Origin of the sequence: Clostridium niameyense (genome assembly GCF_001243045.1) — a bacterium.
In the GTDB taxonomy this organism is placed as follows: Bacteria; Bacillota; Clostridia; order Clostridiales; family Clostridiaceae; genus Clostridium_F; species Clostridium_F niameyense.
On record NZ_LN849007.1, the window covers coordinates 1,142,060 to 1,372,745 of the forward strand.

The window sequence follows — 230,686 nt, forward strand, 5'->3', positions numbered from 1 at the left end:
GAACTAATATTATTGGTAATCTACCACAAGAATACTGTCTTCAAAATACAATTAATAGCTAATTATAAGGTCATATTAACTACAAAGTAATAATATTAAACATATTTATATTATTACTTTGTAGTTTTTATTATTAATTAGTAACACTTAATATATCTAATATTTCTACTGTATATTTTCCTTGAGGGGCATCTACTTCAACTTTATCCCCAATTTTTTTATTATATAATGCTTTGCCTAAATCTGATTCTATACTTATGAACATATTTTCTAAATCTACATCCATAGTAGTTACCAAAGTTACATTAGTTTCGAAATCATCCTCCAAAAATTTGATTTTTGCTGTAGTATTAATTCCTACTAATGATTCATCCACATTTTTATTGTCTATTACTGTAGCTGTAGAAATCATAGTTAGTAAGTACTGAATTCTATCATCATTTCGTCTATAATTTGCACAGGCTTCTTTATATTCTGCATTTTCAGATCTATCACCGTGGGAAGCTGCTATTAATTTTTCTTTTGCAATTTCAGCTCTTTTTACAGTCATTCTGTAATTTAGTTCTTCTTCTAATTTTTTTATATTTTCAGCCGTTAATGTGTTATTCATAAAATTAAACATCCTTTTCTATACATTATAATAATATTATATAATATATAGAAAAAAATAAAAGGTATTTTAGTTGTTGTTTTTTAATAATTGAAAAGTTTATTAAGTGATTTTATCATTTTTAATGCTATTTTAAAAACAACTATAAATGAAAACTACCCTAAATACTCACTATTATAAATTGATAGTAAGTATTTTTGTTTATATAAGAATTGATTTAGAGGATATACAAAAAATAAAAGGAAAAATAATAATTATAATTGCTTATAGACTTAAAACTATTGAAAATACATATCAAATTTTAGTAATTAATAATGGTAAGATTGAACAAAAGGGTACCATAAGAAGCTATTTAAAAAACAGGGAACTTATAAAAGATTTATTGATATAAGAAAAAAATCGGAAGTATGGAATATATAAAGATTTTGTATTTTAAAGATATCTCAAAATTAATTTTGGGATATCTTTTGTTGTGTAAATATGGTATATTATAGCAGGAATAAAGTAATCATAAAGACTTTTAAAGTAGGGAGATATTTCATGGAGCATTTAGATAATACTGAAGTTTTAATAATTGAAGATGATAAGGATATAAACAACTTAATAAAAAGGGCTTTAAATAAAGAAGGATTCAATGTGGTACAAGCATTTGATGGAATGGATGGATTTGCAAAATATAAATCTAGTAATTGTGCTATTATAATTTTAGATATAATGCTTCCTTTTGTAGATGGAATAGAAGTTATGAAAAAGATAAGAGAAGAAAGTGTAGTTCCTATTATAATATTATCTGCTAAAGGAGAAGAAGTAGATAGAATATCAGCTCTTGGATTAGGAGCAGATGATTATGTTGTAAAACCTTTTTTTGTAGGGGAATTAGTAGCTAGGATCAAATCTCATCTTAGAAGATATACTAAATTTACCCCAAATAATAAAAAAGAAAACTCAATAAAAAGGGGGTATATAACTTTAGATCTAAATAATTATTGTATATATAGAAAAGGGGAAAAAATAACCCTTACCGCAAAGGAATTTGATTTATTAAAATTATTTTTTACAAGTCCCAATAGAGTATTTACAAAGGTACAGATATTTGAAAGTGTTTGGAAGGAAGAATATATGGGGGAAGATAATACAGTAATGGTTCATATAAGAAGACTTAGAAATAAAATAGAAGAAAACCCCAATAAACCCAAATATATAGTAACAATATGGGGAATTGGATACAAATTAGGAGTGATGTAATTTGATCATAATAGTACTTCTAATAATTATATTGATACTAGTAGTAATTATTTGGAATTTAAATAAAAAAATCTATTATATTAATAAATTACTAAAAAACATTGAAGAGGGAAACTTTAATATAAGAATTAGAATGCAAAATTGCAACAAAAATTTAAAAAAATTAACAGTAACCATTAATAATTTATTAGATAAATTCCAAAATACATATAAATTGAATAAAGAATATGAGTTAGAAAGAAAGACAATGATAACCAATATATCTCATGATTTAAGAACTCCTGTAACTTCATTACTAGGATATATAGAAGTTATAAAATCTAGTAAACATTTAAGTGAAGAAGAAAAAGAAGAGTATTTAACTATAATTGAACATAAGGGTAATAGTTTAAGAAGTTTAATGGATGAATTTTTCCAGTTATCTAAATTAGAAACTAATGATATTAAGTTAAAAAAGGAAGAATTCAATTTATCAGAGCTTATAAGACAAAATATAATTTTATTTTATAATAGCTTTAATAATCTTAATATAAATCCTATTATAAATATACCAAAAGAAGATGTTTATATACTAGGAGATAAAAAAGCAAATGAGAGGATTTTTAATAATCTTATATCTAATGCAATTAAGTATGGATGTGATGGAAAAAACATAGGTGTTGATTTAGTATGTAGTAAAAATAATGTAAAAATAACAGTTTGGGATGAAGGAAAGGGAATACCTAAAGATGATTTATCTTTAATATTTAAAAGACTATATACTCTAGAAAAGTCTAGAAACAGAAGTTTTCAAGGTAGTGGTTTAGGTCTTACAATAGTTAAAAAGCTAGTAGAAATGCAAAATGGAACTATAATTGCGGAAAGCATTCCTAATAAAAAAACTAAATTTATAGTTACTTTACCTAATATTTAAGAAACATTTAAGGAGTATTTAAGCCTTGTGTAAAAAGTATGTTTTATAATTAAAACATAGTTTTTTATTTATAAGAGGTGATTTAATGAATTATATACTTAGAACTTATGACTTAACTAAAAAATATAAAAATTTAAATGTAGTAGATAATCTTAATTTAAATGTAGAACAAGGAGATATATATGGTTTTCTTGGTAAAAATGGTGCAGGAAAAACCACTACTATAAAAATGATTTTAGGAATTTTAAAATCTAGCCATGGTGAAATAGAATTGTTTAGAAATAAAATCTTAGACAGAAAATGTTATGGGAGAATAGGATGTTTAGTAGATTATCCAGGATTTTATTTAAATCTAACAGCAGAAGAAAACTTAGAAATACATAGGAGAATGATTGGATATCCATCAAAAGATAGTATAAAGACAACTTTAGAAATAGTAGGGTTAAAAGATGTAGGTAATAAAAAGGTTAAAAATTTCTCTTTAGGAATGAAGCAAAGATTAGGAATTGCAAGGGCTATTTTACATCATCCTGAATTTTTAATACTGGACGAACCTACTAATGGATTAGATCCTATAGGAATAAAAGAGATAAGAGAATTAATACTTGATTTAAACCAAAAATTTCAAATCACTGTATTTATATCTAGTCACATTTTAAGTGAAATACAATTATTGGTTAATAAGATTGGGATAATCCATAAGGGAAAACTTATTGAGGAAATAGATTATGATGAACTTCAAAAAAGGAATAGACATTATATTCAACTAAAGGTAGACAATGATAAAAAAGCTTCATTTATGTTAGAAAATAAACTTAATATAAATGATTATGTAATATGGGAAAATGGGAAAATTAGAATATATGAAAAATTAAACGAAGCATGGAAAATAAACAAGCTATTAGTGTCAAATGACGTAAATGTTGATGAGTTACGCTTAACTATAGATAACTTAGAAGATCACTTTGTAAGATTAACAGGAGGGGCTTGTGATGTTTAATGCAATTTATTGTGAATTTTTAAAATTAAAAAGATCACCAATATGCTTATTATTAATAGTGGGTATTGTAACAGCACCTTTGATTATGCTGTTTGGTCAATTATATAGGAAGGATATAGTAGAGTGGGAACTTTATATGACAAATATAGAAGCTATGATGTTTTTAGTTATAGGATTAATATTTTTTACACTAATAGCATCTTATATTTATGCCAGAGAATTTACAGAAAAAGTTTCTTGTGTTACCTATTCATATCCTATAAGTAAAACAAAAATTTTTGTAGCTAAATTAATAACTTTATTTACATGTATATTTATTGTTTATACTTTGCAATTCATAGTTATGCTCATTATTGGATGTAGTATAGATCATGATCCTTTAGATATGAATTTTGTAATGTTAAATATAAAAATATACATTTATTCTATGCTATTTCAATTTGCTATAACCCCACTAGCGATATTTATAGTTAGTATAAGTAAAAATATGATTATACCTATGATATATAGTATTATAGGTACTTTAATTACTTTAGTTGCAGCACAAAATCTGGATTATGGTATTTATTTTCCTTTATGCTATCCATCTATACCTTTAATGTCGCTTAAGTTTAATAATATGAATTTGATTATAAGTAAATATACAATAGAAATTTCCATAGTATTTTTTATTATAACAATATTTGTTTCCATACTTTATTATGAAAAATGTGATATTTATTAGATATAAACCTAAATATTATTATTTTAATATAGTAAGATATATATGGTTTTTATAAAAATGTTTAATAACTATGATAAAATAATACAATATAAGAGGTGCGTATATGAAAAGGTTAAGAATTATTTTTATATCGTTAATAATTGTTATAATAGCTACAGCAGCTATATTAGGAGGCTTCAAAAGTAAATATACTGCAGATCCTAATAATAGAAATGAAAAATGGACAAAGGATATAGAATATTTAGAGAAACAACTTCCTAAAAAACATAAAAACTTATTTTTTAGTTTAAGCGAGGAAAAGTTTCATAAAGAAATAGAAAGCTTAAAAAATCAAGTGCCAAAGCTTAATGATGATGAAGTTAAAGTTCAAATATACAAAATTGTAGCTTCTGTAAATGATGCTCATACAAGTGCTTATTCTGAAACAGAAAAGACATTTCCAATAAATTTATACTGGTTTAAGGAAGGGATATATGCTATAAATACATTACCAGAATACAAAGAAATATTAAATTGCAAATTAATTAAAATCAACGGAAAAAATATAGATGATGTAGAAAAAGAAACTAGCAAAATTATATCTCATGAAAACAAAGCTCAACTTAAAAATAGAATTCCAAAAATTTTAACTAATCCATCTATGCTTCATGGATTAAAAATTATAGACTCCACAGAAAAAGCTACATTTACCTTTCAAGATGAACAAAATAAAATTTTTGATGTAGATATAAAATCAGTTAAAGCCAATGAAAACCTAGTTAAAAAGCTTAAATCAAATAACAGGGACAAAGATATGCCCTTATATATGCAAAACCAAGATAAGAATTATTGGTTTAAATACTTAAAAACTGAAAAAATCATGTATTTTAAATATAATTCTTGTATGGAAATGAAGGACAAACCTTTTAAAGATTTTTCTAAGGAGTTATTAAATTCCATAGATAAAAACAATCCTGAAAAATTAGTTATTGATTTAAGAGATAATGGAGGAGGACGATCATCTATATTAGACTCATTTATAAAACAAATAAAGAAACGTAATATAAACAATAAAAATAAATTATTTGTAATATTAGGTAGAAGGACTTTCTCATCAGCCATATTAAATGCTATAACACTTAAAAACCAAACCGAAGCAATCTTTGTGGGGGAACCTACAGGTGGAAAACCAAATCACTATGGAGAAGTAAGAGAATTTAAATTACCAAACACTAAAATGATCATAAGCTACTCCAAGAAATACTTTGAAACATTTAAAGAAGATACACCATCCTTTATGCCAGACAAAATAATAGAACCATCAATTTATGAATTTAAGGATAATAAAGATATAATATTAGAAAGTATATATAACTATAAAAACTAAATAAATTATAAAATAAGAGTCTATATTTTTAGTTAAAGCTTATCTAAGGGTTATATTTAACACTTGGATAAGCTTTAATAATCTAGACTCTTATTTTTTATAATTCTTATTGATTATTCAGGATGTTTTTCACATAAGGAATTTATCAAAATATTTCTTCAATAAAATGATACTAAAGTTATTCAATATATTTTTATCATTATTAAATAAATATATATTGAATATCAATAATAAATATGGTATATTATAACTACAGAAATTTAAATATTATAAATATAATTTATAATATTTTTTAAACTGAAAGTTACTGCAATATATAATTATAAGTTATTTCACAAGGGGGATTAAAATGAGAGAAAATTTAATAAAAATATCAAAAGTAATTTTAACAGTAGTAAAAATATGTGCTATAGTATCAATTTTTGCAACTATTTTTGGAGGTTTTCCAAAGAAATTACCTGAAACTATCCCAAAAGAAGCATTTTTATTATGTGGAATAGTGTCAATACTTTATTCTATTTTCTACTATTTAATTGCTAATAATATAATTTTTATTATTAATAACTCTAGGGAGAATCCATTTATTATGGACATTGTAAAAAGATTTGATAGAACAGGAATTTACTTAATAATTATTTCTGTAATGGATTACATTAAAAATCATAGTAATATACTTAGAACTGATACTAATAAAGTTAGTAATGTAGGATTTATACTCCTAAGTGGAATTATGTGTTTTGTAATTTCAAATATAATTTATAAAGCTATCAAAATTAAGGATGATAATGATCTTACTATTTAATAAATATAAATTTAACTTAAATCAGTTATAAATTTAAGCGTCAAAATAAACCTTTTGTGGGACAGAAAACATTTACCTGGATATTAATGTGCAAATAAAGTATTCATGTATTGACAAAATATAATCAGTAGATTACATTTTGTTAAGGAGGTAATACCTTGATACAGAATCGAATTAAGGTTTTGAGAGCAGAGCATGATTGGACGCAAGCAGATTTAGCTGAAAAGGTAGGTATTTCTCGCCAAGCGGTTATATCAATTGAGAAGTATAAATATACTCCCTCATTAGAATTAGTTTTCAAAATTGCAGAAGTTTTTAATCTTTCAATTAATGAAGTTTTTGAACACAAAAGGGGGGGAGACGATGAATGAACAAACTATTATTTTATTTTTCCTTATTGTTGGTACTGGCATTACTCTTTTTCTTTATGTATGGAAAGCTAAAAAGGATATTGATTATAAAAAAGATGAACGTTGGCAATTGATTCAGTGAATTGTTTAAACTATATATTGATAGTATTTTTAGCTATAGGAGAAGTTGTGTTGTTATTTTCTAATATTCAAATAACCATTACTTTGAATCGTGTTTTAATTTATGCTGTATTATTCATTCGTTTGCGCAATACGATAGAATTGTTTGCATTAAGATATTTCGATAGACTAATGTAAACATAGTAGTGTTAATTAACACTAAATAGTAATTTGAATAGGCATAATTATATGGGAAATTATAGATTATTTAAAATAACAAGAATAAAGGATATAAATATTTTGGATGAAATATTTTCAAGAGAATTATCAAAAAAGCTATACAATGAGGAAAATATAAAAATGATTACTTTAGAATTAGAAATGTTAAAAGAAATGGCTTATAGAGTATATGATGAATTTACAAAAGAGAATGTTACAATTATAGAAAATTGAAACTTTTTAATTAAAGTAGAATATCTAGAAAGTGATTGGTTATATGGATATATACTATCTTTTGTAGAAAATATAAAAGTTGTTTCAGCAGTAAGTATAAAACAAAAAGTGAGAGAAAAATTGGAAAAGACTATTAGAATTTATTTACGATATTTAAATATGTTGTAACATTTAATACCTTATAATAAGAATGGAGGAATAAAGAAAAAGAACTTTAGTTGCCAAATGAAAAACCAACTTTAGTTAAAGTTCCTAAAGTAAAATATTTTTGTATTAAGGGAAAAGGAAATCTCAACGATGAAGATTTCTCTAATAGAATAGATGTTTTATGTTCTCCTACTTGTGCAGTAAGAATGATGCCTAAAAATGGATTTACATCTGATAGATATTTTGACTGTGTACTCTTAGATGGTAACTAAATAATAAATTCTAATTTTGGGGTGAGTAATATAAATAGTAATTTATATAACAAGGAGAGTAACTATGATTAGAGAGTTTAGAACAACGGATATTGATAGAATAATGCAACTATGGCTTGATACAAATATTTTAGCACATAATTTTATTAACAGTAAATATTGGATAGAGAACTTTGGAGCAGTTAAAGAAATGATGCCTAAAGCAACAATATATGTATATGAGGAGAATGGTGAGATACAGGCATTTATTGGTTTGATAGAAAGTTTTGTAGCAGGATTATTTGTATCAAGTGATTTTCAGTCAAAAGGGATTGGAAAATTATTATTGGATTATTCAAGATGTAAACACAGTGAATTGTCTTTATGTGTTTATAAGAAGAATAATCGTGCATTACGATTTTATTTAAGAGAAGGTTTTATAATTTCTACAGAGCAAATAGATGAAAATACTGGTGAAATAGAGTTAGTTATGGAATGGAAAAATTGAACATAATGGAACTTACAAATTTCAATTTACAGTTAGATAATAAAATTAGTAATTTCACAATTAGTTATATTAAGAGAGGTATCAAAAATAAAATATATAGGGGATTCTCATTTGTAGAATGAGCGATTTAAAGTAAGATAACTAAAGATAATTCACAATGAAAAATGTCATATAGCTGTAGAAGACAAAATTATTATATATAATATATTAAAAGATAATAAAGAGAGATTTATTATGCTTATAGGTCCGGTGTGTTTAGGAGCAAAACAGTTAGAAAGGAATTATTTGGAAAATAGAGGATATTCTATACTTGGGATAAATAACTATGTATGAAGAGTTAAAATATTTTTATGAAAATCCATGTGTGGAAAATAATATAGAATTTCAAGAAATTATTTTTCAACAACTAAATATAGATTAAATGCATCAATGTTATCTAGATTTTGTAGTCCATCACATTTATTATGACAAAATAAAAAAATAACAGGACTTTCAGTCAGCGAAATATTAAAAGCCATTGTGTATGTTATTTATAATTTGAAATTAAAAGTTACATTTACAGCGAGTTTTTGAAAAATTATATGCTTTTACCCCATATAAAAACTGGAGATGTGCATATATATGTACTTGAAGAAATGGCAAAATTATATCAAAAACATGGATTTGTTTGGAATGTTTTTAAAAACTAGGAAGTATGCGTTTTATTTGTTCTGGAAGAAAATTGAATAATCAGTAGTACTAATCAACATCTTTTACGTTTTTTATTATATATACTTGACAAAACAAGTATATAAATTATAATAAATGGTACTGATAATTAATTTCAATTAAAGGGGATGTGGAAATGAATTATACCAATTCTTGCAGAATTTATTGGCATATATTTAAAGGAATTTTAAAAAAAGAGATTTCTAAAAGATATAGTAAAGAATATACAAATAATTTATTAAAGAAATCCAAAAAAGAATATAAAGAAATTATTTTAAGAACTCCTCATATTGGTGGAAAGGATAATAAATTAGTTAATAACATTTATATGGGAGGAGTTTTTATAGCATGTTATAAATCCTGTAATAATAAAATTTCATCTAATGAAATGGGAGAAATTATTTCAGATGGTTTAATAAATTCTAAAATTGTAAAATTAGTATGTAAAAATAGAAGTTTCACTACTGATAAGTATAAAAAATGGGTAAAAGATGTGGCAAAATGGTCTCAAGATAATGCTAAGAAATACCCAATGAATTGGGTAATGAAAGAAGACAATAAAAAGCATAGAGAAGGAACTTATTTTGAATTTACTCGTTGTGCACTTTGTGAATTATGTAAAAGGGAGAATTGCTTAGAAATTGCGCCAGAGCTTTGTAAAACAGATTTTATTACCGCAAAATTTAGCAAGTCAGATTTAATTAGAAATTCGACTTTAGCTAATGGGGATTCCTGTTGTGATTTTTGGTTTGTAGAAAAAATTTAAACATAAAGACGTAATAAAGAATTGTTTTTTATTATAATATTAAATTAACAAAAAGGATTAATAAATCTTTAGAAAATAAGTAGTAAATTTACTACTTATTTTTATTTATAAATAAAAGTATATTATATAAAATTAATAATTTGCAAACATTAATAAATACTATATGAATTTAAGTGGAAATAAAGTATAATGGTAATCAACTAACATTGATTATTGCTTACTAAAGAGGTGTATTAAATGAAATTTGAAAAACTTACTTTAAAAGATAAAGAATTATTTGATAGATATGTTTACCCATATAAGTTTTTAAGTTGTGAATATGCTTTTACAACTTTATATATTTGGAAAGATGCTTGCGATGTTCAGTATACTATATATAAGAATGCTTTAATAATAAAAAAGCAAGACTTTGAAGGAAATTATTATTTTATGAATCCCTTAGGATATAGGGACGAGGATTTAAAAGAAATATTAACTAAGTTAATTAAATACAAAGAAGAGAATAATATGAAGTATATATTTAAGGATTTAGATGAAAAATTTGCAATGAAAATACAGAATTTCGCAAAGGAGTATGAAGCAAAGGTCTGTATTAAAGAAGATAGAAACAATTTTGATTATTTATATGAGGCAGAAAAACTATCTAAACTTTCTGGGAAAAAGCTTCATAGTAAGAAAAATTTTTATAATTCTTTTGTCAAAACCTATAATTATGAAGTAAAACAAATTAATAATGAAACTGTTAAAAAGGATATAATAGAAATATCAAAAAAATGGTATGAAGAAAATAATAATTCTAATAAGTATTTATATTATGAAATGAAGGCTATTGAAGATATCTTAAATAATTTTGAATTATTAGATTTAAGAGCTATAGTAGTTTATGTAGATAATAAAGTAGTAGCATTTAGCATAGGACAAAAATTAAATAAAGATTTGGCAGTAATTCATATAGAAAAAGGAGATATTAATTATAAAGGTGTATATAGTTTTATTAATAAAACTTTTATAGACATGTGTTTTAATGATGTGAAAATAATAAATAGAGAACAAGATTTAGGAATTGATGGACTTAGAAAATCTAAGTTGTCTTATCAACCATTTAAATTGGAAAAGAAATTTATTTTTAATTGCCTACAGCATGTATAAATGATCTATTAAGGGGATGAACATATATGAAAAAATTATTAGAAGGTAAAACTATAAGATTAACTGCCCTAGAAAGCCAAGATATTGAGGAGTTTACTAAATGGTATAATAATACAGAATTTATGAGATATTATGATGTAATAAGCGCAGTACCTAAAAGTAGTAGGGAAGTTTTAGAAATAATAGAAGAATCACAAAAATCTAATGATAAATATATTTTTGCTATTCGTACTATTGAGGGTAATAAATTTATAGGAATTACAGGTTTTGAAAATATACTTTGGAATAATAGAAATGCTTTAATATATATAGGCATAGGCGATAAAAATTATATAGGGCAAGGTATAGGACAAGAGGCTTTAAATTTAACTATGGAATTTGGGTTTGAAGAATTTAACTTCAATAGAATATACTTAAATGTATTAGAATATAACGATAGAGCTATAAGTTTATATGAGAAAATAGGATTTATAAAAGAGGGAATACAAAGGGAATTTATAATAAGAGATGGTAGAACCTATGATATGTATTTGTATGGTATATTACAAAAAGAATGGAGAAGTAAATAATATAATAATAAACTAACTTTCTACTAAAAATATATTAAGAATATTTAAAAGAAAGTTGGTATGCTATGTTTAGTCCTAGATTAATTTTATTTGAAAAAGGTGCCTTAGATTATGAGATGGGAAAAGATATATATAATAAATTTAAAGATGATTCTAATGTTGAAATTATAAAATTATCATCAAATAAAATCATATCTTCTATACCAGGTGAGGGAATGTATGAAAAGTATAGGTCAGGTAAAAAAACATTAGTTGTAGGAGTAAAGAAGAGTATGAAATTTCAAAGCTGTAAGCCATCAGCTCATTATCAATTACCCTTAGTTAGTGGATGCATGGGACAATGTGAATATTGTTATTTAAATACACAATTAGGAAATAAACCTTTTGTAAGAATTTATACAAACATTGATGAAATATTATATCAGGCTGATAAATATATAAAAGAAAGAAGTCCAGATATAACTATATTTGAAGGTGCAGCAACTTCAGATCCAATTCCGGTAGAACCATATACTAATTCATTAAAAAGATGTATAGAATATTTTGCAGAAAAAGAACTTGCCAGATTTAGATTTGTTACAAAATATAATGATATAGATAGTCTGCTAAAAGTTAATCATAATGGTCATACAGAAATTAGATTTAGTTTGAATACAAATAGAATAATAAAAGAGTATGAACATTTTACAGCTTCTATTTATAAACGTATAGAAGCAGCTGCAAAACTTGCTTCATATGGATATCCTATAGGATTTATAATAGCTCCTGTATTTTTATATGAAAATTGGAAAGAAGGGTATAAAGATCTTATAGATATATTATATAAAACATTACCAAAAGATTTGAATGTTCCTATAGGATTTGAAGTAATATCCCATAGGTTTACTACTAAAGCTAAAAATACCATACTTGAAATATTCCCACAAACCACTTTACCTATGAAAGAGGAAGATAGAAAATTTAAATATGGACAATTTGGATATGGAAAGTATATATATACTAAAGAGCAATTACAAGAAATTAAAGATTTCTTTAAAGAAGAATTAATTAGTAAATTTAAAGAAGCACAAATTAAATATATAATTTAATAAAGAAGACTTAAATTATAATTTGATAAGTACTTTTTCATTAAGATCTTTGTTTAAAAGAAATAGAAATATATAAGATAAAAAATAAAGAGCTATATTATATAGAAGGTTAATTTTCTATATAATAATAGCTCTTTTCTTTTTTATTTACTTTAAAATAATTACTTAAATAATCTATATGTTATCGTAATAGTGTTCACATTTTGACCAGTTAATTATTTTAAAGAAATTAGTTATATATTCAGGTCTTCTATTTTGATATTGAAGATAATAAGCGTGTTCCCAAACGTCCATTGTAAGAATAGGAATTTTACCTTCAGATATTGGGGAGTCTTGATTACTAGTAGAAACTACTGAAAGTTTTCCATTAGCATCACTTATAAGCCAAGCATAACCAGACCCAAAAGTATTTATACCAGTTTGAGTAAAGGTATCAGTAAAAGTTTGAAAAGAACCAAAATCTCTTGTAATAGCTTTTGCTAGACTACTATTTTCATTTAAAGCTTTAGTACCTAATACGCTCCAATAAAATTCGTGGTTAAATACTCCACCACCATTATTTATAACATCTTTTTTTATATCTTCAGGTATTGAGTTTAAATCGGATAAAATTTCATAAACGCCCTTTTTAAAGAGTTCAGGGTGTTTTGAAATAGCAGTATTTAGTTTATCTACATAAGCCTGTTGATGTTTATCATGATGTATTGTTACTATTTCTTTATCTATAGAAGGAGATAAATGATCGTATCCATAAGGTAATGGAGTTAAGACAAATGCAGTTCTAGAATCACAACAGTTGTTATTTTCTGAAAAATTTAAATCCATAATTCAATCCTCCAATTTAATTATTAATATGTCATATATAAATTTAATATGTGCATTTAAGTAGAAATTTATAATTAAAAATAAATAGTAGTATAAAATACAAAATAGTTATATAATTATATATGGGTTTTATAAGCTATATGTTGATATAACTATTATAGGATATATTGGAATTTTAACTAAAATAAATAAAAACTCAATAAAGGACAAGCTAATCAAAGATTTTATTTTACATAATAAGACAAATAACAAAATATATAAATATATAAAACAATTTTTAATGGAGAGGTTATTTATGACAGTAATAGAATATGATATGTTTCAAGAATATGTATTAGAAATTGGTCGTCGCATGGTGATGTGTGGTACTGAGGTTCGTCGTGTAGAAGATACTATTATTCGTATATGTAGAGCATATGGTATTAAAGTGTGTGAAATACATGCTACTATAACTTTAATTGTTATGACAATAAAGGATAGTAAAGGAAGACATTACACTCAATCCGTTAGAATTAAGTCAACAGCAACAGATTTAGGACAATTAGAAGCATTAAATGCTATGGCAAGAGAAATTTGTAGCACTGTACCACCAATTTCTGAAATAAAATCTGCATTAGATAATAATAAATTAAGAACTGACAGTGATATTGCAAAATTCGTTGGATATATGTGTGCTGCAGGTGGATTCGCAGTGTTTTTTGGTGGAACATGGAAAGATGGAATAGTTTCTTCCATAATTGCCACTGCCATATTTTTTATGGATAAGTTTTCAAAAATTAGAAAATTAAATAAGGTGATATATACAGTAATTTCATGTTTTATATCAGGATGTTTAGCAGAATTATCTAATTATATGAATCTTTGTATTAAATTGGATAAAGTTATGATTGGTGACATAATGATTTTTATACCAGCTTTAATTTTGGTAAACGGTATAAGAGAAATGTTTTATCAAGATATAATATCAGGATTATATAGACTAATTGAAGCACTTATGATTGCTATAGCAATTGCAGTAGGATTTGGAAGCTCAATGATATTATTGGGAGGTGTTTCTTAATGGGAAAGGATATAATTCAAGTATTAATGGCGGGGATTGGTACTCTTGGATTTGCCTTGTTTTTTTCTGTAAATAAAAAACATATAGTGGCGGCAACTATGGGAGGAACGCTTTCTTGGGCAATTTATCTTATTATTTATGCTTTAACAGGAAGTTTATTTATTGGTAATATGATTGCAGCTATGTTCGTTTGTATATGGTCTGAATTAATGGCAAGAACACTGAAAGCTCCTACAAATATTTTTATGATACCAGGAATTATTCCACTTCTTCCAGGAGGAGCACTTTATTACACTATGGATGCAATGTTACAAAGAAATAAAAACTTGTTTATGCAAAAGGGTATAGATACTGTAATAGTAGCAATAGGAATAGCAGCAGGTATCGTTGCAGCTTCTGTTATATTTATATATTTCTTTATGATACTTAGAAAATGCAAAGAATATCGAAAATCAAAATTAAGTAATTAGTAATACCTTCAAGTATAAATCTTATAGGACTTTAAAATGTACATATGTAGCGAAATTATAAATTAAAATCGTAATATAAAAATTAATAAATGTAGAATAACTTTAAAGAACTGTATTATATAAAAAGTTTATTTTTGGATATAATGCAGTTCTTTATTTTGCTATATGTTATAATTATTTTAACTATAAAGTTTATATTATAAATTTAAAATAGGAGAAATGGGTTAAATGTACAATATTATTATAATAGAAGATGACAAGAATATAAGAGATGAGCTTAAAGTATTTTTAACTAGATATGGTTATAATATAGAAGCTCCAGAAAAATTTGAAAATATAATTGAGTATATAAAAGAGAAACCAAGAGATTTAATATTACTAGATATAAATTTGCCAGTTTTTGATGGATACTATATATGTAGAGAAATTAGAAAAACCTTAGATATACCTATAATTGTGGTTACTAGTAGGGATAGCGATATGGATGAAATTATGAGTATGAATTTAGGGGCAGATGATTTTATAACTAAACCTTATAATACAGAAATACTTTTAGCTCGTATTGCATCTATTTTAAGAAGAACTTATGGAAAAGCAACTCCACAAGATATTTTAAATTACAAGGGATTAAAGCTTAATTTATCAAATGGAAGTATAAGTTATAAGGAGAACAATTTAGATTTAACTAAAAATGAAATTAAGATATTGTCATGTCTAATGAAAAATAGAGGAAATATAGTATCTAGGGATGTTTTGATGGATTATTTATGGAATTCAAATCTTTTTATAGATGATAATACCCTTTCTGTAAATGTCACAAGACTTAGAAAAAAACTTGAGGATATAGGACTTAAGGATGTAATAGAAACTAGAAGGGGATTAGGGTATATAATTCAATGAGAGTAATTGATTATTTGAAAGAAAGAAGTCTTTATTTAGGTATTAATTTAATTTTATTCATTATTATAGCATTAATAATGAAATTATTGAATTTTGGCACAGCTATAATTTTTTTAGTGTTTTGTATATGGTTTTTTCCTCTTATAACTTACATAATTTTAGAGTTAATTAAAAGTAAATTGTATTATGATGATTTAACATCTGTTATAGAAAATTTAGATAAGAAGTATTTATTACCAGAAGTTATAAAAAAGCCTAAAAATATAGAACAAAGAGTTATTTATAATGTATTAAGAGAAGCTAATAAAGATATGCATGAAAAGGTAAATAAATATAGAGATATGCAAGTAGAGTATAGGGAGTATATAGAAACTTGGGTTCATGAAATAAAAACCCCTATAGCATCTACAAGATTAATGATAGCCAATAATCAAAATAAAGTAACAGAAAATATAGAATATGAAATAAAAAAAATAGAAAGTTTTATAGACCAGGTATTATATTATGCAAGAAGCACTGAGGTTAGTAAAGATTATTTAGTTAAAGAATTTAAATTAAAAACCGTTATAGAAAATACCATAAAACGTAATTCTAAGGATTTTATAAATAAAAGAATAGCTTTAAATATAGAAAATGTAGATATAAATGTATTTAGTGATGCTAAATGGGTAGAGTTTATATTAAATCAGATTATAGGTAATGCTCTTAAATATTCTAAACCTAGAGAAGGTAAAGTTAATATTTATGCTACTAAAAATAAAAATAGTATAACTTTAACTATTGAAGATAATGGTGTGGGTATACCTACACAAGATATTGGAAGAATATTTGAAAAAGGTTTTACAGGTGAAAATGGGAGAAAGTTTGGAAAATCTACAGGTATAGGACTTTATATTTGCAAAAAATTATGCACAAAATTAGGGTTAGGATTGGAGATTACATCTGAAAAATTTAAAGGAACAAGAGTTTTAATTATATTTCCTTTGGGTGAGCTTACTAAATTTTAGTTTATTTCCGTAATAATGAGTAAAGATAAAAGCCACAAGTTTGTGGCTTTTTTATTTAATTTCTAACCTTACAAAAATGTAAGTTAGATGAAAGGTATTTAAATATGTGTTTATTAAAATTCAATATATAATACACACATAAGATAATTTTAGGAGGAAAACATATGGAGAGAATATTAAGTGTAGAAAAAATTGAAAAGTATTATGGAAGTAAAGATAATATAACAAAAGCAATTGATAATATTAGCTTTAATGTTACTAAGGGAGAGTTTGTTGGCATAATGGGACCTTCAGGAAGTGGTAAAACTACATTACTTAATTGTATTTCAACTATAGATAATGTAACTACTGGACGTATAATAATAAATGGTCATAATATTACAAAACTAAAATCTAAAAATTTAGAGAAGTTTAGAAGGGATGAATTAGGTTTTATATTTCAAGATTTTAATCTATTAGATACCCTAACAGCTTATGAAAATATAGCATTATCTTTAACTATACAGGGTAGAAGATCTAGTGAAATAGATAGTTTAATAAAAGATACAGCATTAAATCTTGGTATTGAGAAAATCTTAAATAAATATCCATATCAAATGTCAGGTGGACAAAAACAAAGGGTAGCATCAGCAAGAGCTATAGTTACTAATCCTTCATTAATATTAGCAGATGAGCCTACAGGAGCTTTGGATTCCAAATCTTCTAGACTACTTCTAGATTCTTTTGAAAAATTAAATGATGCTTTAAAAGCTACTATATTAATGGTAACCCATGATGCCTTTACAGCAAGCTATGCTCATAGAATCCTATTTATAAAGGATGGTAGGATATTTAATGAATTAGTAAGAGGAAATGATTCAAGAAAAGAGTTTTTTAATAAGATTATTGAAGTTGTAACACTTCTAGGAGGTGATTCTGGCGATGTATTCTAAAATAGCCTCAAGAAATGTAAAGAGAAGTTTTAAAGATTATGCTATATACTTTTTAACATTAACTTTTGCAGTATGCATATTTTATACTTTTAATTCTATAGGTGCACAGCAAGCAATGTTAAAGTTAAATAAAAATCAAGCTCAGTATGTAAAAGTCATGGAAAATGCTATGGGCTATATTTCAATTTTTGTATCAGTAATATTAGGTGGATTAATTATATATGCTAATAATTTCTTAGTGAAAAGAAGAAAAAAAGAATTAGGTATATATATGGTTTTAGGAATGGGAAAAAATAAGATATCTAAAATATTATTTTTAGAAACTTTTTTAATAGGAATTGTATCTTTAATTGCAGGATTGGTATTAGGTATTACATTATCTCAAGGATTATCTGTATTTACGGCTAAGTTATTTCAAGTTGGGATGAGTGAATATAAATTTTTAGTATCTCCTTTAGCAATTCAAAAAAGCATTTTATATTTTGGCATCATATTTCTACTGGTTATGATCTTTAATACAGTAATTATTTCGAAATACAAATTAATAGATCTTTTAAATGCAGCAAAAAAGAACGAAAAATTTAAGGTTAAAAATCCTATTTTTTCTGTCATGATATTTACCTTTGGAATTATATCCTTAATTGTAGCTTATTATCTTATTAATAAGTCAATGTTAGATCCCAAAGATAGTAGAACTTTAATATCAATATTATTAGGATGCTTAGGTACATTTTTCTTTTTCTTTGGATTTTCAGAGTTTATAATAAGTATGATTCAAAATAGCAAAAAATTATACTTTAAGAATTTAAATATATTTGTTACAAGACAAATAAGTAGTAAAATAAACACTAATTTTATATCTATGACAGTTATTTGTCTTATGTTGTTTTTAACAATTTCTATACTATCTACAGGTATAGGTTTTAAAAACGCTTTAGAGCAAAGTTTAAAAGAGACAACTCCTTTTGATGCTACTATAACTATACATGGAGTAAAAACTCCAAAGTCTGTTTTAGATAAACTAGATCTAAAGAGTACTAAAGATGAAAAGTATGCTTATTATACACAATATATGGTAGATTTTGATTATAAAAATACTTTATATGAATATACTGATTCAAATGTTAGAAAACAGTTTAATATGCTCCAATTTAATAAGATAAATGCTATAAAAATATCAGAATATAATAAATTAAGAGAATTAAACGGACAAAAACCTGTAGAATTAACAAAAGATGAAGTTTTAGTAACATCTAATTTTAAATCTTTAATTCCTGCAACTAAAAAATTACTAACAAGTAAAAAAACTCTAAGAATAGACAATAAAATATTTAATATAAAAAATAAAAAGTTAATAACAAATTCTACTGCTAATAGGGGTATAGCAGATAATATATTTACTATAGTAGTAAATGATAAATTTTTAGAAGGAAAAGAAGTTTTTGGAGCCTATATTAATATAAACTATATAGGACATAATAAAGAAAAATCTGAAAAGAAAGTTGCAAAGATTTTTTCAAATTTTAGAAAAGATAAAGAGTTAAAAGATATATCTTTTGATACTAAAAAAGAACTTTATGAAGAAAACAAGGGATCAACTACATTAATAATATATATTGCAATATATTTAGGAATTATATTCTTAATATCTAGTGCAGCAGTATTAGCACTTCAACAATTGTCAGAAGCAAGTGATAGTATAGAGAGATATAATATTCTAAAAAAAATAGGTACGCCTAAAAAAATGATTAATAAAGCTATACTTGTTCAAGTATTTATATACTTTTCTATACCTCTTGTATTAGCTGTAGTTCATTCTATAGTAGGTATGAACGTCATTAATAATTTTTTAGAAATGTATGGAACTAATATAGGCACAGGATCTTTAATAACATTATTTATATTATTTGTAGTATATGGTGGGTATTTTTGTGTTACCTATACAGGTTATAAAAATATAGTTAAATAATAACCTCAATATCCTTGTTAATTAGGTTATATAATTTAAATAGGCTTCCAATGTTTATTGAAAACATTGGGAGCCTATTTAGCGGTTTGCATAGAATTATTAATTTATATATACTTCATTAAATTGCTCTAGTATATTCTTTTAACCATTCTTTTTCATCTGCATTTAGGTATGGAGAAATTTTTTCATATACTTTTTCGTGGTATTCATTTAACCAGTTCTTTTCTTCTATAGTCATAATGTCAGGATTTATTGCATCTAAATCTATTGGCACAAAACTAATTGGTTCAAAGTACATGAATTGACCATATTCATTCTTTTCTCCTTCACATACAAGAAGTTCATTTTCGATACGGATTCCGTGTGATCCAGCTATATAAATTCCTGGCTCATCAGTTATAACCATACCTACTTCAAAAGGATGACATTCATTTGGGCGATATTGCCATCTGAATCCAGTTGGTGCTTCATGTATATTCATTAAGTATCCAACACCGTGGCCTGTACCATGATTAAAGTTTAAGTTTCTATTCCAGAATGGAGCACGTGCAAGGATGTCCAAATTCATACCAGTGCAACCATAAAGGAATCTTCCATGTGCAAGGTGCATATTACTGTTAACAGTTATAGTAAAGTGGTCTTTCATTATTTGTGGTACTTCTCCTAATGCATAAGTTCTTGTAATATCTGTAGAACCTTCATAGAAACCAGCACCTGTATCTGTTAAGAATAAAGAACCTTCTTTTAATTCTATATCTGTTTCAGGAGTTGGAGCATAGTGTACTATGGCAGCATGTTCTCCAAATGAAGAAATAGGTTCAAAGCTTGGACGAATAAATCCACCTTGTTCTGCACGGAATTCATCTAACTTATTAGAAGCACTTATTTCTGTAATAACTTCTTTACCTATGTTATGTTTAAGCCAATACATAAATTTAGTATGAGCTACACCATCTTTTATTTGAGCTTTTTTAATATTTTCAATTTCAATTGGATTTTTTATAGCTTTAAATAAAACAGATGGGTTTTGTTTTTCTATCTTTCTAACATTCTTTGGAATATTATTATATAATGCATAATTAACTCTGATTGGATCCACTAATACTACATCAGAAGCTTCAAATTTCTTAACTGCTTCGTATATTTCGTTATATGGATGTAATATTACGTTATTTTCATTAAGATTTGCTTTAATTTCATCATTTAATTTATTTTCATTAATGAATAGATGTACTTTATCCATTGTAATTATAGCATAGCTTAAAACTAGTGGGAAAAATTCAATATCATTTCCACGAATATTTAAAACCCATGCAATATCATCTAAAGATGTAATTACATGTACATTTGCACCTGCTTTTTTCATTTCTTCTCTAATACGTTTTAATTTAGAAGCAGTTGATTCTCCAGCGTATTTTACATCAAGATTAAAAGCTGGTTCTTCAGAAAGAGGTGGACGATCTTCCCAAATGTCATTAATTAAATCGCAGTCATAATTAATAATAGCGTCTTTATGTTCTAATATTTTTTCATAAGATTGTCCATCAACCATAGAAACAACTCTTCCATCAAATCCAAGGGTTCCCTTATTAGGAAGTGTTTTTTCGATATATTCTTCTATAGTTGGAACACCTGGTTCACCCATTTTAAATAAATCTATAGTAGTTCCTTGTAGTTGTTTTCCAGCTTGAAGAAAATATCTTCCATCTGTCCAAAGTCCTGCATGATTCTTAGTTATAACAGCAGTTCCTGCAGAACCGGAAAAACCAGTTATATACTTTCTAGCTTTGAAATGTTCTCCTACATACTCGCTTTGATGAAAATCAGCAGTAGGTACGATATACATATCAATATTTTTTTCTGCCATCAAGGTTCTTAATTTTGTAAGTCTTTCAGATATTTTCATTATATTGATCCCCCTTCAATTAGTATTCGTTTCCATAAAATTATAGCACAAAACCATAAGGAAAACTATACCAATGATTAAAATGCATTGAATAATTAGATTTATGTTAATATAAATTTGATTAAAATAATTAAGAAAAATTTATACTTTTAGAAATTTTTAAATTAATGATAAAACAAATCCCAGTAGTTATTTTAATAGCTACTAGGATTTTATGTAGTAATATAGTTATATAGTTATATATCACTTAAATAATTACTATTTGAATTTTTCAAATCACATACCAAAGAATGTAGTATATCTAAATCAACATGCTCCATAATAACAATCTTATACCATTTATTTGTATCGTTATGAACTTCTGGTACCAAGAAGTATTTTTCTGCTATTTCTTTATTAACATATTGTTCTTCTATAGTTACTATGTTCATATAGTCTTCTTTATAATATTTAATTCCAATATCATCTAATTGCTCACATAGCCACTTAGTTCTATTTCTTAGTTTGGTTATTTTTTCTTCCCAACCGTAAGGTCCATAGCTTGCAAGTAGCATCCATATAGCTACAGCATTAGCACCTGAACGACTACCGCTTATTGTAACATCTAAATTTTCTATATAAGTTGCTTCTTCTGTAAGGGTATTATGTATTAAATTTTTTCTACATACAAAAATTCCCGTACCATAAGGTGTCTGTAACATTTTGTGACCATCTAATGTGATAGAACTTACATTTTTATTAGAAAAATCTGCTTTACATTCTTTATTATCTATAGGATATATAAATCCACCAAAAGCCCCGTCAACATGAATTTTATATTCTAAATCATATTTATCAAAAATGCTAGCATATAAATCTGGATTATCTACTGAACCAAACATTGTTGTTCCCATATTAGATATTACTATAAAGTATTTCTTTCCCATTTTTTTAGCTTCTTTTACAATGCTATCTAAAGTATCTCTTTGGATTTTACGAGTATGAAAATCTATTGGAACTTTTATTATATCTATATTTAGTAAATCAGATCCCTTATAGGCAGAATAATGAGTGTCAGCAGATGTGATTATAGCTATCTCTTCATGTTTTGCTTTTTTTTCTTTTTTAAAGTAATTTCTATAAACCCACATAGCTTGTATATTAGCTTCTGTTCCTCCTTGAGCTATATATCCATCAAACTCTTCATCCTGTCCATTAAGAACATCTATGGCTAATAGTTGAATAAGTTCCCTTTCTATATCAAAGGTTCCTCCGAATAATATATCTGCTTTATCATATGTATGACATCCTATATGGTTTGGATTTTGTATAAATGTTCTTAGATAAGGTGAGTGTTTTATAAAACTATGATCATCATAAAAAACATTATCATCTAATTTTGTTCCTGGTATCCCTATAGTTTTAGTATCATCATAATTTAAAGTTCTCTCTAAAGATTTAGTTATTTTTTCATCCATTTCTTTTTGAGTGTATTTTCTCCAAAATTTCATTTGTTAAAGCCTCCCCTTATTAGTTTCGTTTAATACAACATTGATATTTTAAATTTAAAACTTTATAAAATAATAATAACATATAAAAACTAAATTTGTTAAATAGATTAAATTTGAAAATTGTTAAAGATAATTCAATGCAAAAAATTCCATTATAACAATAGTTTTTATTTATATAAGCTGCTAAAATTATATTAGAATATAATTTTAGGAGTTTAGTATTTATGGTTACAAATAATGAAGAAATGCTTTTAATTCCTTATAAGGAATTTGATACGTTACAAATTAAAAGTAAAGATATAGAAAATAATAAATTTTTAGTAGATAAAAGTCTTATAACTAATTCTGAAAGAGACAATCTTCTAACTGAATTAAAAAAGTGTTTAAGTGAATGTGATAAATTTTATTTTAGCGTAGCATTTATTAATTTCAGTGGTTTACAACTGTTATTGGATAGTTTTAAAGAGTTAGAGAAAAGAAATATAAAAGGAAGAATTATAACCTCTACATATTTAAATTTTACTGAACCTAAAGCTTTAAAAAGAATAAAAGAGTTTAACAATATAGACTTAAAAATTTTTATTGCCAATAAGGAGAAGGGCTTTCATACTAAGGCTTACATTTTTGAAAATAAAGATGAATATAAAATAATTATAGGATCTTCTAATATAACCCAACGTGCTTTAAAAAGTAATGTTGAGTGGAATGTTAAGGTAATATCTAAAAAAGAAAACAACTTTTCTTTTGAAGTTATTTATGAATATCTAAAGTTATGGGAAAATACCTCTTTTGTAGATGATGAGTTTTTAAATAATTATAATAATTTTATAAAGGAAATCAGAAAAACAGAAAAGAAGACTTTAGAATTTAAAAACTATGAAATAATAAGACCTAACTATATGCAAAGTAGAGCTATTAATAATTTAAAAAGACTTAGGTCCCTAGGGGAAGATAAAGCTTTAGTTATTGCAGCTACTGGTACAGGAAAAACCTATATGTCTGCTTTTGATGTTATGAGCTTTAGTCCTAAAAAAATGTTATTTTTAGTACATAGGGAAGATATTTTAAAAGGAGCTGAAAATACTTTCAAAAGACTTGTTAAAAATAAAGATAAAACCACAGGATTGTTAACAGGCAGTAAGAAGGAGGAAAATGTAGATTATTTATTTTCCACTATTCAATCTATGAACAATAATTTAGATAAATTTAATCCATATGAATTTGAATATATTATTATAGATGAGGCTGTTATACTAAGACTAAGTTAGTAAACCTTGAAAACATAAGGGTTTCACTGATTTAGTCTGTTTTTTATATATTAGCAAAATATAATGAAGTTAGGTGTGTAGTAGGAATACGTTGCAAAGATTGCTAATCATTAAATTTACTCACTTTGTAAACTTTTATAACTTTAACACAAATAGTTATGATTTTAGAAATAAATAGGCTGTTAATGATTTTATATGGTAGAGTGAGAATTTAATATTGATTGTGTGAATATGTCATTAAATGAAATAAAGATTATAAATTAGAATGTAGAATAAAGGAATATAAGGCTTTATGTAGAATGTAGAATAATATAATATTATAAATCTTTATAAAGTATATTAGTTTAAACTGGAAAGGATCAACAATGATTTCTACAAAAATGCAAACATTCAATGAATTTAAAGTATTTACATATAATGAACAAAGGACATTTTTACATATTGATTTAAATGATTCGTATAATTTCTATAAAGGGTTATTTGAATATTTTTTTGATGAAAGCAGATTGTTAAGATATGCTGAAAATAAAATGAATTTAAAATTTGAACCTACTATAAGGAATTATGTTACATTATTTAAACTCTTGAGATTATATATTGATGATTATAATATTGAAAGAATTCCATCAGAAATAGAAAGTGAAGTTATAAGAATTCTAAAGGAAGAATATGAAATTCATGATTCTGGTGATGGATACCTTAAAGTAAGATTGGATAAGATGGGAAAGATAGGTGAATACATATTCTGTAATTTATTATCAGAGTATTTTAAATTTGATTGCATAATTCCTAAAGTGATTTTAACTACAGATCCTAATATGAACGTTTATGGTATTGATACATTATTTTACTCTCGTGAAAACGACATGATTCTTTTAGGAGAATCAAAACTAAGTAAATCATTATCAAATGGAACTGGCTTAATTAATGAATCTTTAAAAACTTATGAGCAGCAGGTTAGAGATGAATTTGTATTAATGCTAAGTAATAGATTTTTAAAAAATAATATGGGTATATTTGGTGAAATCTATGCTGATACTATAGAATTGAGTCTTTCAGTTGAAGATTTTATTAAAAAAGCAGGTGTGAAAAATATTGGAATACCTATTTTTATAGCTCATGGTGAGGATAAAATACCTGATGATATATTTAAAAAACTAAGTAAGATAAAAAGAAAAAATATTTTAGGATTGAATACAAGTTATATAATTGTTTCTTTGCCAATTATAAATAAAAGTAAGATGATTGGAGTATTTACTCAAGCTATAGCGGAAAGGATGTCAGACTATGAAGCTAAATCAAAATAGTGTTGATCCACCAAAATTAAGAGAGTTTTATATACGATCATTATCTGAGTCATTAAATCCAACCCAAAAAGCAAGAGAACTTGCTGATAATTTATTTGCGTTAGATTTAACTGTTTATTCTAATGATTATACGTTGGATTCAATCATTTATTCTGCTTTTGCAAAATCACAGCTTGATGACGAAGTGTCCCTGCATCCAGAACAAATTGAAATTATTGAAAAAATAAAAGAAAATGATGCATTAATAGTTAGTGCACCAACAAGCTTTGGAAAAACGTTTTGTGTCTTTGAATATATAGCCCGTTATATTCCTAATAATATTGTTCTAATTGTTCCAACTTTAGCTTTAATAGAAGAATATATTAAAAAAATAATAAAAAAGTATCATAAATTGTTTTCAAAATATAAAATTCATACACACATTGATGAAGAAAAGAACTACGATTTTGAGAAAAAAAATATATTTGTTATCACTCACGACAGAGTTGTTCAAGAAAGCGCATATAAAATGATTGAGCAAATTGACTTTTTAGTTATTGATGAAGTATATAAACTTGAAAGTGATGAAAAAAATGATAGGGTTTTAGTCTTGAATATGGCATATTATCATTTAGCACAAAAAGCTAAAAAATATGTTTTATTGGCACCTTTCATTAAAGCGGTAGAAGATATAGAAAAACTAGACAAAAAGCCGGTTTTTTACAATACGTTATATTCTCCAGTTGTAAATGATGTTAAAACTATTAATATATTAAGACATGAAGACAGATATATGGAGTGTCAACGTTTATTAAAAGAAGTTATAAAAGATCAAAAGACATTAATTTATTTTCCTACTGTAACAGGAATATATAAATACGTAAATGAATTTGTTTCTAAAGAACCTATTATTAATGATATTGATGAATATGTAAAATATTTTTTAGAGTGGGCAAGAGATGAAATTCATGAGGATTGGTGTGTTATAAAGGCAATGGAGAGAGGCTATCTTATACACAATGGGCAGATACCAATTGGTACAAGAATGTTTCAATTAGATTTCTATGAAAGTAGCTCAAATTTCAACAGATTGTTATGTACATCAACTTTGCTGGAGGGGGTAAATACTACAGCTGAAAGTATAATAATTACAAAACCATCTAGAATGTCGAATAGAAATGATAATAATGCAGATTTTTCAGCTTTCGATTTCTATAATTTGGTTGGCAGAACAGGAAGACTTAATAAACACTTTGTAGGAACTGCATACTATTTAAAAGCACCAACTGATCCAGAATATAATAAGATTGATGCAATAAAAAGTATAAAGTTTGAGCTTACAGATGAAAGTAAAGATATAGACATTCAAAAAGGCAATATAAGTGAACATCCGGATGTAATCGTTTTTCTTGAAGAATTGGGAATTACTATAGATGACTATCTTGCCAATATAGGAAGTAAGCATAGGTTTGAAACTGTGAAATCAATTTATTACAGATATAAAGAAAAAAAGTATGAAATTTCACAAGAGTTATTAGTATTTTTAAACAATAAAAGACATGGTAGATTAAATCTAATTAAGCATTTGTATTATGTTGCTGAGGGAAAGAATGATAAATATAGAGCAAATATTATAAATAGTCTTTTAAATAGAAGTAGACCTAAAATTAAAACAATAGTTGACAAGACTAAAATATACTTTAAAAGTAAAGATATAAATAATATAATATCAACTACAATAAATATGAAAATGAGTTATATTGAACATAATTTTTATACAAAAGTGATATTAATTAAATATTTTATGGAACTAGAAGTAAGTAATAAGTCTACAATAGATGTTTTAAATAATAAAGTAATTAATACAATTGAATATCTTTATTTTTCAACTTCAAAACAAAAGAAAATGTTACTTGATTTAGGTGTGTATGAAAGAGACGTTGAATATATAATTAAAATTATAGGAGATGATTTTGAAGATACATTTGAACTTAAGAAAAGATTGCAGAAAAATTATGATATGCTTAAAGGAATTGGATTTGTATCCAAATATGTAATTAAGAATGTTTTATGATATTTAAAATAAGTTTATAAAAAGGCTATAAAATATGTTTAAAAATTCATAGCCTTTTTATAACTAGATTTTTTCTCCATCATCAAACATAAAAAATCCTTCAAATTTGCAGCTAAGTGCTGTAGCAATTTCAATTAATTCCTGCTCTGAAAAGTTATCACGATTCAATTTATTAGTTAAATTTTGACGGGAAGTACCAACCATATTAGCTAAGTCTGATATGGTTATTTTTTTTCGCCTTAATAGTATTCTAATTTTTTCACCCATAGTTAAGGACATAAATATTCACACCTCTATATATTATATATATAAATATACACTAAAAAATTTACAATAGCAACTTTATTAAATTTATAGAAATTATTTAGTTTACAAAAATATTGACATAAGATATAATTGAGTTTATAAAGAAACTAAAAAGTTTACAAGAATAAGGAGGCAAATTTTATGATTAGTAATAAAATAATTTCTATTGTTAATCAGAAAGGAGGAGTAGCTAAAACTGTAACAACTTTAAATTTAGGATATGCATTAGCAGAAATGGGAAAGAAGGTACTACTTATAGACTTTGATCCTCAGAGTAGCTTAACAGTATGCTTTGGCTATGATAATACGGATAGTATAAAAACAACAATATATAATCTTATGGCAATGGCTATTGAAGAGAAAAGTTTACCTAAAAAAGAAGAGTATATTCTTTCAGCAGGAAATATTGATATTATTCCTTGTAGCTTAGAGTTATCAGCAATAGAAATAGCACTTGTTAATGTTATGAGTAGGGAACTGGTTTTAAAATCTATAGTTGATGAAGTAAAAACTGATTATGACTACGTTATTATTGATTGTTCACCATCACTTGGAATGCTTACTATAAATGCACTAGCTGCTTGTGATAGTGTAATTATTCCTGTTACTCCTCAATATCTTTCAGCTAAAGGCTTGGAGCTACTTCTTAGGAATATTATTAGAGTAAAGAAAAGAATAAATCCTAATATTAAAGTTGATGGCATACTGCTTACAATGTATGCAGAAAGAATGAAACTTTCAAAGGAAGTGCTATCAATTATTCAAGAAGCTTATGGAAGTCATATTCATATCTTTGAAAGCAAGATACCAACATCGGTAAAGGTTGGAGAAGCAAATATGAGAGGTAAAAGCACCATAGAATATGATCCTAAGAATAAAGTATCCATAGCTTATATGGAATTTGCAAAGGAGGTAGCAGCACTATGAGTGAAAAAAGATTAATGAGTTTAGATGATATGTTTGGAGATACTCAACCTGAAAAAGAAACTAAATCAGGAATAACAGAAATTGAAATAGAAAAATTGGTGTCTTTTAGTAATCATCCTTTTAAGCTATATGAAGGAGAAAGACTAAATGACATGGTAGAAAGTATTAAGGAGTTTGGAGTTATAGTACCTATAGTTGTAAGACCTATGGGTACAAGCTATCAGATTCTATCTGGTCATAATAGAGTTAATGCTGCAAAACTTGTAGGAATACTTAAAGTGCCAGCAGTTATTAAGGAAGGACTTACAGAAGATGAAGCTACTTTAATTGTTACTGAAACAAATACAATGCAAAGGTCATTTTCAGATTTACTTCATTCAGAAAGAGCTGCTGTTATTTATACAAGACATAAAGCTATGGCTAATCAAGGAATTAGAAATGACCTATTAAATGAGATAGAAAGACTTTCTAAATCCAATGAAATCAAGGAGGATGAAACTTTTTCCCCATTGGGGAAAAAGTTAAGAACCCATGAAGAAATAGGAGAAACATATAAACTTTCTAAAAATTCTATAGCAAGATATTTAAGAATTTTCAAGTTGATAGATGAAATAAAAGAGTTTTTAGATAAAGGAGAAATATCTATAAGAGCAGGTGTGGATTTATCATATTTATCAGAAGAACAGCAAAATATGATTGTAGAAATTACAGCAGAGAATAACTACAAAATAGATATGAAAAAAGCTGAAGTTATTAGAGATTACTCAGAAAAAGGTAAACTAAATGAAAAAACAGCTTATTCAATTCTTTCAGGAGAACTTAACAAAAGAACAATATCAAATAAGCCTGCTTATATAAAGTTAAAGCAAAAACTAATAAACAAATATTTTAAGCCAGAAGCTAAGCAGCCAGAGATTGAAGATATTATTGATAAGGCTTTAAAGCTATATTTTGAAACTCAGGGGAAGGAGGTACTTGATGAGTAGATTAACAGAAGTAAGAGAAATCTACGAAAAAGTAACAGGAATAGTTACAAGCAATAAAAAAGAATGGAAAGAATTCTTAGACTTTGCATCAAAAATTTATAAATATAACTTTGACAATTCAGTTTTAATTTATGCTCAAAGACCTAATGCTACCATGGTTGCCAGTATGGAAATATGGAATAAAAAAATAGGAAGGTATGTAAACAAAGGAACAAGAAGTATAGCAGTTTTTGATACCTCAATGCCAACTCTTAAATTAACCTATTTATTTGATGTTAAAGATACCAATGGAGAACCTCATACTATTCCTAAGCTATGGAAGTTAAATGATGTTATTAGTGAAAAATTTTTAGAAAATATAAATGAAAAATATAATTTAAGTAGCAGTTCTATTGAAGAGTTAATATCAAAGATTACTGATATTAAAGTTAATGAAAGTTTTGATAATATTTTAGAAGGTTATGAACAAGATATTAAAGAAACATGGCTTGAAAAATTACCAGAAGAAGGTTTTATAAGTTGTTTTACTCAAAGTGTTATTGAAAGTATAAATTATATGGTGGCAAAAAGATGTGGGATACAAGCTTCAAACTTTGATGATAATAGTTTTAGAGTAATAAATCATTTTAATACACTACCATTAACCTTTAGACTTGGAAATTCTGTGTGTAGTATATCTCAGCAAATTCTTAGAGAATTTGAAAGCGAAATATTAAAAATTATAAAAGAGCAAAGGAGCGAAAAAAATCATGAGAGAGAATCTAAACTTAAATTACAAGGAAATAGACGGAATATTTTATCCAGAGATACAAATATCCAAGGACAAGGAAGCAGATCAGAAACCCTTAGGGAAATATGGACAAATGGCAATGAATTATCTAAAGAACAATCATCAGAGCAGATACAGTCTACTTCTAGCCCAAGGGGAATTGATAGAGAAAATGCACCAAGTAAACGAGGAAGCTTATCAGAGGTTAGAAATATTGATGGAGCAAATGTTAAAGACAAATCCCATACAGAATCCAGAAAACACAATGGAGAACTTCAAACACAGGGCACTGATAAAGGAAACAGCAGAAGAGATAGTTCTTCACGAGATAGTATACAAAACGAGATAAAGCAAGTAGATATTTTTGAGCCACAAGCTAGTGGCTCTTTTTTAATGCCTGAAAATAATCATAATGAAGATAAAAATATACAAGATATTAAAGATGAAAAAAGTAAAGTTATTAACAATGAAGAAGATAGAAATACAGATAAAAATTCAACTTGGGAAGAGTATAAAAATAAATCCATAGAAAACTATGAAAGTAATATATTAGGCTGGTTAAATAACAATGAAGTTAATAAAATGACTGAACACAAAAAAAAAGTAGATGTAAAAGAAAAAGTTAAGAAAATAAATTACAGATATAGTTTAGAAGATGAAATTGGTGTTGGAGGACTTAAAACTAAATTTAGAAACAATATAGAAGCCATTAAAACATTAAAGGTTATTGAAGAAGAAAATAGATTGGCAACACCAGAAGAACAGAAAATACTTGCTAAGTACGTAGGATGGGGAGGTATGGCACAAGCCTTTGATATTAATAGTACAGGATGGAATAGTGAGTATGCAGAGTTAAAAGCACTACTTACTCCTGAGGAATATGTATCTGCAAGAGCTTCAACACCGAATGCTCATTATACTTCAACTACAGTTATTGAAGGAATATACAAGGCTCTTGAAAGCTTTGGGGTTAAAACAGGAAATATATTAGAACCTTCCATGGGAGTTGGAAATTTCTTTTCTATGATTCCAGACAGCATGAAAGATTCTAAGTTATATGGAGTAGAACTTGATGATATTTCAGGGAGAATAGCAAAGCAGCTATATCAAAAGGCGAATATTAAAATACAAGGCTTTGAAGAAAATAACTATCCAGATAATTTCTTTGATGTTGCTATAGGTAATGTTCCCTTTGGAGATTATAAGTTGCATGATTCTAAATATGATAAACAAAATTTTTTAATACATGATTATTTCTTTGCTAAGGCTTTAGATAAAGTAAGACCAGGCGGAATTATAGCTTTTATAACATCTAAGGGGACTATGGATAAAGAAAACAATAGTGTAAGAAGGTACATTGCAGAAAGAGCAGAATTAATTGGAGCAATAAGACTTCCCAATACGGCTTTTAAATCAAATGCTAATACAGATGTTACTGCTGATATTATATTTCTTCAAAAGAGAGAAAGGGTACAAGTTACAGAAGAAAATTGGCTTCATGTATCTAAAACAGAAGATGGAGTTCCTATAAATGAATACTTTCTTGATAATGCAGAAATGCTTCTTGGAAAAATGGTTTTTGATCAGAGAATGTTTGGAGAAGGTAGCAAATATACAGCTTTGGTTAATGATGATGAAAACTTTGATTTAAAAGAAGCTTTGGAAAAAGCAGTAGGTAATTTAAATGCTAACATAACAAGTTTTGAAAGAGAAGAAGTTAATGCAGAAGATTGTATCCCTGCTGATCCTAACATCAGAAACTATACTTACACTTTTATAGATAATCAGTTGTATTATAGAGAAAATGCTGTAATGAGAAAAATTGAAGTTACAGGAAAAACTTTAGAGAGGATAAAAGGACTTCATTCTATAAGAGAAATTACTAGAGAAATAATAGAAATTCAAACAAATGGCTGCAATCAAGAAGAGCTAAAAGAAAAGCAGGAAATCTTAAATAGAAGATATGATACTTTTGTTAAGAAACATGGGCATATAACAGCAAGAACCAATAATACAGCTTTTAGAGATGACAATGATTATCCTCTTTTATGTTCTCTTGAAGTAGTAGATGAAAATAAGAATGTTACTAAAGCTGATATGTTCACAAAACAAACAATAAGACCACAGATAAAGATAACAGAAGTTGATACAGCAATTGAAGCTCTTACAGTAAGTCTAAATGAAAAAGGAACAGTAGATTTATCTCTAATGTTAGAAATTTATGATAGCACAAGAGAAAACATTATAAATGAACTTAAAGGTTTGATATTCTTAAATCCTGAAAAATATAATAAAGATGATTTACTTCAAGGCTGGGAAACTCAAGATGAATATTTAAGTGGTAATGTAAGGCAGAAATTAAAATTAGCAAAACTTTATGTGGAAACTAATCCAGAGCTTTTTACTCAAAATGTAGAAGCATTAGAAAAGGTGCAGCCAGTAAATTTAGAAGCTAGTGAAATTGACATAAGGCTTGGAACAACATGGATTGAAGAAAGTGATATAGAAAATTTTATTTATGAAACATTAGGAACTCCAAAGTATGCTCAAAATTCAGATTCTCGTTATAGCAGTAATGAAGTAAAAGTGCATTATAATAATTATAATGCCTCATGGGCTATTGAAAACAAAGGAGTATATGGATATTCTGTAGCTGCAACAGAAACCTATGGAACAAAAAGACTTAATGCCTATTATATTATTGAAGAAACTTTAAATCTTAGAACTGTTACTGTAAAAGACAGAATAGAAGATGGAGATACTGTAAGGTATGTACTTAATCAAAAGGAAACCATGCTGGCAAGAGAAAAGCAAAATCAGCTTAAAGAAGAATTTAAAAATTGGATATTTAGAGATCCTGACAGAAGAAAGAGGTATGTTGAATTTTATAATGAAAACTTTAATAACATAAGGCTTAGAGAGTATGATGGAACGCATTTAACTTTTCCAGGTATGAATCCAGATATTAAACTTAGGAAACATCAAGTAAATGCTATAGCAAGAATTCTTTATGGAGGCAGTACACTTCTTGCTCATTGCGTTGGTGCAGGAAAAAGTTTTGAAATGATATCAAGTGCTATGGAACTTAAAAGATTGGGACTTTCTAAAAAAAGCATATTTGTAGTTCCTAATCATTTAACAGAGCAGATGGGAGCAGAATTTTTAAGATTATATCCTTCAGCGAATATTTTAGTTACTACAAAGAAAGATTTTCAAAAGCAGAACAGAAGGAGATTTGTAAGCAGAATTGCTACAGGAGCTTATGATGCCATAATTATAGGACATACTCAGTTTGAAAAGATACCAATTTCAAAGGAAAGACAAGAGAAAATGTTAAATTATCAGATAGACCAAATGACTTATGCTATTGAGGCTACCAAAAGGGAAAGAGGAGAAAACTGGTCTATAAAGCAGATGGAAAAGTTTAAAAAAAGTTTAGAGAGTGAACTTAAAAGACTTCTTGATGAATCAAGAAAGGATGATATTATAAACTTTGAAGAGCTTGGTATAGACACTATGTTTGTAGATGAAGCACATTATTATAAAAACTGTGCAGTATTTTCTAAAATGAGAAATGTGGCGGGAATATCCAATACAAGAGCTAAAAAAGCAAGCGATATGCTTATGAAATGCCAATATATCCATGAGATTAATGAGGGCCGAGGAGTAATATTTGCAACAGGAACTCCTATTTCAAACTCTATGACAGAAATGTATGTAATGCAGAGATATCTTCAAAATCATGAACTAGAAAGGCGAGGAATACAGCATTTTGATGCTTGGGCAGCAAGCTTTGGTGAAGTAGTTTCATCACTAGAACTTGCTCCAGAGGGTACAGGATATAGATTTAGAAGCAGGTTTTCAAAGTTTACAAACCTTCCAGAGCTTATGACCTTATTTAAAAATATAGCAGATGTTCAAACCGCAGACATGTTAAAGCTGCCAATACCAAAACTCAAAGAGAATAAATATATTTTAGTATCTTCAAATCCAAGTGAATTTATAAAATATGAGATGGAAAACTATCTAGAAAGAGCAGAAAGAATTAGAAATGGTATGGTTGATCCATCTGTAGATAATATGCTTAAGATAACCAATGAAGCAAGACTTTTAGGTACTGATCCAAGACTTATTAATAAAGAGGCTATAAATAAGCCCGATTCAAAGGTGAATAAGTGTATTGAAAATATTTATGAAGAATATAAAAAATCAGAAAGTATAAAAGGAACTCAAATAGTATTTTGTGATGTGGGAACGCCTAATTCAGATGGGCGTTTTTCTATTTATAATAGCATTAAAGATGAGCTTGTAAGAAAAGGTATACCTAAAAATGAAATATGTTTTATTCATGATGCTAAAAACGAAGTACAAAGAGAAGAGTTATTTTCAGATATGAGGTCTGGAAATAAAAGAGTAATCATAGGAAGTACACCTAAAATGGGGACAGGAACTAATATTCAAGATAGGCTTATATCACTTCATCATTTAGATTGTCCTTATAGACCTTCTGATATTGAACAGCGCGAAGGCAGAATTTTAAGGCAAGGAAATATTAATCCAGAAGTAAATATATATAGGTATGTTACTAAAGATACTTTTGACAGCTATTTATGGCAGATTGTAGAGCAAAAGCAGAAGTTCATATCGCAGATAATGACTTCAAAATCTGTTGCAAGAAACTGTGAGGATGTAGATGAAACAGTACTTTCTTATGCAGAAGTTAAAGCTTTAGCCACAGGAAATCCGTTAATAAAGGAAAAGATGGATGTTGATAACGAGGTTTCAAGACTAAGAGTTTTAAAAGCTGCCTATGATAGTCAAAAATATACTTTACAGGACAACTTTACTTATAAATATCCTAAACTTATTAGTGAAGCTAATAGTCAGCTAGAATATGTTATTAAGGATATTGATAAAAGAAATATGGAAGATGGTAAGGACTTTTCAATAATTATAAATGGCAAATTATTTGATGAAAGAGAAAAGGCAGGAACAATGCTTCAAAGCCTTTATAACAAGATACCTAAAGGTGAAGAACTTCATGTAGGAAGCTATAAAGGATTTGAATTAAAACTTAGAAAAAATCTCTTTTATGAAAAGTTTGAACTTTTAATTCATGGTAATTTAAAATACACTCTAGACCTTGGAGATAGTGCTCATGGAAATATGCTTAGAATTGAAAATGTGCTAAATAATCTTGAAAGTAAAATGCAAAATATAGAAACAAAGATAGAGGAATATAAAAGAAACTTAGAACAGTCAAAGATAGAATATGAAAAACCATTTCCTTATGAAGAAGCATTAAAAGAAAAGCTATCAAGACAATTTGAATTAAACTTATTACTGGATCTTAATAAAAAAGATGCTGAAGTTATAGTAGATGAAGATGCATTTATGGATAAAAAAGAAGGAAAAAATGAATTTGAAAATGAAGAAGAGATGGTAGTATAAAAAATAAAATAAGTATATAATTTAAATATAAATTTGTTTGCCAAGGTCGTAGGTTCGAATCCTACACTCCCCGCACTAACAACCATAAGTATTTATGCCCTTATTTTGATTGGAGAATCAATAATTAGCGCTACTATTGGTAACCTAATTGGAATTATCAAAGATAAATACGAAGGGAAGTGGTGTATTATGAATGTTTTGTTCATAATAATAGCTCTATGCGGTATTTACGGGGAGTTAGCTCAGTAGGTAGAGCATGTGATAAAGTAGATTGCAGCATAGAGCTTAACTAAATAATATTATTATATAAGGCTTGTTATCAAACAGGTCTTTTTATTTTTATTTAAAAAGTTAATAGAAAAAGGTGATATAAATGAATAAAAATAAAGGAATAAACCGAGATAATTATAAGTATTTAAGTTCTCTAATAGCACAGCTTTTGGAACTTGATATGGATACTGAAGAAAAAATAACAGTATATATTGAAAATTATGGTGTAGATAATTTCTTGAAGGACTACGACAAAATGGAATTACCTTATGAAGCTTATGAAAAATTAGAAAATTTAGAGTTAGTCTTAGAGACTCTAAATTACAAGGAAATTAATTTAGATAGTATAGGAGGTGTATTGTAAATGGATAAGAACATGCTATACACCAATACTTTTCTAAAAGGTTTAACCAATTTAACGGGCATTCCTATAGAGAAAATTCAAGAATATGCAAAAGAAAATAATCCTTTTAATATTTTAGAACATCCTAATATAATAGAACCAAATGAAAAGCAACTTCAAAAAATAGGACTTCTTAATGAATTTATAGCATCATATAACTTACTTAAAGCTCATGAAAGTGAAAATAAGATTAAATTTTCAACTCCAGAGAAAGCAGCAGATTATTTTATTCCTCTACTAAGTGGTATAAAGGATAAAGAAAAATTTATGATAGCATTTTTAGATAATGGAAATAACATAATTCAGACAAAGATAGTATCAGAAGGAACTGTTTCTCAAGCAGTAATTTATCCAAGGGATGTTTTAAAAGAAGCTTTAGCTTGTGATTGCAAGGCAATGATATTAGCACATAATCATCCAGGAGGATCTATTTTACCATCCAATGAAGATAAAGCAATAACACAAAAACTTGTAAACATATTTCAACCATTAGATATTAAAATACATGATCATATTATAGTTGCAGGAGTAAATTACTGTTCTATGGCTGAAAAAGGTTATGTTCCAGCTTCAGTAAATGGAATGGCAGTATATGAACCTATAAAGATGGAGGATAAAAGGATTATAGAGGAAAAACAAAGCTTCAATTCTGAATTAGATGAGGAATTGGAGCTTTAGTTTTTATAGGAGATAAAAACTTATGGAAAGGAAAAAGTTAAAATTTACTGATGATGAAATAGCTCTTGCAAACAGTATAAATATAATAAGTTATGCTTTAAGTTTAGGTTATCCTGTAAAGCAAGTTACTTCTCGTTCCTTTAAAATAGATGGTTATGGAGGATTATATATTCATAGTGATGGTCATAAATGGAACTGGTTTTCTCAAAATAAAGGTGGTGGAGCCATTCAATTTGTTATGGAAATAGAAAATAAGTCTTGGGTAGATGCTGTAAAAACTCTAATAGGGAAATCAGATGAAATTGTAAAATATATAGATCCAGAAGTTATTGAAGAAGAAAGCAAAGGCGAGTTTATTCTTCCAGAGAAAAATACTACCTTTAAACATATTTTTGCATACCTTATAAATTCCAGGGGTATTAAAAAGGAAATAGTAAGAGATTTTGTTAAAGAACACAAGCTTTATGAAAATAAGTATGGTAGCTGCGTATTTGTAGGGTATGACAAAGAAAATAATCCTAAATATGCAAGTATAAGAAGTACTAATACTACTGGAAAATTCTTTAGATGTGATGTTAAAAATTCAGATAAAGCCTACCCTTTTTGCAAGGAAGGAGAGAACAATACAGTATGTGTATTTGAAGCACCTATTGATTTGATGAGTTATCTTACATTGATTAAGAAGCATAATATAGTGAATTTTGAAAATCACTGTATTTCTCTTGGAGGAGTTGCTGATAAAGCTCTTGAATACTACTTAAAAGAGAATCCTAATATAAATAAAATAATGCTCTGCCTAGATAATGATGAGGCAGGGCATTTTGCATGTAATCAGATATTTAATAAATATAAGTACAAATATGAAATTGTAAGGCATACACCAAAAGGAAAAGATTTTAATGAAGATTTAATAGCTCTAATTACGGATTCAAAGGTAACAAAAATAAGTGAAGATGAACCTATGTATAGAAGTAATGATTACTCAAATGAGTTTGATGATATAAGTCTTTAGAAAGGTAAAGAGTTCTTTTTTCAATATCCAAGAGGACTGAGCCAAAGCCACGGGCTTGGGGTGAAGGCAAGCTTCCTATTGGTATAGCCAATAGCTTGTAAAGAGTGGGGAATCCCCACGCCCTTTTTAAAAACTTAGAAAGAAGTGAAGGAATGAGGAAAAGAAATGTTCAAACTAATATAAGAATGACAGAAAGTGAAGTAGAGCAAATAAAAAAGAAAGCAAAAAGAGCTAATATGATCTTTAGTAATTATGTTATATCTTCTGCATTAAATAAAGAAATTGTTGTTATTGATGGGATAAAAGATTTTACTCATCAGCTTTCAAAAGTAGGTACAAATCTTAATCAATTAACTATGCTTTGCCACCAAGGAAAGGTTAGTTGTGCAGACATAGGTGCTGTGAATAAGGTGCTTAAGGAGATATGGGAGGAATTAGTGTGCATTAGAAAATAAGAAATTAAGTTCTTTAAATTATTTGAAATTTAAATATATATGGTATATAGTTACAATATTTAAGAATAAATGAATTTGGTTTATGGTGACTATGGAATAATTTCTCGATAAAATCATAATAAATACACTGGTTATATGAAAGGGTATTAAGTAGACGAAAACTATTTAATAATATATTGTTTTTAGGGGAAGGGAGGAAAAGTTGTGTTTATACCACCAGGTAAAATCTATATGGAAATGCAAAGTGATTCTTTTGGAATATGGATAACAGAAGTCGAAGGAAACGATTATCCTCATATTATAGCTAAACTTCCAACTAATGTGATTAAATCGATTTATAATGGAATTGATACATTTTTAAATATAGCAATTTATGAACATCAAGGTCAAAATATTTTAGTATTAGGATTATTTATAATGGATAACCTAAAATATCCTTATAATACATATCAAATTATTAGAAAGGAAAGTGAGGGCAAACTATTTTTGCCGTTGCTTAAAAATAACAATAAAGAGTGGCACATTCATTTTTTTGATGAATTAGCAAGACCTTTAGTTTCATCAGTATGTAATGTTGATAAAATGGAATCTGAAAAGTTACTTTCTACGTTAAATAATTTGATATTATATTATGGAGATGTTAGAAAATTAGATGATGCTATATTTGATAAATATAAAGCGGATATTGAACAAATATTTATAAATAAATTTTTTGAGCCTTCAACGATATTTTATAAATTCAAGTGTGAATTTATATTTAGTAATCCTGTAAATATAATAGGAGTAGGAACAGGAGAGTTTAAAATTGATGATGAAGATGAAGGTGGTGGGTTAGAACAACAAATATTTCAATTGATAGAATCATTATATGGTGATTTAAGAAGTTATAGGTCTCCACAGATTTATAAAAAAGATAAACTAAGAGAATTGACAGATATTTTAGCTTGGGATGAAAACCACATTTGTATAATAGAATCTAAAGTTATGTCTATTTTTAATATTGAATCAGATAGAATTAGTGAACGATTCACTTTAAATATTGAAAAACAGATAAAAAAAGCTTTAAATCAGCTTTGTGGAGCAACAAAGAGTATAAAAAGAAATGAAACTATTTTTAGTCAATTAAATAATATTATTAAAATTCCAAATGAATCAATTGAAACAATACATTGCATAGTAATTATTTCAGAGATGTATCCAAATTTGAATTGGAATGACTGGGCACTCAAGTTAATAGAGATTAATAATAAATATAAAATAATGATTCATATTATTGATCTAGAGGAATTGCATAAATTGATTGTTAGTAGTAAAAATCCAACTGAAATTCGTATAAATTTACTTTTGAGATGGAATAAAATGCTGGAAGTGAAAAGTGCTTTTATCAGAGGAAAACTATGAACTAAAAAATAGTTATATGATGGTTAATATTTATAATGGCAAATTATGAAGAAAACAATGTAATGTTAAGAAAAATAATTTGCAGTTTATATATTTGTGCAAAGTAATTTAAAAATTTACTAAGGCTCAAATAAGTCAAGACTTTATAATAGATTGATAAGTACAATAATGAGAATTAATAGAATCTGTGATTTGTAAGCAAATCAACAGATTTTTTTAATTATAAAAAAGTGAAAAGGGTGAAGCTATGGCTGTAATTGAATTTATTAACGGTTCAAATAATACCTATAAAGGTATGAAAAGAGCTATAAATTATATAAAGAATCCTCTAAAGACATCAGAAAATTTAATAGGAGGAAAAGATTGCTCATTAGATACAGCTTATGAAGAGTTTGTTATGACTAAGCAGAATTTTAATAAAGAAAAGGGAAGGCAGTTTATACATTTTATTCAGTCATTTTCACCTAATGATAAAGTTACACCAGAAATTATAAATGAGATAGGTAAAAAGCTTTTAGAGCATGAAGTTTTTAAAGATTTTCAGGTGGTATATGCAACTCATACAGATAAAGAACATATTCATACTCATTTTATTGTTAATTCAGTTAGCTTTACAAAAGGACATAAGTGGCAACTATCAAAGGAACAATTAGAAAGTTTAAAGGAATACTCAGATGAATTATGCAAAGAATATGGTCTTATTGTTGTTGATGGAGAAAAAGGAAAGCATAAGAATAGAGGAGAATATAGAGCAACTGATAAAAAACAAAGTTGGAAATACGAGCTGTATCTTGCAGTGAAGCATTGTAAATGGTGCAGTAGAAGTAAGGATGAGTTCATAGAAAATATGAATAAGCTTGGTTATAAAGTTGATTGGACAGATGAAAGAAAATATATAACTTTTACAACTGCTGATGAAAAAAAGTGCAGGAATAGAAAACTATATCCACCAGAACAATTTACAAAAGAAGCACTTCTTAAAGCTTTTGAATTAAATAGACAAAAGGCTGATAAAATGCAACTTCAAGCAAGAATGGAATTGTTATTGACAGCGATTGAAATGATTTCTAATGACAAAAGTAATAATTATAATTACCATTTACCTTTGACTGTTCTTGAAGGACAAGCAAAGAAGGAAAGAGCTATTGAGGAAACTAAAGGAAGGGGATTAGAGTGGGATGATGGAAAATATATGTAGAAAAATTATGTATTTAGACAGTTGGGAATGATAGAATATACTTAAGGCATTTATTAGGTTAGATAAAAGTAGAGTGTAAATAGGAATTTAGAGGAGGAATAAATATGGCACGTTCTATTAGAGATTTCCTTTCGGGATTTGGTAGTGAATTGTTGGAACGCATAAGAGAAAATAAAAATGCAAGGCTAGATGAAGCTGCATTTCAAGAAAGAGTCAGCGGAATTGAAAAGGCAATTGCGGCTCTCTGTGAAGCCGAAGTTGAAGAAAATAAAATTATTTACCTTATGCAAAAGTATTGGGATTTACGCCTTAGTGAGGTTAAGGAACTTTTGCAACTAGAAAGATACACTGAAGAGAAGTAATTGATTCTTGTGGCAAAACAATCAAAGACAAATTCCAATATGTAAAGAAAATATAAAAATGGTAATTTGTAGAGGAGTTGAAATTTGTGGAATATGGTATATTAACTTTAATGTTTATTATTGGAATCTTACTTTATATAGAAATCACTAAATTAAAAAAGAAAGTAGAATCTCAACAGATACAGATTGATACTTTGTGTAAAGAAACTGGAAATCAGCAATTAGCTACATATTTTATTTCTGATGAAGAAAAAGAATATATAGTTCATCTAAAAAACAGTGGGAAAGAAGTTGAAGCGGTTAAAAAGTTAAGAGAAGTTACTTCTATGGATTTAGTACAGGCAAAGCAATATATTGATAAACTATAAATTCCTATTTACTTAACACCAGTAGATAAAACATTTGAAAAATTAAAACAAAGTTTAGACTAGTATTATAAATAGTAAATTGGAGGGATAAAAAATGAATAATAAGAGAAATAGGACAACATGGGCGATCAGTTTATTAATTGTTGGGATTGCAACTATTATAATTTGTTTTTCTTCAATTATTGGAATTAAATTACCAGACATATTAAAAAGGGGGCTTGGTATTATATTGATTGTTGCTATTCCTGTACTTGCATATAGTTCTATAAAAATATTAAAGAATAGTAAAAGCTAAATAGGAATTTGACGTGGAGAGTCAACAAGTAAAATAAAAAATTTTTACAAATGTAGGATATGCAAAAAAAAATTAGAATTTATTGAGGAGTAGAATGATGAAAAATATGGATAAGACAATAAAAGAAGATTCTTCGACTAATTTTCAAATAGTTACAAATGTTGAAGAAATATCATTTCAGAAATATATGGATCGCCTTTATGAAATATCCCAAGATTGTAATCAAGAAGTCTATTACTCTGAGATTTTTATGCCATTTTTAAGAATGTGTTGTACGAAGGATACGAAAATTATACCTGTTTACAATGATAGAAATTCTGGACCTAAATCAGATAACCCCTCAACAAACAAAGAACGAATGAGAATAATATGTGCTTCAAATGAAAATGGTGGTTATATTGTTCCGGATTTTATTTTTGTTCCTAAAGAATATAGTTTTATAAACCCCTGCAAGCCATATTTAATGGTAGAAACAAAGTGTCCTATATTATCTCTGAAGGGAGTAAGTTATTACAGAGATTTAGAAGATTATATTAGAAAGAATAAATGTGAACTAACAGCAGAAATAAAATCATGTGGTTGTGTTATATTCACAGATGGAATCACATGGATGTTTTTAGTTCTCAATGAAAGAAATGAAATTGTAGAACACTCTGACTTTGAAGCCATAAGATTAGTAGAACAATATGAGTCTCATTATAAAACACGAAGAATTAAAAGAAAAGTTGATATGAAGCAAATTGATTTAAGTATTATAAATTCTTCCGGGATAGTTGATATTGAAGTAGAGCCTCAAGAATGGAACAAATTAAAAACAACAATCAAGAAATTAGTTGAAAAACGAGTTTCAAATTTGTAAGATGATTTAAATTCTTAATGTCTTTACAAATTCCAACTTGTCGAGCACATAAACTGAAACAAAAAATTGAATTCGAAGTAGGTGATTCTTGTGAATAAGGAATTGGTGAAAAAGTATCTTGAGGCTTATTTCCCGACTATCAATGATGAAGATGCAATATATAAGTGCTATTATGGGAATGCAAGAAAGTGATCATCTAAGGATGTAAGAATTAGATTTATGTATAATACTATAATTACCAACATTTAATAAACTGGAGGTAATTATGATTATACAAATGAATATTAATTCTGAAATACAAATAGATAAGTTAGAGGATCTTCATAAATTAAATTTAATTATGGAGGAAAATAATTTGAAAGTAAATAAAAGTCAAATAGCTAGAGAACTTGGCGTTGATCCACGCACCGTAGGTAAATATTTAAATGGATATGTAAAACCTACTACTAGAAATCGTAAATCTAAAATAGACCATTTTGAACCTATTATCAAAAAACTTCTGGGTAAAGATTCTATTCAAATATTTTATTATAAACGTATTTTATGGCAGTATCTTAAAGATAATTATGGATTAGATTGTGCTCAATCTTCTTTTAGAAGATATATCTCCAATCATCCAGAATTTAGTCACTATTTTAATAGCAGAATAAAAGGACATCTATCGAAGGCTGCGCCTATGAGGTATGAAACAGGTAAAGGTAAACAAGCACAACTAGATTGGAAAGAAAACATAGAATTTGTTTTAAATACCGGAGAAATTATTAGTGTTAATGTCTTTGTATTAATACTTTCATATTCGAGGTTTAGAGTGTACAAGTTATCTCTCGATAAAACACAAGAAGTGTTATTTTCTTTTCTTGATGAATCATTTCAAGCTTTTGGAGGAGTTCCGGAGGAACTATTAACGGACAATATGAAAACTGTTATGGATTTACCTAGAACTAATTATTCTAAAGGAAAAGTAAATAATAAATTTCAACAGTTTGCAAAAGATTACGGCTTTAAAGTTCACCCTTGCGTAGCAGGTAGACCTAACACCAAAGCCAAAGTAGAAGCTCCTATGAAATTATTAGATGAAATAAGAGCATATAATGGAACATTAAACTATGAGCAATTACACAAACTTGTTTCAGATTTAAACAATAGAATTAATAGTAAATGTCATACATCAACAGGTAAAATACCAATATTACATTTACAGAAAGAAAAAGATTTCTTATCAGAACTGCCTAAAGATCAGATAAGAAATCTTTACAAAATAACCACCACATCTGTTAAAGTAAATAGTCAAAGCATGATTTCATACAAATCAAACCAATATTCTGTCCCACCAGAATATATAGGTAAACGACTAAAACTTCAAGTATATGATGATCAATTACATGTGTATTATAGCACAAAATTAGTTACTATTCATGATATACAAAATCAAAAATTAAATTATCATGCAGAACATTATGCTGAGATTAGTGCTTTAACATTTAATAAAAGCTCATATGAAATGATGAAGAAAGCTAGGCAAAATTTAAATTTAATAGGAGAGGTATATAAAAATGAATAGTGCATATACACAACTTATAAAAAATCTAGAGTATTTAAAATTTAAACAAATGATTAATCATTTAGACGAAGTCATTGATTTTTCTACTAAAAATAATTTATCCTTTGTTGATGCTCTTATTAAGCTTACAGCTTATGAAATAGATTTTAAAGAAGCAAATATGATTAAATCTATGGTAAAAGTAGGCGCTTTTCCTCATAAAAAAGAGGTTAAAGACTTTGATTTCAGCTTTCAACCTAGCATTAATAAAGATTAGATATTAGATTTTTTAACATTACGCTTTCTAAATACACAAGAAAATATAGTTTTCCTAGGTCCTAGTGGAGTAGGAAAAACGCACCTTGCTACATCTATAGGAATTGCGGCAGCAAAACGTAGATATAGTACATACTTTATTAAATGTCATGATTTATTACAGCAATTAAAACGTGCAAATTTAGAGAATCGATTAGATTCTAGACTTAAACATTTTAGTAAGTACAAGCTCCTAATAATAGATGAATTAGGCTATCTACCGATAAATAAAGAAGACTCTAAGTTATTCTTCCAACTCATTGACATGCGATATGAGAAAAAAAGTACAATTTTAACAACTAATATAAATTTCAATGCTTGGGATGATATTTTTTATGATCCTATCATCGCAAATGCTATATTAGATAGAGTTTTGCACCATGCTCATGTTGTACCTATTAATGGAAAGTCTTATCGCTTAAAAGATCACTTTAAAGATGACGATGAGTAAAAAACTACACCCTTAAATGATCGGAAAATTTCATTATTATCTTGACGTTTATACAATAAAAAATCAAAAGAAAAAAGTTTATAATTTGTTAGAGAAATTGAATGATCCAGAGACAGTGTTTAAGGGGTTACCCTTTTATTGCTTGAATTCTAAGGAACAAGTCAAATTGCTGCATTTTATTTTAGAGGAAACAGATGAAAGGCAAATAATTAGTAATTTGAGTAAGGTAGATGCGGATAAGGACTACTGCAATATTGAAATAGATGATGAAGATACAGCGGACTTTGCAAGAACATCTTTTAAAGAAGAGATGCCTGACTATGAACCATTAAATCTAAAATCTATGCTGATATCAAACAGAATGGTTATAAGAGACTGGCAAGATATGCAAGGGGTGTTAGATTGCCTTAATCAGTCTAATGAAATAATTATTCATTCGTTGATGAATGAAATAAACGCTTACTATATGATTGGTTTGCATTTTGAAAATCTTACTTATATACAGGAATATATGGACTATGTTGTAAATGATATCTTACAGTTAGTAGTTTATAAAGTTATCTCTAATCCGGCTATAAATACGCTCACTATCTTACAGGAATTATCTGAGGAGACAAGAAATCTTTCAGATAAAATAGATGTTCAGTTAATTAGAAAGAGAGAGGAACAGAAAAAATATGATATTTTATCAGCAAGCCAAGTAATGCGATATTTTTCAGCTTATCTGAGACATCGTAGTAAACTCAAAGAAGAAACAGAAATCTATATAGAATTAGAAAAAGAAAAAAATCAAGACCCCACATTATTTGACTCTGTGCCAGAGATATACTGTGCAGAGAAAGTGATATTATCAGAAGATGATATAAAAAAGGCTACTGCGATTATCACAGAAGGTAAATCCATTTATCGATATTATGAGAAACTGTCAACAGTTCGTGAATTTATCAATATAATGAGAGTTTATGGCGGTAGGCAGTGCGATTCTAATTGTTTACAAGATTTGAAGGTGTATTTTAGAGAAATATATATGAGTAAGGTAACCTATAGACGACAACAAGCACGTAAGATAGTTGAAGATTATATTAAAAAATTGAATTTTGTGGTAGAAAATAATGAGGCTATACCTGAATTTGATAAACAGAGTCAATACATGTTTGTGAGGGAAAAGATAAGTAGAGGCTATTTCAGAGAGAAGGGGTTGTTATCAGATTATTTTGGAAAGATAGAGTTTACAAATGAACTTTATGATTTGCTATTAAAAATTTATTGGTTCTATGATTTTAAAGATGCACTTGAGTTTCTTTATGAGGTGAACTACCATCTTTTAAATAAGTTTAGATCATTGGTTGAAATGTGATTTTTTGCAAAACTCATACCCTGAAAATATGCAAAGTTTGTGATATATTTTATCCATAGTTAAATTATTCTATAAGAAAGGACTGATTCTTATGTCACAAAAAAATCTGAGGGTTGTTGGGAAAAACGGAAATTTGTTGGGAGGTGGTGCGGCTCAATTACGGTACATCAAACAAAGAGGCGGATGGGATGAATACCATAAAGAATTGATTCAAGAAATTACAGAAGAGGTTTATAATAAAATCATGGAAAAGCAAAATCGACCAATTCTAAAAATGGTAAAATGATAAATTCCAGTTTTCTGATGGGAGTACAAGTTCCAATTAATAGAGCATATAAAATTTTAAGACTTACCACGTGTAGGTCTTATTTTTATAATTAAAACTCAATTGAGAAAGGAGAATAGCTCAATGAAATCCAAAAAGAAAAAACTTTTAATAAGCTTGCTTATATTAGTGAGTGGTATTTCATTTAACCTTTATTTTTCAACAATAATTCATCAGCTGTTTTCAAAGCAAATGGCAGTTTTAAAAATTCCAAGTTTAATAATTTGTATCCATAGCATGGCGGTAAGTAAACAGCACTTACTGCTTTTTTTATGTCTTGATGGATTAATAGTTTTATTTTCAATATTCTACTATGTAGCAAATAACAAGCCCTATCAAAGTGATTTAAGGGAAATAACCCCTAAAGTTTCAACTCCAGTACCAGCGGGACAAAAACAATTTGGTTCAGCAGAATGGCTTACAGAAAAAGAGAAGGATTCAGCTTTTAATAGCTTTATTCTAAATGCAAATGACATAACAGTAAAGACACTAATAAGACAAGGATATGATGATCTAAAAGAAATGAAGAAGGGATGGAATGAAAAAAATGAAAGAGAAGATGAAGAGGAAAAAGAACAGGAAAAAAGTTTTGAAGGCAAAGAACAATTTACCATGGAAGGACAAAAAGGAGATATTCAAAGAAAGTCCAAAGTTGAAACCTCAAAATGTTCAGGTGAATTTACCAAAGCTTTTTTACCGCAGGGTGGGGTAGTTTTAGGTTGCAAAAATCATAAAGGAAGTGAAAAGATTTATTTTATAGGAGAAGATGTTCATACTCTTTGTATTGGAGCTACTCGTTCAGGTAAAACAAGAACTGTGGTACTTGAAAGTATAGCTACAATAGCACTTGCAGGGGAAAGTATTATATTAAGTGATCCTAAGGGAGAGCTGTATGCTTATACTTATCCTTTTTTAGAAAGGTTAGGATATGAAGTTATTGCAATTGATTTTAAAAATCCTGAAAAAAGCAGTAGATATAATTTTCTGCAACCCATAATTGATGCAGTAGATAATAATGATGTTGCTAAAGCTATTGATGCTACTTGGGATTTAACATCACAGCTTGTAGGAGAAGCAAAGGGTGAGAGAATATGGACAGATGGGGAAGCTTCTATTATTGCAAGTGCTATTATGAGTGTAGTTTATGATAACAAACATGGCAATAACAGAAAATATCAGAATATGACTAATGTTTATTACTTTATTAGTGAGATGTGTAAGGCTACTGGAAATACTATGCCTATTATAGAATATGTAAAAAAACTTAATCCCTCTCATCCTGCCAAAGCTCTTCTTGCAATTTCAGAAGTAGCACCAAGCAAAACAAGGGGAAGTTTTTATACAGCAGCTCTTACTACTCTAAGATTATTTACAAACCCATTAATCAATTCTATGTCAAATGTTAGTGATTATGATCCTAAGGAAACTGGCAATAAAAAAAGGGCTATATTTATAATACTTCCAGATGAGAAAACTACTTACTATACATTAGCAAGTTTGTTTGTATCTCAGCATTATGCAGAACTTGTAAAAAGTGCAGATGAAAGAGGTGGTAGATTAAAAAACAGAGTGAATTTCTTGCTTGATGAATTTGGAAATTTTGCTACAATACCTGATTTCTCAAATAAGTTAACCGTTGGTGGTGGCAGAGGAATTAGGTTTAATTTATTTATACAGAGTTTTGCCCAGCTTGATGATAAGTATGGAAAGGAGGTGGCAAAGACCATAAAAGGGAATTGTGAAAACTGGATTTATCTTCAGGCAGATGATATAGAAACTCTTGAGGAAATATCAAAAAAGCTTGGAAACTATACAGTATCTACCTATTCATTAAGTGCATCTCATGCAAAATTCTCTACACCATCCAGTTCTCAAAGTATTAATTTAACCCATAGAGCACTACTTGCAGCAGATGAAATAAGGCTAATATCAAGACCTTATAGCTTAATTACTTCAAGAAATAATCCTTCAATTATGTATTCTCCAGATTTATCAGCATGGAAGTTTAATGAAATGTTTGGACTTGGAGATAAGGAACATAACAGAAAAGTAAGGGAAATAAGGCAAAATAGGAGGAAATCAAGGAACATAAACATGTTTGATATGGAGCTATGGGGAATATGGCTTTATTATGTTGCAAATGAAGAAATGGGATTAACAAAGCAGTCTGTGAGAGATATGCAAATGCAAGTTTCAAAATTTCAATCAGGATACTCATATGAAGAAAGTAAAAAGAAAGGAGAACTATACAGCAATGAAGATTAAAATTTTATTCAAAAAAGTAAAAGAAAAGGCCTGGGCATTAATTATTAGCATAGTTACTGTACTCATGAGTAGTTATACTGTTTATGCTAGTGGTAGTGTACAGAGCAGTAAGCTTGTAAAAGGTACAGAAAAGCTTATTAATGATGTAACTACATGGTTTATGATTCTTGCACCAATAGTTGCAGGTGTTCTTATAATATATTTCTTTATAAGGCGTAGTGCTGCTGATGAAATGGATCAGAAAAAATGGAATAACAGAATTGTAGTTGCAATAGTTTCTTGCATAGGTGCTGTTATAGCTTCAGCGACTTTAAATTTAATAATTGGATACTATAGATAATTTTTATAAAGAAAATGGAGGTTTTATTAATGAGAAATTTAGTTCTAATAACACAGGTAAAAGCAATGAATAAGGTAAATTCAATAAAGGAAACTTTAAGAAGTAAAAGTGGTGAAGGTTTTGTAGATACAGCAGTGAAGATATTAATGTCAGTAGTAATAGGAGCATTAGTACTTGGTGGATTATATCTATTATTTAAGGATACAGTTCTTCCAACTTTAACTCAAAGAATAAAGGAGATGTTTAATTTTAAGGGCTAAAGTAACATTTCAAAGGGCTTGTGAGTTTAAACTTCAAGCCCTTTAACCTTTTGGAGGTGATGATCTTGGAAGCATTACTTGTAATGCTAATTGCAGGAATATTAAGTGGTTGCCTTGTGTATGTAAATTCACTTTTAAACGACCTTGTGCCTATAGCTCTTCATGCAGAAAAATATATGGATACTTTACTTGGCACCAATGGATTTACAGAAGTATTTAATATATTTTTAGGTTTTGGTATATCACTTATTGTACTTAAATTCTTAAAGAAAGGCTTTGAACAGTATATACTTTGGACAGAAGGGGATGCAGACGCAGATCCTTTAGTATTTCTTACAGGATTTTTTAAATCATTGGCTATAGCGGTAAGTTTTCCTACACTTTATCTATGGCTTACAACTATAGTTGAAGACTTAACTGGTAAAGTTATAAATTTAATAAGTAAAGGTATGAAAACCGATTTTTCAGCAATTATTACTGGAATATCAAGTGCAGGATTATTTACGGCCATAATATCTTTAATATTTTTTATATGTTTCTTTCTTCTATACTTACAGTTTCTTATGAGAGGAATGGAAATATTAATATTACGCATAGGACTTCCACTAGCTTGTGTAGGGATTTTAGATGCAGACAAAGGGGTATTTAGAACATATATACAAAAGTTTTTCCAATCAACATTAGCAGTAATGGTACAGATAGTTCTTGCAAAGGTAGGGGTAGCCTTAATGCTAAATACTCATGTATTTTGGGGAATAGCAGCATTGATTCTTGCCATTAAAACACCAAGATTTTTGCAAGAATTTATTATAATATCAGGTGGTCAAGGTTCAGGAGTAATGGGAACAATATATCAATCAGTAAGACTTGTGCAGATAGCAAAAGGGGTGTTTAAATAGTGGATTTGGTAAAAGAGATGGCAGATGCTTTTATGATATTAATAAGAGTGGGAGCAGGATTTAGAATAATTTATTGCTTTGCTCGTATGGGGGCATCTGAGGAAGAAGGCGCTATGTATAAGAAAAGAGCTAAAAATATACTGATATTTTATATACTTGCAGAAAGTATATGGCAGATTAAGAATTTGGTAATTATATATTATAGTTGATATGTTTGGAAATTCTCACTTACTTTATAAATGTGTATGTGTTATAATTTGCTTGTTATTTGTTAAGGTTTTTTTAGTATTTATAATTTATATAATAACAAGAAACAAGAATGGAAGATACTTTGTATTGGGGGGAGTTTCTATGAATAATGAGTGTGCTTCAGAGCTTCGAGTAGGGGAAGAGCGCAGAGATGCATCAGATAAAATTCGAGGTTTTTTATTTCAAGATTTAATAGCGATAAAGGTTATGTTATCTTTGGATAATTCATATAGCTGTTATATAGAGTGGGTTGAGGACATTTTTTTGGAAAATGAAGATGAAATAATATTAATTCAGGTGAAATATTATCCCAAAACATCTGTTGATTTTCATGAAATATTATCCAATATGTATTATCAGTTTTTGAAATTTCAACTTATTAATTCTGATAAAAATTTTAAAACGTATTGTTATCATCATTCAGAAACAAATTATGATGAAGATGTATGTAAAACTAATCTAATAAATGTATGTACTGAGAATAATAATATTTCGGAAATTGATAAAAGAATAATATTTGAGGAATTAAAGAAAAGTAAAAACCAAGACAGCAGAAAGGAATTGTTATTTAAAAAAGTTAGTTCTGCTGAATTAATAAATAGATTAGATTTTAAAAGCAATAAAAAAAGCTCTATAAATGAATTTAGAGAGGAAGTAGCACAAGAACTATTTGATTTATTTAAATGTGATGATGTTGTAAAAACGTTATCTGATGATGAAGCAAGGGAATTATTAATGTCATTAGCTATCAATTATATACAAAAGAAATACTATTCAAATTCGGAAGATTGTCAAGAAAGAAGAATTAAAAAGCAAAATTTATTAAAACATTTAAGTAATGTAATAAGCTATGATGAAGTGAAAGGAATTTCTTTAATTAAATCTGTGTTTTTCAATTGTGCGGATAATATTTTCGCTGAAATTCTTGAAAGTGAGGTAGATGCTGAAGTTATTAAAAAATATGAGAAAATATATATATCTACAAAGAAATATTTCGATGATATTTTGAGTGATAAATTATCAAGGTTTAAATTGTTGAATACTGTAAACATAAAGAAAAAATATAAAGATTTAAATTATAGGATTTATCAAGGGTTAAATCTTAGACAAGAAAGAGAAAATTATTTAACGAATATGGATAATATTGAAATATATATTAAGTATTTGTGGAAAATCATATTTAATACTGAATCTAATTTTGATGATATTCAAATAGGTAATTACATAATTGAAAATAAAGATTGTTTTTTATTAAGGTGCAAATTAGATTTTAAAAGTCCAATATTATTAAGTTCAGAAGTTCATAGATCAAGTGAATTTACGGAAGTAAGTAATATTTTTTCAAGAGTTAAAGAAATGGAATATAGACCGAGTAAGTGGTATTTAGGAACAATAAAATATAAAGGGATTTTTGACTACTCATATGGCATAAATCGCATTAAAGAAAATAGAGCAGATATGGGTTATGAACTTGATGACTTAGAAGAAGAAAAATTTATTATAGAGTGTATGAAATGCTTGAAATGTGATATTTGCAGTGGAGAAATGAGCATGGATGATAATTTACAAGATAATTTATTTTCAGTAAATTGTAGAGATGAGGTGTAAGGATGAAATTTGAAGAGTTTTTTGGTAATGAATATATAGAAATTAAAGCAACGGGTTATAATGTTATAAGTTCTTTTATTGAAGAAATTGAAGGTACACCAACAAAAAGATATATTGAGCCTTTGAAAACAGTATTTATGCATAAAACTTTTAATGAAATGTTTCTAATCTTGGATTGTACAGATTTAAATTTAATGCAGATAAATTCAGAGTGCAGGGCTTGGGAAAATAATGTACTTAATTATGTAAATTTTGGAGAAGAATACAAATATAACAAGAAATTCTTGAAATACAATATTGTTTTAATAATTCTATGTAAAGATTTACCAGAAAAAGATGACGATATATTTAGGTCTGAGATTGAAAAATCTAAGACTATATGTAGAAAAATTTTTATATTAACGGATGATGAAGGAAATATTTTTGAAACTAATAAGACTATGTTACCATTTTATTTTGAACCTATAGAAAAGACTAAAAATGATGATATAAATGAATATGAAAAAAAACTAAAAGATATATTACCGAAAGATGAGGAAATTAGTAATATTTTACAATACAAAGAAAAATTAAGTAATGAAGATGAAAAAAAAATTTTAAGGTGGTTAGAAAAATATGAATAACCGAGATTCAACAATGATAATAAATGAAGTATTGATTCAAAATTTTAAAATATATGACAGAAAAAAATTTATATTTAATGACAGTAAAGTTATATTAATAACAGGAGCAAATGGGTATGGAAAATCAACTTTGATTGATGCTATAGAGTGGTGTCTTACAGGTGATATAAAAAGAATTCGAAATTGCTTTGATGATAGAAATACAAGTGCTGCAGAAAAAAATAGGATTGACAATAATAGAGGGATTATTAAAAATATTAATTGTAAAAATTGTAAAGTTAGAGTTTCTATAAAACTACAAGTAAATGATGAAATATTTGAAGTTTACAGAGAGCAAGAAGAAGATAGTTTAAATTGTAATACAAAGTTGGAGTATGCCACAACTATTAAAAATGAAACAAAGAAAATTCTAGATGAACTTATAAAAAATGATGAATTTTATAGTTATCATATTTGTGATACCCATAAAAGTTATGATTTTCTTAGAAGCAGTAGAAAGGAATTATTGAGTTTATTTAAGGACTTTTTAAAGGAAAGACCTAATATCGATAGAACAATCAGTAATTTAGGAAAAATTACTGATAAACTTAATGATGATATTATGCAAAAGAGTAAAATGCAAGTAGAAGAATGTAAAATTTTAGAAAAGAAAAGTTTGATAGAAGAAATAAAAAAACAAGTAAAAAAGCTCGAATATCCAAATCAAAAAATATTTGAGGAAGAAATAACTGAAGTAGACAATTTAGATATTGAAGGATTAAAGCTTCAATTAGAAAATCTTAATATAAGTGCATATAACACTGCAAGGGATATTTTAAAACAAATTCAATATTTTTATGAAAATAAGGATAAGATTGAAAAATATAAAGAATTAGAAAAATATTTTTATGAAAATGAAGATGAAATTAATAAATCAATAAAGAAGTCATATTATGATAAAGATAAATTAGAGATGTCATTACAAAAAATTGATTTATTAAAAGATAAAAAGGCTAAAGTATATGGTATAAAAACTATAAGGGATTTGGATGATTTTGAAAAAGAAACAAATGTTTTAAATGAAGATTTAAAATTACAAATTAAAGAGATAAAAGCTTTAAACCAGGAATATATTGATAAAAAATCGGTTGTCGAAAATATGCAAAAAGGAAATAAAATTATTGAAGCCTTATCTGATATAATCAAAGGAAAAAAAGGAATATTTAGTTATAAGGAAGCTGGTCATTTAGAATGTCCTTTATGTGGATCTGATCAATATTTTAGCAAATTTCATAACGAAAGTGATATTGGTAGTATTGCAGCAAACTATTTAAAAGCTAATGATTCTAATATAGCAAATAAGAAAATTGAATTATCAAATATTTCAAAAAAAATATTTGATAATATGGAATCAATAAAAAAAATACTAATAAATATTATTAGTAAAAAAATTAATAAAGAAAACGACTTGAAAGAGGAATTTAATGAAATTTATGTTAAGCACAATAACTTTTTTCAAAAATTAAAGTTGCTAAATATTAAAATTAACTTTTATATTATGGATGAAATTAAAAAATTAATTGAGGAAGCAGAAAACAAGTTAGAAAATAACGAAACAATAGAGGCTAAAAAAGAAACTTTAACAAGTATTTTTTCTTTAATAGATATTATAAAGGATATAAATTTAAATAATAATGATGGTATTAAGAAAATAGCAACTACTATTTCACCGTTTTGTAATAATTCAATTAAAGTCTCAAATTTTGATTTTAACGTATTTAACAAAAAAGTACTATATATTAAAAATATGTTAAGTAATGAAAAATTAAAAAAGCATGAAAAAGATTTGAAAGAATGGGAAGGGAAAAATAAACTTATAAGTGAGGATTTAAAAAATATCAATAATAAAATTTCAGTTATTAAGAAAATTATAGATCAAATAAATGATACAAAAAAGCAATTAGAAAAGAAAGAATTGGAAAGTATAGGACCATATTTATTTGAAATATTTAATAAAATCATTAAACATTCAATTGTTGGTGAAATAAAGTTAGAAAGAGATAAAGCAAGAGAGGGTGGACTTGTTTTATTAGACAATAATGGAGGTAATTTGATTAATATATTGAGTCAAGGGCAATTAGGAGTTCTTATGATGTCTTATTTTTTTGCTAATATGTTTAGAAGAAGTGAATCAACAGCATTTAAAACATATTTCGTGGATGATATTACCAGCTGTTTAGATGATATGAATGTACTGTCATTTATTGATATGATTAAGTATTTGTTAAGCAGAGAAAATGGAGTTATTAATCAAATTTTCTTTTCTACTTGTGATGATAATTTGGAAAAATTATTTATTCACAAAATGAAGAGTTTTGAAATTAAAGGTGTAAATTTCAAATTTAATTCATATGCTAATTATATTTCAAATGAGTTCTAATAATTGAATAAAAATTATCACACTTGGCTAATACCAAGTGTTTTTTAGGAGGTCCTAAATTGAATAATCAAGAAAAAGAAACCTTATACATCCCATTAGGTTTAAAAACAAGAACAGAAATCTTTGATGGCTTTGGTAAAGAAGAACTTTTTAAATCTATAATAGTTACATTAATTGCAGGAGTAATTGATTCCATTATATATTTTGTAAATAAGAGCACCACATTTTGTGTGGTGTTTATTTTGTCTTCAATTGCAGGCTCAGTTATGATGCTTACCAAAGATAAAAGCAATATTTCTGTAGTGGATCAGATAAAGTTTATGATAAGGTTTCACAAATCTCAAAAGATTTATAGATACAAATATTTAGATGAATGGGGATTAAATAAATAATAAAGGTTAAATGTGAGGTAGAAAATGAAATATGGATTTAATATAGCCTTTTGGGATAGTGTAATTATTCTAAAAGGCTTTTTATACTTTTTAATACTAAATTATGCAAGCTTTTGTGATATTAAGACTAAAACTATTCCAGATAAGGTTCATATACTTATAATTCTATTAGGATTAATTAGTATAAATCCCGTAAATTCAATAGCTGGTTTAATGTTTGTTCCAATTCCATTTTTTATAACTGCTGTATTAAAATGCGGTGGGATAGGTGGTGGGGATATTAAATTTATGGGCGGAAATGGATTCTTACTTGGAGTGAAGGGAGGGTTTATAGGAAGTTTAATAGGGCTTATTATTGCAATTACAATAAATACTTCATATTACAAACTTAAAAAAAAGGATAAGAATATATCCTTTCCACTAGCACCTTATCTTTCGGTAGGGTGTTTTTTATCATACCTATTATTTTAGAGGAGGAATTTTATAATGAAAAATCTATTTAAAAACAGAACTGTGGTAGGACTTTCAGCCATAATTTTATCTCTTATTATATGTTTTGGAGTAACACCATTATATAATAATGTCTTACAATCAAAGGTTAAAATTGTAAGGATAAGCAAAGATATAACAAAGGGAGAAATTATAAGTCCAGATAAAATTGAAATTGTAGAAATTGGTGGATATAATTTACCAAAGGAAGTAATCAAAGATAAACAAAATGTAGTAGGAAAATATGCTATAGCTGACTTAAATAAAGGGGATTACATTTTAAATAATAAGGTTTCAAACAGTCCATTAGAAGAAAATAAGTATCTTTATAATCTTGATGGAAACAGTCAAGCAATATCTATAACCATAAAAAGTTTTGCAGCAGGACTTTCCGGAAAGCTTCAAACAGGGGATATTATTTCAATAATTGCATCAGATTATGGTGAGCTTAGAGAAACAGTAATACCTAAAGAACTTCAATATGTTAGAGTCCTTGCATCAACTACAAGTAAAGGAACAGATAAGGTTTATAGTCAAAAGCAAACAAAGGAAAAAGAAAAGGAACAGGAATTACCTTCAACAATTACGTTATTAGTAAATAGAACTCAAGCAACATTACTTGCAGATTTGGAACAAAAAAGTAAAATACATGTGTCTTTAATATATAGAGGAACAGAGGCAAATGCTCAAAAATTTTTATATGAACAAAATAAAGTTATAGATAAAAAGGAGAATGGTAATACAGGGTTAAAAGAAAGTTTATCAAGGGGATATAAACCACAAAATTAGGAGGAAATAGGAATGAATAATCAAATAATTGCTATATGGGGGAATCCTTTTTCAGGTAAAACCTCATTAAGTATTAAACTAGCAGAAAAATTATCTTTAAAAAAGGAAAATGTAATAGTAGTATTTTCAGATATAATTGCTCCTACTATTATGACAGTTTTGCCATATATAAAAACAGAAAATAAATCTTTGGGAAGAATACTGTCAGCACCAGAGATAAATCAAGAAGAGATTATGGCTCAATGTATAGTCTTAGAAAAAAATCCATATATAAGTCTACTTGGATATTTGCAAGGCGAAAATATATTTACTTATGCTCAATATTCTAAAGAAAGGGCAGTAGACTTTTTGATACTTTTAAGACATATTGCAGACTATGTGATTATAGATTGCTCAAGCTTATTTGCCTATGATACTTTATCTGCGGTAGCTCTTGAGATGTCAGATAGTGTAATTAGGCTTTGTAGTAGTAATTTAAAAGCAGTAGCTTACTTTAATTCTTATTTACCATTACTTGAAGATAGAAAATTTAATGTAGATAAACATATTAAGGTTCTATCAAAGGTAAAGATAAGTGAACCGAGAGAACAAATAAAAGAAATTTATAGAGGTGTAAAATACGAGCTTCCTTATACTGAAGAGATAGAAAAACAATTATTAACTGGAGAACTTTTTAATAAGTTAAAAGATAAAAGTAGCTTTGAATACAGTAATACATTAAACGATTTAGTTTCAGTAATTTTAGAAGAAAGTGTAGGAATTAAAAGCAATAAAGTAAAAAACAGTATTGCTGAAATAAATCCTAAATACAAAAATACTTCCTTATTCAAGAAAGCTTTTATATTTGGTAAAGGAGGTTCTAAGTAGTGAATAATGCAGCGTTATTTTTTAACACAGGAAAAAATATTAAGGAATTTACAAAGGTATTACAAGATGTGCAGGAGTATATTTCAAATAAATATTCAAATCTAATTTCAGATAATCCAGAAGAACAAAGGGAACAAATAAAATCTTATATTTCAAAATATATTATGGATTATTCTTTAGGAGTAGAAGGATTAAGTTTTGATGAACTTATAGAAAAGATATATTCTGAGATGGCAGAGTTTTCATTTCTAACAAAGTACCTATTTAGAAAAGATGTAGAAGAAATAAATATAAATCAATGGAAAGATATTAAAATAACTTATACTAATGGTGAAATACTTCCAACAAAGGATAAATTCAATTCTCCTAAACATGCCATTGATGTTTTAAGAAGGCTTCTTCATAAATCAGGAATGATTCTTGATAATTCTCAACCAATAGTTAGAGGACATTTATCAAATAAAATAAGAATAACTGTGTTTGGAACTGGTGTTATAGATGATGATAAAGGTATTTCAGCATCTATTCGTATTGTAAATCCACAAAAATTATCAAAAGAGGATTTTGTTAATAATGGTACAGCTACAGAAGAAATGCTTGATTTTTTAAGCATATGCCTAAGATATGGTATAAGTATGTGTGCTACAGGAGCAACTTCTTCTGGTAAAACTACATTAATGAGCTGGCTGCTATCTACTATTCCTGATGATAAAAGAATATTCACCATAGAAAATGGCACAAGAGAATTTGATCTTGTTAAAACAGATAAAGAAGGAAATGTTATAAATAATGTAGTGCACACAGTAACAAGATATAGTGAGGATAAAAAGCAAAACATAGAGCAAGAAAAATTACTTGAAAGTGCATTGACTTTTAATCCAGATTATATATGTGTGGCAGAAATGAAAGGGGAAGAATCTTTTGCAGCTCAAGAGGCAGCAAGAACGGGACATGCAGTTATAACTACAACCCATGCAAATTCTTGTGAAGCTACTTATTTTCGTATGATGACCCTTTGTAAAATGAAATATGATATAAATGATGAAACCCTGTATTCTTTAGTTACAGAAGCCTTTCCTATAGTTTTATTTACTAAAAAGCTAGAAGATAATTCAAGAAAGATAATGGAAATAACGGAGTGTGAAATTTTACCTAATGGTAAAAGAAAAATTCACACTCTTTTTCGTTATCATATAAAAGAAAATAAAGTAATAGATGGTAAGGTAAAAATAATAGGTTACTATGAAAAAATAAATGATATATCAAAGAATCTTCAAAAAAGGTTACTTGAAAATGGGATGCCTTTAATTGTTCTTAAAAGCTTATTAAATCAGAATACAGTAAAGGAAGGTGAAGTAAAATGACTTTATTAAAACTAATAGCCTTTTTAGGAATAATTGCAGGAAGTTTTATGATTTTAGAAATGACATTGTTTGAATTCTTTGAAGCTATTTTAAATAAATTTAAAGGAAAGAAAAAATCAATAAAGGCAAGAATCAAAGAGACTACAAATAAGAAAAAGCCCAAAGGAATAAAACTTCTTATTGAGGAAACTAGGGAAATACTAAGGATTACAGGAAAAACAGAAAAGTTTTCAACTGTTTGTATAGGAGCATTTTCCTTATTTACAATGGGTGTAATTATAGCAGTATCAATGAATAATTTCTTTTTACTTCCTGTTCTTTCCGTAGGATTTTCACTTATTCCATTTTGGTATATTAAGTTTACAGCTAATTTCTTTAAAAAGCAGTTAAATGCAGAATTGGAAACAGCACTTTCAGTAATCACAACATCTTATATGAGAAGTGAAAGTATAATTACCGCAGTTGACGAAAATATAACCTACATAAACCCTCCAGTATCAGAGGTATTTAAAGGATTTTTAACTCAGACGAAGCTTATAAATTCTAATATAAAAATGGCTCTTGAGAATCTAAAAAACAAAATAGATAATGAAGTTTTTAAAGAATGGGTAGATGCAGTAATTGCTTGCCAAGAAGATAAGAACTTAAAAACTACATTAACACCAATAGTTTCAAAGCTTTCAGATATGAGAATAGTTGGAGCAGAACTGGATTATTTGATTTATGAACCAATGAAGGAATTTATAACCATGACTATACTTTTAATAGGGAATATACCACTTATGTATTTTCTAAATAAGGAATGGTACGAAATTTTGGTGTTCACAAGCATTGGAAAGGCAATACTTGCAGTTTGTTTAACAGTTATATTTATATCCATGGCAGCAGTAATAAAGATTACTAGACCTGTGGAATATAGAAGGTAAATATATTGACTAAAGTTATCGTATGTGATAACATTTAGTTAAGAAATTCATATATTATAAAAAGGGAGAAGAAAAAGTGGAATGGAAGGTTGAATTTTACCAAAGAGAAAGTGGTAACATCCCTGTAATGGAATTCTTATTATCGCTTTCACCTAAAATGAGAGCAAAAGCATATAGCGAAATAGAACTTTTAAAAGAGCATGGAATTTATTTAAAAGAACCTTATGTAAAATCTATTAAAGGGGAACAATATAAAGGAATATATGAGTTAAGGATAAAATTAGGATCAGATGCATCAAGAATATTTTATTTCACTTATCATAGGGATACTTTTGTATTATTAAATGGTTTTTTAAAAAAGACTAATAAAACTCCAAAATCAGAGCTTGAAAGAGCTAGAAAATATAAAAATGATTTTGAAAAGAGGTGTGAAGATGAGTAGAGCAAGTGTTGATTTTTCAATAATCAAGGAAGAACTTATGAAAGATAATGAGTTCAAAGATGAATATGAGAAACTAAAACCACGATATGAACTTGTTTCTGAAGTAATAAAAGCGAGAAGAGAATTAAATCTTACTCAGGAAGAATTAGCTTCTCGTATAGGAACTCAAAAATCAAATATAAGCAGGCTTGAAAGTGGTAATTACAATCCCTCTTTAGATTTTCTTAGTAAGCTTGCAAAAGGCTTAGGAAAAGAAATTCACATTGAATTAAGATAATATAAAATAATTTGAACACGTAGGGCAAATGCTTTGCGTGTTTTTTTGTGAGGTGAAAACATGTTAATAATATTGTTGGTTTTCTCTTTATTATTCTCCTTTGGAGTATATATGATAATGGCAGATTTATTAAAGTTTCCATATATAAAAGCTTCAAAGGCGGTACTAAGCATAAGTAGGAGAGAAAAGAAAAAGACACACAATGTTGATTTTTTAATACTTGAACTGTCAACTAAACTTTCTAAAAGGATAAAGATTAATGATTATAAAAAAAGAAAGCTTATAGCAATTTTAAAATGCGCAGAAATAAACTTAACTCCAGAAACTTATATAGCAAAAGCTTATGTTAAAGCAGGAATGGTACTATTAAGTATTATCCCTGCTTTATTTATTTTTCCTATGATCATTCCGGCAATTATATTTTTAGTTGTAGCAGTATATTTTAAAGAAATTAAAGCTGCTGAGGATAAGGTTAAAAATCAAAGAGAAGAAATAGAATATGAACTTCCAAGGTTTACATCTACTCTTACCCAAGAACTAAAAGCAAGTAGAGATATATTGTCTATTCTTGAAACCTATAAACAAAATGCAGGGAAAGCTATGAAAAGAGAACTTGAAATAACTGTTGCTGATATGAAATCAGGAAGTTTTGAGGGAGCACTTACAAGGTTTGAGACAAGGATTGGAAGCTCAGCATTATCAGAAGTAGTTCGAGGTCTTATAAGTGTTCTTCGTGGTGATGATGGAGTGGTTTATTTTCAAATGTTATCCCATGATTTAAAGCAACTAGAGCTTCAAAGGCTTAAAACTTTAGCTGCAAAACAGCCTTCAAAGATAAGAAAATATTCCTTTGCAATGCTTATATGTTTTGTATTTATGTATCTTACGGTAATGGGAGTTCAGATAATGAAAACCATGGGCCAACTTTTCTAGGGAGGTGCTAAAATGATTAAACTTTTAAAAGAAAAGAAGGGTGAAGGATACATAGACACTGTAGTTATTGTTATTGCAGCAATTATGGTTATTTCTTTTGCAGTAAAGGTATTTCCTATATTTGTAGTAAAAAATCAACTAAATAATTATGCAAATGAAGTTATGAGAACTGCTGAAATTTCAGGAGGAATAGGGACAGAAGTAAGTGTTAAGGAAGAAAGTTTAAAGGAGCAGACGGGAATAAATCCAACAATATCGTGGCAGGCAGATTATATTAGTGAAACAAATAAAGTACAGCTAAATGATGAAATTACTGTAATTGTTACTAAAACTGTAGATATAGGTTTCTTTAGTTTTGGATCTTTTCCTATAGAGCTTAAATCTAAAGCTACAGGAAGGAGCGAAGTATATTGGAAATAAAAAATATAAAAGGGATATTGAAAGAGAAAAAAGGAAATGCCCTTCCACTTGCTTGTGCAATAGTTTTATCTTTAATACTTATATTTAGTGCAGTATCTGAATATATGAGGCTTCAAATTATAGCAAAAGGAGTTCGAGATGCCCTTCAAACCTCAATAATATCGGTAGCTTCACAAAATTATGATGATATATATAATGGACTTCGTGAAGGCTATAGTGGCGGATATACTTTATCATCATCTGATATTTGGGAAAGTAAAGTAGATACAGGAGATGTATTTGCATATCTTGACAACCTTTTAGGTTTAGAGAAAGATGAATCATATCACATTAAATATACATCAAAAGAAGCAGAATATAGGCTTTCAGACCTTAAAATTAATGTTATGAATACACCATTAGCTCCAGAAAATCCAAATAGTTTACCTAAATTTCAAGCGCAAGCTATTATTGATCTTGAAGTGCCTTTATCCTTTGGATGGGACAAGTTACCACCATTAAAATTAAATTTAAAGGTTAATGCAGGTTACACCGCAAAATTTTAAAGTTAATAACATGTTGATAGGTAATAATGTATACAACGTGTGAATAAAAAATAATTAAAAAATATCTGGACAATTTATGAAAAATATGTTTATTTTTTAACAAGGGCAGAAAAAACTCTTATGTTAAAAAAATTAAGGGAGGGAATGTCAATGAGAAAATTTAATTTAAAGAAAAATTTAGTTGTATCACTTCTTATTGTTTTAGCTGTATCTCTCGGACTAGGTTTAGCATTTCATATCAATAAAGCACCTAAAAATAAAGACAAGCAAGTTTTATCAGAGGTAAAGAAAAAAGATGAAGTTAAGGTAGATGGAATAAAAGCAGATAATGAACAAAAAATTAAAGTTCCAGTAATTAATAATTCTAATGGTACAGAAAAATCTCCCCAAAGCAATGGAGAAAGTAATAATACGGGAAATGAAAAAACACAAATAGTACCTAAAAAACCAGAACCACCAAAGGAAAAGCCTAAGACTACTGATGATACAAAGAATAAAAATAAAGTACCTACTTATTCTGAAAAAGAAGTAAAACCACAAAAAGAAACTACACCAAAGGGTGGAGAAAAAAATAGTAAAGGGCAAGTATATTTTCCGGGCTTCGGATGGGTTGATGATAGTGGAGCTAATAAAGGAGAAAACGTAACATCAGATGGAGATATTGATAAACAAGTAGGTACAATGGATTAGTAAAATAAAAATATTCTTTAGAGAGTACGGTAATTAAAACTGTACTCTCTAATTTTTTTGGAGGTATAAGCTCATGAAAAGGATAACAGCATTTTTAGTTTGTTTAATGCTAATAATTTTTTGTGCTCCCATAAGTGTATTGGCTGAAGGAAATGGTAATTTTGATGGCGGAGGAGGTGAAATGGGAAATGGTTCATCTCAAAATTTTTGGAATCCAGGTAATGATGGGGTAAGGGTTACTGTTATTAGATGTAAAGATCAAATGCCAGTTACTACACCTATTGATTTTTCAAATAAAAGCCAGCCGTCTAAACTTGCCCATTTTGGGAAAAAATCTAAGATTCAGTACAGGAATGGAGCAAGGTTAACTCCCAATATAAATGGATATAGTTATTCAAAACCATCCAAACCTATGCCAAGAATCATAGGTTCAAACAGTTATGCTATAAATATTGAAGCTACTAAAAAATATTTTTGTTCTGAATATGCTTTAAAGCTAATTGCAAATCTTACAGGAATGAAATATGACAAACTTATATGTGGAGATTATAAAATACTGTTAGAGCCTATAGCCTATATGACATTTAGAGGTTCTTATATGGCAATAACTTCCCATGAAGCAGCTTTATATGACGAAAAATTGGGAGGGGGACTTAGAGCAAAAATGGTAAGTTTATCTCATAAAAATTTGCCACTTGCCTTGTTTTTGCAAACTTCTGACTTAGGGTTTGCTTCTTGGTCAGGAGCTAAAAATCAAAAGGTATCAAATGCACAGATAAAAGCATATTTAGGTCTTGGTATTGTTAGATTTGGTGCAGCAGATAAGGGAGTGAATATTGATACTAAATCTTATGAATATAGATGTGATACAGATGTCATTACTTCAATAACTGTAAACACAGATAGAAGAAGAACACCTGACAATTCTGTAACTGTAACCTTTAGAGTAAATGGACAAAACTATAATGTAAGTAATATTTATATTCCAGAAGGAGAATCTCAAAAGGTATGGTTTAAATGGCATACTCCTAAAACGCCACAAACATTAAATATTGATGTAAGTGTAAGTGGAGCATCAGCAGGGAAAGCCTATATTACAGCAAAAATTATAGAACTTAAAGAAAATACTCCACCGAATCCAACGGCTAATGATAAAAATAAAGGTTTTAAAGCTTCAAGTATTCCAAGTAAAGCTCAAAAAACTTATGCTAATTGGGGAAAATGGGAATGTTATTGGGAACCAAAATGGGAATGGGAAGCAAATTGGAACTGGGTTAGCACTGGTGAAAATACAGGTCATTGGGTGGATAATGGTAAATGGGTTGATAGAGGTGATTGGAAATACAGGTGGTTAAGTTATTATGCAAATTTTTCAGCTAATATAAATGTGAAGCCTGATAGTAAAGTACCAACGGCTTATTCAAAAACTATGAGATCAGGATATGGAATAAACTTAAATGTAACTGGTAATTTAAGTTCAAATGCACCAATGTCATCTATAACAGGAGCACAAAATGTTATATCATATTATCCAGAATTTAATTATAAAACTTATAATAGGGTATTAGATTTAATAAGGGGAGGATATTCCTCAAGTTTTCAGCTTAGAAAAAATAAATATTCTACCTATAATCAAAGGGTTCATTTTACCCCTATATGGTATCCAGATGGGATTTATACAGTTTATGCTGAGGTTATAGATGTATGGACACCAGATGGAATGCTTTCTGTTAATTTAAATGATTATGTAAATATAAAAGGTAGCTTATATGATGATTGGCATATAGGGCCACAGTTTTAAGGAGAATAATATGAAGTTTAATATAATTTATGCAGATCCACCATGGAGTTACAAAGTTTATTCTAAAAAAGGCGAAGGTAGATCAGCAGAAAATCATTATACTACTATGAAGCATGAAGATATATACAATCTTGATGTATCCAGTTTAGCTATGGAAGATTGTATTTTATTTTTATGGGTTACGTTTCCTAACTTATTAGTAGGATTTGAAACTATAAAGAGATGGGGATTTACTTATAAAACATTAGGTTTTTGCTGGGTAAAAAGAAATAAGAAAAGCCCTAGTTGGTTTTGGGGACTAGGTTTTTGGACAAGATCAAATCCAGAGATATGTCTTATAGGCACTAAAGGTCATCCGAAAAGAGTATCAAAAGCAGTTCATTCAATTATTGATTCACCTATTGAAAAGCATAGTAAAAAACCTGATGAAGTAAGAAAAAGAATAATTGAACTTTGTGGAGATTTACCTAAAGTTGAACTATTTGCAAGAGAAACTTGTGAGGGGTGGGTTTGCCTTGGAAATGAAATTGATGGATTAGATATTAGAGAAAGCATTAAAAAAGTAAAGGAGATGTAAAAAATTATGAGAGTATTAATAGTGCAACCACAAGCAAGACCTTATATTGCAGAAATAGAAAAAGGATTAGAGCCTATGCAAGAGATAGTTGGCGGTTCAATTGAAATGGTAGATTTAGATGATAATACAAGTCTTGTTTGCAATGAAGAAGGGAAAGTAAAAGGGCTTGAAGGAAATAGACGTATCGGCAGAGATATAGTTGCTGGTACGTTTTTTCTTTGTGGATTTAATGAGGATGGAGAATCTATTTCCCTAACAGATGAACAGATTTCAAAATACTATGAAAGATTTAGAGAACCAGAGTATTATTCACAGGAAGAAGTAGAAGACTCAGCCTTTATGGATATATATGTATCAGATTATGAAGATGATATGGAACTATAGGAGGTGCAGTATGAAGCAGATTATACCTATTATTATGTTATTACTTAGTTTAGTTGGAGGAGGAGTAATATTTTTTATAAAGAAAAGTAATAACAAAAATAAAGCTACAGAAAGTAAGGAACGAATAAATGCTAATGATTTTGTAAATGTAAAAGATATTAAAGACCGTTACCTTTATACAAGGGATGGTTATATTATTATGTATATAAAAATCAATCCTATAAGTATTGATTTATTATCTGAAAGAGAAAAAAAGCTTTTATGTAAAACCCTTACAGCAGAGCTTTCCAGTGAACAAAAGCCTTATAAATTTTTAGCAGTATCAAGACCAGTAGATATATCTCCACTGATAAATGAGTATACAGGAATTATTGCAAACAGTTCTGACCAAAAGCAAAAGGACTTACTCAGAAATGAAATGCTTGTAATGAGTAACTACGCTTTATCTGGAGAAGTTGTTGAAAGACAGTTTTATATAATGATTTGGGATAAACATGAAGAAGATATTGAAAGAGAAATTTCTAAAAGATGTTATGAGTTTAAATCAAAAATTGAAAGTGGAAATATTCATTGTGAAATATTAAAACAACAGGACATAGTAAGGCTTTGCAATCTTATTAATAACCCTTCGTATACAAATATTGAAGATAGTGAGGTTGAAGCTACTATACCTATTTTTTAGGAAAACTAAGATTATCATATATAAAATAAAAATTATTAGGGAGATGGCATAATGATTAAAAATAAAAAGAATATTGGAACAGAAATAACACTAAATAATGCTCTTTTAAATATAATTACTCCTATGGGACTTGAAATTAAAAGAAATAGTCTTGTTATAGGAGAAAATACAGGAAGAATTTATGGAATAGTGAAATACCCCCAAAAAGTAGATTATGGATGGCTTTCTAAAATTACAAATATACCAAGCACCATTGTCAGTGTAGCTTTTACACCTATTGATAATGGTGCTTTTATTGAGAGTCTTTCAAGAAATGTAATTCAAAGTCGAGGAGCTGCTGAAAGTGCCAAAGACCCATTATCACAAAAGAGAGCAGAACGTTCAGCTCAAGATGGAGAAAAGATAATGGTTCAAATAGACCAAAATGGAGAAACAGTAGGACTTATGGGAATTACAATTATGCCCATATCAAGAGAAGATGAATCATTTAATAAAGTTTGTAGAAAGACTGAAAGTACTTGTGCCATGAGTAAATGCAAGCCAAGAAACCTTGCAAATTTGCAGGAGCAGGCTTTTAAAAATATATCTCCTTTTTATACTTCTGATGAAAATATAGAGCAAATAGTAAGTAGAATAGTTCCACTATCCACCTTTGTAGGTGGATTTCCTTTTTCATCAAGTGGATATAATGATGGGACGGGCTATTATTTTGGAAGAGATTCAAGTGGAGGGCTTATCATACTTGATACATGGAAAAGAGGAAATGATAGAACCAATACGAATATGGTTATAATGGGTGTAGCAGGAGTTGGAAAGTCTACTGCAGTAAAACATATAGCATTATCAGAGTATATGAAAGGAACTAAAATAATATTTATAGACCCAGAGTGCGAGTATAAAGAGTTATGTGAAGCTTTAAATGGAGATTGGATTAATGCAGGCGGTGGAAGCAATGGAAGAATAAATCCACTTCAAATAAGACCTACTCCAGTAGACGATAATGATGAGATTTATAAAGATGAAGGACAAGGCATGGGAGATATGGCTCTTTATATTAAAAACTTAGAAATATTCTTTAGTCTTTATATTCCTTCCTTAACAGATAGAGAAAGAGCTATACTTAAGGATTCTATAATAGAACTTTACAATAACTTCAACATTACTTGGGATACGGATATAAATACTTTAAGTAATGAAGAATTTCCAATATTCATAGACCTTTATAATTTGGTAGAAAAAAAAGCAAAGAAAAAAGAAAAAACACGTAAAGAAAGTGAAATAAATATATATGCAGATCTTGCTTTACTTTTAAAAGATATAGCTATGGGAAGTGATTCTTTTCTATGGAATGGGTACAGTTCTATAAAAACCAACACAAGATGTATATGTCTTGATACCCATGACCTTCAAAATACTAATGATAATATTAAGAGAACTCAATATTTCAATATACTTACATGGTGCTGGCAGGAGATGAGCAAAGATAGAAATGAAAAAGTGTTATTAATCTGTGATGAAGCCTATCTTATGATTGATACCAATGTGCCTCAAAGCCTTGTGTTTCTAAGAAATGTAGAAAAGAGAGCAAGAAAATATGAGGCGGGAGTAGCTATAATAAGTCATTCAGTAGTAGATTTTCTTGATCCTCAAATAAAAATGTATGGACAAGCATTGCTTGATATACCTTGCTTTAAAGTTATAATGGGTACAGATGGCAGAAATCTACAAGAAACAAAAGAACTTTATAATTTAACAGATGCAGAAGAAGAACTTCTTGCAAGTAAAAAGAGAGGAAATGCTCTATTAATGATAGGTTCAAAGAGGCTTCATGTAGTATTTGAGATACCGGAATACAAATTTGATTATATGGGGAAGGCTGGGGGAAGATAAGAAAGGCGGTTTATGAACTGTTATGTGTTTAATGTTTATAGGGGTTGTGGAGAGATATATTAAGATTTCCTTGTAATAAGCATAATTTTTTAAAATTGATATATTTTTATTTGAGAATCTTTCATCAATTTATTTAAGATTTTTTATAATTATGACAATATATATTAATAAAACCTAAAAGATAATTCATATATTTTCTTTTATTGATATTTAAAGTATAATATAAATGTAACATTATATTATACTTACAAAGTAAAAAACATAAAATATATTATGATTATTTATGTATTGAGGGATAAAGATGAAATTTAGGCGGATAGAATATTATTATGAGGCAAATGAAATAGGGATTGTTTATCTTATTTATAATCATTGGGATGATTATTCATATTGCACTACATTTACTGCTTATTATAAATGTGATAAGTTAAAAGATGCAGTGGAACTTGGAACAGTAAAAATAGGATGTATTTCGTTAGAGAGTAGAGTTGAATCAGCTAAGTCAATTAATGGTTATTCATCTTATTCAATTAAGAAACTAATTCCTAATGAAGTATTTGATAAACTGCCAGATGATTTTTTTTCTTTAGGTCAAGATATTGGATATTATAAAAAAGTAAATAGTTTCTTTGAGGATGAAAATACAGAATATTATGATTCAATGCAAGACTTGGCTTATAACTACAATAGATTTCAAAATTTATACGATGAAGCAGAATCATGTTTAAGAAATTCATTAATGAGAAATCTGTATGTTTCAAATGTAGAACAATTTAATAGGATTACCAAAGGACAAGCAGAGTTAACGGAATATTCTTTTGATTTTAGATATAATGAGGAACGAATAGATATTAATGTTATCCCTAATTCATTGCCTCCAAGTAATATTCATATATTAATTGGTAGGAATGGCGTAGGTAAGACATGGCTTTTGCATAATATTGCTTGTAAATTGCTTGAAAATAGTGGTGTAAGTACTACTGAATTAGAAAAGTCAAAAAAATATTCAATAAGTGATAAATTTTTTATTGATTGTCCACAAAATAGTTTTGCTGGCATTATTGGATTATCATTTAGCGTTTTTGATGATGCACTATCAATTGATATTTTAAATCCTAAGGATAAAGAACAAATATTAATTGATGAATTCAGAAAAAAATATAAATATATTGGTTCAATCAGTAAAAGTCAAAAAGATGGTAAAACAAAAATTAAATCTGTTGAGGATTTGGCAAATGAATTTCTTGAAGCTTTAAGTAAAATAAGTAAGAGTAAAAATAAGGTTGAAACATATTTGGATACTTGTAGAAATTTAAATACTGATCCCATGTTCTATGACAATGGTTTCATTACAATTTTAGAATCCTATTTTGGAAACAAAAAGAAAGATATAACTAATGCATTAGGTGTAGATGAAAAAGGGATAAATGTAAAAAAAGTTGATGAACAGGTTGGAAAATATTTTAAAAGACTAAGTTCTGGACATATGATAATAATTCTTTCTTTGACATTATTAGCAGAGTCAATTCATGAAAAAACAATTGTATTAATTGATGAACCAGAAACACATTTACATCCACCCTTACTTTCTACGTATATAAGGACATTATCATTTTTATTATTAAAGAAAAATGCAGTAGCAATTATTGCAACACATTCTCCTATTGTTTTACAAGAAGTACCTAAAGATTGTGTTAATAGAATTGTACGAACTGGTGAAAACATGGAATTTGACAGAATATCACTAGAGTCGTTTGCAACAAATACAGATTCATTAACTAGAGAAGTGTTTGGATTTGAATTGGTAAAAACAGGTTTTTATCGATTGATAGAAAAAGAACTTGATAATACCTTTGATGAAAGCATAAAAAAATTTGATGGGAAAGTTGGATTTTTGGGACAAATATTAATGCAAAGCTTACTTAATAAAAAGAGGGAGACTTATGAGAAAAATAAATAAACCTAATATTTCTCAAGAAGATGTATGTAATTCTTTTAAAAAATTAGAATATAGAGATAGAGTATTGGAAAAATCTGAAAAATATGATGAAATCCTTTTGGATGTAGATAAGTTTTATAAAGAGGAAAAGAAATTTATACAAAACAACGAAAATTATACAGATTATATGAAAAAAATGTATAGTAGTAGATTCTCAAATAGCCAGTATACTAGTTTATATGAATTCTATAAGCAAATTAGAACGGCAGAAAGATACTGTCCATATTGTAATTTTTATACTAGGCAAGTAAGACAATTAGATCACTATCTCCCCAAATCTGTATTTCCATCTTTATCAATTTCAGTGAATAATTTGGTGCCGATATGTAAGGAATGTAATGAAATAAAAGATAATTATTATTCTATTAACAAATCAGAACAACTTATTCATCCGTACTATGATGTTCAGATTAACGATATTTTTGAGTTTTTACAATGCAGTATAATTGAGGATATGAATATAGGTTTTAGTTTTTATATAAAAAAATTAAGTAATTGGGATGATGTTTTCTATGATAAACTAACATTTCATTTTCGAAAATTAAAAATTGATGATCTATATCTTTCAGATTTTGAGGTGGAATTTGATGTAGTGTTTGAAGAACTAAAAATGCTATATCAAGAGATACAAGATGAGAAAGTAATTCGTGAAAACCTGCAAAGAAAGGTCGATGTATATTTTAATAAAAAAAAGATGCCTTGGAGATATGCAGGTTTTAAAAGTTTATTGAACTGTAAATGGTTTTTTGAAACTTATTTTCCTATAAAATGTAATTAGTTATATTTTATATTTTGATTAATTGTGGGTATTATTCAAAATATTTCAATATACTATAATGTATTATACTTGTTTTGATAATCAATATGTAGAAAACATAGATGTGAAAATATTTGTATGATTTTATTTAAGCTATATTATGAAAATATAAAAAATAAATATAAAGGCAATGGTCATGTTGCAAATAATTTATTTTTTCACAAAATTAAACTATAACCTATTAATTATTTGTAGTACCTATATTTTTAATAGGTGTTATTTTTTACCCAATGATACCATGGTATTTAATTTAAAAATAGCAGCAATCATTGTTAAAATAATAATTCAAACTGCAAAAGATGATAAAATTAGAAACAAAATAATATTTACATAATTGGCACCGATTATTTCGGTGCTTATAATTTTGGCTTTTGTTGTTTATGTGTTTATAAATCATATTGAGGTGTTAAGTAGTTTTTTGGTAATTAATTAAATCAAGTAAAAAATATTAGATAATTTGCAAATTCTACATTTTATATGTTGAACCATGGTAAATAGTGGTATAATTAATAATATATTGTTTGAATAATGGGAAGTTTATTATCTTGATTTGAAAGTATTTGATTTAATTATAAGAGGATAGAGGGTTAGTGTATGGATAAAATAAATGTAAACTTGGAATATTGCTTTGGAATTGAAAAAATGAATTATTTATTTGATTTTTCAGATGACAATGTGATAGCAATATATGCTAGAAATGGATTAATGAAAACATCATTTTCAAAAACTTTTAAAAAAATTCAGGATGAACAAAGAGATTCAATTAGAGATGAAATATTTGGATTAGATGGCATTGTGAATGTAACAAAGGATGATATTGAAATACAGAAGGATGATATTTTTGTAATAAAATCTTTTGAGAATTCGTATGAATCAAATAGTATCACTTCATTGTTAGTTAACGATGAAATAAAAAACAAGATATCAAAAGTTCTTAGATTAAAGGAAAAATTTATTAAATCACTTGAAAAATATTCTGGATTAAAAATGGTAAAGACATTAGGTGGTAAAAAGGTATATGAATTAGAACCAAGTATAATAAGTGATTTTAATTTTTCAGAAAATAGTTTTTTGCTAAATATTAAGAAATTAGCGAATAAAACTGTGGAATATGAGTGTGCAAATATTAAATATTGTAACATATTTGATGATACTGTTATTAAAAAGATAACATCACAAAAATTTCAAGATAAAATAGATGATTTTATTTTGAAAAGCGAGGAAATTTACGCTGATTATGAGTTTTTAGAAAAAGGCAATCTTACTCTTCCAAAACTTAAAGATATTGGAAAGGCTTTAGATAAAGACAAATTTTTTGTAAAAGATAATCATATGTTTCTTGGTGGCAACTTGGAAATAAGAAATAGTCAAGATTTAAACATAAAAATCTCTGAAATAGAGGAAAAAATAAAGGCTGTACCCGTATTTAAGGATATTGAAAAAATGTTGAGCGATTCTAAGGGAATTGTTTTAAAAGATATAATAGAAAGCACACCTGACATAGTTACGTTTTTAAAAGTAGATAAGTTAGAAGAACTAAAAAAGTGCTTGTGGTTGTCCTATATTAATGCAGAGAAGTCCAAATTTGATGAGCTAGTTACTGAGTATGAAAGTCTAGAACAAGAAATTGATACTGTGGATTTGGATGATACATCATGGAAAAGGGCATTAAATATATTTGAAGAGAGATTTACCGTTCCATATAAAATGAAAATATCAAATATGAAAGGTGCTATTATAGGGGAGAGTGTCCCAAGGGTAGAATTTGCGTTTAAACGCAATGATAAAATTGTTGAAATGGATCGAGACCATTTGGAAAGAATAGACGTTCTTAGCCAAGGAGAAAAAAGAGCACTATATTTGCTTAATATTATTTTTGACATTGAAAGAATACGGGAGGAGGGTAAGGAAAAATTAATTATTGTAGATGATATAGCGGATTCTTTTGATTACAAAAATAAATATGCTATTGTTGAATATTTATATGATATGGCAAAAGAAGATAAATTCTATCTCATAATTTTATCTCATAATTTTGATTTTTTTAGAACTGTTTCAGGACGTTTAAACATCAAAAGAGAAAATCGATTATGCGCGGAAATAGGAAATAATGAAATAGCACTAAAACAGGAAAAATATCAAAAACAACCTTTTGAACATTGGAAAAAGCATTTAAATAAAAGGAATGTATTAGCACTCATACCGTTTGCAAGAAATATAATAGAATATAGCGAAGATAAGAATATTGGAGGAGTATCGGGTATTGACAAAGATTATCTACTTCTTACGCATTTACTTCATGAAAAAGATTTTACAAATAGAATAACTTTTGATGTTCTGAGGAAAGTTTATAAAGAATATCTAGGAGTAGATAAATTTGATGAAGCAATAGAATTAACATCTAGTGTTTGTGATGAATTTTATATTATTGCGGATTCAATATCCAAATCTGATGTTGATTTAGAAAATAAGATTATTTTAGCTGTTGCGATCAGACATAAGGCAGAAGTTTATATGATTCATGAGATTAAAAATTTCAGTGGAAATCTTAATTGGCGAGAAGGTAAAAGAATAAAGACAGGAACAGTTGAAGAATTTATGTGTCATATTTCTATATCTGGAAATCAAACTAGAGAATTATTTAGTGGATTTAAACAGTTTGGCAACAATGATAAGGTTAAATTATTAGAAGAAGTAAATATTATAACACCAGAAAATATACATCTAAATTCTTTTATGTATGAACCGATTTTAGATATGGATATACTTGAATTAATAAATTTGTATAATGAAGTTAAAACATTGTAATTTAAAATTAAACATAAACAGTTTGTAAAATAGCATCTAAACCAGATGCTATTTTTTTATCCAAAATAAAATAAGGAGGCATGATACTATGGCATTAGATCCAAAATCAGCAGCTACCATTGCTAAAATAGCAATCAAAGCTTCAAAAGATGATGAAACTAGAAACAGAATAATTTTTATTTCGCTGGCACCGATTATTTCGGTGCTTTTAATTTTGGCTTTTATAGTTTATATCCTCACTAATCCTATTGAAATGTTAAGTGGCATTTTTCTTGGGAATGAGTTAAATCAAGTAAAAAACCTTAGAAGTCAATATGGATATGAACAACTGATAAATCCAAATGACAACAGTTATTTAGAAAGTAGTGGTTTGGATTTTTCAGGGATATCCTTCAAAGATAGTTCTACAGAAGTGGTTTATTATAATCAAGCTGATGCAAGATGGAAAGACAAGCCTTATGGGAAAACTGGAACTATAGGAAGAAGTGCATGTGGGCCAACTTCACTTTCTATAGTAGTTTCAAGTTTTACAAACAAGAAAGTAGATCCAGTTCAAATGAGTAAATGGGCTTATGAAAATGGTTATTACTGCGAAGGTGTGGGATCTTATCATACTTTAATACCTTATGGAGCAAAACACTTTGGACTTAAAGTAGAAGGATGTACAGCAAATGAGCCACAAAGGATAGTTGATGCGCTTTCTAAAGGAAAACTTATAATTGCAATTATGTCAAAAGGGCATTTTACAAGGTGTGGGCATTTTATTGTACTTAGAGGGGTAACTATAGATAAAAGAATTTTAGTAGCAGATCCTGTAAGCAGGAGAAGAAGTGAAGAGAAATGGGACTTATCAATTATCTTAAATGAAGCAAATAAAGGAGCAGATGCAGGAGGCCCATTTTGGATTATTAGTAAAACATAAAATTATTGGAGGTAGAAGAATTTGAAAAAGAAATTATTAATCGAATTATTTATATATGTAACTATTGTAATAGTAGGACTTATACTACTTTTTACTTATAAACCTAAACAAAAATCTATAGATATACCATCAGATTATAAAATTGAAAGGAGTGATAGCAGTGCTTTTGTATCTTTCAAGCAATGAAAATATAGAGATATTTGATTTTTTATCAAAAGAAAAAGGTATGGTTATAAAGAGGCTATCAGGGGAATTCTATTTAAAAAAATTTGTAATTCATGATATGAGAAATCTCAGTCATTACTCATATTTTGCAATTGATCTAAAAGCTCTTAAGGATACTGAAAATGAAATAATTGAGGCAATAATAGCTTTTAAAACTATGTATGATTCTAGAATTATTATTTTTGCAGAAGGAATGGATAGACAGGATGAAATTATATCAAAGCTTATAGAAGAGAAGATTTATAACATTGTAATACCTAAAGAAATACCAGAGATTAAAAATGAAATTTTAAAATGTATAAGTAATGAGGGAATGATAGAGGATGAGTGGAGAGAGCAAAATGACATAAATCAATATTTAAAAGAATCCTTTAAAAATCAATATGTATTTAAGCATAAAAATATAAAAATAGCAGTTGCAGGAGTATCATCAAGAGTTGGTACAACTACAACTGCTTTTAATATAGCAAGATTTTTATTTGAGATAGGAGCTAAGGTTAGTTATACAGAAGCTAATAGCAATGAGCATTTAAAAGAAATTGCAGCATACTATGAATTTTTAAAAGTGGAGAATTATTATAAGTACAGAGGAATTGAGTATTATCCTAACAAGCAATTCCCTAATGAATATAACTTTAATGTTTTTGATTTAGGAAACTTAAATAAAGGGAGTGTAGCAATATTTAAAAGCTGTGATATTAAAGTGTTATGTAGTGGAAGTAAACCTTATGAGATTATAGATACTTATGAGTCAATTAAATTCATTCAAGAAGGCAACTATAATATTCTTTTATCTTCAATATCTAATGAAGATAACTTAAAGATAAGAAAAAGCTTTGATAATGTTAAAGCTAATATCTATTTTGGCACATATTCTCCAAGTTTATTTGATGGGAAAAGCAATGAAAAAATATATAGATATATAGTTAAAGATTATATTGTTGAGATATAGTTGGAGGAGGAAGTTGTAATGAAAAAAGGTGAGATACTTGATAAAGTATATAAATCAAACCTACCAAGCAGAGCAAAACAAGTAATGTTTTATCTTATAAATAGAGTTAATGCAGAAGGAACTTGCTTTCCTTCTGTAAGAACTATAGCTAGTGATTGTGGTGTGTCAGAAAGGACAATACAAAGAACTATGAAGGTTCTTATAAAAGAAGGATTCCTAATTAAAGAGGAAAGATACAGGGATAATGGTGGACAAAGTTCGAATCTTTATAAGCTGAAAATAGGTTTTGAGAATGGTAATGTTAAAACTAATGATAATAATAAGGAGTTTGAAGAGGAAAATGCGATAGAGCCGGAAGAAAATAAAACTGACCTAGAGGGTATTGAAGCAGTTGGTTTTGATTATTATAAAGAAGAAAAAAGTGATGTAGAAAATAATTTAGAGAAAGAAAACAATGGCATATTAAATATAGTAATGATTACTTGTTTAAAGACGATAAATTATATATGTAAAAATAAATGTCATCCCATGATTTTTTATAAAATAGGTAAAAAAATTAAGCATATTGGAAGAATACCAACATTAAATTTACTATGTCATGGGGTGGGGGACAATTTGTATCCTCCATGAACTATATAATATAAGTTTTATAGGGATATTGAAAGATAAGTATAATAATATTAATAATAATTAAAGCTATAAGTAAGATACTGTTTTAAATATATAGTTTAGTGCTGACAGACAGTACAGTAAAATCTGAAATTGTGGAATATTTTTTAAACTGTACGTGTGTCCATTTTTAATTAGATCCGGCAATGCTAAGATAAATTGTTTTGTAAATTCAAGACTAAGTATACAATTTTTTAAAGAAATCTTGAACTAAGTTTTATGATTTAGGTTTTGGGCTGTCATTCTTACACTTTGTGAAATAAGATGAATAAGTCATGTATATAAATTAAAGGAGAAAATTATCCTCCTTTAATTTAGTTGTGTAGTTATGGGAAACATGATAATTGTAGTGAACTCTTTATTTAATTCATCATATTTCCAAGTCATATTTCCTGAATATTTATTAACGGCTTTTTCAATGTTTTTCATGCCATAACCATGACAAGTTATTTCTTGTTTACTAGATATTAATTTATTATTTTTTAGGATGGGATTTTTATCACAACTATTTATAAGTTTTATTACAATAAAAGATTTATTAAAACAATGAAACTTTAATAAAATATTTTTATTATAACTTTTAATACAGCTTTCTATTGAATTATCTAATAAATTACTCATTATAGCACACATATCCTTATTTTGTATAAAATCTAAATTAACTGATTGAACTTCATATTTAAAATTAATATTATATTTTTTCATTAAATGAATTTTATAATTAATAATAATATCAAGTATTTTATTATTAGTTATAACAATATCTGATAATTGATTTATATCTTCGTTTATACTTTTAACATATTCCATGACCTTTTGTGATTGCTCATCTTTGGCTAAAGCATTTATGCATATTAAATGATTTTTTATATCGTGAATAACTTCATTAGTTTTATCATATTTGCTTTCTAATATATTATAATGTTGGGTAGTAATATCATTTTTTTGTTTTACTAAAGCTATTTCTTGTAGTTTTTTTGAGTTTAGTAATACAAAGCCAGTTATCCCGGATATAACAAAACAAAGTATTGCTATTATTATAGTGGTATTGATTTGCAACTGCATATCTCTGTGAAAGACTTTGTTTTTTTTGCTAATTAATTCTTCTAAATCATCTAAATATAATCCAGAAGATATAATCCAATTATATTTAGGATATAGTTTTGCATAGCTTAATTTATGACTAATATAGTTTGAATCTTTCTTTTTAAAATAATAATCATGGAGTATCTCACCATTTTTTTTAATTCCTTGTAGTTCATTTAAATAAGGTAAATTACCTTTTACATCTTTAGTATTAGTAGATAATTTTTTACCCTCTGTTTCTAGAAGATTAGGATGGATCAATCTTATGGCATACTCATCCCCACCGTTATAATTTATTATCTGATTTATCCATATGTAACCATTATCATGTAAATTTGTATTTTTGATTTTATTTTTCACTCTATTTTTCACAGCTTCTTCAATGGTATCATTAGAAATACATAAAGCTATAATATTATTATTTTTTTCTATATATTTATATGTATTTATTTTGTAGTTATTTACATAATTTATAAAGTGTTTTTCATTTTCAAAGTTTTTAACATTTATTTTTGGATTACTTGTATATATTAATGTATTATAGGATTTATCCCAAATTAAGATTTCTAATTTAGGGTTGGCTTTGATATATGGAGAAAAAAATTTATTTAAGGATTCCTTATTTTTAAAATCTATATTGTATGATTGAATAGAGTATAAATTATTAATAAAAGATTGAAGTGATTTTGAGGATTCCTCTAAAATAAATTCTCTTTCTATGTCAATTTCTTGTATTGTCCTGTCAATAATTTCCTTCAATCTATTTTCTTTTAATTCCATTATAGTATTATTTAGTTCTTTTAAATTGTTTTTATGTATTTTTTTCATATTGTATGTATAACAAAAAGAGAAAAATATTATAGATACTACACAAATCATTAATATGTATAGATATTTCTTTTCAAGTTTAATTTTCATCATGTAATCCCACTTTCTTTATTATATATTAAATATCAATAATTTTATAATTGACCCAAAAATTCCATAAACTTTTTTTTGAAGTCTTTAAATTTTCTTTGTGAAACATATAAAGTTTCTCCATTTAGAAGAGTTATTCTATCTTTGTGAATTTCTACAACGTAATTTAAATTTACTAGAAAACTATTATGTGGATTAGCAAAACCAAAGGGTTGTAATTTTTCATTCCAATGTTTCAACTTATATGAACTAACATAATTTCTAGAATTGTTAGTATGAATAATTACATTTCTACCCGCAATTTCTAAATGTGTTATGTCAGATATTAATATTTTTTTTAGGATTCCATTATTTTCGACAGTAATAAATATTTTATTTATTGTTGCAATTAAGTTTTTTATTTCATTATAAATAACATCTTCATCCAAAGGTTTTAGAAAATATCTAAAAGCATTTACAGTGTATCCATCAGGCCAATATTTCTCTAAAGCAGTTATAAATACAATTTTTAAAGTTTCATTTGATTTTCTAATTATTTTAGCTACTTCTATACCATTTAGTTGGGCCATTTGAATATCTAGAACTATAATATCATAATGATTATAATCCTGAGCTAATAATTGCTCTCCTGTATAAAAGGTATCAATATTAAATTTAACATTTTCATTAATTGAGTACCTATTAAATAAATTACTTATTTGTTTTAATTGAATAGTATTATCTTCACAAATGGCTATATTGTACATAGTCAAAACCTCCAGTTTAAATATATTATATAAATTATTTTTTGCATAATTTAATTTCAAATAAATAAGTAACCTGTTTAAGGTAAAGATTATATATTTTTAATTATAAATCGTTTTTGTAATAAAAAGCATCGTTTTTGAAAAAATATTGAAAATAATTAAATAGAAGGTGTATTTTTATAAAGAGAAAAATATAAAATATAAAATTTACATAATAGGTACACTTATACATATTTATGAGAAGATAAAAATGAAATAAATGAATTAATAAAACAATTTTATAGAAGTGTGTTACATAAAAAAGAATTAAATGTTTTGAATGGAGGACATTAAATGGATGTGAAACATATAAATCCATTTATAGATTCTTGTTTAAATATAATGTCTCAGCTTGGCTTTAAAGAGATTAAAAAGCAAGGTATTAGTATTAAAGAAAAGACTATAAATAGCTTAGGTGTAATGTTAACGCTAGGATTATTTGGAGATATTAAAGGCGTTGTTAGCTATTCTTTTCATGAAGAAAGTGCTAAAAATATTGCATTTGAAAATATTTAAAATATAGTCATTATACATAATAGCAGTAGGTTTTTAGATTTTAATTAGAATAAGGAGGGTAACAAATGAAGTTTAAAGGTATTAATATGAAAATAAGAACAAAATTAAGATTATTAATGATGTTTGTAGGTATAATTATGGTGGCTGCAACATTTAAATTTTTTCATACACTAAGTGAAATTGAAGGAGATTCTACTGTTATCAATTTGTCAGGGAGTGAAAGGATGAGGAGTTATAAATTGGCTTATACTGCTCATCTATACATGAATGAGAAGGATAATAATAAAAGGAATAAGATTAAAGAAACAATAAAAAATGAAATAGGTATTTTTGATGAAATTCTTCAAGGTATAGAAAAAGGAAGCGACAAATTAGGTACAGATGGAATAAATAACAAAGAAGAAATAGAACATATTACTTTAGTTAATAAAAAATGGAATAAAATGAAAGAGAAATATAATAATATTATAAATTCTAATGATGAAGTATTAAAGAAAGCTAGTATCCAGTATGTAAATGAAAATGTAGATGAGGTAGTAAAAGAATTAAATGAACTAGTAAATCATTTTGATGATGAATCGGTTATAAAAATAAAAAAATCTAAAATAAATACTTATATTTTTTTATTTTTAATGATTATTATAATGTTATTAGCATTTAGTATTATTCACAAAGGGGTAATAAAACCAATAGATGATATAAAAAATAGAATGAAAGAAATTGCAAGTGGTGAAGGAGATTTAACAAAGAGGATAGATATAACTACAAAAGATGAAATAGGAGAACTTTCACTATGGTTTAATTTATTTATTGAAAACATTGAGAAAATAATCAAATCAATACTAGAAACTTCTAAAATTACAAAAGAAATTTCAGCTCAAATATCCGATTCAGCTTTTGAGAATAGTGAAGCTAATGAAAGCATAGCATTCTCAGCTCAAGAAGTTTCGCAGGGAAGTAATGAACAAAGCTACGAAGTTGAGGCTCTATTTGTAAAGGTTGAAGAAATGACTAATAAGATAAAATCTATAAATAAAATAGTAAAAAATGTTGTATATAATGCTAAAAAATCACAAGATGAATCTGAAAAAGGAAATATTAAAATAGAAGATACTAAAGAACAGTTAGATTCATTAAAAGATACAATAAATGAAATGGATGTAAAAATGACACAACTTGATACAAATTCAAAGGAAATAAGTAAAATTATAGAGTTGATAGAGGGTATTTCAAACCAAACCAATCTTCTAGCCTTAAATGCTTCAATAGAAGCAGCAAGGGCAGGAGAAATGGGTAAAGGGTTTGCTGTAGTCGCAGAGGAGGTAAGAAAACTTTCAGATGAAACAGAAAGTGCAACTAAAAGTATAGTTCCATTTATTCAAGATGTTCAAAACAATGTGTATTCAATAAAAAATAGCATGCAAGAAGTAATAAAGGAACTGGATGAAGAGTTTAAGGTTTTAAATGATACAATAAAAACTTTAGGACTTATTTTGGAGGGAAGCAAAAATACTGTAGCAGGGGTGGACAATGCTAATGAAATATTAGGAGAAATAAATAATAGTTTTGAAATAATTAAAGGAGCATTCAAAAATATAACTGAGGTAACAAAAAATAATTCTGATAATATGCAAAATATTGCTGCTTCGGTTCAAGAACAATCAGCATCAACAGAAGAAATTTCTACATCTATATCAAATCTTTCTTCAATGATAGTTAATTTGAATAATAATATATCTGGATTTAAAGTAGATTAAAGCAGAAGCTATCTAAGATTTATAGGTTAAAATTATGACTGTATCTAACATACAAGGTGTTTTTAAAACACCTTGTATTATTACTAATATATATACTTATACCATTTCACTTGTTTGTTCAAGTTTCATATACATTTTTTCTTGTTGTTTTGTGGTAAATTGAAAATAAATTTCAGTATTAGAAACAGATTTATGCCCAAGCCACCATTGAAGTTCTTTAATATCCATTTCCGACTCAGCTAAATGAACAGCGGTTGTGTGTTTAAGGGTATGAAAATGATGTTTGCTTTTATCGCTAATATTGGCTATTTTACAATACTTTTTCATTAAATAATCAAGAGTTTGTCTAGAAATAGGATTGTTTTTCTGGCTTTTAAATAATATTTCAGAATTACAAGATATTTTATAATTACTTATATATGTATCAAGAGCTTTTTTAGTTTTAAGATCAAGTCTTATGGTATTGTTATTACTACCTTTTAATCTTCTACAGTAAAGAGCTCCATTATTTTCATTGTAATCATCTAATTTTATAAGAGAAATTTCAGATGCTCTTAAACCACATCTATAAGCCACTCTAAATAATGCTAAGTCCCTAACGGCATGGGAGCTATCTAAAGACATAATTGCATTAAAAAATTTAGTTGCTTCTTGTTGTGTTAAATATTTCATTTTTTTGTCGGAATTTTTTTGCATAGTTGTTCTCCTTTGGATAATTGTACAAAATAAATATTTTGTATAATAATTATACCAAAAGATAGAAAATAATCAAAGTTTTTATGAAAAAAATTCAACTTAATAATATATAATGGTTTATTTTTACTAATCCCAAACAATATATTGGGTAAAATGAAATAAAATGTAATATCAGTAAATTTAGATAATGCTGAATTGAATAAATTTTATACAAAATATTTATTTTGCCTAATCAATAATACAGTCTATTAATTCAAATGTAAATATAAAGAATCAAACTATAAAGGAACTAATATCCATTACAAATTAATTTATAAAACTTAAGAATTGTATTTTATTTTTCTAAATTAAGTTATATATTGAAAAATTTTGAAAAATATTATCGTTTTTGCAATAAAAAGCATCATTTTTGAAAAAATATTGAAAATGAATAAATTTAAGATGTAAAATATGCTAAGAAAAAATTACATAAATTACATAATAAAAATATTTATGCATATTAAGAAGGAGGAGATAAATTATGAATTTTTTTAAAAAACTTACAATATCCACTAGAGTAATAGCAATGATTTTTATAGCTATTATTTCAATGATGATTATTGGTGGCGTAGGAATACTTAACATGAACAAAATTAATAAGTCAGCTAAATATTTAAATAATATTACTATACCATCACTTAATTCTATTAATAAAATAGATAAAAATCTACTAAATATTTATCAAAATGAAAAATTAATGATGTATATTAAGGATAAAAATGAAATAAATGAATTAAGAAAACAAATCAATAATTTACAAAAAGATAACGATAAGCAAATTAAAATTTATAAATCAACTATTGATGATGAGGAAGAAAAGAAGATATTTAATGAGTTTGAAAAAAAACTTGCTCAATATAGGGATTATAGATATGAATATGAAAAATCAATTTCTAATGGAAACATAGGTGAGGGTACAAGTAAATTTGTAAATATTACAAAGGCACGAAATGATATGAGAATTCAATTAGATAGATTAGTGCAATTAAACAAACAATGGGTAGAAGAAGCGGCAGATGATGATGCAAAGGTGTATAGTAGATCAATCACAATGATTACAATTTTTATTATTGCTATGAGCATATTTTTTAGTTTACTTGGATTTTTAGCATTGAAGCGTCTAAAAAAAGCATTAAATGATATAAAAGCTCTAGCTGAAAGATTATCTAATTATGACTTTTCAATTCCAGTAAAAATAGAAAGAGTTGATGAACTTGGACAAATAGGTGAAGCATTAAATAAGGCACAAGAAAATGTAGGTTCTTTAATAAAAAGTGTTATGAATAGTGCTCAAGAGATAAGCGCATCCAGTGAGGAATTGTCAGCAACTGTTGAGGAAATGACTTCAAAATTTGAAAGTATAAATGCCTCAACAAAAGAGATTAATTCTGGAGTACAAGAAACCAGTGCCACAGCAGAAGAGGTTTCAGCATCAATGCAGGAGGTAGATTCTAGTGTTTCTGTATTATCAAATAAAGCTGTGGATGGAAGTAGTAATGCCATTGAAATAAAGGATAGGGCAACTAAGGTTGAACAAGATAGTAAATCAGCAGTTAAAAACACGAGAACGATTTATATTGAAATGGAAAAAGAAGTTTTAAAGAATATTGAACAGGGAAAAGTTGTTGAAGATATTAAAGTTATGGCAGATACCATTGCAAGTATATCAGAACAAACTAATTTATTAGCACTTAATGCGGCCATAGAAGCAGCAAGGGCAGGAGAACAGGGAAAAGGTTTTGCTGTAGTTGCAGAGGAAGTAAGGAAACTAGCAGAACAATCTTCAATTGCTGTAGAAAATGTTAAATCTACTATAGAAAAAGTACAAGGAGCTTTTAAAGATTTATCTAAAAATAGTAGTGGATTATTAAATTTTATGAGTGATAAAGTTGTTCCTCAATTTGAAACTTTTGTACATGTAGGAGAGCAGTATGAGAATGATGGAAATTTTGTAAATGGCATGTCTGAAGAACTAGCCTCAATGACAGAAGAAATTTCAGCAACCATAAATCAAGTTAGCGAAGCAGTTCAGAATATGGCAGAAATGGCTCAAAGATCTTCAGAAAATTCCAATGGAATACAAGAAAGTATTAATGAATCTACTAAAGCTATGGAACAAGTAGCACATACAGCTCAAAGTCAGGCAGAACTTGCACAAGAACTTAATGAAATGGTTCTAAGATTTAAAGTTTAAAATTGAGAAGTTATTTATAGGAGTTTAAGAGAAAAGAAGCAAATTAACAGAATTAAAGAATAATAAAGGAGCAGTAATATGTTTAAAAAATCTAATGATGGAATAAAGAAAAGATTATTTAAGTCATATCTTGGAATGTTTATTTTATTTTTTATTTCAATTGTAGTAGTTACTTTTGTTTCATTTATTGGCGCGAAAAATACACTAACTAAACTAGGGGAACAAGCTTTAAAAAATAGAATTAATATGGGTATTGAAATGATGGACATGCTAGAAACTCAAGTTAAAAATTCTAAGATAACAAGAGAGGAAGCACAGGAAATATTTAGAACCAAAATGTTAAATAAGAAAAGCAGTGATGGTAAGACTAGAGGATTAAATAAAAAATTAGAGCTTGATATTGAAGCATATATGTATGCTATAGATAGCAATGGAAATGAAAAGATGCATCCTTTTAAGGAAGGAGAGAATATTTCAAAGGTAGTTGATAATAAAGGACAAAATGTTACTAAACTTATTATTGATGAAGGAAAAAATCCTAAAAATGACGGAATAATAACATTTTCATGGAAAAATCCTGGAGAAAAGAAAGCCAGAGATAAAGTAAATGCTGTGGCTTATTATGAGCCTTGGGATTGGTATTTAAATGTAGGATGCTATTATAAAGATTTTTATGGGAATATAATTCAAATATTTCTTAAAATATTAATAGTAACTGTAGTTGTCTTAGTATTAAGCATATTTTTAATAAGATTTATGATAGCTAAGAAAGTTGAGCCATTAAACAAATTAATCGAATTGATGAAAAAAATAGGTGATGGAGATTTAAGCTCTAAAACAGATGTTAATTCAAAGGATGAATTAGGATATATGGCTAATATATTAAATAACACCTTAGATGAAATAAAATCTATAATAATAAGTCTTAAAAGTGTTTCAGAAAAAATAAATGAAAAGGTTAAGTATGTAAATGAAGCTAGTGAAAGCACTCTTCAAGCTTCACAACATATAACAGAAGCAATAGAAGAAATTACTTGTGCTGCAGGGGATACTACAAGGGATATGGAAGTAAGTGCTAGTGCAGTAGCAGATTTAACTAATAATATTGGTTCTATTAAAGACACAAGTTTACTTTTGCAAAATGAAGCTGTTAATGCAGGAAAACTGAATTCTAATGTACTAAACATATTAAAAGATTTAGAAGAAAAAAGTTCAGAAAACTTTAATTTATCAGAAGAAACTGCCAATAATATGAATTTATTAAATGAAAAATCAAATACAATAGTTGAGATAATAAATACCATAGAAAATATATCTAGGCAGATTAATTTATTGGCACTAAATGCATCTATTGAAGCATCAAAAGCAGGAGATGCTGGAAGAGGTTTTTCAGTAGTGGCTCAAGGAATAAAAGATTTATCATCACAAACAGAGGAAGCTACAGATCAAATAAATGAACATATAAATGAGCTTATAAAAGCAATTGAGTATTCAGGAGAAAGTGTTATAAAAACAAAACAATCTTCGGAAATTCAAAGAAATACTATAAATGAAACACAAGGTATTCTTAAAGAAGTTATAAGATTTATAGAAGAGATTCCGAAACATATAAAAAACAATGTTGACAAAATAGAAGAAACTTATAATAAAAAGGATATGGTAAATAATTCTATGAATTCAGTATTAAGTTTAACACAAGGTATATCAGCAGCTACAGAAGAAATAGCATCCTCAATAACAGAGGTAAATAAAAATATATCAGAAATAGATGATATGATAAAAGATTTAGATAATAATGCAAATGAGCTAAGTGAAAAATCAGATAAATTCAAACTTTAAATAGAGATGCAAGAAATTTCACATATGTATGGAGAAAAGGCTTTAAATAGAGAACAATAACAAATATACAATAAATAATTTAAGGGAGTCACATAGTTTTTATGTGGCTCTTCTTTTTTGGGGAAAAGGTAGGCATAAGGGATGGACAATATTTCAACAAATAAAAAATAAAATAAAAAACAATAAGAATTTATTAGAGGGGGAGCCATAGAGCTTCCTTATTTTTGTGGAAGGAGTAGAAAAATGTCTGAAAAAATAAATGAAAACAATAATTATGAAAAAGTGATGGAGTTCATGAAGGAAGAAGAAAGAAAGGAAAAAAATCATAATAGGAGATATTACAGACATAACATTTCACTTGAGTATCTACAAAAACAAAATGTACCCGTAGAATTCCAATATTTAAAAAGTGGGTTTGGCTATGAAAAGGAATTTGATGAGCCATTAGATTTTATTGACTTAATTAAAAATCCAGAGTTAGCAAAAGCCTTAAAAATTTTAAAACAATTAGATATAAGAGTTATTGAACTTAAGTATAGATTAGGATTTTCACTATACGAAATTTCTTTAAAATTAGGAATAAAATATGATGCAACTAAAAAAATACATATAAGAGCTTTAGCAAAGCTTAAAAAATTTTTAGATAAAACTTAAAAAATTTTAAAATATTTGTCCCTTTTTTTGTTCTCGCGTGGCTATATAATAAGCAGGTAATTTAGTTAGTTTTATTGTTCTTTGAAAACTTAATATAGAAAAATATTACTATGTAGCTTCAATAACCTAAAAGAAACATTACTAGACTTATATAACATTTAAAATGTTAAAAAAATAACATAAACTGTCTTAAAACATAAAGAAAACACAATATATTGATTATTATTATATTGAAAATCAACATATTGTGTATAAAGTTCATTTTAAGACAGTTTTTATATAAAAATAAAATGCAAGGAGGAATAAAATGACTAAGAAATTAGAGGATTTAATAAAAATACCAACAGAGATTAAGGATAATAAAAAGCACTTTTATCATAATACAAAGATTTTATTAAAAATGTATCCCAAAGTATTATGGAAGATAAATAATGAGCTTGCTGATATTTATGAAGAATGTTCAGAATGCACAACCTTATCATTAAAAGAATTTATAGATATTTTGGATGAAGATATAAATAAATCAAGGTTAGAAGAACGCCTTAAAAATATAATTTATAGTAATTCCATTGTTAAGGTTATTGATAGAGCTATGGAAATTTTGAAGAGCTATCCATCAAATGGAGAAATTTATTATGAATTATTAAAACATTCATTTATGGTAGTAAATAAACCTGGAGAATCTAATTTATTAGAACAATTTTCTATGTCTAGGAGCACTTATTTTAGAATGAAAAGAGAAGCTATTAATTTATTAGGAATAATTTTATGGGGATATGAATTACCAAGAATTATTAATATGATTTAATAATATTTCAATTCTAAAATATTGAGACTAAATAGGCACTATTTTGGTACGGACACTAAAATTTAATACTGTTAACATATATACAATAGGAATATTATGGAGTCTTGAAAGTCCTGAAATGCTAATTAAAGCATGGAAGGGCTTTTTTTATGCCATAAATTTCTAAACTCAATATAAATAATCTCAAAAAGAGTCGTGCGATTTTTCGTACGGCTCTTTTTGGCGTTTAAGAAGGAAGGAGTAGTTAATAGTGTTAAATGAAGAAAAAGAAGAAAAGTTTTTAGAGATTGAGATGGTTATTGAAGAAGAGTTAAAGAAAGAAAAAAACAATGAAAGGAGGTATTACAGACATAATATTTCTCTTGAATATTTAGAAAATCTTAATGTGCCAGTAGGGATTTTTTGTGAAAAAGATAGTACAAGCTTTAATAAAGAAATGGAAGCTTTATTTGATTTTATAGATTTAATAAGCAATGAAAAATTGTTACAGGCTTTAAAAAAACTAAATGAGTCAGATTTTAAATTATTAGAACTTAGGTACAGATATGGTTTTTCTCTAAATGAAATAGCAATAAAGCTACAAATTAAAAATACTACTGCGAGGCAAAGGCATATAAGAGTTTTAGCAAAGTTAAAATCAATGATTGAAAAAAATATATAAAAATTTCTTTGAAAATGTAACATTTAAGCTTATTCCAAGGCTATATAGTGAAGGCATTTTTGTAAGTGCTTCAAAAGCTCCTTGAAAACTTAATATACGGTATATCAGGAGAACTACCTTTGCTACTAGAAATGGTAAGCAACATAATCAGAGCGCCATGACCATTATATATGCGAGCGATTAAAACTGGCTTTAAATAGTCTGTGGAAAGACTAATTGCGATGATAAGCAAAGGGATAAATAATGATACTTCTGCCTTGAACGCTTATCGGCATTGGGCAGCCCACAAGGAATGATGGGATAACGCTCATTTGGCTTGAGAACTTATAGCCATGTTAGCTTATATGATGTTTTTCTAAAAACAACTTGATATATCCCCTTAAGTTGTATCAGGGAGGTTGAGAACAAATATGATACAAAAAATTACTGTTTAAGCAACTTGCTTGACAGCAGAAACTATGCGGTGGAGTTTGAATATTTAATATCCACCGTATTCTTGTGCTGTCAGGTATTGTACATATAATATGAGGAGAGAAGATTATGTATGATATAAAAATAGTAGATGAATTTAATTTAGAAAAGTACATTAAAAATCATAGAATTAAGGGAATATATAAATATCTTTTTACTTTTGATAAAAGCTATATTTTTATTATGAAAGAAAATAAAAGTATCAATACTTATTATGTAATTTCTAGTATAAGCAATGTTATGGTATCTATTTTAAGAAGCAAAAAGGAGTATTCAGATAATATAAGAAATAAGCTCATAAAAAAATTTATTAATACACCTTATTATGAAATGACTCTTAAAGATGATCCACAGGACATGATTGAATTTATTTTTACAAAGCTTATGGCTGAAAATGGATTTAAGGTTAGAAAAAATCAAATAGAACTTTCTAAAGTAATGTATAAAGGTATTAATAAGAATCATATTGAAATTTGTGAAGCAGCAGTAGGAATAGGTAAGACTTATGCTTATATAGTAGCTAGTATTGTATATGTTCTTTATGAAAGGCAAAGAAGAATTAAGTCAGGATTGTGCACATCCTTAAATAATAAAGAGATAGCAATTCCTTGTGTTATTTCAACATCCAGTATTGAATTGCAAAAAGCTATTGTAAAAACATACGTACCTATATTATCTAATATTTTAAAGAAGAATAAGATTATAAAGAACAATTTAAGCGCAGTTTTAAGAAAGGGGAAAGAGCACTATCTTTGTGTTAATAGATACAATAGATTAATAAATTATCTAAGAAATAGTGAAAAAGCTGTGGACAAAGAGTTATTGATAAAGTTAAATGAACTTGGAATTCTACATAATGGAATTGACTTAGATAAATATAAGGGGTTGAAGAATCATGTTATTCAAAAGATTAATGTTCCTAAAGGTTGTGGCAGTTCTTGCCCACACTTTAATGAATGTAATTATATAAAGTACATGGATTATCTTAAATCCTCAAAACATGATTTTCAAGTATGTAATCATAACTACTATTTGGCTGATTCAGTTAAACGATCATTAGGGAAAAGGACTCTTATTCCAGAACACTTTGTAGCAGTTATTGACGAAGCTCATAAATTGCCTGAGGCAGCTATTCAAATACTTGGAGAAAGTTTTGGAAGTGAAGATATAACTGTAATGAGTAACATTTTAAATAGTAGTCTAAAAGGTAATAAGACATATTTGAAAAAAGCTAAAGAAAAATTACAAGAGTTAAGCGCTTTAAGAAATAAATTTTTTAATAGTTTAATATCTAAAATAAATATAGATATGATAGGAGAAGAAGAGTCAAAAATAAATATAGAAATAGAAAGGTATGAAAAAAATATACTTTACAATATGTACAAAAACATTAGTGATATCAAAAGGCATTGTGAAGAAGATATTTCTAAAGGAAGAAGTTTAGAAATTATGATTGAAGAAATTGAGAAAAAGATTAAAGTTTTTATGAATACAAATAAAATCACTTGTTGGCTTGAAAATCCTAAAAGTAAGAAATTAATTAGTCTTTGCTGTACACCTATAGACATAGAAGAGCAGCTCAATAAAATATTATGGAAAAATGGTATTCCTAAAATATTGACTTCAGCCACATTATCTGACGACAGAGGTTTTAAATATTATAAAAGTAAAGCTGGAATAGATAATGTAAGTAAAAGTTGTTTGGGGGAAATTAGTTTACCCTCATCCTTTGATTATAGAAGTAATACCTTGTTATATATCAGTGAAAATATTCCTTTTCCCAATAAACAAAGCGAGGAATATATTAAAGTATTAGCAGACGAAATAATAAAAATAGTGGAGGTTACTTTTGGACATGCAGTAATTCTATTTACTTCATATTCTTTAATGTCTAAAGTATATGAAGTAGCACGTCATAAAATAAATTATCCAGTTATGAAAATGGATAAAAGTGAAAAAAACATAGTAGAAAAATTTAAAAATAGCAGAAACGGAGTTTTATTTGCTACAGGTTCCTTTTGGGAAGGAGTAGATTGCCCTGGGGATATTCTTTCATCACTTATAATAGTAAATCTGCCATTTCCAACACCGACACCAATTCTTGATTATAAGAAAAAACAATATGAAGAGCTAAGCCAATTTATTGACCAAATTATATTTCCAGAGATGCTTATTAAACTAAAGCAAGGTATGGGAAGGCTTATAAGATGTGAAACAGACACAGGGCTTATTGCTATTTTAGATTTTAGAATAAGTAAGAAAGGTAAGTATCGAAAAAGACTACTTGAAGCTCTTAAAGACTATATAGTAACAGATTCTATTCATGATGTTGGAAGGTTTTTTAGAAAAGTTAAAAAAGAAGAATATTTTTTATAGCAGTATAAAGCAGTTACAGAGGTAGCTGCTTATTTTATTGAAAGGGATGATTAAATGAGCATATATGAAATGAAAAATGTTGATATAAGAACAGTTGATCCGTCTACTTTAGTAGATATAAAAACAGTAAATGTTAATACTAATCTTCCTATAGAAGAAAGAAAAAAAGATTTCATAAAGCAAGTTAAAAATCCTTATTGTTTTAAGTGTGGAGATATAGTTGTGAAGGTAAGTTTTTCAAATACAACGGCTACGTTGGAAGAGAGATTAGAAAATTATTTAAAAAGTTTATAAAACATTTAGGCAAAACTTTATAAATTAGCATTTGTTATATATGGACTCATATCTGGTTTTATGTTAAAATTTTATTAGACTAAAATCAGTGAAGCCTAGTATGTTTAAAGTTTTGCTAATACTTTAAACTATAGGAGGCTTTAAAATGGAATTTTCAAATGAAAACAAAATCTATAATACTGCTATCTATTTAAGACTTTCAAAAGATGATGGAGATAAAGAGGAAAGTGATAGCATTTCAAATCAAAAAGAGCTTATCAAAGAATACTTAAAGTCAAAAGCTGATATCAACATTTGTTCAATACAAGTGGATGATGGATATAGCGGTGTTGACTTTAATCGTCCTGCATTTATAGAAATGATGGAAGAAATCAAAGCCGGTAAGATTAATTGTATAGTTGTAAAAGACCTTTCCCGTTTTGGGAGAAATTACATTGAGACAGGAAAATATATTCAAAAGATATTTCCTTTTCTTGGTGTGCGATTTATTGCTATAAATGATAATTATGACAGTGTGGAAGGTACTAATCTTACCGATAACATTATAATACCATTTAAAAATCTTATAAATGATTCTTATTGTAGGGATTCTTCAATTAAAATTAGAAGTCAGTTAGAAGTTAAACGTAAAAAGGGAGATTTTATTGGGGCTTTTGCAGCTTATGGTTATAGGAAAAGTGAATTTTGCAAAAATAAGCTTGTAATAGATGATTTTGCGGCTAGTGTAGTTCGTGATATTTTCAAGTGGAAGATAGAGGGTATGAGCCAGCAAGGTATCGCAAATAAATTAAATGAAATTGGAATCTTATCACCAATGGAATACAAACGTTCCCTTGGTCAAAGGTATAATACTACTTTTAAGATTAAGGAGCAAGCTTTATGGTCAGCAGTAGCTGTGAGAAGAATACTAACTAATGAACTTTATTTAGGTGTGCTAGAGCAAGGGAAAAGAACAACTCCAAACTATAAAGTAAAAGCAAGAATTGAAAAACCTAAGGAAGAATGGATAAGAATTGAAAATGCTCATGAGCCGATAATTACAAAAGAAATGTTTGAAATTGTAAATAATCTTTTACTACAGGATACTCGTATTGCACCAAAGGAAGATAAGGTATATATTTTTTCAGGAATTGTAACTTGTGGAGATTGTAAAGAAAATATGATACGTAAAACTGTACCTGTGAATGGGAAAAAATATTTTTACTTTACTTGTTCAACTAATAGAAGAGACAAGCATAGCTGTACTACTCATAGCATAAGTGAAAAGGCTTTTGAAGAAGCAGTTTTAAATGCTTTAAATGCCCACATAAGTAGTATTATGAATATTGAAAACATGCTAAATTATATAGAAACATTACCTTATAGACAGAAAGCCATATTAAAGTTGGATGCTCAAATACTAAAAGCTCAAGAAGAAGTTGAAAAAATTCAGAGGTATAAGCTTGCTTCTTATGAACACTTTGTAGATAAAATAATTACAAAAGAAGAATATAGATCACATATTAATAGATATAATGCTAAGCTTGAAAAAGCTGAAAAACTAATATTTAAAAGAAATCAGGAAATAGAAGAAATTATTAACAATAGAACAACAACAAGTCTTTGGATACAGGATTTTAAAAAATATTTAAATATAACAGAACTTAATAGACAAGTTGTTGTATCTTTAATAAAAAAGATATATGTTTATGAAAATAGAAAAATAGAAATTTTATTTAAGTATCAAGAAGAATTTGAAAATGCACTTAGCTTTATAGAAAGTGCCAGTAAATCACAATCCTTTGATTTATCTACTAAAGGGGTGGTGATTTAAGATGGCAAGAAAAAGCAGAAGGCAATCAGAAAGTATAAATGTTGTTGCAGAAGTAAAAGAAAAAGTATTTAAAACAGCTCTATATGTAAGGCTTTCTATAGAAGATGTACGTGATAGAAAAGATAGTGATTCTATAGAAAATCAAACATATCTACTTAAACAATTTGTTGAGGAAAGACCTTACTTACAAGTGTATTCTATATATATAGATAACGGAGAAAAAGGCACAAATTTTGATAGACCAGAGTTTAATAGGCTTATGGATGATATAAAGGCTCAAAAGGTAAACTGTATAGTTGTAAAAGATTTATCACGTTTTGGAAGAGATTATATTGAAACAGGCAATTACCTTGAAAAGATTTTTCCTTTCCTTGGAGTAAGGTTTATATCTATTAATGATAATTATGATAGCTTTAGACCAGAATGTGATAATGAAGGTTTAATAATATCACTTAAGAATCTTCTAAATGATGTTTATGCCAAGGATATATCTAAAAAGATAATATCAAGTTTTAGAGATAGGCAGTCCAAAGGAGAATTTTTAGGAGCTCATGTACCTTATGGGTATTTAAGACCTACGGACGGGAGTTATAAGTTAATTATAGATGAAGAAGCAGCTAAAGTAATTAGGCTTATATATAGATGGAAAATTAAAGGACTTAGTGATACTAAAATTGCAAGAAACTTAAATGATTTAAGTATACCATCACCTAGTAAGTATAAATATTTAAAAGGTAAGTGGAAAAATATTCGTTATAATGATAGCATTTGGCAAAGACAAACAATAAAAACTATAACAGAAAATGAAGTGTACTTAGGACATAAAATTTATGGTAAAGTACAGGCTTCTCTTTATGAAGGTAAAAAGAAATCAAGGGTATCAAAAGATCAATGGAGAATAATTGAAAATGATCATGAACCTATAATTGATAAGGAAACTTTTAATATTATTCATGAAGAAAGATTAAGAGTATATGATGCTTTTATTGAAAGGATTAACAAGAATAAATGTTATGAAAATAGCCAAAATGTTTTTAAAGATATTGCAGTATGTGGGGATTGTAAAACTAATTTAGTTAGACGAAGGAGGATAAAAAATAGCAAACTAAGCTATTATTTTTCTTGTATTACCTTTGAAACAAATAGTGGCTATAAGTGTACAAGGAAGCATATTTTAGAAAAAGATTTAATAAATGCTGTTTATTGTAGTATAACAAAGCAAATAGAGATTTCTATAAAAATAGAGAACTTAGTTGCAAAGTTGAGAGCTAATGCCAGCTTTTTAAGCTCTAAAGAAATAAATTTAAGTAAATTAAGAAAAATTGAAACAGAAATTAAAAGAAAGCAATCTTTGTCTAACATAATTTATGATGATTATATAGAAGGAATAATTTCTCATCAAGAATATCTTTATGCTAAAACTAAATATGAAAATGATACAGTAAAATTAAAAGAGAAGAAAAGTGAGCTGCAAATTGAATGTAGAAAGTATAATGAAAATTATTTAAAAGAAAATAAATGGATGTCTAAAATAAATCTGTTTAAGAAAGAAGAAAAGCTTACTAGAGAAATAGTTACAGCACTTATAGAGAGAATAGAAATTTATAATATTAACAGAGTAGAGGTTATATTCAAGTTTCACGATGAATATCTAGAAATACTAAATGATTTTGGTATTGCCGAGGAAGAGGTGATATAAAATGTTTAGTATTAAGAATGTGGCTATGTATATAAGACTTTCTAATGAAGATAACGATATTTCTAAAAGTAATACAAAAATTGAAAGTAACAGTATAAGTAATCAAAGAGACTTAATTACTTATTTTATAAAAAATCATGAAGAACTTAAAAATTATAATATTATTGAGTTTTGTGATGATGGATATAGTGGAACTAATTTTGAAAGACCTTCAGTAAAAAAGCTTATTACAAAGGTAAAACAGAGGGAAATAGAATGTATAGTAGTAAAGGATTTTTCAAGATTTGGTAGAAATTATTTGGAACTGGGAGATTATTTAGAGCAAGTGTTTCCTTTTCTAGGCGTAAGGTTCATATCAATTAATGATGGATATGATAGTGCTAGGGATAGTGGTATTACAGCAGGATTAGATGTAGGACTAAAGAATCTTATTTATGATCTTTATAGCAAGGATTTATCTGAAAAAATAAAGAGTGCAAAACTTGCTAAGATGAAAAAGGGAGAATATATAGGTTCATTCCCATCTTACGGTTATATCAAGGATAAAAATAAAAAGAATTCTCTTTTAGTTGATATGGAAGCAGCTGTTATTGTAAAGAAGATATTTAAGCTTGCTATTGAAGGAAAAAGCACAAGTGAAATAGCTAAAATTCTTAATTCAGAAGAAATATTACCACCAGCAAAGAGATATCAACAACTTTATCAAAATAAAAAATGGAAGAATAAAGACAATTTATATTGGTCTACAATAGCAGTGTTAAAAATACTTAGAGATGAAATATATTTAGGGAAAACTATTAACCATAAGAGACAATCTAATATTGTAGGATCTAAAAATAATGTAGCAGTTTCAAAAGATGAATGGATAACTGTATCTAATACTCATGAATCCATTATAAGTGAAAAAGATTTTAAAGAGGCTCAAAAAGTAATGAATAAGTACAAAAAAAGAAAGAAAAGACAGCCAGTAGAAGATAGGATAATATATTCTAAAATAAGATGTGGTGGATGCAAAAAATGTTTGCTACGTTCACATACAAAAGAAATCTATTATAAATGCAGAACAAATCATTATAGCGACAACAATTCTTGCTTCAAAGGTAGAATTAATGAGAGCGTAATAATGGACGTGCTTTTAGTAGCTATTAGAAATCAAGCACTTTTAGCAAATCAAGAAGAGAAACTTGCTGCAAAATCACTGAAGATATATGAAGATGAAGTCCTTAAAGCGGCACAAAATCTAAGGAAATCTCAAGAATATCAAGAAAGATTAAATTCTATAAAAATAGAGGAATACGAAAAATATTTAGATGGCAAAATCAGCAAAGAAGAGTATCTTTCTAAAAGAGATAAAATCAGCAAGGATATTGAAAAAGTAGGGGCAGAAATAAGCAATTTACAAGTTTCTTATCAGTCCTTAATTAAAAGAAAAGACCAGAATGAGTTTGCTGAACATTTCAAAGGTAAGCATGAAATTAGCGAGCTAAATAGGGAACTGGTTGATGAATTTGTTGAGGCTATTTATATTTATGGGGAAAAAGAGATTGAGATAGTTTGGAAGTTTAGTGATAAACTGAAGGGATTCTAAAGAAAATTGTAAAAATTTATAATATTTTATTCAGAATTGGCCGTATATTCCGATACTTGGAGTATACGGCTAATTTGAGGTGAATTAAATGAAAGCAGATTATAAAGCAAAGAAATTTGTTAGACATATCTATGGACGAAAGTTATTTGGAAATAAGACACTTGAATTTTCTCAAAGTGAGTTAATGCATTCTGCTATAATGGTTGGAAAAGATAGCATTTTAAATTATACAGCGTTAGGAATAACAGGAGAGCTAGAAATATGTTATAGGATTATTTTTCTATTTTCTTTACTCCAAAACAATTCTTGTGATAGGTTGACAAAAAGTGTAAATTATAAAACTACATTTGATCCAACAGAAAAGGCATTTGCATCATATTATCTTGGTAATATTTTTACCAAATTAGTTTCAACAAAACTTTTAAATATAAATCAATTACTACATTATGATTTATATAAAAGTATGATAAATACAAAAAGTATTGGAAATAGGCGTCCAGATTTCATAGGAAAAAATAATAGGAATGAATGGGTATTAGCAGAATCTAAAGGGAGATCTAATGCATATGATGACCAAGCAACTATTTCAGGAAAAGAACAGTTGGTAGGTATTTATAGCATAAATAATATAAAACCTTCTTTAAGATATGTGGTTCAAACTTATTTTGAAAGAGATGTATTAAAATTACACATTGAAGATCCAGAAGGAAATAAGGAATTTAACAGAATTTTTATAGATGAAATATTGTTTGAAAAAACTTATTATAGTTTAGTTTTAAAAGTACTAAGTGAAAATTTATATAAATTGAAGTTGATAAATTTTAAATCAATAGATTATTATTATTACCAGATTGAAGATATAGACATTGGTATTGGGTTAAAGAAAGACATTTATGATAAATATGCTAAGATTAAAACAGAAGAGGAAATAATGATAAAACTTGTTAGTGACAATAATGTTAACTTTTTTAAGGAAATGGACTACTTTATTGGAAATGATGGAGTATTAATTGTTTGTAAAGATAAAAGAAAAATTAATGAACTTAAATAGAATTATAATTTAAGAATTATTTATAAGCATCTTTCCATCCGTCTATTGGTTAGTCTTTGATAAGGATTAATGTTGTTGTGTTATAACTTGTAGTGGTTATAGATAATTAGAGTAATTAATTGTTAGTAGAGTTCTTAAGTAGAGTTTAAAGTGTTGGGATGGAGATGATTAATAAATGATAGTAAATATGCTTAAAGCAGAACATGGGGATTGTTTTATAATTTCTACTTTAAATGAAAAAAATAAAAAATTTAATATTTTAGTAGATGGAGGAACTCGGAATACCTATAGGAGATTTATGAAACCTACGCTGCAAGAAATCATTAACAATAAAGAGTGTTTAGATTTGATTATTTCAACACATATTGATGATGATCATATTTCTGGCATTATTCAATTGTTTAATGATAAGCAATATATAAAAGAACTTAATCCCAAAAAAATATTTTATAACTTTTATGATGAAAAAACTACATATAAGAAGGACAACTATATAAGTTATGTGCAAGGAAATGAGCTTTCTAAACTGTTAAAAGAATATAATTCAAGTCAAAAGAATGAGTTTAATAAATTGGAAATAACCCAATGTTCAAATAGTAATAGTTATAGAATAGATGGTATAGTAATCGAAATATTATCTCCTAATATAAATAATATTAATAACTTATTTGAAAAATGGAGGGAAAAAAATAACAATATTTCATCAAAAACAAGTGATTATTCGATTACAATAGAAGATTTTAAAGATAATGTTGAGTGTTCATATAGTTCTATAACCAATTATTCTAGCATTGCATTTATTTTAAAGGCTGAAAATAAGAGCATATTAATGATGGGGGATGCCCATCCAAATAGTATAACAGATGTTTTGAAAGAGAAAGGTTATAGTGTTCACAATAAGCTTTGTATAGATGCTGTAAAATTATCACATCATGGAGGAGACAATAGTATTAGTGAAGAATTTTTAAATATTATTAGATGCAACAAATTTTTAATAAGTTCAAATGGAAAAATACATAATCATCCTAAAAAGAAGACCTTGGTGGATATAATTAGAAGAAATTCAAGTGCTGAATTATATTTAAACTATAAAAGAGGAGTGTTTTCCGAAAATGAAATTAAAGACTTTGGCATATTGTATTTTGAAGATAAATGTTTAATTGAAATATAATGATATGAGAAAGTAAATATAAATTAAGGTAGATTGATAGTTATGAATATTAATAAAATATATCCTGTTAAAATAATAAATAGAGAAGAAAATACAAAAGTAGTTAATAATTTTGGTTCTGGCGTGCTCGTCAAATTATTTAATGATGAAAATGATTTAATTTTAACTTGTGCTCACTGTGTTGAGAATATTGATATAAAAAATGTAGAAATTAAATTTTATGATTCTGAAAACAGTTCTGAGTGTGATTGTATTGCATTGGATTATTTTTATGATTCTAAAAGTGATATTGGTGCTATATTAATTGAAAAAATTCATACTGAGATAAATGTATATACGCAATTTGACTTTCATGATACGGAACAAAAAATATTTCTTTGTGGTTATCCAGCTATATTGAAAGGAAAAAATCCTAACTGTATGGTATTAGAAGGTACTTTAAGAACTGCAACAGAAAAAAATTGCACTTATACGATAAAATTAAATGAAAAAATAAATGATACATCTTCTACAAGTGAGAAAGATAAAATAGAAGGATTTTCAGGTTCACCAGTATATTTTAGTGTTAATGGTGAAATCAAAATCATAGGAGTAGTAAATAAAATTGTAAGCAATAATGGAGAAGATATTTTATTTAATGATATTAATATAATTAAAATAGAGTTTATACTTAGAATTTTAAGGGAAAATGGTATTATTATTTTTAATTGTAATAATGGATTACTTGAAATAAAATGGATTAAAGGTGAAGAGTATGTGGATTATTTTAGTAAGAATATATTAGTAATAGGTGGAAGTGGTGCTGGTAAATCATCATTTATAAAGTCATTTGCTAGTCATGGAACTTTCATAGACTCCACAGGTGATGGTCAGACTACAAGATCAGATATCGAATATAAATTTTATATAAATACAGAAAATCCATGTATAGATGTTCAGCTTTTATCTCAAAGTGAATTTGTAAAAATAAGAACAAAGGCTATTGAACTTTTTCTTATAAAATTTTTATTTAAGTTGATTATGGAAAAAGATTATAATTTAAATTTAGAAATTGACATTGCAATAAAGTCAAATATTAGATATCTAAAAGAAAAAATAATTGAAGAACATTTTAATGAGGATTATAAAAATAAAATTGGTAAATTTATAGAAATATGGGATATAACTAATGAAAAAAATGATGATGAAAAAAGAAATTCAATTATAGAATTAAATAAGCAACTCTTAAATTTGTTATATGAGATTAAAGGAGGTTGCAATAATCTTTTATCATTAAAGTTCAATGAGATAAATGAATTAAAGAATAATTTACTAAATTGTAGAGGCTTTTTTTCATATAAAGAATTTGATTTTTTAAATAATAATGAAAAAATATCTGAATTGATTGAGAAACACTTTGAAGATGTTTTCAATAATATAACAATAGATAAATTATTATTTCCTCAGAATGAAGAAGATGAAAAGAAAAATATAATTCAGAATTTCTTTAAAGAGATATATAATATATTGTTAATAGAGATTAAAAAATGCTATATTATAAAATGTCAAAAATGTTGTTTTGATATAAATAGTATATCAGAAGATGAAAAGTATAAAGCAGCAAGAACGTTAAGAGTAATAAATGGAGAATCTATTACAAGTATGGTATCTAAAATAACTATAGTTGATAGTTTTTCAAATGAATATGCATGGATTATGGATAAGCTAATGATAAAGGAATTATGTTTCATTGACACTTGTGGATTAGACCACATAGAAACTGGTGAGACATCAAAAGATATTTTGAAAAAAGTATTTGAAAAGCATAATGATAATATTAAAGCTATAATATATTTAAAGAAATTAGATTCTGGAAGACCTACGGAATTAGAACGAATTATTCCAACAATTTACAAAATACAATCTAATGCGGCAGTATATTGCGTTTTAAATGGCATAGACTTATTGTATACTAATGAAATAGATTCAAATAGGATAATTAATTGGGAGAATATGAATGTATCCTTACCTAACTCTGTAAAGTATGTTTTATCAGATGAAGGTAAAAATGATATTTTAAATGCTTTAAAGGAAAATGGAATAAGAAGAGGACGAAGCGAAATATTATACTCGGTATTATCAAGAAATTTAATACCATATTGTTCTAATATTGATAAAGATAATAATAAGATTTTTTTATATAATAATATGTATCATATAAAGAAATTATTTAATTCAATAATATTGGAAGAACATTTGGGATTAGAAATTATACAAAATAATATTATTGAGTTTATTGAAAATAAAGATTCTGGTTTTAATAGTAAATTGGAAATGCTTGTAGAAGAAATGTTTGAAAAGGCTTCCATAACAGATTGGACATCATCTATTTATGGTCATGGTAATCATATGACAAAAAAAGCGAATATAAAAAGAATTAATAAGAATGAATTAGGTTTTGATGGAATGAAGGATGATAGATGGAATCAAAAATTTAAGAAGGCATATGAAAATATATTCTCATATGAAAATATAAATACAGATAATGTAAGGATGCTATTCTCCGATTTTAATGATTCTTTGGAACAATGTTATGATAAATTAGAAGGATTACTTATTGACTTTAAAGATGAATTATTAGGGTGTCCTAAATATGAATATTCATTATTCAAATCAACACCTTGTGAAGAGTGTAGTAGCAAATGCTTTAGAAACATACTTTTAAAAATGTATAATGAACAAATGTATCAATGCTCAATTAATAAATATCCTTCAAATGTATCTACTGAAAAATGGCTTAATGAGATATGTGACTTTAAAAAAGGATTTCCATTAATAAAAGAAGATATATTAAAGCTTTTTAAAGAAAAATTTTTGAGAAAGGTTAAAAATGAAAATAGCAAAAATATAAATTTAATTTTAAATATTAATACAGATATAAAAAACAATTACAATAAGCTTATAAAAGAGATTGAGAGTAGTTTTTTAGGAATAAAACAAGAAGATAAATCAAGAATTATTAGAATGTTTTTTGAACATTTGCAAGAATAATATTAGGTAGAACTTAGGTTTTACCTTTATTTTTTTAGTTTTATCTTGACACAAGCTGATGAAGCACATCACGCTTCTAGTCCATCTTATAAAAGAGTAATGAGTTATTTTAAGCCTAAATTTTTATTAGGAATGACAGCAACACCAGAAAGATGTGATGAAGAAAGTATCTTTGAAATTTTTGAAGATAATGTAGCTTTGGAAATAAGACTTAGTGAAGCACTAGAACAAAATCTTATAGTTCCATTTCATTATTTCGGAATTACTGATATTGAAGGTATTGATTTAAGTAGTGTAGATATTAATAATGTACATGAGTTAACTAAAAGATTAAAAGTTAATGAAAGAGTAGATTTTATTATAAATAAAATGAATTTCTATGGACATGAAGGAGATAAATGCAAGTGCATAGGATTTTGTGTAAGTATAGAACATGCTAAATATATGGCACAGGAATTTAATAAAAGGGGAATAAATAGCGTGTATTTAACTGGTGAAAATTCACCAGAGGAAAGGGAATTATATATTAAAAATTTAGAATCAGAAAACAATGAACTAGAAGTTATTTTTACTGTAGATATTTTTAATGAAGGTGTGGACATACCTTCTATTAACTTGGTTTTAATGCTAAGGCCTACCAATTCTCCAATAGTTTTTATACAACAACTAGGTAGAGGACTGAGAAAACATAATGATAAAACTTTTTTAACTGTATTAGATTTTATAGGCAATCATAATAAAGCATTCTTAATAGCATTAGCTTTAAATGGTGGAAAATATTATGATAAGGACAGTTTAAAAGTATGTGTAGCTAAGCAATTTGAAAGTATACCGGGATGTACTAATATTCAAATGGATAGAATAGCTCAGGAAAGAATCTTAGAGCAATTAGATAAAGAAAATTTTAATTCTATGAAGTATTTAAAAGAAGAGTATTTTCAATTTAAAAAGCTAAATGGTGGTAGAATTCCTTATTTTCTTATGGATTACATTAAATATGATGGATCACCAGAACCTTTAAGATTTTTAAATAAGGATAAAACTTACATAGGCTTTTTAGCACGTGTAGAAAAAGATGAGGTGTTACAAAAACTATTACAAAATGAAATTTTTAATAAAATACTTAAAGAGCTATCAAATAAACTACCATTAAAAAGAGTATATGAGTTTAGTATTATAAGATATTTAATAGATAAAGGAAACATAAGTTTAAACCAGGCTAAAAATGAAATATTAAAATATATTAAAAATGTGGATGACACTAGTGTTATACATGCTTTAAAGGTTTTAAATCAAAATTATGATGATTCAGGACAAATAAAAAATAACATAAGATGTTTTAATTTAGATAAGGAAGTTTTAAGTATAACGAAAGATTTTAAAAATATTATAGATGATGAAAAATACAGAGTTTATATAGAAGATGTTATAAATTATGGACTTATAAGATATGAAAAAGAATTTGGAGAAGATTATTATGGAATACCATTCTTAAAATTATATGAGCAGTATCAAATGGTAGACATTGCATTACTTTCTAATTATGAAAAAACTCATAGCTCCTTTAGGGGAAGTGGACTTTTAGCTAATGGACGAGAGTATTTCTTATTTATAGATCTTCATAAAGGGGAGAATATAAAAGAAAGTATAAATTATAAGGATAAATTTATAGATAGAAGAAATTTTCAGTGGCAAAGTCCCAATAGTACTTCTCAAAGTTCAGAAAGAGGTAAAAATATCATTTTTAATAAAGAAAGAGAAGTAAACCTACACCTTTTTATAAGAAAATATAAAACTATTGATAATGTAGTTCAACCTTATATTTATATAGGAAAAGGAAATGTTGAAAGTTACTATGGAGAAAAACCTATAACTACAATATTGAAATTAGAAAATCATGTGCCACAAGCATTATATACGGAGTTTATAGAAAAAGTATAGCAAAACAGCTATACTTTTTCTTTAGTTAATTGTTCCATAGCAGGAATATCTGCAGGAGCCCATTCTAATGAAGGTAAGTTTTCTCTATGCAACCATATTAGTTTAGAATGTTCATGGGCTATTGGAGCATTCTTTATTAATTTACACTTAACAGTGATTAAATTTACTATAAAACTATCATATTCATGAGTGTTGTTATTAAACTCTTCTATAAATTCTACAGAACAATTTAGTTCTTCTTTAATTTCTCTTTCAATTGCATCTTTTATAGTTTCCCCTTTTTCTATTTTTCCACCAGGAAACTCCCAGTTATTTGGGATACTCATTTTAGGTGAACGAAGAGCACATAAAATTTCTTTATTTTCATTTTCAATAATAGCTCCAACAACTTTTACAATTTTTTTCATTATTTCCTCCTAAATTACCTAATTTATATCATTATTACTATAATTATAACATTAAAATATAATTTTTTTAAAGATTCATTGTTTAATATCAAAATAGGAAATGATTTTAAATAAAATAATATTATTAAGAATAAAATCAATAATACAGTATAGAAAAGTGTGAAAAATTATGATACTCTTATTATAAAATTAGGTTATATTCTAGAAGATTGTTGAGTTTGTAATGGTAGATTTTTATTATATGAATTCAACAATTTAAAATATATAATTTGGTACTAAAGAAGGTTATACTAAATTGTATATACTTTTTTAAAACAAATTCTAGAATTAAAAGTGACATTTATAAAAAGGAGGGACTTGACTTTATAGTCAGGGAAAAAAATGAATAATAAAATTAGAATAGGTATTGTAGGATACGGAAATCTTGGAAAAGGTGTAGAATTAGCTTTAGCACAAAATCCAGATTTTCATTTAGAAGCCATTTTTACAAGGAGAAATCCTGATAAATTAAAATCCAACTCAAAAATGCTACATATTTCAGAAATTGTAAATTATAAAGGAAAAATTGATGTTATGATTCTTTGCGGTGGTTCAGCTACTGATCTACCACAACAAACACCCGAAATTGCACAGATGTTTAATACAGTAGATAGTTTTGATACTCATGCTAAGATACCAGAATACTTTAATAAATTAGATAAAGTAACAAAAAATTCTCGTACTATTGGACTTATATCAGTTGGTTGGGATCCAGGACTATTTTCATTAAATCGTCTTTTAGGTCAGGCAGTACTTCCAAATGGAAAAGATTATACTTTCTGGGGTACAGGTGTAAGTCAAGGACATTCAGATGCTATTAGAAGGGTAGACGGTGTTAAAGATGGAGTTCAATATACAGTTCCTGTTGAAAGTGCTATTGATATGGTGCGTACAGGAAAAAATGTAGAGCTTTCAACTAAAGAAAAACATGAAAGAGTTTGCTATGTCGTACCGGAAGTTGCTGCAGATTTAGATGATATTGAAAATAAAATTAAATTTATGCCAAATTATTTTGATGAATACAATACTACAGTAAATTTCATAGCTGAGGAAGAGTTAAATGCAAATCATAAAGGTATGCCTCATGGTGGATTTGTTATTCGTACAGGAGTTACTGGAGAAGATACAAACCAAAGAATGGAATTTAGTTTAAAACTTGATAGTAATCCACAGTTTACTGCCAGTGTGCTAGTAGCTTATGCAAGAGCCGTTTATAGATTACATAAAGAGGGTCAAACAGGAGCACGTACAGTACTGGACATTCCATTTAGTTATTTATCTCCAAAATCAGGAGCAGAATTAAGAAAAGAGTTATTATAAACAGAAACTTTTATTTTTTAATTGCCTAAGGTTTGTATCTACAGACTTTAGGTAGTTTTTATATTAATTAATATTAAGTAGCCTAAAAAAGAAGGCTATTTAATATTTTTATTATAGTTATAAAGGAGTTATTGAATGAAGTATTATTTAGCACCAATGGAAGGAATTACAGGATACATATATAGGAACTCTTATGAAAAATTTTTTGGTAATATTGATAAATATTTTACACCTTTTATTGTAACAAATAAAAATATAAATTTTAAACCTAAAGAATTAAGAGATGTGCTACCGGAAAACAATATAGGGATGAATATAGTTCCTCAAATACTTACCAATGATTCAGAAGGTTTTATTAGCACTTCTAGGAAATTACAACAATTAGGTTATAATGAGGTTAATTTAAATTTAGGATGTCCTGCTGGGACAGTGGTTTCAAAATATAGAGGATCGGGATTTCTAGCAAAACAAGGGGAACTTGATAGATTTTTAGATGAAATATTCAAAATAGATAATATTAAAATATCTATAAAAACTAGAATAGGAAAAGATAGAGCTGAAGAATTTTATAAATTAATAAAAATTTATAATAAATACCCTCTACAAGAATTAATTATTCATCCAAGAACTCGAGAGGATTTTTACGGAAATAAACCTAATTTAGAAGTTTTTAAAGATGCCTTATCTTTAAGCATAAATCCAGTATGTTATAATGGGGATATTTTTAATGCTGATGATTATAAGAAGTTAACAAAAGCTTTTCCAAAATTAAAAACAGTAATGATAGGAAGAGGAATAGTAGCTAATCCAGGTCTAGTTAATAAGATTAAAAATAATACTAATATAGATAAAAAGATATTAAAAGATTTTCATGATGAGATTTTAAATAAATATATAGAATTATTTAAAGAAGATAAAAATGCACTATTTAAAATGAAAGAGCTATGGGGCTATATGATTAACATGTTTTCAGATAATAAAAAATATGCTAAAAAAATAAAGAAGTCGCAAAAGTTAAGAGATTATAATGCAGTTGTCTTAAGTCTATTTAGGAATCAGGAAATCATAGAAAAAGCTGGATTATTCAATAATTAATCCATGTCTAGCGAATTTATTACAGATTTCATATCATATAAAAAATTTAAAATATAAACTGGTGTTGTGTTCGTCTGATAAATTTTTATTTAACATTAAAGCAGTAAGTAATTTTGAACGAAAATAATATTATTAAGAAAGAAGGTGTTTATATGAGTATTAATAATATTACGAGAAATTATGGTGGATATTTCAATGATTTATCAATGAGAAATCCTGAAACTAAAAATATAAGTTCATCAAAAGATAGCCCTAGAAAAACTTTAGAAATTAAAGACCAAATAGATATTTCTACATCAAGAACAAATTTTTCAATGACAAATAGTGTTGGTGGAATAACTATAGATAAAGGAACTGCTGCACACACAACTTTATATGTTGATAAAGCCTCATTTAATCAAATAGTAAACTATACTAGTAATAACCCGGAATGTCAGTGGGAAGAATTAGGCATAGATGATGAAAAAAGATGGGTTGTTGTTAATGGGCAACGTTTTGAATGTCCACTGAGCAAAGAGGAAAAGGAAGCTAGAAAAAAACTTAGAAAAACACTTATTGAAATATTAACTGAATCTGAAAAAGAAATGGAAAAACGTAAATCAAAATCAAAAAAACAAGAACCTATTAAACTAAGTATTGATGGAAACAATAACATTAACTTAAATGGTGATGAAAGTTTAAAATCAAATAATAAGGTTAAAAATCTTCAGAAAAATACTAAGGTAATGACTATGCTAAAGGATATTATGAAAATTAATGGTGGACAAGGTATTAACTTATATCTATAATATATTTACTGTAATTTTAATAATGACTAAAAATTCAATATAAATCACTAAAAGACTATGAAGAATTTTAAAATAATTGAAAACTTCACAGTCTTTTTCCTTTAAGAAGGTATATAGTTTTTCAAATAATGTAGATATACCAAAAATATTAAGAAAAATATGTATTTTATATTTTATGTTTTTATTATATAATCGGTGAAATATAAAGATTTTTAATTTTTAGACGAAATTTACTCAAAAGATTTATTTAGTTATATATAGAAGGATTTAATAAATTTTGATAAAATAGAAAGCATAATAGTTTTGTATAATTTATTGAAATTATTAAAATATAAATAAATTATTTTAATTAAGTATAGAAAAACGAAGTTGAATAGGAGATTATATAACATGTTTGGTAAAAATACAAAATGTCATGAAGTTTCATATATTATTGATTATGTACAAGCTTATCTAAGAGGAGAAAAACGAGAAAAACCAACTTTACAAATGGATATTCATAAATATATTTTTGATTTGTTTAACAAAATTTTAGAAAATGAATCAATGAATAATGCACTCCTTTTAAAATTGGTAAATGAATTATCACTTCTTAGTGATTTCGATATAAATATGTCTTTTATTTCTAAAGAATTAAAAAAGGCAGCTGAACAATTAGCAGAATCTAGTGAATCAAATATGGCAGTAGTTGAGCAAACTACTGCAAATGTAAGTGAAGTAAGCGAAGCTATTACTAATAATACAAATGATCTAAACAACTTAGTTGAAAGGTCTAATACTTCAATTAAAATGAATGATGATAATAAAAATCAATTAGCAGAAATTAATAAAATAAAAGAAATTGTAATTAATCATGCGGAAATAATGTCTAAAAAGATAAGTATATTAAAAGAACTATCTTTAAAGGTTGATGAAATCGTTGAAGGTGTAAGTACTATTGCAGATCAAACGAATCTTATTGCGTTAAATGCCAATATTGAAGCAGCCCGTGCAGGAGAACATGGACGAGGTTTTTCTGTAGTTGCAGATGAAATCCGTAAATTAGCTGAAAATACAAAGCTTAAACTTAGTGATATGCAAAACTTTACTAGCCATATTAGAAATGCAGCAAATGAAGGATTAAATAGTGTTAATAATACTATAGCATCTATGTCAGATATGAGTAAAAAAATTGAAAATGTTAATGTATTATTTGAAAAAAGTGCAGATAATCTTGAAGGTATTGTAGGTGGGGTTACCAATTTGGCTGGAAGAATGGAAGAGATAAATGCATCTTCACAAGAAATAGCTTCAGCTATAAATGTTGTTGCAAATGAATCAGAGAAAATTAGTGAAATGACTAAAGTAGTATCAGATAGTTCAGAACAAGCTTATTACTATGCCAATAATCTTGGTAAAATAGATAATAGACTTTCAGAAGTACAAAAAGAATTAATTGGAGTTTTAAATAATGGCACAAAGCCAGTTTCAAATGAAGAATTCTTAAATATATTACAAGATGCTATAAATGGACATAAAGAGTGGATGAAAAAACTTCAACAAATTGTGGAAGATAATAAGGCAATACCTATTCAATATGATGGAATGAAGTGCAAATTTGGACATTTTTATAATTCTTTAGATGTTTATAATCCAAAAATTAAAAATGAGTGGCAAGAAATTAATGAGCCACACTTACTTTTACATAGTAAAGCTCATAATATAATAGATGCAATAGAAAAAAATAGATTTGAAGATGTTCATAGTATATTTAATGAGGCAACGGAATTGTCTAGTGAAATAATATCTAAATTAGGCATAATCTCAGAAAAAGTAAAATCCATGGATGAGGATGTTTTTGGATTCAGACTATAAATATTATTTTTAAATCCATTTTAAATAATAGGGTGGACAGAACCTTATAAAATATGATAAAAATAATTAATAAAGATTTTGTCTAGGAGGAATGATATTATGCCAATGATAAAAGTTAGAGGAATATCAAAAGAAGAAGTTATAAAAGAAAGTAGTAAATTAATTGATTTACTAGTAGAAATAATAGAATGTCCTAGAGATTATTTCTCAATAGAATTAATAAATAATACATTTATAATGGATGGAGAAGTTACAGATGCACCTTCTATAATTGAAGTGGAATGGTTTGATAGAGGTCAAGAAGTTCAAGATAAAGTTGCAAAGACTATAACTGAATATTTTAAAAAGGATAGAGAATGTTTAGATGTAGTGTTTAAATCCCTAGAATGTAAAAACTACTACGAAAACGGAAAGCATTTTTAACATATAAAAAAACGTGCCTATTAGGTACGTTTTATTGAATTTACCTTATTATTCTAGTATCATAAAAGATATGGAACATAACATAGCTTAAAGGAGATATAAAAACTATGAAAAAACCTACTTCAAAAGTAATTAAAATATTTCTTATATGTTTACTAGGTCTTTCTCTTATATTTATAAAGGGACTTTATTTTAAAAAATACTCTAGGGGACATGATAAAATTCCTTACTATAGTCAAAGGGATATACGATGGTCAAAAGAATTGTATGGAAAAAAAGGTACTATAAAAAAATCTGGTTGTGGACCAACCTCTTTAGCTATGGTTATATCAGGACTAACTGGTAGAGAGGATATAAACCCTAAAGTTATTGCAGATTGGTCCTTTAAGCACGGTTATAGGGCGGAGGGAAAAGGATCTTATTGGTCATTAATGACCAATGGTGGACAGGCTTTTGAACTAAGAGTTGAACAAGTTAGTCGAAAAGAAAAAAATAAAATATTAAAGGCTTTAAAAAATGGAAAAATAATAATTGTAAGTGTAGATAAAGGAAAAATTGCAAAAGGAGGACACTTTATAGTTCTTAGAGGTATAACTAGGGATGATAGAATACTAATGTATGATCCTAATAGTGTTTTAAATTCTAATATAGCTTGGAATGTGGATACTATTCTTAATGAAAGCTCTAAAAATGCGGGAGAAAAAGGAAGCCCATTTTGGGTATTTAGCAAAAAATAAAATAGTTTTAATTATTGCATATCCAATGATAACTGTTGAAAATGATGATAAAATTGTACTATTAGCTAACGAATATGTATCTGATAGGGGTAAATCTAAAAAGCTTATGAAAAAGAATGAATTATATAAACATATTGTTAATATATAAACTGAAATTAGGATTGATACTTAAAGTCTATTTAAAATATGAATAATATTATGAAATAAATCAATACCTTTTTTCAAATTTATATTTAAATTTGAAAAAAGGTATTGATTTATTAAAAATAATCTTGTATAATTATAAAAAATAAAATATTGATAACACTTATCAAGAGTGGTGGAGGGACTGGCCCTATGAAACCCGGCAACCTATATATTAAAAATATATTGGTGCTAATTCCTGCAACTTTAAAGTTGGAAGATAAGGGGATAAATTAGAATGCATTTACGCTAGAGTTTATTCTCTAGCGTTTTTATTTTTATACTAGTATGAAACAATAATAAGTAATATTTATTCACATTAATAATTACTTTAATGGAGGAATTAATTATGGAAAAAAATGATGTTATAGAAAATTCAATAAAAAAACCTTGGTATAAATGTTTTCCTCATGCTTTATTTCTTTTATTTTTGGTTATAGTGTTTTGTGGAGCATTATCTTACATAATACCTGCAGGACAATTTGACAGAATAAAAGTAGCAGGAAAAACTATTGTAAAAGCAAATAGCTTTCATTATGTAAAAAGCAGTTATGTTAGCATTTTTGATATATTTAGAGCGATTCCAAATGGTATGGTTAATGCTAGTAATATTATGTTTTTGATTCTTTTAGTGGGAGGTTCTATTGAAATCTTTTCAAAAACTGGAGCTATAAATGCAGGTCTTATAACATTAATAAGAAAACTAGGAGATAAAGGAGAAATTATTGTTATAGTATCCTTTACAGTATTCTTTGCTTTACTTGGAGGATTTTTAGGATGGATAGAAGCAGCCTTTCCTTTTGTTCCATTAGCCATGGCAGTTATATGTGGTATGGGATATGATACTTTAGTGGGAGTATCTGTTTGTACTCTTGGAATGATTTTAGGTTTTACTGCAGGACCTACTAGTGTTTATTCTGTAGGAATTGCTCAATCAATTGCAGAACTTCCTTTGTTTTCAGGAATAGGATTTAGAATAGTAATATTTATAACTTTAATAACTATTAGTGTAGTACATATTTATAAATACGCTAAAAAAATAAAGAGAAATCCTTCTCTTAGTATTATGAAAGATATAGATACTAGTGATTTAAATTATAATTTGAATACTAATGAAGATATAGAATTTACTTTAACCCATAAATTAGTTTTACTGATTTTATGTTTAACATTCATAGTTACAATAATAGGAATGACAAAATTTAAATGGAATATGAATGATATGTCTGCAACCTTTGTAATTGGAAGCATTATAGCTGGAATAATTTCAAAAATGACACCAAATAAAATAGCTGAAAATTTTTCAGTTGGTTTTCAAAATATTGCCTTTGGAGCATTAATTGTTGGAGTTGCAAGAGGGGTTCAATGGATTTTACTAAAGGGAAATATAGTGGACACTATAATTTACTCAACTTCTCTACCACTATCAAAATTACCAAAATGTATTTGTGTTATAGGAATGTTTATAGTGCAGGCTTTTATAAACTTTTTTATACCTTCTGGTAGTGGGCAAGCAATAGTAACAATGCCTTTAATGGTTCCTCTTAGTGATTTACTTGGAATAACAAGACAAACTGCTATTTTAGCTTTTCAATTAGGTGATGGTTTCTCAAATATAATTTGGTTTACTTATGGAGGACTTATGTTTTTATTAGCTTCAGGAAAAATTCCTTATAATCGTTGGTTAAAATTTATATGGCCAGTTATTTGGAAAGTATTTTTAGCGTCTAGTATATTTTTAATTATTGCAGTAAACATAAACTATGGACCATTTTAAAGAAGAAATTAATTGGAGGAGTACAAATGGACGTAAGAGCTTTATCAAAGAAAAATAAAGATTATGTAATAAAATTAAGAAGAGAATTTCATAAATATCCCGAAATTGCCTTTAAAGAATTTAAAACATCAAAACTTATAAAAGATGAACTTTCAAAATTAAATATAGAATATAAAACTGTTATAGATACAGGAATTATAGCAAATATTAAAGGAAGAAAACCTGGAAAAACTCTTTGTTTAAGGGCAGATATTGATGGTCTTGCTATTAAAGAAGAAAGTAATTTAGATTTTAAATCTCAAAATGAGGGGTTTATGCATGCTTGTGGACACGATTGTCATATTGCAATGCTAATAGGTGCTTGTAAGATACTAAATGAAAATAGAAATAATTTTAATGGTAATATAAAAATATTATTTCAACCAGCAGAAGAAATAGGTGCTGGAGCAAGAAAGGTAATTAAAGAAGGAGTACTAGATAATGTAGATGGTGTATTTGGAATTCATATTTGGAGCCAGATGGAATCAGGCTCTGTATGTGTAGAAGAAGGTGCTAAATGGGCTTCTGCTGATGTATTTACTATAAATGTTACAGGAATAGGTGGACATGGTTCTGCTCCTCATGAAGGAGTAGATACAATTGTTGCAGCATCTGCTATAGTATTAAATCTTCAATCTATCTCTAGTAGAGAAATAAGTCCCTTAGAACCCGTAGTTGTAAGTATTGGTTACATACAAGGTGGTTCACAGTATAATGCCATTTCAGATAATGTTATATTAAAAGGAACTACAAGATGCTTTAATCCTGAAATTAAAGAAAGGTTTGCCTCTATCATTGAAAGGATATCAAAAGATACTGCTAAAGCCTATAGAGCTGAGGCAGAAGTTGAATATATAAAAAGTCCTCCTGTCCTTATAAATGATAAAAAGTGTTCTAAAATAGCAGAAGAATCCTGCGAAAAAATAGGACTCAAAACTATAAGTTTTCCTAAAATACTAGCAGGAGAAGATGTAGCAGAGTATATGAGAATAGTTCCTGGAGCATTTGCAACTTTAGGAGCTTTAAATAAAGAAAAAGGTTGTGTTTACCCTCATCATCATCCTAAATTTAAAATAGATGAGGATGTCCTAGAATTAGGCGTTTCACTTCATATTCAATATGCACTGAATTTTTTAAAACAATACTAATTTTATAAGTTTTTTAATTTTACAATATAGATTTTTTAATGAAATAATATTAAAAAACGTTATACAAAATAAAATCCTCAATTAAATATTTAGGATTTTATTTGTATAAATTTAATATAATTACTATAATATGAGTGACTGTATTAATTATAATTTTAATAAAGGAGAGCATATTATGAGATATGAAGGAATGATATATAGACCTCCTAGCGAAGCAAATAGTTTAATTTTACAAGTTACTATAGGATGTTATCACAATAAATGCACTTTTTGCTCTATGTACAAAAACGAAAAATTTAGAATAAGAGACTTAAAGGAAATATTTGAAGACTTGGAGAAAAGTAAACTTTATTATGGCAAAGTTAAAAAAGTATTTTTAGCAGATGGTGACGCCCTTTGTCTACCAACAGAAACTTTAAAAAAAATATTATTAAAGATAAAAGAGGTTCATCCTTATTGCAATAGAATAGGTATATATGCTACTGCGAAGGATGTACTAAAAAAATCAGAAGAAGAACTTAAAGAGCTTAATAGTTTAGGATTGGGTATAGTTTATATGGGACTTGAAACTGGGAGTGCTGAAATCTTAGAAGATATAAATAAAGGAGTTACTGTAGAAGAATATATACAATCTTCTAAAAGATTAAAACCTACAGGAATAAAATTATCTATAACTATAATATCTGGATTAGGTGGAAAAGAAAAATGGGAAAAGCACGCTATAGAAACAGGAAAAGTAGTATCTTTAATGGATCCAGCATATGTAGGTTTATTAACGCTTCTTTTAGATTCTAATAGTGAAATTACAAAGCAAGTAGAAAAAGGTGAAATTATCTTATTAAAACCCAAAGAAATCATGCAAGAGACAAAATTAATGCTAGAAAACATGAATGTAACTAATTGTGTATTTAGAAGTAATCATGCATCTAACTACGTAGCATTAGGGGGTACACTACCTTATGACAAGGAAGATTTAATATATACCTTGGACACTATTTTGAAAGAAAGATTTCGTTATAAAAAAGATAAATATAGGAGTTTATAAATAACTATATAATGTATTGTTTTCCATTTTTTAGATGGTTATATATATTTCAATTGTTAATCTAATACTAGGAGAATGAAAAAACTCCTAGTATTATTTTATAGTTCAAATATTGTTTGTTTTTTATAGATTAAATTTTTGTTGATTAAATGATTTTATTATGATACATTTTATTAAATATATTTAAAAAGGAGTAAATAAAATGTTAAATGAAATTATGTCTACAAATCATATAAGTTTTTTCTTAGTTTTTTTAGAAGGGATTTTATCCTTTTTTTCTCCTTGTGTTATACCTCTTTTGCCAATATATATAAGTTATTTAGCCGGTAATGCTAAAGAGAAAAGTTCTGATGGTAAGATAATTTATAAAAGAAAAAAAATATTTTTACATACAATGTTTTTTATTTTAGGAATTTCTTTTGCTTTTTTTATTTTAGGTTTATCCTTCTCCACATTAGGAAGTTTTTTAGGTAATAATAGGGTATTATTTACTCGATTAGGTGGGGTTATTATAGTTATATTAGGATTAGTTCAACTTGGAGTTTTAAAGTTTAATTTTTTAAGTGGAGAACATAAGCTACGTCTAAACTTTGACTATGATAATATGAATCCAATTATGGCCTTTATTATGGGATTTACTTTTAGTTTTGCATGGACACCTTGTGTAGGACCTGCATTGTCCTCTGTACTTATTTTAGCTTCTAGTGCTAAAAGTGCTTTAATAGGTAATTTATTAGTTATAGTTTATGCAATTGGATTTTTAATACCATTTTTGTTGTTAGGATTATTTACTTCTCAGGTCTTAAACTTTTTAAAAACTAAACGTAATTTTCTTAAATATACTATTAAAGCTGGGGGAATAATTCTTATAATTATTGGAGTAATGACATTCACAGGTTTAGGTAATAATATTACTGGATATTTAAATTCAGATAATAATAAAAATGCTAAGAGCTCTGAAATCAATAATGAAAAAGAAACTCCAAATAAAGAAGATAAAAATAGCGACGTAATGCCTGTCGAAGATTTTAAACTTAAAGATCAATATGGTAAGGAACATAAGTTATCGGATTATAAAGGAAAAATAGTATTTTTAAACTTTTGGGCCACTTGGTGCCCTCCATGTCGCTCTGAAATGCCTCATATACAAGAATTATACAAAGAATATAATGAAAATAAAGGAAATGTTATTATTTTAGGCATTGCAAATCCAGGAGGACAAGAAAAAGATATAGCTGGAATAAAAGAATTTTTAAATAAGAATAAGTACTCTTTTCCAGTAGTTTTCGATGAATCAGGAGAGGTTTTTGGTGAATATGGAATTAGTTCATTTCCAACTACTTATATGATTGATAAAGAGGGAAATGTATTTGGATATGTAACTGGAGCGTTAACTAAAGATATGATGAAAAATATTATAAATCAAACTTTAGAAGGAAAAAGAAAAAATTAATTAAAAAGAGGGTAATGAAATATGGTAGATGTTTGTTTTTTAGGCACAGGTGGTTCTTTGCCTATGCCTAATAGATTTTTATCATCATCACTATTAAGTTTTTTGGGAAGAAAGATATTAATAGATGTAGGTGAAGGAACACAAGTTGCTATAAGGAGTGTAAAATCTGGATTTAAATCTATAGATATTATTTGTATTACTCATTGCCATGGAGATCATGTTATAGGTTTATCTGGATTACTGTCTACTATAGGTAATAGTGATAGAACAGAGCCCTTAACCATAATAGGACCTAAAGGGATTAAAGATGTAGTTTCGGGACTGAATATTATAAATCCATATTTGCCTTATAAATTAAACATTATAGAAAACCCTGAAAAAGTATTTTTGAAAATTACTAAAGATAATTCTGTTGTAGTTCACAATGAGAATATCTCTAATATAGTCATTTCTACAATTGAATTAGAACATTCCACAAGTTGTATAGGATATAGTTTTTATTATAAAAGACTTCCTAAATTTGATGTTAAAAAAGCCTTAGAAAATAACGTTCCTAAAATTTTGTGGAATAAACTTCAAAGGGGAGAAGTTGTAGAATTTGAAGGAAACCCTTATGCACCTTATATGGTTTTGGGAGAAGAAAGAGAAGGTATAAAGATATCTTATATAACAGATACGAGACCTATTGAAAGCATAAAATCTTTTATAAAACATAGCAGTTTATTTATTTGTGAAGGAACTTATGGAAGCTATGAATATATGGAAAAAGCTTTAAAAAATAAACATATGACCTTTGAAGAAGCAGCAAATCTTGCAAAAGAATCTAATGTAGATAAATTGATATTAACTCATTTTAGCCCATCAATGGTAGAGCCTAAAGATTTTGTAAAAAATGCTACGGATATTTTTGAAAATTCTTATATAGCTCATGATGGTATGAACACAACCTTAAATTATATTTTAGAATTTAATAATCATGAGTAAAAATTAATTACAGTTTAAAATATACTAATTATTTATAACATAATAAAATATAAAAAATTTATACTCTAAAATAAAACACCTGCTCTATTTTTATAAAGATAGAGCAGGTGTTTTACTAATTAAAGTCCTGATTCCTTAAATTCATGTTCCATAAATTCATTTAGTTTATGAAGAGGTTTCTTTAATAAACCTAATAATAAAAATACAATACAAAATGTAAGTAGGGCATAAACGTTTTTCATAACATCACCCCAAATAGGTCCTGCTATAGCTTCTCTAAATCCATTAATGGCATATGTAAATGGCCATAGGGGATGTAGAAGTCCAAAAATCTTAGGATTGGTTTGTATTGGATAAATACCTGCGGAGCCAGCTATCTGAAATACCATAATTACAACTGCAATAGCCTTACCTACATTGCCAATTAATGAAACCAAAGTAAATATCATAATAGTAAAAGTAAGTGATGTTAATAGGGAGATTCCTATTAACAGTGGCATATTCTCAGGATTAACACCTAATATTACTTTATCACCTATAGTTACTATTAATGTTTGAATACAAGATAAAAATAAAAATAATAACATTTTTCCAAAGTGTCTTTGAATAAAGTTTAATTTTTCTCCATCTACATATTCTTCAGATTCTACTGATAGTAAAGCACAGGCTAGAAGTACTCCAACCCATATACCTAATACTGAGTAAAAAGGTGTTAAGGCAACTCCAAATATATTTGTAGCGTATATTTCTTCCTCTTTAACTTCTATAGGTGAAGAAATAAAATTAGATACCATATTAGGATTTTTCTTTAATATATTTATTATATTATCTAAATTTTTACCATTTAGGTTTTTTGTTTTCTCTCTAAGTTTGTCTAATTGCTTTTGAAATTCATCTAATTTAGTTGATAATTTTTTAGTTTCTCCAGAAGTTAAATTAGCATTTGTTGATACATAAGTATTAAGTGCTGAAAGTTCTGGTACTATAACTTTACTAGATTCTAATATAGAATTAGTTACTTGTATACTTTCATTTAAATTATTAGAAATATTATTTATTATTGGAAGTAGGGTAGAATATAAATTTCCATATGCATTATTTATTTTATTAGATGTATCACTATTTGTATTTGAAATTTCATCTATAAGTTTATTTATATTTTCCTTATTATCTTTTGAATTCCCATTATTTATTAAAGTATTCATCCTATTTATTTCAGATTTTTCTTTAATTAATAGAGTTTGTAGTCCTTTAGCTAATTGTATAGCTTTGTTTATAGCTTCATTAGGTTTTTCTTTGTTTAATAAAGCTAAATCCTTTATATAAATATCAATTTTATTATTTAATAAATCTATATTTGTATTCACTTCATTTAAAACTTTAGTCTTATCTATTGAGGACATATAATTGTTATTTAGGTTTTTTACATTTGTCATTAATAAATTAATTTGATTATTAATATTTTTTATATCATTTATGTCATTTTTCAGGTTATTACCTAAATTATTTATGCTATCTTTTGTAGCTAAAATTAAAGTTTTATTATTGCTAATGTTAGCTTGTAAATTATTTATTTCATTGGTTATTTTAGGTAGATTATTTGTACTATCGTTTAAAAATGTTGATAAACTTTTAGAAGTTGAATTTGCATTATTAATATGAGCTTTTATTTTATCTAAATTGTTATTAGACGCATCTAAGGAATCCTTTAATTGAACTATTTCTGGTTTATTTATTTGCAATTTAACACCTAATTGATTTAAAAAATTAAAGGACTCTTTATTAACTGTAGCAATAAAATTAGTTTTAATTTCTTTTGTTATCTTATCTTTTGCAACATTAGTTATTTTGGTAGCAATAGCATTTAATTTTTCGTTAGCTTTATAAACTATATTGGGTTTAACAGGAGTTGTTGTTGTTAAACTTACAAGTTTATTAGAAAAATTATGGGGAATTTCTATTAGGGCATAATACTTTCCTTCATTTAATCCATAGTTACCTTGCCAACTATCTACAAATTGCCACTTAATAGACTTATTCTTTTTTAGTCCGTTTACAATGTTTTCTCCAACATTAATTTCTTTTCCTTTAAAATTTGTTCCTTCATCGTTATTTATAACCGCTACAGGTAGATTTCCCGTATTAGCATAAGGATCCCAACATGCTTTTATGTTAACCCAAGCATAAAGGGAAGGAAGCACACATAATCCTAAAAAGATTATAATTGCTGCCCAATTTTTAAATATATTTTTTAAATCTTTTATAAAAACTTCAAAAACTTTTTTCATAATTGCACCTTTCCTATAATAATTGTCACATAATCTTTAAATTTATTCTCCTATACCAGACTCTTCAAATTTTTCTTCAAATTTGTCTACTAATGGATTCAATGGAGTTTTTAATAAATATCCTATTAAAACAGTAACTAAAGCAAAGGTTATTAATGCTACTAAATCTACTAACACTTTACTAACCAATGGTCCTGCAATAGCTTCTCTAAATCCATTTACTGAATAAGTAAATGGGAAAAATGGTTGTAATATTCTAAAAAACACTGGATCTACTTGTATAGGATAACTTCCACCACAACCAGCTATTTGAATAACTAATAATATAATAGACAAAGCTTTACCTACATTTCGTAATATAGATACTAATGTATATACTATAATTGAAAAGGTTAAAGAAGAAATTATTGCAAATAAGAGTAATAATAATAAATTTGAAGTTTGTACGCCTAATAAAAACTTATCTCCTAAAGCAACTATTAATCCCTGAATTACTGCTATGGTTATAAAAAACAACATTTTACCTAAATACTCTTCCTTTAAAGTTATATTTTCACTATCTTCAAATTTAGATAAGGTGGTTTTAAATATAGAAGTTAAAATAAGAGCACCTACCCATAGTGAAAGGGTTGTATAAATTGGAGCCATACCTGAACCATAATTTTCCACCTTATATATAGATTCCTCTTTTAAATTAAAAGGGTTGGCTACAAAATTTCCCATTAATTCAGGATTTGTTTGAAATATAGTTATAATTTTATTTAAATCATTATTATCTACTTTTTTTAATTCATTACTTAAGTTACCAATAAGCCCCTTAAATTCTTCTAGTTTTAAAGATAAATTTTTAGATGTATCTACAGCTAATTTGCTTCCCTCTGAAGAATAATTTAATAAATTATCTATTTGATTAAACATTCCTTGAGAGGAATCTAAAATAGAAGATGCATTTTCTGTAGATGCAATTAAATTATTTGCTATATTATTTAAACTAGGTCTTACAGCATTTGAATATGTAGTTAATGAATTAGAAACTTGATTCTCAATATTATTTGTTTTATCATTTAATGAATTAAAAATTTCTTCACTTAAGTTACTAGTATCATTTATATTATTTTGTAGTTTATTTAATTGTTCTTTTTCTGCGTTTAAATCTTCTTTAAGTTTATTTAAAGATGATATTATATTAGGTATGTTTTTATTTTCTTTATAGACTTTACTTATATTTTCTAAATAACTTATAAGTGAATTAACATTATTATTTATATGATCGATTGTAGTTATTGCATTATAAATAATATTTTTTTTATCCTTATTTTCAGTTTTTAAAGTATAGATCAAAGATTTTAATTTATTACTTTCACCTTGGATTTCATTTAAAATCAATTGAGTATTGCTAAAAGAAACATCCAAATCCTTTTTTACATTAGAGATTAAGTTTTGTGTATTAACTGTACCTTTCTTTACACTATTTAATCCATTGTTTATAGAGGGCATGGTCTTTTTTAGATTTGTAGAAAATTCACTTAGCGTAGTACCATGAGAGGATACAGTATCTAGAGCACTTTTTATAGAATCTAAATTGCTATTTAATTCAATGACACCTTTTTTTAATTTTAAAATATTATCTTTATTATCCTCAGCTTTTTTACCCGCTTGATTTAAATAATAAAATACAGTTTTGTTGACTGTATTTACAAAGTTAGAATTTATATTATTTACTATTTCAGATTTAGCAACACCTGTTATTTTACCTGCTACAGGATTGGATTTTGTATTAACCTTATAAATTATAGTAGGTTTTTTAGGTTTATCGCTATGTAATATACTAGTTAGATTTTTAGAGAAATCCTCTGGTATTTCTATCATTGCATAATAATTTCCACTAACTACACCTAAGTTAGCATCCTTGGAATTAACAAACTTCCAATTTAAAGCTGTATTTTTTTTAAGTTCTTTAATAACCTCATTTCCTACATTTATTTTTTTGCCATTTTCTAATACGTTTTTATCCTTATTTACTACAGCTATAGGCACAGTACTAGTGTTTTCATAAGGATTCCAACAGGCAGCGATGTTTACCCATGCATATAAAGAGGGTAAAAAACAAATTCCTAAAACTATTAAAATAGTTATAGGATTTTTTACTGTACTTTTAATATCTCTTTTGTAGATTTTAAAAATGTTTTTCATATGTTCACCTCAGACAAGTAAATTTAAAGTATAAAATATAGTTTATCAAATAAAATGTCGAAGATAAATAGCAAAAAATGGATATTGTTATATTTTTTAATAAATTATTGCTGTTTTTTCTGTTAATATATAATTTAATAAAATATGTTAATAGAAAATTAATATATCAACTAGTGTGAAAATAAAATTTAGTTAAATTTTACAACATTAACTCAACTAAAGAAAGTAAATAAGTTTCTACTAATTTGAAAAAGATGGGGATGTATAATATAATGAAAAAAAATATATTCATAAGGAGAAATTATATGGAAGATACAAACGTACTATCAAATAGCGAAATAAAATCTAAAGCTAAGAAAGCATTAAACGGTAACTGGATTGTAGCTGTAATTACATTTATTATTTATAATATAATAACTAACTCTATTTCCATAGGATATAATGTATATAAATTTAAAAATTTTTCAGCTGTTAATGAAAATACTGATTTAGGTATTACTATTACAATTTGTATAGCAGCTTTAATTTTAAAAGGTCCAATGACCTATGGTTTAAGAAGATTTTTTATTAATTTAGTTAGAAATGAAAATTATAAAATAGAAAACATATTTGAAGGCTTTAAATATTTTGGAGGAACATTTATTATAAATATTGTTTTATTTATATATGGATTTTTGATAAGCCTAGCAATTTTTATACCTTTTATAATAATTATTGTAGCTACATCAATAACTTCTTTTAGTTTACATGGCTTAGCAACTAATAATATGTTTTTAACAGCTTTTGTTATTATTTTAGTTATATCTATGTATCTAATTATAACTATTATTTTACTTAGATATTCTATGACTTACTATATCTATATAGATAACCCAGAAATAGGGGCTATGAAAGCCATAAAAGAAAGTGTTTTAATGATGGATGGTAATAAAACAAAACTTCTTTTATTATATTTAAGTTTTATTTTATGGTATATATTGGGTATTTTTACTTTAGGGATAGGATTTTTATGGATATTCCCTTATATAAATACATCTATAGCTGTTTTCTATGATGAAATAAAAAATAGTAAATTAAATGATGATAGTAAAGAGATAGAAATCATATAGTTTATATTGTATTTACAAATATATATAAAAGACTAAATTGCAATTAAAGATTAGTTGTAATTTAGTCTTTTTACTTATAGAATTTAAGAATTTATAATTTCTCCACCATTTACATGAATAACTTCACCAGATATATAAGAGGAGTCACTAGAAGCTAAGAATACATAAGCACTAGCTAGTTCAACTGGCTGACCAGGTCTTTTAACAGGAGTTTTTGCACCAAATTTTTCAACTTCATTAGGTGTAAAAGAAGATGGAATAAGAGGAGTCCATATAGGCCCAGGAGCTACAGCATTAACTCTTATCTCTTTTTGTGCTAAAGAAAGTGCTAAAGAACGAGTAAATGTTACAACAGCACCTTTACTAGATGAATAGTCGATTAAGCGCTCATGACCTTTATAAGCTACTACTGAAGCAGTATTTATGATTGATGAACCCTTAGGTAAGTGTGGTAAACTAGCTTTAACAAAATAGAACATACTAAATATATTAGTTTTAAAAGTTTTTTCTAATTGATCTGTAGGAATATCTTCTATACTATTTTGAGGATATTGAACACCAGCATTGTTCACTAATATATCTAACTTATTAAAATTTTTCAAGGTCTCATCTACAGCTTCTTTGCAAAAATTATCATAGGTTATATCACCTGCAATTAATAAACATTTTCTTCCTAGATCTTCTATTAATTTTCTAGTTTCTTTCGCATCATCATGTTCATTAAAATATACAATAGATATATCTGCTCCCTCTTTGGCAAAAGCAATAGCTACAGCTCTTCCAATTCCACTATCACCTCCAGTTATTAGGGCTACTTTATTATTAAGTTTTCCTGAGGATTTATAATTTGGATTATCAAAAATAGGTCTTGGATTCATAATTTGTTCTATTCCTGGTTGTGTTGATTGCTCTTGAGGAGGTAAAGACTTAGGAAAACTATTTATAAAATCTAATTCCTTGTTCATATTAATCATCCTTTCCAGTAATGTACTCTTAATTTATTATGGTTAATTAACTCTGATTTTATAGATTTTATTTTCAAAATAACTCTTATTAAAGTGAGTTATTTTTAGCTTCCTTATTTTGTGATATAATGTATAAAACTAATGAAATATTCAAAGGGGAGCTTTAATTTATGAAAAAGATATTTATAGATACAGAAACTACAGCATTAGAGCCAGGAGAAATTATACAGCTTACTTATTGTATTTGTGATTTAAATGAAAAAGATGAGGAGAAGGTATTTTTAGCAAAAAATTTTTTCTTCGATGTAAATTATATAGAGCCTTCTGCTGAGGCAATACATGGATTTAGTATAGAAAAATTAAAACTCTTATCAAATGGACAAACCTTTAAGGATATAGCCCCAGAGGTAAGTAATGATCTAAAAAATGGAATGTTTATAGCTCATAATGTTAATTTTGATAAAAAATTTGTAACAGCAGAATTTGATAGATTAGATTATATAGATTGGATTCCAAAGGAATTTTTTTGTACTATGGAATACTTTAAACCTATAGTACAGGCAAAGAATAGAAATGGTAGATTAAAAAAACCTAGATTGGAAGAAACCATGGATTTTCTTAATATAGATAAAAAAGTAGTTCTTCAAGGAGCTAAAAGGTTATTTGATTGTAGTAATGTAGATTTTCATGATGCTAGATATGATGTAGCAGCATTGGTATCTTGTTATTATAAGGCTAAAAAGCTTGGATATAATCTATAGTTTTACAATTAATATTAGAATTTCTTATTATATAAATAATTTTATATAATAAATATAAAAAACGTAACTAAAGTTAAAAGTAATAATAATTAAGGTGTTTGGATTACAAATGAAAAAGAAATATTATGATGAAATATCAAGAATAAGAAATTTATACATTTTTTCTATGCTATTTTGTTTTTTAGGATATTACCTGTGTAAATTTGTTTTTAGTAATAGACCTTACATAAGAAATGTTTCAGGAAGAATATTAGGATTAATAGCGTTAATATTTACAGAAATAGCTTTTATATACGCGGTAGATAGAACTAAACATAATAATAGGGCTTTATGGAAGTTTGCTATAATGTGTGGTTCTTTCTACATAACTGCTGAATGTTTTTGGATATACTATATAATAACAGGAATATATAATAGGATTTTTCCATTTAATTTAGGTGGTACAGAAGTTATTTACATGTTTTCTAGTTTAATTACTATGATATCCCTAGTTTACTTTATATTTAAGCATAAAAGAGATATTTTAAATTTAAGATTTATAATTGATTTTGTTACAATAATTATTGTTTTAGCTAGTATAATGTGGGATTATATTTTAAGTAATTTAAGTTATACTTTAAATATGGAAACTTATGCTTCCGGAATTTTTGGATTATATCTTCTGTGCAATATTCCGCTATTTATTGCAGCGTTAAATTTTTTAATAGATTTTAAATATTTTAATAATAAAGCAGTATATAGCTTATTAGTAGGTTCTACTTTATTAATATTTTTAAACTTGTATTCAATTTTAATAAATTCTTTTGAAATTTATAGTGTTAATTCTTTTGTAGATCCTATTTGGGTATTAGCTTTTCAATTTATTGGACTTTCTTCGTTGTATGATATTGATAATAAATATGAAAATATAAATATGAATTCTAAGATATTTTATATACTAAAAAATCTTAGTTCTATACTACCTTATGGATGTATTGTATTGTTACTAATAGTAAAACTACTAAGAACAAATAAAATAGACTTTTTAACAATTGGGTTTATGATGACTGTAGTTATAGTTATAATACGACAAATAATAACTATTATGGAAAATAAACGACTATTACAACTTTTATATAAATCTTATGAAGAGCTTGAAAACAAACAAAAAGTTTTAGAAAAAAAACAAGAAAGTTTAGAAAAATTAAATTTAGAAAATGAAAAACAAGCTAATACTGACTATTTAACAGGACTTCCTAATAGGCGTTTTTTAACACAGAAGGGTATAAAGATATTACAAACATGTAAAAAAGAAAACAAAAATTTTAGCATATTTATATTAGATATAGATGACTTTAAAGTTGTGAATGATACTTATGGCCATGACTTTGGTGATAAAGCCTTAAAACTTACTGCAAAAATTGCAAAAGAAGTTTTAAAAGATCAATTAATTGGACGTATAGGTGGAGAAGAGTTTGCTGGATTTATTGTAGCAGATAAAGATAAAGCAATGGAAGTTTTAGAAAATTTAAGAGAAGAAATATCAAAAAATGAAATTAAATATAATAAAAATATTAATATAAAAATTACAGTAAGTATAGGATTTTCTATGAATGTATTCAATAAAGATAAAAGTATAAATACTATTATATTAAGAGCGGATGAGGCTTTATATAAATGTAAAAAGCAGGGGAAGAATTGCGTGGCATTTAAAAAATAAACATGTTGCTTTTACTTTAGGTTTTTAATATAATATACAATGTGTCAATATTATGGCATGGGAGGGTGAGGGATAAAGAGAAAAGGATGAAGGAGAGTTGAATACAAAGTTTAACAAATTATTTAATCTTAATGACCATAATGCTACATTTAAAGGAGAAATGCTAGCAGGATTAACCTCATTTTTTGCAATTGTTTATATAATTGCTGTAAACTCATCAATACTATCTGATGCAGGTCTACCATTAGAAGGGGCAATAATTGCCACAGTTCTATCATCTTTTGTGGGATGTCTATTAGTTGGATTTACTAGTAATGCACCACTTATTTTAGTTCCGGGAATGGGAGTAAACGCACTTTTTTCCTATACTATTGTAGGTGCTATGGGACTTTCATGGAAACAAGCTCTAGCTGCGGTTTTTGTATCAGGTATCATGTTTTCCGTAGTAGCTTTTACAAAGCTTTCAAAGATTCTTACTGAATCCATTCCAACTTCATTAAAAGAAGCTATAACTGTAGGAATAGGTATATTAATTACTTTTATAGGGTTACAGAAAAGTGGAATTGTAGTAGGAAGCAACTCAACTTTTGTAGCATTGGGACAATTTAATAATCCATTAGTGTATGTAACATTTATTAATTTAATTATTACTGTAGTGTTATTTATACGAAATGTACCAGGTAATTTTTTAATAAGTATGATAACAGGAACATTTATATCTTATTTTTTTGGGCTTGTAGATGTTTCAAAGCTAAGTTTTTCAAATTTTTCATTAGCTGGTTATGGTGAGGTTTTCTTAAAAATGGATTTTAGTGCTATTACCTCTATTGTTTTTTGGGTAGCAGTGTTTTCACTGACTTTAGTTTTAGTATTTGAAAACTTAGGTTTACTTCATGGACATATAAATGTTATGTTAAAAGAGCCTAAAAAATTTAAAACTTCCTTTAGAGGGTGTTCAATATCAGCAATTACTTGTGGATTATTTGGAACAAGTCCAACAGTAGCTACTATTGAAACAGCAGCAGGTATAACAGCAGGAGGAAAAACTGGACTTACATCTATTGTTACAGGACTTTTATTTTTATTAGCATTATTTTTACTTCCTCTTATAAAGATTATACCTAATAGTGCCATCTCACCTATACTAATAGTTATTGGAGGATTAATGATTAAAAATACATTAAATATTAATTTTAATGATTTTTCGGAAGGATTCCCAGCTTTTTTAACTATAGTTATGATACCATTAACATTTAGTATTGTAGACGGTATGGCTTTTGGATTTATTGCTTATCCAATTGTAAAATTAGCTAATAAAAAATATAAAGAAGTATCTCTTGCAATGTACATAATTTCAATAATATTTTTACTAAATTTTATATTGCATGCATTAGGGTAATAAAAATATTATAACAATATATGAAAAATATATTGTAATTTTATAAAGATTAATGTAAAATAATTTAATGTGATTTTGAATAAATAGTCAGCAGAAATGCTGGCTTTTTTAGAATAAATAAAACTTAAAATATAATATAAAAAAGAGAGGAATGGGGCAATATGGAAAAAAGAGAAGAGGTGACTTTAAAAAAAGGATTAGGACTTATATCAACTACTGCTATAGTTGTTGGTAATGTTATGGGATCAGGTATTCTTTTATTAGTAGCTTCTTTATCTACAGCCTGTAGTTCAGGATCTGCGATATTAGGATGGATTATAAGTGGAATAGGAGCTATTTGTATGGGATTATCTTTTGCTAATCTAGGGGAGAAAATTCCTAAAACAGGTGGTCCTTATGAATACACAAAACAAGCATTTGGAGAATTTACTGGATTTATAAATGCATGGCTTTTTTGGAATTCCTATTGGATTGCTATCATAGCATCTTTAGTATCAGCTACAGCGTATTTAGCTGGATTTATACCTATTTTAAATGAGAATAGGTTAGCAGCATTTATATTTACTAGTGCTGTATTATGGATTTTTACTTATATAAATATAAAAGGCATAGAAGAAGCCGCAACTTTCCAAACTATATTAACTGCTACGGTTATATTATTATCTATAATATTTGTTTTTGTGACAAGTTCAAAATTTCAAATTAAAAACGTAACTCCACTTTTTCATAAGGGAGATGGTTTAACTTCTGTAAGCACTGCTGTTTCTATAACTCTATGGGCATTTTCTGGATTTGAGGCAGCTACAGTTTCAGCAGGAGAAGTTAAAAATGCTAAGAGAAATGTAAAAATTGCTACTATATTGGGCATTAGTATAAGCATCATATTATATTTAACTTTAAGCTTTTCTACTATGGGAGCTATAAAGCCTCAAGATTTATCTAAAGTAGATGGTAATTATGTAGCTGTATTAGCTCCTTATTTTGGACGTAAATTTGCTTATGTAGTTATTATAACAGAAGTTTTGAGTATATTAGGTACTGCTTTTGCAACTATTTTAACTACAGCTAGAATGTCTTATATAGCAGCTAAAGATAATATATTTCCTAAAGTGTTTGAAAAGATTAATCCTAAATACAAAACACCTTCTGCATCACTTATAATTGCTGCGATTTTAGGAAATATATTATTAGCAGCAAACTACACTAAGAGTTTGTCACAGTTATTCACCTTTATGATACTATTATCTAATCTTTCTTGTTTGCCTATATATGCTTGTACCGCTTTAGCAGATATAAAGCTTTGGAAAAAAGATAATAAAAACTATAGTAAAAAATCATTAATAAAATACTCTATAGTTCCTGTTTTAGCTTTTATTTATTCTGTATGGGCAATATATGGTTCAGGATTAGAAAGTAGTATATATTGTCTGGTTTTAGTAGTTTCAGGTTTGCCTATATATTTTTATAAAAAAAGAAAATCATTAAAAGTTGAAAAATTTCAAGAGATAGATAGTTATTAAAATTCTTGTGAAAAATAAACCTTTTTAAATAAGGTTTATTTTTTTATTATGGATTTAATTTTTTACTATAAGGTTTTATATCTAATATAGGAGTACCATGTAACATGTCCACTCCCTGTATTATTACCTTATTTCCAGTAACCTTTAATAGTTTTACTATAGATAATCCTATAGCATTAGGTCTTCTTGGAGATCTTGTTGAAAATACCCCTTTTTTTTCTTTACTCCAAGGGGTATGAGTTATAAGGCTATAATCTTTTGATTTGTTAAAATAGAATAAGACTATTATGTGAGACAATTTATCTAAACCTTTTAATCCATCTACATATTCTTGATTTATTTCAATTATAGCTTTTTTATCATTAGCATAAATACTCTGAGGTGGAATTTCTTCTATTTTTTCAAAAGGTGATTTTATATATCCAATGGGATTAAAGTTAATATTCGTCATATAAATTCTCCTTAATATATATAGTTTTATGAAATTATTACGATTAATATAAAATAAGGGTATAGCTGTAAAAAATGAAGTGTATTAACAACTACATTATAATAGTATACCATAAAGAAAGAGTTAATGTTAATTCTAAAGTAAGGGGGATTCTTATGAAAAGTACTAAAAAATTAAGTCAAAAGCTTATAAGTTGTTTTTTAGCCATTGCGATTTTAATAGGATTAGCAGGTTTTTTATCTTTAACTAAACTAAGAAGAGTTAACGAAAATAGCGAATCTATGTATCACACCTTAGAGGGTATTAAGATTTTAGAAAATTTAAAAGACAACTTCTTTGAAATAAGGGGAGATTTACTTGGTCTAGTTCACGAAAAAAACCAAGATAAGGAATCTTATTATTTAAATAATATTGATAAAATAATAAAGGATTCAGATAAAACATTAAAAAGTTATGGGGATAAACTTACAACATATTTTCCAGGTGAAAAGGAAGCTCATGAAAATTTAAAAACCAACTATATTCAATATAAAGAATATATAACTAAAATGGTAATAGCCTGTAAAAAGAAAGACTACGCCGAAGCTGATAGACAGGGACAGTTATCTTATCAATGTAGACAAAATATGATTAAATCTTTAAATAAAATAATAATCATTAACACTAAACATGCTAAGGATCTAAAAGCTAATAATATAACTGTGTATGGCAATTCTAGATCAATTGTATCAGTTATTTCTATAATTGGATTTGCATTTGCAATTTTATTAGGAACTTTTATTACAAGGGATATAAAAAATCCTCTTTCAAAAATGGAGTCGTTTGCAGATGAACTAGCAAAGTATAATTTAACCAGTAATTTAGAAATTAATAGACAAGATGAGTTTGGCTCTACAGCTAAGTCTCTTAAAAGTGTTCAGAATAATATGAAAGAATTAGTGGAAATTATAATGGGTAAATCCTCTGAACTTAGTGCATCTAGTGAAGAACTTTCAGCAACTATTGAAGAAATGACTGCAAAATTTGATGAAATAGATAGTTCTTCAAATAAAATATCAAAAGAGTTAGAAGAAACAAGCGCTTCAACTGAAGAAATTTCTGCATCAGTTGAAGAAGTAAACTCAAGTATAGAGGAACTTTCTGTTAAAGCAACAGAAGGAAGCGAAAATTCATCAAAAATTAAAGTAAAGGCTAATGATGCTGAAAAACTTAGTATTGAATCCAAAGGAGCTACACAAAATCTATATAAAACAAAAGAAAAGGACATATTAAAAGCTATTGAGGATGGTAAAGTAGTTGTAGAAATAAAAGTTATGGCAGAAGCTATAGCTAACATATCAGAGCAAACTAATCTTCTTGCATTAAACGCAGCAATAGAAGCTGCTAGAGCAGGGGAATATGGTAAAGGATTTGCTGTAGTTGCAGAAGAAATCAGAAAACTTGCAGAACAATCCAAAGGTACAGTAGACACAATACAAAATACTGTAGCAAAAGTTCAAAGTGCCTTTACAAACTTATCAGATAATTCAAAGGAAGTTTTAAATTTTATTGATGATACAATAATGAAGGATTATGAAGCTTTCTTAAATACCAGTGAAAGCTATGGAAAAGATGCTAATTTCTTAAGTAGTATGTCAGAAGATATTGCAGCAATGACTGAAGAGTTAAATGCTACAATTAATCAGGTAAGTGATGCAGTTCAAAATGTAGCTGAGGGATCTCAAAGATCTAATGAAAATACATCTCAGATATTGGATGGGATAAATGAAGCTACAGAAGGAATGACTGAAATATCTAAAACTGCACAAAATCAAGCAGAACTTGCGCAAATTCTTAATGAAATGGTAGGTAAGTTTAAAATATAAAATATGAAAAGTACATTAGCATTAAGCTAATGTACTTTTTTATTATAAATTGTTATTTTTTAATAAAGCAAAATATAAGTAATATATTTGTTGTTTTTTTAGTAAATTAATATTATGGATTACAAATAATTTTTATAGGAGAATTAAAAATTTATGGATTTACCTGTTTATTTAAATAAATTTTTAATACAAGACTTATATTCAATTTTAATAAATGGCTATTTGGAAAGTACAAGTTTTAAATATACTATAGATAAAACAGATACTTTAAAATTGCAAAAATCCACTAAAAATCAATATACTAAAGATGATACATATTCTAAAAAAAGAAATAGATATCATTGTAATGCAAATAATTTTTGTACCAAAGATAAAGAAAAGAATATAATAAGGGGAGATTGTTTCTTAAATGAATGGGATCATTTAGGAATGTTCAATGATCAAAATAGTAACACTAGAGAATTAAGTATTACAAAACTATATACAACTTTTTATCTTTTCTGTAATTTAAGAAATATGATGATGGGGAAAAATATGATAAAAGAAATAAATAATGAAGATATAAAAAATAACAGTATATGCTATGGTGAGTATGTTCAGTTTACAGCTAATATAAACAATTCCTCACTTCCATCACAAATAAATACTTTAATAAATACTATAGAATGCTATGATGTGGAAAAGCTAAATAGCTTAATAGAAAAAAAGGATATAGCTAAAAATAGTTCTTTTAATAATTATAATACAATGATTCAACAATTAAAGAATTTAGGAAAATGCTTAGATAGTAATACTATAGATATGATAGCAAATTTTGAAGAGTGTAATGGAGTTTTATGTGTTAATAAAAATAATTTTTTAGAAAATAATATTAATATGTATGATATCAGTGATTGTAATTGCACAGTTTTAGGAAAAGTAATAAAAGTAATAGATAAAGAAGATAGAATAGATTTATTAAGAAAAACTTGTTTGACTGAATATTATAATAGATTTTTAAAATCAATAAAACCTTATTTGAATATTTTAAATGAAAGTAAGATTATATTGTTAGAAGATATTATAACAGAAATAAATGGACCTTCCATTCAAGTAATACCTATTGCTATATATGTTTAAAATTGTAATCCAAAGTAAAAAAATTATATTGTAATGGATTAATTTATTAGTTAAATAATCATATAATGAAAATATTAATTATAGATTATATTAATTAAATTAGAAGATTCATTCTAATTTAATTAATAATTTTTTGGACAATCCTAAAATATGTTTTATAAATAAATCATTTAATGAGGAAAAGTTAAATTTTTATGTACTATAATAAGGAGATATGAAAATGCATAGTAGTAGTAAAATAAATCTTTTATTAAATGAAGAAGAAAATTTTAGTGTGAATTTATAGATTTTGATTTTATAAGAGGAGTTTAAAATAAATATTAAATTCGATAATTGCAAAGATGAGCAATTTATTTCAGGTAAATTTAGAATCTATTATACTAGAAGTAAAAATATCTGATAAAATAGATTTTGAGAAAGATATTGAAATTGAGGAATACATAAGTAGAAAACTCTATAAAAAAGTGTTTACAATATATTACTTAATATTCTTTAAATTAAACCAATATCAATAATTTTAAAAAATAAAAAATCTACAATAAGGGATGTAATATATGGCATATATTTATATATTAGAATGCAGTGATGGTACTCTTTATACAGGATGGACAACAAATTTACAAAGAAGAGTTGAAACTCATAATAAAGGAAAAGGAGCAAAATATACCCGTTGTAGAGTACCAGTTAAATTAAAATATTTTGAAGAATTTAAAACTAATAGGGAAGCTATGAAAAGAGAATATGCTATAAAGAAATTATCTAGAAAAGATAAATTAACTTTAATAAATAAATAAAGCGAGAAAATCTCGCTTTATTTATCCTATATTTCTAAAAATTCATCATAAGATACTTTTTTATCAACAAATTTATTTGGAGTAATTTCTATAATTCTATTAGCTATAGTTTGAATGAATTGATGATCATGAGAAGTAAAGAATATGTTGCTATTAAAACTCATTAATCCATTATTTAAAGCAGTAATAGATTCTAAATCTAAATGATTAGTAGGTTGATCTAATATTAGTACATTAGCATTAGTTAGCATCATTTTTGCAAACATACATCTAACTTTTTCTCCACCAGATAATACATTTACTTGTTTTAAAGGTTCTTCTCCAGAAAATAACATTCTTCCTAAAAACCCTCGTAAATAGCTCTCAGATTTTTCCTCAGAAAACTCTCTTAGCCATTCTACTAAATTTAAATTTACATCATTGAAATATTTAGAATTGTCTTTTGGAAAATAAGAATGTGTAATGGTTATGCCCCATTTATATTCTCCACTATCAGCTTCTAGTTCTCCTGATAATATTTTAAATAAAGTAGTATTAGAAAGTTCATCTCCTACGAATGCAATTTTATCACCTTTTGAAACTATAAAACTTACATTATCTAAAACTTTTACTCCATCTATGGTTTTAGTTAAACCATCAACTTTCAATATATCATTTCCAACTTCTCTTTCAGGTTTAAAGTGTATAAAAGGATATCTTCGAGTAGATGGCTGTATATCTTCTACGGAAATTTTATCTAAAAGTTTTTTACGAGAAGTAGCTTGCTTGGATTTAGAAGCATTAGCACTAAAACGAGCAATAAAGTCTTGTAATTCCTTTATTTTTTCTTCTTTCTTTTTATTTTGATCTTTTGTCATTTGAAGAGCTAGCTGACTAGATTCATACCAAAAGTCATAATTACCTACATATAATTTAATTTTACCAAAGTCTACGTCTGCCATGTGAGTACATACCTTATTTAAAAAATGTCTATCATGGGATACTACAATAACAGTACCTTCAAAATTTATTAGGAAATCTTCTAGCCAATTAATAGAATTTATATCTAAATGGTTAGTAGGCTCGTCTAATATAAGTACTCCAGGATTTCCAAAAAGAGCTTGTGCTAGTAAAACTTTTACCTTTTCACTACCAGATAGATCTTTTAGATTTTTGGAGTGTAAATTTGTAGGAATTCCAAGCCCCTGTAAAAGAGAAGATGCTTCAGATTCTGCTTCCCAACCGTTTAGTTCAGCAAATTCACATTCAAGTTCAGAAGCCTTTATTCCATCTTCATCTGTAAAATCACTTTTCATATAAAGGGCATCTTTTTCCTTCATAATTTCATAAAGTTTTTGGTTACCCATTATAACTGTTTCTAAAACCTCATATTCATCATACTTAAAATGATCCTGTTTTAAAATAGACATTCTAACACCAGGTTTAATAGAAACTTCACCAGTATTAGCCTCTATTTCTCCAGATAAAATTTTTAAAAATGTACTTTTCCCCGCACCGTTAGCACCTATAACACCGTAGCAATTACCTGGTGTAAATTTAAGGTTTACATCTTCGAAAAGTTTCTTTTCCCCATATCTTAAACTTAAGTTTGTTACTGTAATCAAAGCCTTACCATCCTTTACTTATAATTTTATATTCTGCGCCATTATATCATAAATTAACACATTTAAAAAGAATTTATTTTTATGTCATTGTTACTTTTTTTATTATAAAACTATTAAAAGGTTATGATATAATGTTAATAATATACTTGAAGTGAATATTTTGATAAGAGAGGTGTATTTTATGAATAGTGATATATTATTAGAATCGGGCACAGGAGAAGTAGAAATATTAGAGTTTAGTATAAATAATAAGTACTATGCTATTAATGTAATAAAGGTTAGGGAAGTCATAGAAATAGACAATTTAACAAGAGTGCCACAATGTCATGATGCTATAGATGGATTAATATTATGTAGAAATGAAATCTTACCATTAATTGACTTGAACTATATTATAAATAATAAACGAGATGAGACGAGAAAATTTAAGACTATAATTTGTGAATTTAATAGAGTAAAAGTAGCTTTTAAGATTGACAAAGTTATAGGTATACATAGAATAAAGTGGACTGAAATATTAAAACCTGATGATATATCTGCAAATTCTTTAGTTATAGGAAATATTATTTTGAATAAAAAAATAATATTATTATTAGATTTTGAAAAAATCGTGACAGACATAAATCCAAGTACTGGTATTAATGAAAATAAAATTGTAGAAGTAGATTATAAAGATAGATCTAATATAAAAGTAATATTAGCAGAAGATTCAGCTTTAATAAGAACTTTGCTTAACGATACCCTTATGAAAGCAGGTTTTAAGAATTTAAAATTATTTGATAATGGTAAACAAGCATTAGATTATTTATATAAGTTAGTAGATAAAAAGAAGGAAAACTTTAAAGAAGATGTTCAAATACTTATAACTGATATTGAAATGCCTCAAATGGATGGACATACTCTTACAAGAAAAATAAAAGAACATCCATTTTTAAGAAATCTTCCAGTTATAATATTTTCATCACTAATTACAGATGATTTAAAACATAAGGGAGATTCTGTAGGAGCAGATGCACAACTTAGTAAACCGGATATAGGCAATTTAGTTAATTTAATAGATGAATATGTAGAAAAATAGTATTAATGTTTGTATATAATATAGGATTATATGCTATATTATTAATATAGAGCACACAAAAGATAGGAAGGTGTACAATGATACAATTAGGCAAAATACAAAAATTAGAAATTATAAGAGATACTTCTATAGGGGTATATTTAAACTCTAAGGAAGACAAGAGTGAAGATGATATTTTACTACCTCAAAAATATGTTCCGGAAAATGCTAAGGTTGGAGATGAAATAGAGGTATTTGTTTATAGGGATTCAGAAGATAGATTAATATCAACTATTAGAAAGCCTAAAATAACGTTAGGAGAAATAAAACCATTAAAAGTAATTTCAAAAACAAGAATGGGTGCTTTTTTAGATTGGGGATTGGAAAAAGATTTATTTTTACCTTTTAAAGAGCAAATTAATGAAGTAAATATAGGTGAAGAATATTTAGTTTATTTATATATAGATAAGACTAATAGGCTTTGTTGTAGTATGAAAATTTATAAAATGTTAAAAAGTGATTCACCTTATAAACTAAATGATAAAGTTTCAGGAATTATATATGAAATAAAGAAGTATTATGGAGCTTTTGTGGCAGTAGATTATAAATATCATGGACTAATACCTACTAATGAATTATACGGAGATTTTAAATGCGGAGATGAAATAGAAGCTAGAGTAACTCATGTAAAGGAAGATGGAAAATTAGACTTAAGTTTAAGAGGAAAAGCATATATACAAATGGATAAAGATGCGGAGATAATTTTACATAAGTTAAAAGAAAATGGTGGTTTTATTAATTTAAACGATAAAAGTAATCCAGATGATATAAAAACTCAGTTAAATATAAGCAAGAATGCATTTAAAAGAGCTGTAGGAAGACTTTTAAAAAATGGAGAAATTAGTTTTATTGAAGAAGGTATTAAATTAATAAATAAATAGTTATGCATGAGAGGATATATATTGATTTGAAATATTCAATATATATCTTTATTTTGTAAAATTTTATATAGAATAAAAGAAATGGTATCTATTAAGGATTATATTATTCTTACGATAATATAGAATAAAACAATATTTTTATTAGGGAGGTGTCGACTATAATTAGGAAAAAGGTTTTCGCCATATTTTTTACTATAAGCTTAAGTTCTATAGGATTGTTCAATTTAAATCCAGTACAAGCTGCTCCAAAAAATTATAAAACTAAATATAATGTTTCTATAAATAAAGTATGGAAAATTAATTTTTCAAAAGAAGTAGATGAAACTTCAATAAAAGATAATATAAAAGTACTAGATAGTTTAGGACAAGAAGTTCCTATAAATATATCTTTAGATGTAGATAAAAGATGTGTTAAAGTTGCCTTAAAAAATGGTACATATAATGGAATTCACTATAATGGAAAGTATAGTAAAGACCAAAAATATACTTTGCTTGTAAGTAATGGATTAATGTCAAAAGCAAATAAAAATGAAAAGCCAAAGAAACTTTATAGTGAAGTTAAAATGGATTTTAAAACTGAAGGAAATAATCCTTATCCAGGACTTCCTATAGAGGATGGAATAGTTGTAATTGGAGATAAGGCTTATTCAGTTGGATATCTTTCAACTCATTCAAATCTTGCTAATGAAATATTTGCTGGAGGAAATTATGTTGTATCCTATGTAAGTGAGGAATATGGAGAAAAGATAAAACAAATACTCGGAGATAATAAGTCCAAGGGTAATGTAGAAAAAAGTAAAGAAATAACCTATTATTCTTCTGATGGTAACCAATATAAATATGAATATAACGATAGTGTAGGAGAATATAGATTACTTCTTCCAAGGATTTATGTTGATGTTGTTCCAGGAAGTGCTAAGGGAGTTATTAGTTTAAGTGTAAAGGATATAAAGGCTGTTCCAGGAGCCAAATATTTTAAAGTAGGAAATAGCAATACTATTAAAAAAATAGGAGATACCATTATATACACTATTACTAATCCTTTAGAAAAAATAACAATCTTATCTTCTGATGAAACTCCATTAGCTAATGCATTAGTGGAAGTTGGTTTACCTAATTCAACCTATTATAGTGTAAATACTTTAAATAAGACTTTAGGAAATACATCAGGAAATATAAGTAATAATGGTTGTGCTGCTATAGATTCTAATCTTTATGTGTATTATGTTAATACAGCAGATAAATCATCTCTTTATAGAAAAGATTTGTCTGGTAAAATGGATTTCCAAATAGGATTAGACAAGCCTCAATATATAAACATAATGGGGGATTGGATTTACTATAGTAACTATAATGAAAATGGGAAAATATATAAAGTTAAAAAGGATGGAACTCAAAATCAAAAACTTTGTGATGATACTGCAACTTATTTAACTGTATGTAATAACGTAATATACTATAGTAATGGTTCAGATAAAGGAAAGCTTTATAAAATAAATACAGATGGAACCATGGATGGAAGTACCATAAATAAAGATCCGTCAGGAAAAGTTCATGGAGTACCTGTAGTTTCTGATTATGGAAATTATAATAAAGCTTATGATGAAGCACATTTTATAAATGTAGTAGGAGATTGGATTTACTATAGTAATTTCTCAGATGGTCATAAAATATATGCAGTAAATAAAGATGGTACTATGAGAAGAAAAGTAAATGAGGAATGGTCTGATGCTATACAAATAGTGGATGGTTGGGCATATTATTGTTCAGGAGAAGGTATTATAAAGAAAGTTAGAACTGATGGTTCTTCTAATATAATACCTATAAAAGGAACTACAAGAAAAGTAGATAAAGCTTATCATTTAAATATAGTAGACAATTGGATTTACTATAGTAATGCAGAGGACAATGGAAAACTTTATAAAATCAGTATAAATGGTACTGGTGAAAAGAAAAAACTTTGTGATGTAAAAGCAGATTATATAAATATTGTAGGAGATATTATTTATATAACTAGTGGAAGTAGAACTTATACCCTACCACTTAATAAAGAAGGAGTATCTCCTGAATTAGTAACTAAAACAGTTATGGATAATAATATATCTAAATCTGACGACTTAGATATAACAGTAGATTATAAAGATTCAGATAAAACTTTAACTCAAATTGAAGCAAAATATCTTCCAGGTAAAGTAGCTGTATTTATGAAAGATGATACAGTGCAACAACTTACTGTAGATTGGGATATTAAGAATAAAAAATCTAATGGACAAGGTATTTATACCTATCAAGGAACAGTTCTAGGCTATGGTAAAAAAATAAAATGTACTTTAACAATACCTTCAGAAATGTTAAATGCCAATAGTATAATAGAAGTATATAATAACGGTCCTAAAAATGGTTCTGTTATAGTAAGGGAAAGAAATTTTGGAAATTCACCTAAAGATTTAGAAGATAAAGCTAAATTAAAGGGAGCCAAAAGAGTAGAAATAGGAGATATTATAAAAGTATATGGAAGTCCAAAAGCAGGAGAAAAACCTTTAGGACAAGTAACAGTAAATGCTAATAACGCTAATTCTCCTTTAGTTAAAGGTCTTGATTTAGATATGTATGGAAGGAGTTTCTGGATAACTATAACAAGAAAAAATAAAGCAGAAAGTAAGGCTACCGAGGTAAGACAGTTAGGTAGTGCTGTTATAACAGGGGATGTTTTGGATCCAGATGGGAAAGCTTTAGGTGTAGATGGAAGAGACTTTGAAATAAGAGGTTGGAACAACCCATCCATAAGAAATGATGGTTTTATATCTGATACTACAGAAATATCTTCTAAAATCCTTAAAAAGATTTACATAGTTCCGGGAAATGGAAAAGTAAATATGGAGAATATGGGGGTTAAACCTGTAGGAACTACAAAGGGAAATTATTGGACAGGTACTAATGCCAGAGATTTATTAACTGGATATGATCTTTTGATGACAGACAGTTTAGGAAACAGATTAAAAGAAGGAAACTATAGCTTATTTGTAGTTACAGCCTATGAAGGAAAAGCAGAAGAAGATATAACTAATTATGGTTCTCCATTAGTTGAAGGTTTAACTGCAAGCATTCCTAAAAATATGAAAGCAACAGAGGAAAAGCTTCCTAGACAACCAAGCGTAAGTAAGCAGTATGTAAAATCTGGAGATGGTATAAAAATTCAACAATTACAACCAGGAGAAGAAGCATTTATAGCTCCAGAAACTTGCAGTTATATATCCTATGATTTAGATAATAGAGAATATAAATCACATGATAATGTGTTCTTTAAAGGAGAAACTAGAGATAATTCTAATAGTGGAAGACCATATATAGAACAAGGTTTCCAAGAAGGTCTTAGAGATGGAAATATAGTTCCTAGAACAGTTAAAAACGGAAGATATAAAGTTTATATAGTAAATGATATAGGTGGATCTAAGGAATCTTCTGGTGAAATTATTGTAGACAATATAAAGCCTGTAGTTACTATTCAAAATGTAGTAACTAATATTAAGGAAGTTCCTGTAAAGGGTCCTGATGGAACACCTACTGGAGCGATAGACAGAGTAGAAGATTCTATAACAATATCTGGTGAAGCTAAAGATAATGAAGATAGAATAACAACCTATATTGTACCAGCTGGTACTGCAGCACAGGAAAATATTATAAAATCTTCAGCTATTCAAAAATCAGGAAATAGATTTAACTTTAATATAAAAATTACAGATACAAATAAGGATCAAAAAGAAAAATATTATACAGTATATGCTATAGATGAAGCAGGAAACATAAGTAACTTTAAAGAATTGGATAGAGCTAAGAGTATATTTGCTTCGTCCACTATGTCTGTAAATATGGATACAATACAATTAGGTAAAGACATAGTTAGATCTAAACTTGAGGGAAGAATAAAATATCAACCAAGAGATTTAAGTGCGATAGGTGGATATTATGAGATTACTGTAGAGGGTAAAAAATATAGATTAGATAATGATACATTAAGAAAACTTGGAACACCTTCTATAGATAATTTTATAAGTTCATTATCTCAAGCAAAGGAAATGATTAGTGTAGGTACAGAATGGAAACCTAAACCTAATGGATCTATATTAAAAGATATGGTGAGTATATATAAAGTAAATGATAGAGTATGTATAGAAAAACCTGATGATAAAGAAATAAAAGTAGAAGATAAAACTAGTGGTGAATTAATAAGTAGTATGTTAGGTTTAAATAAAATTGCTACAGCTACAGGAGAGGCAGCTAAATCTCAAAAATATCAAATTAATGTATCCGGAGCGCAAGTAGATAAAGAATGTAATTTAGGAGTTTGCTTAGCTGGTGAATATTTTGAAATTAAACTTGCTGTTGGTGATAGACCAAATGATGTAGCTAAGAAAATAAGTGAAAAAATTAGAGTACCAGGATACAAGATAGAATACCGAAGCAATACTATCTTATTAACTAGAGATCAGGTAGGAGCCGTAATACCTGAATTTAAAATAACTACTTTTGATTATTAATAAAAGAAGGACATTAATTTGTCCTTCTTTCATTAATAATATGATCTATAAAAAACGTAAAAAATTACGAGAATTATAACAGAAAAGTTATTTATATATTTTATCTATAATTAGAGGAGGCACAAAATGAATAAAAAAGTAATTATTCCATTAGTTATAGGAGCTTGTATTGCTTTTTCTCCTGTAAATGTAAAAGCAGAAGATTATTACAAATGGAATATGAAGGTCACAGGAGAAAAAAATAAGATTTGGACAGTAAAATTTTCTAAAAAACTCAATAATGATCTAAGAAATTTAGAAGACAAAATATATATAAAGGACTCTGAAGGAAACAAACTAAATTGTAGAGTAAATTTGAAAGATGATAAAAAAACTTTAGAAGTATTACCACCAAATACAGGTTATAATTTAGATAAAACTTATTATCTTTACATAGATAAAGAAATTTCTTCAGAAAGAAAAGAAAGATTAGAAGACAGTATTAAGATGGATTTTTATATTGATAAAAAAGTGACTTTTAAAGATGAAAATTTAGAAAGAATAATTAGAGAAGACTTAAATAAACCTTCCGGGGATATCTTTATAAAAGATATTTCTAAAGCTAAAATTGTTTATTTAGATGCTTCAAATAAAGATATTAAAGATCTATCTGGAATAGAATATTTAACAGATTTAAAAAAACTTAAATTAAATGATAATAAAATAGATGATATATCTAAAATTTCTGATTTAAAGTCACTAAAATATTTAGATTTAAAAAATAATAATATTAAAGATTTTAAAGCTTTAAAGGATTCAACTAAGTTAGAAACTTTATATTTAAAAGGTAATAAAACAGAAGATTATAATCCAATAGAAGGCTATTATTATAAAATAAAAGATAAGGATTTTAGCTTATATGATGATGTAAAAATTAAGTTTGAAGATAAAAATTTAGAAAAAGAAGTAAGAAAAGCTGCTATAGAATATGGAAAGGATAAAGATAGACCTATAGGAGATTTATATAATTTAAAATATACAGATGTACAAGGTATTAAAAAGCTAGATCTTCATAATAAAGGTATAAAAAGTATTAAGGGATTAGAATATTTACAAGATTTAGAGGAACTAGATTTATCTAATAATGAGTTAAGTAATATTGATACTTTAAAAGAGTTTTCAAAACTTAAAAAGGTTGATTTGTCAAAGAACAAAATTAAAGATATATCAGTTTTTCATAAATTAAACAATGTAGAATATTTGAATTTAAGTGAAAATGCTATTGAAGATATATCTCCATTAAGAAATTTAAAAAATATTAATTATTTAGATTTAAGACATAACAAAGTATATTATATAGATTCTTTAAAAAATAAATATAATTTAGAACATTTATTTTTAGCACAAAATAATATAATTGATTTTAGTCCTTTAGCTACTTTAAATCATTTAAAAGATTTATATATATCAAATAATATAAGTGATGATTTTAATTACACAAAGGAATATTATCATAATATTATAAATAAAGACTTTACTTTAAATAATCCTATAGTTTTTGAGGATAAAGATTTTGAGAATTTGGTAAGAAAAGAAATAAATAAGCCCTCAAATCCTATATATGAAAAAGATATGGAAAATATAAAAAAATTAGATTTGTATCATGCTCATATTCATAAGATAGGAGGAATTGAAAGTTTCAAATCACTTGAAAGTTTAAACTTAAAAGGTACTGATATTGATGATGTATCTCCATTAAAAGCTTTAAAGAATTTAAAAGATGTAAATTTATCTAATACAAAGGTAAAAGATATAAGCCCACTAAAAAACAGTACAAGCATTAAGATATTAAATATAAATGAAACTAATGTTTCCAACATTCAATCTGCTGAATTTATGAAGTCATTAGAAAAACTTTATTTAGTTAATACTAAGATAACTAGTATTAAACCTATAACTAATTTGAATAAAATAACGGAACTTGATATATCTAAATGTGATATTGAATTTAATGATGAATATAAAAATTCAATAAAAAGTCTTAATAACTTAACAAAACTTAATATATCTAACAATCCTAAAGTGGATGATTGTTCATTTATAAAAGACTTAACTAATTTGGTTTATTTAGATATGAAAAATACTAATATTAATAATATAGATAATTTAGGTAATTTATCAAAATTAGAATACTTAAATATATCTAATACTAAAGTTACTAATACAAAGATTATTAAAAATTTTCCAAAGCTAAGAAAAATTGATACTACAGGATGTAACATAAACAATGGTGAATTGGATAAAGATCATAATAAGTTAGTAGTATTCCAGGATAAAGTTTTAGAAAAAGAAATCAGGGATTTAATAGATAAACCTTCTGAGTCTATATATGAAAAAGATCTTTTAGGTATAACTAAATTGGAACTTTCAAATAGACATATAAAAAATATTGAAGGATTAGATTCTTTAAGGAATTTAACTTATTTAGATTTATCAGATAATGAAATTATAGATATAAAACCTATAGGAGCTATAAATAAATTAGATAAGTTAATTATTCATAATAATAAAGTAGAAAGTATAAAACCACTTGAAGATTTAAATAATTTAAAGGAATTAGATTTATCTAATAACAACATAGGAGAAATAACAATTTTATATAATCTAACTTCTTTGGAAAGATTGGATTTATCTAATAATAATATAGTAAATATAAAGAGCTTAGCATCTCTTATTAATTTAAAATATTTATCATTATATAATAATAAGGTTCAAGAGGGTATAGAGGATGGATTAAGTAGATTGTATAATCTTACAGAAATGTATCTAAAAAATAGCGGCATAGCCAATTTTAATGCAACTGGTGCATATTATAATAATTTAGCTAAAAAAGATTTTACTATACCTGAGGATTTTATAGTATTTGAAGATAAGAACAAAAGTGATTTTGCCAAAATAATTAGAAGTGTTATAGGTAAGAAAGAGGATACTAATGTATATAAAAGTGACTTGGATAAAATAACAGAATTAGATTTAAGTAAAAATGAACTTCAAAGAATAGATAACGCTTTAAGGAGTAAATTAAACAGTAAAGTAATTAGCGATTTAGAAGGAATACAATATTTATCTAATTTAACTTCTCTTAAAATAAGTGGTGATGGAAATAGATTGGGGAATATATCCAATTTAATACCTCTTAAGAAGTTAATTAAACTAGATATGGAAAACATAAATGTAGAAGGAGATTTAACAAAAATTAAATATCTAACTAACCTAGAGTACTTAAAATTAAATAACATGGGTATAAGGGATATAGAATTTATATCTTATCTTACAAAACTAAAAGAGCTGGATTTATCAAAGAATCAATTAAAAAATCTAAATCCAATAGGTGATTTAAATAAATTAAATAAGCTATACGTTGTGAATAATAATATATACAATGTAGAAGCCTTAGAGAAACTTATAAATTTAAATACATTAGACTTAATAGATAATAATAATTTAGATAATATTTATCCTTTAAAATCATTAATAAATTTAAAGAGTTTAAATCTGCCATCAAGTGTTAAGGATTATACACCTACAACTAAATATTACTATAATCTTATATATAAGAACTTTGAACTTAAAAATAACAATGTAGTAGTTATAAAAAATATAAAAGATATAGATAAAGAAGTTAATAAGGGTGATAAATTCTCCCTACCAAACTATGTACAAGGTGTTATGAGTGATAATTCAAAAGAAGATTTTAAAGTAAATTGGGATAAAAAAGATGTAGATACATCTAAAGAGGGGGTATACATTTTTACAGGTAATGTAGATGGATATGGTAAAAAAGTGAAATTAACATTAACTGTTAATGGATACATCCCAGAAGGTATGGGAAATTCTTTAGGCAACATAATAAATGGTGCATTAACAGCTAAAGATGATAATTATATATACTATATAAACAAAGAATATGACAATAAGATATACAAAAATAAGATAAATGGAGCAGAAGATTCACTACTTTCTACAGATAATGCAAAATACTTAAATTGCTATGGAAATTATATATACTATATAAGTAGTGGGAATATATGCAGAATAAAAAAAGATGGTGGTTCTGTAGAAAAAATATTAAATTGTGATGCTTCCAATATGATAATTTATAATAATTGGATATACTTTTTCGATAAGAGTAAACCTGGTATATACAAAATAAAAACAGATAAAACAGGCTATGAAGCTATAATAAGTGGTGGTCAATGGAGAATAGATAGTGAATTTGTATTATCTGGAGATAATATATATTACGGAAATTACAGCGATGGAAACTGTATATATAAAATTAAAATCGATGGATCAGGCAAAGTAAAATTAAATAACATTGAAAGTAAACACATGATTATAGTGGGGAAATGGATATACTATGTTTCCAATGGAAATATATATAAGATGAAAACTGATGGTAGTTTAAATACATTACTATATAAAGGCAATGTAGTAACTTTAAATGTAGATGATTCCTATGTATATTACACAGATGGAAATAAAGATAATTTCTTATATAGAATAGATATAAACGGTGATAATAACACTTTAATCCTTAAAAAAAGCGTTACTTTTTTAAACATATTAGGTAATAATATTTATTATATTTCCAATAATGAACCTAATAAATTAAAAACAATAAATAAATAAATAACTTATTAAAATAAATATCTACTAAGTTAGTTGGTAGATATTTATTTTTTTATTAGAAAATATAAATGCAATAGTCAAAGCTAAGGAATAAATAAAAACATTCTGTAACAAAATAATGTTATAGAGTATTTTGTTAATTATTTTCCTTAGTTTACTTAAGTATTATTATGTTAATATAAACAAATGTAAACTAACTAAAAAAATAAATACATAATAAAAAAACTCAACTGACAAATTTAGTAAATAATGCTATAATATATTTACTAATAAATGTATTTTTTCAGAATATATTATTAATACAAATACTGTAAACAAGGGACGGTTTAATAAAAATTATTAACCGTCCTTTTAAAATAAAAAGGAGAAACTTAATGAATAATATACTTTCTATATTACTCTTTATTAACTTTTGTTTTTATTTATTTACAGGTGTATATTTATTTAAAATCAACTATAAGTGTGAAACTAATATTAGTCTTTTTATACTTTGTATTTGTACAAGTCTCTGGGCTTTTGGATATGCTTTTATGATTATATCTAAAGATATATATATAGCTAATTTTTGGAGAATAATTTCTTCTTTAGGTTGGTGCTTTTTATTTATTGCATGGATACAATTTGCTTTATCTATAAGTAATACAAATAAAATAAATACCTTAATAAAACTAATATTATTAGCAATTGCTATATTTTTCTTCGTAAGAAGTTGTACTTATGACCCTTATACTGTACTTATAAAAACTGAAAATGGTTGGATAGATAAGTATCCAACAAATTTATTTGAAATTATTTTCTTTACCAATTATTCCATATGTTTGCTAATAGGTATGTTTTTCATTTTCTCTTGGGGTAAAAATTCTAATAAGAAAAGAGAAAGAAGACAAAGTATTATTATAGGTTTTACATCCTTAATAGCTTTTATATTTCTTTATACAACAGATTTTATACTTCCTTTAATTGGTATACAACTCTTCCATTTTGGGATTTTAGCAGTACCACTTGCAATACTTGGAATATGGTATTCAGTAATTAAATATAAAATTATGTCTTTAACACCTAAATATGTATCTGATTATATATTTAAATCAGTAAATGATCCCATATTTTTTATTGGAGAAGACTTATGTATAAAAAATGTTAATAAGATTGCTTGTAGCATAACTGGATATAATTATAATGAAATTAAGAATAGTTTATTTATAACTTTAATTGAAAATCATAATTTTAATTTAAGGAATTTATTAAAAGATAACTTTATTAAAGATGTAGAAATTAACTTATTAAAAAAGGACAATAATGTAATTCCTTGTATATTATCTGGAACAATCGTTTATGACGACTTTAATGATATGTTAGGTATAGTTATAATATTACATGATATTTCTGAAAGAAAGAAAAGGGAAAAACTATTAAAAAACTATAATCTGGAACTTGAAAAAGAAATTAAAGAAAGAACTCTCAAATTAAAAGAATCCAACAAAATATTACAAAGAGAAATTATAGAGAGAAAAAAAGTAGAAAAACAAATAGAACACATGATATATTTTGATGAGTTAACAGGATTGCCTAATCGTAGATATTTCAAAAATTTTATAGAAAACATTATAAATAAACATAAAGAAAACTACTTTGCTGTAATGTTTTTAGATTTAGATAATTTTAAACTAATAAACGATACTTTGGGACACCAAGAAGGGGATATATTGCTAAAAGAATTTTCAAAAAGAATAAAACAAATCATAAGAAAAAATGATATTTTAGCACGAATTGGTGGAGATGAATTTTTATTTTTAGTAAATGATCTTAATTCTTCTTATGATACTGATACTATAAATTTAATATCCCAAAGAATAATGACCGTATTAAAAAAACCTTTTATCATAAATCATACAGAAAATTTTATAACTATAAGCATAGGGGTAGCTTTTTATCCAATCCATGGTATACATGCAGAAACACTCATTAAAAATTCTGATAGCAGCATGTATAAAGCTAAATTTTCCGGCAAAGACAATATTAAAATTTATTCTAAAGAAATAAAAGCCAAGCTTTTAGAAGAAACAAAGCTTAAAAATTCACTCCATAGAGCTCTTGCCAAAAATGAATTATATGTATATTATCAACCTAAAATAAATCTTAAATTAAATAGAATATCTGGTTTTGAAGCTTTATTAAGATGGAAATTTAATAATAAGCATTTTATATCTCCAGATAAATTTATTCCTTTAGCAGAAGAAACAGGATTAATAGTCTCTATTGGTTATTGGGTAATTAAAACTTCTTGCAAACAATTAAAACATTGGCATAATAATGGTTTTAATGATGTAAATATAGCTATTAATGTATCTGTAAATCAACTAAAGGAAAAAGACTTTGTTTATAAAGTTAAAGAAATTTTAAAAGAAGTTGATTTAAATCCTATTTTTGTGGAATTTGAAATAACTGAAAGAATAGCACTTCAAGATACAAAAAATATATTTAAGGTCTTAACAGAACTTAATTCATTAGGAATAAAAATTTCAGTAGATGATTTCGGGACTAAATATTCTTCTTTTGTTAATATAAAAAACATTCCCATAAATAAAATTAAAATAGATATGGAATTTATTCAAGGACTAGAAAAAAATAAAAAAGATGCTGCAATAGTTAGATCTATTATTAGTCTTGGCCATAATTTAGGATTGGAGGTTATTGCAGAAGGTGTAGAAACTAAATATCAATTACAATATTTAAAAAAACAAAACTGTGATCAAATACAAGGTTATATTTATTATAAACCAATGAGTAGTTTAGAAATTGAAAATATTTTATATTTAGCATAAAAATTATTATAGATTAAAGGAATTATATAACGCATATAGAATAATACCCATGGGAGGGATATTATGAATTTAAAATTAGATGAATCCCAAATCTTAAACTTATTAAAGTCTTTAAGAGATCATTACCTAGAGGCCAAAAGCTATTATAGAATTCATAAAGATAACTATGAAACAATAGGTATAATTTCTCCTGAAGAATGGAAAGCAACCTATAATAACATTTTAAGTCAAGCTCATAAGGAAGGCTTGTTTACTATGTTAAAGTTAATACCATAAAATTTTTATATCATTATATTTAAGTTAAAAGAGGTGCAGATACAATGTTAAATTTTAATTATTCTATTCCAACAAAAATATTTTTCGGTAAAGGTAAAATAGATGTTTTAGGCGATGAAATAAAAAAGTACGGTTCTAAAGTATTATTAGTATATGGTGGTGGTAGCATCAAAAGAAATGGCATATATGATAGGGCTGTAGAAATTTTAAAAAATAACAATATACAAATTTGGGAACTTTCTAATGTAAAACCAAATCCAAGAATAACAAGTGTTATAGATGGTGTAAAACTTTGTAGGGAACACAATATAGATTTTATTCTTCCTATAGGCGGTGGAAGCTCTATAGATTGTGCAAAAGTCATTGCTGCTTCTGTAAACTATGAAGGTAACCCTTGGGATATTGTAACTAGAAAAGCTAAGATTACAAAAGTATTACCCATAGGTTCAATATTAACATTAGCTGCTACTGGTTCTGAAATGGATGCTGGAGCTGTAATATCCAATTTAGATACAAAGGAAAAAATAGGTATTGGTCACGAAGATATGAAACCAAAATTCTCCATAATGGACCCTACATATACCTTTACAGTACCTAAGAATCAGACTGCTGCTGGTACTGCAGATATAATGAGCCACACTTTTGAAGCTTATTTTAGTACAGAAAATGGAGCCTATATCCAAGACAGGTTAGCAGAAGCTATTCTTAAAACTTGTATAAAATATGGTAAGATAGCTATGGATGAACCTGAAAACTACGAAGCTAGAGCTAACTTAATGTGGGCCTCAAGTCTTGCTATAAATGGATTATTAAGCTATGGGAAGGAAGCTAAAAAATGGAGTGTTCATCCAATGGAACATGAATTAAGTGCTTTTTACGATATCACTCATGGAGTAGGTCTTGCTATTTTAACACCTAATTGGATGAAATATGTTTTAGATGATAATACTTTAAATAAATTCGTTGAATATGGAGTAAATGTTTGGGGAATAGATTCTAATGAAGATAAGTATACAATAGCTAATAAAGCCATAAATAAAACTCGAGAATATTTTAATTCACTATCTATTCCATCAACATTAAAAGAAGTAGGTATAGATAATAAAAACCTAGAAAAAATGGCAAAACAAGCTACTAGAAAAGGTTCCATAGGTTCATTTAAGCCACTTAGTGGAAATGATATTTTAAATATATATAAAGCTTCATTATAATAAAATAATCATAATAAAAAAGATTAGTAACTGTCTTATATGACTTTTATTAATCTTTTTTTAGTTAAAAGTATAAAAATTATATAGACTAAATTAACTTATTTATGTTAATATCTAAAATATAAATTTAGTAGAGGATGGATTTAAATAAGATGATATTTTTAAAAACCAAATTAAGTAAAATAATACTAATATTTTCTCTCTTTATAATCTTATGTACTCTTATTATATCTATTTATATAGGATTGAATTTGGTTACTCCCAAAAGAGATATAATTAATAAAACTCCTAAGGATTATGGATTAAAATATGAAAACATATCTTTTAATAGTAAACATAATAGTGTTTTACTAAAAGGCTGGTGGATTCCAGCACAAAATGATAATAAGGAAACAAAATCTAAAAAGACTATAATTTTTTCTCATGGTTATGGAGACAATAGAGCCTTAATGGATATAGAAGTTATAAATCTCGCCAAAAGATTATCCAAAGAGAATTATAATGTTTTAGTATTTGATTTTAGAGGTGAAGGAGAATCAGAAGGAAAGATTGTAACTTTAGGCGCCCTTGAAAAATATGATCTTTTATCTGCGATAGATTTCGCAAAAAATACTAAACACTCAGAGAAAATTGGATTGATAGGATGGTCTATGGGTGCTGCTACATCTTTACTTGTAGGAGAAAACTCCAAAGATGTACAAGCAATTATAGCAGATAGTCCTTTCTCCAGCTTAAAAGGATATCTTAAAGAAAATTTACCTTATTGGACTAATTTACCTAATTTTCCTTTTACCCCTATTATATTAGGGGTTTTACCTAGTGTAATAAATATAAATATTAAAAGCGTAGATACTATAAATGCTGTATCAAAATATAAAAATAAAGAATTACTTTTAATTCATGGAAAAGGAGATAGTGTAATACCATATACTGAAAGTGAAAAAATATATAAAAGTTGCAAAAACAAAAGCCACATAAAGTTATGGATTACTGATAAGGCAGATCATATAAGATCTTATAAGATGCATAAAGAACTTTATGAAGAAAATATAATTAATTTTTTTAATTTAAATTTAAAATAAACAAATATAGAATTTAATAAGTAAAATATAAAAAGTAAGAAACAATTAATTTAAATTTTAGTTTCTTACTTTTTATTTATATACTAATTTAATCACACTTTTTATATTTTTATAATATACTACTAATGTAGATAAGATACTACTAAAAAGTTGGTGCTAATTTATGTTATGTTTCTATATATTTATATTAGTAATAGTACAAGCTTATTTTAGACAATGTATGTACAATATATACTTCGTATATTTATATTGTTGTTATTTAAACTATATTAGTAAACTTTGTAAAAGTAAATTACCTAAAGAAATAAAAGAAACTAATGTACCTTCAGAGAAAAAATCTAGTAATAACTGCGGATTTTTAATTGAAGCACAAACTGTGAATATATATTTAAATTGTAATTAATTTGGAGTGATATTTAATGGAAAATTTAGATAAAAAAGTTATAAAACCTGAAAATGAAGAAGCTATGGATACATTAGGTTGTAATCCTATGCCTGATCCTAACTCAAGTTGTGGAAATATGAGAATATCAAGTAATACCGTAAATATTTATGTAAATTGTAATGCTTAATAATTTATGATTGAAATATACTAATTTGGAGTGATATTGATGAAAAATTTAGATAACAAAGCTTTAATAAATAAAGATGAGCAAGCTATGGATAGAGCAGGTTATTATCCTGAATCTACTAATGATGACTGTGGTAATATAAGAATAAGATGTAATACAGTTAACATTTATGTAAATTGTAATAGCTAATTTTAAAAAAAGAACTTCTAGAGTTAATCTAGAAGTTCTTTTTTAAAACAATATATGAGCTATTAATGCAATAATAGGTAGTGTTATAACAGTTCTTTCTATAAATATTATTATTAAATCTTTTAATGAAACTGGAATTTTAGATCCTAACAAAAGTCCTCCAACTTCTGACATATATATCAATTGAGTAACTGAAAGACATGCTATTATAAATCTTGTCATTTCACTTTGTATAGTAGCTGCCATAACAGAAGGTAAGAACATATCTGCAAACCCTACTACAAGAGTTTGAGAAGCTGCTGCTGCTTCTGGAACACCTAATAACTTTAATAATGGAATAAAAGGAATACCCATCCATTTAAAAATACTTGTATATTCGGCAAGTATCAAAGCTGTAGTTCCCATAGCCATAACTACAGGAGTTACTCCTAAAAGCATATCAAAAACATTTTGAATTCCTTGTTTGAAAAACTTACTAGGGTCATTATTTTTAGCAGCCTTGCCGATAGCCATTTCAAGTCCCCATGTAAATGAAGTATATCCTTCTGGTATCATTTCTGAAATGTTTTCTTCTGAACCCTTAACATATCTATCTGGTTTTCTAGAAAGTGGTGGAATTCTTGGAATTATAATTGCTGCTGCAACTCCTGCAAGAGTTACTGTTAAGTAAAATGGAACAAACATATGAGCAAGTTTTACTTGCGATATAACTACTAAACTAAAAGTTATAGATACTGCAGAAAACGTAGTTCCAATAACTGCAGCCTCACGCTCACTATAATAGCCTTGTTCATATTGTCTACTTGTAAGTAATACTCCTATGGTTCCATCACCAAGCCAAGAAGCTATACAGTCAATAGATGAACGACCAGGTAAATTAAATATTGGTCTCATAATCTTCGTAAATAACGCTCCAAAGAATTCTAATAAACCAAAGTCTAAAAGCAAGGGTAAAAGCATACCTGCAAATATAAACACTGAAAACAATATTGGAATAAGATCATATAATAAAAGTCCCCCTGTATTTTCTGACCAAATCCATTCAGGTCCTAACTTAAAAAATGTACAAAACACTAAAATTCCGCCTAAAATTCTTGTTATAAACCATAGGGGTGTTACATTAAACAAATTATTTAAAAATTTATTTTTTAATATAAATTCGGGTTTAAATAGCTTGGTTATTATTGTAGCTAAAAAAGTAATACAAATAATAATAGTCATAATTGCTGGTAAATATTTAGATAATAAATTTAAAACAGCTTTTGAAAGTATTGCTACAGGAATAGATATTTCTCCCTTATAGCTAACAGGTATAATAAAAAATAATGCCCCTATAGTAGAGGGTATTAAAAATTTTAATAAATCATTTAGGGTATACTTTAAATTTGTTTTATCTTCCATAATTTATCTCCTTAAAAATATTATTGTAATAATAACTATTGTAATGCATATTTATGAAAAAATCAAGCTTTTTATTCAAAAAATATACATAAAACCCCGGGAAATCTCTTATAGGCATTGTTTATTTATGCAAATGTGAAAATAAATAATATTACTTATTTAAAAGTAAAAATTAACAGTTTAGACTATTATGAGCATTGAATTTCATTTTTACCTTCTATATAATGTATATGTAATATGATATGTAATATGATATTTAATTAACAATTATGGTAAATTTTTTAGAGAGTAAAAATATCCAGGATGTGTCTTTTCATTAATTAGGGAGGGTCTGCTATGACAGAAATTTTTTATAGTATGGATCATATTCTTTTGTTAAACGGATACAATGATCCCAAGAAGCATAGACATTGGTCAAAACATTTATTAATTAGTTTAGATGGAGAAATTCAATGCTTTATTAAAAATCAAAAGATATGTTGTACAGGTATTATGATTTCTTCTAATGTATATCACACCATTGATAGTAACCAAAAACAAGTTCTAGTATATCTATTTGATGAAACTACAGATATATCTAAAGAAATGGATTTGAAATACTTAAACAACTCTCCTTATTATATAATAACTAAAGACACTGTGGAGAAAATTAAAACTATTTGGAATGAAAAGAATACATATCATTATACCTATAAAAGCATACTAAAATCTTGTAATTTACAATCAAAAACTCCTCATATTAAGGATGATAGAATAAAAGAAGTAATAAAATTACTTAAAAATAAAAAGGAAATCACAAAAGAAATTATAAATGATTTATCAGAAAGTGTATACTTATCTCCAAGTAGACTTTCACACTTGTTTAAGGAAGAAACTAAAATATCATTAAATAGCTATTTAGTAATTATGAAGGTATCCAAGACTTATGAGTATATATTAAAGGGAGATAATATTACAGATGCCTGCTTAAAAGCTGGTTTTTATAGCGCTTCTCATTTCGCTACCACTAATAAAAATATGTTTGGTCTTTGTGCAAAATCTTTTCAAAAAGATATAAAATTCATAGAAGTATGTTAAAATAACAATCCCATAGATTAGTAAATTTAAAAAGTTTTGTGACAAAATGAGAAAATCTCAAAAAGAGAAAGCATTTTTGTATTATTATGAGAATAAAAAATATTTTCAGCATATGCCTATTATTATTGATAATTATCTACCCCATGGCATAGTATTTGCTTTATATTTAACTATAGTATCTTTCATTATATTTTTAGGAGGTATAACTTATGAAAAAAGACTTATGGGAAAAATGCGTAAAATTTCATGGACATTCTTGCCCAGGGCTTGCTATAGGGTATAAAGCCGTAGAAGCAGCAATAAATAAAATGGGTATAAAATTTTCAGAAGATGAAGATATCGTATGCGTTACTGAGAACGATGCCTGTGGAGTAGATGCTATTCAAGTTTTATTAGGATGTTCTTTAGGAAAGGGAAATATTATTCATAAAGATTCTGGTAAAATGGTCTTTGCTTTTTTTAACAGAAAAAATGAAGAAAGTTTAAGGATAGTATTTGAACCTAAAGAAAAAAAGCAAGACAGAACTGAATATATGAATTACATATTAAACACAGATTATACTGAGCTTTTTAAATTTAAAAAGCCTAATTACTCTGTACCTGAAAAAGCAAGATTATTTAAAAATATAACTTGTGAAATCTGTAAAGAAAGTACCGCCGAACATAGAATAAGAATTATGAATGGTAAAATGGTATGTTCTGATTGTTTTAAAGAATATTCGAGAATCATTTAAAAAACTATAAATACAAAATAACTAGGGGGATTTTTAATGAAAAAAACTATACATAAATTGATAGTAGTACTTTTTACTACTATAATAAGCATGTCATTTTTACTATGTGGTTGTGGAAATAATAAAAAAGAAGTAGAAACCAATGTAAAAAAAGAGTCTGCTCCTAAAAAAGATGTTGTTTTAAAATTAGAAGGAGGAGATTGGGGATCACCTAACCCATATCTTTCATATCCAAGGGGACCAGGATCTTCTAAAGTAAACCTAATTTATGATTCACTAATAGAAAGAGACGAAAAAGGAATGATACCTTGGCTTGCAGAAAAATGGGAAGTAAAAAATGGTGGTAAAGAGTACTTATTTAAAATAAGAAAAGGAGTCAAATGGCAGGATGGAAAAGAATTCACTCCAGAGGATGTAAAATTCTCTTTTGAATATTTTAAAAAGCATCCTCCTGTATCTAAAAGTCTATATATAAATGGAAAATGTTTTATAGATAATGTTGAGGTTTTGAATGATAATTACATTAAAGTTACAGTAAATACTATAAACGCTTCTTCTTTAGATAAACTAGGAAATACTAGAATTATACCAAAACATATTTGGGAAAAAGTAAATGATCCTAAAAAATTTAATGAAAAAGATGCTTTTGTAGGTTGTGGACCTTATACTTTAGAATCTTATAATAAAGAAAGAGGGGCTTATAAGTTTACAGCTTTTAAAGATTATTGGGGACCTAAGCAAAGAGTTAAATCTATAGAATTCATTCCAGTAAGTGACCCTATACTTGCTTTTGAAAAAGGTGATTTAGATCTTATTGAAGGCGTTAAACCAGATATAGCTAAAAAATATGAAAATAATAAGGATTATAAACAACTAAAAGGACATAACTTCTTTGGTTATAGACTATGTATGAATATGGATAAAAAGCCAGAGTTTAAAGACAAAAATATAAGACAAGCCATAGCTTATTCTATAGACCAGCAGGAAATAATTGATAAAGTAAAAAGAGGATTAGGGGTAAAAGCTAGTGCATCTTTCTTGCCAAAAGATCACGTATGGTATAACAAAAATGTTAAAAAATATGATTATAACCCTAGTAAATCTAAGGAACTTTTAAAAGATAAAAACTTAAGCTTTGAACTTACTACATCTAATCGTAAGGATGACTTAAGAATGGCAGAACTTATAAAACTTCAGTTAGAAAAGGCTGGAATAAAGGTTAATGTTAAAAGCCTAGACATGAAAAGTAGAGATGCTGCTGCTAAAACAGGAAATTATGAAGCTCTTATAACTTCTCATGGTGGTTGGGGGCAAGATGCGGATATATTAAGAGAGCTATATAGATCTAAAGATTTAGCAGTAGGTGGAACTATTATGAACTCCATACCAGGATATAAAAATCAAGAAATAGATAAATTATGTGATAAACAGATGAACGAAATGAATGAAGCCAAGAGAAAAAAACTAGTATATGAGCTTCAAGAAAAAATATCAGATGAAATACCTATGATTCCTATTATAAATACTCCTGGTGGTATTGCTATATATAAACCAGCTAAATATGATGGATATATGAATATGTATAACCATTTTATGTTATCACATAGTAAACTAAGCTATTTAGAAAGAAAATAAAAGGGTAGTTGATGATATTTATGAAAATTAAATTTTCTAAGTTTACTGAATATGCATTGACTATAATAATTATACTCACAATAAATTTCTTTATCCCTAGGCTTATGCCTGGGGACCCTTTTGTAATACTCTCTGGAGATAATGGGTGTGAGATTTCTGCATATTCACAGGAACAAATAGAAAAATATAAAACCTATTATGGTTTAGATAAACCTATACATATTCAATATTTAAATTACATAAAAAATTTGTGCTATGGTAATTTAGGATATAGTATTTATTATAATGATTCTGTTTTCAATATTATAAAGTCTAGATTTGGTTGGACTCTCATGTTAGTTTTAACATCTATTTTTTTTAGTTCTATTTTAGGAACCTTAATCGGAACTTTATCTTCCTTCAATAAAGATAAAAAATTAGACCGAATACTCTATAGTTTTTTTATGACCTTATCTGAAATACCTGGGTTTTTATTGGGTATAATTTTTTTATTTATTTTAGCAGGAAAATTAAACTTATTCCCTTTATCTGGAGCTATAACAGATTTTCAAGAATATGCATCTAACTATGAAAAAGCAAAGGATATAATTTATCATGCTACTTTACCAATTTTAACATTAACATTATCAAAAGTTGGAGACTTTTATTTAATATCAAGAAATAGTGCTATTTCGGTTTTGAAAAAAGATTATATAAATACAGCTAAAGCAAAAGGTCTAAAGAGAAGAAAAATTATATTTAAACATATACTTAGAAACTCTATCCTTCCTGTAATAACTAAAATCTTTTTAACTATAGGTTCTGTAGTGAGTGGAGCTATTTTAGTAGAAAATGTTTTTTGCTATCCAGGTCTTGGAAAGCTTATGAAAGAAGCTGTATTTGTAAGAGATTATCCATTGATTCAAGGTATATTTTTGGTAGTTACATTTATGGTTATAGTTATGAATTTAATATCAGATAAACTATATAAAAAATTAGATCCAAGGGTGGGATAACCTATGAAAAAACATTTAATTAAAATTAAAAACTTATCTAGCATAAGTAAAATTTCTTTTATAATTATAATATTTTTTACATTTATGGCTTTATTTTGTCCTATAATATGTAAGTTTCCATATAGTAAACCTTCAGGTGTATCTTTCAATCCACCCTGTAGTAAACATATTTTAGGTACAGATGATCTTGGTATAGATTTATGGTCTCAAATCTGCTATGGTTCTAGAATTAGTATAACTGTAGGGTTATTTACAGCACTTTTATCTGGACTTTTAGGAAGTTTTATAGGTATAGTTTGTGGTTATTATGGAGGTACTATTGATAAAATTTTAATGAGATTTACAGATTTAATGATGGTACTACCAGAACTTCCTGTAATGATAGTTCTTGCTGCTTTCTTTGGACCTAGTATAAAAAATGTAATAATTGTTTTAAGTTTATTTTCCTGGGTATCTCCTTCTAAAATAATAAGATCAAAAGTTATATCTATAAAAAACGAAAATTATATAAAAGTTGCTCAAAGTTTTGGAGGTAACTTTACTCATATATTAAGTAAACATATACTACCCAAAATAATTCCTTTAATAAGCATAAGTATGATAAAAATTATAAGTAAATCCATAATAGCAGAATCTTCTTTATCCTTTTTAGGACTCGGAGATCCTTTATCTAAAAGTTGGGGTATGATTTTAAATCACGCTATTAATTTTGAAGGAATTTACTTTACAGATTATTGGAAATGGTGGATCTTATCTCCCTTAACTTGTATTTTAACCTTAGTTTTAGCTTTTGCATTCATAAGTAAAGAATTGGAAAATATTTAGGAGGAATTTTTATGGAGTATTTACTTAAAGTAAATAATTTATCTATTTGCTATGAAAAAAATCAATCTTTTAAAGCTGTAGACAATGTATCTTTTTCTATAGTGGAAGGAGAAAATGTAGGAATAATCGGAGAATCTGGCAGTGGAAAAACTTCTATTGCTACAGCTATAATGGGACTTTTAAATGAAGAAACTAAGGTTTCTGGAGAAATCCTCTATAAAAATCAAAATATATTATCTTTCAAAGAAGATGAAAAAAATATGTATAGGTGGTCTCATATAGCCTTAGTTTTTCAAAATAATCTAGATGTATTAAATCCTGTACTTAATATAGAGAGTCAAATATTAGAAAGCATTATAAAACATACAAATTTATCTAAAAAAAAAGCTTTAATAAAAGTAGGTAATTTATTAGAAATGGTAGGTTTAAATAAAACTATTGCAAAGGTTTATCCCCATAATTTATCTGGTGGTATGAGACAAAAAGTTCTTATAGCTATGGCTCTAGCTTGTGATCCTAAAATATTGATAGTAGATGAACCTACTTCAGCTTTAGATAGTGTAAGTAAAAATGAAATAATAAATCTTCTTTTAAAATTACAAAAAGAAAAAAAAATAACTATGTTAGTAATCTCTCACGATTTATATGTAATTAATAAATTAACTTGTAAATTAGAAGTTATATATAAAGGTAATATACTAGAGGAAGGTCTTACAAAAGATTTAATAAGACATCCTATGCATACATATACAAGAGGCATTATAAATTCCTCTATAGAAATAAATCCTTTTGGAGATTTATGGGGAATACCTTATAAAGAAGATAACTTAGATGGTGGTTGTGTATTTTATTCAAGATGCATACAAAAATGTAGAAAATGCAAATATACAAAACCTCAATTATACAACATATTAAATAATAGAAAAGTTGCTTGTAATAGAGGCGGAATTGTAAATTTATTACAGGGGAAATCCATAAACAAAACTTATAAGGATAATAATAGGGAAGTATGTGCTGTAAAAAACTGTAATATAACTATAAGATTCGGAGAGATAGTATCTCTTATAGGAGAATCTGGTTCTGGTAAAACTACTTTAGCTAATATACTATCAGGAATATTAAATCCTGACAGTGGAACTGCTTATTTCAAAGATGAAAAAATACAAGGTAATAACCTTACTTCTAAAAAAGAAGGTATACAAATTATTTTTCAAGATCCATTTTCATCCATAAATAATTCCTTTACTATATTAGAAACCATAAGAGAACCTTTAGATATAATTAAAGCTGGTTCAAAGGAAGATAGGTATAAAAAGGTATTAGAAGTACTGAAAAAAGTACAACTTCCTACAGAATCTAGTTTTTTAAATAAACGATGTAGTGATTTAAGTGGGGGACAAAGACAAAGAATATCTATAGCTAGGGGACTTATTATGGAACCTAAACTTTTAATAGCAGATGAGATAAGTTCTATGCTAGATCCATCTACTAAAGCAAATATTTTAAGACTTTTAAAACAACTGCAAAACTCTACTGGCTTTGCTATGCTATATATTACTCACGATATTAACTTAGCTAAAAAAATTTCGGATAAAATGCTAGTTATGCATAAGGGAGAAATTATAGAATCTGGTTCTGTTTTAGACATATTTAATAACCCAGAAAAACCTTATACTAAAATGCTAATATCATAGATTTATAAATGATACTAAAAGATAGAAAATAAAAGAGTCTTGGAGAAATCCAAGGCTTTTTATGTATAAACTATAGCGAATATAATTTAAGTAAAGATAGCTTTATGATAAAATTGTAAATGAATTCAAAATGGGGGGATAATATGAAAGAAAAAACAAATGAAGATATCTCTAATACATTAAAATCTTTATTTTGGACATTTTGGGGTGCTCTTTCTATAATAGGCTTTATTATAGGTGTTACTAATAGTTCTAAAAGTCCAATTAACAGTATAGTATATTTTATTATTCTTATATGTACCTGTATTTTTCAAATTATATTACACGAAGCAGGACATTTAATTTTTGGTCTTTGTTCTGGATATAAATTCATATCTTTTAGAATTGGAAATATAACCCTTATAAGAGAAAATAGAAAGTTAAAGATAAAGAAATTTAATGTAGTAGGTACTGCAGGTCAATGTATTATGATGCCTCCAGAAGGAAATGGCTATGATTGCCCATATATTATTTACAATTTGGGTGGAGTATTTATGAACACTATAGTAATCTTACTATGTATATTATTTTATAAAACCTTTACTACTAATTTTATGGTAAAAAATTTTTGTTTTTTATCAATAATTATAGGTATATTCTTTATAATTATTAATGGTATACCTATAAAAATTTTAGGAAATGATGGCTACAATTTTATTTCTATGAAAAAAGATAAATATGAAAGATATTCATTTTATATGATGCTTAAAATAAATAGTCTTCTCTATAAAGGTATAAGATTAAAGGATATGCCCATTGAATGGTTCAAACTTCCTAATGGTGCTAATTCAAACAAATTACTATCTAATACTATAAGAATTCTGGAAGGAAATTATTATATGGATAAAAGAGATTTCCATAAAGCTATAGAAATTTACAAAAGCATAATTAATACTACTCCTAATTTAAATAAAGTACTAAAAAATGAAGTCATATGCGATATATTATTTTGTGAAATTATAAATGAAGCCGGAGAAGACGTAATTAATAAATTATATACTAAAGAATTAAAAGATTATATAAAAGCAACTAATTGTTATATGTCAAGAAAGAGATTAATGTATGCTTATTATCTTTTAGTAAAAAAGGATAATACTAATGCTAATCCTATATTAGATGAGGTTAATAAAGTTAAAAAAACTTATCCAGTTAAAGCTGAAATTGAAAGTGAATTACAAATAATAGAATTTGTAAAATCAAAATATTCCATATTATAATAATGAAATTATATGTAAACCGAAGAACTTTTAAAAACAAATAAAATCTATAATTATTTATCAAAATGATACTAAAAACTTAAAATCTCAAAATGATAACTTTAATTTATAGCATTTTGAGATTTTCATTATTTTTTAACCAATATTCAACTTTTAAATATTGGCACGATAATTGCTTTATAATATAGTGGGGTTAAAAAAGTTTATTATTTTGGTAATTTCCTCCTTATATTTACTCATGATAATACACCGCAATATATTTTCATGTATATAAGGAATGCTTAATTCTTAAAAGAGCTTTATGCTCTTTTTTCTTTTATAAATTTAAAACAATAACAATAAAATCCTACATTACCTCTAGTTTCATATAATAATAAAACTACTTTTGCATAAACTTATAATACAAAACTTAATAAAACACAAATACAAAAGATAAATTTTATTAATTAGGAGGTAATAATTATGTCAAACAGAAATTCTAATAAATTAGTAGTACCAGAAGCTCAGAAGGGATTAGATCAATTAAAAATGGAGACAGCAAATGAAATAGGATTAACTAACTATGATTCTATGGATAAAGGAAACTTAACTTCAAGAGAAAATGGTTATGTAGGTGGAAACATGGTTAAAAAAATGGTTGAAGCTTACGAAAGAAATCTTTAATAAAAAGCTAGCATAATTTAATTTATGTATATACTAGCATAGAAAAGTAAATTAGAATAGCAAATTTAAACTTATAATAAAGTACCTAAGATTATAAAAATCTTAGGTACTTTTGTTCATATATTTTAACTACAACTAGAACATGTAGAGCAACTTATATTTTCAGGTTTTATAACTGGTTCTATAGTAAATCCATCTCTACCATTTTCTTTACTACACATTAATGTAAATCCACCATATTCTCTGCAAAGATCCCTATCTATTAAAAATACTAAATCATTAACAGGAATCACTAAATCATTTTCTGTTTGTTCATCCAGAACAATATTAAATGTAGGGCCAGATCATCCATTACCTGCTAAATATATTCTCAATACATTAGAAGGGATTTTATTTACTTCTAAAAATTCTTTAAATTCATTGTAAGCTAATTCACTTATAGTTAAAGGTACCATAACTGCATCTCCTTTTATATTATTAAATTATGTTAATAAAATCAAACTAATATTAATACTAGTATAAGTTATAACTTTTTTCAATACTTTATAGCATTATATATAAATAAAATTTATAATGAAGTATAGTTTACAGAATCAATATTATGTAAACTATAAAATATATTTCAATTTTTTATAATTTTAGTTATTTATTTACATGTTGCATTGATATAAAAACAAAGGGAATAATTTTATATAAATGTAGTAAAATGCATTGATATTTTTTCTATTTTTAACATTTAGTAAATAAAGTCGAATTATATAAAATAAAATTTTCTATTTTAAAATACCTTATTATTTGTAACATTTTGTTTTGTTAGCTATTTTTATATAATGTTAATAATAATGAGTTTAATAATAATACCCATTATTTTCCACATACTGTGAATTACTTATTTGTATAAATATCCATTTAAATACAAATAAGTAATTATTTAAATGATAAGAGTTATCATTTGATATATTTTAAAATAGGGTTAAACGTTGAAATTGTATCAATTTATATACCCCTAAAACCTAGTTATATGTAAATATTAGTTTAATTACATCTATATAGATACAATGCTAAGACTTCTCTTTTTTTATATCTTGAATTTCTATTAAGATTCCTTTTAAGTAATCTATATGTTAGCTTTTGATATAATATTATATAAATTTAAAAACTTATAGTAATAACATAGTATAAATATATAAAAGATAGCCCTATTTTACCCATTTTTATATGCGTTAAATATACATTTAACGCATATAAGTGTTGTTTACAATTAGAGTATATAGTATAATATCAATAGTTACAGCAATATTTAACTTAGGAGGAACATAATGAAATATAATTTCGAAGAAATTAGAAGTGTTAATAATTATTTGCCCCCATGTTTAATAGATTTTATAAATTATTTAGAAACCATCAAAGGAAAATCCCCTAATACTATTAAGGGTTATAAAACAGATTTAATTATGTTTTTTAGATTTTTAAAAATATATAAAGGACTTCAAAAACAAGAATTGGAATTTGAAAACATACCTATAAATGATATTAATAATGATTTTTTAAGAGAATTACAATTATCTGATTTATATGCCTTTTTATCTTTCACTGAAAAGTATAGAAATAACAGTAGTTATGCTAGAGCTAGAAAAGTAGCTACTTTAAAATCCTTCTTTAAATATTTAAATAGAAAAGTTAAAATCGTAGAAGAAAATATAGCTGATGATCTAGAGTCTCCTAAAATAGAAAAAAGAAATCCTGTTTACTTAACTTTAGAAGAAAGCAAGAAATTATTAAATGCTATAACAGGAATGAACAAGGAAAGAGATTATTGTATTATAACTTTATTTTTAAATTGTGGTTTAAGACTGTCAGAATTATGTAGCATAAAGATATCAAAAATTAAAGGTGATACTCTAACAGTAATAGGAAAAGGTAACAAAGAAAGAACTGTTTACTTAAACAAAGCCTGCATAAATGCAATCTATAACTATTTAAGAATAAGAAATAAAACTCTAGATAAAGTACCTACAGAAGATAAAGATATATTATTTTTAAGCAAAAATAATAGAAGAATCAGTAAAAGAACTGTAGAAGTAATGGTAAAAAAGAATATTTCTAAAGCAGGATTAGACCCAAATAAATATTCCCCACATAAGTTAAGGCACACTGCTGCCACATTAATGTATAAACATGGTAGTGTAGATATAAGAAGCCTTCAAATGATATTAGGCCATGAGAATGTATCTACAACACAAATTTATACTCATGTAGATAATGAAAAATTAAGAAACGCAGTACAATCTAATCCATTAAGCCAAGAATAAAAAAATAAAACAATTATGAAAAAACTTCATAATTGTTTTATTTTTTTATTCTATGCTAACCATCCTTATTAACTATTCTTAATGCCTGAGTTGGACAAGCTTTCACACAAGCAGGGCCGCCTTCCCTGCCTTTACATAAATCACATTTATTTGCTACTACCTTCTCCTCATTAATTTCTAACGCCATATCTATAGCTCCAAACGGGCATGCTACAACACAACTTTTACATCCTATGCAAGCTTCCCTATCTATATGAACCTTACGATCTACTATCTCTATAGCTCCTACAGGGCACGCTTTCATACAAAGAGGATTACCACATTGCCTACACTGAACTGGAGCACTTACAGTTTTATTTTTCATAACTGTAAGCTTTGGGAAAAATTTTATATCCGAATCTTTTAATTGAAACATGCTCTCTCCTGCATGAGATACTACACAAGCTACTTCACAAGTTCTACAACCTATACACTTTTTCGCATCAGCTATAACATAACAATTAGCCATTTTAAAACCCTCCATTTAAAAGCCTTATTTAATTTTAAACATTAATGCAGCCTTAGTGTTTTTATTTCTTTTTTCTTCATCTACATTAACAAGTCTCAAAGCATCCTTAGGGCATGCTTTTACACAAGCTGGTTCTTCTCCATTACACAAATCACACTTATAAGCCGCCTTTTTCAATTTATTATCCTTTTTCTTATATTTAGGTAATACCTTAACAGCTCCAAATGGGCATGCCTTCGTACATAAACCACAACCTACACACTTTTCCTGATCCACTATTACTGCACCATCTTTTTTACTTATAGCTCCTAATCGGCATGCTTTCATACAAGGTGAATTTTCACAATGTCTACAATGTATAGGAAGAGATGGTTTTTTCTCTTCATGAAAAAACAATCTTGCAATTTTAGGTGCTTCTATATCTTCAACTTTGTTTTCTAATTCCTTATCTATATGTTTTGCTGCACAAGCCCTTTCACAAGCTCTACAACCTATGCATTTTTTTGAATTAACTACTACAAAAGAACTAGTTTTTAATTTCATATACTACCCCACCTTTTCATAAAACTTCACAAAATAGAAAATTACTGCGCTTTTACTGCACCCATCAAATCCCTAATTTCTTCATATTTGCTACGAACATATTCATGTGCTTTTTGTTGATCATCAATTTTTTCTATATTAACTGCACAGTACTTATATTCAGGAGTTTTAGAAATAGGATCTAAATTACAAGCTGTAAGTTCATTACATGCACCTATCCACCATTGATAAGTCATATATACAGCACCTACATTTATTCTTTCAGATACCCTTGCTTTAGCGATAACAGAACCTCTTCTAGAAGTTATTTTCATAAACTCTTCATCCTTTATTCCATATTCTTCTGCATCTTTTGGATTAATTTGAACATAACCAGGTTCATCTGCTAACTTTTTAAGTGTCCTACAATTTCCTGTCATAGTTCTTACTGAATAATGACCAACTTCTCTTACAGTAGATAAAATTATAGGATACTTTTCATCTGTAGCTTCCATAGGTGCTCTCCAATCACAAGCAAACAATCTGCCTTTTTTATTTGGAGTACTAAACTCACTATCTTTATAAAGATAAGAAGTTCCTTCATGATCTTCTGTAGGACATGGCCATTGAAGAGATCCTACCTTTTCTAATCTTTCATAACTTATACCTTCAAAATCTGGGCATAGCTTTCTTATTTCATCCCAGATTTCTTCTGTACTATTATAATTCATTGGATATCCCATAGCATTAGATATTTCACATATAATCTTCCAATCATCCTTACAATCCCCTATAGGATCTATTGCTTTTCTAAATATTTGCACTCCTCGATCTGCACAAGTAAAAGTTCCTCCATGCTCACCCCAAGACGTAGCTGGAAGAATTACATCTGCATGAAGTGCAGTTTTGTTCATAAAAATATCTTGAACTATAACTAAATCTAATTTATCCAGGGTTTGCCTTATTTCTTCTGAATCCGGATCACTTTGAACTGGATCTTCACCTATTATATAATAAGCCTTTATCTTGTTCTCTTCTAAAGCTAATTTAGGAACTTCTGTTAAATGAACACCTATTTTAGATGAAAGTTTAGTTCCCCAAGCTTTTTCAAATTTTTCTCTTATATTATCATCAGTAACACTTTGATAATCTGGATATACATTAGGTAAGGCACCCATATCACAGGCACCTTGAACATTATTTTGTCCCCTAACAGGTCCTATTCCTACATTAGGTCTACCAAAATTTCCTGTTAAAAGTGCTAAGGATGCTAATCCTTTAACTACATCAACAGCTTGTCCATAATGACAGACTCCCATACCATAAAGTATCATAGCATTAGGTGCCGCAGCATAAATTTCCATTGCTTTTTTTATATCTTCACCATTGATTCCTGTCATTTTTTCCGCATACTCTATGGTATACTTTTCAACATTCCTTTTATATTCTTCAAAGCCTTCAGTATGTTTATTCACATAATCTTTATTATATAAACCCTTCTTTATAAGATAATTTCCAAAAGCATTTACTAAGATCATATTAGTACCATTTTTTATAGGTAACCATAAATCTGCTGTTCTGGCAGATTCAATTATACGAGGATCTACTACTATTACTTTTGCTCCTCTTTCTTTTGCTTTAATTATTCTTCTAGCAACTATGGGGTGAGAATCTCCACCATTATATCCAAATATCAATATTACGTCTGTATCCTGTATTTCATGAATACCATTAGACATAGCCCCATTACCTAATACGTTGGCTAAACCAGCCACAGATGGTGCATGTCAAACTCTAGCACAATGATCTACGTTATTTGTTCCAATAGCTGCTCTCATAAATTTTTGCATAATATAATTGGCCTCATTACCTGAACCTCTAGCACATCCTGTTCCCATTATGGAATCGGGACCATATTTTTCTTTTATTTCTTTCAATTTTGAAGCTGTAAAATTAATAGCTTCATTCCAAGAAACCTCTTCTAATTTACCATTTTTTCTAATCATAGGACTTTTTATGCGAGCTGTTAGTATTTGAGGATCATTCAAAAAATCCCATCCATAATATCCTTTCAAACACAAATTGCCCTCATTAGTTCTACCTTCTGCAGGTTCTGATCTAACTATCTTTCCATCCTTCACAACTAAATAAAAATTACAACCTGCTCCACAATAAGGACAGATTGTAAGTATTCTTTTTTCCATAGAGCATCATCTCCCCTTTATAAAATAAAACTTAAAAATAAAATCAAATAAAAATAAATAAAAACTCTATAATCTAAACCCCTTATAAGAATAGCTTATAATAAAATATTTTTATTATAATATTATACAACAGAAATATTTTATGTTTATGAACAAAATTTTTGATAAACTACTATATATTTAAAAGCTAATAAAACCCACTATTAGCAATGTATTCCTACTAATTGTAATGATCTTAAAAACCATATATAGAATAATCTTATTCATAATTTATTTACATTTTTCGTTTTATATATTTATATTACTACATTATTCTTTATAACTTTTAGTTCCCTTTAATTTTATTAGTCCTGGAAATTCTTCATCCGCTATATTACTCAATCTTTCTTCATCTTGAATTATTTCACTTAATCCGTCTACATCATCTATATACTCAATTTTTATATTCTCATTATTTTCTATAGCATAAGATTTATCATCACTAAAATTATCATCATAGTCTTCTAATATAGTTGAAGTATCATTATTTTCATAAGAATCTAGACTCTTGTATTCTTTTTCATCTTCCTCTAATACCTTTTTTAACTCTTTCTCTTCTACAAACTGCTCTTTTTGAATTATTTCATTTATCTTTATAGCTTTAGTATCATAGCCTTCTTTTTCAAGACATTTACCACAATTATTACATTTTTTATTTCTATCTAAATCACATATAGTACACTCTCCGCAGTTATCACATATTTTATTAGAATTTAAAATACACTTTTTCATATTTAAATAAATTACCTCTTTTCTACATTTTTTTAGTTAAATATTATTATATCAAATATACATCTTTAGTTCTATTAAAAATTTTAAGGATATTCAAGAACATAAGTTTGACTTCATTTCCATTTTTATGGTATAATAAATACTGAATTTATAATTGTGAGGTGAAATCATGGCTAAAAACACTACTAAAAGAGACGAAGTTTATAATTTTATAAAGCTACAAATTAAAGAAAAAGGTTATCCACCATCTGTACGTGAAATTTGTTCAGGTGTAGGATTAAGTTCTACTTCTTCTGTCCATGCTCATCTCAAAAAATTAGAGCAATTAGGACTTATTAAAAGAGATAGAACTAAAACTAGAGCCATAGAAATCATAGATGAACCTACATATAAAAAAGAAATAATAAACATTCCTATTATCGGAACTGTAACTGCTGGAGAGCCTATACTAGCTATAGAAAATATAGATGATATATTTCCTATGCCTTTAGATTATATAAATACTAATAAGGACTTATTTATGTTAAAGGTGCATGGTGAAAGTATGATTGAAGCTGGTATATTAGATAATGATTTAGCTATTATTGAAAAAACTAATTCTGCAGAAAATGGAGACATTATAGTTGCATTAATAGAAAATGAAGCTACTTTAAAAAGATTTTTTAAAGAGAATGATTTTATTCGTCTTCAACCTGAAAATAAAACTATGAAGCCTATCATAGTAAAAACGTGTAAAGTTCTAGGCAAATTAGTTGGATTATATAGAAAATATTAATATACAAGGTACTAAATTAAAGGTAGTTGTAACTTAGTTACAACTACCTAATACTTTAAAACTGTTTTTAATATTATCCTATTATCTTAGATAATGAAATTAATATTCCAGTTTTAGCATGATCAAATGTTAATCCACCTTGAAGATAAGCTATATAAGGATCTCTAATAGGTGCATCTGCTGATAATTCAATAGAAGAGCCCTGTATAAAGGCACCTGCTGCCATAATAACTTGATCTTTATATCCAGGCATATCCCAAGGTTCACAAGATACAAAGGAATCTACTGGAGAACCTTGTTGAATTCCCTTACAGAAGTTAATCAATTTTTCTTTGTCATTAAATTTTATTGCCTGTATTATATCACTTCTATCTTCATCGTACTTAGGAAGCACCTCAAAACCTGCAAGTTCCATTATCCTAGAACAAAATACTGCTCCCTTTAAAGCTTCTATAGATATATGTGGTGCTAAGAATAATCCTTGATACATCTGCCTTACTACCCCAAAAGTAGAACCACATTCTCCACCTATGCCAGGAGTTGTTAATCTGTAAGAAGCTCCTACTACATATTTTTCTTTTCCTGCTATATATCCTCCCGTTGGAGCAATACCTCCACCTATATTTTTAATTAAAGAACCTGCTACTAAATCTGCACCTACATCTGTAGGCTCTTTTGTATCTATAAATTCACCGTAGCAGTTATCTACAAAGCATATTATATCTTCTCTTATAGACTTTACAAAAGAAACTATTTTCTCTATTTCTGATATAAGTAGAGCTCTTCTCCATCCATAACCTGTAGAACGTTGAATATGTACTAATGTTATAGTTTCATCCTCTTTTAATATTCTACCTATTTCTTCATAATTTATACTATAATCTTCCTTTAAATCTACTTGTTTGTAGTTTACACCAAAGTCCTTAAGAGAACCTATATTTTCTTCTTCTCCTACACCTATAATACTATGAAGTGTATCATATGGCTCTCCACATACGCTTAGCATAGTTTGTCCTGGTCTTAAATTACCAAATAGTGCTGCACCTATAGCATGAGTTCCATTAACAAAATGAGGTCTTACTAAAGCACTTTCTGTATTAAATATTCTTGCATATACTCTATCTAATGTATCTCTACCTATATCTCCATAACCATATCCACTAGAGTTTGTAAAATGTGATTCACTAACCCTTTCTTCTTGTAGAGCGTTTAGTACCTTTAACTGATTATATTCTCTTATTTCATCATACTTTTTAAATTGATGTTCTACGTCTTGTAATGCTTTTTCGTAAAGCTCAACGGTTTTATCATTTATATGGTATAAATCTTTTAATTTATTCTTTGTTATATCTAACATTTACAGTTATATCCTCCTCTATATGTATTAACCTTAAAAATATGTATTATATTTCAACATTTTATATATTAACATATAAAAAAAGAATAGGCAATTTAACCTATTCTCTTATATCACCTGAATTAAAATTTTGTACAAACAATAGAGGTTTTAAAGGATTGATAGTAGATATAGCATGTTTATATATCATCATTTGTCTTCCATCCACATCAAGAATTACTGTAAAATTATCAAATCCTTTAACATGACCTTTAAGTTGGAATCCATTAGTTAGATATATAGTAACAGGAATTTTATTCTTTCTGGCACCGTTTAAAAATATATCTTGTAAGTTGTTAACAGGTTTACTCATTTATTTACCTCCTTACCATGAATATAAATATCAACATTATAATAAAATAATAAAATTCGTTCTTTATAAGATATATAATTCTATAAATAAATTCAAAATCCTTTTATTTTTCTATTACTTTGTTATTAACTATTCTAGTAATTTCGTCTACTATATCATCCTCATTAGAATAATTATCTTTATTTATCCATATAGCTCTTTTATCTTTTCTAAACCAAGTAAGTTGTCTTTTAGCATAATTTCTGCTACCTTTTTTTATTAAATATATGGCTTCATCTAAAGAAATCTCACCATCAAGGTAGTAAAGAATTTCCTTATAACCAATCCCCTTCATAGATTGCATATCTTTATTATATCCCATAGATTTTAAATCTTTTACTTCTTCAATAAGACCTTTTTCAAGCATTATATCTACTCTTTTGTTTATCCTCTCATAAAGAACAGCTCTATCCATATTTAATATAAAATAATGAATATTATAAGGTATATCATAAAGCTTTGGCTCATTCTCCTTAGTATACTCACTTATAGTCTTTCCTGTTAGTTTATAAACTTCTAAAGCTCGCACTACCCTTTTTAAATCATTAGGGTACAGTCTTTCATAAGAATCTTTATCTATATTCTCTAACAATCCATGAACATACTCTTTACCTTTATCTTCTGCTAAATTATTAAGATATTTTCTATAATCCTCATCTCTATCTGCTTCAGTAAAATCGTAATTATATATTAGAGAATTTATATAAAGCCCTGTACCTCCAGCTATTATTGGGAGTTTTCCTTTGCTTTGGATATGTTTTATAGTCTTTTCTGCTTCTTCTTTAAACTTAGCTACATTAAATTCCTCTTGTGGCTCTACTACATCTATAAGATAATGGGCTATACCTGACATTTCCTCTTTAGATATTTTAGCTGAACCTATGTCCATATATTTATATATTTGCATAGAATCCGCTGAAATTATTTCTCCATTTAAGTTCTTAGCAAGTTTTATAGATATATCTGTCTTACCTACAGCAGTAGGCCCTGCTATTATTAATAAATCTTTTTTATCCATACTGCTTCCCCCTTTATACAATTCGTTTAAATTTCTTTTCTATTTCTTTTAAAGTAAATTTAATTATAGTAGGTCTTCCATGGGGACAAGTAAATGGATTTTCAAGTTTTGTTATATCTTCTATAAGTCTTTCTATTTCTATATCAGATAATTTATCATGAGCTTTTACAGCAGCCTTACATGCCATTTGAGCAATAGAATTATACTTTTCTTTAAAAGTTTTAGAAACCTTTATTTCCTTTAAATTATATAATATATCCATAAACATATTTTCTATATTAGGTTTTTTAAGTATTAAAGGAATCTCTCTTATACTTACAGTATTTTCACCAAATTCGTCTATAGAAAATCCCGTATCTTTAAATATATCTTTATTTTCTTTATATAAATTAAACTCATTCTCCGTAAGCTCTAAAACTACTGGAGCAATTAATAGTTGAGATACTATAGCTTTATTTTCTATTTCCTTTGTGAATTTTTCAAATAGAACTTTTTCATGGGCCGCATGTTGATCTATCATATAAAGTTCTTCTTGTTTTTCTATTAAGATATAAGTATTATTGAATTGTCCTATAATCTTCATACTTTCAAAATTATTTTTTGTAGCAGAAGTATACTCTTCTTTTTCTACTACAAACTTTGAGACATCTTCCTTTATTGAATTATTTAATAGGCTTTCACTTTTATAGGTAGTATCTTTAAACTCTTTTTTTACATTTAGCTTATAATCTTGAATATTAAAATTGTCACTATCTACATTATTACCAGAAGTATCATTTTTATTAACTTCTTGCAAATTATTATTTAAATCTATAGGAATTTGAATATTTTCTTTTATTGTTTCTATATTCTCTTTTACTAAAACATTAGAGTTTAAAATATGTTCAGTTTCATCACTATCTTTAAAAAAGTTCTTAAAAGAACCTTTTATATCCACTTTAAGTGCTTCATGCACTGTATCGAATATAGTTTTAAATATAAAACCCTCATCTTTAAATTTAACTTCTGATTTAGTTGGATGTACATTTACATCTATATATTCTGGAAAAATGTCTATGAATATAACAAAAAAGGGATAACTACTTACAGTTAAAAATGATTTAAATGCTTTTTCTATGGATGTAGCTATAAACCTACTTTTAACATATCTTTTATTTACAAATATACTTTGATTATTTCTGCTCTTTCTACTTATATCCGGCTTACCCACAAATCCATGAATAGAAAAAATATCATTAGAGTTTTCAAAACCTATTAAGTTTTCAGCAATCTTTTTTCCATAAATCACTCTTATGCTATCTTTTAGATTTCCACTCCCGTAACTTTTTACTACAGTTTTACCATTACTTATAAGAGTAAATGCTATATCCTTATGTGCAAGTATAAATCTATTCATTATATCTGATATGTAAGAAGAATCACTTCTTGTAGATTTTAAAAATTTAAGTCTTGCAGGTACATTGAAAAATAAGTCCCTAACTTCTATAGTAGTACCTACATTAGACGGTGCATCCTTTATATAATTTATTTCTCCACCTTCTATAGATATTTCATTTCCACAGTTGCAATCCTTAGTCCTACTTTTCAACTTAATTTTAGATACTGAAGATATGCTAGCTAAAGCCTCACCTCTAAATCCCATAGTATCTATTTTATATATATCCTCTATATTAGATATTTTACTAGTTGCATGAGGTAGAAATGCCTTTTTCATATCTTCCTTATATATACCTTCTCCGTCATCTATTATCTTTATAAAACTTTGTCCTCCATTTTCTATCTCTACAGTTATATTCTTAGCTTTTGCATCTATGCTATTTTCTACTAATTCCTTTACTACAGAAAAAGGTCTTTCTATAACCTCTCCTGCAGCAATTTTATTTGTAGTTTCTAAATCTAAAAGATTTATTTTCCCCATATAATCACCACTACTTTAAAGTTTTAACTTTGTTTATTATATCATATAGTTTATTAAAGCCCTCCATAGGTGTCATGTTTAATATATCTATATCTTTTATTTCATTTATTAATTTATCTTTACACAAATCTTCAAAGTTCAACTGATGAGAAGGATTAATTGTATCTATTGCTATATCTTCTGTATATAAAGAATTTTCTTCTTTCCTATTAATAATTTCATTATTAAATTCTTTTTCATTAACATCTTCTTTAAATAATCTATCTTGTAAACATTTATCATTTTCATCAGAAGAATCAATAGAGTTTAATATTTGTTTAGCTTTTTCTATAACATCTATTGGGAGTCCTGCAAGTCTTGCAACTTCGATTCCATAGGACCTATCTGCTCTACCTTTTACTATTTTTCTTAAAAATATTATTTCATTATTAAGTTCCTTAACAGATACTGAATAATTTTTTACAGAGGGTATAGTATCCTCTAACTTTGTAAGCTCATGATAGTGTGTTGCAAATAATGTTTTACATTTAAGTTTAGGATTATTGCACATATATTCTATAACGGCCCAAGCAATACTAAGCCCATCATAAGTACTAGTTCCTCTGCCTACCTCATCTAAAAGCACTAAACTTTTTGGAGTAGCATTTTTTAGTATATTGGAAACTTCCCACATCTCCACCATAAAAGTACTTTTACCTGAAGCTAAATCATCAGATGCCCCTATTCTAGTAAATATCTTGTCACATATAGATATATTAGCTTTTTTACAAGGTACAAAGCTACCTATTTGTGCCATTATAGTTATTAAAGCTACCTGTCTCATATAAGTAGATTTACCTGCCATATTAGGTCCTGTAATTAATATAAGTTGATCCTTATCTGTATCCATATAAGTATCATTAGCTACAAATTCTCCTGTAGGTATGACTTTTTCTACTACGGGATGTCTTCCTTCTTCTATATATATTTCATCTTTAGCGTTTATATTAGGTTTAATATAATTATTCTCTAAAGCTACTGTAGCTAATGAACTTAAACAATCTAAATCAGATATTATCTTAGAAGTTTTTTGCATTCTATCTATGTTCTTTTCTATATAATCTCTAATTTCTATAAATAACTTATATTCTATATCTATAAGCTTTTCTTCTGCTCCTAATATTTTCTCTTCCATTTCCTTTAGCTCAGGTGTTATATATCTTTCACAGTTAGTTAAAGTTTGCTTCCTTATATATCTACCTTCTGGTACTAAATTTAAATTAGCTTTAGTAACTTCTATAAAATATCCAAACACTTTATTATAGCTTACTTTTAAAGATTTAATTCCTGTAGCCTCTTTTTCTTGTTGCTCAAGGGATGCAATCCATTTTTTACCGTTGGTTTTAGCAAATCTTAAAGAATCTACTTCTTCATTAAAACCTTCCTTAATTATATTACCTTCCTTTACAGATATAGAAGGATTATCTATTATAGACTTATCTAATAATTTATAAATATCTTCTAAAGTATCTATACTATTATGCATTTTTTTAAATAAATTACTCTTAAAATTAGTTATTATACTCTTTATACTAGGAACTTTTCCTATAGAATTCTTTAAGGAAATTAATTCTTTTGCATTTACACTTTTAGAAGCTACCTTACCTACTATTCTCTCTATATCATATATATCTTTTAAGCATTCTTTTAAATCTTCATGAATAGATAGCCTTCCTAAAAGTTCATCTACTGAATCTAATCTATTTTCAATAGCCTTTTTATTTATAAGAGGTTGCTCAATCCATTTTCTTAGTTGTCTTCCTCCCATAGCAGTATTAGTTCTATCAAGTACCCATAAAAGAGAACCTTTTTTAGTTTTTTCTCTCATATTTTCTGTAATCTCTAAATTTCTTCTAGAATTTATATCAATAGTTAGATAATCAACTATACTGTAATACTGTAACTCATTTATATTAGACAAAATACTTTTTTGAGTGTCAAATATATATGATATTAAACCATTACTTGATTTTAAAAGCACATCTTTATAATCTTCTTCATTAAAATTAATAAATTGATTTTTTAAATTTGTATCTTTATTATCTATAAACATATTTTCCGAAATCTTTGTTATAGATACATTTGGAAATCTTTCTTTTATAGAATTTAAAAAGTCTTCATTTATATTATCTTGAAACAATATCTCTTTTGGAATAAACTTAGATATTTCATCAAATACAATATTTTCATCAAACTTACTATCTGTACAATTAAATTCTCCTGTAGAAATATCCGCAAAACACATGGAACAGGCATTTGTGTCCTTCTCTAAATAAAAACTCATAATATAATTATTTTTACTTTCTTCTAAAAAAGAGGAATCTGTATATGTACCTGGAGTTATTATTTTAATTATACCTCTTTTTACAATACCTTTAGCTACAGCTGGATCTTCAAGCTGCTCACATATAGCTATTTTATATCCACGACTTATTAATTTACTTATGTAATTATTAGCAGAATGATATGGTATCCCACACATTGGAGCTCTTTCTTCCAATCCACAATCTCTTCCCGTTAAAACTAATTCTAGTTCTTTAGATGCAACTTTAGCATCTTCAAAAAACATTTCATAAAAGTCTCCTAGTCTAAAGAACATTATGCAATCTTTGCAAGTTTCTTTTACTTCTAAATACTGCTTCATCATTGGAGTTAATCCCATAATTTTTCCTCCTTAAAATATATGTCCTATATCATAAAAACTTTAAATAGTTCTAAAAAAAGCTCTATATAGAGCTTTTTTAAATTTCCTCACCTACTAATGAAAAAGATTGAGCTTTTGTTATCTTTACATTAACAAGTTTTCCTATGTCTTCTTTATTTCCTTCAAAGTTTACAAGTTTTCCTGTTCTTGTCCTACCCATTAACTTAGTATCATCGTTTTTACTAGTACCTTCTACTAAAACTTCTACTATTTTGTCTTGATATTCTTTATTCTTTTTAGCACAAATTTCATTTACTGCTTTTACCAATCTATCAAATCTTTTATGTTTTACATCCTCTGGAACTTGATCTTTGTATTCAGCAGCAGGAGTGCCCGGTCTTATAGAATATAAAAAAGTAAATGCTGAATCATATTCTACTTCCTTTACAAGACTTAATGTAGCTTCAAAATCTTCTTCTGTTTCTCCTGGAAAACCTACTATTATATCTGTAGTTAATGCTACATTAGGAATTGCTTTTTTTATTTTACCTACTAATTCTAAATATTGCTCTCTTGAATAATATCTATTCATTTTTTTAAGTATTTTACTAGAACCAGATTGCACTGGAAGATGTATTTGTTCACATAATTTATCACAACTTGCAACAGCTTCTATAACTTCTTCTGTTAAATCTTTAGGATGAGATGTCATAAATCTTACTCTTTCTAATCCTTCTATTTTATTTACTCTCTTTAAAAGTTCTGCAAAGCTAACCTTAGGCTCTAAATCCTTACCATAGGAATTTACATTTTGGCCAAGCAAAGTTATTTCTTTGTATCCTTCTGCTACTAGTTCTTTAATTTCATTTTCTATATTTAAAGGTTCCCTACTTCTTTCTCTACCTCTTACATAAGGTACTATACAATACGTACAAAAATTATTGCAACCATACATTATAGTTACAAAAGCTTTAACACTACTCTTTCTATCTACAGGTATATTTTCTATTATACCATCTTCTTTTTCTTGTATTTCTAAAACCATTTGATGGTGATTTTTAACTTCGTTTAAATAATCCATAAATTTATGGGCATTGTGAGTTCCAATTATTATATCTACAAAAGGGAACTTTTTCTTTATAGCTTCTGCCATACCTTCTTGTTGCATCATACAACCTGTAACACATATAACCAAGTTGGGATTTTTTGCCTTTAAAGCTTTAAGCATACCTAAATTTCCATACACCTTAAGCTCTGCATTTTCTCTTACACAACAAGTATTAAATATAATTATATCCGCATCTTCTCTTTTTTCAGTTTCTATATATCCCTCAATTTTTAATAATCCTGCAAATTTCTCTGAATCTTCTTCATTCATTTGGCATCCCCATGTTTCAATAAAGAAGAATCCCTTATTATTGTTCTCCAAAATTCAATCCTCCATTTTCTAATAAAAGTTTATAACATTTATAATATACCATAAAATTAGACAAAAATAAAAGTTCTAAGTACTAATATACTTAGAGCTTTTATTATTTTTTCTAAGTTATTATATATCAATAAAAATATCTAGTTTTATTCTGTTATTATAATTTCATTTTACATTTACATTTGTACTCAAAGACACCATAAAATTCTCATTCAAATAATGTGGTGTTCAATTAACTTTTATAATTTTATTGCTTTTATTGATGCAGACATAATATACTCCCCAACCTTTAAATTATGTCCCCATTTTTCAGCATATTCCTTTGATACTTCTTGCGTTTCAATTTTAATATCCTTGAAACCAGCTTTTTTCAAAAACAATTCTAATTCTTCCACTGAAGATGCACCAGTAACTCATCCACAGTAAAGCTTACTATCTTTTTTCATTTCATTCGTCAAACTTCTAATAAGAACTATATCCGAAATTGCAATTCTACCTCCAGCTTTTAAAACACGATAAGCTTCATCATATACTCTTTGTTTATTTGGTGATAAATTTATAACACAATTTGAAATAATTACATCAGCAATATTATCTCCCACTGGAATATTTTCAATTTCTCCCAATCTAAAATCTATATTTTTATATCTATATTTTTTAGCCATAGCTCTTGATTTACTAATCATCTCTGGAGTCATATCAACTCCAATGATATATCCATTAATACCAACTTTTTTTGAAGCTAAAAAACAGTCAAATCCTCCTCCACTTCCAAGATCTATAACCGTTTCGCCTTCTTTAATATTAGCTATTAACTGAGGGTTTCCACAACCTAATCCCATATTAGCTTCATCTGGAGCAGCCGCTATTTCTTTATCAGAATATCCTATTTTACGTGATATTTCTATTGCAGGTTTTTTTATATTAAGTTTACCACTACAACATCCATTTTCTTTTACATTTTCAATAGCTATTTTTTTATAACTATTACGAACAATATCTCTAACATCTATCTTTTTAAAATCACTCATATTTTTTCCCCCATTAATTCCTTCTACATTTACAACCATTTTCAATATCATTCTTATAGCATCTTAACATTTCACAATTCATTCCACTTTTTTTATATTTAATTAAAGTTTCTATATCCTGATTACATATGTCTATTTTATTTAATTCATTTTCTAAGAACTCTTTTATAAATGGAAACTTTTTCAATGTATCTTTATTTAATTTATAATATACCCATTGAGCTTTCTTATTATATGTAACAATATTAAACATACTTAACTTAGTTAGGTGTCTTGAGGCATTAGATTGTGTAATTCCTAATATATATTCAATTTCACATACACATAATTCCCCGTCTTTTAATAGATTTAATATTCTGATTCTATTTTCATCTCCTAATACTTTTAGCATTTTTACTATATCCATTTAATGCCTCCTTATAAATTTATGAATCAGTATGTATATTCCTTTATGCTCATATTCGATTATACTCATATAATATTCCCCTTAATTAAAGTTGTCAATCCTAAAATTTATAATTTTGCATAAAAAACTTCTATTTTTAACATCACATTATTCAATTTTTAAAGAATATTAAAATTACCTTTAGTTCGAATATAATATAGTCATTTTCTAAGATTTAATCATATTTGATTGAGTTACTATATATTTTTCTTCTTTAATGCTTGCATTGGTCATATTATATCTACTTGTACCAATATTTATAGAAATTAGTTTATTAAGTTTAAAAAATATTATTTTACATAATAGTTACTATATTGTTAATAATAATTATTATATTTAAAAAATTAATTTTAGGAGGTTGTTATAGTGGGGATAGTAACCAATTCAACAGATAAATTTCAAACATGCATTGATGAGTGTACCAAATGTGCTCAAGCATGTTATGAGTGCTTTAAGGCATGCCTAAACGAAATTGATGTTCAAGTAAGGAGGAACTGTATAAGTACACTTATTGAATGTGCACAAATGTGTCAAATATCTTCATCTATGATGTCAATGAATGGTCAATTTACAAAAGAACATTGTCAATTATGTGCAACTGTTTGCGATAAATGTGCACAAGAATGTGAAATGTTTAAAGATGACCATTGTAAAAAATGTGCTGCTGAATGTAAAAAATGCGCTACTGAATGTAGAAATATGTCTGCTATGTAATTATAAGTAATAAGCAGATAATAACCTTATTATGATTCCTATCTGCTTATTATAATTTTAAATAATATAAAATTTTATCTATGTTTAATCTCTTTACAATTTCAATGATTATATTAAAATAATATTCTCATCATATGACAATTATATTTTTAGCTTATTATTACTTTTTACTAAATTACCATCTCTAAAAAATATACTGATTGCACACAAAAATAATATTGGAAAGTTATATCTTTGTTGCCCTTCAAAAACAAAAGATATAAATATAAAATACAAAATATTAAAAAATAATATAGATTGCATATAACTAATATTTGAATTTTTCTTAAAAAAGCTAGTAACTATATTCTTAAAGTTATATATAATGTAAAGAGATCCGAAGAAACTTAATATATAAATATAATAATCTGAAAAATAACGCATTGGGTTACTTTTTAAAATGAACAAATTATCTTTTTCCCCTTCATTATTCATTCCCCACTGATATATATCTGCTGCACCATTAAAAAAAGTATTTTTTACTCTTATTGCTCCAATTTTAATAAATTTTATAGGATTATTAATTATCCATTTTTTAGCTTCTTCTTTAAATAAATTATTTAATTCTGGTTTTAACATTACTTGATCTACTTCATTTTCAACAATAGTTCTATAATTAAAATTATATATTTTAAATTGTTTTTTTAATTTATCTGATATGTCTATATTAGATATTGGCATCCATGCTCCATTATTATTATTATTATTATTATTAATAAATAGCACATATCCTCCATTATAAGATATAGGAATTAATAAATTAAACTTTTTATAATTTCTATAAGTCCATGGTGCTATTACCATGCACATAACTGTAGTAGAAATAAAAAATAATTTAAGTTGTTGTTTTATGTCTTTATTCCTTAACCATTCAACTATTGATATTATTACCGGATATAATATAAAAAAAGGCTTAGTTAGGGTAGCTAAGCCAATAAGAATTCCAATAATCACATATCTACATTTATTATTAAAATTACATAATTGCAAATATATTATAGCAGCTAGTAATAAAGTTGTTAAAACCTCTGAACCTAACACATTATTATAAACAATATAGTTAGGTAAAAAAGTTATAACCACGTATGTGCTATATATTATTATTAAATTATTATAAATTTTAAATAATATTTTTAAAATAATTATTAATGTTATTGTAGAAAATAAAACATTCAATACCTTACCTAAGACTATCTCATTTGATCCTATAAATTTATAGAAATATCCTAATACGAAAGGATATCCCATTGGTTGAAATGCTATAGGCTTTCCTAAATAATAGTGTCCTTCTCCCATAAAAATATTTGTGGCTATTTGTTGATATTTTTGAAAATCTGATATGGGATAACATGGAACTTTTAATATAAAAAAAATGCGTACTAATACGCCTAAAAAAGTTATTATTCCAAAATAGATTTTATTTTTAAAGTTAGCATATCTTAAGTTCATTAACTATCTCCTTATATAAAGTTTTTTATAAAATTATATTATTTCTATAGAAAATGTAACAAATTCTTTACAGTAAAATACTATGATTTATTTTATACTAAACATTGGGATTATTTTATATTTATTATCTATAATTAGGAAATTCCCCTCAACTAACTCGTTTAACACTTTAATTCATTATTAATATATAATATTATAAATATAAAATTTTTAGAATAAAAAATATCCTCTTTATAGGAATACTTTAAATTTAATATCTTATATACATATCTATAATAACATAAAAATAGGCAAAATAAAAAGACTATCTCTAGCCCCTATCTTACCTTTTACATAATTCCTAATTGTTTATTTACTTCTTTATTTGTTCTATTTGAAGACTCTAATATTTTTCTATAAAGTAAATTACCAGTATATCCTTGTTTTAAATATTTATTTTCATAATACTCAAATGGTAAATTAGAATTATTCCTATCTAAATATTTTGCTAGGTCTCTATCTTTCATTAATTTTCTAGCTTGCATTCTATACTTATTTCTTAATGAATGAGCCTTTCTAGCTTGTTCTTTTATTGCTAATGATTTATCTATTTTATTAACAATATTTCTATCATGGTAAATGTACCATTCCCTCACTTTTAAATTACTTAACTTTCCAATTAAACTTTCATATTCTTTAAAATTAATATCTGTTATAACCTTTTAAACCCTTCTTTTATTATTTACATGATTTATATAGTATAGTTGATATATTAAAGTTTGTCAATCTAAAATCAAAAATGTAAATTTTATATATCTTATCTTTTATTTTAAATCCACGTTAATATCCTTATTTTTTTCTTTCATGGATCACCACAAAACTTTTATATAACTTTATTTATTAAATCATACAATACAAAAATATTTATTAAAAGCGACGTGAATTTAATCTTATGTCGCTATATAAAAATATTATGTATATGAATTACTAAATATTTAGTAGTTCATTTGAAATTTTCTCAAATCTTTCATCTTCTATTCTTGTAATAATTATCTTGTTAGGAGATATTTCTTTAATAATATTTTTTATCTTATTAATTGATTCATCATTATCGTTATATCCCTTAATAATGGTAATTTCAAATATAAATTTTCCTTTGTATTGTTTATTAAAAAAAGCCATATTTGAAATGTATTCTATTAAAGTATATCCTTTAATGGGTCTTTGGATTTTTTGAAAATCTTCTTCTGTTATTGCTTTTATTTCTTCAACAACCTGGTCACATTTATTAGCAATTTTCATATATTCATCTCTGCCTAATAAGTATCCATTAGAAAGCAGTCTTACAGATAAACCTTTATCTTTGATAAAGTCAATAATATCACTAATTTTATCATTTACTAAGGCCTCTACTTTTGAGTTAATAAAGATTAATTCTGCTTTTGTATTTTCTATCTTGCTTTCTAATTCAATTAATGAACTATCTATTTTAGCAAATGATTTCTGCATATCTACCTTGTTTTGCGATTTTCCAATAGGACCAAAATATACAGTCGAAGTTACAATGCTTTTGTGGAAGTATGTTAACTTCCATTACCCGTTTTCCATCTTCAATATAAATATCTTTATAAGTAAAAACACTCATCACCTACTTTATTAATACTTCTGTATTGTTAGTATGCTTAAATCTTTCAAGGCATTCTCAAACTCCTTTAATGTTTATCTCTAAAAATCATCTTCAGCAATAAATTGATTCATTAGAATATACTCACTCAACCATAAAAAAATCCATAGAAATATTATTAAATATCTCCCAGGCTTTTATCCTTCCATGTACACAGTCAACTGTGTGTTTTCTCTTGTACCTGCCAGTTATAAACTGCGGAACCCTAGAAAACTTAAATACATAATTAAATTATAATTTACAAGTTTACAATTGCAAAATGCTTTTAACATAATATTATGATTAAATCAACTATATATGTTTCTAGTAAAATTATCCATTTATTAATTAAAATTTGCTTTCTATTAAATTGTTTGATAGTTTACTTTTAAATTTAATTTACATAATTATATTTAAGTAACTTTATTTATTTTATTACATTTTTCATTTACGCTTTCATTTTTATCTATTTAATATCTATCATATTTCATAGAATTTATAAAATCACAAAATAAGATAACTCTAAACCTATTACTACCATATGTATATAAATATAATATCCTAAACTTATTTGGTATGTAAAAAGCACTTAAGGTTTTTATTCCTTAAGTGCCACATACTATTATATTATAAATATTTTTCTTTTAAATATATCTATATCAATCTTTAGTACCCATATAAATCTTTGGTATTTATTCTATATTTGTTGGGTTTATTACAGTTTGTCCTCTTAATACTTGAAGTGCTTCCGCTACTTTTCTAGCGAAATTTAAAGGCCTATCTATTGATTCAAAATGGATATACATAAGTCTTGGATCATCAAATAACCAATGATTGTGAAGTGCAGTAATTAATATTCCATTTCTTCTTAAAATAGATATAAAATCATTTATTTCTTCTTCAAGAATAACTGTCTCTCCTAAATTAAGAGTTCTACCTTGATTATCAGGAGACTCAAATGAAAATAATGCTGACAACGCTAATGGTGACTGCGTTGGTCTTCCTAATATTTGTGCATCAATATCTCTCTTAAAGGTTACCGTACAAACATTATCACTTGTATCTAAAATTTCAGCTCCAAGTATACGAGCAAACTGTGAACAAGTTCTACAAAAGTCTCTCAATCTTATTTCCTCCTATTATTTTAAACGTTTTTCTTAGAGGGCTTGTCCCCTCTATAATATAGTATGAAATTTATTTATAAATGTGCATAAATTTTATTTCATATTTAAATAATATTTGAAAACTATGTGATTTATATAATTTCAACTTCTTGCATCATTCCACTATTACTTGTATTATTTTACTAACACTCCTGCATCAACTCGTAACTACTCTGAATACCATTTTTCTATACTACAATCTATTATTTTTTATTACTATAAGTTAGTTTCCATTGAGTAAATCTAAAATAGGATATTTTCGTTTATGAGATACTTGTTTAATATACTATAAAATTTAAAATAAAAATAACAGTTATAGTGTTAGTAACTAGAACTGTTATTTTTATTTTAAATTAAATTCAATATTTTAATACCCTTAGTTTAATCCTAACTTATTTCTCTTACTTATAATATGTGATTCTATGTTATTTGCCACTTCAACTGGATTATCTCCCAAAGCAATCTTTCCTCCGGTTATGTCTTCTACTTCTTCTGTTAATAATTTTACAAGTTTAGGAGCTCCAGTCATAAAAGGAACTGGTGATAAATGAGTGTATGCACCATAAGCTAATGCAAATATTCCATCAATAGTTGCTTTTTGCTCCATCCATTCTGGAGCTGTAATTGCTATTGGTAGATCAGATATATCCAAATCCATATGATCTGCAAGTGCAGTTACAAGCATTGATATTCTTCCAGTATCCGTACAAGTTCCAAAACTTAATACTGGAGGAATCTTTAAAAGATTGCAAACTGTCTTTAATCCTTCCCCAGCTAAGGCATTAGCAGCTTCCAACGTGCAAAGACCTGCTACTTCTAAAGCATGATTTCCACAACCTCCCGATACCACTAATATATCTTTTCTAATTAATTCTTTTACAAGATTTATTGTATTCCAATCCTGTGGTCCATTTCTTAAAGTTGAGCAATTTGCAAGAGCAACTATTCCTTTAATTTTTCCATTAGCAATTACATCTACCAAAGTATCAAGTTTATGATCAAGCACCTGTAAAACTGCTTCTGTAGAAAAACCTGCAATAGCCTTTTGAGTTATTTTAGGAACCATAGGCTTAACTTTACCTTTACGCTTTTTAAAGTTTTCTATAGATAAATCTATTAAACTATCTGCCATGTCATCTACACTCTCAGGATTATAAGGAATCTTATGTTGTAAACCTGGCATATCTACAATAGTACTTATACTTACTAGTGTTACTCCATATCTCTCTGCATAATGGTCTATTGCTGGAGGTGAACAATTTTCTTCCATTGCCATGACATCTACTGTACCTGTAGCTAAAAGTGGTTCTATAGATAACCAGTTTCCCATAAGTCCTACAAAAACATCATCTACTTTGAATCTTTGTAGAAGTTCCTGCCCAGTCTCAATAGAACCTACTACTCTAAGTCCCTTTGCTCCTGCTTCTCTAGCTTTTTGTTGGACTTCATTCATCTTTGCCCTTTGTATTGTAGCGACTCCTCCCCATGGTTGATGTCCATTAAATACTATATTTATATACTCAGGGTCCATAATACCTAAATCTACATTTACTTCATGAGGCATAGGTGTTCCAAATAAAATATCCTGAACCATTTCAAGACCAATTTGCGAATTATATATAGTAGCTATACCTAAACGTAAAGCCTTTGCTGCTAAAGACCTATAACTACCATCTACATTGGTTAAACAACTAGCTACACAATTTTGTTCTTCATGAACAGTTCCTGCAGGGTAAACATTTATTTTTCTCCAAAGCTCTTTTCTCTTCCTTGGAGCAAAAGCTTCCACCATAAGGTTCTTATCCTCTACATCAATTTTCTGTTGTTCTTCTAATAATTCTGCTAATTCTATGGCCATTTGATTTAAATTATTGCTTGTATTAATACCTAACTTTTTGCACATCCATTTTAATTTGTCTGCATCTTTAATACTAAATGGAGTCTTTCCTTCTGCTGTAGATTTCAAGGTACGAAAAGCTTCATAGGCATGATGACTGTATGTACCTGCTCCCATTATATTTTTCAGCAAGAAATTTCTCATAGCCATAGCATCAGGTCCAATCCCACATACACCTTTTTTCTGTGGCCCCTTTTCATTTATTCTACAAGGTCCTTGAGAGCATAATTGACAACTTAAACCTTGCAGACAAAATTTGCAACGAATTTTCTCTTGTCCTATCCATCTATCAAATACATTAGACATACCATCTTCTCTTATACGTTTTAGCATTTCTTCTACAGAATCATGATAACTTACACGACCTTCAGCTTTTTCCAGTATACTCTCTTCCATAACTTTTGGCTTTATAAAATCTAAAATATATTTTATTCATACACTAATTTATTTAGCATCATACTAATAATTAATGTACATAATAGCATATCTCTATAATGCTATACCATAAGCCAATGGTATATTAGTCACTTCCTTTCTTGAATAGAACAATTAATTATTGTTTCATAATATAGAGTAATTAATCTATTTATATACTTTATTTTATTTTGTGACTTCTAATACTTTTTATACCTAATTTTAATATTACATTCATATAATAATTACTTATTGTTATATATTAAGTCTAGTAAACTTTGGCAAGGCAGATTTACAAAATTTTCTATTACATCTTCAATATTTTCTGCATTATATAGATAATATTGAAGATGTAATAGAACTTTTCTTATTAAATATAAGATTATAGTGATTTTCTCTAAATTAGAAGCACCCAGATAACTGAGTGCTTTTTTATCATTAGTTTATTATTTTTTAATCATTATGTCTTAAAAATTCGTTGTACTCATTAAGCAATACATCTAATTTTTTACTTAATAATACAAGCTCTGGGTCAATAAGTTCAGTTTTTTCGCCTATTAGTTGATTCATTAAACTTCTAGCTTCCTCTATTTTTTCTAATAGTAGCTCCTCCTTCGACATAGTATCCCTCCCTTCTTATGGTAATAAATACATTTTAAAGGATACTATGTAATAATATGTATTTAAAAAGCACTTGAAGTTAATCAAATTCTCATTTATTCTTCCATATACATATTATTTTTCTAATTTTTAAAATAAGTTATTTTTTTGTTAGTAAATTTTATTTATCATATAATTTTATAGTAATACTTTTTAATAATTGTAAACAATAATAATAATTCGGCTTAATATGTAACAATTATAAAATATATTCATATATGTAATATATCTATATATATAAATTCATTAGAAAGGATGATACTCTATGTGTAATATTCCTAAGTTTGATGATTTTATAAATAAATATCCAAAATATAAAAAATATGCACATAATGAATATTCCATAAATGTATTTGAATTTTTATCAGATCCAGTTAATATAAATAAAATGCTATTAGCAAACTCTAAAAATAAACCTGCACTTTCTGGATGTATATCTGAACTCGAATCTAAATTTAATATTTCACCTGATTTTGATTTTAATAATCCTACTGTTAAACAAGCAATTGGCTCAATGGTAAAAATAATTCTAACTCCTTTTGGGTATACCCCTAAGGCTCAAAAAAAGATGCCTAAAGGATCTTCCAAATACTTTAAATCATCAACTAATTATAGATTTGATTCTGAAAAAGCCCTGCTAAAAATTGTCCCTACCTTTACAATAAAAAAGATAAAATAAATAAAAAAGAACTTGCAATGCAAGTTCTTTTTTATTTACTGTTTTAATTACCTTTAAAATCTATCAATGTTAATATTTACATAATTAAATATTCCTTTAGATTATTTATAAAAGTTTCTATACTCTTAGAAGCTATATTAGTTTTGGGTAATATATAAGAAAAACTTCTAGAATAATTCTCATTAGTTTTTATGATAGATATTTCTTTATTTTTTTCAGCTTTTTTAGCTATATAATAAGACATTAATGTAATACCTAAATTATTTTTAACACCTTCCTTAACTGCATAATTACTACCAAATACTATTAAGTTCCCAGGTACAATATTATTACTATTTAAAAATATATCTAAGTATTCTCTACTACCAGATCCATTTTCTCTAGCAATCCAAGTTTTATTTTGGTAATCTTGAATTTGGAACTTTTTATTACAAAGTTCATCTCTATAAGGAACAGCCAAAACTAACTTATCATTATAAAAATCTTCATGTATAAATTTATTACTTGTAACTATACCTTCCACAAGTCCCAAATCTAATTGAAAATCTTCTACTTTCTTGCATATATTGGTAGTATTTTCGATAGTAACCGCATATTTTAAATTAGGATATTTTTTTGAAAACTCGCCTAAAAAGCTAGGTAATACATATTCCCCTATAGTAAAGCTAGCACCTATATTTAATTCTCCCTTTATGCTATTGGTATAATCTAGTATCTCATTTCTAGTCTCTTCCAATATATTTTCTATTTGTTTTGCCTTTTCATAAAGCAATCTTCCAGATTTAGTTATTATTATGTTTTTTTGTTTTACAGAACGTTGTATAAGTATTGTATTAAAATACTCTTCCAAATGCTTTATATGCAGACTTACACTAGGCTGCGATAAATTTATTGAATTACCTGCCTTAGTGAAATTTTCATATTCCACTACAGCTATAAAGGTTTTTAATTCTTCTAACATATCTATAATTTCTCCTTTTTATTATTTCATAATTAAAAAAATAAATGATTATCATTAATTATATATATTTTACTTATGATTATATAGCTATTATACTTTATTTTATAATGTAAATCCACGTAATAAAAACATAGTAAATGCTATCAGAAAGGATGATATTATGTGTAATTCACTAAAGAAAATAAAAGAAATAATACCTGGTCTTATTATATGTACAATAATTGCTTATATAGGTAAATTCCTTGGTAAATTTATTCCTACTATAGGTGGTGCAACCCTTGCTATCTTCTTAGGAATGCTTGTAGGAAATACCTTTGGAAATAAAAAAAGTTATGCCCAAGGATCAAAGTTTGCAGAAAGTGATTTACTTTCCTATTCCATAGTTTTACTTGGAGGAACTCTTAGTGCACAAACTATACTTAAACTAGGTATATCTGGAGTTGGTTTCATAATAATTCAAATGTGTATAACCGTTACGTTTGCCTTATTTTTAGGAAAGAAGCTTGGATTTTCTCAAAACTTTAGATATTTAATGGCTAGTGGTAATGCAGTGTGTGGTTCTTCAGCTATAGCATCTACAGCTCCAGTTATAGATGCTAGTGATGATGATAAAGTAATAAGTATAACTATGGTAAATCTTACAGGAACAATCTTAATGATACTACTTCCTTTAATAGCCAAAGTTGCATTTTCTACTGAAGTTATAAAAACTTCTGCTCTTTTAGGTGGTATACTTCAATCGGTAGGACAAGTTGTTGCTAGCGGTAGTATGATAAGCGAATCTGTAAAAGACTTAGCTACTATTTTTAAAATAGTACGTATAATATTTTTAGTATTTGTAGTTATCATATTAGGAAATTTAAAGAAAAGATCTATGAAAAATGAAGAATATAATATATCAAAAAAATCTAAAATAAAAATACCTTGGTACGTTATAGGATTTTTTATAACATGTACACTATTCACGCTTAATATAATTCCTCTTTTTTTGTCCAAAGTCATGAAAAATATAAGTAATAATTTTGAAATTATTGCTTTAGCAGGTATCGGTATGAGAGTTAATTTTAAAGAATTAATAAAACAAGGTGTAAAAGCATCTATATATAGCCTTTCAATTGCCCTAATACAAATAATATCTGCTCTTACTCTTATAACTATACTATTGTAAATAAAAAAGACCATCATTTTTGAAAAAACTCTTCATTTATTGGTGGTTTTTTATTATGATTTAATTTTTTCTTAATTTAAAAAGAATTATAAAATTAACTTAATTTTATAATTAGATATAATTATTTTATTAATTTTTATTATGTTAGTTTACTTTAAATTTTATTTACATAATAATTATTAAGTAACTTATATTTAATTTTTATAACTTTTATTATTTTTAAAGTGAAAATATAGTATGGAAAATCCATGCTATATTTTCGTTTAAATTTATTTATGATTACTATATAACTTATAATAATCGCAATTGTCGCAACACTTATAGCACTTACAACAATTGCAGCAATTACAACAGTTACAATTTGGACCGTTTATATCTGAACCATTGCAAGGAACCTCTGTACAAGTTGAATATAAAGATATTCCCATTAATTTATAGCATTTTTGGGGAGGTGTTTTAAATATTTTAAAATAAATTGTATTCCATAGCTGGAAGTACACTTGTACATATACAGTAAAATCAATATCAGTAGCTCCTTTAGGAAAAGTTATTGTTTCACTAAAGAACATGGAGAAAATTGGGCTTTCTTTGTAATAATCTCTGCCATTATAGCGGTAAAACACACTAAAATATGAAAGAAATAATCCATAATTAGTTACCCTAATAAATCCATCATCTGGATTTACTTGAATTTTATTTGAATCTGTTAATTTAACCGGCTTTATATTTGAAGTCATTTATAATCACCTAAACTTTCAAATTAAGATTTAACCTTCTCAAATATAATATATTCACTTATGAATACTGGGATTAAATAATATTTAAGTTTAACATGATAAAGTAATAAGTATAGTAACTATTACAGGAACAATCTTAATGATACCACTTTCTTTAATAACTAAAGTTGCATTTTCTACTGAACTTATAAAAGCTTCTGCTCTTTTAGCTGGCATACCTCAATTAGTAGAACAAGTTGACTAGCGGTAGTTTTATTTGTTCATTATATATAAATTCATTTAATCTTAATTAAATCACTTTTTAATTAAGATTTTTAAAATGGAAAATATAGTATGAAAAACTCATACTATATTTTCGTTTGAATTTATTTATGATTATTATATAACTTATAATAATCGCACCTGTCACAACACTTACAGCAATTACAACAGTTACTATTTGCTCCATTTATACCCAAACTATTGCAAGAGACCTCATTACAAATTGCATAGAATGCTCCCCCCATTAATTGATAGCATTTCACTGGAGCCTCGTCAAATATTCTATGATAAATTGTCGCCCATTTACCAACGAAAACTTCTGTAAATACAGTAAACTCAATATCAGTAGCTCCTTCAGGAAGAGGTATTGTTTCACTGAAAAACATTTAACTAACTTTATATTTGAACTCATTTATAATCACCTAAACTTTAAAATTAAGATTTAACCTTCTCAAATAGAATATGTTCATTTACAAATATTAAAACTAAATAATATCTAAGTTTAATATGATAAATTAATAACATCATATTAAAAATTATTAATAAATTCTGTATATTATTAATAGTTAAAACTTAAAATATATAGTAAATTTTTAAGTTCAAAATACTTTTTTTGCTAAATGGAGGGATTTTCATATTTTTTAAAATTTATCATTAAAAATAATAACTATTTTTCTACAAAAAGTTACAGAATTATTTGACATTTTATTAACATTATTATAAATTTTTTTAATTTTTATAAATTTTTATAAATTCAAAAGAAGGATATAATAATTATTTGTAGAATAGATTATATAAACAATAAAATGAAAAATAAGCACAATGTTTTTTGGAGGGATTTACTAATGAATATACGTTTTTCAGAGAGAGCTAAAGGATTAAAAGCTTCAGAAATAAGAGAATTATTAAAACTAACAGAAAAACCTGAAATAATTTCATTTGCTGGTGGATTACCTGCACCTGAATTATTCCCAGTAGAAAAAATAAAAGAAATTACTAATGAAGTAATAGAAAGAGATGGCCAATCTGCATTACAATACAGTTCAACAGAAGGATTTAAACCTCTTAGAGAAATAATTGCAAAACAAAGAATGGCTCCTGCTGGAGTAAACGTTACAGCTGATGAAATAGCTATAACAAATGGATCTCAACAAGGTATTGAATTCTCAGCTAAGATATTTGTAAATGAAGGAGATATAATACTTTGTGAAAGCCCAAGTTACTTAGGTGCTATAAATGCATTCAAAGCATATAGACCTAAGTTTGTTGAAATACCAATGGACGATAATGGTATGATTGTTGAAGAATTAGAAAAAGCTTTAAAAGAACATGGCGACAAAGTTAAAATGATATATACAATTCCTGACTTCCAAAATCCAACAGGAAGAACTATGCCAGATGACAGAAGAAAGAGAGTTGCTGAATTAGCAGCTGAATTCGAAATTCCTGTAATTGAAGATAATCCATATGGAGATCTTATATATGAAGGAGAAAGACATCCAGCTATAAAAAGCTTTGATAAAGAAGGTTGGGTTATATATCTTGGAACTTTCTCTAAAAACTTCTGCCCTGGATTAAGACTTGCTTGGGTTTGTGCTAAACCTGAAATTCTTCAAAAATATATAATTATAAAACAAGGTGTGGACCTACAAGCTAGTTCACTAGACCAAAGAATTGCTGCTGAGTTCATGACAAAATATGATTTAAATGAACACGTTGCACAAATTAAAAAAGTTTACGAAAGACGTAGAGATTTAATGTTAAATAGCATGAAAGAATACTTCCCTAAGGATGTAAAATTCACATTCCCTGTTGGAGGATTATTCACATGGGTTGAACTTAGAGAAGATTTAGATGCAAAAGAATTAATGCCTGAAGCTTTAGAGCAAAATGTTGCTTATGTACCAGGTGGTCCTTTCTTCCCTAACGGAGGACATAATAATTACTTTAGATTAAATTATTCTTGCATGGGTGATGAAAAAATAGTTGAAGGTATTAAGAGATTAGGAAAAGTTTTAGAAAAACATTATAAATAGTAAATTAACTATAATTTACTTTGTTTTAAATATCTCCTTTTAGGTTAAACTAATCTAAAAGGAGATGATTTATATGTATAATGCTAAAGATTATTGTGATGAAAGTTCTGATAATGATTATAGTTTGAGATTTAAATGTATATGTGATAAGGAATATTTTAATACAATTACTACTGAAAGTATTTTAATAAATGCAAAATCATATTACGTACCTATTGAACATATAATTTTAAAATAAATAAAACTATTGGGGGGTATATTAAATGAATTTTTCAGAAAGAATATCTAAAATGCAATTTTCACCAATAAGAAAGCTGGCACCATATGCTGCTGAAGCTAAGAAAAAAGGAATTCATGTTTATCATTTAAATATAGGACAACCAGATATAAAAACTCCTGAATGCTTCACTGAAGGAATTAAATCTTTTAATGAAACTGTATTAAAGTATACTGCTTCTCAAGGTATGGATCCTTTATTAGAAAGTTTTATAAAATACTATAAGCAATGGGATATAGATTTTGATAAAGATGAATTATTAATAACAAATGGTGGAAGTGAAGCTATTCAACTTTCATTAATGGCACTATGCGATGTTGGGGATGAAATAATAATTCCAGAACCTTTCTATACAAACTATAATGGATTTGCTCAATCTGCTGGTGTAGAAGTAGTGCCATTCTTAACTAAAGCCGAGGATGGATTCCATCTTCCTAAAAAAGAAGAAATATTAAATAAAATAACTGATAAAACAAGGGCTATATTAATTTCAAATCCTGGAAATCCTACTGGGGTTGTTTATAGCTATGAAGAGTTAAGAATGCTTGCTGATATTGTTAAAGAAAAAGACTTATTCTTAATAGCAGATGAGGTTTATAGAGAGTTTGTATATGATAATCTAAAATATACTTCTGCTATGTATCTAGAAGATATAAGAGAAAGATTAATTATAATAGATAGCGTTTCTAAACGTTATAGTGCTTGTGGAGCTAGAATTGGGGTTATAGCTTCTAAAAATAAGGAACTTATACATCAAATATTAAAATTATGTCAATCTAGATTATGTGTACCTACTGTAGAACAATTAGGTGCCGCTAATTTAATAAATACTCCTGAAAGCTACTTTAAAGAAGTTAGAGAAGAGTATGAGAACAGAAGAAATATTATGTTTGAAGGACTAAAGAATATTCCTGGAGTTGTTTGCGAAAAACCTACAGGCGCTTTTTATATTGTTGCTAAATTACCTGTTAAAAATGCTGAAGATTTCGCTAAATGGTTATTGGAGGAATTTAACTACGACCATAAAACTGTTATGGTAGCTCCTGCTGAAGGATTCTATGCAACTTCTGGACTAGGAATTGATGAAATTAGACTTTCCTATTGCTTAAAAGGCGAAGACTTAAAAGAAGCAATGGGATTGTTAAAGATAGCCATAGAAAAATATAACAATAGATAAAAAATAGCCTGCTACAATAAACTGTAGCAGGCTATTTTTTTATTTGAAAATCATAAATTTCTTTAAATAAAGTAAAACCTACGGATTCATATAAATTTAAAGCTACATTATTAAAAGAATTTACTCTTATCATAACAAAATCAAAGTTCTTTTCTTTTAAAACATTTAATATATGAAATAATAGGATTTTACTATACCCCTTCCCTCTATATCCTGGCATTATACCAAAGTTGACTATAAACGGAATCTGATTCTCCATTATAACTTGACCATATCCAATATAATTCTCACCAATCTTCATAAATATAGAACCATTTTCATAATAATAATCTTGTTTTTCATCATAATATATATCTTCTACTGTTAGTGGAATCCTAGTATTACTTTTAAAAATTTCATTTTGTATAAAACATCTAATTTTTTCATCCCTATTTAAACATAATTTTTCAATGCATATATATGGAATAGTATTAAATGGAAAAGTTTTATCTTTTAAATCTAGCTTTAATTGTATAGTACCTTCTTTTTTAATAAAGCCTATAGTTTTCAATATGTTATAGTTCTCTCCATTGTTTTCACAACAATAGTTTATTGCAGTATCATATTTAATAGAATTAATAAGCTTTTCATATATTGATATATCATATTTATGTTCACTATCCACACTTAAGGCATTTATATAATTTTCTTTTCCTCTTTTAGTATTCCATATATAACCTATACATTTATCTTTTAAGAAAATTAACTTAACTTTTTTTCTAAGAATAATCTTTTCTATTAAACTAGCGTCATCATATATTTTAAAAAAATCTTCATTTAAATTATTAAAGTCATATCTATAATCATTAAGTTCTTTAAAACAGTTTACCTTATTTTTAGTTAAACCAATACATTTATACATAATATTCCTCTTTAACTTTTGAATTTAATTCTTACTCATATAGTATAAAACTAAAGAAAAAATTAGTCAAACTGCTATTTTATATTTAATATTCTTCTAAATACTTTATATATTCCTCTAAAAACTTTCTTTCATATTCATCATACTTAATTATTTTATTTAATTTATTCATATACTTACCTTCAGACCAATGCTTATGCTTTTTATATCTCTTCTTACCTAACTTCCAAAATTTATGAGGAAATATAATAAGGGCAAGCATTACCTCTAAATCACTTTTCTCAAGTTTATATACACTATTATAAGCTTTAATTATTCTTTTAGCTTTTTCAAAATCCCATTGGTATTCTTTTTTAGCCATCAATCTTCTTATAAATTTTCCCAAATCATTTACTTGTATATCTATAATTATACTATCTAAATCTATAAGATAATATTTATTATCCTTTTTTATTATATTTTGATAGTAAAAACTATTGTGACATAAAGATTTATCCTTATTTGTTTCCTTGGATATCCTATAATAATCAGAAGTATTAAGATAATTTAGGGCTACTAATCCCCTTGAGTAAAAATTTTCTATATGCTCATAATATATGGAATCAAATTCATTTTTCACTCTTTTATGTTCTATAACTTTTTTAAATTTCTCCATGTCATTTAAATTTCTACTAAAAACCTTAGGCCATTTTTTTAAATGATTTTTAACATTTATTTTAGACAAATCTATGTTCTTTGTGGCTTTATGAAATTCACCTAATAACTTAGCACATTCTTCCACTTCTTCTATATAACTTAAATCACATTCTTCTCCATCTATCCAATCTGTAGCATAGAACACCCACTTATTATATTTAACATAATAAGCTCCTTGTTTTGTATTATAATAATCTGCAATATTATTAAAACCTGCTTTTTTAAGTTCTTCCACTAACATATGGCCATTTCTTATTTTATATTTTCCATGCTTAGTTCTTTTTAAACATTTATTCCCACTAGTGGTTTCTATTTTGTAAACACTTCTTACTTTAGAAAAATCTATAGCTCTAAAGTCATATTTATTTAAAACCTTTTTTATCATCTTTGTTTCGTTTTTGGAAATTATATTTTCTCCATAAGCTACTAATCTTCTATCCCCCATGGCCAATCCTCCCTTTATACATCTATATAAATTATATTAATGAATAAAAATAATATTACTAAAAATAAAAAATATGTATACTAGATTAATCCTAGCACACATATTTTTTATTTTTAAAACTTATTTATTATAGTTTATTAAAATTCCTCTACATCTTTTATACTTAAAGCAATTCTTTTATGTTCATTACTCACTTCTAATATTTTAGCTTTTATTTCTTCTCCTAAATTAAGAGCATCTTGTGGTTTTTCTATTCTTTGATTACTTATTTTTGATATATGAACTAATCCATCCACGCCAGGTTCTAATTCTACAAATGCACCAAAATCTGTAAATCTAACTACTTTTCCTAACACTATACTACCTAATGGATATTTATCTTCTACATTATTCCATGGATTTTCCATTAACTTTTTTAAACTTAAGGCTATTTTTCTATTTTCTTTATCTATCTCTAATATATAAACTTTTATTTTCTGTCCTACTTTTAAAACATCATCTGGTCTTTCTACCCTTCCCCAAGATATTTCTGATACATGTAAAAGTCCATCTACTCCATTTACATCTACAAATGCACCAAAACTTGTAAATCTTTTAACTTCTCCTTCTAATATATGACCTTGTTCTAAAGATGCCCAAGTTTCTTCTCTTTTCTTTTCTTGTTCTACCTTTAATATTTCTCTTCTTGAACCTACTATTTTTGTTCTTAATTTTTCTTCATTGAATTCTATTATTTTAACATCTAATTTTTGTCCCTTGTATTTAGATAAATCGTCTACATGAAAAAGATCTATATGGGATGCTGGTATAAACACCCTAACACCCTTATATGTGGAAACTAATCCTCCATTAACAACATCTTTTACTATAACACTTACTGTCTCATTATTTTCATAAAGTTGTTTTAATTTATTATATGCCCTTTCTCTTTGAAGCTCTTTTCTTGAAAGTACTACATAACCATCTTCATTTTTTATTCTAATTACTTTTGCTGTTATTTTATCCCCTACTTTAAATATATCTTCTAAGGTTTCATTTTCATCTGTACCAACTTCTTCTATAGGGAGAATTCCTTCTGATTTATAATTTAAATCAACCAAAACTCCCTCCTGACTTAAAGATATTATTTTTCCTGTTACAACTTTTCCTACTACTATTTTTTGTTCATTCTGTTCCATATAGTCCATCATTTCTTCTTGGGATAATTGTTCTACATTTAATTCTTCTTTGTTCATTTTTAATATAGCCTCCTTTATAATCCAATCTGGAGTAGAAGCTCCAGCAGTAACTCCTATAGTAACATCATCTTTATATATGTATTCAGGAATTTCTTTTGCGTTTTCTACATGTATTGTATCTTTACAATTAGCTTTACATATTTCATAAAGCTTAGTAGTATTAGAGCTATTTTTACCCCCTATAACTACCATTTTATCTACCTTTTTTGATATGTCCTTGGCTGCTTGCTGTCTTACAACAGTAGCATTACATATAGTATTAAAAGCTACTATTTCCTTACTTTTTTCTATTACTACTTGAAGTACTCTTCTCCAGTTTTCTTCTTTTTCTGTAGTTTGACATAATACACAAACTTTTCGTTCTAAACTATCTATATTACTACCATCTTTAGATATTATAGCGGAATTATTACACCAGCCATTTATACCTATAACCTCTGGATGCTTCTTGTCTCCTACTATCACAATTTGATATCCTAAGTTATAATATTTTTCAGCTTTATGTTGTATAGTAGATACATGTGGACAAGTAGTATCCACTATATTTAACTCTCTTTCTTTTAAATAATTAATAACATCTAATGGAACCCCATGAGATCTTATAATTATAGTTTCTCCTTTTTCTAATTTATGAATATCCTCTATTTCTATAGGTAATATATTTTTTTCTTTTAAATTATTTACCACATCACTATTGTGAATTAAAGGTCCTAAAGTATATATAACTTTTTTATATTTATTATTAGATTTTAAGGTTTCTTCTACTGCTCTTTTAACCCCAAAGCAAAAACCTGCTTTATCTGCTAAAATTATATTCATACTTATATTCTCCTAACCTAGTTTAATTTATTTTATAAAACTACACATCTTTTCCACTACCTCTTCAATAGTTAAATTAGAAGTGTCTATAAGTATAGCATCCTCACTTTTTCTTAATGGATTTATTTTTCTATTACTATCTATATAGTCTCTTTTAGCAATTTCATCTAGAACTTCATTATATTTTACATCTAATCCTTTTTCTTTTAATTCTTTGTATCTTCTTTCTGCTCTTATTTTTGGAGATGCTGTAACAAAAAACTTATATGGTGCATCTTTTAAAACTACAGTACCTATATCTCTTCCATCCATAAGCACATTATATTTTTTAGCTATATCTTGCTGCATACTTACAAGCATTTCTCTAACTTCAGGTATTGAAGCATATTTAGAAACATTATTGTTAATTAAAGGCATCCTAATTTTTTCTGTTAAATCTTCGTCATTTACTATAATATTATCCCCTAAGAACTTTATATTCATAGAAGATATTAATTGTTCTATTTTATCAATTTCATTTTCAGTTATATTTTTTTCTAAAGCTTTTAATGTTACAACTCTATACATAGAACCTGTATTTATATACATTAAATTAAGCTTATCTGCAATAATTTTCGCTATAGTACTTTTTCCTGCTCCTGCCGGTCCATCTATGGCTACAGATATGTTCAACTTAATTCCGCCTTTCTTTCCTTATTTTAAAGAATAGTTTATAATAGTTTATATTCTATAAAATTATTTCAAATTCCTCCATTTTACATCATTTAATTTAAATTTAATAAATCTTCTCTAAGGTTTTTCGCTTTTTTTAAATATACATATTCTATATTTTTTAAATCTCTATCCTCCACAAGAATCATTATTCTTATACACATAGGTAAATAATTCTCTACATACATTTCATTAAAATGCATTATAGCTACTTGTTGTAAATCAAAATGTTCTCTTATATATTTTCCAGGATAACCTTTAGTAATATCCTTAGTACAAGATATTACTATAGAAACTATGCTACCAATTTTTATATTATTCCTTTCAATTATTTGTGAAAAAAGCTCTATAGAAGCATTTTTAATATCCTCTATAGAATTATTCTCTATAGTTATAGCTCCACGTATAGCTTTCAATTTATTCACCTGCCTTTAAGCCTGCTAAATATCCCGTAGATAAGGCTATTTGTATATTAAATCCTCCTGTAAAAGCATCTACATCCACTAATTCTCCTGCAAAATATAAATTTTCTACAATTTTTGACTTCATAGTAGAAGGATCTATCTCAAAGGTATCAACCCCCCCTGAAGTTACTATAGCCTCTGCAATAGGTCTTTTTCCTTTTATATTTAAAGTAAGATTTTGAATTATATTAACTAAAGCTTTTCTTTCTTCTCGAGTTATGGAATTTACTTTTTTATCCTCATTTATACCACTAATTCTTATTATTATATCTATCAGTCTTTTAGGTAATAAATCATTTAAAGAATTTTTAAAATCTTTATTAGCATATTTTTTAAAGTCTTTTTGAATTCTTAAATCTAGTTGATCTTGTGATAGAGCTGGTTTTAGATTTATTTTTAACTTTAAATTAGGTCTATCTATAATACTACTAGCTGTAAGTATTATAGGTCCTGACACTCCAAAATGAGTAAAAAGCATCTCCCCAAAATTTTTATATAAAATTTTATTCTTTTCATCAATTATACTAATTTCTACATTTTTAAGAGATAGACCTTGAAGATCTTTAATCCAAACTTCTGAAAGTTCTAATGGAACTAAAGCAGGATTTAACTTTTTTATATTATGCCCTAGCTTTTCAGAAAATTCATGTCCATCTCCAGTAGAACCAGTCTGAGGATAAGATACCCCACCAGTACATAAAATAAAATAATCCCCATATATTTTATTTCCATTTTTAAGTTCTACATATTTTATAGCATTATTTTCTTTAACTACTTTAGACACTCTACTTTGTAACATAATATTAACTTTTTTTCTTTTCAATTCTTTCTCCATAGCTATTATTATATCTGAAGATTTATCAGATACAGGAAAAATTCTATCTCCTCTTTCAACTTTTAATTTAATCCCTAAATCATTAAAAAAGTTTTGAGTATCTTCATTAGTAAAAGTATATAAAGAACTATAAAGAAAATGTGGATTTGTAGGTATATAATCAAAGAATTCACTTATATCTTTTGCATTAGTTACATTACATCTTCCTTTTCCCGTTATATAAAGTTTTTTACCTAACTTTTCATTTCTCTCTATTAAAGTAACTTCATTTTTTTCTGAAGCCTTTATAGCAGCCATCATACCTGCTGGACCTGCTCCTATTACTACCACCTTTGCCACATATATCACCTCATTATAATTTAACTCTTACTACTTATTATATAGAATAAATGAATTAATATAAATATGTATATAAAAATAAAGAGGTTTGTTTTTATACAAACCCCTTTATTAATTAATTACTTAAAATTAATACCAACCTCTTAATTTCATAGCAGCTGCAACTTTCTTAATTGAGTGCATATAAGCTGCTTCTCTCATTGGAACATTATATTCTTCTTTAATCTTCCAAATATCGTTGAATGCATTAACCATAGCTTCTTCTTCTTTTTGTTCTACTACTTCTTCTGTCCAGTAGTATCCATATAAGTTTTGTACCCATTCGAAGTATGAAACAGTAACTCCACCAGCATTAGTTAATATGTCTGGAGTTAATGTTATTCCTTTTTTGTTTAATATTTCATCTGCTTCTGGAGTTGTTGGACCATTAGCAGCTTCACAAACAAGTTTAGCTTTTATTGATTCAGCAACTTCTTTAGTTATAGCATTTTCTAATGCTGCAGGTATTAATATATCTACATCTAATGCCCAGAATTCTTCTAATGAGATTTCTTTTGCTCCTGGGAATCCTAATAAATTACCATGTTCTTTAATGTATGCTAACATTTCATTTCCATCTAAACCGTTTTCGTTATAAATAGCATATGTTCCTTTTTCTCTGCACCATTCAGCCATTGCTACAACTGTTCCACCAAGTTTTTGGCAGTTTACAACTGTACTTCCTCCAACATTACCTATACCTTGGATAGCTAATTTAGCCTTTTTCATATCTATTCCTAACTTAGCAGCTGCTTCTCTTGCTGTTACAGCAACACCAAATCCTGTAGCTGCAGATCTTCCTAATGATCCACCAAATTCTACTGGTTTACCAGTTATAACACCTATAGCACTACGTCCAACTAATTTATTGTATTCGTCAACCATCCAAGCCATGATTTGTCCATTAGTATTTACATCTGGTGCTGGAACGTCAACTTTTTCTCCTATAAATTTGTGGATTGCATCTATATAACCTCTAGTTAATCTTTCAAGTTCTCCTGTTGATAGAGTCTTTGGATCAACTATGATTCCACCTTTTCCTCCGCCATATGGGATTCCTGTTACTGCGCATTTAAAAGTCATCCATATAGATAAAGCTTTCACTTCGTCTCTTGAAACGTTTTGATGGAATCTAACTCCACCTTTTGTAGGACCTACTGCATCGTTATGTTGAGCTCTGAATCCCTTGAAAACCTTTACTGAGCCATCATCCATTTTTACTGGAATTGAAACTTCTAAAACTTTTGCAGGTTCTTTTAATATCTCGTAAACTGCAGGTTCCATACCTAATTTGTCGCAAGCCTTCTTAACTTGCTTTTGAGCATTTTCAAATGGATTTAAATTTTCTTTTGCCATGTTTAATTACCTCCCAATAGTTAGTGAATATAATATTGCAATAATTTATTATTATTATTGTTGTACAAAACTAATTGTACTTTTTTAATTTATTTTTTAAATTCTTTTATATTTATAATATTCTATACGTTTTCACTTTTTCCTTCTTATAAATAAAAAAAGTTATAAATTTTTTGAAAAGTAGCAAAAAACAAAAAAAGAGGCAATATCAATTACCTCTTTTACTCTCTTAACATTTTTTGTCCCTATAAGAATAAATTTCATATTCTCTCCAAATATTTTCTAAATCGTTAAAAGTCGATGAAATTTTTCCTTTTTCTCTTAATCCTACTGAAATAATTAACGCATTTATCACACTAAGTGGAGCCACTAACGAATCGACAAATGATGCCATATTACTTTGCGCAATTAATGTATAATCCGCTTTAGCCGCTAATGGTGAAAGTAAGCTATCTGTTATAGCTACAACTTCCGCTTGTCTTTTTTGGGCAAAACTTAAAGCTTCTATAGTTCTAGCAGCATATCTTGGAAATCCTATACCTATAACTAAATCTTCATCTGTTATATTGATTATTTGTTCAAATATATCACTTATACCATAAGTAATTACTTTTACATTATCTAAAATTAAATTTAAATAAAACCCTAGAAATTCTGCTAAAGCAGTGGAACTTCTAAGTCCAATTATGTATATTTTTTTAGCTCTAAAAATACTATTTACTACTTCTTCAAAAGTATTATGATTTATCTTCTCTAATGTGGCTCTTATATTTTCCATATCAGATTTTAAAACACCCTTTAGAGCTGTTTCTTCACTAGTGTAATCATTAGAAAGCTCTAATCTTTGAACTGTAGTAAGTTTATTTTTTATAAGTTCTTGTAGAGATTTTTGAAGTTTAGGATATCCCGAAAATCCTAATTCGTTGGCAAATCTAACTACTGTAGATTCACTAACTCCTACACTATTTCCAAGTTTAGCTGCAGTCATAAAAGCAGCCTTATCATATTGTTTTAATATAAATTCTGCAATTAACTTTTGTCCTTTACTTAACCTTGGAAATTTAATCTGTATTAAACGCATTAAATCTTGTTTGTTTTCTTCCATATCTATATTCAACCCTTTCCTACAGGTAAATTTATGAATTATATAATTCAGTTTATCACCCATTGAAAAATTTATCAATATGAATTTCAATTATTAGTCAATTGACTTATATTAATTCTTTTTTACTCTTACCTTTAAATATTTGCATCTTTACTTTTAATAAGTTTACTTAAGGGTTTTATATACTATATATAATTGCAAATCTAAAAGTAATTATATAAATAAAATGAATACATTATATATAAAAAAATATTATTGTCATATCCTTAACAATAACTTTTACTTATGACAAACTTTAAATTTATATTTTTACACTTTTTTCAGATACTCAATCTCCTGAGAAGTCAAATTTCGCCAAGTACCTTGCTTTAAGTCTCCTTTTTTTATATCACCTATAGCTATTCTATCAAGTTGCAAAACTCTATGACCTATAGATTCACACATTCTTCTTATTTGTCTATTTTTACCTTCATATATTTTTATTAATACCTCTGTAGAATTTTTATATATTTTTACTATGTCCAAAATTGCAGGAGCAGTTATATATCCCCCTATATCTATACCTTCTTTAAACCTTTTAATATGATTTTCATCTAGAATTCCATCTACTAATACTCTATAAGTTTTAACTTTTTCTTTAGATGGATGAATTATTTTATTATATATTTCCCCATCATTAGTAAGTATTATAATACCTGATGAGTCTTTATCTAATCTCCCTATAGGATATATTCTCTCTTTAACATGTACAAGATCTAAAATAGTTTTTCTTCCTTTCTCATCCTGTACAGTAGATATATATCCCTTAGGTTTATTTAAAAGTATGTATACCTTATTTTCTTCTGGAGTTATTAATTTTCCATCCAAATAAACCTTATCTTCTTCAGGAATTACTTTAGTTCCTAATTGTGTAATTCTTTTAGAATTTACTGAAACTCTCCCCTGTAATATTATTTCTTCACATTTTCTTCTAGATCCAACTCCACAAGAAGCCATATACTTTTGCAGTCTTTCTTCCATACAATCACCTACATTTTATTTTATATCACTCATTATATTTTATAGCTTTTCTGGAAAAAGTCAAAAAATATATTTAACTATACAAAAAGAGTAGAATTTCTTCTACTCTTTAAGTTGCTCAACTTATATTATTATATAAAACAATTATAAATTTAGTTAATATTTTATACTTCGTAATCTGTAACTATTCTTTCCTCTTTAACTTTACCAATAAATTCCCCAACCTTTAAATGATCTGGGTGTTTTTGATAGGAATTTAAATCTTCCATGGTATTAAATTCTGAATATAAAACTACATCATAGGCCCCATCTGAAGCATTAATATTTACTCCAACTTCAATTAAATTAACATTTTCAATTATATTTTTTAAAGCCTCTAAATCCTTTTTTATGATATTAGCATTTTCTAATTTAGATTTTCCCTGAGCCATGTCTTTTAACTTCCACATTACAATATGTTTAATCATTTTTTCACCTCTTCATTGGATTTTATATTAATTATACCATATTTTGCTATTATTCCTCTATATAAAATACTTTAATTTATTCTAAAATCTAAAGATTCTTATACTAATATACTAGAATTAGATTCCAACCATTTCTATGAAATAACAACAGAACTATAATATAAATATTCTACTAAAGAATTTGATTAAAAAACATATACATCAAATGAATATTCACATTTAATAATAAAGGAATCATTAATAATATACAAATGTATACATATGAAAAATTAAAATTATACTACTTGATGTTTCTTAAATTTATAAAAGGCAATGTGCAAAAATATTAATATCATTATAAATGAAATCATTATAATAGCTTTAGGCAACATAATAGCAGTATTATTAAAAGTATAAGTATCATATACAGAAAATACAGAAAACACATTAAATGCATTTGCTGGAAGTAAATTTAATATATTATTAATAAGTAAACTACTTTTACTTTTCGGAATAAATAATGGTGCAAAAATCAACAGTGAACTTATAATAATAGCTGAAAATGGCGTCTTAAATTTTGATGATAACGCCATAGTTATGGATATAATTGAAAGCATAACCAAATATCCAATCATAGTTCCTAACAAATACACCTGTAGCACAGTTAATGGATAAATAGATGCAAGTGATAAAATTTGAAAGCTAATATTCCATCCAGATATTCCATAGCAACACAACATACTTACTGTAAAGAACAAAACCTCTATGCTATAAACAATCGTAGCAAATAAAATTCCTGCTATTATTTTTGTTTTTATTAATTTATTTTTTCCGTATTTCGTTGAAAGTAAAATTGCATCTGCTCCTGTTTGATATTCAAAAGCAAAAATAGGTGCTATACATATACTTACAACAAAAGCAATTATAATTAGTACTGACCGAAAACCACGAGCAAAAATGTCTTTCCATCCATCAGAATAATCAAAATAAAACGGGGTTGAAATTTTATTATTTAAGCTTAGAATACGCTTTTTTTGATTTTCTGAATAATGCTGAGAACATAATAGTCGTTTAATATTTTTATTACGTTGTTTATAAAATTTTTGTACATCTTTATTAGATAATGAATATAAAATGTAATAATCATAATTTCCTTTACCAACTGGAAAATAATTTTCACGCAATAAATCTAAAATATCTTCCTTGTTTTGAACATATTTTTTATAAACATTATTACTAAGGTCATTGGTACCAGTATTGAAATTCTTTTTATCTTTTATTATAGTTTCATATTCATTAAATATAGAAGTTAATTTATCTATAGATAAATTTCCAGAAACTAATGATACATCTTTCTTCTTTAACTCAATAGCTTTTAATCCATGTATTCTATTGCCTTCCTCATTTACATATGAATTTCCAGTTACAAATAAAATTGATAAAAAAGATATAAATATTATACTAGTAATTAAAGCAATTATTGTGCTTTTTCGTTTAAAAATCTTCTTAAGCTCATATTTCAATAATGTCCACATTATACTTTATACCTCCTTGTCCACTAATTGTTCATTTTGAAAATGCAGTAGACATAAATCTTCTAAAGTAGCCTTCTGAGATTCTGCCCTAGGAACAGGTATATTTTTAGAAATAATACGAAGTTCAACCTGATCTCCCAAATGATGTAGATTAGCAATACAATATTTACTTTCATAATCCTTAACATTATTTCTTGGAACTAAACATTTCCATACAAATCCTTCTGCTGAGTCTACAAGCTCTTCAACTGTACCATGCATAATTAATCTACCTTTTTTCATAAGAAGAATTTTATCTGCAATATATTCTACATCTGATACAATATGAGTAGACAAAATCACAATTTTATCTTTCGCTAAGTTGGCAATCAAATTTCTAAAACGAACTCGTTCTTTTGGATCTAATCCAGCTGTAGGTTCATCTAAAACTAATATTTTAGGATTATTTAAAACTGCTTGAGCAATTCCTAAACGTTGCTTCATACCTCCAGAAAATGTTCTAATTTTTTTATTTGCAACTTCATATAATCCAACCAATTCCAATAATTCTCTGGTTTTACTTTTAGCCTTATGTACGTTTATACCTTTTAATGCAGCAATATAATACATAAATTCTTTAGCGGTAAAATCTGGATAATACCCAAAATCCTGCGGGAAATAACCAAGTACATTTCTGTATGATTCTCCGAGATTATTAATACTATCGCCATTTAAAAGAATATCTCCTGACGTAGAATTTAATACTCCACAGGTCATACGCATGAGAGTGGTTTTTCCAGCACCATTAGGCCCTAACAATCCATAAACTCCTGTAGCTAATTTCATAGAAATTCTATCTACAGCTATCTTACTATCAAAATGCTTTGTTAATCTATCAAAAATAAGTTCCATTAAAATTCCTCCTAATTTCTAAATATATTACATAATTACTCCATCAAATTTTCTATCACAAATTTTTCCTAATTTATATATCTCTCTAATAACACCAATTAATGAAATTAAAAACATAATACTCCATATAAAACAAGCAGAAGGTTCATATAAATTAGGGAATGTATAAGTAATTATAAAAATCATAATCATAACAAATAACCCAAACAAAATGCATTTATAATCTTTATCCATACTCTTAAAGTTATTTAGAATAAACAAACAACCAAAACATGTAACTAAAAACGGAACAAAAATATACAGTATAAGTGCTATTAAATGTAATTTCATACTTACTCCAGATAAAATTAATAAAATAGTAAGCCCTAAAATATCTATTAATCCTAAAATTGTAATACGAGTTATCATTAATTGTTTAAAAGAATATGTAGTTGATAATTCAATTTCAGCCATTTCATATGTATAAGAACGTGCCAGCTCTTTAATCCCTGCAATTACCAATAAAGGTGCTGCTGATGAAATCATAGCCAGAGTTTCAACTCCTTTAGAAGAACAAGTCAACTTTATACTAAATGCTAAAATTATTACTATTTGTATAAACCAAACTTTTTTTCTCATAAAACCAAATTGTAAAAAAAAGAACTTCCAAAAAGATAATGGCTTATCTTCAGATTGCTTTACCAACTGACGTACTTTTATAATTGTATCTTCCATACCAGTAGAATTTGAAGCTGGGGGAGCTGAATTATATAATAATTTTATATTATCTTCTAACTCTTTACTCAAAATAAAAACCTCCTATCCAAATTTTCTTTTTAATATTGACAATGCATTTTTTATTCTATATTGCACAATAAAACGTGATACACCTACTATACTTGCAATTTCTTTAATTTTTAAGCCTTGTCCAAACCTCAATAATATTACTTCTTGTTGTTCCGTTGAAAGCTCATATATAAATTTTTTTAAAACTAATTTATCAGTAACATTTTCAATTACATTTGAAGATGTAAAATCAATTATTTCCTGTTCCTCCTCTAAATATTCTGGCTTATACTGTTTATGCCAATTGATACATAAATTTTTAGCAATTGTATAAAGAAATGCTCTAGGTTTTCCCTTATCGGAATAATGATTAATATTTTTAATAAATCTAAGAAAAACTTCCTGTGTAATATCTTGTGCTTTTTCTACATTTCTCACTTTCCAATAACAATATTTGTAAACATTATCGTAATTATCTCTAACAATTTCTTCAGCTATATATGTAGACCCATTCTTGATTTTTCGAACCGGGTATTCCGTCACCTTATCACCCCCTCATAATGTATAACAATTAAGACCAGTAAAATGTGTAATAAATTTATAAAATTTCTCCACTTTTTGTATCATAAAATAATTTTAGCAAATTTTACATACAAATATTTAAATAATATGGCTTATTCTCTAATAGACCTAACTTTTTATCCTAGACTAAAAAACCTTAATAGCTATTATAGCCATTAAGGTTTATAAATTAAACTCTATGTTCTATCCAATTCATCATAGTGTCTAACGTAAGTTTTGTATTTCCCATATTACAATGATTACAAGCAGTTTCCTTTTCTGTGAAAAGACGAAAAGTTAAAGAACGTACATTAGTTAAACAGTCTAATTCTTCTTTAAAAAGTTTGTAATTAATAAAATGATCTTTGTTTGCTCCTATTACTAATACATCTTGATCTATTAGATGTCCTATATCCGTTATTTTAAATTTACTTAATTTTACTAAATAGTCATAAGGAGATTTTGCATTATAGGCATACATACCATGCTTAAGTCCCCAATCTGCTGTTGCATCTTTTTTACAACTTAAATTCGTAATTAAATTAATTATACCTGAAGCATGAAATTTTACTAATAATCTTACTATCTTTTGCTCAGAATCTGTCATTGTACTTAATACAACTGATAAAAAATCAGGAAAAATAGACCACGCTATAACTCCTTTAATTCTTTTTTCATAAGCTGCTGCCCTAGGTGCTAGCATACCTCCTAATGATGCCCCTATAATGATAACATCATTAAGGTTAAGATAATCAAGAACTGCTGTTACAGGCTTCTCCCACTTATAGGTAAAATGTTTTTCTTGATTTCTCATAACTCCCCCTTGTCCTGGACCTTCAAATAAATAAACTTCAAAACCATTTTGGGCAAAATAAAGCATTACAAAAAACAATTCTTCCATATAAGAGTCATTTCCACCATGAAGTAAAATAGTATCTTTCTTTTTTCCTATTGCTTTTGTATGTAATACCGGAAGTTTCACATTTTCATAAGGCACTTCATATCTAGTCACAGTTTCATCCTGAAAATATTCTTTATAATAATCATAAAACATATCTGTAGCTAAATTATAATATTTTATTTTATCTTTATCACCATCATACATAAAAAATTCACTCATTCTATAATATGCAATAGCATCTTTTATTCTACCTTCCCTTACAGCCTCATCACCTATAGCAATTAACTCCTTTTTCCAAGTTGCACTATCTTTAATTTTATGAGAAATTTTCTTAACATCTTCCAATCTACCTTCATCCCACATTATTACACGATTAAGTTGAAAATTAAAATTAGGCTCTTTATTTAAATTATATATTCCTTTTGAAAAAGTGATCTTATCTTTTTTCATTTTATTTTCTCTCCTTCCCAAACCTTAAATCTATGCTCTCCTATAAATTTAATCATGGCTTTATTATAATTAAGAGAAGAAAATAAAACTTCTAAATAATCGCTAAGATTGAAATTATATAAATTTTACATATTTTTTAAGTTCATTTTCTGATATTTTAAATATATTCATATTAGTTGTAAAAAAAAATAAGAAGCACTATAAAAAACTGATTTTATATATGCTTCTGTAATGCTATTGTCCAACAATAAATGTTTATAAGTCTTTTCTATTTTTATAATAATTAAACATTGCTTAGTATAATTCAAGTTTTAAAATTAGACAACTTAATTTGCTAATCTAGTTAAGAATTTTTTATAAGGTTTTAATAGTTCCTCATTTTTTGCTTTTTCTTCTATTAATCTAGTTTTAATATTTATTTCTTCTTTTATTTTTTTACTTAAATTATTTTCTGCAAAGATGTAGACAACTGTATTTTCTTTTTCTATATGACGTCTTAATATATATATATAAGACATCATATTTCCTATAATGTCTAATTTACTTTTTACACTGTTAGTTCTTTCATATTCATTCAATGCTTTTTCTAATTGCATAACATGAAGTCTTGCTAAATCATGTTCTACAAGCATTCCATTTTTAACAAGTTTATTAGCTAGCCCACCTAAATTTTCTATCATATATTTGAATAAAATTTCCTCTTCTTTTTTATGATGATGTCTATCTGCAAAATTACGAATGAATAAAATTCCCTGACGAAATATAGAAACTGGTACATCCTCACCTTGTAAAATCTCCACGCAAATCTTTTCCATTTTATCTATAAATAAAAGTATTTTATCATGTTCATCTACAAGAATTTCAATTCCATACATTTTATCACCTACTTTTTATTTCATATTTATTATTACATAATTTTTTAAATTCTAAAGAAGTTTCTTTTAATAATCCTTTTATCCATGCAAAACGTATGCCATAATAAACATCTTTAGAAACTCCATAATTCCAATAAGAATCATGTATATCCTTATTTTGAACCCAAACTACGTGATTACCTTCTGTCTTAATAAATTCATTTACTTTATCGCAAGGCATGCCATCTAAAAAACAATCATTTATTTTTTGAAATGCCTCAATAGCATTACCTTCAAAATTTTCTTTTTCTCCAAGTTTGCTCATAAATGACAGTATATATTCATATCTTAAAGAATCTTTTAAAATAAGATCACTAATGACAAAAGCAAGTCTTTCTTCAACCTTTTTAACTCTTACTTGTAACCAAGCATGAATATTATCTGTATCTATTACATCTTCTAAAGGTAATATTTGTATTGTTCCAACTTCTTCATTAACTTTTTCTAAAAGATTTTCATCCCATTTGTTTTCTTTTGATAACTCAACAATTTGTTTAACTATTTTTTCTTGAGATTGTATTTTTTCATACATTACAAAGTGAATTTTTCCTAAAAAACGACTCATTTTTTCTCCTTTTTATTTAAACTTATTAATTTTCATCTTATTTCTTTTAATAACTTAATTATAATAATTTATCTTTTAACCTTCTGTACCCTATGTTACTATTCTAAAATTTTTATATTATTAGTTTATGATTAAAATACAAAATAATCATATGCAAAAATGTATATATTCTTAAATTTAAAAAGGAAATTAGTGATATAAAACATACTAATTTCCTTTTTTATTTAACTCACACTATATTAAATTATAATATTTTATTTCTTAACTTCTATAGACTTTTGTGGATATAACGTTGTACCCCATATTGATATAACTCTTTCTTTTACTAATGGCATATTTTTTTCATCTACAATGGTTCTCCACCATTCCCAAGCAAGTCCTGTACATTCTCGTACCTTAACACATATATTTCTAGCATTTCCCTTTAGATATATTTCTGTATTAAAATGAGCTGTTTTGTCTTGATTGTTTCCTGACCAAGCCTTATGTTCAACTATTTCCTTACCATTTTTGTCATAGCTTACTTCATCCCAAGTCACATCAAATTGAGCTACATAAGCTCCACTATGATCAAGAACTATTTTTCCATTTTCATATTCTGTAGAAGTAGTTTCTACATATTCTGTTTTATTGTTTACTGTTGCTATCTTATTGTTTTTCAAGAAAGTAGTTGTATAAGAAATTGGATATCCTGGATTTTTAGCACTGTATACAGAATTATTTTTTATAATACTTCTTATTTTATCAAAATCCTTAGTAATTATTTTATTATGCTTTTCTGCTCCTCCACCTAAAACAGTTGCCGTAAAAGAACTTTGATTTAATATATCCTTGTATTCAACATTGCTACTTACATCTTGATTGTTTATTAAAGCCTTAAAGGCATCCTTAACTTTTGCACTTTTAGAAGTTGTCTCAAGTTTTACATAAATAGTTCTACCATATGCAACATTTGAAACATAAGCAGGAGGGTTGTCCTTATTTATTCCTTTTAAAGCTAATTGACGGAAGGTTACACTATCCCCAAACAAATCTGATGGACGATTGGGTGCATCTACACTTACTGTATAAAATATTTGCTTATAAGATAAAAGCATAACCTTTTTTTCACCTTTATATATAGAATCAAAATCTATATTTAAAGCTTTGCTTAAAGTCTTAAAATTGCATCCGAGCATTGCAGATAATTGAGATTTACTATATACCATAGTATCAAAATAATTTATTTTTGTAGGTATAGTATACTTAGAGGAATATTTTGAATTCCATGTTTCTAATATTGAGTTTATTGAAGAATTAATTGAAGAATAGGTAGGTGATTTAACTACCCTTTTTCCGTCATTTCCCATACCAGGTAAATCAACACTTATTGTAATAGGTTTTCTTTCACAAGAAATTATATCTGGTTTATTTTCTATAAGATTCCTATTAGCAAGTTGTATAGCTCCTGGATAAGTTCTATTATTTATTGAATCTATAACAGAAATATCTGAGGTTGAATCTGAAATGCTCTTCTTTTCACGTTTTACTACAATAAATTTTCCCGGATTTTCAAAACTTTCCGCTGGTATAAAGCTTTGAACTTTTTCACCCTCATGAGATAATATTTTATTTTCATCATAGGTTAATCCATATATCTTCTTATCTATAATATCGTTATTTTTTTTATTTGAGCTATTGTCCTTATTTGCTAATAAAATTTTATTTTTAGTAGTATTAGGCATTTCTTTATAAGCCACTAGTGTTAAACTTGTAATAATTAACACCGCTACTGACAAAAATCTCATGCATTTTTTAGCCTTTTTCACTTTTCATGCCTCCTTAAATTTTTAACTTAAATTTAATGAATTTCTAATAAATATTTCATATTTTTATTATATATATTATATCGTCATTATTAACTGTATCTTAATAAGATTTATAAAATTTTTTCAATTTTCAAACATTTTGTAAGAACTTATTAAAATACACAATAAAAAAGAAAAGTCAGCATTTTAAAAATTATCCAGTAGAGTTCAAAATTCCACTAAATAATCTAACACTAACTTTCCTCTTATATAATTTATATTATAAAAACTAACATATAGATATATTATATCACTTTTCAATAACATAACTAGCCTTTTTTGTTATCAACGTTCTCTATTTTTAATATTATTTATAAGTTGATTTTGTTTTTTTATTTCTTTTTTAAGATAAACATAATAAATAATTGTTCCTATAAAATATGGAATGGAAAAAGAAAATATCATATCCCTATATCCATTTGGATGTATATCCATAAAAAATGAAGTTATCCATAACCAAATGATAATTACACCAATAGCAATTACATATTGAATAACAATTACTGCTAACGGAGAAAATCGTTCTAGTCTATAATGTTGAGATAATACCCCTACCGCCAGTATACTTAATATTAAAAATAAAAACATATTAAATTGTGTTTCATTTATTTCCTTTTTGCTTATTATTTCAAAAATGGTTAATGCAACTGATACACAAGTATAAGTCATACAAATAATTGGAATAGTATTTTTTTTATTTATAAGTTTCATTCTTAAAACCCTCCTTCATTCATTTTTTTTAAAAATGAATTAAACTTAGGTTTATAACTTCTGTTTATTTGTACTTTTTCGTTGTTATCTAAATATGCTATTACTCGCATATTAAAATCTGATTTTAAAAATTCAATTTTATAGATATTCAACACAACAGATTTATTTACCCTTATAAATCCTAATTTAGAGTAATAACTTTCTAAATCTTGCAACTTACTTTCAATACGAAAAACCTGTTTTTTCAAATATGCAAAAGTTCTTTTATCAACAGACTCAAAGTAATATACATCATTTATAGAAAACAATACATTTTTATCATCTAATTTTCCAATTAACTTATTATTATGCTTTCTTAAATAATCTAAAATTTCTTTTACATCATTAGATTTTTCTTTATAATAAAAGTCAATTTTGTCTTCAGGAATGTTTTTTTGTTCATATTCATTGATTTGCACCTTTATCCCCTCCCTAGGGGGTATTATAGCATGAACATTAAAGTTATAGCTATATAAGAAATTTTAAAATTTCCATTCAATGATAAGTAAGTTAAACCATAAAGTATAGATAATATACAAGTATACATTCCCGTTGAGTTTCCTTGAGTTAAAAAGTGGACAGTACCCCAGGTAACTGCTAATAATATGCCTCCAAATGGAATATTTCTATTATTTTTAAACCACATATCGAATGCTTTTTGTCCGAAAACAATAATTAAAGTAATAAGCATTCCCTCAAACCCATAGTAAATATACTGTACTACAAATTTTAACATTCCATTTGAAGAAAACTCAATAATAGGTTTAAAACCCTTCCATGAAAAAGTTGTATAAACTATACTAATAATAAAAATAAGTCCTGTAATTTGCCATTTTATATTGTCAATTGAGTTATTTGCTTTAGGAAGTTTTTTATATAATATATAAGAAATAAATCCCCAAAGTACACATGTTATGATCCAATGAGAGATATTTTGAGTTATTGTCCATTTATTATTTGTATAACCAAACATATTCTTTTCTATCATTATTAACAATATTTCTAACCCTAGTCCTCCAAATGCATAAAAAGCATATCCTAAATAATCAATAGCAGAATTATATTTTTCCGATTTCATAACAGTTCCCCCTATCCTTTTCTACCTTAATTATATTTTCTATCATAAATAAGTTCAACAGTCATACTACCATGTTGCATTTTAAGCTAACTAAGTTACATAAATATATGTTTAGTAAAAAATATTCCTTAAAACAAACTTAGATAAGGTACTATAAACTATAACTTTAAGTAACTGAACTATTTTTAAGCATAAAAAATATGTAGAATAAAAGTACTTGCAGTACATTTATTCTACATAATTCTTTCTACTTAAATTCTATTTTACTAACTTAGGTAATGTATTTGCTGCATGAGGCATTATGTACGTTCTTAAATGCTCTCCTTTTTCCTTTTTAACTAATTCTAAAGCTTCATCAAGAGTTTTTACTACTCTTATTTTTGTATTTTTCATTAATTCTGGATCTATATTACTTACCAATATTAAATTAAACTTTTCTGCAGTATCACAAGCTATATAACTTGTGTGTTTTGATATACTGTAGTTATCTCTTAATTCTTTTTCTCTATCTAAATTATTATCAAAGTCTGTAAGCATCATTCTAACACCATCATCACCACCTAAACCTTCACTACATTCTGAAAGTATTATGATGCTTCCATCTTCTTTAACAGCTTCTCTTGAATTTACTATAGTTTTTGAAGATTGATAGAAGTTTATATCCTTTGGAAATCCTCCTGCCGTAGCTATAGCTAAGTCAGCTTTTTCATCTATTTCTACTCCATCTACTTTATCAACATATTTTCTTCCTGCTTCGTGAGCTTTTATATAGTTACCTGACACTGCTGCTGCTATATTTCCATCTGAACCCATTATTGCATTAAACATAAATGTAGGTCTTACAAAACTTGCTGCCTCTAGCATGTCTAAATGTATTGGATTTTCACATGTATTTCCAGCCCTTACATTTTTATTTTCTCCTTCTCCAAGTTCACCTGTAAAAGATAAAGCATGATTTGCCATTATAGTTTCATAAGAAGATATTCCTGGTAATATAGCTTTTTTACCACCTGAATATCCTACAAGAAAATGATATATAATAGCTCCTACTAAAATTACATGATCAGCTTCTGCTGCATATCTATTAATACTCACAGGTGTGTTGTAAGAGGTCTTACCACAATATACTAAATCTTCTTCTTTTGTACAAATATGATCAATAACTTTATATTTATTATATATTTCTTCTCCAACTAAAAGCTTATGTTCCTCTTCTGTTTGTTCTCTATGAGAACCTGTAGAACTTAAAAAGATTATATCTTCATCTTTGACTCCACCTTTTTTAACTTCTTCTAAAATATAAGGTAAGTATGTACTAACTTTTTGCCATGCTCTTGTAACATCTGGTATAACTATGCAAACTTTTTCATCCTCGTGAACAAGCTCTTTTAAAGGAGCACTACAAATAGGATTTTCTATGGCTTCTTTTATTACTTCTTCTTCTGTTTTGTCCACTTTAAATGGATTATGATCTATAATCTTTATTATGTCCTCTTCTGGCATTGAAAAACTTACCTTTTCTCTACCATATTTTAATTCTAAATTTTTCATTTAAATAACCTCCTTTATTTTGTAGAAAATTAATCTTTAATGTAGACTTATTACTTTAACATATCAATAGTATACCTGTTATAAGTTACATATACCTTGAATTTGTAATTTTAAAATTTTTTCAAATATTCATAAATGTTTAAAAAAACTAAACTTTATAAAACCTAGTTTTATTACTATATAGCATAAAATTTTACTTTGAATTTTCAACCATTATATTTAATATTTCTTTATCCGTATTTGCCATTCCTGGGTATGCTATTTTACCTATACATTTCATAGTTTCTTCAACAGAATTAGAAACTATGCCACATCTATTTGGTACAACTATATTTTCTAAAGCCATTTTTGAACTTAAAAATGAAGCTTTTACCCCTGTATTTGCCTTTAATGAACATGCTAAATTTCCACCTGAACATATCATTCCTGTTATATTAGATGCCATATTTACTATAGCATAACCTATTTGATTGCAATTTCCGCCTAGTAAATAAGTAATAGCTGCACTAACTCCAGTACCTGCTGCTACAGCGCAACCACAAAAAGCAGACAACTTTCCTGAAAATTCCTTTATATAGATATTTATAAGATAACTTAAAGCTATTGCTCTTACTAACTTTTCTTTACCTAAATTATTTTTTTCTACTACAGCTACAATCGGTAGAGTACTTATTATACCATGATTACCACTGCCAGTTATTGTCATAGCAGGAAGTGCTTCGCCTGAAACTCTAGCATCTACTGCAGCGCAAGTTAATACTTCACCATACAAAGCATAATCATCATTATTATTTTTATATGTTTCATTAAGCATTTTTCCAAGACCTAATCCACTACCTTCTAATCCTCTTATTGCTAATTTTTTGTTCATATCTACTGCTTTTTCAAGAAAACTAATACTATTATAATCTACAGTATTTACAAAATTAACAATCTCATTTACAGTAAGCTTTGTTATCCTTTTAGAATCTACTATACTTTCATTATTATTAATATTTTCTTTAGTTTTCTCATATATTATTTCACTATTTTTTTCAATTAAACTTATATTATCATGTGAGTTAGTAATTAAAATTCTACCATATCCCTTATTTGTAGTTACTATTGCCTCAACATACAAGCCTTTTGTATTGTCCTTAACCTTAAAGCTCACCTTATGATTATCTATAAATTCCTTAGCTTTTATCACATGAATCTCTTCTATATTTTTAAGAACTTCAAGACCTAAAGACGAATCTCCAGCTACAATTCCTAGCATAGCAGCAAATTCATTTCCTATTTCACAAGTACCTGGTATACCACATGAAAAAGCATTTTTAAATAATCCTCCATCAGTTTTAACTTCTACCTTTTTAAACTCTCCACCAATTGTCTCATAAGCCTTTGCTGTAGCTAAGGCAATTGCTGCGGGTTCTGTAACACCCAATCCAGGCGCCATTTCTTTTTTTAATATATTTATTATAGTATTATTATCTATCATAATTATCCCCCATATTATTATAAAAATATTATAAATTACCCTTCTTAGCTCAATTTTATTATTACACTTAATCCTTGTCAAACACTGTATAAGTATATTATTCATTCAAAAAGAAAAAAGACCATTGGCAACTTATATTTACCAACAGCCTAAGCTATATAATTATATACAAACTTTTCTATTATTCTACATCTTGAATACTTATTTCTCTTATATGTTTTGTATGACTCCACTCTTTATTATCCTTATCTATTATCCCTTGAATAGTTATAGGTATCCAAGTTAATGTATATATTCCATATAATAAATACCATATAAATATTTTAAAGGAATGTTTTCTATCTATTATATATAAAGCAACTAAAAATATCACTAAATATATAACTGAACATATAGCTACCTCATAAAATTTAGGATTATTTCCTAATATAAAACCAAATACCACTATATTTAATGAATATAATGCAAAGGTTAAAAACATATTTTTTGATAGCTTATCCTCTAAAACCATAACAAAAGGAGTAAATAAAAATTGAACTATACTGAATGATTTCCATACCCAAGGAGAAAACAAATAATTCATTACAAATATATTAGCTCCATGAGGTAAATTAGTTTGAATTAATGTTAATAATGCTGATACCCCTAGCAATAAAACCACAAAAGGTTGTATTGTATATAACGCACAGTCTAAAGCCGTAAAATCTCTATCTTTTATAGCCTTTTTAAATAACTTTCTAAAAAATCTTGAACATACATCTGCAAATCCTTGCATCCATCTTTTTCTTTGACTCCAAGATTGCTTTAATGTAAGAGGCTTTTCATCATAAACTCTAGCATTATGACACCATCCAACTTTATAACCATTTAAAACTAATTTACATGTAAACTCTAAGTCCTCTGTTAGACAGGTTGCACCCCAACCTAATTTTTTTAATATTTCCGTATCCATACAAAAACCTGTACCACCTATTTGATTAGATAATCCTAGATTTGCTCTTGCTAATTGAAAAAGTCTATTAGCAGTCCAAAAAGCTATAGAATAAGAACCAGTTATCCATGAATCATTAGGGTTTTTACTATCTATATACCCTTGAACTACTTTGTAACCTTCACATAATTTATAATTCATTTCTCTTAAAAAGTTTTTAGAAACCAAATTATCTGCATCAAATATAGCTATAGCATCATATTTTGTATCCATATTAAATATTTTGCCGAACATCCATTCTAAGGCATATCCTTTTCCTCTTTTATCTGGTACATTTCTTTCACAGACTTTTACATCTTTATAACTTCTGCCAATAGATGCTGTATTGTCTGTACAATTATCTGCTATTATAAATATATCGTATAACTCCTTTGGATAGTCTAAAGACCTAAGGCTTTCAATTATTTTTCCTATAACCATTTCCTCATTATGAGCTGCCACTACTAAAGCAAATTTCTTTTGTGGCTTAAAAGTCTCACCTTTTTTATCTTCATGTTTTTTTAACCCAAATAAAGATAATACAAGATAATACATACTAATTAAAAATACAAACACTTGGAACACCAACGTTAAATCAAAAATAAAATCCTTCATTAGTTATAAACCCTTTCTATTTAAATATTTAATGACATATTTACTATTTATACGTTTATTTTATAATTACATACTGTTTTATAATATCATATTTTCCTATTAAAATACTAATTAGTTGAAATATTTTATATTTTCTTAAAAACTTTCTTATAAATATATATTCACAATAAACAGTATTTTTATTACTCTTTTGATTTTTTTAATTTTATATAAATATGGTGCTAATAACAGACAAAATTTTCTTTATATTTATGATATATTTATTGATTTTTTGTTTTAAATGTGATATATTTTATATTGTAATATGTTAATAAATTCTCTTATGTAAATGTATACATATTATATAGTATACATTATATCCTTTTAAAATATTTTATTAAAGGAGTGTTTTTAATGAATAGACATTGTAATAAAATTCCAAACCATGTTTTAAGTACAGTTAATTCATTAATAAAAGATTGTGGTATGTCCAAGGAAGAATTTATAAAAAATTTAGCTAATGCTTATGATATAAATTCAGGGGTTGATAACTACTATGATTTACTAAAAGATTATGATACCTATTGTGATAGCTTTGTAAGTTAAATTGTTTTCATTCTAAAATTATATAGATGTTATATATTATAAAACTAACTAAAAATACAGTAGTCTTTGTACTACTGTATTTTTAGTTTTTAAATATATAATATTTTTATAAGAATCTAATTTTTTATTTGATTACTGGTAAATTTAATATTATAATTACAATATGACTATTAAATTCATATTTAAACATTTTTTAACAAGGAGTGACATTTATTTATGATCGGAAAACTTATACATAAAGACAAGAGTCTAAAAGTTAAAATTATTTCTACAACCTTAGTTATATTCTTTCTATGTTCAATAATTTTGACAACAACAACTTATCTTGTAGTAAGAACTAAGTTCAATAACCAAATCAAAGCTGATGGATTAAATTTAGTTGAAGAACTTGATTCTGAAATCATGAGATATAGTGAACTTAAAGAAACTATAGATTCTCTAATAACTGAAAAACTTTTAAGTGTATCTTACATATTAGGATCAAATAAAAATATGTCTAACGAAACTTTAGTTGAAATAGCTAAACAAGCTAATATTCAAGAAATAAATATAACTGATAATAAAGGTAAAATAATATACAGTAATTTGCCTGAGAATATAAATTATGTATATCCTTCAAATTACATAGGTTATGACATAATAAAAGGTTCAAAAAATAAAGTTATAGAACCAACAAGACAAAATAAAGTAAATCATAATTACTATAAATATTGTGCAACTTCTTCTCCTAATGGTGGCTTAATACAAATAGGACTAAATGTAAATGAATTAAATAAACAAACCAAAGCCACAGATATTCAAAATTTAGTTGAAAATATATCTAAAAACAATAATATAGTATATGCTTTAGTTATGGACAACAATCTTAAGGTAACATCTCACAGTTCTAAAGAACGAATAGGCATGAATTTAACTGACAAAGGCAGTAACGATGTGAAAAAAACAGGTAAAACCTATTCATCTACTTATAAATACAAAGGTAAAATAGATGTTTATGATGTAATAATGCCTTTAAAAAATAGTAAGGGACAACAAATTGGAGCTATAAATATAGGTATCTCATTAACTACACAGAAACGTGCTTTAAGAAATATTTTATTAACCTCTATTTTTATAACATTAATTTCTTTGATTATAAGTACAGTTATATTAATATATATAATAAAATCTTCTTTATCTCCGTTAAACAATTTATCAAATATAGCTTTTGCAGTATCTAAAGGAGATCTTAGTAAAAAAATAAAAATACAAAATAATGATGAAATTGGAACCGTATCAAAAAGCTTTAATTTAATGATTGATAATTTAAGAAATATAACTAATAACATTAATGAATTTTCTACTAATTTACTTTCTTCTTCACAACAAATTTTATCTTCTGCAGAACAAACTACAGCAGTTTCTGAAGAAATTTCCTCTGCTACACAAGAAATAGCAGCAGGTTCAAACAACCAAGTAAAATTAATTAGTGATATTTCTACTGATATGAATAATATGACAAAAAATATATTAAACATAGATGAAAAAATAGCTGAAATTTTAAATCATTCAAAAACCACTAATAATTTGGCTTCTAATGGAAAAGAAGATTTAAATAATATGATAAAGCAAATGGATACTCTAAACGAAAGCGTTAGTTATTCTGCTGATATAATACAAAAACTACAAGAAAATTCAAAACAAATAGGTAACATTGTAGAAATAATAAATGATATTGCAGATCAAACAAATCTCTTAGCCTTAAATGCTTCTATAGAAGCTGCCCGTGCAGGTGAAAGTGGTCGTGGTTTTGCTGTAGTTGCTGAAGAGGTAAGAAAGCTTGCAGAAGAATCAATGAATTCTGCAAATAATATTAAAACATTAATTTTAAGTAATGAAGAAAAAACTAAAGAAGCCTTGGATTCTATAAGAAAAGGTAACTCCGAAGCACAAAAAGGAGAAGAAATTGTTAAAGTACTTAATAATTCTTTCGGAAAAATGTTGTCTTCTTTTGATGATATGCAGATTAAATTCAATATTATTAATAATATGATAGAAGGCTCTAATAAACATATAACAAATATATCTTCAAAAATGTATGAAATAGAAACTGTATCAACTAATTCTTCTGCCAATACAGAAGAAGTTTCAGCGTCTACAGAAGAGCAAACTGCAACTATTGAGGAAACTACAGAAACAATTGAAAGATTAGTAAAAATGGTTGAAGAACTGCAAAAAAATGTATCTATATTTAAATTATAAAGAATTCCAGACGTCTTTCCTATAAAAATGAGATATTTCAAATTAATTTTTGAAATATCTCATTTTACTATAATTTTAATTTTTCTTTATTATAAAATAATTCAACTTTTTATTTGATTACTACTAAATTTAATATTATAATGGTATTGCAACTATTTGTTTCATATTTACACAAATTTTTACAAGGAGTGACTTTATAATGAATAATAAACTGGGGGATAACAAAAACAGCTTAAAAAACAAAATTATTTGTACTACTTTAGTTATATTCTTTTTATGTTCTAGTATATTAACTACAGTAACTTACATTATGGTAAGCAACAAATTTAAAAAACAAGTAAAAGTCGATGGATTAAATTTGGCTAATCAATTAAATTCTGAAATAACTAAATATACAGAATTCAAAAAAACCATAGACATCTTATCTTCTGAAAAGCTTTTAAGTGTAGCTTACCTTCTAAATCAAACAAAAGATACTTCAAATGCTAATTTAGCAGAAATAGCTAAACAAACTAATTTACAAGAAATAAACATAACAGATAATCAAGGTAAAATTATATACTCTAACTTACCTGAAAATATAAATTATGTTTTTCCAAGTGATTATATAGGCTATGATATACTTAAAGGTAAAAAAACATCCTTAGTTGAACCCCTAAGACAAAATAAGTTAAATCATAACTACTATAAATATTCTGCCACTTCTTTTGGAAACGGCGGGTTAATACAAATAGGATTAAACGCAAATGAAGTAAAAAAATTAAATAATTTCGTAGATACGCAAACTCTAGTAGAAGAATTAAGTAAAAATAAAAACATTAAATATGCTTTAATTATGGATAAAAATCTTAAAGTATTATCTCATAGCATAAAAGAAAGAATAGGTAAAACATTAACTGATGAAGCAACCAAATCTGTTATAAAAACTGGTAAAACTTTTTCTTCTTATTACAAATATAAAGGTGAAACTATTTTTGATATAATAATGCCTGTAAAAAATAGTAACGGAACTTTAGTAGGAGTTATGAGTTTCGGATTATCTCTAAGCGATCAACAAGCTGCTTTAAAAAATATATTATTAAGTTCTATTTTTATAACCTTAATTTCTTTAATCATAAGTACTTTACTATTAATCTATATTATTAGAAAATCTTTAACTCCATTAAATGATTTATCTAATATAGCTGAAGCTGTATCTCGTGGTGACCTTACTCAAAAAGTAAAAATACAAAATGAAGATGAGATTGGTACTGTAGGAAAGAGTTTCAATTTAATGATTGATAATTTAAGAGACATAACTAATAATATTAACAAGTTTTCTAGTAACTTACTTTCTTCATCTCAACATGTTCTGTCTTCTGCTGAACAGACTACAGCTGTTTCTGAAGAAATATCTTCTTCTACACAAGAAATTGCAGAAGGTTCAAACAATCAAGTAAAATTAATTAATGATATTTCTCTTGATATGAATGATATGACTGAAAGTATATTTAATATAGAAGAAAAAGTAGAAGAAATTCTTTCTCATTCACAAAATACTAATACTTTAGCTTCTAATGGAAAAAACGATATGAAAAATATGATAGATCAAGTGACTACTTTAAAGGAAAGTGTCAGCTATTCTTCTGATATAATTTATAATCTACAAAAAAACTCTGAAGAAATTGGAAATATTGTGGAAATAATAAATAATATTGCAGATCAAACAAACTTACTAGCTTTAAATGCCTCTATAGAAGCTGCTCGTGCTGGCGAAGCTGGTCGTGGTTTTGCTGTAGTTGCTGAAGAAGTTAGAAAGCTTGCAGAAGAATCTATGAGTTCTGCAAATAATATTAAAAATTTAATTTTAACTAATAGTGAAAAAACTAAAGATGCTTTAAAATCTATTGAAAAAGGTAATTTAGAGGCTCAAAAAGGTAAAGAAATTGTTGGAATTGTTAATGGTTCCTTTGAAAAAATGTTGAGTTCTTTTGATAATATACAAGATAGATTTGAAATTGTTAATACTATGATAGAAAATTCTAATAAATATATAACAGATATTTCAACTAAAATATATGAAATAGAAAATATATCTACAAATGCATCTTCTAGTACACAGGAAGTGGCAGCTTCTACAGAAGAACAAACCTCAACTATAGAAGAAACTACTGAAGCAATAGAAAAATTAGTATCTATGGTAGAAGAATTACAAAAAAATGTATCTGTATTTAAACTTTAAAAAAAGGCGATGAATTCATCGCCTTTTTTATAATAATTTTAAAGTATACAAATCTCTTCTTATATGTTTTAAAAGAGGAAGCTCCTCCCTTACCTTTTCTTCGTATTTTAAATCTATATTTTGAAATAAGATTCCTTCCTTTTCATCTAATCTTCCTACTATTTCCCCCCAAGGACTTGCAACTAATGAATTACCATAAGCTATATAAGAACTATTATTACATCTTGCTGGAGATACACCTACCATATAAACTTGATTATCTAAAGCTCTACACTTAAATAAAGTTTCCCAATGGCTAGGTCCTGTAGTCATATTAAACGCTGCTGGAGTAAATATTATTTTTGCACCTTTTTCTACCATAATTCTTGAAAGTTCGGGAAATCTTATATCATAACATATCATAAGACCAATTTCACCCAAAGAAGTAGAAACTACTGTAGGAGCATTTCCACTAGTCAATACATCTGATTCCTTAAAAACTATTTTTCCTTTTACGTCTATATCAAATAAATGAATCTTCCTATGGACACCTAATATTTCACCTTGTTTATTTATTACAATAGAAGTATTATATATTCTACCTTCAGTATCTATCTCTGGTATAGATCCTCCTATGATATATACTTTATTATCTCTAGCCGCTTTTACTAAAGCCTGTACAGTTTCTCCTCGGTTATCTCCTTTTAAATTTATTTTTTCAGCATAATGTCTAAAATATTTATTATCATAAGGACAATTAAACATTTCAGGTAAAACTATCATATCAGCTTCTTTCTCTACTGATCTTTCAATCATAGAAATAGCTTTATTTATATTTTCCCCTTTATTTTCTACCACTTTCATTTGACATAAAGCTATTTTCATATTCATATCCCCCTTTTTAATTAATTAACCTAAGCTAATTATTATCTGCTTTTTCATCACATTCTATTTCCTTACTTTCAACAAAAGCACTTCCTGCATATTTTTGTAAAATAGAGTTCATTTTTTCTCTATCTGAAGGATATATATCCCAATCCCTTCTATCCTCTTTTTCCTTAATCTTTACATTAAAAAATAATATATTACTTTGTTTAGGATGCCACTCCCACTTAACTATATCTTCCCAATTTGCAAAATTATAAATTGATTTTGTATACAAACTTTTATTTCCTATTCCTTTGTCTGTAACTATTTTAATTTTACTAAAGTCATATATAAATAAGATTAAATAAATAACTATAAGTAATCCCATATTAGAAACATTGGATTTTATAATGGCATACATCATATATCCAATTATTAATATCATAATAAGCAATATAAAACTCTGCTTTTTAGAACTTCTTTTTAAAAATAATATATCCTTACCAACATCCACACTACTCTCTCTTCCTTTTATAAAAGAATAATAAAATTGCAATACTATGGCTACAATAAGAACTATTTGAAATATTTTATCAAAACTCATAATTGTCACTTCCTTTTGTTATAAATTCTTGTATTATTATATACTACACATTAAAATAAAAATCCTTTATTTTAATATTTTCTATTAAAAATTAATAGTTTAAATAATGTATTTATTATGATATAATTACTTGATTAAATTTTAGCATAAACAACCAATTAAAGAGGTGGTAAACTTTGGAAAACATAAATTATGATTCTCTTTTAATTTTATCTTTGTTTGCATTTATAACTCCTTTATTTATAAGTGCTTTTAAAAAGTACAAGGTTCCTTTCGTAGTTGGGGAACTTTTTATAGGAATTATTATAGGAAAAAGTTTTCTTAATTTAATTCATATAGATCCTTGGATTGAATTTCTTTCAAATTTAGGTCTTGCTTATTTAATGTTCTTAAGTGGACTAGAAATAGATGTGCATAGTATAAAGATAAGTAAAAACTCCAAAGGTTTTAATAATTTATTATTGTGTTCTATAATGTCTATTCTATCAATATTAATTTCCTTTGGCATATGTAAATTTTTATATTCTATTAAACTAATAAAAAATGTTATATTTATGACCTTTTTATTTTCTGCTGCAGCTCCAGGATTTTTAGTTCCTTTCTTAAAAGAAAGAGGAATCTTAAAAACGGAATTTGGTCAAAGTCTTTTAATATTCTCTCTTATAGGAGAATTTATAAGTTTAATAGCCATGACTGTTATATCTTCCAAGCTAAACTATGGCTTAAGCTATAAAAGTTTTCTTTTCCTAATAGTAATAGTTGCTTCTTTTTTAATATATATAGTATTAAAAAGAGTACAAAAAAAATATGGATTTGATAACTTTTCTGGTAATAAAATGCACTTAGAAGTTAGAGCTGCTTTTGCCTTAATTCTTATATTAGTTACTATTTCAAATAAAGTAGGAACTGAAATAGCTTTGGGATCTTTCCTAGCAGGAGTTATATTTACATTTTTAACAGATAAAAGTAGAGAAGAAGATCTAAAATATAAATTAGACATAATAGGTTACGGTTTTCTTATACCTATATTTTTTATAATGGTTGGAGTAAATTTAGATATTAAATCCGTATTTAAAAGCCCTATATCTTTAATTGAAATACCGTTATTTTTATTTATTATATATATAATAAAACTTATTCCTTCTATCTTATTAAAATATAAGTATGGTAGAAGAAAAGCAATATCCTCTGCTTTCCTTTTGTCAACTCAACTAAGTATTTTAATAGTTGGTGCTCAAATAGCCTTGAATTTAAATTTAATTAATTCAGAAAGATATTCTGCTTTAATATTAACTGCTGTGATATCTTGTATGTTGTTTCCTCTATTATTTGATAAAACTATGGATTATAGTGGTCTAGAAAAAGTTAGTGAATCTAATATAAATAAAGTATGTGTTAGAGAATTCATTCCTACTAATAAGGAAATCTTTAATAAACCTTTAAAAGAGTTAAACTTTCCAATAGGTTGTAGAATATTTTTGATTATAAGAGATGAAAACGAAATTTTACCTAATGGAGATACTATTATCTTAGAAGGAGATGTTTTGGTTATTGCAGGTCTTCAAGATAAGTCTTCAGATTTTATAAATTTATTATCTAACAACTAAAAAGGACTTGTAATAATGCATTATTACAAGTCCTTTATCTATTTCATAAAAAAATTTTATTTAAAAACTTAATGATTTATAATATATGTTAAGTTATTTAAAAATATTTTTGTATAATAATTTGTTTTGAAAAATCATATTTATTATTTTTAATAAATTATAATACTTCCTTTAAAGTATCAATAACATCTGATACTAATTTAGGACAAAATTTAGTGAGTAATTCCTTTTCATTAATCTTCTTTAAATCTTCAGGATTAGTAATATCGTATCCTAAAAGTTCTTTACATATTACTGAATCATATTTCTTTCCGAACTTCTTCTTAAATTCTGCTATTTTAGCAATATTTTTCTCCTTTATC

At 26.7% G+C, this 230,686-nt stretch carries 204 protein-coding genes, 3 pseudogenes and 2 riboswitches (1 of these 209 only partly in view); of the genes and pseudogenes, 142 read left to right on the forward strand and 65 right to left on the reverse strand.

Translation table 11 applies throughout. From position 1 onward, the window contains the following. Positions 1–133 precede the first annotated feature (133 nt). On the reverse strand, positions 134–610 hold the full coding sequence (locus BN1711_RS06435) for a GreA/GreB family elongation factor (RefSeq protein WP_050607347.1): 477 nt from the start codon (positions 608–610) through the stop codon (positions 134–136). Positions 611–791: 181 nt separating this feature from the next. Here BN1711_RS06435 and BN1711_RS06440 point away from each other — a divergent pair, with 181 nt between their 5' ends. The 16 genes from BN1711_RS06440 to splB all read left to right on the forward strand — a co-directional run bounded on the left by BN1711_RS06440 (position 792) and on the right by splB (position 12,769). Next, entirely contained in the window at positions 792–1,001 is a 210-nt protein-coding gene (locus BN1711_RS06440; protein WP_129582135.1) for a hypothetical protein, read from the forward strand. Positions 1,002–1,150: 149 nt separating this feature from the next. Further along, the gene (locus BN1711_RS06445) at positions 1,151–1,855 is read left to right on the forward strand and encodes a response regulator transcription factor (RefSeq protein ID WP_050607349.1); all 705 of its coding nucleotides are present in this window, start codon (positions 1,151–1,153) and stop codon (positions 1,853–1,855) included. Position 1,856: 1 nt separating this feature from the next. Then, the gene (locus BN1711_RS06450; RefSeq protein WP_050607350.1) at positions 1,857–2,768 is read left to right on the forward strand and encodes a sensor histidine kinase; all 912 of its coding nucleotides are present in this window, start codon (positions 1,857–1,859) and stop codon (positions 2,766–2,768) included. Between the two features lie 85 nt (positions 2,769–2,853). Continuing rightward, entirely contained in the window at positions 2,854–3,768 is a 915-nt protein-coding gene (locus BN1711_RS06455) for an ABC transporter ATP-binding protein (protein ID WP_050607351.1), read from the forward strand. Continuing rightward, on the forward strand, positions 3,761–4,492 hold the full coding sequence (locus BN1711_RS06460) for an ABC transporter permease (RefSeq protein ID WP_050607352.1): 732 nt from the start codon (positions 3,761–3,763) through the stop codon (positions 4,490–4,492). Before BN1711_RS06455 ends, BN1711_RS06460 begins: the two co-directional genes overlap by 8 nt. Before the next feature lie 103 nt (positions 4,493–4,595). Further along, on the forward strand, positions 4,596–5,858 hold the full coding sequence (locus tag BN1711_RS06465) for a S41 family peptidase (RefSeq protein ID WP_050607353.1): 1,263 nt from the start codon (positions 4,596–4,598) through the stop codon (positions 5,856–5,858). Positions 5,859–6,207: 349 nt separating this feature from the next. Then, positions 6,208–6,660, forward strand: a complete 453-nt coding sequence (locus BN1711_RS06470) for a DUF2975 domain-containing protein (protein WP_050607354.1) — start codon at positions 6,208–6,210, stop codon at positions 6,658–6,660. Positions 6,661–6,818: 158 nt separating this feature from the next. Continuing rightward, on the forward strand, positions 6,819–7,031 hold the full coding sequence (locus tag BN1711_RS06475) for a helix-turn-helix transcriptional regulator (RefSeq protein WP_050607355.1): 213 nt from the start codon (positions 6,819–6,821) through the stop codon (positions 7,029–7,031). Then, positions 7,024–7,152: a hypothetical protein gene (locus tag BN1711_RS12845; protein ID WP_279233071.1), complete on the forward strand. Its 129-nt coding sequence runs from the start codon at positions 7,024–7,026 to the stop codon at positions 7,150–7,152. Before BN1711_RS06475 ends, BN1711_RS12845 begins: the two co-directional genes overlap by 8 nt. Positions 7,153–7,379: 227 nt before the next feature. After that, positions 7,380–7,583, forward strand: a complete 204-nt coding sequence (locus BN1711_RS06485) for a WYL domain-containing protein (RefSeq protein ID WP_050607356.1) — start codon at positions 7,380–7,382, stop codon at positions 7,581–7,583. A gap of 218 nt (positions 7,584–7,801) precedes the next feature. After that, positions 7,802–8,002 (forward strand): hypothetical protein, encoded by a 201-nt coding sequence (locus tag BN1711_RS06490; protein ID WP_050607357.1) that lies wholly within the window; start codon positions 7,802–7,804, stop codon positions 8,000–8,002. Positions 8,003–8,066: 64 nt separating this feature from the next. Beyond that, complete coding sequence (locus BN1711_RS06495; RefSeq protein WP_050607358.1) at positions 8,067–8,489, forward strand: N-acetyltransferase; 423 nt, start codon at positions 8,067–8,069, stop codon at positions 8,487–8,489. Positions 8,490–9,333: 844 nt separating this feature from the next. Then, entirely contained in the window at positions 9,334–9,963 is a 630-nt protein-coding gene (locus BN1711_RS06500; RefSeq protein ID WP_050607359.1) for an L-2-amino-thiazoline-4-carboxylic acid hydrolase, read from the forward strand. 237 nt (positions 9,964–10,200) lie between these two features. After that, complete coding sequence (locus BN1711_RS06505; RefSeq protein ID WP_050607360.1) at positions 10,201–11,112, forward strand: DUF2156 domain-containing protein; 912 nt, start codon at positions 10,201–10,203, stop codon at positions 11,110–11,112. A gap of 26 nt (positions 11,113–11,138) precedes the next feature. Continuing rightward, the gene (locus tag BN1711_RS06510; RefSeq protein WP_050607361.1) at positions 11,139–11,681 is read left to right on the forward strand and encodes a GNAT family N-acetyltransferase; all 543 of its coding nucleotides are present in this window, start codon (positions 11,139–11,141) and stop codon (positions 11,679–11,681) included. Between the two features lie 65 nt (positions 11,682–11,746). Continuing rightward, a complete protein-coding gene (splB, locus tag BN1711_RS06515) occupies positions 11,747–12,769 on the forward strand; it encodes a spore photoproduct lyase (protein WP_050607362.1) in 1,023 nt (340 codons plus the stop codon). A gap of 174 nt (positions 12,770–12,943) precedes the next feature. On the opposite strand, the gene BN1711_RS06520 is transcribed toward splB, so the two are convergent. After that, positions 12,944–13,594 carry a superoxide dismutase gene (locus BN1711_RS06520; protein WP_050607363.1) on the reverse strand — a complete coding sequence of 217 codons (651 nt, stop codon included), beginning with the start codon at positions 13,592–13,594 and terminating at the stop codon, positions 12,944–12,946. Positions 13,595–13,874: 280 nt separating this feature from the next. On the opposite strand from BN1711_RS06520, the gene BN1711_RS06525 reads away from it, so the two are divergent. The 6 genes from BN1711_RS06525 to BN1711_RS06550 all read left to right on the forward strand — a co-directional run bounded on the left by BN1711_RS06525 (position 13,875) and on the right by BN1711_RS06550 (position 19,932). Continuing rightward, a complete protein-coding gene (locus BN1711_RS06525; RefSeq protein ID WP_050607364.1) occupies positions 13,875–14,654 on the forward strand; it encodes a threonine/serine exporter family protein in 780 nt (259 codons plus the stop codon). Further along, entirely contained in the window at positions 14,654–15,124 is a 471-nt protein-coding gene (locus BN1711_RS06530) for a threonine/serine exporter family protein (protein WP_050607365.1), read from the forward strand. Before BN1711_RS06525 ends, BN1711_RS06530 begins: the two co-directional genes overlap by 1 nt. 228 nt (positions 15,125–15,352) lie before the next feature. Continuing rightward, the gene (locus BN1711_RS06535) at positions 15,353–16,024 is read left to right on the forward strand and encodes a response regulator transcription factor (RefSeq protein WP_050607366.1); all 672 of its coding nucleotides are present in this window, start codon (positions 15,353–15,355) and stop codon (positions 16,022–16,024) included. Beyond that, a complete protein-coding gene (locus BN1711_RS06540) occupies positions 16,021–17,031 on the forward strand; it encodes a sensor histidine kinase (protein WP_050607367.1) in 1,011 nt (336 codons plus the stop codon). Before BN1711_RS06535 ends, BN1711_RS06540 begins: the two co-directional genes overlap by 4 nt. A 164-nt stretch (positions 17,032–17,195) precedes the next feature. Next, complete coding sequence (locus BN1711_RS06545; protein WP_050607368.1) at positions 17,196–17,963, forward strand: ABC transporter ATP-binding protein; 768 nt, start codon at positions 17,196–17,198, stop codon at positions 17,961–17,963. After that, positions 17,953–19,932, forward strand: a complete 1,980-nt coding sequence (locus tag BN1711_RS06550; protein WP_050607369.1) for an ABC transporter permease — start codon at positions 17,953–17,955, stop codon at positions 19,930–19,932. The genes BN1711_RS06545 and BN1711_RS06550 overlap by 11 nt, the downstream gene beginning before the upstream one ends. A 118-nt stretch (positions 19,933–20,050) precedes the next feature. Here the strand turns inward: BN1711_RS06550 and BN1711_RS06555 are convergent, their stop codons facing one another. Further along, the gene (locus BN1711_RS06555) at positions 20,051–21,838 is read right to left on the reverse strand and encodes an aminopeptidase P family N-terminal domain-containing protein (protein ID WP_050607370.1); all 1,788 of its coding nucleotides are present in this window, start codon (positions 21,836–21,838) and stop codon (positions 20,051–20,053) included. A 236-nt stretch (positions 21,839–22,074) separates the two neighbouring features. After that, positions 22,075–23,328, reverse strand: a complete 1,254-nt coding sequence (locus tag BN1711_RS06560; protein WP_050607371.1) for a pyridoxal phosphate-dependent decarboxylase family protein — start codon at positions 23,326–23,328, stop codon at positions 22,075–22,077. Positions 23,329–23,552: 224 nt separating this feature from the next. On the opposite strand from BN1711_RS06560, the gene BN1711_RS06565 reads away from it, so the two are divergent. From BN1711_RS06565 to BN1711_RS06575, 3 genes are all read left to right on the forward strand, one after another. Then, the gene (locus BN1711_RS06565; protein WP_082174073.1) at positions 23,553–24,596 is read left to right on the forward strand and encodes a DEAD/DEAH box helicase family protein; all 1,044 of its coding nucleotides are present in this window, start codon (positions 23,553–23,555) and stop codon (positions 24,594–24,596) included. Positions 24,597–24,961: 365 nt separating this feature from the next. Further along, positions 24,962–25,903: a Hachiman antiphage defense system protein HamA gene (locus BN1711_RS06570; protein ID WP_050607372.1), complete on the forward strand. Its 942-nt coding sequence runs from the start codon at positions 24,962–24,964 to the stop codon at positions 25,901–25,903. After that, the gene (locus BN1711_RS06575; protein WP_050607373.1) at positions 25,884–27,956 is read left to right on the forward strand and encodes a DEAD/DEAH box helicase; all 2,073 of its coding nucleotides are present in this window, start codon (positions 25,884–25,886) and stop codon (positions 27,954–27,956) included. The genes BN1711_RS06570 and BN1711_RS06575 overlap by 20 nt, the downstream gene beginning before the upstream one ends. Positions 27,957–28,019: 63 nt before the next feature. On the opposite strand, the gene BN1711_RS06580 is transcribed toward BN1711_RS06575, so the two are convergent. Further along, positions 28,020–28,235: a helix-turn-helix transcriptional regulator gene (locus tag BN1711_RS06580; RefSeq protein ID WP_050607374.1), complete on the reverse strand. Its 216-nt coding sequence runs from the start codon at positions 28,233–28,235 to the stop codon at positions 28,020–28,022. Between the two features lie 168 nt (positions 28,236–28,403). Between BN1711_RS06580 and BN1711_RS06585 the strand changes: the two genes are divergently transcribed. The 49 genes and pseudogenes from BN1711_RS06585 (at position 28,404) to BN1711_RS06820 (ending at position 78,168) form a co-directional block, all read left to right on the forward strand. Continuing rightward, on the forward strand, positions 28,404–29,189 hold the full coding sequence (locus BN1711_RS06585; protein ID WP_050607375.1) for a ParA family protein: 786 nt from the start codon (positions 28,404–28,406) through the stop codon (positions 29,187–29,189). Continuing rightward, positions 29,186–30,175 carry a ParB N-terminal domain-containing protein gene (locus BN1711_RS06590; protein WP_050607376.1) on the forward strand — a complete coding sequence of 330 codons (990 nt, stop codon included), beginning with the start codon at positions 29,186–29,188 and terminating at the stop codon, positions 30,173–30,175. Before BN1711_RS06585 ends, BN1711_RS06590 begins: the two co-directional genes overlap by 4 nt. After that, positions 30,168–36,395, forward strand: coding sequence for a DEAD/DEAH box helicase family protein (locus tag BN1711_RS06595; RefSeq protein ID WP_050607377.1), 6,228 nt, complete (start codon positions 30,168–30,170; stop codon positions 36,393–36,395). Before BN1711_RS06590 ends, BN1711_RS06595 begins: the two co-directional genes overlap by 8 nt. Positions 36,396–36,768: 373 nt before the next feature. Beyond that, on the forward strand, positions 36,769–37,029 hold the full coding sequence (locus tag BN1711_RS06600; RefSeq protein WP_050607378.1) for a hypothetical protein: 261 nt from the start codon (positions 36,769–36,771) through the stop codon (positions 37,027–37,029). Continuing rightward, entirely contained in the window at positions 37,030–37,746 is a 717-nt protein-coding gene (locus BN1711_RS06605) for a JAB domain-containing protein (RefSeq protein ID WP_050607379.1), read from the forward strand. A gap of 22 nt (positions 37,747–37,768) precedes the next feature. Beyond that, entirely contained in the window at positions 37,769–38,758 is a 990-nt protein-coding gene (locus BN1711_RS06610) for a DUF3991 and toprim domain-containing protein (protein ID WP_050607380.1), read from the forward strand. A 104-nt stretch (positions 38,759–38,862) separates the two neighbouring features. Next, positions 38,863–39,213 (forward strand): MobC family plasmid mobilization relaxosome protein, encoded by a 351-nt coding sequence (locus BN1711_RS06615; RefSeq protein WP_243128209.1) that lies wholly within the window; start codon positions 38,863–38,865, stop codon positions 39,211–39,213. A gap of 204 nt (positions 39,214–39,417) precedes the next feature. Continuing rightward, a complete protein-coding gene (locus BN1711_RS06620) occupies positions 39,418–40,614 on the forward strand; it encodes a hypothetical protein (protein WP_050607382.1) in 1,197 nt (398 codons plus the stop codon). Between the two features lie 247 nt (positions 40,615–40,861). Beyond that, positions 40,862–41,812 carry a relaxase/mobilization nuclease domain-containing protein gene (locus BN1711_RS06625; protein ID WP_050607383.1) on the forward strand — a complete coding sequence of 317 codons (951 nt, stop codon included), beginning with the start codon at positions 40,862–40,864 and terminating at the stop codon, positions 41,810–41,812. 104 nt (positions 41,813–41,916) lie between these two features. Continuing rightward, a complete protein-coding gene (locus tag BN1711_RS06630; protein WP_050607384.1) occupies positions 41,917–42,174 on the forward strand; it encodes a hypothetical protein in 258 nt (85 codons plus the stop codon). Between the two features lie 86 nt (positions 42,175–42,260). Beyond that, complete coding sequence (locus BN1711_RS06635) at positions 42,261–42,542, forward strand: 50S ribosomal protein L7/L12 (protein ID WP_050607385.1); 282 nt, start codon at positions 42,261–42,263, stop codon at positions 42,540–42,542. 94 nt (positions 42,543–42,636) lie between these two features. Continuing rightward, on the forward strand, positions 42,637–42,837 hold the full coding sequence (locus tag BN1711_RS06640) for a hypothetical protein (protein WP_050607386.1): 201 nt from the start codon (positions 42,637–42,639) through the stop codon (positions 42,835–42,837). 82 nt (positions 42,838–42,919) lie between these two features. Then, positions 42,920–43,696 carry a hypothetical protein gene (locus tag BN1711_RS06645; RefSeq protein ID WP_129582136.1) on the forward strand — a complete coding sequence of 259 codons (777 nt, stop codon included), beginning with the start codon at positions 42,920–42,922 and terminating at the stop codon, positions 43,694–43,696. Between the two features lie 265 nt (positions 43,697–43,961). Then, a pseudogene (gene istA / locus BN1711_RS06650) lies at positions 43,962–45,247 on the forward strand (IS21-like element ISCbo2 family transposase). Between the two features lie 2 nt (positions 45,248–45,249). After that, positions 45,250–46,002: pseudogene (gene istB, locus BN1711_RS06655) on the forward strand (IS21-like element ISCbo2 family helper ATPase IstB). 16 nt (positions 46,003–46,018) lie between these two features. Then, positions 46,019–47,359: a hypothetical protein gene (locus BN1711_RS06660; RefSeq protein ID WP_050607389.1), complete on the forward strand. Its 1,341-nt coding sequence runs from the start codon at positions 46,019–46,021 to the stop codon at positions 47,357–47,359. A gap of 91 nt (positions 47,360–47,450) precedes the next feature. Then, positions 47,451–47,645, forward strand: coding sequence for a hypothetical protein (locus BN1711_RS06665; protein WP_050607390.1), 195 nt, complete (start codon positions 47,451–47,453; stop codon positions 47,643–47,645). Between the two features lie 123 nt (positions 47,646–47,768). After that, positions 47,769–49,949 carry a VirD4-like conjugal transfer protein, CD1115 family gene (locus BN1711_RS06670; RefSeq protein WP_050607391.1) on the forward strand — a complete coding sequence of 727 codons (2,181 nt, stop codon included), beginning with the start codon at positions 47,769–47,771 and terminating at the stop codon, positions 49,947–49,949. Beyond that, the gene (locus BN1711_RS06675) at positions 49,939–50,289 is read left to right on the forward strand and encodes an Mbov_0395 family pilin-like conjugal transfer protein (RefSeq protein ID WP_050607392.1); all 351 of its coding nucleotides are present in this window, start codon (positions 49,939–49,941) and stop codon (positions 50,287–50,289) included. Before BN1711_RS06670 ends, BN1711_RS06675 begins: the two co-directional genes overlap by 11 nt. A 29-nt stretch (positions 50,290–50,318) precedes the next feature. Next, on the forward strand, positions 50,319–50,549 hold the full coding sequence (locus BN1711_RS06680; RefSeq protein WP_050607393.1) for a DUF6133 family protein: 231 nt from the start codon (positions 50,319–50,321) through the stop codon (positions 50,547–50,549). A gap of 65 nt (positions 50,550–50,614) precedes the next feature. Continuing rightward, entirely contained in the window at positions 50,615–51,448 is an 834-nt protein-coding gene (locus BN1711_RS06685) for a conjugal transfer protein TrbL family protein (RefSeq protein WP_050607394.1), read from the forward strand. Continuing rightward, positions 51,448–51,657, forward strand: a complete 210-nt coding sequence (locus tag BN1711_RS06690) for a mercury transporter (RefSeq protein ID WP_082174074.1) — start codon at positions 51,448–51,450, stop codon at positions 51,655–51,657. The genes BN1711_RS06685 and BN1711_RS06690 overlap by 1 nt, the downstream gene beginning before the upstream one ends. Before the next feature lie 142 nt (positions 51,658–51,799). Further along, positions 51,800–53,305, forward strand: a complete 1,506-nt coding sequence (locus BN1711_RS06695) for a hypothetical protein (RefSeq protein WP_050607395.1) — start codon at positions 51,800–51,802, stop codon at positions 53,303–53,305. 2 nt (positions 53,306–53,307) lie between these two features. Continuing rightward, positions 53,308–53,928 (forward strand): hypothetical protein, encoded by a 621-nt coding sequence (locus tag BN1711_RS06700; RefSeq protein ID WP_050607396.1) that lies wholly within the window; start codon positions 53,308–53,310, stop codon positions 53,926–53,928. After that, positions 53,921–56,347 (forward strand): AAA family ATPase, encoded by a 2,427-nt coding sequence (locus BN1711_RS06705; protein ID WP_050607397.1) that lies wholly within the window; start codon positions 53,921–53,923, stop codon positions 56,345–56,347. The genes BN1711_RS06700 and BN1711_RS06705 overlap by 8 nt, the downstream gene beginning before the upstream one ends. Positions 56,348–56,406: 59 nt before the next feature. Continuing rightward, the gene (locus BN1711_RS06710) at positions 56,407–56,739 is read left to right on the forward strand and encodes a hypothetical protein (RefSeq protein ID WP_050607398.1); all 333 of its coding nucleotides are present in this window, start codon (positions 56,407–56,409) and stop codon (positions 56,737–56,739) included. 24 nt (positions 56,740–56,763) lie between these two features. Further along, positions 56,764–57,210: a prepilin peptidase gene (locus BN1711_RS06715; RefSeq protein WP_050607399.1), complete on the forward strand. Its 447-nt coding sequence runs from the start codon at positions 56,764–56,766 to the stop codon at positions 57,208–57,210. A 15-nt stretch (positions 57,211–57,225) separates the two neighbouring features. Further along, the gene (gene cpaB, locus BN1711_RS06720; RefSeq protein ID WP_050607400.1) at positions 57,226–58,017 is read left to right on the forward strand and encodes a Flp pilus assembly protein CpaB; all 792 of its coding nucleotides are present in this window, start codon (positions 57,226–57,228) and stop codon (positions 58,015–58,017) included. Positions 58,018–58,029: 12 nt separating this feature from the next. Next, positions 58,030–58,884: an ATPase involved in chromosome partitioning gene (locus BN1711_RS06725; protein WP_050607401.1), complete on the forward strand. Its 855-nt coding sequence runs from the start codon at positions 58,030–58,032 to the stop codon at positions 58,882–58,884. Then, positions 58,884–60,248 (forward strand): CpaF/VirB11 family protein, encoded by a 1,365-nt coding sequence (locus tag BN1711_RS06730; RefSeq protein WP_050607402.1) that lies wholly within the window; start codon positions 58,884–58,886, stop codon positions 60,246–60,248. The genes BN1711_RS06725 and BN1711_RS06730 overlap by 1 nt, the downstream gene beginning before the upstream one ends. Beyond that, the gene (locus BN1711_RS06735; protein WP_050607403.1) at positions 60,245–61,174 is read left to right on the forward strand and encodes a type II secretion system F family protein; all 930 of its coding nucleotides are present in this window, start codon (positions 60,245–60,247) and stop codon (positions 61,172–61,174) included. Before BN1711_RS06730 ends, BN1711_RS06735 begins: the two co-directional genes overlap by 4 nt. Before the next feature lie 76 nt (positions 61,175–61,250). Further along, entirely contained in the window at positions 61,251–61,616 is a 366-nt protein-coding gene (locus tag BN1711_RS06740; protein ID WP_050607404.1) for a type II toxin-antitoxin system RelE/ParE family toxin, read from the forward strand. Then, the gene (locus BN1711_RS06745) at positions 61,609–61,893 is read left to right on the forward strand and encodes a helix-turn-helix transcriptional regulator (protein ID WP_050607405.1); all 285 of its coding nucleotides are present in this window, start codon (positions 61,609–61,611) and stop codon (positions 61,891–61,893) included. Before BN1711_RS06740 ends, BN1711_RS06745 begins: the two co-directional genes overlap by 8 nt. Before the next feature lie 60 nt (positions 61,894–61,953). Further along, on the forward strand, positions 61,954–62,826 hold the full coding sequence (locus tag BN1711_RS06750) for a hypothetical protein (RefSeq protein ID WP_050607406.1): 873 nt from the start codon (positions 61,954–61,956) through the stop codon (positions 62,824–62,826). Positions 62,827–62,838: 12 nt separating this feature from the next. Further along, positions 62,839–63,246, forward strand: coding sequence for a DUF4320 family protein (locus tag BN1711_RS06755; protein ID WP_050607407.1), 408 nt, complete (start codon positions 62,839–62,841; stop codon positions 63,244–63,246). Further along, positions 63,237–63,791 (forward strand): hypothetical protein, encoded by a 555-nt coding sequence (locus BN1711_RS06760; RefSeq protein ID WP_050607408.1) that lies wholly within the window; start codon positions 63,237–63,239, stop codon positions 63,789–63,791. Before BN1711_RS06755 ends, BN1711_RS06760 begins: the two co-directional genes overlap by 10 nt. 150 nt (positions 63,792–63,941) lie before the next feature. Beyond that, entirely contained in the window at positions 63,942–64,481 is a 540-nt protein-coding gene (locus tag BN1711_RS06765) for a DUF6550 family protein (RefSeq protein ID WP_129582137.1), read from the forward strand. Positions 64,482–64,554: 73 nt separating this feature from the next. Beyond that, positions 64,555–66,282 carry a DUF8193 domain-containing protein gene (locus BN1711_RS06770; protein ID WP_050607410.1) on the forward strand — a complete coding sequence of 576 codons (1,728 nt, stop codon included), beginning with the start codon at positions 64,555–64,557 and terminating at the stop codon, positions 66,280–66,282. 10 nt (positions 66,283–66,292) lie between these two features. Continuing rightward, positions 66,293–66,859 (forward strand): MT-A70 family methyltransferase, encoded by a 567-nt coding sequence (locus BN1711_RS06775; protein WP_050607411.1) that lies wholly within the window; start codon positions 66,293–66,295, stop codon positions 66,857–66,859. Positions 66,860–66,865: 6 nt separating this feature from the next. Then, positions 66,866–67,243: a DUF3846 domain-containing protein gene (locus BN1711_RS06780; RefSeq protein ID WP_050607412.1), complete on the forward strand. Its 378-nt coding sequence runs from the start codon at positions 66,866–66,868 to the stop codon at positions 67,241–67,243. Between the two features lie 10 nt (positions 67,244–67,253). Further along, positions 67,254–67,925 (forward strand): hypothetical protein, encoded by a 672-nt coding sequence (locus BN1711_RS06785; protein WP_050607413.1) that lies wholly within the window; start codon positions 67,254–67,256, stop codon positions 67,923–67,925. A gap of 51 nt (positions 67,926–67,976) precedes the next feature. Beyond that, entirely contained in the window at positions 67,977–69,815 is a 1,839-nt protein-coding gene (locus tag BN1711_RS06790; RefSeq protein WP_050607414.1) for a VirB4 family type IV secretion system protein, read from the forward strand. A gap of 301 nt (positions 69,816–70,116) precedes the next feature. Further along, positions 70,117–71,775: an AAA family ATPase gene (locus BN1711_RS06795; protein WP_050607415.1), complete on the forward strand. Its 1,659-nt coding sequence runs from the start codon at positions 70,117–70,119 to the stop codon at positions 71,773–71,775. Beyond that, positions 71,759–72,592 carry an HNH endonuclease gene (locus BN1711_RS06800; protein ID WP_050607416.1) on the forward strand — a complete coding sequence of 278 codons (834 nt, stop codon included), beginning with the start codon at positions 71,759–71,761 and terminating at the stop codon, positions 72,590–72,592. Before BN1711_RS06795 ends, BN1711_RS06800 begins: the two co-directional genes overlap by 17 nt. A gap of 633 nt (positions 72,593–73,225) precedes the next feature. Further along, positions 73,226–75,439, forward strand: a complete 2,214-nt coding sequence (locus BN1711_RS06805; protein ID WP_050607417.1) for an ATP-binding protein — start codon at positions 73,226–73,228, stop codon at positions 75,437–75,439. An 88-nt stretch (positions 75,440–75,527) separates the two neighbouring features. After that, positions 75,528–76,361, forward strand: a complete 834-nt coding sequence (locus tag BN1711_RS06810; RefSeq protein WP_050607418.1) for a C39 family peptidase — start codon at positions 75,528–75,530, stop codon at positions 76,359–76,361. 21 nt (positions 76,362–76,382) lie between these two features. After that, a complete protein-coding gene (locus tag BN1711_RS12545; RefSeq protein WP_164995934.1) occupies positions 76,383–76,547 on the forward strand; it encodes a hypothetical protein in 165 nt (54 codons plus the stop codon). Then, on the forward strand, positions 76,522–77,538 hold the full coding sequence (locus tag BN1711_RS06815) for a hypothetical protein (RefSeq protein WP_050607419.1): 1,017 nt from the start codon (positions 76,522–76,524) through the stop codon (positions 77,536–77,538). The genes BN1711_RS12545 and BN1711_RS06815 overlap by 26 nt, the downstream gene beginning before the upstream one ends. 18 nt (positions 77,539–77,556) lie before the next feature. Continuing rightward, the gene (locus tag BN1711_RS06820) at positions 77,557–78,168 is read left to right on the forward strand and encodes a helix-turn-helix domain-containing protein (protein ID WP_050607420.1); all 612 of its coding nucleotides are present in this window, start codon (positions 77,557–77,559) and stop codon (positions 78,166–78,168) included. Positions 78,169–78,516: 348 nt separating this feature from the next. On the opposite strand, the gene BN1711_RS06825 is transcribed toward BN1711_RS06820, so the two are convergent. Continuing rightward, complete coding sequence (locus tag BN1711_RS06825) at positions 78,517–80,121, reverse strand: cache domain-containing protein (protein WP_243128211.1); 1,605 nt, start codon at positions 80,119–80,121, stop codon at positions 78,517–78,519. Positions 80,122–80,255: 134 nt separating this feature from the next. Further along, positions 80,256–80,957, reverse strand: coding sequence for a LytR/AlgR family response regulator transcription factor (locus BN1711_RS06830; protein ID WP_050607422.1), 702 nt, complete (start codon positions 80,955–80,957; stop codon positions 80,256–80,258). A 333-nt stretch (positions 80,958–81,290) separates the two neighbouring features. On the opposite strand from BN1711_RS06830, the gene BN1711_RS06835 reads away from it, so the two are divergent. Next, entirely contained in the window at positions 81,291–81,512 is a 222-nt protein-coding gene (locus BN1711_RS06835) for a hypothetical protein (RefSeq protein ID WP_050607423.1), read from the forward strand. Positions 81,513–81,577: 65 nt separating this feature from the next. Further along, complete coding sequence (locus BN1711_RS06840; RefSeq protein WP_050607424.1) at positions 81,578–83,269, forward strand: methyl-accepting chemotaxis protein; 1,692 nt, start codon at positions 81,578–81,580, stop codon at positions 83,267–83,269. Positions 83,270–83,365: 96 nt separating this feature from the next. On the opposite strand, the gene BN1711_RS06845 is transcribed toward BN1711_RS06840, so the two are convergent. Beyond that, positions 83,366–83,965, reverse strand: a complete 600-nt coding sequence (locus tag BN1711_RS06845) for a tyrosine-type recombinase/integrase (protein ID WP_050607425.1) — start codon at positions 83,963–83,965, stop codon at positions 83,366–83,368. A gap of 520 nt (positions 83,966–84,485) precedes the next feature. Between BN1711_RS06845 and BN1711_RS06850 the strand changes: the two genes are divergently transcribed. The 14 genes from BN1711_RS06850 (at position 84,486) to BN1711_RS06910 (ending at position 105,594) form a co-directional block, all read left to right on the forward strand. Then, complete coding sequence (locus BN1711_RS06850; RefSeq protein WP_050607426.1) at positions 84,486–86,198, forward strand: methyl-accepting chemotaxis protein; 1,713 nt, start codon at positions 84,486–84,488, stop codon at positions 86,196–86,198. A gap of 78 nt (positions 86,199–86,276) precedes the next feature. Then, positions 86,277–88,037 (forward strand): methyl-accepting chemotaxis protein, encoded by a 1,761-nt coding sequence (locus BN1711_RS06855; protein WP_050607427.1) that lies wholly within the window; start codon positions 86,277–86,279, stop codon positions 88,035–88,037. Positions 88,038–88,280: 243 nt separating this feature from the next. After that, positions 88,281–88,691 (forward strand): sigma-70 RNA polymerase sigma factor region 4 domain-containing protein, encoded by a 411-nt coding sequence (locus BN1711_RS06860; protein ID WP_050607428.1) that lies wholly within the window; start codon positions 88,281–88,283, stop codon positions 88,689–88,691. Between the two features lie 307 nt (positions 88,692–88,998). Next, the gene (locus BN1711_RS06865) at positions 88,999–89,499 is read left to right on the forward strand and encodes a hypothetical protein (protein WP_050607429.1); all 501 of its coding nucleotides are present in this window, start codon (positions 88,999–89,001) and stop codon (positions 89,497–89,499) included. A gap of 250 nt (positions 89,500–89,749) precedes the next feature. Next, positions 89,750–90,160 carry an RNA polymerase sigma factor gene (locus tag BN1711_RS06870; protein WP_243128213.1) on the forward strand — a complete coding sequence of 137 codons (411 nt, stop codon included), beginning with the start codon at positions 89,750–89,752 and terminating at the stop codon, positions 90,158–90,160. Between the two features lie 540 nt (positions 90,161–90,700). Next, positions 90,701–93,007 (forward strand): ATP-dependent DNA helicase, encoded by a 2,307-nt coding sequence (locus BN1711_RS06875; RefSeq protein WP_050607430.1) that lies wholly within the window; start codon positions 90,701–90,703, stop codon positions 93,005–93,007. Positions 93,008–93,076: 69 nt separating this feature from the next. Beyond that, entirely contained in the window at positions 93,077–93,301 is a 225-nt protein-coding gene (locus BN1711_RS06880) for a DUF6870 family protein (protein ID WP_243128215.1), read from the forward strand. A gap of 145 nt (positions 93,302–93,446) precedes the next feature. Beyond that, positions 93,447–95,114: a recombinase family protein gene (locus BN1711_RS06885; RefSeq protein ID WP_050607432.1), complete on the forward strand. Its 1,668-nt coding sequence runs from the start codon at positions 93,447–93,449 to the stop codon at positions 95,112–95,114. Between the two features lies 1 nt (position 95,115). Then, the gene (locus tag BN1711_RS06890; protein ID WP_050607433.1) at positions 95,116–96,813 is read left to right on the forward strand and encodes a recombinase family protein; all 1,698 of its coding nucleotides are present in this window, start codon (positions 95,116–95,118) and stop codon (positions 96,811–96,813) included. 1 nt (position 96,814) lies between these two features. Next, positions 96,815–98,401, forward strand: coding sequence for a recombinase family protein (locus tag BN1711_RS06895; protein ID WP_050607434.1), 1,587 nt, complete (start codon positions 96,815–96,817; stop codon positions 98,399–98,401). Between the two features lie 88 nt (positions 98,402–98,489). Next, complete coding sequence (locus tag BN1711_RS06900) at positions 98,490–99,452, forward strand: hypothetical protein (protein ID WP_050607435.1); 963 nt, start codon at positions 98,490–98,492, stop codon at positions 99,450–99,452. Between the two features lie 175 nt (positions 99,453–99,627). Then, on the forward strand, positions 99,628–100,623 hold the full coding sequence (locus tag BN1711_RS06905) for a ComEC/Rec2 family competence protein (RefSeq protein ID WP_050607436.1): 996 nt from the start codon (positions 99,628–99,630) through the stop codon (positions 100,621–100,623). 42 nt (positions 100,624–100,665) lie between these two features. Further along, a complete protein-coding gene (locus tag BN1711_RS12255) occupies positions 100,666–103,653 on the forward strand; it encodes a S1 family peptidase (RefSeq protein WP_082174076.1) in 2,988 nt (995 codons plus the stop codon). Positions 103,654–103,698: 45 nt separating this feature from the next. After that, entirely contained in the window at positions 103,699–105,594 is a 1,896-nt protein-coding gene (locus BN1711_RS06910) for a DUF3427 domain-containing protein (RefSeq protein WP_243128217.1), read from the forward strand. A gap of 8 nt (positions 105,595–105,602) precedes the next feature. Here BN1711_RS06910 and BN1711_RS06915 read toward each other — a convergent pair whose 3' ends face one another. Next, a complete protein-coding gene (locus BN1711_RS06915) occupies positions 105,603–106,001 on the reverse strand; it encodes a (deoxy)nucleoside triphosphate pyrophosphohydrolase (protein WP_050607437.1) in 399 nt (132 codons plus the stop codon). 381 nt (positions 106,002–106,382) lie between these two features. Here BN1711_RS06915 and BN1711_RS06920 point away from each other — a divergent pair, with 381 nt between their 5' ends. The 12 genes from BN1711_RS06920 (at position 106,383) to BN1711_RS06975 (ending at position 118,886) form a co-directional block, all read left to right on the forward strand. Beyond that, positions 106,383–107,360 carry a diaminopimelate dehydrogenase gene (locus tag BN1711_RS06920; RefSeq protein WP_050607438.1) on the forward strand — a complete coding sequence of 326 codons (978 nt, stop codon included), beginning with the start codon at positions 106,383–106,385 and terminating at the stop codon, positions 107,358–107,360. A gap of 135 nt (positions 107,361–107,495) precedes the next feature. Beyond that, positions 107,496–108,455 (forward strand): tRNA dihydrouridine synthase, encoded by a 960-nt coding sequence (locus BN1711_RS06925; RefSeq protein WP_050607439.1) that lies wholly within the window; start codon positions 107,496–107,498, stop codon positions 108,453–108,455. Positions 108,456–108,607: 152 nt separating this feature from the next. Continuing rightward, positions 108,608–109,243 carry a hypothetical protein gene (locus BN1711_RS06930; RefSeq protein WP_050607440.1) on the forward strand — a complete coding sequence of 212 codons (636 nt, stop codon included), beginning with the start codon at positions 108,608–108,610 and terminating at the stop codon, positions 109,241–109,243. Positions 109,244–109,633: 390 nt separating this feature from the next. After that, on the forward strand, positions 109,634–111,097 hold the full coding sequence (locus BN1711_RS06935) for a methyl-accepting chemotaxis protein (protein ID WP_050607441.1): 1,464 nt from the start codon (positions 109,634–109,636) through the stop codon (positions 111,095–111,097). 99 nt (positions 111,098–111,196) lie between these two features. Beyond that, complete coding sequence (locus BN1711_RS06940; protein ID WP_050607442.1) at positions 111,197–111,520, forward strand: DUF1904 family protein; 324 nt, start codon at positions 111,197–111,199, stop codon at positions 111,518–111,520. Between the two features lie 107 nt (positions 111,521–111,627). After that, on the forward strand, positions 111,628–112,257 hold the full coding sequence (locus BN1711_RS06945; RefSeq protein ID WP_050607443.1) for a C39 family peptidase: 630 nt from the start codon (positions 111,628–111,630) through the stop codon (positions 112,255–112,257). Beyond that, positions 112,211–112,405, forward strand: coding sequence for a hypothetical protein (locus tag BN1711_RS06950; protein WP_129582138.1), 195 nt, complete (start codon positions 112,211–112,213; stop codon positions 112,403–112,405). The genes BN1711_RS06945 and BN1711_RS06950 overlap by 47 nt, the downstream gene beginning before the upstream one ends. A 156-nt stretch (positions 112,406–112,561) precedes the next feature. Beyond that, a riboswitch (SAM riboswitch) is annotated at positions 112,562–112,667 on the forward strand. Positions 112,668–112,789: 122 nt separating this feature from the next. Next, positions 112,790–114,217: a YfcC family protein gene (locus BN1711_RS06955; protein ID WP_050607445.1), complete on the forward strand. Its 1,428-nt coding sequence runs from the start codon at positions 112,790–112,792 to the stop codon at positions 114,215–114,217. Between the two features lie 26 nt (positions 114,218–114,243). Further along, positions 114,244–115,404: an amidohydrolase gene (locus BN1711_RS06960; protein WP_050607446.1), complete on the forward strand. Its 1,161-nt coding sequence runs from the start codon at positions 114,244–114,246 to the stop codon at positions 115,402–115,404. 175 nt (positions 115,405–115,579) lie between these two features. Next, positions 115,580–116,449, forward strand: coding sequence for a radical SAM protein (locus tag BN1711_RS06965; RefSeq protein WP_050607447.1), 870 nt, complete (start codon positions 115,580–115,582; stop codon positions 116,447–116,449). A 202-nt stretch (positions 116,450–116,651) separates the two neighbouring features. Beyond that, a complete protein-coding gene (locus BN1711_RS06970; protein WP_050607448.1) occupies positions 116,652–117,902 on the forward strand; it encodes a cytochrome c biogenesis protein/redoxin in 1,251 nt (416 codons plus the stop codon). Between the two features lie 21 nt (positions 117,903–117,923). Beyond that, positions 117,924–118,886, forward strand: coding sequence for a ribonuclease Z (locus BN1711_RS06975; RefSeq protein ID WP_050607449.1), 963 nt, complete (start codon positions 117,924–117,926; stop codon positions 118,884–118,886). A gap of 119 nt (positions 118,887–119,005) precedes the next feature. Here the strand turns inward: BN1711_RS06975 and BN1711_RS06980 are convergent, their stop codons facing one another. Both BN1711_RS06980 and BN1711_RS06985 read right to left on the reverse strand, forming a co-directional pair. Then, positions 119,006–121,174, reverse strand: coding sequence for a YhgE/Pip domain-containing protein (locus tag BN1711_RS06980; protein WP_050607450.1), 2,169 nt, complete (start codon positions 121,172–121,174; stop codon positions 119,006–119,008). A gap of 42 nt (positions 121,175–121,216) precedes the next feature. Then, a complete protein-coding gene (locus BN1711_RS06985) occupies positions 121,217–123,367 on the reverse strand; it encodes a YhgE/Pip domain-containing protein (protein ID WP_050607451.1) in 2,151 nt (716 codons plus the stop codon). A gap of 305 nt (positions 123,368–123,672) precedes the next feature. Between BN1711_RS06985 and BN1711_RS06990 the strand changes: the two genes are divergently transcribed. Beyond that, positions 123,673–124,476: a DUF975 family protein gene (locus BN1711_RS06990; RefSeq protein ID WP_050607452.1), complete on the forward strand. Its 804-nt coding sequence runs from the start codon at positions 123,673–123,675 to the stop codon at positions 124,474–124,476. Between the two features lie 83 nt (positions 124,477–124,559). Here BN1711_RS06990 and BN1711_RS06995 read toward each other — a convergent pair whose 3' ends face one another. Further along, a complete protein-coding gene (locus BN1711_RS06995) occupies positions 124,560–125,441 on the reverse strand; it encodes an SDR family oxidoreductase (protein ID WP_050607453.1) in 882 nt (293 codons plus the stop codon). Positions 125,442–125,611: 170 nt separating this feature from the next. Here BN1711_RS06995 and BN1711_RS07000 point away from each other — a divergent pair, with 170 nt between their 5' ends. The 4 genes from BN1711_RS07000 (at position 125,612) to BN1711_RS07015 (ending at position 130,820) form a co-directional block, all read left to right on the forward strand. Next, positions 125,612–126,202, forward strand: a complete 591-nt coding sequence (locus tag BN1711_RS07000; RefSeq protein WP_050607454.1) for a 3'-5' exonuclease — start codon at positions 125,612–125,614, stop codon at positions 126,200–126,202. A gap of 109 nt (positions 126,203–126,311) precedes the next feature. Then, a complete protein-coding gene (locus tag BN1711_RS07005) occupies positions 126,312–127,901 on the forward strand; it encodes a GGDEF domain-containing protein (RefSeq protein WP_050607455.1) in 1,590 nt (529 codons plus the stop codon). Positions 127,902–127,998: 97 nt separating this feature from the next. Further along, positions 127,999–129,300: an NCS2 family permease gene (locus tag BN1711_RS07010; RefSeq protein ID WP_050607456.1), complete on the forward strand. Its 1,302-nt coding sequence runs from the start codon at positions 127,999–128,001 to the stop codon at positions 129,298–129,300. A 161-nt stretch (positions 129,301–129,461) separates the two neighbouring features. Continuing rightward, complete coding sequence (locus tag BN1711_RS07015) at positions 129,462–130,820, forward strand: APC family permease (RefSeq protein ID WP_050607457.1); 1,359 nt, start codon at positions 129,462–129,464, stop codon at positions 130,818–130,820. Between the two features lie 46 nt (positions 130,821–130,866). Here BN1711_RS07015 and tsaA read toward each other — a convergent pair whose 3' ends face one another. Then, a complete protein-coding gene (tsaA, locus tag BN1711_RS07020; protein WP_050607458.1) occupies positions 130,867–131,271 on the reverse strand; it encodes a tRNA (N6-threonylcarbamoyladenosine(37)-N6)-methyltransferase TrmO in 405 nt (134 codons plus the stop codon). Positions 131,272–131,426: 155 nt separating this feature from the next. On the opposite strand from tsaA, the gene BN1711_RS07025 reads away from it, so the two are divergent. The 4 genes from BN1711_RS07025 to BN1711_RS07035 all read left to right on the forward strand — a co-directional run bounded on the left by BN1711_RS07025 (position 131,427) and on the right by BN1711_RS07035 (position 135,049). After that, a complete protein-coding gene (locus tag BN1711_RS07025; RefSeq protein WP_050607459.1) occupies positions 131,427–133,136 on the forward strand; it encodes a methyl-accepting chemotaxis protein in 1,710 nt (569 codons plus the stop codon). Positions 133,137–133,289: 153 nt separating this feature from the next. Next, positions 133,290–134,255 carry a DUF6414 family protein gene (locus BN1711_RS07030; protein ID WP_050607460.1) on the forward strand — a complete coding sequence of 322 codons (966 nt, stop codon included), beginning with the start codon at positions 133,290–133,292 and terminating at the stop codon, positions 134,253–134,255. 341 nt (positions 134,256–134,596) lie between these two features. Then, a complete protein-coding gene (locus BN1711_RS12550) occupies positions 134,597–134,770 on the forward strand; it encodes a hypothetical protein (protein ID WP_163248452.1) in 174 nt (57 codons plus the stop codon). A 39-nt stretch (positions 134,771–134,809) separates the two neighbouring features. Next, on the forward strand, positions 134,810–135,049 hold the full coding sequence (locus tag BN1711_RS07035; protein ID WP_050607461.1) for a GIY-YIG nuclease family protein: 240 nt from the start codon (positions 134,810–134,812) through the stop codon (positions 135,047–135,049). A gap of 26 nt (positions 135,050–135,075) precedes the next feature. Here the strand turns inward: BN1711_RS07035 and BN1711_RS07040 are convergent, their stop codons facing one another. After that, positions 135,076–136,653, reverse strand: a complete 1,578-nt coding sequence (locus BN1711_RS07040; RefSeq protein WP_050607462.1) for an ABC-F family ATP-binding cassette domain-containing protein — start codon at positions 136,651–136,653, stop codon at positions 135,076–135,078. A gap of 181 nt (positions 136,654–136,834) precedes the next feature. Between BN1711_RS07040 and BN1711_RS07045 the strand changes: the two genes are divergently transcribed. The 11 genes from BN1711_RS07045 (at position 136,835) to BN1711_RS12560 (ending at position 154,015) form a co-directional block, all read left to right on the forward strand. Further along, a complete protein-coding gene (locus BN1711_RS07045; protein ID WP_050607463.1) occupies positions 136,835–137,731 on the forward strand; it encodes a chemotaxis protein in 897 nt (298 codons plus the stop codon). 77 nt (positions 137,732–137,808) lie between these two features. Next, a complete protein-coding gene (locus BN1711_RS07050) occupies positions 137,809–138,651 on the forward strand; it encodes a CvfB family protein (RefSeq protein WP_050607464.1) in 843 nt (280 codons plus the stop codon). A 149-nt stretch (positions 138,652–138,800) separates the two neighbouring features. Next, positions 138,801–143,189, forward strand: a complete 4,389-nt coding sequence (locus tag BN1711_RS07055) for a DUF5050 domain-containing protein (protein ID WP_129582139.1) — start codon at positions 138,801–138,803, stop codon at positions 143,187–143,189. Between the two features lie 126 nt (positions 143,190–143,315). Continuing rightward, entirely contained in the window at positions 143,316–147,860 is a 4,545-nt protein-coding gene (locus BN1711_RS07060) for a leucine-rich repeat domain-containing protein (protein ID WP_050607466.1), read from the forward strand. A 374-nt stretch (positions 147,861–148,234) separates the two neighbouring features. Next, positions 148,235–150,685: an EAL domain-containing protein gene (locus BN1711_RS07065; protein WP_050607467.1), complete on the forward strand. Its 2,451-nt coding sequence runs from the start codon at positions 148,235–148,237 to the stop codon at positions 150,683–150,685. A 63-nt stretch (positions 150,686–150,748) separates the two neighbouring features. Then, entirely contained in the window at positions 150,749–150,961 is a 213-nt protein-coding gene (locus BN1711_RS07070) for a hypothetical protein (protein ID WP_050607468.1), read from the forward strand. Positions 150,962–151,005: 44 nt separating this feature from the next. Beyond that, the gene (locus BN1711_RS07075) at positions 151,006–152,172 is read left to right on the forward strand and encodes an iron-containing alcohol dehydrogenase (RefSeq protein ID WP_050607469.1); all 1,167 of its coding nucleotides are present in this window, start codon (positions 151,006–151,008) and stop codon (positions 152,170–152,172) included. Positions 152,173–152,423: 251 nt separating this feature from the next. Then, on the forward strand, positions 152,424–153,254 hold the full coding sequence (locus tag BN1711_RS07080; protein ID WP_243128219.1) for an alpha/beta hydrolase: 831 nt from the start codon (positions 152,424–152,426) through the stop codon (positions 153,252–153,254). Between the two features lie 163 nt (positions 153,255–153,417). Beyond that, positions 153,418–153,657: a hypothetical protein gene (locus BN1711_RS07085; RefSeq protein ID WP_050607471.1), complete on the forward strand. Its 240-nt coding sequence runs from the start codon at positions 153,418–153,420 to the stop codon at positions 153,655–153,657. 16 nt (positions 153,658–153,673) lie between these two features. After that, a complete protein-coding gene (locus BN1711_RS12555) occupies positions 153,674–153,826 on the forward strand; it encodes a hypothetical protein (RefSeq protein WP_164995935.1) in 153 nt (50 codons plus the stop codon). Between the two features lie 39 nt (positions 153,827–153,865). Next, on the forward strand, positions 153,866–154,015 hold the full coding sequence (locus BN1711_RS12560) for a hypothetical protein (protein WP_163248470.1): 150 nt from the start codon (positions 153,866–153,868) through the stop codon (positions 154,013–154,015). A gap of 42 nt (positions 154,016–154,057) precedes the next feature. On the opposite strand, the gene BN1711_RS07090 is transcribed toward BN1711_RS12560, so the two are convergent. Next, positions 154,058–155,416 (reverse strand): YjiH family protein, encoded by a 1,359-nt coding sequence (locus BN1711_RS07090; protein WP_050607472.1) that lies wholly within the window; start codon positions 155,414–155,416, stop codon positions 154,058–154,060. A 336-nt stretch (positions 155,417–155,752) separates the two neighbouring features. Here BN1711_RS07090 and BN1711_RS07095 point away from each other — a divergent pair, with 336 nt between their 5' ends. From BN1711_RS07095 to BN1711_RS07130, 8 genes are all read left to right on the forward strand, one after another. Then, positions 155,753–156,493 carry an AraC family transcriptional regulator gene (locus BN1711_RS07095; protein WP_050607473.1) on the forward strand — a complete coding sequence of 247 codons (741 nt, stop codon included), beginning with the start codon at positions 155,753–155,755 and terminating at the stop codon, positions 156,491–156,493. A gap of 209 nt (positions 156,494–156,702) precedes the next feature. Then, positions 156,703–157,227, forward strand: a complete 525-nt coding sequence (locus BN1711_RS07100) for an FmdE family protein (protein WP_050607474.1) — start codon at positions 156,703–156,705, stop codon at positions 157,225–157,227. Between the two features lie 36 nt (positions 157,228–157,263). Next, positions 157,264–158,862: an ABC transporter substrate-binding protein gene (locus BN1711_RS07105; RefSeq protein ID WP_050607475.1), complete on the forward strand. Its 1,599-nt coding sequence runs from the start codon at positions 157,264–157,266 to the stop codon at positions 158,860–158,862. A 20-nt stretch (positions 158,863–158,882) separates the two neighbouring features. Continuing rightward, on the forward strand, positions 158,883–159,857 hold the full coding sequence (locus BN1711_RS07110; RefSeq protein WP_050608457.1) for an ABC transporter permease: 975 nt from the start codon (positions 158,883–158,885) through the stop codon (positions 159,855–159,857). 3 nt (positions 159,858–159,860) lie between these two features. Continuing rightward, positions 159,861–160,682, forward strand: a complete 822-nt coding sequence (locus tag BN1711_RS07115; RefSeq protein ID WP_050607476.1) for an ABC transporter permease — start codon at positions 159,861–159,863, stop codon at positions 160,680–160,682. An 11-nt stretch (positions 160,683–160,693) separates the two neighbouring features. Beyond that, complete coding sequence (locus tag BN1711_RS07120) at positions 160,694–162,376, forward strand: ABC transporter ATP-binding protein (RefSeq protein WP_050607477.1); 1,683 nt, start codon at positions 160,694–160,696, stop codon at positions 162,374–162,376. A gap of 143 nt (positions 162,377–162,519) precedes the next feature. Continuing rightward, a complete protein-coding gene (locus BN1711_RS07125; protein WP_050607478.1) occupies positions 162,520–163,632 on the forward strand; it encodes a hypothetical protein in 1,113 nt (370 codons plus the stop codon). Positions 163,633–164,094: 462 nt separating this feature from the next. Continuing rightward, complete coding sequence (locus BN1711_RS07130) at positions 164,095–164,295, forward strand: alpha/beta-type small acid-soluble spore protein (protein WP_050607479.1); 201 nt, start codon at positions 164,095–164,097, stop codon at positions 164,293–164,295. Between the two features lie 125 nt (positions 164,296–164,420). Here BN1711_RS07130 and BN1711_RS12905 read toward each other — a convergent pair whose 3' ends face one another. Continuing rightward, positions 164,421–164,750 (reverse strand): HesB-like protein, encoded by a 330-nt coding sequence (locus tag BN1711_RS12905; protein ID WP_082174079.1) that lies wholly within the window; start codon positions 164,748–164,750, stop codon positions 164,421–164,423. Between the two features lie 864 nt (positions 164,751–165,614). Between BN1711_RS12905 and BN1711_RS07140 the strand changes: the two genes are divergently transcribed. Then, the gene (locus BN1711_RS07140; RefSeq protein WP_050607480.1) at positions 165,615–166,607 is read left to right on the forward strand and encodes a tyrosine recombinase XerC; all 993 of its coding nucleotides are present in this window, start codon (positions 165,615–165,617) and stop codon (positions 166,605–166,607) included. A gap of 55 nt (positions 166,608–166,662) precedes the next feature. On the opposite strand, the gene BN1711_RS07145 is transcribed toward BN1711_RS07140, so the two are convergent. The 4 genes from BN1711_RS07145 to BN1711_RS07165 all read right to left on the reverse strand — a co-directional run bounded on the left by BN1711_RS07145 (position 166,663) and on the right by BN1711_RS07165 (position 170,612). Then, positions 166,663–167,115: a 4Fe-4S dicluster domain-containing protein gene (locus tag BN1711_RS07145; protein WP_050607481.1), complete on the reverse strand. Its 453-nt coding sequence runs from the start codon at positions 167,113–167,115 to the stop codon at positions 166,663–166,665. Between the two features lie 24 nt (positions 167,116–167,139). Then, positions 167,140–167,658, reverse strand: coding sequence for a 4Fe-4S dicluster domain-containing protein (locus tag BN1711_RS07150; protein ID WP_050607482.1), 519 nt, complete (start codon positions 167,656–167,658; stop codon positions 167,140–167,142). A gap of 41 nt (positions 167,659–167,699) precedes the next feature. After that, positions 167,700–169,841, reverse strand: a complete 2,142-nt coding sequence (gene fdhF / locus BN1711_RS07155; RefSeq protein ID WP_082174080.1) for a formate dehydrogenase subunit alpha — start codon at positions 169,839–169,841, stop codon at positions 167,700–167,702. A 309-nt stretch (positions 169,842–170,150) separates the two neighbouring features. After that, complete coding sequence (locus BN1711_RS07165; RefSeq protein ID WP_050607485.1) at positions 170,151–170,612, reverse strand: hypothetical protein; 462 nt, start codon at positions 170,610–170,612, stop codon at positions 170,151–170,153. A 169-nt stretch (positions 170,613–170,781) separates the two neighbouring features. On the opposite strand from BN1711_RS07165, the gene lexA reads away from it, so the two are divergent. Next, on the forward strand, positions 170,782–171,387 hold the full coding sequence (lexA, locus tag BN1711_RS07170; RefSeq protein ID WP_050607486.1) for a transcriptional repressor LexA: 606 nt from the start codon (positions 170,782–170,784) through the stop codon (positions 171,385–171,387). A 73-nt stretch (positions 171,388–171,460) separates the two neighbouring features. Here the strand turns inward: lexA and BN1711_RS07175 are convergent, their stop codons facing one another. The 8 genes from BN1711_RS07175 to BN1711_RS07210 all read right to left on the reverse strand — a co-directional run bounded on the left by BN1711_RS07175 (position 171,461) and on the right by BN1711_RS07210 (position 181,620). After that, a complete protein-coding gene (locus tag BN1711_RS07175; protein WP_050607487.1) occupies positions 171,461–172,744 on the reverse strand; it encodes a methionine gamma-lyase family protein in 1,284 nt (427 codons plus the stop codon). A gap of 100 nt (positions 172,745–172,844) precedes the next feature. Further along, on the reverse strand, positions 172,845–173,096 hold the full coding sequence (hfq, locus tag BN1711_RS07180) for an RNA chaperone Hfq (protein ID WP_050607488.1): 252 nt from the start codon (positions 173,094–173,096) through the stop codon (positions 172,845–172,847). A gap of 103 nt (positions 173,097–173,199) precedes the next feature. Next, entirely contained in the window at positions 173,200–174,153 is a 954-nt protein-coding gene (miaA, locus tag BN1711_RS07185) for a tRNA (adenosine(37)-N6)-dimethylallyltransferase MiaA (RefSeq protein ID WP_050607489.1), read from the reverse strand. Positions 174,154–174,166: 13 nt separating this feature from the next. Further along, positions 174,167–176,071, reverse strand: a complete 1,905-nt coding sequence (gene mutL, locus BN1711_RS07190) for a DNA mismatch repair endonuclease MutL (RefSeq protein WP_050607490.1) — start codon at positions 176,069–176,071, stop codon at positions 174,167–174,169. 10 nt (positions 176,072–176,081) lie between these two features. Then, positions 176,082–178,772 (reverse strand): DNA mismatch repair protein MutS, encoded by a 2,691-nt coding sequence (gene mutS / locus BN1711_RS07195; RefSeq protein WP_050607491.1) that lies wholly within the window; start codon positions 178,770–178,772, stop codon positions 176,082–176,084. 79 nt (positions 178,773–178,851) lie between these two features. Then, positions 178,852–180,183: a tRNA (N6-isopentenyl adenosine(37)-C2)-methylthiotransferase MiaB gene (miaB, locus tag BN1711_RS07200; RefSeq protein WP_129582141.1), complete on the reverse strand. Its 1,332-nt coding sequence runs from the start codon at positions 180,181–180,183 to the stop codon at positions 178,852–178,854. A gap of 239 nt (positions 180,184–180,422) precedes the next feature. After that, the gene (gene arsM, locus BN1711_RS07205; protein WP_164995936.1) at positions 180,423–181,214 is read right to left on the reverse strand and encodes an arsenite methyltransferase; all 792 of its coding nucleotides are present in this window, start codon (positions 181,212–181,214) and stop codon (positions 180,423–180,425) included. Between the two features lie 13 nt (positions 181,215–181,227). Beyond that, a complete protein-coding gene (locus BN1711_RS07210; protein ID WP_050607492.1) occupies positions 181,228–181,620 on the reverse strand; it encodes an ArsR/SmtB family transcription factor in 393 nt (130 codons plus the stop codon). A 405-nt stretch (positions 181,621–182,025) separates the two neighbouring features. Here BN1711_RS07210 and BN1711_RS07215 point away from each other — a divergent pair, with 405 nt between their 5' ends. Then, positions 182,026–182,373 carry a four-helix bundle copper-binding protein gene (locus BN1711_RS07215; protein ID WP_050607493.1) on the forward strand — a complete coding sequence of 116 codons (348 nt, stop codon included), beginning with the start codon at positions 182,026–182,028 and terminating at the stop codon, positions 182,371–182,373. A 141-nt stretch (positions 182,374–182,514) separates the two neighbouring features. On the opposite strand, the gene BN1711_RS07220 is transcribed toward BN1711_RS07215, so the two are convergent. From BN1711_RS07220 to BN1711_RS07245, 6 genes and pseudogenes are all read right to left on the reverse strand, one after another. After that, on the reverse strand, positions 182,515–183,861 hold the full coding sequence (locus BN1711_RS07220; protein WP_050607494.1) for a glycosyltransferase family 39 protein: 1,347 nt from the start codon (positions 183,859–183,861) through the stop codon (positions 182,515–182,517). A gap of 329 nt (positions 183,862–184,190) precedes the next feature. Then, positions 184,191–184,385, reverse strand: coding sequence for a hypothetical protein (locus BN1711_RS12910; protein ID WP_050608459.1), 195 nt, complete (start codon positions 184,383–184,385; stop codon positions 184,191–184,193). A 442-nt stretch (positions 184,386–184,827) separates the two neighbouring features. After that, a pseudogene (locus BN1711_RS07230) lies at positions 184,828–185,485 on the reverse strand (radical SAM protein). A gap of 163 nt (positions 185,486–185,648) precedes the next feature. Continuing rightward, positions 185,649–185,744: riboswitch (guanidine-I (ykkC/yxkD leader) on the reverse strand. A 451-nt stretch (positions 185,745–186,195) separates the two neighbouring features. Further along, positions 186,196–186,627: a DUF1259 domain-containing protein gene (locus BN1711_RS07235; protein ID WP_050607495.1), complete on the reverse strand. Its 432-nt coding sequence runs from the start codon at positions 186,625–186,627 to the stop codon at positions 186,196–186,198. 415 nt (positions 186,628–187,042) lie between these two features. Beyond that, positions 187,043–188,959 (reverse strand): anaerobic carbon-monoxide dehydrogenase catalytic subunit, encoded by a 1,917-nt coding sequence (gene cooS, locus BN1711_RS07240; protein ID WP_050607496.1) that lies wholly within the window; start codon positions 188,957–188,959, stop codon positions 187,043–187,045. Positions 188,960–189,430: 471 nt separating this feature from the next. Beyond that, a complete protein-coding gene (locus BN1711_RS07245) occupies positions 189,431–189,598 on the reverse strand; it encodes an aspartyl-phosphate phosphatase Spo0E family protein (RefSeq protein ID WP_050607497.1) in 168 nt (55 codons plus the stop codon). Positions 189,599–189,902: 304 nt separating this feature from the next. Between BN1711_RS07245 and BN1711_RS07250 the strand changes: the two genes are divergently transcribed. After that, positions 189,903–190,316 (forward strand): hypothetical protein, encoded by a 414-nt coding sequence (locus tag BN1711_RS07250; protein ID WP_050607498.1) that lies wholly within the window; start codon positions 189,903–189,905, stop codon positions 190,314–190,316. Positions 190,317–190,392: 76 nt separating this feature from the next. Here BN1711_RS07250 and BN1711_RS07255 read toward each other — a convergent pair whose 3' ends face one another. Then, positions 190,393–191,277: a LysR substrate-binding domain-containing protein gene (locus BN1711_RS07255; RefSeq protein ID WP_050607499.1), complete on the reverse strand. Its 885-nt coding sequence runs from the start codon at positions 191,275–191,277 to the stop codon at positions 190,393–190,395. A gap of 160 nt (positions 191,278–191,437) precedes the next feature. Here BN1711_RS07255 and BN1711_RS07260 point away from each other — a divergent pair, with 160 nt between their 5' ends. Continuing rightward, positions 191,438–192,445: a YeiH family protein gene (locus BN1711_RS07260; protein ID WP_050607500.1), complete on the forward strand. Its 1,008-nt coding sequence runs from the start codon at positions 191,438–191,440 to the stop codon at positions 192,443–192,445. 269 nt (positions 192,446–192,714) lie between these two features. Here BN1711_RS07260 and BN1711_RS07265 read toward each other — a convergent pair whose 3' ends face one another. From BN1711_RS07265 to BN1711_RS07270, 3 genes are all read right to left on the reverse strand, one after another. Further along, positions 192,715–193,182, reverse strand: a complete 468-nt coding sequence (locus BN1711_RS07265) for a hypothetical protein (RefSeq protein ID WP_050607501.1) — start codon at positions 193,180–193,182, stop codon at positions 192,715–192,717. Between the two features lie 90 nt (positions 193,183–193,272). Next, positions 193,273–193,398 (reverse strand): hypothetical protein, encoded by a 126-nt coding sequence (locus BN1711_RS12850; RefSeq protein ID WP_279233072.1) that lies wholly within the window; start codon positions 193,396–193,398, stop codon positions 193,273–193,275. A gap of 149 nt (positions 193,399–193,547) precedes the next feature. Then, positions 193,548–193,829: a hypothetical protein gene (locus BN1711_RS07270; protein WP_050607502.1), complete on the reverse strand. Its 282-nt coding sequence runs from the start codon at positions 193,827–193,829 to the stop codon at positions 193,548–193,550. 459 nt (positions 193,830–194,288) lie between these two features. Between BN1711_RS07270 and BN1711_RS07275 the strand changes: the two genes are divergently transcribed. The 3 genes from BN1711_RS07275 (at position 194,289) to BN1711_RS07280 (ending at position 196,933) form a co-directional block, all read left to right on the forward strand. Next, complete coding sequence (locus tag BN1711_RS07275) at positions 194,289–195,479, forward strand: aminotransferase-like domain-containing protein (RefSeq protein ID WP_050607503.1); 1,191 nt, start codon at positions 194,289–194,291, stop codon at positions 195,477–195,479. Between the two features lie 73 nt (positions 195,480–195,552). Further along, complete coding sequence (locus BN1711_RS12565) at positions 195,553–195,717, forward strand: hypothetical protein (protein WP_163248500.1); 165 nt, start codon at positions 195,553–195,555, stop codon at positions 195,715–195,717. A gap of 25 nt (positions 195,718–195,742) precedes the next feature. Further along, on the forward strand, positions 195,743–196,933 hold the full coding sequence (locus tag BN1711_RS07280; RefSeq protein WP_050607504.1) for a pyridoxal phosphate-dependent aminotransferase: 1,191 nt from the start codon (positions 195,743–195,745) through the stop codon (positions 196,931–196,933). A gap of 31 nt (positions 196,934–196,964) precedes the next feature. Here BN1711_RS07280 and BN1711_RS07285 read toward each other — a convergent pair whose 3' ends face one another. The 24 genes from BN1711_RS07285 to BN1711_RS07400 form a co-directional block, all read right to left on the reverse strand. Further along, on the reverse strand, positions 196,965–197,834 hold the full coding sequence (locus BN1711_RS07285; RefSeq protein WP_050607505.1) for a GNAT family N-acetyltransferase: 870 nt from the start codon (positions 197,832–197,834) through the stop codon (positions 196,965–196,967). A gap of 85 nt (positions 197,835–197,919) precedes the next feature. After that, positions 197,920–198,975 carry a CotS family spore coat protein gene (locus tag BN1711_RS07290; RefSeq protein ID WP_050607506.1) on the reverse strand — a complete coding sequence of 352 codons (1,056 nt, stop codon included), beginning with the start codon at positions 198,973–198,975 and terminating at the stop codon, positions 197,920–197,922. Between the two features lie 137 nt (positions 198,976–199,112). After that, positions 199,113–201,032: a bifunctional 4-hydroxy-3-methylbut-2-enyl diphosphate reductase/30S ribosomal protein S1 gene (locus BN1711_RS07295; protein ID WP_050607507.1), complete on the reverse strand. Its 1,920-nt coding sequence runs from the start codon at positions 201,030–201,032 to the stop codon at positions 199,113–199,115. A gap of 27 nt (positions 201,033–201,059) precedes the next feature. After that, complete coding sequence (cmk, locus tag BN1711_RS07300) at positions 201,060–201,704, reverse strand: (d)CMP kinase (protein ID WP_050607508.1); 645 nt, start codon at positions 201,702–201,704, stop codon at positions 201,060–201,062. A 92-nt stretch (positions 201,705–201,796) separates the two neighbouring features. Beyond that, positions 201,797–202,159 (reverse strand): chorismate mutase, encoded by a 363-nt coding sequence (aroH, locus tag BN1711_RS07305; protein ID WP_050607509.1) that lies wholly within the window; start codon positions 202,157–202,159, stop codon positions 201,797–201,799. Between the two features lies 1 nt (position 202,160). After that, complete coding sequence (locus BN1711_RS07310) at positions 202,161–203,381, reverse strand: BaiN/RdsA family NAD(P)/FAD-dependent oxidoreductase (protein ID WP_050607510.1); 1,221 nt, start codon at positions 203,379–203,381, stop codon at positions 202,161–202,163. 129 nt (positions 203,382–203,510) lie between these two features. Then, entirely contained in the window at positions 203,511–204,776 is a 1,266-nt protein-coding gene (gene gluD / locus BN1711_RS07315) for an NAD-specific glutamate dehydrogenase (protein ID WP_050607511.1), read from the reverse strand. Positions 204,777–205,005: 229 nt separating this feature from the next. Then, a complete protein-coding gene (locus BN1711_RS07320; protein WP_050608460.1) occupies positions 205,006–205,881 on the reverse strand; it encodes a MurR/RpiR family transcriptional regulator in 876 nt (291 codons plus the stop codon). 309 nt (positions 205,882–206,190) lie between these two features. Continuing rightward, positions 206,191–206,901, reverse strand: a complete 711-nt coding sequence (locus tag BN1711_RS07325) for a pseudouridine synthase (protein ID WP_050607512.1) — start codon at positions 206,899–206,901, stop codon at positions 206,191–206,193. Positions 206,902–207,065: 164 nt separating this feature from the next. Next, the gene (locus BN1711_RS07330; RefSeq protein WP_050607513.1) at positions 207,066–207,368 is read right to left on the reverse strand and encodes a Dabb family protein; all 303 of its coding nucleotides are present in this window, start codon (positions 207,366–207,368) and stop codon (positions 207,066–207,068) included. Positions 207,369–207,643: 275 nt separating this feature from the next. Beyond that, positions 207,644–208,882 carry an ABC transporter permease subunit gene (locus BN1711_RS07335; RefSeq protein ID WP_050607514.1) on the reverse strand — a complete coding sequence of 413 codons (1,239 nt, stop codon included), beginning with the start codon at positions 208,880–208,882 and terminating at the stop codon, positions 207,644–207,646. 6 nt (positions 208,883–208,888) lie between these two features. Continuing rightward, positions 208,889–209,773: an ABC transporter ATP-binding protein gene (locus BN1711_RS07340; protein ID WP_050607515.1), complete on the reverse strand. Its 885-nt coding sequence runs from the start codon at positions 209,771–209,773 to the stop codon at positions 208,889–208,891. Between the two features lie 27 nt (positions 209,774–209,800). Then, on the reverse strand, positions 209,801–210,559 hold the full coding sequence (locus BN1711_RS07345; protein WP_050607516.1) for a hypothetical protein: 759 nt from the start codon (positions 210,557–210,559) through the stop codon (positions 209,801–209,803). A 12-nt stretch (positions 210,560–210,571) separates the two neighbouring features. Then, positions 210,572–211,081: an RNA polymerase sigma factor gene (locus BN1711_RS07350; protein ID WP_050607517.1), complete on the reverse strand. Its 510-nt coding sequence runs from the start codon at positions 211,079–211,081 to the stop codon at positions 210,572–210,574. 208 nt (positions 211,082–211,289) lie between these two features. Further along, a complete protein-coding gene (locus BN1711_RS07355; protein WP_050607518.1) occupies positions 211,290–212,450 on the reverse strand; it encodes an alpha/beta hydrolase family protein in 1,161 nt (386 codons plus the stop codon). Positions 212,451–212,776: 326 nt separating this feature from the next. Beyond that, on the reverse strand, positions 212,777–213,325 hold the full coding sequence (locus tag BN1711_RS07360) for a hemerythrin domain-containing protein (protein ID WP_050607519.1): 549 nt from the start codon (positions 213,323–213,325) through the stop codon (positions 212,777–212,779). Positions 213,326–213,329: 4 nt separating this feature from the next. Then, a complete protein-coding gene (locus tag BN1711_RS07365) occupies positions 213,330–213,929 on the reverse strand; it encodes a hypothetical protein (protein WP_050607520.1) in 600 nt (199 codons plus the stop codon). A 254-nt stretch (positions 213,930–214,183) separates the two neighbouring features. Beyond that, positions 214,184–215,737: a thiol-activated cytolysin family protein gene (locus BN1711_RS07370; RefSeq protein ID WP_050607521.1), complete on the reverse strand. Its 1,554-nt coding sequence runs from the start codon at positions 215,735–215,737 to the stop codon at positions 214,184–214,186. 324 nt (positions 215,738–216,061) lie between these two features. Further along, the gene (locus tag BN1711_RS07375) at positions 216,062–216,487 is read right to left on the reverse strand and encodes a DUF6608 family protein (protein ID WP_050607522.1); all 426 of its coding nucleotides are present in this window, start codon (positions 216,485–216,487) and stop codon (positions 216,062–216,064) included. A 2-nt stretch (positions 216,488–216,489) separates the two neighbouring features. Continuing rightward, the gene (locus BN1711_RS07380) at positions 216,490–216,945 is read right to left on the reverse strand and encodes a LytTR family DNA-binding domain-containing protein (protein WP_050607523.1); all 456 of its coding nucleotides are present in this window, start codon (positions 216,943–216,945) and stop codon (positions 216,490–216,492) included. A 23-nt stretch (positions 216,946–216,968) separates the two neighbouring features. Continuing rightward, positions 216,969–217,604 (reverse strand): hypothetical protein, encoded by a 636-nt coding sequence (locus tag BN1711_RS12660; protein WP_050607524.1) that lies wholly within the window; start codon positions 217,602–217,604, stop codon positions 216,969–216,971. Between the two features lie 258 nt (positions 217,605–217,862). Continuing rightward, a complete protein-coding gene (locus BN1711_RS07390) occupies positions 217,863–219,155 on the reverse strand; it encodes a lactate racemase domain-containing protein (RefSeq protein WP_050607525.1) in 1,293 nt (430 codons plus the stop codon). A 193-nt stretch (positions 219,156–219,348) separates the two neighbouring features. After that, a complete protein-coding gene (locus tag BN1711_RS07395; protein ID WP_205598627.1) occupies positions 219,349–220,635 on the reverse strand; it encodes an L-cysteine desulfidase family protein in 1,287 nt (428 codons plus the stop codon). A 181-nt stretch (positions 220,636–220,816) separates the two neighbouring features. Next, entirely contained in the window at positions 220,817–222,220 is a 1,404-nt protein-coding gene (locus tag BN1711_RS07400) for a glycosyltransferase family 2 protein (RefSeq protein WP_050607526.1), read from the reverse strand. Positions 222,221–222,613: 393 nt separating this feature from the next. On the opposite strand from BN1711_RS07400, the gene BN1711_RS07405 reads away from it, so the two are divergent. The 3 genes from BN1711_RS07405 to BN1711_RS07415 all read left to right on the forward strand — a co-directional run bounded on the left by BN1711_RS07405 (position 222,614) and on the right by BN1711_RS07415 (position 227,267). Further along, a complete protein-coding gene (locus BN1711_RS07405) occupies positions 222,614–222,805 on the forward strand; it encodes a hypothetical protein (RefSeq protein WP_050607527.1) in 192 nt (63 codons plus the stop codon). Positions 222,806–223,021: 216 nt separating this feature from the next. Beyond that, positions 223,022–225,046: a methyl-accepting chemotaxis protein gene (locus BN1711_RS07410; protein ID WP_050607528.1), complete on the forward strand. Its 2,025-nt coding sequence runs from the start codon at positions 223,022–223,024 to the stop codon at positions 225,044–225,046. 199 nt (positions 225,047–225,245) lie between these two features. Further along, the gene (locus tag BN1711_RS07415; RefSeq protein WP_050607529.1) at positions 225,246–227,267 is read left to right on the forward strand and encodes a methyl-accepting chemotaxis protein; all 2,022 of its coding nucleotides are present in this window, start codon (positions 225,246–225,248) and stop codon (positions 227,265–227,267) included. Positions 227,268–227,294: 27 nt separating this feature from the next. Here the strand turns inward: BN1711_RS07415 and BN1711_RS07420 are convergent, their stop codons facing one another. Next, positions 227,295–228,131, reverse strand: a complete 837-nt coding sequence (locus BN1711_RS07420) for a carbon-nitrogen hydrolase family protein (protein ID WP_423243699.1) — start codon at positions 228,129–228,131, stop codon at positions 227,295–227,297. A 34-nt stretch (positions 228,132–228,165) separates the two neighbouring features. Further along, positions 228,166–228,717 carry a hypothetical protein gene (locus BN1711_RS07425; RefSeq protein ID WP_050607531.1) on the reverse strand — a complete coding sequence of 184 codons (552 nt, stop codon included), beginning with the start codon at positions 228,715–228,717 and terminating at the stop codon, positions 228,166–228,168. 176 nt (positions 228,718–228,893) lie between these two features. Between BN1711_RS07425 and BN1711_RS07430 the strand changes: the two genes are divergently transcribed. Next, positions 228,894–230,324: a cation:proton antiporter gene (locus BN1711_RS07430; RefSeq protein WP_050607532.1), complete on the forward strand. Its 1,431-nt coding sequence runs from the start codon at positions 228,894–228,896 to the stop codon at positions 230,322–230,324. A gap of 157 nt (positions 230,325–230,481) precedes the next feature. On the opposite strand, the gene BN1711_RS07435 is transcribed toward BN1711_RS07430, so the two are convergent. Beyond that, positions 230,482–230,686: the 3' end of a C-GCAxxG-C-C family protein gene (locus BN1711_RS07435; RefSeq protein WP_050607533.1), read on the reverse strand. It continues 224 nt past the right edge of the window; only the last 205 of its 429 coding nucleotides appear in the window; its start codon lies beyond the right edge, outside the window; the stop codon is at positions 230,482–230,484.

Bases quoted from the DNA above. Each gene is read 5' to 3' on its own strand.
- BN1711_RS06435 (WP_050607347.1), bottom strand. From the start codon at position 610: ATGAATAACACATTAACGGCTGAAAATATAAAAAAATTAGAAGAAGAA.
- BN1711_RS06445 (WP_050607349.1), top strand. From the start codon at position 1,151: ATGGAGCATTTAGATAATACTGAAGTTTTAATAATTGAAGATGATAAG.
- BN1711_RS06455 (WP_050607351.1), top strand. From the start codon at position 2,854: ATGAATTATATACTTAGAACTTATGACTTAACTAAAAAATATAAAAAT.
- BN1711_RS06460 (WP_050607352.1), top strand. From the start codon at position 3,761: ATGTTTAATGCAATTTATTGTGAATTTTTAAAATTAAAAAGATCACCA.
- BN1711_RS06465 (WP_050607353.1), top strand. From the start codon at position 4,596: ATGAAAAGGTTAAGAATTATTTTTATATCGTTAATAATTGTTATAATA.
- BN1711_RS06470 (WP_050607354.1), top strand. From the start codon at position 6,208: ATGAGAGAAAATTTAATAAAAATATCAAAAGTAATTTTAACAGTAGTA.
- BN1711_RS12845 (WP_279233071.1), top strand. From the start codon at position 7,024: ATGAATGAACAAACTATTATTTTATTTTTCCTTATTGTTGGTACTGGC.
- BN1711_RS06485 (WP_050607356.1), top strand. From the start codon at position 7,380: ATGGGAAATTATAGATTATTTAAAATAACAAGAATAAAGGATATAAAT.
- BN1711_RS06495 (WP_050607358.1), top strand. From the start codon at position 8,067: ATGATTAGAGAGTTTAGAACAACGGATATTGATAGAATAATGCAACTA.
- BN1711_RS06500 (WP_050607359.1), top strand. From the start codon at position 9,334: ATGAATTATACCAATTCTTGCAGAATTTATTGGCATATATTTAAAGGA.
- BN1711_RS06505 (WP_050607360.1), top strand. From the start codon at position 10,201: ATGAAATTTGAAAAACTTACTTTAAAAGATAAAGAATTATTTGATAGA.
- BN1711_RS06510 (WP_050607361.1), top strand. From the start codon at position 11,139: ATGAAAAAATTATTAGAAGGTAAAACTATAAGATTAACTGCCCTAGAA.
- splB (WP_050607362.1), top strand. From the start codon at position 11,747: ATGTTTAGTCCTAGATTAATTTTATTTGAAAAAGGTGCCTTAGATTAT.
- BN1711_RS06520 (WP_050607363.1), bottom strand. From the start codon at position 13,594: ATGGATTTAAATTTTTCAGAAAATAACAACTGTTGTGATTCTAGAACT.
- BN1711_RS06525 (WP_050607364.1), top strand. From the start codon at position 13,875: ATGGAGAGGTTATTTATGACAGTAATAGAATATGATATGTTTCAAGAA.
- BN1711_RS06530 (WP_050607365.1), top strand. From the start codon at position 14,654: ATGGGAAAGGATATAATTCAAGTATTAATGGCGGGGATTGGTACTCTT.
- BN1711_RS06535 (WP_050607366.1), top strand. From the start codon at position 15,353: ATGTACAATATTATTATAATAGAAGATGACAAGAATATAAGAGATGAG.
- BN1711_RS06540 (WP_050607367.1), top strand. From the start codon at position 16,021: ATGAGAGTAATTGATTATTTGAAAGAAAGAAGTCTTTATTTAGGTATT.
- BN1711_RS06545 (WP_050607368.1), top strand. From the start codon at position 17,196: ATGGAGAGAATATTAAGTGTAGAAAAAATTGAAAAGTATTATGGAAGT.
- BN1711_RS06550 (WP_050607369.1), top strand. From the start codon at position 17,953: ATGTATTCTAAAATAGCCTCAAGAAATGTAAAGAGAAGTTTTAAAGAT.
- BN1711_RS06555 (WP_050607370.1), bottom strand. From the start codon at position 21,838: ATGAAAATATCTGAAAGACTTACAAAATTAAGAACCTTGATGGCAGAA.
- BN1711_RS06560 (WP_050607371.1), bottom strand. From the start codon at position 23,328: ATGAAATTTTGGAGAAAATACACTCAAAAAGAAATGGATGAAAAAATA.
- BN1711_RS06565 (WP_082174073.1), top strand. From the start codon at position 23,553: ATGGTTACAAATAATGAAGAAATGCTTTTAATTCCTTATAAGGAATTT.
- BN1711_RS06570 (WP_050607372.1), top strand. From the start codon at position 24,962: ATGATTTCTACAAAAATGCAAACATTCAATGAATTTAAAGTATTTACA.
- BN1711_RS06575 (WP_050607373.1), top strand. From the start codon at position 25,884: ATGAAGCTAAATCAAAATAGTGTTGATCCACCAAAATTAAGAGAGTTT.
- BN1711_RS06580 (WP_050607374.1), bottom strand. From the start codon at position 28,235: ATGTCCTTAACTATGGGTGAAAAAATTAGAATACTATTAAGGCGAAAA.
- BN1711_RS06585 (WP_050607375.1), top strand. From the start codon at position 28,404: ATGATTAGTAATAAAATAATTTCTATTGTTAATCAGAAAGGAGGAGTA.
- BN1711_RS06590 (WP_050607376.1), top strand. From the start codon at position 29,186: ATGAGTGAAAAAAGATTAATGAGTTTAGATGATATGTTTGGAGATACT.
- BN1711_RS06595 (WP_050607377.1), top strand. From the start codon at position 30,168: ATGAGTAGATTAACAGAAGTAAGAGAAATCTACGAAAAAGTAACAGGA.
- BN1711_RS06600 (WP_050607378.1), top strand. From the start codon at position 36,769: ATGAATAAAAATAAAGGAATAAACCGAGATAATTATAAGTATTTAAGT.
- BN1711_RS06605 (WP_050607379.1), top strand. From the start codon at position 37,030: ATGGATAAGAACATGCTATACACCAATACTTTTCTAAAAGGTTTAACC.
- BN1711_RS06610 (WP_050607380.1), top strand. From the start codon at position 37,769: ATGGAAAGGAAAAAGTTAAAATTTACTGATGATGAAATAGCTCTTGCA.
- BN1711_RS06625 (WP_050607383.1), top strand. From the start codon at position 40,862: ATGGCTGTAATTGAATTTATTAACGGTTCAAATAATACCTATAAAGGT.
- BN1711_RS06630 (WP_050607384.1), top strand. From the start codon at position 41,917: ATGGCACGTTCTATTAGAGATTTCCTTTCGGGATTTGGTAGTGAATTG.
- BN1711_RS06640 (WP_050607386.1), top strand. From the start codon at position 42,637: ATGAATAATAAGAGAAATAGGACAACATGGGCGATCAGTTTATTAATT.
- BN1711_RS06660 (WP_050607389.1), top strand. From the start codon at position 46,019: ATGATCGGAAAATTTCATTATTATCTTGACGTTTATACAATAAAAAAT.
- BN1711_RS06665 (WP_050607390.1), top strand. From the start codon at position 47,451: ATGTCACAAAAAAATCTGAGGGTTGTTGGGAAAAACGGAAATTTGTTG.
- BN1711_RS06670 (WP_050607391.1), top strand. From the start codon at position 47,769: ATGAAATCCAAAAAGAAAAAACTTTTAATAAGCTTGCTTATATTAGTG.
- BN1711_RS06675 (WP_050607392.1), top strand. From the start codon at position 49,939: ATGAAGATTAAAATTTTATTCAAAAAAGTAAAAGAAAAGGCCTGGGCA.
- BN1711_RS06680 (WP_050607393.1), top strand. From the start codon at position 50,319: ATGAGAAATTTAGTTCTAATAACACAGGTAAAAGCAATGAATAAGGTA.
- BN1711_RS06695 (WP_050607395.1), top strand. From the start codon at position 51,800: ATGAATAATGAGTGTGCTTCAGAGCTTCGAGTAGGGGAAGAGCGCAGA.
- BN1711_RS06700 (WP_050607396.1), top strand. From the start codon at position 53,308: ATGAAATTTGAAGAGTTTTTTGGTAATGAATATATAGAAATTAAAGCA.
- BN1711_RS06705 (WP_050607397.1), top strand. From the start codon at position 53,921: ATGAATAACCGAGATTCAACAATGATAATAAATGAAGTATTGATTCAA.
- BN1711_RS06715 (WP_050607399.1), top strand. From the start codon at position 56,764: ATGAAATATGGATTTAATATAGCCTTTTGGGATAGTGTAATTATTCTA.
- cpaB (WP_050607400.1), top strand. From the start codon at position 57,226: ATGAAAAATCTATTTAAAAACAGAACTGTGGTAGGACTTTCAGCCATA.
- BN1711_RS06725 (WP_050607401.1), top strand. From the start codon at position 58,030: ATGAATAATCAAATAATTGCTATATGGGGGAATCCTTTTTCAGGTAAA.
- BN1711_RS06735 (WP_050607403.1), top strand. From the start codon at position 60,245: ATGACTTTATTAAAACTAATAGCCTTTTTAGGAATAATTGCAGGAAGT.
- BN1711_RS06745 (WP_050607405.1), top strand. From the start codon at position 61,609: ATGAGTAGAGCAAGTGTTGATTTTTCAATAATCAAGGAAGAACTTATG.
- BN1711_RS06750 (WP_050607406.1), top strand. From the start codon at position 61,954: ATGTTAATAATATTGTTGGTTTTCTCTTTATTATTCTCCTTTGGAGTA.
- BN1711_RS06755 (WP_050607407.1), top strand. From the start codon at position 62,839: ATGATTAAACTTTTAAAAGAAAAGAAGGGTGAAGGATACATAGACACT.
- BN1711_RS06765 (WP_129582137.1), top strand. From the start codon at position 63,942: ATGAGAAAATTTAATTTAAAGAAAAATTTAGTTGTATCACTTCTTATT.
- BN1711_RS06770 (WP_050607410.1), top strand. From the start codon at position 64,555: ATGAAAAGGATAACAGCATTTTTAGTTTGTTTAATGCTAATAATTTTT.
- BN1711_RS06775 (WP_050607411.1), top strand. From the start codon at position 66,293: ATGAAGTTTAATATAATTTATGCAGATCCACCATGGAGTTACAAAGTT.
- BN1711_RS06780 (WP_050607412.1), top strand. From the start codon at position 66,866: ATGAGAGTATTAATAGTGCAACCACAAGCAAGACCTTATATTGCAGAA.
- BN1711_RS06785 (WP_050607413.1), top strand. From the start codon at position 67,254: ATGAAGCAGATTATACCTATTATTATGTTATTACTTAGTTTAGTTGGA.
- BN1711_RS06790 (WP_050607414.1), top strand. From the start codon at position 67,977: ATGATTAAAAATAAAAAGAATATTGGAACAGAAATAACACTAAATAAT.
- BN1711_RS06795 (WP_050607415.1), top strand. From the start codon at position 70,117: ATGAAATTTAGGCGGATAGAATATTATTATGAGGCAAATGAAATAGGG.
- BN1711_RS06800 (WP_050607416.1), top strand. From the start codon at position 71,759: ATGAGAAAAATAAATAAACCTAATATTTCTCAAGAAGATGTATGTAAT.
- BN1711_RS06805 (WP_050607417.1), top strand. From the start codon at position 73,226: ATGGATAAAATAAATGTAAACTTGGAATATTGCTTTGGAATTGAAAAA.
- BN1711_RS06810 (WP_050607418.1), top strand. From the start codon at position 75,528: ATGGCATTAGATCCAAAATCAGCAGCTACCATTGCTAAAATAGCAATC.
- BN1711_RS06820 (WP_050607420.1), top strand. From the start codon at position 77,557: ATGAAAAAAGGTGAGATACTTGATAAAGTATATAAATCAAACCTACCA.
- BN1711_RS06825 (WP_243128211.1), bottom strand. From the start codon at position 80,121: ATGAAAAAAATACATAAAAACAATTTAAAAGAACTAAATAATACTATA.
- BN1711_RS06830 (WP_050607422.1), bottom strand. From the start codon at position 80,957: ATGTACAATATAGCCATTTGTGAAGATAATACTATTCAATTAAAACAA.
- BN1711_RS06835 (WP_050607423.1), top strand. From the start codon at position 81,291: ATGGATGTGAAACATATAAATCCATTTATAGATTCTTGTTTAAATATA.
- BN1711_RS06840 (WP_050607424.1), top strand. From the start codon at position 81,578: ATGAAGTTTAAAGGTATTAATATGAAAATAAGAACAAAATTAAGATTA.
- BN1711_RS06845 (WP_050607425.1), bottom strand. From the start codon at position 83,965: ATGCAAAAAAATTCCGACAAAAAAATGAAATATTTAACACAACAAGAA.
- BN1711_RS06850 (WP_050607426.1), top strand. From the start codon at position 84,486: ATGAATTTTTTTAAAAAACTTACAATATCCACTAGAGTAATAGCAATG.
- BN1711_RS06855 (WP_050607427.1), top strand. From the start codon at position 86,277: ATGTTTAAAAAATCTAATGATGGAATAAAGAAAAGATTATTTAAGTCA.
- BN1711_RS06860 (WP_050607428.1), top strand. From the start codon at position 88,281: ATGTCTGAAAAAATAAATGAAAACAATAATTATGAAAAAGTGATGGAG.
- BN1711_RS06865 (WP_050607429.1), top strand. From the start codon at position 88,999: ATGACTAAGAAATTAGAGGATTTAATAAAAATACCAACAGAGATTAAG.
- BN1711_RS06875 (WP_050607430.1), top strand. From the start codon at position 90,701: ATGTATGATATAAAAATAGTAGATGAATTTAATTTAGAAAAGTACATT.
- BN1711_RS06880 (WP_243128215.1), top strand. From the start codon at position 93,077: ATGAAAAATGTTGATATAAGAACAGTTGATCCGTCTACTTTAGTAGAT.
- BN1711_RS06885 (WP_050607432.1), top strand. From the start codon at position 93,447: ATGGAATTTTCAAATGAAAACAAAATCTATAATACTGCTATCTATTTA.
- BN1711_RS06890 (WP_050607433.1), top strand. From the start codon at position 95,116: ATGGCAAGAAAAAGCAGAAGGCAATCAGAAAGTATAAATGTTGTTGCA.
- BN1711_RS06895 (WP_050607434.1), top strand. From the start codon at position 96,815: ATGTTTAGTATTAAGAATGTGGCTATGTATATAAGACTTTCTAATGAA.
- BN1711_RS06900 (WP_050607435.1), top strand. From the start codon at position 98,490: ATGAAAGCAGATTATAAAGCAAAGAAATTTGTTAGACATATCTATGGA.
- BN1711_RS06905 (WP_050607436.1), top strand. From the start codon at position 99,628: ATGATAGTAAATATGCTTAAAGCAGAACATGGGGATTGTTTTATAATT.
- BN1711_RS12255 (WP_082174076.1), top strand. From the start codon at position 100,666: ATGAATATTAATAAAATATATCCTGTTAAAATAATAAATAGAGAAGAA.
- BN1711_RS06915 (WP_050607437.1), bottom strand. From the start codon at position 106,001: ATGAAAAAAATTGTAAAAGTTGTTGGAGCTATTATTGAAAATGAAAAT.
- BN1711_RS06920 (WP_050607438.1), top strand. From the start codon at position 106,383: ATGAATAATAAAATTAGAATAGGTATTGTAGGATACGGAAATCTTGGA.
- BN1711_RS06925 (WP_050607439.1), top strand. From the start codon at position 107,496: ATGAAGTATTATTTAGCACCAATGGAAGGAATTACAGGATACATATAT.
- BN1711_RS06930 (WP_050607440.1), top strand. From the start codon at position 108,608: ATGAGTATTAATAATATTACGAGAAATTATGGTGGATATTTCAATGAT.
- BN1711_RS06935 (WP_050607441.1), top strand. From the start codon at position 109,634: ATGTTTGGTAAAAATACAAAATGTCATGAAGTTTCATATATTATTGAT.
- BN1711_RS06940 (WP_050607442.1), top strand. From the start codon at position 111,197: ATGCCAATGATAAAAGTTAGAGGAATATCAAAAGAAGAAGTTATAAAA.
- BN1711_RS06945 (WP_050607443.1), top strand. From the start codon at position 111,628: ATGAAAAAACCTACTTCAAAAGTAATTAAAATATTTCTTATATGTTTA.
- BN1711_RS06950 (WP_129582138.1), top strand. From the start codon at position 112,211: ATGCGGGAGAAAAAGGAAGCCCATTTTGGGTATTTAGCAAAAAATAAA.
- BN1711_RS06955 (WP_050607445.1), top strand. From the start codon at position 112,790: ATGGAAAAAAATGATGTTATAGAAAATTCAATAAAAAAACCTTGGTAT.
- BN1711_RS06960 (WP_050607446.1), top strand. From the start codon at position 114,244: ATGGACGTAAGAGCTTTATCAAAGAAAAATAAAGATTATGTAATAAAA.
- BN1711_RS06965 (WP_050607447.1), top strand. From the start codon at position 115,580: ATGAGATATGAAGGAATGATATATAGACCTCCTAGCGAAGCAAATAGT.
- BN1711_RS06970 (WP_050607448.1), top strand. From the start codon at position 116,652: ATGTTAAATGAAATTATGTCTACAAATCATATAAGTTTTTTCTTAGTT.
- BN1711_RS06975 (WP_050607449.1), top strand. From the start codon at position 117,924: ATGGTAGATGTTTGTTTTTTAGGCACAGGTGGTTCTTTGCCTATGCCT.
- BN1711_RS06980 (WP_050607450.1), bottom strand. From the start codon at position 121,174: ATGAAAAAAGTTTTTGAAGTTTTTATAAAAGATTTAAAAAATATATTT.
- BN1711_RS06985 (WP_050607451.1), bottom strand. From the start codon at position 123,367: ATGAAAAACATTTTTAAAATCTACAAAAGAGATATTAAAAGTACAGTA.
- BN1711_RS06990 (WP_050607452.1), top strand. From the start codon at position 123,673: ATGGAAGATACAAACGTACTATCAAATAGCGAAATAAAATCTAAAGCT.
- BN1711_RS06995 (WP_050607453.1), bottom strand. From the start codon at position 125,441: ATGAACAAGGAATTAGATTTTATAAATAGTTTTCCTAAGTCTTTACCT.
- BN1711_RS07000 (WP_050607454.1), top strand. From the start codon at position 125,612: ATGAAAAAGATATTTATAGATACAGAAACTACAGCATTAGAGCCAGGA.
- BN1711_RS07005 (WP_050607455.1), top strand. From the start codon at position 126,312: ATGAAAAAGAAATATTATGATGAAATATCAAGAATAAGAAATTTATAC.
- BN1711_RS07015 (WP_050607457.1), top strand. From the start codon at position 129,462: ATGGAAAAAAGAGAAGAGGTGACTTTAAAAAAAGGATTAGGACTTATA.
- tsaA (WP_050607458.1), bottom strand. From the start codon at position 131,271: ATGACGAATATTAACTTTAATCCCATTGGATATATAAAATCACCTTTT.
- BN1711_RS07025 (WP_050607459.1), top strand. From the start codon at position 131,427: ATGAAAAGTACTAAAAAATTAAGTCAAAAGCTTATAAGTTGTTTTTTA.
- BN1711_RS07030 (WP_050607460.1), top strand. From the start codon at position 133,290: ATGGATTTACCTGTTTATTTAAATAAATTTTTAATACAAGACTTATAT.
- BN1711_RS12550 (WP_163248452.1), top strand. From the start codon at position 134,597: ATGAGCAATTTATTTCAGGTAAATTTAGAATCTATTATACTAGAAGTA.
- BN1711_RS07035 (WP_050607461.1), top strand. From the start codon at position 134,810: ATGGCATATATTTATATATTAGAATGCAGTGATGGTACTCTTTATACA.
- BN1711_RS07045 (WP_050607463.1), top strand. From the start codon at position 136,835: ATGAATAGTGATATATTATTAGAATCGGGCACAGGAGAAGTAGAAATA.
- BN1711_RS07050 (WP_050607464.1), top strand. From the start codon at position 137,809: ATGATACAATTAGGCAAAATACAAAAATTAGAAATTATAAGAGATACT.
- BN1711_RS07060 (WP_050607466.1), top strand. From the start codon at position 143,316: ATGAATAAAAAAGTAATTATTCCATTAGTTATAGGAGCTTGTATTGCT.
- BN1711_RS07065 (WP_050607467.1), top strand. From the start codon at position 148,235: ATGAATAATATACTTTCTATATTACTCTTTATTAACTTTTGTTTTTAT.
- BN1711_RS07070 (WP_050607468.1), top strand. From the start codon at position 150,749: ATGAATTTAAAATTAGATGAATCCCAAATCTTAAACTTATTAAAGTCT.
- BN1711_RS07075 (WP_050607469.1), top strand. From the start codon at position 151,006: ATGTTAAATTTTAATTATTCTATTCCAACAAAAATATTTTTCGGTAAA.
- BN1711_RS07085 (WP_050607471.1), top strand. From the start codon at position 153,418: ATGTTATGTTTCTATATATTTATATTAGTAATAGTACAAGCTTATTTT.
- BN1711_RS12555 (WP_164995935.1), top strand. From the start codon at position 153,674: ATGGAAAATTTAGATAAAAAAGTTATAAAACCTGAAAATGAAGAAGCT.
- BN1711_RS12560 (WP_163248470.1), top strand. From the start codon at position 153,866: ATGAAAAATTTAGATAACAAAGCTTTAATAAATAAAGATGAGCAAGCT.
- BN1711_RS07090 (WP_050607472.1), bottom strand. From the start codon at position 155,416: ATGGAAGATAAAACAAATTTAAAGTATACCCTAAATGATTTATTAAAA.
- BN1711_RS07095 (WP_050607473.1), top strand. From the start codon at position 155,753: ATGACAGAAATTTTTTATAGTATGGATCATATTCTTTTGTTAAACGGA.
- BN1711_RS07100 (WP_050607474.1), top strand. From the start codon at position 156,703: ATGAAAAAAGACTTATGGGAAAAATGCGTAAAATTTCATGGACATTCT.
- BN1711_RS07105 (WP_050607475.1), top strand. From the start codon at position 157,264: ATGAAAAAAACTATACATAAATTGATAGTAGTACTTTTTACTACTATA.
- BN1711_RS07110 (WP_050608457.1), top strand. From the start codon at position 158,883: ATGAAAATTAAATTTTCTAAGTTTACTGAATATGCATTGACTATAATA.
- BN1711_RS07115 (WP_050607476.1), top strand. From the start codon at position 159,861: ATGAAAAAACATTTAATTAAAATTAAAAACTTATCTAGCATAAGTAAA.
- BN1711_RS07120 (WP_050607477.1), top strand. From the start codon at position 160,694: ATGGAGTATTTACTTAAAGTAAATAATTTATCTATTTGCTATGAAAAA.
- BN1711_RS07125 (WP_050607478.1), top strand. From the start codon at position 162,520: ATGAAAGAAAAAACAAATGAAGATATCTCTAATACATTAAAATCTTTA.
- BN1711_RS07130 (WP_050607479.1), top strand. From the start codon at position 164,095: ATGTCAAACAGAAATTCTAATAAATTAGTAGTACCAGAAGCTCAGAAG.
- BN1711_RS07140 (WP_050607480.1), top strand. From the start codon at position 165,615: ATGAAATATAATTTCGAAGAAATTAGAAGTGTTAATAATTATTTGCCC.
- BN1711_RS07145 (WP_050607481.1), bottom strand. From the start codon at position 167,115: ATGGCTAATTGTTATGTTATAGCTGATGCGAAAAAGTGTATAGGTTGT.
- BN1711_RS07150 (WP_050607482.1), bottom strand. From the start codon at position 167,658: ATGAAATTAAAAACTAGTTCTTTTGTAGTAGTTAATTCAAAAAAATGC.
- BN1711_RS07165 (WP_050607485.1), bottom strand. From the start codon at position 170,612: ATGAAAAAGTGTATTTTAAATTCTAATAAAATATGTGATAACTGCGGA.
- lexA (WP_050607486.1), top strand. From the start codon at position 170,782: ATGGCTAAAAACACTACTAAAAGAGACGAAGTTTATAATTTTATAAAG.
- BN1711_RS07175 (WP_050607487.1), bottom strand. From the start codon at position 172,744: ATGTTAGATATAACAAAGAATAAATTAAAAGATTTATACCATATAAAT.
- hfq (WP_050607488.1), bottom strand. From the start codon at position 173,096: ATGAGTAAACCTGTTAACAACTTACAAGATATATTTTTAAACGGTGCC.
- miaA (WP_050607489.1), bottom strand. From the start codon at position 174,153: ATGGATAAAAAAGATTTATTAATAATAGCAGGGCCTACTGCTGTAGGT.
- mutL (WP_050607490.1), bottom strand. From the start codon at position 176,071: ATGGGGAAAATAAATCTTTTAGATTTAGAAACTACAAATAAAATTGCT.
- mutS (WP_050607491.1), bottom strand. From the start codon at position 178,772: ATGGGATTAACTCCAATGATGAAGCAGTATTTAGAAGTAAAAGAAACT.
- BN1711_RS07210 (WP_050607492.1), bottom strand. From the start codon at position 181,620: ATGGATATAGTAAAAATGCTAAAAGTATTAGGAGATGAAAATAGAATC.
- BN1711_RS07220 (WP_050607494.1), bottom strand. From the start codon at position 183,861: ATGAACTTAAGATATGCTAACTTTAAAAATAAAATCTATTTTGGAATA.
- BN1711_RS12910 (WP_050608459.1), bottom strand. From the start codon at position 184,385: ATGCAAGCTAGAAAATTAATGAAAGATAGAGACCTAGCAAAATATTTA.
- cooS (WP_050607496.1), bottom strand. From the start codon at position 188,959: ATGGAAGAGAGTATACTGGAAAAAGCTGAAGGTCGTGTAAGTTATCAT.
- BN1711_RS07245 (WP_050607497.1), bottom strand. From the start codon at position 189,598: ATGTCGAAGGAGGAGCTACTATTAGAAAAAATAGAGGAAGCTAGAAGT.
- BN1711_RS07250 (WP_050607498.1), top strand. From the start codon at position 189,903: ATGTGTAATATTCCTAAGTTTGATGATTTTATAAATAAATATCCAAAA.
- BN1711_RS07255 (WP_050607499.1), bottom strand. From the start codon at position 191,277: ATGTTAGAAGAATTAAAAACCTTTATAGCTGTAGTGGAATATGAAAAT.
- BN1711_RS07260 (WP_050607500.1), top strand. From the start codon at position 191,438: ATGTGTAATTCACTAAAGAAAATAAAAGAAATAATACCTGGTCTTATT.
- BN1711_RS07265 (WP_050607501.1), bottom strand. From the start codon at position 193,182: ATGACTTCAAATATAAAGCCGGTTAAATTAACAGATTCAAATAAAATT.
- BN1711_RS12850 (WP_279233072.1), bottom strand. From the start codon at position 193,398: ATGCCAGCTAAAAGAGCAGAAGCTTTTATAAGTTCAGTAGAAAATGCA.
- BN1711_RS07270 (WP_050607502.1), bottom strand. From the start codon at position 193,829: ATGTTTTTCAGTGAAACAATACCTCTTCCTGAAGGAGCTACTGATATT.
- BN1711_RS07275 (WP_050607503.1), top strand. From the start codon at position 194,289: ATGAATATACGTTTTTCAGAGAGAGCTAAAGGATTAAAAGCTTCAGAA.
- BN1711_RS12565 (WP_163248500.1), top strand. From the start codon at position 195,553: ATGTATAATGCTAAAGATTATTGTGATGAAAGTTCTGATAATGATTAT.
- BN1711_RS07280 (WP_050607504.1), top strand. From the start codon at position 195,743: ATGAATTTTTCAGAAAGAATATCTAAAATGCAATTTTCACCAATAAGA.
- BN1711_RS07285 (WP_050607505.1), bottom strand. From the start codon at position 197,834: ATGTATAAATGTATTGGTTTAACTAAAAATAAGGTAAACTGTTTTAAA.
- BN1711_RS07290 (WP_050607506.1), bottom strand. From the start codon at position 198,975: ATGGGGGATAGAAGATTAGTAGCTTATGGAGAAAATATAATTTCCAAA.
- BN1711_RS07295 (WP_050607507.1), bottom strand. From the start codon at position 201,032: ATGAATATAATTTTAGCAGATAAAGCAGGTTTTTGCTTTGGGGTTAAA.
- gluD (WP_050607511.1), bottom strand. From the start codon at position 204,776: ATGGCAAAAGAAAATTTAAATCCATTTGAAAATGCTCAAAAGCAAGTT.
- BN1711_RS07320 (WP_050608460.1), bottom strand. From the start codon at position 205,881: ATGGAAGAAAACAAACAAGATTTAATGCGTTTAATACAGATTAAATTT.
- BN1711_RS07325 (WP_050607512.1), bottom strand. From the start codon at position 206,901: ATGGAAGAAAGACTGCAAAAGTATATGGCTTCTTGTGGAGTTGGATCT.
- BN1711_RS07330 (WP_050607513.1), bottom strand. From the start codon at position 207,368: ATGATTAAACATATTGTAATGTGGAAGTTAAAAGACATGGCTCAGGGA.
- BN1711_RS07335 (WP_050607514.1), bottom strand. From the start codon at position 208,882: ATGTGGACATTATTGAAATATGAGCTTAAGAAGATTTTTAAACGAAAA.
- BN1711_RS07340 (WP_050607515.1), bottom strand. From the start codon at position 209,773: ATGGAACTTATTTTTGATAGATTAACAAAGCATTTTGATAGTAAGATA.
- BN1711_RS07355 (WP_050607518.1), bottom strand. From the start codon at position 212,450: ATGAAAAAAGATAAGATCACTTTTTCAAAAGGAATATATAATTTAAAT.
- BN1711_RS07360 (WP_050607519.1), bottom strand. From the start codon at position 213,325: ATGTATGGAATTGAAATTCTTGTAGATGAACATGATAAAATACTTTTA.
- BN1711_RS07365 (WP_050607520.1), bottom strand. From the start codon at position 213,929: ATGAGTCGTTTTTTAGGAAAAATTCACTTTGTAATGTATGAAAAAATA.
- BN1711_RS07375 (WP_050607522.1), bottom strand. From the start codon at position 216,487: ATGAAACTTATAAATAAAAAAAATACTATTCCAATTATTTGTATGACT.
- BN1711_RS12660 (WP_050607524.1), bottom strand. From the start codon at position 217,604: ATGAAATCGGAAAAATATAATTCTGCTATTGATTATTTAGGATATGCT.
- BN1711_RS07390 (WP_050607525.1), bottom strand. From the start codon at position 219,155: ATGAAAAATTTAGAATTAAAATATGGTAGAGAAAAGGTAAGTTTTTCA.
- BN1711_RS07395 (WP_205598627.1), bottom strand. From the start codon at position 220,635: ATGATAGATAATAATACTATAATAAATATATTAAAAAAAGAAATGGCG.
- BN1711_RS07400 (WP_050607526.1), bottom strand. From the start codon at position 222,220: ATGAAGGATTTTATTTTTGATTTAACGTTGGTGTTCCAAGTGTTTGTA.
- BN1711_RS07405 (WP_050607527.1), top strand. From the start codon at position 222,614: ATGAATAGACATTGTAATAAAATTCCAAACCATGTTTTAAGTACAGTT.
- BN1711_RS07410 (WP_050607528.1), top strand. From the start codon at position 223,022: ATGATCGGAAAACTTATACATAAAGACAAGAGTCTAAAAGTTAAAATT.
- BN1711_RS07415 (WP_050607529.1), top strand. From the start codon at position 225,246: ATGAATAATAAACTGGGGGATAACAAAAACAGCTTAAAAAACAAAATT.
- BN1711_RS07420 (WP_423243699.1), bottom strand. From the start codon at position 228,131: ATGAAAATAGCTTTATGTCAAATGAAAGTGGTAGAAAATAAAGGGGAA.
- BN1711_RS07425 (WP_050607531.1), bottom strand. From the start codon at position 228,717: ATGAGTTTTGATAAAATATTTCAAATAGTTCTTATTGTAGCCATAGTA.